The sequence below is a fragment of the Acinetobacter sp. Ac8 genome (assembly GCF_055392545.1).
The window spans coordinates 1,437,642-1,668,327 of record NZ_AP043689.1 but is presented as its reverse complement, the minus strand read 5'-3'; the positions used below and the strand labels follow the sequence as shown (position 1 = coordinate 1,668,327).

Genomic DNA, 230,686 nt, shown 5'->3' with positions numbered 1-230,686 from the left:
ACTTATACTACTAGAGTTTTTTTAATAATTTATTCAACAACTCCCTATTAATGTGCGGATTATTAAAACCCAATATCACATTTATTAGAAATTTTAGAAAAATATATTAATACGACTTTAGGATCATCTCATCGATTTTATGTGTTATTAAGAACCAAATTCCTCTTGGTTTATTCTTTTCAAAAAAACCGAAATGGATAACCAATTCGGTTTTAGATTGCATATCGTCATCAAACTATTTTTTATGAATATTCCCTTGATTCTGAATAAATTCAGCAATATTAATTACATCAAGATCCTCACTCGCATGGACAGGACCTTTAAACTCACGCCCAGCTGTTGTTTGTAAATATTCACTATTAATTTTTTCATTATCGGGCCAAATATGGTTCAATACCAATCCCTTAGCCCCCATTTTCGTAGCAAATGCACCTACACCTAAGGTTGCTTTACGATTACGAGGATCTGTTCCTGAAATAATCGCTGTATGACCATCTAAAATCTGTGTCGTCATGGTTTTTTCTAAAGGTGTACCTGCAAACACTGCTACAGCTGCATTTACATCCATCACTTCATTAATCAAAATGTCGGTATTTTTACCCAAACGAAGTAAATTTTCATTTGGAGCAGTATCACCACTAAATGTGACCGATCCATATTTAGTATCAAAGCGATAAGACCAAGCTGGATATACCAGTGGATGCTGAGCCAATGCTGCAGTCACTCTTACATAATCATCTTGATAGACCTGTATCGGGTTCATCACAGGTGACATATTGCTAGGACTGGCATTTTTAGGTGCAGGTAATGCCATAATGTTTAACATCCCTTGCCCATTTGTTCCGGTCAAATCTCGTGGTTGATCATCTGCACGACGTACTGTATGAATTGCATTATTCATATCATAGGCATTCGCAGCAAAATGTAGCTGCATTAATTCTTTAATGCCTGGCGTTGGGTCTTCAGCATGGATTAATTTAGTATTTGGTAAATGACCAAATCCAGCATCATCACCTAATTTACCATTCGAGTCAGCACGATCTGGTCCAACCAATGCAATTTCTTGTTTACCATATTTCCAATTAGGGAAGTTAACATTCACAAATGGATACAGATCATCCACATGATCAGAGTGCAAGTGTGTAATAAAAATTCCACGCACATCGCCAAAATTCAGACCACTTTCATAAAAGCGTTGTACCAAACCTGATCCTGCATCAATAACATAGACTTGACCATCTACAACCAGCGCTGTTGATGTCGCAGCCCTTAGACTTGGGAAAGGTCCTGCTCTAGTCCCCAACATAACAAGGTACATTCCAGTGCGTGGCGGTGGAGTCGCTCTAACTCGTTTAGCTTGACGCTGCAAGTAACTTGGTGTCGCACTCTTTAAACTCTTTGATTGTGTATCAGTACGATTAAACGCTTGTTCATCTGCGGCAAAACTCAACTGGCCAATAAAACAAGTGGAAATAGCAACACACAAATATTTTTTTAAATTTTTCATATTAATTCCCTTTATATAAAACAGTCTTTAAAAATCACAGCACATCATTTTCTGTAATTTCATCGATTACGGTATTTTCAAAGCAAAACTATTGAGTTGATAGCGTTAGTTTTCTATTAATCTCAGCCAGTAAGAGAATCCTTCACTTAAGGTTTTACATTTTACTCATCATAATTTTAACAATCATTTTTGAACAATCTTTCTAATTTTTAGGTTAATTACAACGATATTTTGAATAAAATTTAAATAATAATGAAAAATTACTGATTATATTCTATTTTATAAATACCATCCTATTCACGGGGTCTAGCTCACATTATGCTACTCAGCTATATAAAAACTTAATGTCATTAGACCTCAATAATTTGCTTGATGTTTAACATGCGATCTTGCATTTTTATAAGGCTATTCCTTACCACCCATTCCACGCTTTAATAGACAGCGAATTGTTTTAATATTATTCCATTCGTTCAAGAAATTTTCTTTTTAAACCAATAAATTATTAATAGAACCATTAAAAATGGAATACCAAACTGCAATGTTGATTTAAACTCATCGGTAAACCAAGTGGTAATCGTAATGCTAAATATACTGATCAAACCTAATAATGAGATAAGCCGACTTGCTGGAATTTTAAATTTCAGTACTGTTTGATGGCTTGCAAGATGTTTACGGAAAAATATATGTGTTACAAAAATACTTCCCCAAGTAAATAATGCACCAAACATGGAAAGTGCAATCATGATAGGAAATGCTGACTCTGGATTAATGCTATAAACTACACTCGCAACTCCAATCCCTATGGCAGAAAGCATTAATGCATTTATGGGCACACCATTGCTGCGGATTTTTCCAAAGATTTTTGGAGCATCTCCTGCACGTGATAAACTAAAAAGCATACGGGTAGAAATGTAGAGCATACTGTTCATCGCTGAAAGTGCGGCCACAACAACAATAGCGTTTAAAATACTGTCCGCATATGGGATACCGACCAGTCTCATGACTGTGACAAACGGACTGGTTGCATCTTTTCCAATCAATTCAGTCCATGGTACTAGTGTCACAATTAAAAATAGTGACAGTAAATAGAATAGAATCAACCGTACAGCCGTACTCTTAAATGCATATTTTACCGCTTTTTCTGGATCAGCAGCTTCACCTGCTGCCACAGCAATCATTTCAATACTGAGATAACTAAAAATAGAAATAATGACACCAATCCAGACCCCACTAAAACCATTTGGGAAAAATCCCCCATGACCAGTTAAATGAGCCGTGATATGGCTTTGCTCAGTATTTTGCGTGAGAATTCCAATTGCGAGTAATATAAATACAATAATGGCAAAAATCTTAATGGTAGAGAACCAATATTCAACCAATCCAAAGGCTTTAACACTATAAGCATTAACCGCAAGCAAAGTGCCTGAGAAAAACACGATCCAGAACCAAGCATGAACATCTGGAAACCACATTTTCATATAATCAGCGACAGCGGTAATTTCAGTACCAACCGCAAGAACCATACAAGCCCAATAACTATAACGCACTAAGAACCCAGCTAATGGACTAATATAATGTTCTGCATAAGCTCCAAAAGATCCTGAGGTCGGGTGCTGAACCGTCATTTCTGCAAGACATGCCATCAGTGCAAAAGCGATTAATCCACCAATAGCGTAACTGACAATAACTGCAGGACCTGCATAACTAATCGCAAACTTACTCCCCATAAATAAGCCAGTACCAATCGCACCACCAATGGCAATCATACTCATTTGCTTTGCAGTCAATTTTTTATGTAGGCCCGATTCCCTAGTTTGAATTTCATCAAAATTATTCATAAACCCCTCCTGGGTAAATGTATTTTTGTTTATAAAGCAACTTAGATTAAGTGACTTGCCCGCGAACTTGATATTCGCTGTTCTCCCATTCACCTAATATCATGACTTGCTTTAGGTGCTGTACAGCATCCCAAATATCAACAAAACCGAGATATAGAGGGGTGATTCCAAAACGTAATACTTCAGGTTCTCGATAATCACCTATTACCCCGCGCTTAATTAATGCTTGGATAATCTCATAACCAAATTGATGCTTATAACTCACATGACTACCGCGATGTTTATGCGCAACTGGGGTAATCATTTCGAATCCAAAGTCAGCGCATTCTTGCTCAACTAAAGCCATGAATAAATCAGTCAGTTTTAGCGATTTTGTTCGAATTTTCTCCATACTGGTATTGAGGAAAATATCTAAACCACACTCAATGAGACTCATTGAAATAATACTTTGAGTTCCACATAAATAACGACGAATACCTACGGCTGGTTCATAGTTTTGAGCCATATCAAAAGGTTTGTTGTGCCCCCACCATCCAGATAAGGGTTGCCAGAACCTATTGTGATGCTTCGGATTAACCCAAAGTAAAGCTGGAGAGCCAGGGCCACCATTTAAATATTTATAAGTACATCCAATCGCAAAATCACTATCTGTCTGATTTAATTCAATCGGAACAGCACCAACAGAATGACAAAGGTCCCAAATAATCAAAGCACCTTGAGCATGAATTTTTTGGTTAATTTCGTTCATGTCATACAAATAGCCAGTACGATAATTCACATGTGAAAGCACCACCACAGCAACATCGTTTTGATTTAAGAGTACATCTAAGTCATTTCCGTTTTCAATTAATTCCAAACGATAGCCTTGATGAATAAGATCCAAAAATCCTTCAATGATATAGATATCCGTTGGAAAGGCATCCTTCTCAGCAATAATTACTTTACGTGAAGCATCCTTTTCTGCTTGAATTTTCACAGCTGAAGATAAGACCTTAAAAAGGTTTAATGTCGTTGAATCGGAAATAACCGTTTCACCTGCATTTACACCAATTAATTCAGCAACTTTATCTCCCAAACGCGTAGATAATCCCCACCAATCTGCGGTGTTCCAGCTATTAATCAGGTCATTACCCCATTCTTGAGAAATAACCTGTTGTGCTAAATCTAATGATTTGGCGGGTCGAGCACCTAATGAATTACCATCAAGATAAATAACATTTGTTGGAAGTGAAAATTCGTTTTTAAATTGTGCTAGTGGGTCTTCCTTATCCCAAACTTGACATTGTTCACGTGTAATCATGTTTTCTCCTTTTGGAAATCGTCCTTTATTTAGTTAAATATTATCATGATGAAAATATGATTTATTCGATATTATCTAGTCATTTTCTTATATTTTGATATATAATTCTAATTAAGTGGATTATATTTGAAGGATATCCCATCATGGATTTAGATGTTATTGATCTTAAAATTCTAAAACTGTTGCAAGAAGATGCACGCTTAAGCAATCAAGATCTGGCTGATCTTGTGCACTTATCTGCTTCTGCTTGTCATCGTAGAGTAAAGATTTTGGAATCAAATGGAATTATTGAAAAATACCAAGCGAAAATAAATTATGCAAAATTGGGTATCAAAATAGAGGCAATGGTTGAAATCAAGTTGGCTCATCTTACAGATGAAGATCATCACACCTTTATGACTCAAATTAGGGATTTTGATGAAGTAATCAACGTTTATATTATTACTGGCGAATCTAACTATGTTTTGTGGGTAGCAACAAAAGACCTAGATTCTTTTTCTCAATTTATCATCAATAAGCTCAATAAGATTAAAGGCATTATGAATATAAACTCGAAGATCGTTTTGAAAAAAGTGGTGCAAAAGAGTTTGATTTAAAATTTACTTAGTTGAGCATCATAACGACTATCTAACACCACAAAGGGTTCAGCAACCTCCTCCCATATATGGTTTAATTAAATACATATTAAAACCATGAACCAAAGTAATTTTTTAAAATTTTTAAAGAATACCCTAAGATGTATAATTTTTAAGCAACCAAAAGCTTTCGTCTAATGAGCTTGAGTATTTTTTAAGAAGTTTCATTTGCTCATTTAGAATATTGTGAACCTGTTTACGTATATTTTTTATTATTTGTTAGCATGATGTTTGATGAGCTGAAATACCAAACGGGCGCCCATAGCATGCAACGTTACTTCTTTTAGAAAAAATATAAAATGAACTTTTCAAATTAAACCCAATCGACAATCATCATAAGTGCCAAATGCTATCTGTTAACAGTTTGACTTCCTCGATATCGTGAGTCACATATAACATAGGAATTTTAATCTCATTCTTTATTTGTTGAAAGAATGGAATAATTTCAGCTTTATGCTCTGCATCCAATGCAGATAAAGGTTCATCTAATAGCAGAATATTCGGCGAATATAAAATCGCACGCCCCAATGCCACACGTTGTTTTTCGCCACCAGACAGATGTATTGGCATTCGACCAAGCAGATGGCTCAGCTTTAATAATTCAACGATATAGTCCAACTCAAACTGACGTCGCTCAACATCGATTCGGTTATATCCAAACTTTAAATTCCCCATAACATTTTTATGTGGGAATAATTGGGCATCTTGAAAGACTAAACCCACACGGCGTTTTTGAGTGGGGATATTTATTTTTGTTTTATGATCAAACCAAGTATCTTGGTTCACTTTGATCCAGCCTTGTTGTGGCGTACGTAAGCCAGCTATCGCATTTAAAATGCTGGTTTTACCTGAACCAGAATGTCCAAATAATCCCACAACACTTTCATCAGATTTAAATTGCTGATTTAAATTAAATTTATCAAATTTCAAGATTATTTTAAAATCAAAATGCATTACGTTAACTCTGTTTTTTCTTTTGATAGCGGTGAAACCACTGTGCAAACCATAATGCCAAAAATGCCACAGTCAATGAAATCATAATCAGACGTTGCAATGCATGATTCATATCAGGCTGTTGCATCAAACTATACATCGCAAGCGGTAAAGTTCTGGTTTCACCTTCAACATTCCCCACAAAGGTAATGGTTGCGCCAAACTCTCCTAAACTACGACAGAAACATAAAATTGCACCAATTAAAATACCGCTACTCGCTAAAGGCAAGGTCACATGCATAAAAGTTGAAAATGCAGATGCACCTAAAGTTTTTGCAGCCATTTCTAGCTTTTGATCAACAAGTTCAATCGCCAGACGAATCGATTGTACCAATAATGGAAATCCCATCACTGCCGAGGCCAAGACTGCACCTTTCCAATTAAATGCAAAATCTAGGCCGAACTCCGTTAAATATTTCCCTAAGAAGCCACGATTACCAAAAACTTGTAAAAGTAAAAAACCTGGCACAACTGGCGGTAACACCAAAGGTAAAAAAATCAATGTTTCAAATAATGATTTTCCGAAAAAATCTTTACGTGCCAAAATCCAGCCAACGATAATGGCTGGAATCAAGCTAAAAATCAGACAAAAACCAGCAACTTTACAAGAGAGTTTTAAGACTTCAATTTCTGCTGGTGACAGTACATCAAACATAACCGATTTCTAATTGAGAACGCTAAAGCCATATTTTTTAAATATAGTTTTAGCTTCATTACTTTGTAAATATTGATAAAACTTAACAGTTTCAGGGGTCGGTTTTACCATCCCCATTGGGTAAACAATTGGTGTATGCGTGTTTAACGGAAACTCAGCAATAACCTTAACGTCTGGACTAATTGCAGCATCAGTTAAATAAACAATCCCCACATTACATTCACCACGTGCCACAAAATTCAGTGCAACGCGAACATCTTCAGCTTGAACTAAACGCGGCTGAATTTTTTCCCACCACTGCAATGAGGTCAAAGCTTGCTTCGCATACTTTCCAACAGGAACACTTTTGGTATCGCCTGTACAAAGCTTGCCTTTAAATACGGTGGTCGGGTCAAAGGACGGAGTCATTTTGAATTGTATGTTTTGATTTTTCGGGCTAATCAATACCAAACGATTGCCAAGTAGATTCTTTCTATTTTTAGGGTCAATCAATTTTTTATCTTGTAAATAATTCATCCACTGCTCATCGGCAGAGATAAACAAATTGGCTGGTGCCCCTGCTTCAATCTGTTTTGCCAGTGTCGATGAACCGGCATAAGATGTTTTAACTTTTATATTATTTTTCTTTTCATATTTTTGATCTAGTTCTGCTAGAACATTGGTTAAACTGGCTGCAGCGTAGACTGTGATAGTATCTTCTGCATAAGCATGGCCCATGGCAAGCAAACTTAAACTAAATAAAAATTTTTTCATCGACATCTTCCTTTGAATAACAAAAAATTGATCGCTAAGCATTACTGACTATAAAGGACAAAACCGTCACCCCGACAAAAGCTTGCCAATGTGAGACCTGAAGCTTGTGCCATCTCTATTGCCAGACTGGTAGGCGCAGAAATTGTTGCAAGTAATGCGATATTTAATACAACACATTTTCTAATCAGTTCATAACTTGCTCGACTGGTCATCACCACAAATCCTTTTGACAAATCAAAGTTCTCTGCTGAGATATGACCCAGTAATTTATCTAGCGCATTATGTCGTCCAACATCTTCAAAAATAGCATGAATGTTCCCCTCCACAACCCAAGCAGCAGCATGCGCTCCGCCAGTCACAGCAGTAATCTTTTGCTGGTTTTTTAATTGTTTGATTGCATTAGGAATTTCTATTAACCATTCTGATTGGATTGTAGAACTAATTTTTGGTAATGAAAATTGAAGTTGTTGAAGACTTTCTATACCACATAAACCACATCCTGTTCTACCAATCAGCATTCTGCGATGTTGTTTTAATGCCATAAAAGCTTTTGATGAAATTTTCATCTCAACCTGTATACCAAAATTGTTGTGAATAATATCAAGCGAGTAAAGTTCTTTTAAACTGGCAATTATTCCTTCAGAAAGACTAAATCCTTTTGCAAACTCTGCGATATCCGTTGGTGTAGCCATCATCACCGCATGAGATATACCGTTATAAACCAATGCAATCGGATATTCTTGAACAACCTGATCAAACTGAACATCTGTTTTATCTTGATCAAATCGTGTAATTTGAACTGACGCATAACCTGAAAATTGTGGTTCCAACTTGAGCTTTCCTTACAATTCTGGATAGCAACCATAGGTTACTATCCAATTTCACGTTTCCTGCAATAAACCAGTAAATAATTAAATCTCAACCTTTTTTTCTGCATTCTCAGGATCGACTTCATTAAATAAATTGAAGTGCTCAGGTGCATCGCCAGCATGTAAAATAACAGGAACACTTTTTGAAGCTGGAATCTTGGCATATTGATCATGACTTGAAAGCGCAACCAGTGGGTTGGTTTCAGGATAATAAGCGGCCAGACTTCCTGGTGGAATGTTATAGGGAACGATTCGGAAACTTTTCACGACTCTTTTTACCCCATCAGAGAATACACTTTCAATATCAACCCATTGATCAGCAACAAAACCAGCTTCATCAATATCTTGTTGATTTATAAATAATACGCGGCGCTGGCCAAACACACCTCTATAGCGGTCATCTAGGCCGTATAAAGTGGTATTGTACTGATCATGCGAACGAATCGTCATTAAAGTGTAGACTTTGCTCTTCGTATACTGGGCAGAAAATTGATTTTCTTGATCGTTATAGACTTGAGTTAATGGCGTAATCAGGAATTGTGCTTTACCCGCGGGGGTATTCCAAACTTTAACATTGGCAGGATGAATAAGATGGAAACCACCCGGTTGATAGGCTCGTCCATTGAAATCTTTAAATTCCTCAAAAACCTCTTCAATAGAATCACGAATACGATCATAGTCCTCAACATACCAACGCCATTTAATTTTAGAGTCAGGTAACGTCGCTTCAGCCATTCGTGCAACAATATCAGGTTCAGAAAGCAAGTTCTTTGATGCAGGTTCATTCCGTCCAGCGGACAAATGAACATTACTCATTGAATCTTCAACTGAGATCGCCTGATTCCCTTTCAGTTGCTTATCAAGTTCGGTACGGCCCAAACATGGAAGAACCAAGGCGTCTTTACCACACACGAGATGGCTACGATTGAGTTTTGTTGCGATATTTACCACCAGCGAGCAGCGTTTTAGCGCTTCTTGAGTATATGGGGTGTCAGGTGTCGCAACTGCAAAATTCCCACCTAAAGCAATAAAGACTTTAACATCGCCCTCATACATCGCTTTAATCGTTTCTACCACACCATAGCCATGTTTACGTGGCGATTTAATGTTGAAAACACGATCAATATCATCCAACATTTTTTCACTTGGTAATTCATTGATCCCCATGGTCCGATCACCCTGCACATTACTGTGCCCACGAACTGGACATAGGCCTGCTCCCGGACGACCAATCTGTCCTTTCGCCAAAAGTAAATTAGCCAACATATGAACATTCGCAGTGCCGTGTCTATGTTGTGTTATGCCCATTCCCCAACAAAAAATTGAACGCTTAGACTCGCAAAACATTTTAGCAATTGATTCTAAGTTTTCTGGAGAGAGGCCTGAATACTGATAAATATCACGCCATTCTGTTCGGTCAACTTCTTTTAACATTTCATCAAAACCAACGGTATTCTCAGCAATATACTGCCGATCAAATACCCCCGTTTTACCTGCGAATATTGCCTGCTTATCCCATTCATGAAGATGCTTCATCATACCTAACAGAAGCGCATAATCTCCACCAATTTTCGGCTGAAAATAAAAGCGACTAATGGGCGTGCTGCCATTCGTCATCATCTCAATTGCTGCTTGAGGATCCTGAAAACGCTCTAACCCACGTTCTTTGATTGGATTAATCGCAATAATATTTCCACCTCTACGCGATACTTCACGTAAAGTTCCTAACATTCGAGGGTGGTTGGTACCAGGATTATGCCCAAAGCTAAATACGGTATCCGCTTGATCAAAATCATCTAAAGTAACGGTCCCCTTGCCGAGCCCAATTGAATCCTTCAAACCAATACTGGTGGTTTCATGACACATATTTGAACAATCAGGGAAGTTATTTGTTCCATAACTTCTGACAAATAACTGGTACAAGAAAGCCGCTTCATTGCTTGCCCGGCCAGATGTATAAAATGCAGCCTGATCTGGATGATCCAAAGCTTGAAGATGTTGAGCGATAAGCTTAAATGCATCATCCCAAGAAATTGGGACATATTTATCTATAGCCGCGTCATAACGTATTGGATCTGTGAGTCGTCCCAAATCTTCGAGGTAAAAATCGTTTTGCTCAGCCAACCAACTCACCGTGTGATGCGCAAAAAATTCTGGAGTAACTCGCTTACTGGTTGCTTCGAATGCAACAGCTTTTGCACCATTTTCACAAAAGTTAAATGCGTGCGTATCTTTTTTTTCAGGCCATGCACAACCAGGACAGTCAAAACCTGTCGGCTGATTAATATTCATTAATGTAATTGAGCCTTTGGCAAAGACTTCTTGCCTTTTTAAATTTCTGGCAACACTCAACAAAGCGCCCCAACCACCAGCTGGGTGCGTATAGGGTTCGATACGCGCGAAATTGGTATTCTCCTGAATATGACGTTCTTGGCCTTCTGTTTCAGGTTTATTTTTTTCTAAATCGTTCATTTGAGTGCCCTCTTTAATGGCTTATCTGATTAAAAAATCAGCTCAAGAAAAAATTCATTTACTTTACATGGTAACTTTTCATAATAATCATTCATCATTCTTATAACTTAAGCTGCTTAATTTACAACGACTTAATGAGAATGTGAATTCAAATGAAGATGTTTATGCGAAACATCGTCATCTTTTCGGATACAACAGCCAGCGACATATTCACTGGAACCATCTGAGTAAAACTCTTCCTTCCAGACTGGAACTTCATGTTTTACACGTTCTACAGCCTCTTCACACGCCATAAAAGCTTCTCTTCGATGCGGCGCATAAGCCACTGCGATGATTGCTTTGCCTCCGATTTCTAGAGCGCCAATTCTATGAATGACCTGAATATATGATACTGCATATTTGTTTTGTATTTCTTGCTCAATTGCACGAATCATTTTTTCAGCAATGGGCGTATAAGCAGTATATTTTAGTGCCTTAACACTGCGACCTTCATGATGATTTCGAACCGTTCCAATAAAAATTCCAATACCACCACACTCAGGAAAATCATCGATGGTTTTAAAATCATCTAAACTCAGATCCGTTTCCTTAATCCGAAATCCATTTGTCATGTTAGCCTCCTGCTACAGGGGATAATAAAACCAATGTACAATGGTTTGTTAATCGATGTCGACGGGGAATAATTTCTTCACCAATCGCACATGCGCACTTCTCTAAAAGACTAGCGCAATCAGGATATTGATCAGAAATTTGCTGCAAAATTTCTGAGACCATACTATTTTCAACACAAGAAAAATTTAAATCTTTAGGTAACAGTCTTTCAATTGCACCATAAGTTTCAATCTTAATTTGAATCTCTGCCATTTAACACCTTTACTTAACCATAGCGCCACAATGAGTATTTAGGGTGAACTAACTTGATTTTGAATGACTGAATATATGTAATTCTTCACGGTATAGTCTTAACTCCTGTTCTGAATTAATGCTATGGAAACTTATAGGACTTTCGTATTTAACGACTTGTGGCTTTAAATCATCAAAGCACTTTCGAATACTTAATTGCTCGTTAGCCAAATGCTTTTCAAGCGTAGCTAAGCTGTCTCTTTTCAACAAGCAAAAGGGGTAAAGGTTTTGTTCGTTTATAGAGATAAATACAGCTTGAGAATTTTCTGCCTCCAATAAAGTTTGATGCATTTTTGATAAGACATCTTTAGGGATAAAAGTAATATCACAAGGAATAAACAGAATATAATCTGTAGTTACATGTGCCCATGCGCTTTTCATTCCCATTAATGGCCCTAAAAATCCCGCTTGATCATCTGAAAAACAGGCTATTTCAGCGATGATCTCCTGATAAACAATACAGTCCTGATGACTATTTACCCAAATTTTCGCAACCTCATCACAAAATTGACGATAGATTTTAAGCAGTTGCATTTCATGATCAAACTGCTGCAAAAGTTTGTTTTTACCTTGCATCCGTCTAGCTTGACCACCAGCTAAAATGACTAAGTCAGTATTTGGATATTGAGACATTTTATTGTTACCCAAGCGTATCAGACTCAAAATACTAAAGACGAATGAACTCAATGAATTTGGGGCAATTTTCAGTATTGTTAAACACTGGAATTCGACCAATGACATTCGCTTCACTTAAATTACTTAGCATATGCGATTGCTGTTTTTTGAGTTTTGAAACACTAAGTTGCCCTTGCTCATCAACATTCAGTTTCATACGCAACAGTTGTTCTCGACTATCACCCTTTACAGCTTCGCTTAAGCTTGCCTTCTCCCATTCTGGTTTGGCTTCTTTTAAACCTTGCATTGCTTTAAGCAAAGTCAACACATGGATTTCTAAACAAATAAATACTGCTGCTGGATTACCCGGCAACCCTAATAAATAGGAAGACTGGTTTGGTTTTTTATATTCAGCAAAATAAATCGGTTTGCCTGGTTTCTGAGCAACTTGCCAAAAAATTTCATTTGCCCCTAATGCAAGAGAAACAGGACGAATCAAATCATAATCTCCAACTGAAACCCCGCCAGTCGTGATAACTAAATCGTAATGATCTAAGGCATTTGCTAAAGCCTTTTTCAAGACAATTTCGTCATCTATCACATGTTCTAAATGGATCGAGTAAAAACCTCTTTCCTTCAACCATGTTAAAACCATTGGCGAATTCGCATCAAAAACCTGAGCGCTATTATCAAGACTTTTGCTAACTTCATCGCCTGTAATCAATACAGCAATACGAGGACGGTTAAAAACACTGACCTCTTTTACCCCTGCCATACTTAGTGATGCAACTAAGCCACTTTTTAGATATTGGCCCTGCTTTGCCAATATTGTCCCAATAGATAATTCTTCGCCTTGATAACGAATATCCGTCCCTTTGTTAAGCGCTTGATTTAAGCTAATTCGGCTATCTAGTTTAGATACTATTTCTTGTCTGGCAACCGTATCAGCCGAATCTGGCAATTTACCGCCTGTAAAAATTCGAACACATTGTCCAGACTCGATCTGAACATCTTCTTCAATACCTGCGCGTATTTCTCCAACCAATTCAAACACGGTAATACCGGCAAGAATGTCTTCGCTTTTTAAGGCATAGCCATCTACTGCACTCTGAGTAAATAGAGGTAATGCAATCTCAGACAGAACATCTTGTGCCAGATAATGTTGATGTGCTTCTACCAGTGACAGAGTCTGAACCGCTCGCGGTTCAACCGTAGAATAAGCTGCCAATGCTTGATCTAAACCTATTAATCCTTGACCAGAACAACTCATTCATAACCTCCTGGGTGTGGTAAGTCTCGACATACATCAAAGATATGCACCAAAGCAGGTAAAATCGCTGCCATAGATTCAGAAGCGCCACCACGACTGCCTGGTAAAGTAATGACCAATGATCGGTCAATAAAACCAGCAACACCACGAGACATTGCAGCATAAGGTGTCCGTCTTTGACCAAAAGCACGTGCTGCTTCCATCAGGCCATTCAGCTCTCGTTCCAATAATGGTTCTATCGTATCGACAGTAATATCGCGCTTACCTATGCCTGTCCCACCCACCGTAATGATGCATCCATAAGATTGCACCAATTCTGAAATCAATTGTTTTAGTTGCAAAGGCTCATCAGCGATGATTTGATAGTGAATTGGATCAAATCCAGCCTCAGTTAAGGTTTCAACCACAGAACGTCCCGCTGTATCAGGTTTTTTGCCAGAAGCGACACTATCTGATAACACAATGACCGCAGCTGATACAGCTTGTCGAAGATGACGTTTATAGTGCGATTTCCCGCCCTTTTTCAATTCAAGTTTGCAATGACCAATCATCAGTTCATCTGGTTCACAATGCGGTTTCAACATGTCATAAATCGTAAGCGCAGCCAGACTTGCGGCAGTTAAAGCCTCCATTTCAACACCAGTTGGCGCAATCGTTTCTACGGTTGCCGTAATCTTGACGCGATCTGCTAGTATTTCAAAATCGACATCAGCTCGATAAATAGGTAAAGGATGACAAAGCGGAATAAGCTCATCGGTACGTTTGGCTGCAAGAATCCCTGCGATTCGTGCTGTTTTTAGTGCATCGCCTTTTTCAGTATTACCCTCTGCTAATAATTGTAAACAATGCGGAGGCGCGAATAACTCTGAACTTGCAGTAGCAATACGATAACTCTCAGGCTTCATGCCTACATTTTTCATAAAAAACCCTGTCAATTTAAATAATATACAGCTTCACAATAAACGATTCATTTCAAATAAAAAAAGCATATACAATTCTATCTCTATGTATAAAATCAACCGCCAATAGAATGCATACTAATCTTACGAATGGGTGCAGCTTGGTAAGCAATATAGCCTGCCTTTTTTTGCCAAACCGTATCCAAAATTGTTGCTATCAATTGTTTTCCCTGAGCTTTATCCAATAAATGTCGGACAGAAATACCTGTATTGGCAAACAAACATGTAAATAACTCACCCGTCGCGGTTAAACGCAAACGATCACAACTTTGACAAAAAGGCTTGCTGATGGTGGAAATAATACCCAGTTTAAAACCTTGATTGAGTGTATATATTGTGGCTGGGTTATTATTTCGCTCTAATTTATCGATGCGAAAATGTGGCGAAAGTATATTGATAATGTCATCCTCAACCACGACTTTCTCACGCTTCCAATGCTCAGGTTGATCCAATGGCATGTATTCAATAAATCGTAGTTCAAAGTCATTTTGATAAGCCCACTCAGTTAATGACAATATTTCCTGATGATTCTCTCCATAGACCAAAACACAGTTGAGTTTAATTGGGATATTTGCAGCTTTTGCCGCCTCAATTCCTTTTAATACGGGTGTTAAGGTTTTTTGAGTCATTTTAAAAAAAGTGTCTGGATCAATACTGTCTAAACTTATATTTAGATCATCAAGCCCAGCTTGTTTTAGCTCAACTGCATATTTTTCTAAATAATAAGCATTCGTCGTCATTGAGACACGCTGTAAACCTAATGGTCTTAACGTATTGAGCGTATAAATAAAATTAACCAGCCCTTTTCGCATCAACGGCTCGCCACCCGTTAAACGAATTTGAGTAATGCCAAGCTTAATCATCACTTCACAAAATCTATAAAGTTCTTCAAAACTTAAAATATCCTGTTTAGCTAACCAGCTCGGATGATCAGGCATACAATAACTGCATTTAAAGTTACATCGATCAGTCAACGAAATTCTTAGTTTTCTTTTGTGTCTTTGAAACTGATCAACTAATTTCGATTCAGGTAAATGTGCTGATAAAATAGATTCAAACTGGCTTTTTGTTTCAGAACTTATGTTTACAGAGCTTTGTTTTGATACCTTCATCATTTTATTTCTCAGCCCTTAAAAACAGTTTTGCTTCATTAAAGTTGCGTGGCAAAAATAGATAAACCAGTAATAACACCTAATCTAGGTACCCTACACCTTGCTCATTCAAAGCCTAATCAACCTTTCTTATTAAACTTTGTTGTAAAACCAGTCCGTATGACCTTATTCAGCAATATCATTCACAAATCAACAAGCCCATATCTAAAACCTATCATACAAGCCATTCATCTTCTACTGTCAGGCCTTGATAAATTGATGAAATCTCTCAATAGCTTTGATCCAAAACGTGATCGTATACACAAGCCAAAGGCAAATATGAAAGAAACCAAACTTATTTTGATACAGCGTCTCAATATTGATTAATATTCAGGTCATTGTTTTTATCACATTTTTTATTAATTCCAATTCCTAATCATCTCGAATATGTCTATCCTTTTAAATGTTATTTCCAGTCTGCTCTACCTTATACTCAACTTAGCGAATAAAGCTGAAAGGCAAAAATATCAGGAAATCGCTCCACAAGCGATTCGGTTAAACAGAACACTCCATTTTCTTTTTGTTGCTAATTTCCGCACTCATCTTCGGATTCCTTTTTGTGAATCAGCCTCAATTTGTTAAGATGACGACCGAGAGAAACCAATTTGTTTCCTCACACATTGTTGACTCAATTTTGGCACGAACAAAAGTACTCTAAAGCTATGCTTTTTCCTTTGCTTAGGTCAGATTTGCACAGAAGTTGTTAGAATTGGTTAGATTGCCAAACTTTCAAAATAAACTTATTTATTATTTAAATTTAGAGATTTAACATACATGAATAGCATGGAAACAATGGCTGACTTATCCTCCCACACCCCTATGATGCATAAGTATTTTATATCTGATATTAAATAAATTTTTTAAAAATTAATTAAAAGGCATACCTAAAGATACACTTAGGTAAAATTTATAATTTTGTTTTTAGTTCGCTTACTTGTGTGGCAAGTATCTATAAAAACATAAGAGATATGTGATCGATTGGGCTAAAAATAAATCACATAATTAAATACTTGCAGTATTAAAATCAACTGATTACTATTTCACCTTCCTTATAATTATTTTTTAAATCTTTAATTATTTCAATAATATTTTTTGATTTTAGAGTGTTATGGATATTCGACCAACTTTATTGAGTTAACTATTTTCTGGATCTGCCAAATGGCGGCTATACAAGAATTTTAAAGCATCGCTAAATCTTGTTACTACGTTCTAATTTTATTATGTGAGGAATATATGTCAGGAGGAATTAGTGCAATTAAAGGATTTGACTATCAGGCCACTGTCATACTTGACCGTTTATTTGATCTTTTCGATCAGCATGGTTCCACTGCTTATGTTCGACCAGAAGGTGAAGATGATTTAGATCTATTTTGGATTGAAAATTGTGTGGAATATCGCCAATACATACAAATTAAAAAGCCTACCGAAACAAATACGGGGGTTCTTAATCCTACACCTTGGACACTCACTAGTGCTGCTAAAGATTTATTTCCAAATGCAATTTTACATTTGACTAATAATAATTATGAACAAATTTGGATTCTTGGTGATGAGGTAAGTAAAGATCTATCAGAACTAATAGATGCTGATGAACATGCACCACTAAATAGCTCACAAGCTTATCTAACTGTTATACATAAAATGACAAAAGACCATTGCCTAAAAAAAATTGATATATCTAATGAAAATAAAGGTAAGATTCAACGTTGGAAAATTCCATCAAATATAGATCCAAAGTTAAATATTGAGCAAAAATTTGAATCCTTTTCTATTTTTATAAACACACTATCTCTAGAAGAAGGTTTCTTTCAACTATACATTCAAGAAATTAAAAGAATTAATGCAATACTTCCTAATATCCTTAGTCGAATTAAAATATTAAGTCTGTATGGGACAGAAAAAGAAGTAGTTAGTAGAGTTTATCAACGCCTTGAGGATAACTATCAGTTACAAAGAAATATAATTGAAAATACTTTATTTCGAAATTTAAGAGGCTTTATTAATGATATCTCTAAACAAACAAACAAAACATTTAATAAAGAAGATTTCGAACTCGAACTACGTACCGTATGGCCAACAATGGTCATAATTAAAGAACCTCCTCTGCGTGGACTTCAATTTCTGCCTAGGACCAACTTAGTCACACAAATTGCTCAAGAATTTACAGGGAAAGCCATAGAGATAACAGGTGTTTCAGGTTCGGGTAAAACCTCTTTAGCCAGTGAAATATTAGAGTACATTCGTTCAAATCAACCTGATCGCAATGTATTTTATGCTAATGTAACTGAAAATAATTCATTAATTGATGTTCTATCAGGAGTCGCTTTTCACTTACGCAGATACGGAATAACTACTCCGTTTAAGATAGCTATAGATAATCAATTATCAACCGAAAATACTCTTCAAAAGCTGGCTAAATCGTTATCCTCATGCAGCCTAAAAATTATACTATTAATCGATTTAGTGCATGGAACTTGCTCTGATTCTTTTGCGAAAGCCCTCAATCACTTCATAAGCTCTATTTCTAGCCAGCATCTACAAATTGCCATCTTTAGCCAAGAAATGCCATTACGTGAGATCAGTTCTTCAAGCAAACTTTTATATAAAATTGAACAACTCAATATCCCTGGATTTAAATTTGAAGAATTTGTTCAACTCGTAACATATCAGCATCAAGATGTGGATAGATCAAAGCTCTTGTGGATCTATCAACGCATTACAGTTGGAAGAGAAACAGGATTGCTAGTGAGTCTTGCACAAACATTAGCCCATGTCGAAACAATAGAAGATATGAGAATAATCGCTGAAATACCTGCTGATGAAATGCTAGCAGAGGCTGAAAGGAAACGTTTTGATCGTGTTTCACCAACTCTAGTTATTGCTGCTAAAAAACTAACCTGTTTTGCTTTACCATTTAGTAGGACTGAAGCTATAGAGATTTTCCCTACAGCGAACATACGAGAAGCTATTCATGAGCTTTTAATACTTGGTTTACTTCGTAAAACTGGAGATGATCTGTATGAGATGCATGAAACAGTTCGTGCAGGACTTGAAAGTTTTATTTCATTAGATATTTATCGAACTACGCATGTACAGTTGGCTGAATGGTATGCAGAAATCGGCAATATAACAGCACAAATTTTTCATCTTGAAAAATCTGGCAACTTGATTAAAGCACATGCAGTTGCAAAAGACGCTTTCCTAAAAGGTAAAGATATATGGTCGTTAAAAGCATATATTTTAAAAAACAATCTTATTACGCAAAAAGATATTCTGAATATGCTTAGCAATTCGGAAATAAAAGTTACTGATTACTACATTTTACCAGAGCTTGTAAAGTGTATAGGTAACGCTCATTTTATAGAACAGCTTTTTGAATTAATAAAAATTCAGCCTAACCGTTTTCAGCAAGATTTTCATTGGTCAACATCAATAATGAGGATGATTTTAGAATTTGATATAACCAAGTTACATACTTTAATTACATTCGTAATAAAAATTCAGAAAGTGGAAGATCCAGAAAATTCAGTACTTGACTGGTTTACTATGGCTGCACATCGGATTGATTTAATGATTGACCCGAGTATATTGAATCTTTTTGAAAATCAACGCCCTGAAATTAAAAGAAAGTTAATTCCTATTCTTCTATTGGACTGGCGTCGGGATATATTAAAACCAGTCTTTAATTTTATAACAACACATCCTATAATGAGGAAAAGTGACTTTAGAACAAACAACAAAATAAATCTATATCAAAAATTTGACAACATAGCAAAAACAACTGAATTCCTTGCAGCACTTCCAAATGTTGATATTGATAAAATTCTTGTTACTAAATCAGCATGTTTGGATGTTTTCGAAGATTACATTTGGGAAAATAAAGACAATTTAACTAAAAATTCAATTGCTATAATTAAACAAAATGATTTTGATGAGATAGTTATAAATAATGCATTACGAATTTTACTTTTTTTAGCTGAGCCTAGTCTTCCAGAACTATGTAACTCCCTCCAGCCAAGGACAAATAGTACATCAGCATTCATATCTTTACTACCATCTGTATTACCATCTTTACCTAATAAATCTATTTATGAAAATGACTTTTTTGATACAAATCTAGCTTTAGATAAAAGAATTACAGCTTTATCCACTCTTCTTGCACACGATGCTGACATAGGAGAGCTGTATAGAAGAATTCAGAAGATAGAGCCACTAAATACTGGCTGGAATTTTTGGTTTCTAATGCAGAGTCTAGAAAAACCTTTTCCAGAGGCAATTCCATTATTAGAAGCAAGATTAGCTTCAGAAAATGATCGTACACTTGACGCAATATTATTAGTTAAACTAGGTGAGTTAAGCACCCTAGAAACACTTAATTTATTGATTAATAGTCTAAACCATACAGACGTAATAATTAGACGACATGCAGCATTAGTTTTATCTACAAAACGAAGCACTAAAGCTTTGCCATATTTAGTTAAACAACTAGCATTAGAAGTTGACGACAATACTGCGGTTACAATACTTACCGCAATTGTAGCATCAGGTTCAACTCATACTTCAGATTTATCATTAATAAAATTCACATCACCAACTATTGAATTGTGGAAATGTATACTTGCAATGAGGGCTCGTGACATAAGTTTTGCTGAAAGAATTGTTTCATTAGCCTGTAATAAAAATCTTCCTTGGCAAACACGACGTACTGCAATTTTAGCTGCGGGAAGACTTCCTTTTGATATTGCACTGAATAGTATTGTACCGAATATTATCAAAGAACATTCGCCATTAATAATTGATAATAACTCAAGTCTTTTGGCTCACAACATTGTATCTGAACGTTTGTTGACTTGTGGTAATGATATAATCGACTCACTTTCAAGAGGTAAAGATTCCTTTATTTACATTTGGGGTTGGGTTTTTGAACAGGATTGGGAAGATTGCCTTATGAAATATGATCTCCCCACGGGAGATGACATAGCAGACTGGTTATTTGAACGTTTAACTTCTAATGAATACCCACCACAAACAAAAATACTAGATCAAATTATTAATGAGTTACATATACCTATACTACATGCAGCAACTTTAAGATCACTACGATTATGCAATAAAACTGATTTGCTTGAATACTATCTAGCTCAATCATCTTATGTTTGGTTTGCAATAAGATGTTTAAAAGAACTTCATTTAATACCACAACCTAAAGTTTATAGTTTAGAAAAAATTCTTGGAATTTTGTCGTTAACTCCATGGCAAGAGCATCCAATTGTAGAAAATGTAGTAAACAATCTTTTTATGAACAAAAAAAATAAAGAGATTGAACATGAGGATAAATTTATTGACGCTGATTCCTCCATTTCAGTACCACCAGTGATCTACTTAAACTATAATGATATTTTAAATGGGCTTGAGCAACCACAGCTAGTATTAGATAAAAATTTTGCGTTTTCACCTTTAACTCGTGAAGAAATTGAACAATTAATTACTCTACTTAATACTCCTTATGAGCGATCTACTATGATTGAGAGTATTAAACCGCAACTTGATTTTACAAGTGACGGCTATACTGTTGCTAAAAGATCCTCAACTTTTGGTGAAAAATCTAGCTCTATGCAATTAAAAACCTTATTAAGACCAGCACTTGCGGCTGCAAATCAGTACGAGGTATACATACCTTGGCATGAAGATGGTTTACAGGGTGCCTACTATGATCAATATATAGATAGTTATATCAAGTTCTTAGGGCTCCAAAATGACTCAGAACATTTTTACAGAGCTTTGGCTTTAGAAAAAAAAATATTGATACCAGCAATCTGTGAATATAGTAAGTCTAGGTGGATTTTAAAATATATTGATAGTCGTATTATTTCATTTATCAATCCATTGGTTTTATCTGGTAATTCCAACATATTTGAGGGATTATGTATGTTAGCCGCTGAAGTTAATACTGATGATATTGACCTTGTATTAAGAAAACTATTTTCTCGTTTTGTCCAGTTTTTTAATAAGACATCACAAATTAACGTAAATTATAACATTCAAATTTGGCGTGGATTTAACTATATTACTAACCATAAACGGTTTGAATTTATACCAAATTTAGTATTAGAGTTAACTACAGTCCTTAAATCAGATTTAACGTATTCTCATAAACAAGATATTTTGCGTATATTAGAGCGACACCCTTCTTCATACATTACAATTGAATCTCAACTAATTAACACGTCTAATTTTGAATGTTTTACTGAAGATGAAGTAGATCGTTTTGATGATGCAGCAGAAAAATTATTCAACAACTTAATCAATTAAACCGGATATAAAAAATGTTCTATAGCATGGTAATTAACATTAATAAAAAATTTCTAGATAATTATTTATAATATATTTGGCAAATTATAAATTTACAATCATTCTTCTCCTTAACTATTTTCAGAGAAACAAATAAATATGCAAGATTGGATTAAAAGACTCTCTTTTTTATAATTTACTTACCTGCTTTATGCTTTGGATGTCAAATGTTTTATTACTTTGGGCTTTTCCAAATTTCTGAAACAAACGTTTTTGCGCTAGGATTAAATAACAATGAAGTAACATTCTTAGGTGCCAATGAATTATTAAGCATTTTCATAGATTTATTGAATAAAATTATCGATTTGATTAAAAATACTTAATTCATTTTTTTATTTTACCTACTATCTTTTTTTTGTATGGTATTGGTGGAAACCTGAAACCAATGCGAAAAAAAACTAAAATTAAAATATTACTCAATTTCTTTTGATTTTAAAAACAAAAATCCACTCCTTAAAAGTATTTTAGCTACAAAAATCATAACATTTATCATGACTTCTTACTTTTACTTATTTCTTTCTATACTCTTGCTTAGCTGTTATTTAAGTTTTCATCATCGAGGAGTTAACGACTTTTCAAAATCTTTAAAAAAAGCTCAATTACAGGCTTCTTTACTATCGGTACAACTCTACCCTCCAATTACATTAATAAATGGTATTGGTATATTAAATGAAAATAATAAAGAAATCTATGTTTATAACTTAGCCTGTGGAAACTATAAATGTGCAGGAATTAATGTTACAAATTTTCAATTAAAGACTTATTTATCTGAGAATTATAGTATTTTAATTCCTGAAAAACAGATAAAAGAATAACAATTATCTTTACCTGCATTAGCTAAAAAAGCTAGACAATGTAATAAATGACTTTTATTAAGCTCTTCTTTTTAAAATGCACTAATGAACTTTATTATTAAGTAAAAATGATTTGTTTTTGAAGGAGATTTTATACTTTCAACATACAAATCTAAAGCCTTCCATATAAGGGGAATCTCTTATATGGAAGGCTTTGTTAATTCTGGTCAGCCAAAACCGACTGACAATGTAGGTCAGCAAGCCAAGGATAATCGGCAATTTTTAGAGTGTCAATGTTCCAACTTAAGTGAATGTTTAGATTGCTCATATTTATCCATTTATCATTGCTGAAACTGAATGATGTGAATAGCATAAGAAACAATCTTTTAATTGATACACCTCATTTGATTTGAAATTATCAAGGTGATCCTTACTTATAATTCGTATAGGCTGTTTTTAGGAGTGATTAAAAAATCACTTAGAATTAAGAAACATAATGAAATTATACGACAGTTTTTTAGAAAAAAGTAGATTGTTATCTTCAAAGTTTAATTCGAAATTAATAATGGACTTAAATTTAAATACTTCAATTTACAATCAATAAAATATAATTTATTGAAAAATTTAAAATACAAAAAAGGCCTCATTGAATGTGGCCTTCTTGTAAATTCACTATTTTAATTTAGTTTTTGAATAAACCAAATAATTGTAGCCTTTTTAAATATTTTATTCGAAAAAGTATAAGCATCGGTATAATTGATAGAATAAAACAGCTTAGAACAAAAAATAAAAAATAATTATTCTTTGAAATATAAAAATGAAAATCTTTGATTAAATCAAAAATTAAAATAATAGGATATACAATCAAAATAATAAAAAAAATGTATGTTAAAAATATAAAAAAATTCTTAAAAATAGATTTTCTTTTCACGAAGAATAGAAGAGCTTGACCATACAAAAAAGATCCTATTAAAAGAAGAATACTATAAAACACAAAATAAACAAAAGTATTCAACCAGATCATTTTTTACTCCCTTCATATTGTTTCTGTATATAGTTTCCGCCAGTTTCACCAGCTCCAACGATACCACCTTCTACAACTGCTCCTACAACCAGCCCTGGAGTCCTATTAACACCTGGTGTTCCTAATGGTTTTCCAATCATATTAACTCTCATGTATGGCGCATACCTTGCAACAACTTGATTCGCAGGCCCACCAACAGCACCACCTATAGCAGCTCCGGCAATCGCAAAATAATTATAATTACACGGATCAGTTATATCTTTTTTCGATAATTTATTACCAACAACTTGACCCGCTATATTCGCAGCAACAGATCCAGCCGCGGCACCAACATAGTGTGAAGCCCATGGATTTACAGCACCAACGAGAGCTCCTGTACCTGCACCTATTATAGCTCCCTTCCATCCACCAGTAACATAACCACCAATACCACCAGCAACTGCACCATATGCAGCACCCAACATCCCAATTTCACCAGTTTCATCGATATAACTAATTGGATTATTTTCTACATAAGTATATGTATTTAAACCACCTGCTAATCCAATCGGATCACTCTGAGTATAACGCCCTATACTGGCATCATAGTAGCGATTCCAATTATACCAAAGTGTACTCTCTGCATCATAGTATTGCCCAGGAAAACCGAGGTTAAAGTCTCCAATACTACTTTGTACCACAGCACCGTCATAACTGCTAAGTTGAGCTTTCCACACCACAGCTTGATTTGAGTCAGTAATGACTTCTGGACGACCTAAGTGATCATTATGGATATAATAGAATTGATTATTGCTTACCACAGCAATCGGTTGACCACCTAGCCAAATATAGTTTTTCGCTAAACTGCCATTTTGTGATGTAGATAAAGGACTTTCAGCGAGTAATCGGCCATCCGGTGAATAGATATAATTGATGGTTCCACCATTACCAGATTTACGACTACGAAGATTAAAGACATCATAGTCATAACTTACTGTAGCACCTGTATTTACGCTTTTCAGACGGTTAAAGCCATCGTAGGTATAATTAACCGTTCCCCCATACCCAGTCTTTTGGGTTAGGTTACCCAATACATCATAACTAAAGTTTTTCGCTTCAGCACCCGTTGTACTAGTTAAACGATTTCCCTGACCAAGCATATAGTTCGTTACGGCATTGGTATTGCCTATGCGGTTGGTTCGATTGTAATTGCTGTCTTGTTGCCAGCGTTCGGTATATTGGGCTGAAGAAGCAAGGTTTAATTGCCCAAGTACATCATAGCTATAACTGGTAGTTTTATTGTTATCTAAGCCATTATTGATTTGGGTGATCCAATTATTGGCATTATAGCGATGGCTAAGATTTTGCACTCCCAGAGCAGTAATACCAATTAGGCGGTAATCCTGATCATAGCTAGCTTGTCGTGATAAACCATTGCCATAGGTCCAGTTTTTGATTCCACCATAGGGTTCATATGTCACATTGTTGACAATCGTCTGTGTTGAGCTTGCTGTTTTGAATTTAACCGCACTTACTCGATTTAATCCATCATATTCATAAATGACTTTATTATTTTCACTCCCACGGCTTTCTCCAATCAAATTACCTAAACTGTCATAGTTCCAATAAGTTGAGTAATTAACACTAGCTATATTTTTAATTTGTACAGAAAGTTGACCATCTTTGGTATATCCATAACCTGTAGAAGTAACCCCATCAGCTGTTGCACACAAGCGACCAACACCATTGCTACAATTATCATAAACCCAGCTTTGGATCTGATCGCCTGTCTGCGCTTTAGTTCGGCGATTTAACGCATCATAACTATATGTTGTGCTGACATTATTTGCACGCGTTAAACGAATCAGATTACTATCTGGATCATATTGATATTTGGTTAATCCTGTATCTGGACTATTGATTGATAACAGTTGACCAAGTCCATCATAACTATATGTTGTTGTATTGCTTTTAGCATCTTTAACACTAATCAATTGCCCAACAGCATCATAGTTATATAGAATAGTCGAACCATCACTACGACTCTCTAAATTGATATTACCTTGTGAATCATAAGAGTATGAAGTGATATTACCCAATGAATCCGTTTCTTTAATAACATTTCCATTGGCATCATATTCATAACGCTGGTTTTGTCCATTGTTACCCAAGTCTGCGGTTGTCCATCCCAGTTGATTATGTTGATTACTTTTAGAATAACGAACCGAACCACCTTCTTTAAAACTGACACTGAGGAGTTGTCCAAGATTTGAATATTTAAACTCTTGACTACTTAAAACTTGACTAGCGCTACCATGAGTAATTTGAGTGATTGTGCCATTATCATTGTAATAAATAATCTCTTTACTTCCATTACGATCAATTTCAGTTGCGCCAAATGGGCCATATTTAAATGTTTGAGTTCGAGTTTGGTTATTCTCTAATATTTGTTCTTCTTTAATGATACGACTACGGCTATCATACAAAAAATTAGTAATTAATCCATTGCTATCAACAATTTTTCCTACGTTTCCTAAGCCATCATAATTACTATAAGTAATAATTTGCCCCAAAGGATTCCTAATCTCTAATAGATTTCCTGATGAATCATATAAGTTAACTGTTACTTTTCCGTTGTTGTTAATGGCAATAGTTTGTGGAATCTTATTTTCATGAAATGAATATCCATAACCAACAGTACTACATGAATCTAGAGCACAAGTCTTTATACTTTTAATACGATTATGACCTTCATAGTAATCATAACTTACAGTTTTTATTAAAGAATTATTACTAGCATTAAAGTATTCAATTTTAGTAATATAACTTGGCAAATTTCTCCAAGTATATTTTTTTGTGATCGCATTATTATAATTCCCATTCTTTATACCAGATGTTTCCTGAATTACTCGCCCAAATTTATCTCGTTGATAATGTGTCTCTATACCATTCCAGTCTTTTTTTATCGCAATCATACCTAATTGATCATAAGTAGTCATAGCACTACTATTCGGGCAACTATCTACCCCACTACGCTCCATCCTTAATAATTTATTTTTTTGAGCATTTGTATAAATATATTTTGTAACACTTCCTAGCGGATTAGTTACTATAGTATAGTCTTTACCATATTCAAATTTATTTACTTGCGACCCATCACTTCGCCCACTTTGAATAGCAATGTTTTTATTGTATCCATAAGAACTAAATCGCTTACCATTAATTGATATACCTGTTAAAAGATAGGGTTTTGAGCCATTTTCACCATAGTGATAATTGTAAATTGTTCCGTCTGGGAATTTTGTATCTAATAAATATGGGCTTCCATAGTTAATATCATAAGTATTTCCATTAGGATCCGTCACTTTACTAATTTTACCCAAAAATCTCCCATTAGGCTTCCTATAGAAATTTATTGATTTTCCATTAGTATGTGTTGCTTTGATATAAGAAATATTCTCAAAACTTAAAGTCCATCCAACACCATGTGCGTTCTTCTTACTAAAAAGTACACCATTTGATCCATAAATTTCCTGTCCGCCATCAGGAAGAGTTACATACCAATCCCCATCTATCTTTTTAACTGCATACCGCTCATCAATATAATAATCACTTCCATCAGGTAATCTACGAATGAGCTGCCCATTTTGACTTACTCGAAGTGAATAAGTAAAGTTATCAGTCCATCCAACACTTATCCTGTTTTCACGGTTAGGATCAAGATCACCTTTAGCAGAGGTATCATAATAAAGTATAAATTCTAATGGCATTTCTCCTTTAGATTTAAAATAGACAACCTCTTGATGCTTATTCCCATTTGAAACTTCAATAGGATTACCAACAACTTTCTCACAATCGTTATATTCAGAATCTTCAATTGTTGATGGACGAGTATATTGAAGAAGACTGGGTGGTGGATCAAAAGGATAACATTCATAATCCTCTGGAAAGAAACACTCGAACTTAGGCTCTTCTTTCGTTTTAGTTTCTTTAACAGCTGTTACCTTTATTACAGGTAATTGACCAACTTCATTAGCATTTGCATTGCAAATACTCACACTTAATAGTGTTAACATTAGTTTCTTAAATTGTAATTTTTGCATTTTGATTAGTGAAAGTATAAATTCTCGGAAATACAAACAATAACATAATTAATAATGATTTTCATTACTATTTAATGTTTTCTACCCATTCTTGTTATACAAATATTTAAAGTACCTGATATTAAAAAAAGTAAACACATGATCCATCTTAAAGATAACCTAACTCTAATCTTTAGAGATTGAAATGAAAAAATACGATTCAGCCCTGAATTCAAACATTAATCAATTGATTATTCAACATTCGATAAATGGATCTGTGAAGCCAATCTTATTGCATCAAGATTCAAGGATGTTTCAATTAAACGGTTGAAATGTATAGGTAGGTCACTCTACATACAAGAATATCCTCATCCAAATAGTGAAATTATCTTTCATGATCAAATTTTTTTCGTAAACAAGTCTTAGATTTTACCCACCTCAAGCATTCTTCATTGCAGAATCAATTTCTCATGATTTTGCTTATGCGCTTGTATTACAACTGATGGGACAACAATCCTATTTATAGCTTTTTATTCAAATTGTAGTAATTCGACGTTCACTGATTTTCTGAACAATCCACGTATTTACCTCATGCGCAATCCAGCCTACTCGATTGCTGCTCAGATTAATTTGTTGAGGAAATCTGGCATCGTGATACTTTGATTTAGGGTCTAGCAATAAATAGATTGTGGCTCTACTGAAGTTAAACTCAATTTATCTATTATCCAAAACCTTCTGAATTATTCTTATTTAGACTATTTTAATCCAAAATTATATGTGGATTATTATGTGAAACAAAAGTATAGACAACAAAAATCTCTTGTAAAAACAAGATATTTTCCAATATTTAACAAAAGTGGTGCCATATAACATCTATCTTATACCATCTAAACTAATACAATTTAGAAATGGTCAGATTGAAACAATCTCTATAAATCCTCCCTAAAGACTCCAATTAATCAGCACATTTTCGTAACAATGTTGCACACTCATTTTCATAAGTGTGCAAATTATATGTCCCTTTTATTCCTTTTTTAGAATGCCATAATATAGCTTCAGCAATATCCGTTGGATATCCTAACCTAGATAAATTAGTTCTCAATGTCCTTCTTAAGTCATGAGGATTCCAATCTTCCATATCTTCTGGCCATAACTGGTCAGGTTGTAAATTATGATTATTGGCTCTATATTCACCTTTCAATACCCACTTTGTTTCAGTCAAAGTTTTTTTGAGCAATTGGTTTTCCTGTGCAAAATAACGGAAATAAATAAAGGCTATTCAAACGTGGAAGAGTTTTTAAGTACTCTACACATTGTTTCGATAATTCGACAAAACGCTCAGAAAAATAATCTAAACCGGTTGCGTAATCATAGGCGATAACACACGCCCTGCCTGTACCTAAGCTCCGCGATCAATAATCTTTTTAATAAACTCTACAATATCCTTTCTAAGCACACTTTCAACTTACATATGGCCTAAAACTGCAATTACATCAGCATATAGAGTTCATCTTGCTTCAAGTTTTCCTTTTAATTTTCGCGCACCTTGTATATTTTTCTTAACTCCAGAGCGTGAATCAATAATCACTTTAGTTAAATAAAGATCAACTACGTCTTTTACGGTTAATATTTTATTAGTTTCTGATAGTTTTTCTTTTTTATTTTTGATTACCAGTTTTATGCTTTCGTTTCAGTTACTGGACAAACACCTTGTGACCTTAATAACATCAAACGCTGAAGTTCGATAAGCGCCTCAAGTCACATGTCAGGATAGTTATCCAATTCAGCATAGTTACCGTAATTTTTTTCAAAGAATTATCTATCGGGCTTCTATAACGATAAACGAAGCTTTTCAAACCAGTCTTACCGCAAACCACTCTCAAACCTGAATATTCACCGATATCACTTTTTACGGCATCCCTCTTCTTCATCTTATCAATAGCACGAGCAGATCATGCCATTTTCTTTTTGTTGCTAATTTCCGCACTCATCTTCGGATTCCTTTTTGTGAATCAGCCTCAATTTGTTAAGATGACGGCCGAGAGAAACCAATTTGTTTCCTCACACATTGTTGACTCAATTTTGGCACGAACAAAAGTACACTAAAGCTATGCTTTTTCCTTTGCTTAGGTCAGATTTGCACAGAAGTTGTTAGAATTGGTTAGATTGCCAAACTTTCAAAATAAACTTATTTATTATTTAAATTTAGAGATTTAACATACATGAATAGCATGGAAACAATGGCTGACTTATCCTCCCACACCCCTATGATGCAGCAATATCTAAAAGTAAAAATGCAGCATCCACACTCTTTAATGTTTTATCGCATGGGCGATTTTTACGAACTGTTTTTTGACGATGCTAAAAAAGCCGCAAAACTTTTGGGTATTACCCTCACTCATCGTGGTAAAGCAAATGGTGAACCTATTCCAATGGCGGGTGTTCCATACCATGCTGCAGAAGGTTATTTGGCGCGTTTGGTTAAAAAAGGCGAAGCGGTTGTCATCTGTGAGCAAATTGGTGAAGTCACAGGTAAGGGACCTGTTGAACGCGGTGTGGTGCGAATTATTACCCCTGGAACATTGACCGATGATGCCCTGTTAACCGCAACACAAGCATCGAATCTTGTTGCAATCTGCTTTCAACAAAACCAAATTGGTATGGCACTACTGGATTTAAGTGCGGGTATTTTTAAAGTTCAACAACAAGAATTTAAATCTGAAAGCTTGGCGATTGAATTAGCTCGCTTAATGCCAAGTGAGATATTGGTCGATGAGGACATAGTCGACCCAAATATTATTGAAGATATTAAACGACAAATTGAATGCCCGATTACCAAACGGCCCAATGTCGATTTTAATTTAAATAACGCACAAAAAACCTTATGTGACCAATTCGCAGTTTCCACACTTTCTGGTTTTGGTATTGACCATCTACCCTTGGCTAAAGCGGCTGCCGCTGCACTGATTCATTATGCCAAAGAAACTCAAAAAACTGCGTTACCACATATTCGTTCAATTAAATTAGAACAAAGCTCAGATTTTATTGCACTTGATCCTGTTACACGCCGTAATTTAGAAATTATTGATCCATTATTTGAGCACGGTACTTCGCTATTTAGCTTAATCAATGATTGCCAAACTGCAATGGGCGGACGATTACTGGCACGTACCTTGATGCAACCCATTCGTGATACTCAAATCTTAGATGCACGTTTAGATGCAACGGATACTTTACTCAAAGGCTACCATGAAAGTCCTGTTCGCTTAGTCTTAAAAGAAATTGGCGATATTGAACGGGTTTTAAGTCGTGTTGCACTTGGCAGTGCACGTCCTCGTGATTTGGTGCAGCTTCGTCAAGCATGTGCACAAATCCCATTTTTAAGACATGCAATCCAACCGATTCTTGAGACTCAGCAATCTAAATTGATTGTGCAATTGAATGAAGAATTGGGCGATTTTAATGGATTACACCAACGTTTACTGTCTGCGATTGTTGAACATCCTCCTGTACTATTGCGTGATGGCAATGTAATTGCAGAAGGTTTTGATGATGAGCTTGACGAACTGCGTAAAATTCGTGACCATGCAGGCCAATTCCTGATTGATTTAGAAATCAAAGAGCGAGAAAACACGGGCATTAATACCCTGAAGATTGGTTATAACCGTGTCAGTGGTTACTATATCGAACTCACCCGTGCCCAAGCAGAACAAGCGCCTGATCATTACATCCGTCGTCAGACGCTGAAAAATGCCGAGCGTTATATCACCCCAGAATTAAAATCTTTTGAAGATAAAGTACTTTCCAGTGAATCACGTGCGCTTGCGCGAGAAAAACTACTCTTTGAAATGTTACTGGAAGAATTAAGAGCGGATATTGCCAATTTACAAATGATGAGTGCATCGATTGCTCATATCGACTTATTGGCAAACTTTGCCCATCAAGCCCGTTTGAATAATTGGAATCGACCTGAATACAGCCCAGAAATCGGGATCAAAATTACCGCAGGTCGCCACCCTGTAGTTGAGTCACTCAGTAAAACGCCATTTACCCCCAATGATACCCTACTCGATTTCAATCATCGTATGGCGATCATTACAGGGCCAAACATGGGCGGAAAATCAACCTTTATGCGTCAAACTGCTCTGATTAGTTTGCTGGCGTATTGTGGTAGTTTCGTCCCAGCTAAAACAGCGAAGTTAGGACCAATTGACCGTATATTTACTCGAATAGGCTCTGCTGATGATTTATCTACGGGTAAATCTACCTTTATGGTGGAAATGACCGAAACGTCTCAGATTTTGCACCATGCAACCAATCAGTCTTTGGTGCTTATGGATGAAGTTGGTCGTGGTACAAGTACTTATGATGGGCTATCCCTAGCTTGGGCATGTGTACTTGATCTGACCAAACGAATCAAATGTTTATGTCTCTTTGCCACACATTATTTTGAATTAACTGAACTTTCAAAAGAAGTGGCAATTGATAACTACCATGTGACTGCCAAAGAGTTAAATGGTAATTTGATTCTATTGCATAAAGTGCAACAAGGTCCTGCCAGTCAAAGTCATGGTTTACAAGTTGCAAAACTTGCTGGGATCCCTGCTGGAGTGATTAAAGAAGCGCAAAAGCGTTTAAAAATTTTAGAGAAACAACAACAGCAACAATTGCAATCCGTTGTACAAAATGACCTATTTGCAGAAGTTGAAACCGTTGAACCTGAAAAGCTTGAACACATCATTGAGATTGAAAAAGTCGTTGAAGTTGAAAAGTCATCACCTGTACTCGATGCTTTAGCAAATATTGATGTCGATGATTTAACGCCTCGCCAAGCGCTAGATCACCTCTATGCATTAAAAGCAGCACTAAATGCATAAGCAGTAACAGCTATCCAGTCTAAGTAAGTTTGAAATTCTCTACTTAGGCTGGAAATAACTTGCGTCTATTGGTCTTTAAAGAGCAATCCATAATAGGTGATTGAGTACTCAGTTTTAGGAGAATAATATCAATATTTCACTCAAGCCCCTGCAGCTTTCCGATATAGATCTCATTTGGCAACATATTGATCGACGTGAATTAATCACTCAAATGTATCTACAAGAAAAGCAAAAATTACATTTGGTCGATTGTTTTTATGATGTGCAAAGCTGGGATGAATATCATTTAGAAAATGATCCCCAGTTGTTAAAGCAGCATCTTATTCAAGGTGGACGATGTGTGGGCGCATTTAATCAATTGAATCGATTAATTGGTGTGCAACTGGTATCTAATCAAGTCATCACTGATTATCCAGAGGCGAAGCTATTACAATATTTTTATGTCGATGCAAATCATCAAGGTCTTGGTCTTGGTACACAGCTCATGCACTCAGCGATAAAATCAGCTGAGCAACTTGGTGCACAACAACTGTATATTTCAGCAACACCAACCCAGCGTACTGTCGACTTTTATCTTAAACAAGGCGCGCAGGTCTTAGAAAAACCTGATCAACAATTATGGGAATTAGAACCTGAAGATATTCATCTTATCTATACATTGTCATGATCTAACGGATACTGAAAATACAGCTCTAAATAATTCTAAAGATAATGACTGACTAAAAAACCAGCACACGAAGGCGATAATCCCATTTCGCTTCTGTGATTTAGTCTCATATTTATGTTCTTTTTTGAATATGTTTAGCATTTTTTCACCTATGGCCACATCAAAATAACAGCGCATATTTTAAAAAATGCATAATTCATCACAAGTTAGGAGAATTTTCTATAAAAAAAATTGATTTAGCAGGTTCTTCTATATTAAATATCAATAAAAGCAATTGTTAGTTTGCGGCGTTTTCCCTAAAATACAGCATTATTAATTAGAACCATATTTTTAGGTAGCTGACGCCATGACCTTTGTTGTCACTGAAAATTGTATTAAGTGTAAATATCAAGACTGCGTAGAAGTATGTCCAGTAGACTGTTTTTATGAAGGTCCAAATTTCCTAGTCATTAGTCCAGACGAATGTATTGACTGTGCGCTATGTGAACCTGAGTGTCCTGCAAATGCAATTTTCTCTGAAGATGAACTCCCTGAAGGTCAAGAAGTATTTATTGAACTAAATGCTGAACTTGCTCAAAAATGGCCAAACATTACTCAAATCGGTGATCAACCTGAAGATCGTGAAGAGTGGAATGGTAAAGCCGATAAATTACAATACTTAGAAAAATAAGTATTGTATAAAAAAGATCAGCTTAGGCTGATCTTTTTGCATTTTAATATGTAAATTGTACATTTATTTGCAATTTATCCATAATACACGCGCCAAACTAGACTAAAATAACCTGTTACTTGCTTTAGCTAATATTGAGAATGAAATTTATTTTGAAAGGTTTACTTGCTGTCGGTGTTACTACAATGATTCTGGCTGGATGTACATCTTCCCCTCAAAAGAATCCAACAATTAGCACGTCGCATGGTCAGCGTATTTACATCCCCGAAGAAAAAATTACGATTGAGCGCCCCATTCCTCCTAAAACGATGCCTTCATCTTATGGCCAATGGTTGATCTATGGAGACAATCAGTCACGTGCACGTGATTATGAACGTTTTCTTGAACAAAATAATGCTGGAAATATTATTCCTAGTTTTGAGTTATTTAAAACTGCACGGGATTGGGACAAGTGTGGTAAGTCTGAATATATGATTCCAAGCCGTGAGCTTTGGAGTAATCAATTACCAACATTAAAAGTATTTAAATACTTGGTTGCCTCTAAAGTTCTGACTGATTTTACTGTAACCTCGGTATATCGAGACTTACCTTTAAACCAATGTGCCGGTGGTGCTGGATCTTCACGTCACTTATTCAATTCAGCCATTGATTTCCGTATTGGGCCAGAAAATCCGCAACCTCAAGACTATGCGTATATTGAACATACCAAATTCAAATTATGCCAGTTCTGGTCGCAGTATGGCCAAAGCTTAAACATGGGCTTGGGACTGTATGCTTCAGGGCAAATCCATATTGATACTCAAGGATATCGTACTTGGGGACCTGATCTCACCCGTAATAGCTCAATGTGTAATTTTTAATACCCCATATTCAATTTAAAAGAGATCAATAAGATCTCTTTTTTTTATGACCAAGCATTTGATCATTGATTATATTTTAGATCAAAACAGCCTTAAATAAAAAACGCCCAATGAAATTCATCGGGCGTTTTTTGAAATAAAATTAATCTATTTCAAACGTCAATCAACTGGATATCAATCTAGTCAATTGCAGGCGTATAGGTACCATCAGCAATCGCATCTTTAATACGATCAGCTTCTTCTAATACCAAGGCAAGAAGATTCTTCACGTTTTCTAAAGTTGCAACTGGACTTAAAGTCGTCATTTTCAAAGATTGAACCTGTCCAACTTTAGTCACACCAATATTGGCTTCACCGCGCGCAAATAATTCATCTGCAACGTTTTGATTCAAAGTATCAAGTAATTCAACTGGATAATTGTCAGGTATTACACGGAATAATACCGATGCAAATTGTGGATCAACCAGCATTTCCAAACCAGCAGTAGCATTGATGTAATCTGCCACTTCACGAGTTAGCTTAACGCCATGGTCAATCATTGAACCATAAAGCTCTTCACCTAGGTTTTCAATCGTCATCCACAATTTCAACGCATCAAAACGGCGTGTAGTTTGTAGAGATTTAGACACTAGGTTCGGTACACCATGTTCTTCATCATAAGCAGAATTTAAATATTCAGCTTCATAATGCATAAAACGATAGTTCGCTTCATCTTTCAACAAGAACGCACCACATGAAATACTTTGGAAATAATGCTTATGGAAATCCAATGTAATCGAATCAGACAATTCAATACCATCAAGCATTGAACGGTAGTCATTCGATAAAATCAGTGCACCACCCCATGCTGCGTCGATATGCATCCACGCGCCATATTTATTGGTGATTTCACGCACTTTCTTTAATGGATCAATCGCGCCTGCATCGGTTGTCCCGGCAGTCGCAACGACACAAGCAACAATTTTGCCTTCAGTCTGTAAATGCGCCATGGTTTTTTCGAGCGCATCAACATCCATCTGTGCATTTTCATTGACTGGAACAGTCACCACAGATTGGAAGCCCATGCCCATCATCGCCATGTTCTTTTGCACAGAAAAATGTGCATTTTCAGAACAGATCACTTTGACATTACGCATGGCGTCACTTGGAACACCATCACGCTGCACAGACCAAGGCAGACCATTTTCGTCTTTCCAGTTCTTGGCAATACACCAGTCACGCGCTAACAATACGCCCATTAAGTTAGATTGAGTACCGCCAGAAGTGAATACACCTGCCTGACCTGCACCATAACCTACTTTTTGACGTAACCAATCGATCAATTGAACTTCCATCAAAGAACCTGCTGGGCTTTGATCCCATGAGTCCATTGATTGGTTGGTCGCATTAATCAAGACTTCAGCAATTTGACTTGTCACCATGGTTGGGCAATGCAAATGTGCTAAAGAGTGCGGATGATGTACTTTTAAACTTTTGTTCAGAAAAAGCTCAACCATACGCTCAAGCGATTGGTGTAAACCTAGACCTTGTTTAGACGGTGCAAAAGAAATCGCTTCACGAAGTTCTTTAATGCTCCCACCTGTATACATTTTGTCATTTTGCAACCATGCTGCGACCGCTTTAGTCGCCTCACCCATTGCTGACTCATAGTCAGCAATAGATTGAGCATCATTGCAGAGTAACGCTTTACGATGTTCTGCAAAATCTACCATGAATTAAGCGCCTCGAACTGCAATAAGAGCCTCTGCAACCGCTTTCTTAAAGCGCGCAATAGCTTCTTCACATTCTTCTTGAGTAATGATCAATGGGCAAAGTAAACGGATCACCGTACCGCTACGGCCGCCTTTTTCTAACAATAATTTATTGTTAAAACATGCCGTTTGAATTGCAGCAGCCAATTGTGAATCCGCAGGAAGAGAACCCATATGATCCGCTTGCTTACGCTCATCCACAATTTCGATACCGATCATTAAACCGCGACCACGAACATTACCAATACATGGGAATTCTTGCGCTAATTTTTTCAATTCAGCTTGTAAGAAATCACCACGTTGTTGCGCATTTTGTGCAAGGTTTTGCTCTTTAATGGTATTGATCGTTGCAAGACCAGTACCCATTGCAAGTTGGTTACCACGGAAAGTACCTGTGTGACCTGCAGGTTGCCAAGCATCAAACTTACGTTTAATACCCAAAACAGCCAATGGTAAGCTACCACCCACTGCTTTTGACATCACCACAACATCAGGTTCAATACCAGCATGTTCAAAAGCAAACATTTTGCCTGAACGTGCAAAGCCCGCTTGAACTTCGTCCAAAATCAACACAATGTTATGACGCTCAGTCACTTCACGGATTTTTTGCAACCATTTCGCAGGTGCTGTAACCACACCGCCTTCACCTTGAATTGCTTCAAGAATCACAGCTGCAGGCTTAGTTACACCGCTTTCGACATCTTCAATGAAGTTTTCGAAATAATAAGTTAAGGCATCAACACCTGCTTCACCGCCAACACCCAACGGGCAACGGTATTCATGCGGGTATGGCATAAATTGTACGCCTGGCATTAAGCCATTTACCGCATTTTTAGCAGATAAGTTACCTGTCATCGCTAACGCGCCATGAGTCATCCCATGGTAACCGCCAGAGAAACTGATAACTGTATTGCGACCTGTATAGGTTTTCGCCAATTTAATCGCTGCTTCTGTACCATCTGCACCAGATGGGCCACAGAACTGTAAGCAATACTCTTCTTGCCCACCCGGAAGTTGTGCAAGCAGTGCTTCAGTGAAAGCATCTTTTAAAGGCGTTGTTAAATCTAAAGTATGTAAAGGGAGACCACTCGCTAAAGTGTCTTGAATACTTTTAATCACCGCAGGATGGTTATGGCCTAATGCCAATGTTCCTGCCCCAGCTAAACAATCGAGGTACTTTGTACCTTCAACATCGGTAACCCAACAACCATGTGCTTCCGCTATCGCTAACGGTAATTTACGTGGATAACTACGAACATTCGATTCCATCTGACTTTGGCGAGTCAAGTAGTATTCGTTTGTGGAAGTGGCAGCAGGATTTACAGAAGTAACGCTCATATCGAATTACCATCTCTGATATGGGTTGAAAGAAATAAGTCGGGTGACTTGTGGTCCTTTGACTCGGTGCTTTATAGAAATCTAGTTAGAGTGCTTTTAATCTTCATAACTAGGAGCGCGATAATACAGTTTTTTACAAGAAAATAAATATCTTTTATGTACTTATCCACACTCCATTTATCGAAAAAAACATTTAGCTAAATCTAATTTGTTATTATCATCATACTATGTGACAAAGCAAAGAAAAGCCGATAATTAAAATCACTTTATAAATCTTAACCATTCTGATCACTTTTTATCACAACCAATCTCGATAAGCTTTTAATTTTTAAAATATTTTACTCAAAATAAAATTGCAATTCATATGCAAATTATTACAAATGCACCACAAAATCTGCCATAGTTTTCCGCAAACCAGATTTATGATTAAAAACAGATTCAATTTATACAATATATCTTTCGGCCATAAAATTTAGTCAAACAATTTTAAGGATTCATTATGCGTTATTTAGCTTTAACTACTTTACTCTTGGGAACCACACTGAGCACAATGACGATGGCAGCAGAAAATGACCCGTTAAACTACAATATTGTCAATGTTCAAGCAGATGCGACACGTCAAGTGTCTAATGATGAAATGCATGCTGTACTTTTTATTGAGAAAAACAACAAGCAACCTGCTGAGTTATCTTCTCAAATTACCCAGTTAATGAATCAAGCCATTAGCATTTCGAAAAAGTATCCACAAGTTAAAGTCGAAACAGGTTCACAAACCACTTATCCTGTTTATGACAATGACAACCAAAAATTGAAAGAATGGCGTGGTCGTGCAGAAATTCAAATCGAAAGTAAAGATTTTAAAGCGGCAAGCCAGTTAATCAACGAGTTGCAAACCAGCTTCCAAACACAATCGATTAATTTCACAGTGTCTGATGAACAACGTAAAAAAGTTGAAAATGAATTGATGGTTGAGGCTTCTAAGAACTTCCAACAACGTGCGCAAATTTTAACGCAAGCATGGAATAAATCATCTTATAACTTGGTCAATATCAACATCAATACCAGCAACTCTTATCCGCAACCAGTATATGCAGCGCGTGCATCTATGGCTAAGTTCGAAGCTGCCGATGCAGTCGGTGGTCAGAACATGGCCGCTGGTGAATCAAAAATCACGGTCAATGCCAATGGTTCGATCCAGTTTAAATAATTTTTTGATGAGTATAAAGACCGTGCTTATGCACGGTTTTTTGCTATTGCAATATAAAAAAGTAAATATTTGATTAAAAAATCTATTAATTTGAATTAAACAATAGTTTTAAATGATAATCATCCTGATTTAAAAATATGCTTGAAGAGATTAAGATACGCACAATTTCAAATGCCTATCTCTTTATGAAAATTTCAAGCCATAGAACACCTGACTTCGCCCTGTTTAAACCCTCACATCTCAGCCTTGCAATTGCTGTTTCACTTAGCTTTATATCCAATGCTGCTTTTGCCGAAGACAATCAAGAAACTTCAACACAAACACTTAAAACAATCACCGTACAAGCTGAAGGAAACTGGCTTGAAGCAGCCAATGCTGAAAAAGTTCACAAGCATGCAGGTGCACGTACCATTATCGATCGTAAAAAAATGGACGAATCTGCGGTGACCTCTATCCGTGATGCGCTAAAACAAGTGCCAGGGGTTCAGGTTCAGGACAGCAATGGCACAGGTGGAAGTGATGTTTCACTCAATCTGGGTGTACGTGGCTTAACCTCTCGCCTCTCACCGCGCTCCACTGTGTTGATGGATGGTGTTCCATTATCCTTCGCGCCTTATGGTCAACCACAATTGTCTATGGCACCTGTTTCAATGGGCAATATTGAATCTGTAGACGTTGTTCGTGGCGCAGGTTCAGTCCGCTTTGGGCCTCAAAACGTGGGGGGAATCATCAACTTTAATACTCGAGCAATCCCTGAAAAACTATCAGGCTCTGTTGGTTTAACCACAGAATTCGCCACAGGTACCGACCAACTCAAGTACAGTCCAAACCTCTTTATCGGCGGTACTATGGATAATGGTTTAGGTCTTGCGCTACTTTATTCAGGAACCAAAGGAAATGGCTATCGTGAAGCCAATAACGACATAGATATTGATGACGTCATGTTAAAGTCGTCATATCAGTTTACAGATGCAGATTCGATTGCACTTAATTTGCATCATTATGAAGGTCGTGGCGAAATGCCAGAAGGCTTAACGACTGCGGATTATGCCAAAAACCCATACCAGTCAAACCAATACCGTAACTATTTTGCTGGCCGTCGTTCAGATGTTTCTGTTAAATACAGCCATAAAGATGAACTCAATAACTTTGAAATCCTTGGTTATTATGTCGACTCATTCCGTACCAGTGATCTAGAATCGCCAGATAAAAGTAATAAAGCCAATAGCATTATCAGCAACTCACCGCGTGATTATAAATATTTTGGCATTGAACCACGTTATTCACGTGCCTACACTTTGGGTAATATGAATAATGAAGTCACTGTCGGTTATCGATACTTACAAGAAGATAGTTCAGAGTTTTCGGGTCGTACAGCGCCATATAATACTGCAACAGGCACACCGGGTGAACGTCTTGCTAACACCACTAGTGAAGGTGGAACCAAAGCGCATGCCGTGTATATTGATAACCGTTTTGGTCTAGGTGCACTAACCATTACTCCGGGTGTACGTTTTGAGTCTATTAAAACCCATAATGATTATACCGCCTACCAAAATGGTAAATTCATCAATACGGTACATCCAAAAATAAATTCTGATGAGTTTTTACCAAGCCTTGCAGTGCAATACAATTTCAATGAGCAATGGAATGTCTTTGCCAATGCGGCGGTTTCTTTTGGTCCTCAGCAATATAACCAATTAGCTAAAGTTGAAGGAATCAGTGCTGTTACCACTTTAGATGGTTTACATCCTGAAAAATCCAACAACTATGAAATCGGTACAAAATACCTCGGCAATGGTTTAAATGCTGAATTTACAGTGTTCTATTTAGACTTTGATAAAGAGCTATCTCTAGAGCGTACAGACGTTATTGGTACAGGCATCTGGACCAATTTAGGCGCAACGACTCATAAAGGCATAGAACTCGGTCTAAGTTATGACTTTGGCAACCTCTATGACTCACTTCAAGGCTTAAAAGTCTATAGTAATTATACATTTACAAAGGCTGAGTCTGAAGCAGGTAAATTTGCTGGTAAGGACTTACCGTATTATTCACGACATGTTGGAAATTTAGGCCTTGGTTATAGCTTTGACAAATGGTCTGTCAATGCAGATATGTTTGCTCAATCTAAACAACATGCGCCGGGTTCAGGCAATGTTTACCAAACCGTTGAAACGGCAGATGGTCGTACTGGTGATATCCCGGGTTATTCAACTTTTGCGGTACGTACTGGTTATGATTTTGGACAAGATTTTTACGGTTTAAAAGTTGCAGGTGGGATTAAAAACCTATTTGATCAAGAATACTTTACTCGCTCATCTGACTCTACAGGTGGTAAATACGTAGGACAGCCACGTACTTTCTATCTACAAACTTCTGTTGATTTCTAATTTTTTGAAAAACTTGTAGCTTAACAAAGCATTTAAAACTAAAGCGCTAATCTCATAGATTGAGATTAGCGCTTTTTAATTACTTTTATTTGAATATATTCTATGATTATTCTCTTAAAATAGCAGTTAGAACAATCTGTAATGGAATACGAGACAATACTTCTGAGTTTAGGCTTCTTCGCTTTTTGTGCGGGTTTAATTGATGCTGCGGTGGGTGGAGGTGGATTAGTTCTACTCCCAGCACTGATGCATGCCTTTCCCAATCAAAGTCTCGCCACAGTTTTTGGAACCAATAAAATCATTGCCATGGCAGGCACTGTATCTTCTGCATTTGCTTACTTTAAGAAAGTTACGATCAATTGGAAACTTATATTACCCACAATGTTGGCAGCATTTATATTTTCTTTTTTAGGTGCAATGTCAGTTTCGTTGATACCTAAAGAGTTGATGCGTTATATCGTATTCTTTTTACTGATCTTGATTGCGATCTACACCTTTGCCAAAAAAGACTTAGGTAAAGTCCATACTGTGTTACAGACGGGTAAGAAAGAAATTGCGTTAGGTTTATTTTTTGGCGCCTTAATTGGATTTTATGATGGAATTTTTGGCCCTGGGACAGGCAGTTTTTTACTCTTTCTGTTTGTGAAAGTATTTGCTTTTGATTTTTTAAATGCTTCTGCATCTGCCAAATTGGTCAATGTCGCCACCAATATTGCTGCCATGTTTTTCTTTATCCCTTCTGGGCATATTTTATGGATGGCTGGCATCATTTTAGCAGTTTGCAATGTTTTAGGCTCACTTGCGGGTACAGCTTTAGCATTTAAATATGGAAGTGGTTTTATTCGTATTTTCTTTTTAATTTTACTGGTATTTTTAATTGGCCGAATGGGCTATGACTTATTTATCGGTTAGTCATTCATACTAAATATAAAAATTGAATGAAGCCCACCAAAATGCGGGCTTCTAAACTAAGATTATAAAAAACTTCCTATGGAAGTTTTTCCAAAAATTTAAATCTTTTCAGCTTTATCTAAAAAGTATTGTGTGGCTTCAGTTAAATCCATATCTAATTCATTGGCAATAATGGCTAACCACCAAACACATTCACCTAACTTATGCTGCAACTCTTGTTGAGCATCGCCTTTGTGTAGCCACTTCCCCGTCTGCGCCATGACTAATCTCCCAACCAATCCAGCATCAGATAAAAATGCCAACGCATCCTCTTGCACTGTCCATTCAGCGTGATGATTTATTCGCTCTAGCTCATGATAACGTTCTCTGATTTTTACTGAACGTGCTACAACCTCATCAACCGTTATTTTATGATCCATCATTTTGCTCGTTTAAAAATTAGAGCTTACTTGATTTTGTAAAATTGATTCGATTAGAAATGTAATGTGTTCAAAATTGAGTGTCTAGCAATAATCGCTATTGATACACTTTTTATGAGTGAAGCGTTCAAACATAATTTTATAAAATGATTTTTCTCAAAAAAGCTAAGTAAAATCAGGGCGCGCCCAGCGTTCACTCATATGCCAATTGACCAGATCAATAGCTGCATCACTTTCTAAAAATTCATTTTCATCTTCTAAAGCATCTTCATTCAACTGATATAAGTCATTGTCTAAATCATCTGAAAATTGTTGAAGCAAATCGGTAATCGAGTTAGCGACCAAAATACCAACATCATATTCATGATCAATAAAGATCACTTGGCCAATTTGACCAACGGCGGTGGGTGCTAAATCCACATACAAACCTGTGCGCCCACCATCGTGCGCAAACTGGACCCAATCCCGATGGTGGGCATTGGTTGGATTGATTTGTGGGTCAGCATGTTGAAGTACAAACAATTCATCAACGAGATCCGCAAGATCAGCACGTTTATTTTCAATATTGGTCAGCGATAAAAATTCCATACCATAAAATAAACTGCCTAAATTTTCCTCTTCATTCATCCCATTATGCCAACAGTACAACTGTTTAAAATCATCAGGTAAATGTTTAGAAAGCCTTTGTTCAAATTGTTCTATATCTGAAATACTTGCCGCAAGATTGAGTGATTGATTTGCGATCTTTGCAGTATGTTGCACTAACCAATTCTGTATATTTTCTAATTTTTTTTGAATCATGCTCTTCTCATTTATCTTAGGGTCTGTTGACATTTTATAAATGGCTTGCGTTGTAGGCTAAAATTGAGCAGGCAAGGCATGAAGCGAAGAGAATAGCGAGACTATTTTCGAGTTTCATAACACAGGCTGAGATAATTTTAGCCACAACCCTTCGGGACTAGCGTGTTTTTTGCCGTTACGAGTTACCTTGCGAAACGTTGTTTCTCATCATTTAGAATGACTAAATTTCATACTCCGCGCCTAGTATCGCCTAAAAAACACTCGCAGTCGCAAACGTAGACGAATTGTCAACAAACCCTTATAACAGTCAAATAAACTTTACTGAAAAACCCAATCATTGACAATAAAAAAGCCACTTAAAAGTGGCTTTAGCTTTAGCAAATCAACTATTTTTTAAATGGAAATGCATATTTCACAATACGTCCAAGGACTTGACCATATTGCTTAAACAAACTTGCATTGTTGTAGTTTAAACCATACTTTTTACATACCGCTTCAACTTTAGGCGCCATTTTACGATAGCGACGAGCAGGTACTTCAGGGAATAAATGATGCTCGATTTGATGGCTCAAATGACCTGTCAAAATATGAAATGCTTCTGAACCAGTTAAATTCGAAGAACCGCGAATCTGGCGCATATACCAATGTCCACGACTTTCATCCTGTAAAACAGTTTTAGGGAACACTTCGACATCTTTGGTAAAGTGACCACAGAAAATGATACTAAATGTCCAAATATTACGGATACCATTAGCAACTAAATTACCTGTAAATACAGGTAAAGCCGCTGGACCAGCAATCACGGGAAAGAAAAGATAATCTTTAAAAAACTGTTTACCAATTTTCTTCTGAGTTGGCTTCCACTCTTCTTTAAACTGCGCCCACGTTTTACGTTTATAAACCAATTTACCAATTTCAAGGTTTTGAATCGCAACGCCCCATTGGAACAATAGACAGAACGGAATTGCATATAAAGGTTGCAATAAAAAACCCGGTTTCCAACGTTGTTCAGGGAATAAACGCAATAAACCATAGCCAATATCATCATCCATCCCTTTGATATTGGTATAGGTATGATGCTTATAATTATGGGTCTGGCGCCAGTTGTCAGAGGTTCCAACAATATCCCATTCGTAAGTTGTACCTTTAAAGCGTGGATCATTCATCCAATCATATTGTCCGTGCATGACATTATGACCGAGTTCCATGTTTTCCATGATCTTCGCAAAGCTCAGTAAACCAGTACCAAGTAACCATGCTGGTGGGAACCAACCCGCAAATAAGCATGCTCGGCCTAAAATACTGCTATAACGAATAGCGGCATATACTTTTTTGATATATTTGGCATCTTTTTCACCAATATCATCTAAGACTTCTTGCTTAATTGCATCCAGCTCGCGCGCTAAAGCATCCAGCTCAGTCTGGGTCAGTTCACGGTTTTTGGTGTTTTTAAAATATTGAATTTTAACTGGCATATTCATGATAAAACTCGCTTAAAGATCAATAACTAAATCAGTTTTGGCAGTATTCACACAAATTCTCAGTAAATTATTCGGTTCAAAATTTTCTTGACCATTAACTAAGTTTTTTGTGGCACCCTGTGCTTTATTACACGCGCATTTATTGCAGATACCCATTCTACAACCATGTTCTGGTTTGATATTTTGTTGTTCTAAGCCGACTAAAATGGCTTGACCTTTAGGGATTGCAACCACTTTATTGGATTTGGTTAATGTGACATTGATAAAACCAGTGTCATCAGAAATCACGGGGCTTAGGCTAAATGCTTCGCTCTTGAGTACTTTGGCCTGTTCAAATAATTGCTCAGCTGTTGCTACAAAACCTGAAGGACCACATACATACACTGTGCTTTGCTCAAGATTTTTAATGATATGTAAATATTCATTATTTAAACGTGCATCCGCAGGTATTTCTTGGGTATAGAACACATCAAATTTAAAATCGGGATACTGTTGGGCTAATTGCTCAAACTGTTGTTTAAAGGCAACGTCTGCATTTTTTTTAACCCAATACATTAAATGTACTGGCTGACGATCAAGCTGCTGGTTCGCTGCCAATGCTTGAATCAAGCTATACATCGGCGTAATACCACTGCCCGCAGCGACCAGAATCAATGGACTGACAACTTGAGGCAATAACATATCACCATAAGGTCGACCAAATTCAATCACCTCACCCACTTGGGCATGTTCAAACAACCAGTTACTCACAATGCCTTTTTCTACTTTTTTTGCCGTGAGTAATACATGTTGCGTATCTAATTGAGTCAGACTATAGGTACGTTCATAACGACGACCATTGATTTCGACAGTGATTGGATGATGCTGCCCGGCTAACCCCATTTTAAACAAACGGTTAATTTTGATGGTTAAGCTGATCGTATCTGCGGCGGATTGTTCTTTTTCAACAATTTTCCCCAAAGCTTGTTGAACTGACCACAATGGATTAATTTTCTGTAGCCAAAAATTAGTCGTATGAGTACCTAACACCATATCAAATATAGCGTTTACGGGAGATTTTTGCTTTTCAATAGCGTGCATACTAGGCTCACCATCTGAGTGATTTTTAATTATTATACACATGTATATATATTTGTATATACGCGTGTATTGTATCTAGACATTTCATTTATGTAATGACAAAGGCTATAATGAAAAAAATATTTTAACTATTTGATACTTTATGAATCCAACGTCCGTATTACCTCAGAACCCAGCTACCCTTCAAGATCAAATTCATGAGCTTGAAAAAGTTTCTGTACGTACTGTTGGACGCAAAGCGACAATTACCAAAGAAGAATTATTCCAAGCCGCCTTAAATCTGATTGGACCGCAGAAAAAGTATTTCCTCTTTAAGTTTAAGAGAAGTTGCTCGTGAAGCTGGGATTGCGCCAAATAGTTTTTATCGTCACTTTAAAGATATTGATGAGTTGGCGATTGAACTGATTGATCGTTCAGGCGTGGTGCTCCGTCAAATTTTGCATGAAGCTCGAATCAAGGCAATTAGACAAAGCAGTATTATTCGCAGTTCAGTTGAAGTATTTATTGAACAACTAGATGCCGATGAAGGTAATCTCAGTTTACTACTGCGTGAAGGTTATACAGGATCAAAGCAATATAAACTTGCTGTAGACAAACAACTTAATTATTTCCAACAAGAACTCCAAGAAGATTTGATTCGAATAGAACGCATCAATCACAGTAAATTAACCCATCCTGATTTAGTCGCCAAAGCCATTACTCAGCTGGTATTTAATATGGGTGCCAAGGTGATTGATTTGCCGATTGCTGAACGTAAAGAAGTCGCTGAACAAACCATGGTGATGATTCGTATGTTACTCGAAGGTTCGCGTCATTTAGACGAAGCGCAAATTAAATAATAGCTATTCTTTCATAGCCTATTAAATACAAGTATCAAGACCCTATGATCAGTCACAATCAACAAAAATATTCGTGTAGGCATACTGGGTGTGACTGGCCGCATGGGACAAATGCTGGTTCAGGCCTGTCTCAATGCGGGACTAAACATCACTGTTGCTACAGCAAGGATTGCAAGTGCCGCGATTGGTCATGAACTAGGACAGTATCTCAATCTAGCACCATTAAATGTGCTTATTTCAGATCGTTTGGAAGACGTCATTCAGCATTGTGATGTGGTGATTGATTTCACTACAGCAGAAGCATTATCGCAACATTTAAAAATTTGTCAGCACGCTAAAAAACCGATGATTATTGGTATCACTGGTTTATCTGAGCAATTAAATCAACACATTGCTCAAGCCGCACAAGCTATTGCTATCGTGCATTCAGGCAATTATTCCATTGGCGTCAATCTTAGTATTGATCTGGTTCGAGTTGCTGCCCAATTATTAGGTACAGGATTTGAAGCTGAAATCATCGAAGCACACCATCGACAAAAAATAGATGCGCCATCAGGTACTGCATTGATGTACGCAGAAGCGATTACTCAAGTCAGAGCACAATTGCTCAGCGATTTAGCGGTCTATCAACGCCATGCTCAGGTTGCTGAGCGAACACCCCAACAGATCGGTTTACAAGCTATACGTGGTGGTGACATTGTTGGTGAACATAACACAATATTTTATGGTCATGGGGAACAGGTCGAAATCAAACATATTGCAAGCAATCGGATGAACTTTGCGACTGGTGCAATTCGTGCCGCAATGTGGTGTATGTCTCAACCCGCTGGCTTATATAACATGCATGACGTGATTCATTTGAATCACTCGCTTTAATAGCGCTCTATGTACTGCTCAATGTACGCAGCAGTAAAATTTTTCTGATCAATCCCACGATAGTGATCTTTTATCTTTCTATAACGTTTTTTAAAGACTTTTCACCCAGTATTCAGGCCAAATATTTTCACATTGAATTAAGCTTTGTATTTAAAAATAGCTATCTCGCCGCGAGTTAGAGTGATATAAATCTAACTTGGTATTTTTATATTCCCCTATACATCAATTGTATAATTGAGCTCTATTCACATGAAACTGTTAAATGATCGTCAAAGTATTATTGCAAGTTACTTACTCATGCTGATCTTTTTGTCTTTACTGATTCCCTTGCATCTCTTAGCGTCATTTTTTGCAGGTTTTGTTGTTTTTGAAATCATCAATAGTTTAGGTAGCATTACAGAAAGATATATTGATGGTCAAAGAGCGCGCTTGACCATTAGCATTATTCTTGCCATTTTTATTATTTCTTTGATTGTGCTCAGCATCACAGGGTTAATTAGCTTTGTTCAACACGATTTGCAAGGTGCGGGAATCAATGCCATCAGTGACCAAGTGGATCAGACCTTACAAAAACTACAACTTGAAGTGGCACAATATATTCCAGGATTTATTCCTTATTCACTCACTGAATTAAAAGATCAAACATTTGATTTAATCAAAGATAATTTATCCACCTTAAAAAGTACCGGAACAGGCTTTTTACATAATTTAGCCACGATGTTGATTGGTATGATTGTGGGGATCCTTGTCTCATTAAACCAACTGCGCCCACAGCCGGATCAGCCAGAATTTAAGCGTGCCATGATCACACGTATTGAAAACCTTTCTTCATCTTTTAAAAATGTGGTATTTGCTCAGTTTAAAATTTCGTTAATCAATACCTTTTTATTTTTGATTTTCTCTCACCTGATCCTCCCTGTTTTTGATATACATTTACCTTTTGCCAATACCTTAGTGATCCTGACTTTTATTTTTGGATTAATTCCAATTGTCGGAAACTTACTCTCCAATACCATTATTGTTATGGCAGGTTTAACCATTTCAGTATCTACAGCAGGTATCGCATTACTTTATCTGATTTTTATCCATAAACTGGAATACTTTATTAATGCCAAAATTATTGGCACAAAAATCCATGCAGCGTCATGGGAAGTGTTATTGGCAATGTTAGTCTTTGAGTCGTTCTTTGGCTTAGCGGGTTTAATTGTTGCACCCATTTTCTATGCCTATCTCAAGTTAGAACTTAAACAAGCCGAAATGATTTAAAGCTGAAATGATTTAAAGCATAGTTCGTTTGAGTCAACAAGAAACCCTTCTTTTTAAAGGTGTGAAGTATTACTTTGTAAAAGAAGAAAATTAAAAAAAGCCTGAGTTGATCAACATTACAATTCAGGCTTTTTTGCTAATAATACGAATGTAGTTAAAAACTTTTATTCCCAGACCACTTCTCGTTTCTGTTGTGCCCAAGCGTCTAAGAATGGCTCATAGCGACTTTCAATTTTATTACGTTTAATTTTCATCGTTGGGGTAAGTAAATCATTTTCCATGGTCCATGGTTCATTGACTACGACAAAAAAGCTGATTTTTGCATGAGGCTCCAGTTCTTCATTGATCTTCACTCTTAATGCTTTTAAGGCGTTTTCAATTTCATCTCGCTTCGGGTTCTGCTTCAGACTGTTACGAATATCTTCAGCCAACATAATAAAGGCAACTGGTTGTGGTTGGCTTGAACCACCTATACATACAGATTCAATTAAGGCCTGATTTCCGATTTTTTGCTCAGTCGGAACTGGCATGATGTATTTGCCTTTACTTGTTTTAAAAATATCTTTAATTCGACCCGTAATTTTTAACCGCCCTTCTGCATCGATCTCGCCCAAATCCCCCGTACGTAAAAATCCATCTTCGGTCATATCTTCTGCAGTTTTTTCAGGATTTTTATAATAGCCCAACATGGTTCCTGGGCTTTTTACCAGAATTTCACCATTTTCATCAATTTTACACTCCACTTTAGGTTGGGCATGCCCCACATAACCACTGGCAAACTGCCCCACACGTGTCACATGCGAATAACCACAATTTTCAGTCATGCCATAGACTTCAAGTAACTCTAAACCTAAATTTCGATACCATAAAATAATATCTGTAGGTAGCGGTGCCGCAGCAGTAAATGCATAACGGACATGATTTAGCCCGAGTTTAGTGAGTAATTTCTTTTTAACCAACTTACCTAATACAGGTATTTTAAATAAAACCTTTTGTATATGGAGCGGTATTTTTTCATTAACCCCCAAATAGAACTTGGTCCATAAGCGCGGTACCGAAAAGAATAATGTAGGTTTGGCACGATTCAAATCTTCAACAAAGGTTTCAATTGAATTTGCAAAATACACGGTAAAACCGCAAACCATCAATGAAGATTGAATAAAAATACGTTCTGCAACATGTGCAAGTGGTAGATAAGATAAGGCTCGATCAGATGTTGTCACTTGATAAGTTAATCTGAGCTCACGAGCAGCCGATAAAAGTGTCGCAAAACTTTGCATAACTCCTTTAGGTACACCCGTACTACCAGACGTATAAACGATGGTCGCTAAATCATTTTTATTGGGCAAAATTGGGTTTTCTAGTGGGGCAACAGATTGCACAATATCATTCCATTGCGGTGCATCGAATTCAGGTGATAATGCCAAACGCACGCAAGCTAAATCTTGCGGAATGATTGTTTTTACCTCATTCCAGCTATCCGCTTTACCGTCCAATTTTCCAATAAATAAGAGTTTGGCTTCACTGTGGTTGAGTACATAAGCTGCACCTTCCGCATTGAGTGTTGGGTAGAGTGGGACTGAGATATGACCTGACATCCAGATCGCTAAATCTGCCATAAGCCAATGCGCACTATTTTTACCATAAATTGCAATCGCACTCTTTTCAGGCAAGTTTAAAGACTGTAAATAACTCGCCATACTGCGAACTTGTTGTGCAACTTCCGACCATGTGTAATGCACTGCATTGCCATTGGCCAATGGTTGTACAAACACATCTTTTTGCGGTAATTGCTTTTCCCAATGAAGTAGATAGTGCACATGGGTATCATGAAACTCAACAAAATCCTTGTTTTCCATATCATTTCTTCCATTATTTTAAGTTTTTATCTTGGCTATAGACCGTTGCTTTCGAACTTGTCTATTTGGATACACAATACTGAATGATCAAATTACATGGGTGGGTAAACTTTATCTCTAAAAGAAAAAATCGAGATCAAAGTACACTATTTAAATAGCATAAAAACGGTTGCAATGTATACAACAAACTTCCTGTAAATCGTTCATTGATTATTGTTGTAAAGTAGATCTCATTCAATGATACATGGGGTTTCTATGATGTGGTGAAATTGATGAATGGTCTATAGCCCCCATACAAGACATGGTCATATAAATGGTTCAATGCTAGGAATTAATTTTTATAAATTGATATAATTTTTACATTTAAAATCAAATAAATAAAAATGACCCAATAATTGACTATTTAAATCTGGATAATATATACATCAAAAAAGCTCCCGAAGGAGCTTTTAGAATCTAGATAAATTACGCTAAATTAAGGTTTAACCACGACCAATACCTGAATCGCTTCTGGTGTTACAGAAACACCTTCCAATAGGCTTAAACCTTCTTTCTGGAATTTCTGTAAACGTTCAATTTCATCTGCACGAATACTTGGATTAAATTGTTTTAAATAGCTTAAACGATCAATTTCATATTGCCATTTGCTACCATAAATTTCTTTAGCTTGTTCTTTTAACTGCGGTAAAACACCTTTAGCAATATCTAAAGCTTGTGCATAGCGTTCTTCAATCACTTCACGACGTGCTTTCACCACTTGACGACAGCTATTGCTATCTAAATGATGCAAATACGGCTTAATAATTTCCGGATCAAGCTTGGCAGTAATATCCTGACCCGTTTCAGTCAATAACACTCGAATCAATTGTGTCGGCAAACTTGAAGGTAAATTTAATGCCTTAGGTGCAACCACATCCACTTTAAACCAAACTTCCAACAAGATCGTGCCTTGTTTAAGTGCATTGGTTTTTAGAATCGCAACATTGGTACTACCAAAAGATTGAGTACGGATAATTTCCATCACACTTTCAGTAAACGGATGTTCAAGTGTTAAATATTGCGCGTCTTCACGGATCTGTGCTTGATCACGATAGAAGGTTGCAGTCATGCCCTCTTCGTCGATATCCAAGCCTTGCACTTGCATTTGATCGGTTGGTTTAATAATCACCGTACCATTGCTTTGCTCATCAAAGTCAATGTTAGTCGATGCCATAAACCGCTTCATAAACATTGGCAACAAAGTATTGTCATCATAGTCTTCAAGCGCAGTAACAATTTCTTGTGCCACGATCGGACGACATGAATTGTATTCCAATAAACGGTCACGACCATCTTGCAATTCAACTTCAAGCGCTTGACGCTGTACATTGACCGCTTCAAGAAGCTCTTCAAAGGCTTGGCCTTTATCATCCAATAAGCAATCTTTTAAATCGACAATAAAGTTTTCTTGTAAGGTTTGTGCTGTAGGCGAAATATTACTGAAAATATTTAGCGCTTCATTGTACCAACGGAACATACGCTCTTGCGCTGTACCGACAAGATAAGGCACATGAATCTGAATACGATTTTCCTGACCAATACGGTCTAAACGACCAATACGCTGTTCAAGTACATCTGGATTTGCTGGCAAATCAAACAACACAAGATCAGAAGCAAACTGGAAATTACGCCCTTCTGAACCAATTTCAGAACACAGTAAAATCTGTGCACCATAAGAATCTTCAGCAAAATAAGCCGCTGCTTGGTCACGTTCCAATAAGCTCATGCCTTCATGGAACATTGCAGTGCGAATACCCGCGTGGATACGTAAAGCATTTTCAAGTGCTTCAACAACTGGACCACTACGTGCGATCAGCAATACTTTTTTATGTTTTAAATCAGAACGTAATCGTTCCATCAACCACATAACACGTGGGTCTGTTTCCATCCATGCGCCATCAAGTTGCAGTTCTTCTGGCCACATTTGCTCACGTAATTTTCCATCTTTAGACCAGTTTTCTGGTGCTGGCAATGGTGCAGGTTGGCAATCACGTCCCGGGAAACCTTGAATTGCTTCACGGGTATTACGGAACAAGATACGACCTGTACCATGACGGTCTAAAAGTTCATGAATTGCGCGGAAACGATGTTCAGGCTGATCTTCAATCGGATGGCCTAATAATTTTTCAACTGCTGCCAAATGTTCCGCTTCAAGTGGCAAATCTGACATCAACACTTCAGCAATTTTAGCAGTGTGATGATATTGCTCTTCTTCATCAAGGAAACGATCAAGCGAACTAAAACGTTGTGGATCAAGTAAACGTAAACGGGCAAAATGACTTTCTACACCTAACTGTTCAGGTGTTGCCGTTAAAAGCAGCACACCTTCAGTTTTTTCAGCAAGCTCTTCAACCAGATCATAACGGTCATTACCGCCTTCTTCTTCACTCCACATCAAATGATGCGCTTCATCGACCACTAACAGATCAAAACCAGCTTCAATGGCTTGCTCACGCAAATCATCATGGTCAATCATCAAATCTACTGAAGCAATGATACATTGTTCAGTCAGGAATGGATTGAGTTCAGGATCATGCTCTTTGATTGAAGCTGTACGAGTCAGATCAAACAATGAGAAATTCAAATTGAAACGACGACGCATTTCAATCATCCATTGATATTGTAATGAATCTGGCACAAGAATCAGAATTCGCTCAGAACGACCCGTTTTGAGTTGTTGATGGATGATGAGTCCCGCCTCGATTGTTTTACCTAAACCGACTTCATCTGCAAGTAATACACGAGGTGCAAATCGTTTACCCACTTCATGGGCAATATACAGCTGGTGTGGAATCAAACCTACACGCGCGCCAACCAAACCACGTAATGGTGACGTTTGCATATTGGCTTGCATTTGCATCGCTTCAATACGTAAGTCATACCATTCTTTATAGTCAATTTGGCTTGCCAATAAACGCTCTAAAGGCTTTGACAATTGAATTTGTGCGCCAATACGCGTTTCGTTTAATGCTTTCTTCTCTTGTTCACCACTATCCAATGTACGAATAACATTGTAACGAATCACACCACTGCGATCGTCTAAAGACTCGACAATCCACTTGATGCCTTCTTGGTCTTGAACTTCATCATTGATATTAAAAACAATACGAGATAATGGGGCATTATTACGTGCATAGACACGAGTTTCGTCACTTTTTGGAAAAAGAATACTGATTGAACGTTCATCGACGTCAATCAATACACCTAAACCTAACTCAGTTTCTGTGTCCGATAACCAACGTTGACCTATAGCAAATTGTTGCAATTTTTCCACCTTTATCTCATGTTAGGGCTAAAACACGGTTGCTCAAATCAGGAGAATATTTGAACAAAGTTTATACCCATTACGCAATACTTTTTGACATAAAGCTCATTAAATTTTGAGCGACTTAATTTCAACTTAAAAATCTAAACTAAAACGGAACTGGACAATCAAATTGTACAAGCTCCTCTGTTTTAGGATGATGAAAACTCAGTTGTTGTGCATGTAGACAAAGTCGTGGCATAAGCTGCTGTTGTTCTACAGTTGCATATAAAGTATCACCAATAATAGGATGTCCTAAATATTGCATATGCACGCGTAACTGATGTGACCGTCCTGTAATTGGAGTTAACTCAACACGGGTTACAGCCTGTCCTTGAATTTGAAAATGTTGGATTGCTTTCCAATGTGTTAATGCAGGCTTATTATGTTCTGGATCAGCAATATGTAAGGGTGGATGTTCTGGATCATAAATCACAGGAACATCAACTGTGCCTTCACCATGTAAAGTGCCAGCAACAACAGCTTGATAGGTTTTAGAGGTTTGACGTTCTTGAAACTGTCTAGAAATACTTTTTTGTCCCCATTTACTCAGTCCGAATACCAAAATCCCAGAGGTATCGCGGTCTAAACGATGAATGAGTAAAGTCTTAGGCTCGATTTTTAATAATCTGTTGATAGCACAATCTTGTAAATCTGCTGTTTTTCCTGGAACTGTGAGTATACCTGCTGGCTTATGGATCACCATAAAATCATCATCACGATGGATCAGGTGTTCGGTTAGAAAATTACTCAAAGTTCAGTTCCAATGATCACGCAAACAAGCAGGCAATTCTAAGAATCTTGGAATGAAATTACAATCAAAATTATCTGATTTATTCGATTATTCTAAAGAAAGAATAATAAATCGTACAATTGCTTTAAATTCATTGGCAATTTACAAGACAATCAAAAACTTTAGATACATTTTGCCAATCAATTGTGGAGAAATTGGATTAATTCATTGAAAAAATAAATTATTGTCTATTTTTTGGTAGGCTAAAAACTTAACACCCTATTTTTTTAATGGTATAAACAATACCTTAAGATTAAATGAGCAAAATATGAATAAATTAAATTATAAATCTACATTGTCCATTTGTATTATTTCCGCATTTGCCATTACTGGCTGTGCAACTTCAACCCTTTTAAAGAAAAACAATGGTGTTCGTACCCATAATGTTCAAACCGTATTGGTCAATGATACAGTTTTAGCATTTGGCAAACCATCACAAGCAATTTCTGCTCTACCTTCTGACAGCATTGTCATTGCAGGACAAAAAAATAGTTATGTCATCACCAGTGGTGGTGCTCGATTTGTCAAAGTGATCACAGGACTTGATCCAAAATTTATTCAAATTGATAAAGCGCTGACCTTCAATTCAGAAAAAAATGATGGGCATTTTTCAGGAATCCTACCACTCAAATATGTCAAACTTTCGGAAGATGTCACTAAACAAGATCGTGCATTCTTTATTGAAAATGGTGCAGAAGAATGTACCACTTCAAGTGATCAACGTCTAAAAGCACAACGATTCTGTTTTAACATTGCCTTATCTGGTCTGGTTTACCCTTCTGCTTCTAATATTTCATCATTAAAAGCACTGAGTAAACCCTATCAAGTCAGTATCTATACCACTCAAGAGGTAAAAGATTACTCAAAGGCTGGCAGTAAAACTGCAGATAAACTGGTGTTATTCCCTTTTGCTGTCGCTTTTGATGTAGTGACTTTACCGTTCCAAGCGCTTCATAAGATTTTTGATTGATTGAAAATAATTCAGGATATTGCATACAATATCCTGAATCTTAGCAAATATAAAAATACGATTCTCAATAGCATGATTCCACTTTCTTTTAACTATCTTTGGATTTTCTTTGTCGCTGGCTTTGGGACCATTATTTTTAGTCTATTTGCGATTGGATTAATATTTAGCTCAAAATTCAGAAATGCCCTTAGGCATGGCAATATTTTTATTCAGTCTTTATTTGTCTGTAGTGTACTCTGCGTTTTTTTGAGCTTAGCACTTTATTTTCTTGTTCTATATACAAAAAATGAGATTGAAAAAGAGCATCATTCCCTACATAAAACATTAAGTTCGCCTGAGAAAATTTTAGGCATCCAAATGCCGCAAGGGACTGAACTTGAATTATTTGCACCCAATCAATTGTCCTCATTGAGACAAGCCAAATTTCCCCAACCCGTATTATTTGGAAAGCTACAAATTAACAGCATGAAAATTCCTCGTGGTATTGATTTGGAACTTTTTGATGATCGTTCCACCACCTTAATGGGGACAGGTAAGGATACGATCGAAGGTTGGAATTGTCAGCTGATAAGCTATATTCAAGTCTATTTAGATGATGCTGGCAACATCGTTGGTTTAGAGCACTGTAATCTTGCTCAAGATACGCAGCTAGACAATATTACGCTTATGGCACAGGCAGGTATCGAGCGTTCTAAATATCAAAAATATCCAGACAACTTTGTTTCTACAGATTACTGGCGGATTCACAATCCCCTCACCCAATACAAAGCTGTTTCCCTACAATGGGCAAATGTCTATTTGGATCGAAATAAACAACTCATCGGGATTGAAAATGGCACACTGACAGAAAAATTAACCTTAGGCGGTATTCAATATCCAACAAATACTGAATTCAATTTACTGGTTCATCCTTTAACACAAGATGAAACATGGTTATTTACCCCGCCCAATGATCAAAATGCGATTGCTCGCAATGGCAAAGTCTATACACATGATCAAACGATTCTTCAGCACCCTAATGGCAAAATTGAACAAATCCTCAATAGCAATGATCCTAGAATTTTAGCCCGAAGAATGAATCACTAATGCTTAAATATTGATATTCCAAACAGCATAAGCACTTTTCATGGTCTTTGACTTTTTATCTCTAATATTTATTTACAATTATTCATTTCAATTTTCAAATTCTTGACCACATGCTTGGCATATAACAATTTACTGCCAATTAAAGATCAATAGAAGTCTGCTAGCCTAATCTACAAGGTCAAGAAATGGCTTTTAAACTCGTTCAGCACCCATAAAATTAAACGCAAAGTACCAAAAATTAGATATTTTTTTTAATATTTAAGCCGATTGATAAAAAAACAAACAAATTCACAAAGATTCTGTTGTAAAAAACAACAAAATCTTTATAATCCAACTAAACAGACAAGTCTGTATAATTTGCTGAAAAAAACGAATGACATGTGCATTCAGAGGGTATAAGAATAAATATAAGAAGATGCTTCAAGCATCTCTTTACCTGATGATTTATTGTTATGACAATAAATCATCAGGTATATAAAAAACTTATCAGCAAAGCGCGATTCACTTCAAGTGATCGCGCTTTTTTATTTTCAAGTTTTAAGGAAAATTAGGGGCTGTTGACAATTCGTCTATGTTTGCGACTACGTGTGTTTTTTAGGCGATACTAGGCGCGAAATACGAAATTTAGTCATTCTAAATAAGTAGTTCGTAACGACGTAGCGGCAAAAAACACACTAGTCCCGAAGGGTTGTGGCTAAAATTATCTCAGCCTTCGTTATGAAACTCGAAAATAGTCTCGCTATTCTCTTCGTTTCATGCCTTGCCTGCTCAATTTTAACCTACAACGCAAGCCATTTATGAAATCTCAACAGCCCCTAAACAGATCAGCAAGCGCAAATATTGATTACGCTTGCAATCTGCGATTATTCAACAAACTTAAAGGTTAAACTGAACTCGGTTGGGCTAGAGCCAATTCCATCTGAATCAGGGTCTCTACCCGTCTCCAATAATCATCCAAACACACTTGCTGAGGATCTATTTGCGCCTGAATCGTCATTCCGTCAAGAAGACTCGACAAGAAAGAAGCAAGTTGAATATCTTGTTTAACACCTAAATGACGCAACGCATTACTCAAATGCCCTTTTAACCACTCTTTATAGTCAGTTGCAGGTTGAAGTGATGACGGATAAACTTTTGAAATTTCTTCTACGGCTTTTTGGAACATACAACCATTAAAATCTTCACTATGAAACCATGCGTTGTACCATGTGAAAATGGCTTTAATATGAGATAAATAATCTTGTGGATCACATTTAGCGATTGCAGCATCTAATGATTCTTGCAAATTGAGATTTCTCGTGACCAAACATTCTTCAATCAATTTGGCTTTAGATGGAAAATATTTATAAAAAGTCATTTTTGCAACGCCAGACTCACTAATAATTCGGTCTATACCGATAGAATTATAACTATATGTATTAAAGAGATTCAACGCTGTATTAATGATGTCCTCTTTTTTTGACATTTGTTTTTACCTGATGTACAAAAATTTAAGATTAAAATTAAAGCATTAGCTTATAAGAACAGCACATAAATACGAATTACTTCAAGTGTATGCTAAGAATTATATCTTAAATTCATATGAATACTGAGTTTTTATAAAAAAACATCAAGACTACAAAGGCAAGTATATGAAATATAAAATATTAAACCTGTATAAATACTAGCAAAACAATTTGTTTTTTACTATTATAAAAACGGCAAAATTAAAATTTTAATGCAGCATATGAGCATATTATCTTTCACGCAATCTGAACATACTCGTTTCGAGTTGCTGCATTTCATTCAAAATTCCTTGCAACCTGAATTATGGCAGCAAAATACTCAAGCTATCGCAAATTTAAAGCGACAAACACACTGTCATGTTTTATTTAAGCACCCAATATTAGTCCAGTTGAATCAAAGCCAGTTGACGCTTGAACAGCTTAAATTTATTCATATTAATTATTTTACGGCGATTGTTAAAAATTTTACAGATGCACTTAGCATGGTAATTTACCAAGCCGTTAGCCTCGAAAAAAACCATAATATTCATCCAGAAAATAGGATTGCAGCGAAAATATATGCACGCTACTTGCTGTCGCTAAACTTAATTGATGAACTGGGTTTCAATACACACCAACTCGAAAAAAGCGCTGCATCCAAATCACATCTGGTTTATTTTTTAAAATTGATGCAGCAGTTGGAATTAGATCCATTGGATCAGCAACAGACTGAAATAGAAGCTTTTGCATTGGCCCAATTTATTCACCAACATATCAATTCTTATACAGAATTATTGCTCATTTTGGCTTGTACAGAGCTGCAAGTCATAAAGTTTAGTGAAGCACTCCGTAACAACATGTCGATTTACAACAGTAAATTTATTGAAGGATATTATGCTTGCCATGGTCTGGCTGATCAAAATGACGCGACCCTTGCCAATGATGACAACCATCAAGATGACATTTGGACCCTACTGATACAATGCTATGATCAAAACGACCAACAGTATTTGGACCAAATCCAGTCTGAGTATTTAGCACTCTGGAATAATTTCTGGAGCAAAATGGCAATGCGTATAACTGAAATTTAAACGCTTACTTCATGATGGTTTTTTGATCCCATTACTGAGATCAAAAATACTTTATTGTGGAGTCGTTGAGCGTCATTGTAAGACGTGTTGAGTTGGCATATTTTGTTTACGTTCTTGTAGTGCTCTCTTCATCACCTGATAACCGCCGGTTAAGCCTAAAGTCGCCATAATCACAGCCACAATAATATCTGGCAACATGCTTCCTGTACCAAAAACCCCAATAGCTGCAAAGATTACGGCGACATTTCCAACCGCATCATTACGACTACACAACCAAACAGACTGCATATTGGAGTCGCCATCTCTAAAAGCATAAAGCACAAGGGCTGAAATCACATTGGCGATTAAAGCCAGTATACCAATCGCTCCCATGGTAATCGCTTCTGGCGGAATCCCTTTCGTATAGGCATAGATCGTTTTGCCGATCACGACAAAACCAAAAATTGCCATGATCGCCCCTTTAAACAAGGCAACGGTCGCTCGCCAATACAATGTTGCGCCTAATACCGCTAAAGAAACGGCATAATTGATGGAATCACCAAAGAAATCCAGAGAATCGGCCCAAAGTGCAGAAGAATGTGCATACGCCCCACCAATCAATTCAACAAAGAACATGGCAAGGTTAATAAACAGTGCAATCCACAAAGCCGTTCTAAACTTGCTATTCGGTTTCTGTGGTGCAGGTTCATGACTACATGTACACGCCATGACACTTCTCCTTGATTCAATATAAATGGTCTTATCTGCTTATTTTTTTCAGTCAAGTTGGTGCTTTAAAGAAAATCAGCACATGCTTCAACAATGATGAAAAATTCAGCTATACTGCTATTTAAAACTATGGAGTTAGTCCAAGGTCAAGTTGATTCAGGAAAATAAACCATGCAGCAATACTTAATTAGTGATCTCGCTAAAAAAACTCAGCTGTCGACGGATACTGTGCGGTTTTATGAGAAAAAAAATCTGATCAGATCCAGTTATCGTGCAGATAATAATTATAAATATTATGATGATGAAACATTAAAGCGGCTTATTTTTATTAAACGTTGCCGCGCATTAGATATGACCTTACATGAAATTACTCAACTTTTAGAGCATCTACAACATCCTGAACAAGGCTGTAAAATCATTGACCAATTGATTGAAGAACATATTCGACATGTAGAAACTCGAATATATGAATTACAACATTTTAAATCGCAACTGCATGAATTACGTCAATCCTGCTCCTCGAATACCACCATTGATCATTGTCAGATTGTCAAAAAACTTGAAGCATCGGAATAATTTATATTGTGTTAAATGAGTCTCTCGGCTATTCCCTCTGCTGATTGAGTCGATGTGCTGATTTAAAAACAGATTTGCGCAGCCATAGCGAAACACTAACCAACGCAATCAATACTGGAACTTCTACCAAAGGACCAATAATTGTGGTAAATGCGACAGGTGAAGCCAATCCAAATGTTGCAATCGCAACAGCAAGTGCCAATTCAAAGTTATTTCCCGCTGCGGTAAAAGAAATCGCTGTAGTTTTAGGATAATCATTGCCCATCCACTTGCTCATAAAAAAGCTCAGGAAAAACATCACCACAAAATACAGAGTTAATGGGATGGCAATTCGCAATACATCGAATGGTAGGCTAACTACATCCGCCCCTTTTAAACTAAACATCGCCACAATGGTAAATAACAATGCCAATAAACTCAGTGGACTGACTTTAGCGATAAACGTTTTTTGATACCAGTCTAATCCTTTGCGTTTAACCAGAATGATCCGACTTAGAAAGCCCAATAAAAATGGGATACCTAAATAGATGAAAACCGCATGTGTAATCGTCCAAAAGCTGACATCAATAACTTTTCCTGCTACACCAAAATACGGTGGTAGAACTGTTAAAAACAACCAAGCATAAGTACTAAAAAAGACAATTTGGAAAATACTATTAAAAGCGACTAAAGCTGCGACATATTGATTGTCACCACCTGCTAAGTTATTCCATACCAAGACCATCGCGATACAACGCGCTAAACCAATAAGAATTAAACCCGTCATATATTCAGGATAAGCATGTAAAAACACGATCGCTAAAGCAAACATCAGGCACGGCGCGATTAACCAGTTTTGTAGCAAAGACAAAGTCAACGTTCGTTTGTCTTTGAAGACTACAGCTAAGGTCGCATAATCCACTTTGGCAAGTGGCGGATACATCATCAAAATTAAACCTATCGCAATGGGTATATTGACTGAATCTAGGCTTAAACGATTTAAAGCCACAGAAGCCTGCGGGAAATATACGCTGATGCAGATCCCCAATCCCATCGCAATAAAGATCCACAAAGTTAAATTGCGATCTAAGAAAGAAAGCCGCGAAGTTGGCTGATTTGAATTCATGACAGCTTACTCACAACAGCTGTTGATTTGGATAAAGTCTGAACCACCCATAACTGAATTCGCAGTTTGCGCTGCAATTATGTTTAATATTGCATTGGCCCATTCTGGTAATTCAGGATTTAAACGGTAATACACCCATTGGCCTTTGCGTTGATCAAGTAAAATGGACAAATTCCTCAATAAGGCCAAGTGTCTAGAAATCTTTGGCTGGCTTAAATTTAAGGCTTCGGTGATTTCACAAACACAAACGTTCCCCTGTGCCAACACAATTTTTAAAATATCCAAACGAGTTGGGTCAGATAAGCACTTAAAGAAATCGGGTTGATCCATCGCAATTACTCAATTTTATGGTTTAGCATATTCACTATTTCGAATATACGCATATCCATATATAAATGCAATATTGCTTTTTAACAGAGAGTCGATCGATGTCATCTCAAATTAAGATTTATCATAATCCCGCCTGTGGGACTTCACGCAATACCCTTGCACTCATTCGAAATACTGGTATTGAACCAGAAGTGATCGAATATTTACAGTATCCGCCAAGCAAAGCACAACTCATCGAGTTGATTCAGCAATCTGCTTTGTCGCTACGAGATGCAATACGTAAAAATGTTGATGTTTATAAAACCTTAAAACTAGATCAAACAAAATGGACTGACGATCAGCTGCTTAATTTCATGTTGCAATACCCGATTTTAATCAACCGCCCCTTTGTCGTGACTGAATTGGGTGTTCGTTTATGTCGACCCTCTGAATTGGTTTTAGATCTCTTATCTGCGCCACAACGTGCTGCTTTTAGTAAAGAAGATGGTGAAATTATTATCGATCAGCAATTAAAAAGGCTTAAATAATTTTTTAGGGTTTTTCAAAAAACCCGATTAATTAAACATAAGATATTGAATATTAAATATTTTAATTAAAATTCATCCAATTAATCCTGAGTGTTTTACTAGGTTGAATCTTATTTTCAAACCCTTACAATAAAACCATATTTTTAGTATGCCTTTTAGATTTATATGAGCATCTCACACATTACTGAACTCCTATCGCCAGCTGGATCATTGAAGAATATGCGTTATGCATTTGCTTACGGTGCCGATGCGGTATATGCAGGTCAACCTCGCTATAGCTTGCGAGTTCGTAATAATGAGTTTGATCATGATCATTTAAAAATAGGGATTGCTGAAGCGCATGCCTTAGGCAAAAAATTTTATGTAGTGGTAAATATTCAACCGCATAATGCTAAATTAAAAAATTTTATTCGTGATCTTGAACCTGTGGTCGCCATGCAACCTGATGCACTGATCATGTCAGATCCGGGCTTGATCATGCTGGTTCGAGAAAACTTCCCACAAATATCCATTCATCTGTCTGTACAGGCAAATGCGGTCAATTGGGCAACCGTAAAATTTTGGAAAAATATGGGACTCACCCGTGTCATTTTGTCACGTGAGTTATCTATCGAGGAAATTGAAGAAATTAAACAGAATGTACCCGATATGGAAATCGAAGTTTTCGTCCACGGTGCACTCTGTATGGCTTATTCCGGTCGTTGCTTACTTTCAGGCTATATGAATAAACGTGATGCTAATCAAGGCGCTTGCACCAATGCATGTCGCTGGGAATACAATATTCACGAAGCAACAGAAGATGCATCTGGGGATGTCATTCCAGTCCAACAACTGGAGACAGCATCAGACTGTTGCAACAATAAAGATGCCGACGAGCAACACGCCATACAACAACATCAATTTGGCGAACCGGTTTTATTACAACGTCATAGAGAAGACATGTTTGCTGCTGAAGAAGACCAACATGGCACTTACTTTATGAACTCTAAAGATTTACGTGCAGTTCAGCACGTAGACCGTTTAACCAAGATGGGCATCCATTCCTTAAAAATCGAAGGACGCACCAAATCTTACTTTTATTGCGCCAGAACAGCACAAATTTACCGCAAAGCGATTGATGATGCGCTACAAGGAAAACCGTTTGATCGGGCGTTAATGTCACAACTCGAAGGTTTAGCCAATCGAGGTTATACCGAAGGTTTCTTACGCCGTCATGTCCATGCTGAATATCAAAACTATGCAACGGGATCTTCTCAGTTTGATCATCAGCAATTTGTTGGTGAAGTGCTTGAACGCAACGATGATTACATCAAGATTGAGGTAAAGAATCGTTTTGTTGTGGGTGACTCTATGGAACTCATGACCACATCTGGCAACATCACATTTATTCTTCATGAAATTTTAGATAAAAACAGACAACCGATCATAGATGCAAAAGGCTCAGGATATATTGTAGAAATTCCAATTCCTGCCGATATTGATATGCAATATGCCTTATTAATTAGAAACTTACCAAATTCGACTGCTGATATTTCAGCATCATCATTGGCTTACCAAGCAGTTTAGGATATCGAAATGGCTTTAATGATTACAGACCAGTGCATCAATTGTGATATGTGTGTACCAGAATGCCCCAATCAGGCAATTTTTGAGGGCGAAAAGTTCTATGAAATTGATACACAGCGTTGTACTGAATGTGTCGGATTTTATGAGCATCAAACCTGTGTGGATGTCTGTCCGATTGAATGTATTGTTCAAAATCCACAACATATAGAAAGCAAAGCGCAATTATTAAATCGCTTTCATTATCTAAGTTTGTTTGGTTAACACAAAATACGACACCAATTCTAATCTTGGAACGTATTTTGCTTAATTAATGCATAGGTTCAGATAATAATAACAATAAAGAAAATGGAGCTGAGCTGTATGGCAACACAGCTCATGAAAAGGGGAAAACAACAACATTAGGGAAAAGCCAAGGTGTATTTGGGGAACACTTTGGCTTTTTTCTTATTTAAAAAATCACCTTTGATTTTAATTTCAAGATAGGCAATATAAGCAAAAAGCTAAGCGACGAAAAAAATTCATAGATCTTTATTCATGGGCAAAATTTTGCGAAAACTTCTCCTTACACCACTGTTTGACTTCATTTACAATAAAATCAGCATCTGGCAAAGTTAAAAAATAGTAATTCCATGCCGTTTCAACACATGGCGATACAGTTTTCAGTCGCCCATGTTGTAAATCATTGGCAATCGAAATGCGGCTTAATAATGCAATACCCTGTCCAGACAATACAGCCTGAATTGCATGACTTTCTTGCGTATAAAATACCTGCGCTTGCCCTGCTTGAATATGTAAGCCTTGTTTTTCAAACCATTTCTGCCAATTGACTCGATTTGGACAGTATTCGTCTCCCCAGGTAAAGTGAATCAATGGCACAGTCGTCCAGTTCATAGTTGCAATATCCAAAGAGGGATGCCCGACAGCTACATATTCATCAACTGCAAATAATTCTGCATCAACATCTTGATAGCCCCCTGAACCATACCGAATCGCCAAATCATAGAGACCAGACGTCATATTGATGAGGTCATAACTTGCATGTACCCGAAACATAATATTGGGAAAGCGACTTTGTAACTCTGGCAAATAGGGAATAATCCACTCACTTGCAAAGGATGGTGTTGTCGTAATGGTAAATAATCTTTGTTTATTTTGCTCAAGTTGAAACAAAGCAGTTTGAATCTGTCCAAAACCTGACTGTACATGCTTAAGCAAATACTCTCCTTCTGGCGTTAGGCTAATCGAGCGTGTACGTCGTTCGAATAACTGTATATTCAATTGCTGTTCCAGCTTCTTGATACGATGGCTTAAGGCGGTAGGTGTTAAAAACAATTGGTCTGCTGCTTTTTTAAAGCTGAGTTGTTCAGCGACATGCTGAAAGGCCAACAATTGCTCTAAAGAGTTATGCAAAACCACCGAAGATCACCGTGTAAAATATAAATGAATTAGATTCAGTTATAACATGTATTTTTATCGTTTGTTGTTTTTTTCATATTCTATAAAAATCAATTTGAACAAACAACAAATTGAGTAATGATCATGGCAAATATACTAAAAATAGATACTAGTTTAAGAACAGGTATTTCAGGTACGCACCCACATGGTTCTTTAAGCCGACGCTTAACCGAATTATTTATTGATCAATGGAATGAAATTGATTCATCTGTGCAAGTTAAACATCGTGATTTAGGTCGAAATCCACCCCCTTATATTGATGAAGAGTGGATCATTTCTGAATTTGGCTATGCAGAATCTGAAGAAAAGGCACAACAACGCCTACAACTGAGCAATGAGTTTATCGAAGAATTACATTGGGCAGATATTATTGTGCTTGGCGTACCGATGTATAACTTTGGCACACCTGCTCATCTAAAAGCCTATATTGATCACATCGTGAGAATGAATAAAACCTACTCATTTGATCTTAGCAAAGAGCAACCGTACTCAGGGCTTTTGGATCATCAAAAAACTATGATTATCCTTTCTGCCCGTGGTGGGCATGACTTTGATTCAGCTGATGCGCCATTTCCCAATCATGCTGAACCCGCAATAAAAACAGCATTCAATTTTATAGGTATCGAAAAATTTCATGAAATCGCAATTGAGTATCAGGAATTTGGTGGCGAGTTGTTAGCGCAATCGATCCAGGCCGCAGAACAAAAAACCATTGCGCTTGTTCAAGATTTGCAACATTAACAAAGCTTATTTTCGCAAGCTCTCTTCAATAGTATTCAATCTCCAACACAAAAAAAGGAATTGAGATGTTAGCAACTCAATTCCTATCAAGGGTAAAACATGAGATAAATGTTAAGACAAGCCAAAGTTATCATTGCGACACTTTGGCTTGCTTTTCAACGTGCAATCATTGAAAGATTATTGACCTGAACGAATGATGTAATCGAATGCAGATAAAGACGCTTTTGCACCCTCACCAGCTGCAATGATGATTTGTTTATAAGGCACTGTTGTACAGTCACCCGCAGCAAATACACCTTTTACATTGGTTTCATTACGATCATTTACCACAATTTCATTACGGTTTGAAAGCTCTACAGCAGTTGCTTTTAAGAAATCTGTGTTTGGTAATAAACCAATTTGTACAAAGATTCCCGCAAGTTCAATGGTATGCAGTTCGTCTGTTGCACGGTCTTTATACTTCAACCCTGTCACAATCGAACCATCACCAATCACTTCTGTAGAGAGTGCATTCAAAATCACCGTGGTATTTGGCAAACTATTCAATTTATCTTGAAGCACTTGGTCAGCACGAAGTTGAGTATCAAACTCGATCAATGTGACATGTTCAACAATACCTGCAAGATCAATTGCGGCCTCTACACCTGAGTTACCCCCACCAATCACGGCAACCTTCTTGCCTTTAAATAATGGACCATCACAGTGTGGGCAATACGCAACGCCACGTGTTTTGTACTCTTTCTCACCTGGTACATTCATCTCTCTCCAACGCGCACCTGTAGATAAGATGACCGTTTTTGATTCAAGTTTTGCACCATTTTCCAGTTCAACTTCAACTAAACCATTAGTTGTTTGATCCGCACCAACAATGTTTTTCACTTTTTGTAAGTTCATAATGTCCACACCGTACTCACGTACATGCGCTTCCATATCTGAACCAAACTTAGGACCTTGTGTTTTTTGTACTGAGATAAAGTTTTCAATATCCATGGTGTCCATGACCTGACCACCGAAGCGCTCAGAAACAATACCTGTGCGAATCCCTTTACGTGCAGCATATACCGCAGATGTTGCACCAGCAGGTCCACCACCAATCACCAATACATCAAACGCGTCTTTAGCATTCAGCTTTTCAGCATCTTTAGCCGCAGCACCACTGTCCAATTTCGCAACGATTTCTTCCAAAGTCATACGACCTTGACCAATATGTTCGCCATTTTGGAAAACCATAGGTACAGCCAAGATTTTGCGCTCTTCAACTTCATCTTGGAAGAATGCACCATCGATCATGGTCGCTGTAGTGCCAGGATTATTAATTGCAATCAAGTTAAGTGCTTGAACAACATCTGGGCAGTTGTGACAGCTTAAAGAAACAAATACATCAAAATTTGCAGTCAGGTTTAAACCTTTAACTTGAGCCAAGATTTCATCAGAAACTTTTGGCGCATAACCTGATACTTGTAATAAAGCTAAAATTAACGAGGTAAACTCATGACCCATCGGTAAACCAGCAAAGAATACGCGAGGTTGTTCACCTACTTTTGCAATACCAAAGCTCGGTTTACGATCATTCTGACCATCGAAACGTGCAGTCACTTGATCTGACAGCGCAGCAATTTCAGTCACCAATTCTTTAATTTTATCTGACTTTTCAGAACCATTTAAAGAAGCAACAATTTCAATTGGGCTCTCAAGACGCTCTAACAATGTTTTTAATTGAGCAGAAGTATTTGTATCTAACATGCTAACAATCTCCAAGGGAGTAAATTTCTTTCGTTGAATGTATATTACGTCTATTTAAAAAATAGATAAAACAGTTTGTTTTTATTAAATCAATCGGTTTTTTAGTTTAACAAAAATCAGCCACGTTCTCATCAGCATATCCCCCTATTCTCAAATTTAAATTCTTTAATGCTGGTATATATATGGGCATTGGCTAGAAAATCAATAGACATCCCCCGACTTCCTCGAAACTTAAAATTAGATTAATTTTCAACAAAAATAATATTTCTTCGACCATCTCTCTACAAAAAATCATGCGCAGCCAAGCCACAAAGTTTTAAGCTAAATTTATGTTGTGGTTTCTCCAATTAAGTACAACAAGGTGTACTTATTCACAATTCCTGTATAAATAAGTGAAGAGGTAAAACAATGAAAATAGAGTTCGTATTCGATATCGTCTATCCAATGAGTTATGTGGCGTTTGAAAAACTCAAACAACATTGGAATCAACCCATGGCGAAAAAAATCGAATTATTACCTGTGCAAGTTTTACCAGAAATTCCAGAACAAGGCTTAGATGTTTATCAATACCTGACTGAAAGATATGGAACCAAAGAAGCCAATCGCAAACTTGATATGGCAAAATTTGCTGCTTATAGTCAAGATTTAACCGTAGATATTGAGCATATGAAGCGTATGCCCAATAGCCGTTTAGCCCATCAAGCGATATTGGCTTTAGACAATATCTTTGACCAATTCGCGTTAACGCAGGCTTTATTCCACGCCATATTCGCCCATGGTAAAGACATTGCCAACCCTGAAGTACTGAAACAAATCATCGAAGGTATGGGCTTGGATGGCACGAAAGTTCTACGTTCTATTCAACATAAGGAAATCGCAGACAAACAAACTGAGATTACTCATTATGTACAAGGTTTCGGTAAACACCCAACGCCTTACTATATTGTGGATGGTGAAATTTGGGATAAAACTTTTGATACCTTAGAACTGAAAGACCTGATTACCAACCGAGCGAAAGATGTCGCTTAGGACAACAAGACTTAATTTTACAGCAATAAAAAAGCACTTTTGCTCATCGCAAAAGTGCTTTTTATCAGTATTTTTACAAAGTATAAGCTTTAAAGTGTTGCACTAACCGATACGATGACCAATTCGATGTAAACGTTTCGCAATTCGGCTTGCCACCCAATAAATCATCAAGCTAAAAAATAAACTGAGTGCTGAAATTCCCCATAAAACCTTTTCAACAATGTTCGACCAAAAGCTTGCACGACTCACTTGCGCTTCAACACCTTGCGCAATCGGGGAAAGCGCTCGATTAAATACCTGATGTTGAATTGTCCATAATTGCTCAGGTTTAAAGCCGTATTCTAAAAAGCGCGAATCAGATTGCTCCGCTTTAATCAATTTTTCTGTGTAAACCGTAGCCACGACCTTATCAACTGGTTTATGCATCAATGCGGTTTGTGCCAATAAATAGCTTTGTACTGTTTCAGGCGCATCCGATCTTTGCAGATATTGATAAATAGCGCTTTGCTGAATGTTTTGATCATATTTTATAAATGATTTTAACTCTTTGTCTTCATCATCTTTCAGATCATATTGCACATAAGTCAAACCAGACCAGAGCACAATCAAGGATAAAAGCCACGCAACAAATTTAAGGATAAAAGATTGAAAGCGCACTTTAAAAAAGCGAATTTTTTTTAATACACCCACAATAATAAATGCGCCAATAAATGACACTATTAATTTTAAGATCAACCAACCCAACCATGACAATGCATTCATGAGGTAGTCTGGTTGATGGATATATTCTCTTAACTGCTGATCTAGAATATATGGCAAGTGCAATTGATGAACCTGTTGTGCCACACCAAACAAGTTAAAAACCAATTCCTGTTGAAAAAAAACAGAAACTAAACTTGCGATACCCACAGAGGATAAAACCACAGCCGAAACCATCAAATTCCGTTTTCGATGCTGAAGTATTTTTAATCCATGCTCGATCTGTTGAATATCTACAGGATATTGAGTTTTTTCAGTCAACCTTTACACCTTTAGATGAGATTGTGCCAAGATTTAAGCTTTGGCTTAGGATTGATGTGTACTGGTATCTAATACCAACTGTTGCAAATTCGATTGAAGCGCTTTAATCCGAGTCGAAGCCTCTTCACGTTTTTGCATGCCCTCTTTCTGAATTTGAATGACATCATTTACAGTTTTAATCAGGGTATTTTGAACATGTTCAAGCGTTTCAATATCAATCACTGAACGTTGATTGGCTTTGGCAGTATCCACAGAATTTTGATGAAGTAAATCTGCATTGCGTTTTAATAGCTCATTGGTTGCATCATCAATCGTGTTGGCAAGTTGTACACTATTACGTTGCTCATTTAGAGAAATCGCCAAGCTGATCTGGTTTTTCCATGCAGGTAGCGTAATATTTTTAATCGCATAAAATTTATCGACCAACATCATATTATTGGATTGAATAATACGAATCATCGGTAAGGTTTGCATTGCAGATTGTTGCAAGACTTGTAAATCACTAACCCGCTTTTCTAGATTGTTGGCTAAATGGTTAAGGTCATAAACACGCTGATTGGTTTTAGGATCTTGCTCTTGCTGAGATAAAGTGGCAATTTCTTGCTGTACTTCAACTTGCTTGATTCGACCTGCAGCAATATAAATACCTAACTGTCGATATTCCTCTTGAACCCCATTAAACATACGATCTAATGTATCTACCCGCGCTTTTAAACCTGTTTGTGATGTTTCAATTTCTTTGACCAATGAATCTATTTGCTCTTTGGTGGTATTAAAATGTTGATCGAAACTTTGCTTAGCACCTTTAAATTTACTGAGTATGCTTCCAATAAATCCTGAGTTTTTTGATTGATTCAAAATGCTGGATGTATTCAATTGCTGAGCAACTTGCACAACTTCATTTAATTTTTGCCCAGTCACATCTAAGTCTTTATTTTTGACCAAGTTGAGTAATTCATCTGTATATGAGGATGTTTTGGTCGCAATATTTTTACCATATTCAGCAACAGATGCATGATTAATATTGGCTAGGTCTTTATGCGCATTAACAACCTCATTAAAATCTTCGGTGTTTAAACCTATTTCTTTCAAATTCAATTGTTCAAACTTTTGTAATTCCAACGGCGTATTGGATTGTTCAGTTAATGCTTGATGATTCGAATCACTCATGCTTCTATCCTATTTATTTTCTAATGATTTCTTTAATGATTGAATTAATTTATCACGACTTTTATCCAATTCTTCAGTCGTTGTAAAAGAATTCTGCGCACTACTCTGTTTGACATGATATTGCCATGCAGGAATCAGGACATGCTGAGCTTCATTAAAGCGATCAAGTAAGCTCAATGAAAGCTGTTGTGTTAACTGCATTTGTGCTAACGAAATATCATTACTGGCTTGTAGCGTTTGTAGCGTATTGACTTTCTTAGACAGCCGATCTGCAAAATTATCCAAGGGATGACGATGTTGTACAAAAGCAGGATATTCATGTAAAAATTCCTGCGCTGCACGAATATATTTCGCCATTTGCTCTCTTAAGCCATTGGCTTGTTGGAATCTTGCTTCCGACTTTTGAATTTCGATTTGTAATCTTTGACTCAAATGTTTGGCTTCATCAATTAAACTTTCCAAATCATTTAAATATTTGACTTGTCCAATACTAAACTCCAAATCCAAACCTAACCATTTTTGTATCGCATTGAATTTACGTTGATTTAGCTTTTTCTTGGATGCAGATAATTGCTGAATAATTTGTGCAATAATTTGACTCAACTTTTGCGTCAAACTTGGATCAATGGCTTTTAACAGTACCGATTGTGCTTGAATCAACTGATCAGCATACAAATTCAGTCGTGTTTGATTGTCGAGTAGTGGAACCAAATCATTTCTTTTAATCGAAAGTAATTCATCAGAACTACATGAGATCTGTTCAAGCGGTGTAAGTACAGTAAATTGCTTCATATCAGTTCAAAATGAATAACTTTTCAATGATTTAAGGGAAATCAATCAACAAACCTTTCTATTTAAAACTTATAATACAAATTAGGAAGAAAGCCCATACAAATAGCAAAAAACATACAGATAGAAAAAAGCCAGTTTTTATAAACTGGCTTTTTTCTATAACACAATGCGTTAAAACGATTATTTTAGGTATATTGAGTTTCCTGTTATTGCTTTGACTGTCTATTCGCTTGATAACGACGATAACCTGTCAGCCCTAACAGCCCAAGAAGACTCAACCAACCCAATGAACCACCGCCACTGACCCGTGGGCTTCCTGGCGCAGTACCTGAGTTTTTCAAAGTAACGGTAGCCACTTCAACACTACTATTTTCAGGAGTAGAAATTTTTCCATCCGCATCATACACATAATAGGTAAATTTATAACTAAATGGATCAAGTGTATTTCTAAGTTGGATATGGATTTTGCCACCATAGCAGGTATATTTATTATCGCTACCAGGACAAGGCCCACTACGATCCGCGGTAATGACCACAGGATCGATATTTGTTCCAATTCGAATTGGCAATTCAACCCCATCTGTATTGACATAAAATTTTGGTTTATTCGGCTTCTCTGTTAACGCAGCAGCATTACCATCACCATCATCATTTGCATATTGCAGTAGATCTACATCAATCGCTTTGGTTGAGCCTTGTTCAATATTAAATGTTGCATCTTTAGCGATAGGTGCAATATTGGTAAAGCTTCCAATGATATAGGCTGAAGAGCTAATGCTTTGATCTGTCTTTAACTCTAGTTTATAGCTACAGAATTCATTGTCACCTGATGGTGTAACATTGTCATCTATACGCCATAACATAATTCTCTTTAAGTCTTTATTCCATACACAATCGAATTTTGGCTCTTTTTTACCTACAAATTGTTTCTTATCATTTAATACTCCGACACCAAGTGGTTCTACAATCACATTATAATTGTCCGCACTTAAATGTTTTACCACTCGCACATCATTACCATTAGCGTCTTTGGTTATAATTTCCGCAGGCAAATTGGCTACAAAAGGATCGACAAAGATCGTGCGATATTTCTGGTCTGATTTGGTGTATTTGATTAAATTACTATACAACTCTGATTGGATTTTATAAAAAGGAATATATTCTTGTTTGGTCGCTGGATCTGCAATCAACTTATTATAATTATCCAATATGTTTTGATAAGAATTAAGTGCCACAACAACCGAAGTATTACTTGCACTCAGGTTATTGGCAGTGAGACGTAAAACCTCTGTCGAGCCAATATCACATGAGTTTGCCACATCATTGGGACCATTTGAGTTCTCCGCAATCACGCGTGTAACACCACGCTGATCAACGCCACTACAGCCCGTATAACCAACATCAACCAAGTCTTTGTCTGTGCCTAAGTTTATAGGGAAATACATCGGCATAAAGCCTGTAGATTCACTTGGTGGTTCTATCTTATTTAAAATAGTCGTGAATGCAATATTACTCACATCAAATGTATGATCTTTATCCTCTTTCCTTACTTCATCTGCAACCTCACATTGATCATCACCAGCAGCCAATTTTAAAGCATTGTATACAAGCACTACACCCGAACCTTCAACTTTACTGACATCACCATTTGCATAACGGCAAGATTTTCCAGTATTGTAAGCCAAAATATTATTACTTAATGCTTTTATACCATTGTAACCATACAATAATGTTGCCCAAGCATTATTATTGACAATGGTATTACTGACCAGTGATAAAGAAGAATTATCACTAAAATTAACTTTTCCTTGTGGTGTCAATTGGCTAAATTGAATGATACGACCTTGACTTGCACTTGCGATATTGTCAGTAATCGTATTTGCAGAAAAGGTCACTGCAGGTTGCCCACAAAAATTAAGCATGCTTAAACTATCTGCAGCACCATTGCCAATAAATGTTACCCCACTCACGGCGATATTACGTTTGGTAAACTCTAAATTATCAGCACAGGTCATTCCAAGTACACTGCCCAGTTCCGCTTTATTGGTCTGGAATACACCATAATTTATGGTCAGAGAACTTGAAACATCATTTAAATAAATTGCCCCACCTGCTTTCGCATTGGAATCCATAATATTTACATTATTTAAGGTGAGCGCACCGCCAGCATAAATTGCTCCACCCACATTATTATTGCTGTCATTTAAACTCGAGCCATTTTTTAAAATTACATCATTCAGCGTTAGACTCGGCTTATTTTCATAAATGGTATTGAAAATACGTGAGTTTCCTTGACCTGAAATTGTAGTTTTTAATGGTGTTGCAGCAGGGAAATTATTGGTTAATACATCTGGGCGACTATAATCACCTGGCTCTTTACCAATAATAGAAACATCTGAGTTGGGTCTTAATTCTTTAGTCAGCTTATATTCACCTGCTTCCAACTGAATCACATTGGGTACTGTTGAATAAACCTGTCCTGCACTACAGCCACCATAAGCTTTATGTGTCGCGGCGGCGTGTAACGCTTCTCTTAATGAACACTTGTCAGGATTTGTCCCATCCTCATCATCAAAGGTGGTTACATAAATCGTTTTATCTTCTGCCGCCATCAAAGACATGGTCGACAATATAACAAGTGTCAGAAATCCTTTTTTATAATTTTTCATGTGCAATCCTTTACTTATACTTGATCCGTCGATAGCCAGCTAAACCAATCAGTCCAATGATTGAAAGAAATCCTAGACTTCCACCAGAGGTCTTTACTTTATAGTTTTTAAAATCATCTGGCTTTCTTTGTACAATTCGTGCAGGAATCGTAATATAAGGATTATCCGATTTATTAAAACTTGTGGTCGATGTCACCACATTAATTTTAAATTCATCTGAACCTTGCCATTGACCATTCGGTGTATACACAATATCACCTGCCTGATTTATCGTCATGGTGCCTTTAGATGGTGTATTGGTTTGAATAATCTTTAAACAACCTATTTGCCAAGGCTTACCATTATCATCCAATTCGCGATTAAAAATTTGTTTACACTTTTCAGCACTAACAAGTTCACCATCTTGTAATTGATCAGAAATTGAAAATTTAGCTGTTTCACCATATAAAATATCTTGCCCTACGGTCGAAATGTTTCCAAGATCAATCACCAGTTCAATCGCACCACGATCACATAATTCTGAATTGGAATTTCTCTGTTTACTTCGCTGATCAAGAGTCGAACAAGCTGTTATTTTATCTTGAGGTTCTGGACCGTGATTAATAATCACAGAATCTTCAGCCGAGTTATAACTTGGTAAAATTCTTGGTAAAAAATAACCTAAGGCCACGCTCGGTGACTCAGCAAATGGGCATAAAATCCCATTAGTACTAAAGTCACATTTTCCTTCTGTGGTACTTCCAGCAATCAGTTGCGCATTACCCAATGCTGTCGCTTTAAAACCATTGCATCCTGAAGAATAGAGGTTATTGCTGATCTGTTCTGCTTCACCACCAGACACAATCGTACAATCTTGTGTACCATTTTTGGCAATAATACTATTTGCGACAAAACCTTTCTTTTGAGGGGCGTCTACAATAAGGCCCATATTATTGAGGATCATGGTGATATTGTTGAGCTGCATAGCATCGTAGACTTTAACCACATAGCCTTTATTGTTAAAAATCGTACTATTTTCAATCCCATAGGGCGCAGTAGAACCAAAGGCTTTTAATGCATCTTCAGAAAATTGATTTTTTGTTTCAAAATTTGAACTTGTAGCATCAGTAACTTCATTATCTCGAATCAATGATTGTGTGATAACAAATGCAGGTAATTCAGTATAAATTACACCACCTTTTTCTGCTTTATTGCCTTTGATTAAGGTCTTGTTAATAGCAACGATACTTAATGCGGTATTCGCAGCATAAATGCCTGCATTATAGATTGCACCACCTTCTTCAGCATGACCATCTAAAAGCTGGCTATTACTTATCCCCAATGCTTCTTTGTTATAGATCAAACCGCCTTGCTTAGCACATAGCTCTTGACCACAACCTTTTAAGGTAATTTCATCAAATGAAACCTTCAGCATTGCAGGTGGTGTCTCTGCTTTCTCATCTATATCTTTTTCGATCTGAAATAAACGTTCTTTTCCAACCATTTTAATAATGGCATTGTTTTTACCTACAAGCGTTTGTGTATTATTTACGTTACTTTCATAGGTCGAACCAAATGCGACATCCTTTAATATTCGGATTTGCTTATTCAGTGAATACTCTTTATTGCCTTGTAATATAATTTTTGCAGTCACCTCTTTGCCGCCACCACAACCATTATAGCCAGCTTCAGGCATTCCCTGATTGACGTATTCAACTGCTTCTCTTAATGAACACTGATTATCAGCTTTTACAATATCGTCTGTGGTAGTCACAGTAATATTTGCACTAAATGCCTGACCAGTAATACATAATAATCCTAAGCCTATGCCCCGTTTGAGCATTATAGTCTCCTTGATTTCTTTTAATTATTTCTTATTAGCCAGCATTACGCTTTGCTATCAGTCCTTTTTGCGTACTTTGTCACACACAATAAAAATTCTCAAGAATTTTCATCGGCCGATCTATTGACTTCACTTCTTGTGTTACGCGCACTCAACAATAGTAAAAATCAACTATTGTCGATATTCATCAATCAATGCATAGAGCTGTCTTAAAGTTGCATGAGATAATTTAGTCTTCTCACCCTTTAATAACTTTTCTAGCTGTTCAACAGACTGAAGTAGTGTACTCGTTTGATGTGGCCCATGTAATAGCAAATATTCCGTTATTTGTGGGTCAAAATGTACACCCCGACGTTCCAACACAGAATGCAATAAAGCATGTCGATCTGCATAGGACTGTCCACTCGGTACTTTTACACTGACTGCCTGAGTAAGGCGAGATTGTAGGTCTGGTAATTCTAGCTTTAATTCTATCGGCGCAAATCGTGATGAAAACACCAACTGTCCGCCATCTTCGTTATTGTTATTAATCAGATGAAATACCGCTTTTTGCCAATGTGGTACACCACTAATAGCCTCGATATCATCCAAGGCAACCAAATCATAGCTTTCTAATGAGGTAATTGCCTCGATGGGCGCATCAAGTAATTCTAACAGCGAAACTTTAATCGCAGATTTGCCAATCTCTAAATAAGAATCACAAATCGCCGTGAGTAAATGACTTTTTCCAGTTCCAGCACCACCATAGATGTAGAAACGATTCATCAGCCCTGCATGAAGCTGACGCACAGCATCAATTACAGGTCCCCAACCTGGCCCAGAAAAATCACTAATTCTGGCATCCAGTTGTGGTTCTATATCCAACTGTAATTGACGCATATATTCAAATCATTCCTAAAGTGGATTTTGATCATTTTTAATCGATTGATCAGTATCTTGCGTGTTTTTAACTTCAATATCAAGATCAACTTTGTCGCTTTCGACTGAAATTGTTTCAGTAGTGCCATTATTTTGTATGGTCACTAAAGTATCTTCTGCTTTAAAGAACTGACTTTCTTGATATAAATCTTTGAGATGCTTGAGTAAAACCACGATAACAGCTGCAACTGGCAGTGCGATCAACATCCCGACAAAGCCACCCAACTGAGCCCCCGCAAGTACTGCAAATACCACAGCTACAGGAGATAAACCAATTTTATCCCCCAATAAGAACGGTTGAAGAATATATCCTTCGATGAGCTGCCCTACACCAAATACAGCCAGAACCATTAATAAATGTTTTGGATCTAAGCCGAACTGGAAAAAACAGGCAATCACTGCCGCAATAATTCCGACACCAAAGCCAAGATATGGAATGATACTGCACAGCCCCGCAATCATACCAATAATTAATCCGACCTCTAAACCCACCAACTGCAAGCCTACGGCATAGACGATTCCCAATAAAATCATCACAAGGAACTGTCCTTTGACAAAAGCTCCCAAAACACTATGACATTCACCAACAATTTTAAGTACATTGCTTTCATATTGACGAGGAATAAAACTTTTTAAGTGTTCCAACATCCGCTTCCAATCAAGCAAGAAATAGAATGCAATAATTGGAATTAAAACAATTGTTCCGCCGATCGAAATAAAACTCAGTCCAGATTGGGCAATTTTTAAAGCCATCGCTTGGATACTGTCCGCACTATAGTTGGTCTGAACATACTCCATTACTACTTTAGAAATTTGGTCTGTATCCAATTCCATATGTTCAACATTGAAATTGTTGGATAACCACGGTAGGAAAGTAGAATTCACCCAATGGATTCCCGCAGGAATACTGTCACGGGCATAAATTAATTGTTTCCAAACCAAGGGCACAACAAACCATATTGCCCAAGTCAGTAACACGCCTATTCCAATAAAGACCACCGAAATAGAGAGCCACCTTGGTAAAACTTTTGACAGCTTATCCACCACTGGACTAAATAAATAGGCAACCAGAAAAGCCGCAACAAAAGGAATCACTACAGGTTTTAATAAATATAAAATCCATAAAACTAAAGCAATTCCAGCAAGGATAAAAATTCGTTTTAAAGTCCGATCGTGCATCGAATCACGCCTTTTTCAAATTTATTCGTTATGGAGGGGAAAATATTTTCATAAAGATAGCATTTTAGTGCAGAAATAACATAAGAGTTTCGTATATTCGGGTATAATCCCCGCGCGAATGCGGAGACTTCAATTATGAGCAACTCAACTTCTACCCCAAACACTGGTTTAAGCTATAAAGACGCTGGTGTCGATATTGAAGCGGGCGACGCACTTGTCGATCGAATCAAATCTGTCGCTAAACGTACAACACGCCCTGAAGTAATGGGTGGTTTAGGCGGCTTCGGCGCACTTTGCAGAATCCCTAAAGGTTATGAAGAACCTGTTCTTGTATCTGGTACAGATGGTGTCGGTACAAAATTACGTTTAGCATTGAACTTAAATCGTCATGACACGATTGGTCAAGACTTGGTTGCAATGTGTGTAAACGATCTTCTTGTATGTGGTGCTGAACCTCTATTCTTCCTCGATTATTACGCAACTGGACATTTAAATGTTGATGTTGCTGCAAATGTTGTGACGGGTATTGGTAAAGGTTGTGAGCTTGCAGGCTGCGCATTGGTCGGTGGTGAAACTGCTGAAATGCCTGGAATGTATGAAGGTGAAGACTATGACCTCGCAGGCTTCTCTGTGGGTGTAGTTGAAGCAAGCAAAATCATTGATGGTACCAAAGTAAAAGCAGGTGATGTTCTAATCGGCTTAGCCTCTTCTGGTGCACACTCAAACGGTTATTCTTTACTTCGTAAAATCTTAGACGTGAAAAACGTCGATTTAACTCAAATTGTAGATGGCCGTCCGCTTGCTGATGTTGCAATGGAACCAACACGTATTTATGTAAAACCAGTGCTTGAACTGTGCAAACAAGTTGATGTCCATGCAATGGCACACATCACAGGCGGCGGTTTACCTGGTAATTTACCTCGCGTACTTCCAAATGGTGCTCAAGCGGTGATTAATGAATCGTCTTGGCAATGGCCTGAATTGTTCAAACTTTTACAACGTGAAGGTGCTGTAGAACAATTTGAAATGTACCGCACATTTAACTGTGGTGTAGGTATGGTCATCGCAGTTGATGCTGCTGATGCTGACAAAACTATTGAAGTTTTGACTGCTCAAGGCGAAAAAGCATGGACAATTGGTCATATTCAAGAAAATGCGGCTTCTATTGAAGGCGCAGATGAAAAAATTCGTGTGATTTTTGCATAAGTCTCTCACATGATTAAAATTGCTGTACTTGTCTCAGGCAGTGGAAGTAACCTTCAAGCCTTGATTGATGCCAATCTTTCAGGGCAAATCGTGGGGGTCATTTCCAATAAACCTGAAGCGTTTGCCTTAGAACGCGCTGCAAAAGCAGGCATTGCAACCACGGTGATTGAGCATAAACACTATCCTGATCGTGAAACTTTTGATGCTGTCATGCATCAACAATTACTGGATTGGGATGTTGATTTAGTCATTCTCGCTGGTTTTATGCGTATTCTCAGTGCCAAATTTGTCCAAGCATGGGAAGGGAAAATGGTCAACATCCACCCTTCACTATTGCCCTATTACAAAGGCATGCATACACATCAACGTGTTTTAAATACCGGTGATGTTTTACACGGGTGTACTGTGCATTATGTCACTGCTGAGTTAGATGCTGGACAAGCGTTGACTCAGGGTGTTTTAACAGTCGATCTACATGATAATGTGCAATCCCTTGCAGCACGTGTACATATACTTGAGCATTTAATTTATCCTCAAGCAGTTGAGTGGATCTGTAATGGCACCATTCAACACTTGGAAAATGGTCAGGTCTTATATAAGGGACAAGCACTTAAACAGCCAATTCAATTTTGCCAGCTTTAAGTATTGCTTGATTCAAAATACTGTCGAAAAAATGCATCCTCGGATGCATTTTTTATGGCTAAAAGAAATTTGTCTGTGTCGTAACCTTATATAACAATAGGTTTATAGCAGCACCGTCGCTTGAACTGCAACGTTTGACATAAAAAGATTTGAATCAATTTATGGGAAAAACAGCTGACTTTTTAGCGCTAGGCCGTAATAAAAAACCTTTATTTAGCGAGAGGTACAACCTGCCACTCATTCAACGACTGATTAATGGGTATTAGATAAATTTTGTTGAATCAGCTTTTTAATTAATTCAACTGTTTCAACTGGATGTTCCAAAGGAAACATATGCCCTCCAGCCGTCAGGGTAAAAGGAATACTAAATTTCTTTTTGGCAATTTGTGGAAATTTACGTTTTAAAAAAGGACTCTCTGAACCAATCACCAAATTTACAGGAACTTGTGGTTGTGGATGCGGTAACCACCAATAAGAAGGACCTGTTCTAAAAATTGCAACTTCAACATCTTTAGGAATAGTTAAAGTTACGCCACCACGAACATGGTCTTCTGTTAGCGCATAATCGATATAAGCCTGAAAACAATCTGCATCAAAATGTTGATAAAACCCCTTTGGACGTAACAACTCTGCGGCTTGTTGACGTGATTCCCAATGATCTCGACGGCGTATGCTGAGATGCGCTGGTGTCATTGCATCGATTTTTTGAGGATAAAATTTCTTTGCAAGATTAAAAACCAAGGAGGCGATCCCCATAATCAAAGGAGGATCCAATAAAATCGCTTGTTCAAATAAATCTGGACGCTTAAATGAAGCTAAAAAAGTTGCCACAGCGCCTAATGAATGACCTAAACCAATTACTTTACGTCCATTAGACTGTTGCACAATACTATCAATCACTTGATCTGCAAAATTCGACCAATTGTTATCAATAGGATAACGTTGATCTGTACCTAACAGAGAAACATAAATTACATCATATTGATCTTTCAGTAAATCAAACAGTTTGGTATAGACTTGAGATGGCACACCATTGGCATGGGCAAAATGAATAACAGGTTTCATGTGAGATAGGCTAACCATGTCTTGCTTTACACTCTAAATATGATGAATTGAAAATACTGTAGCCGATAAATAGCATTCAGTTAAACATTTTAAGTGAACTCCGTGCTCTTATTTTACACTTAGCGATGTCACTCAAATGAATTAAACAGGTTTAAAGCAGTTATAAAGGCTTAAGGTAGCAAGAAAATAGAGTTTTAAGATTGTGCTTGGCTTAATTTTTCATTTTTCTTTTTTTCATACACTTTGTTTTACTTCATACAGGTTGGATCAGTAAACAGCAATGCTACCGCTATATTACTGTTTACTGATCCATAAAACCTAGACTATTGCATTTTCACATCTTGGTTCATACCCAGTTTTTGGCTCACAGCTTCACCTAAGCCATTCCCCATTTCTGAACCTAAACGGCCTAGAACGGAGTCAAATGGGCTACGCTCAACTGTATAATTGACTGTCTTTTTCACTTTTAATTCGCGTTTCAATGTTTCGATATTTCCTGCTTTATCTGCGATACCCAATTTAATGGCTTGGTCACCTGTCCAGAATAAACCAGAGAAGATTGCTGGATCTTTCGATTTCAGCTTTTCACCACGGCCTTTTTTCACAGCATCAATAAAGTGATCATGAACATTGTCCAATAAAGCTTGAATATGCGCACGTTGTTCTGGATTAATCGGCTTGGTCATACTAAGTATGTCTTTATTACTTCCCGAAGTCATGGTACGGTCTTCAACACCTAATTTTTGGGCTAAACCATTTACACCATAGTTCGGCATAATTACACCGATTGACCCCACCAAACTCGATGGATTTACCCAAATTTCATCTGCTGCTGATGCAATATAGTACGCACCTGAAGCACCCATATCACCAATCACAGCATAGACTTTTTTCTCTGGATTCTGTTTTTTAAGATACTGAATCTCTTGCCAAATATCATCAGACTGAACCGGTGATCCACCAGGTGAATTCACATTCAATACAACAGCTTTGGCAGACTTTGCTTCAAAGGCTTTCTTTAATGATTTAATCGTATCAGTACTATTTACGCCTTGACTGCTTGAATCAATCGCACCAACAATATTGACCACGCCTAAATGATTCTCTGAGGTTATTGTTGCATCATCTGAACCAGATAATGAACAACTCTTACCCAGTGCGACTAAGACAAACAGAATATAAAGAAAAGTGAGTATTTTAAAGAAGATCCCCCAACGACGAGTACGACGTTGCTCTTCAACTGAAGCAAGAACGGCTTTCTCTAAGATCTTCCATTCCTGTCCTGTAGGCTGTTGACCCGCAGAGGAATTCAAATTTGTATTGTCATTTTGAGGTTTCGGCGGCCAATCTGACATTTATACCATCCAAATTAATTATTCATGCTTCATTATATACACGGAATCCGTATAATCTATTTAATCATTACGATTTAACTTATAATAATTTGCTAAATCTCACCATTACTTAACTTCTGCATTAATTTTAGATCCAGATGACTGATAAACATAAGACTACAACTTCGCGACTCCTCAATTTTTTCAGCCGACTGCCGATCCCAATCGCGCGTTTTATCGCGCGTATTTTGGCAGGACTGGTCAATTTATTACATATCACAAAAACATCTGAAACCATTCGTCTAAATATTGAAATTTGCTTTCCAGATCTTGATAAACCTAAACGCGAGAAAATTACAGAACAGGCGATTCGTAATGAACTCCAATCTTATATGGAGTTCTTTACGGTTTGGGGGAGTTCCAATCAAAAAAATATCGATCGTATTCATCATGTTGAAGGTGAACACTATTTTCATGAGGCCATTGCTGAAAAAAAAGGGCTGGTATTGATCGTGCCGCATTTCGGTACATGGGAAATTATGAATGCATGGTTTGCCCAATATACCCAAATGACCATTATGTATGAACCGATTAAGGATGAAAGTGCAGATCGTTTTGTTCGTGCAGCGCGAAGTCGTGAAAATGCCACATTGGTTCCAACAGATGAGTCTGGGGTACGACAAATATTTAGGGCGTTAAAACAAGGTGGTACAACCGTGATTTTGCCTGACCATTCACCTCACCAAGGTGGAGAACTGATTAAATATTTTGGGATTCCACTCTCTTCGAGTAATTTAAGTGCCAAACTGATCCAAAAGACCAAATCCAAAGCACTTTTCTTATATGCGATCAGAAATGACAATCAGGGTTTTGATATGGTGGTTCAGCCGATTGATGAAAAGATCTATCAGGTGGATTCCAATCAAGGTACGCATATCATTTACACTGCACTGGAAAAATTAATCTGCCAATATCCAGAACACTATCACTGGAGTTATAAACGCTTTAAAGCTCATCCAAAACTTAAACAAATTTATAATGTACCCAATAAAGAAGCGATGGAAATGGTCACTTCAGTCCGCAATGATGCGATTACGGAAAGTGAGCCACTTTAAAGTTTGGCGATAACCCGTCACCTCCATCTGCCCTTGCGGATTTAGCTTAAATTGAATAGAACCTTGTTCAATCGTGGTTTTGACTGGAATGTTCAACACGTCTAACCGTTTCAATACAATCGGATGTGGATGGCCATAACGGTTGGCATATCCAGCCGATACAATCGCAAGTTTAGGTTGTAACTGCTTTAAAAAGGCATAAGAAGAACTATTTTTACTGCCATGATGACCCAGTACTAAGACATCGACCTTTAAATCGGGATATTGTGTTAACAGATTAAATTCGGTTTCCCAACCAGCATCCCCCATCAATAAAAAGTTTTGATATGACTTTGACTGAGGGACTTGGATATAGATCACACAAGACAATTCATTTCGATCATAGGCAGCTTTACTTAGGCTATTTTTAGTAGGCGCCAAGACGGAAATTCGAACATCTTCATATTGCCAATATTGTCCTTGATGGCAATAGTCAAAGTCATGCAGGTTAAAACGTGCATCTGTTTCATTTGAATAGACTTTGTTCATTTTGATCACTTTCTCTATTTCTGCAAATGCACCACTATGGTCTTGATCTAAATGCGTCAAAACCACCTGATCCAATTGGGCAATCCCTTGTCGCATCAGATATGGAATGATGACATTTTTGCCGATACTAAATCTTGCTTCATCAAATGAACCGCCTGTATCAATCAGCATTTTATGTTGGGGTAGGTTTAAAAAAATGGCCTGCCCTTGCCCAACATCTATGATATCCAGTTGAAATATTGCAGAACTTTTATGCGAGATCACTAAGGGGATTAAACAGACTATTGCCCAAAATTTTGGCAGCACACCTTTGGGCAAAAATAAAATAAACACAGCCAAAGCAATACAAACAATTTCTAGAGAAGTAAACGCCCACCAATTCAATTTAAAATTGAGCAGCTGATCTAATCTTTCCAGTAGGTACAGCAACATAGACAATAAAAGATCAGAAATCGTGAAAAGCCATAATCCCAAAGGTTCAAACAGCATACTTATACATGCGGCCAAAACTTCAATGGGAACAATCAGTGCACCGATCATTGGAATTGCAAGCAAATTGCTCAAGGGTGTAATCCACGAAAATTGTTGAAAAATCCACAGCACCACTGGCAGTAATGCAATAAATATTTTCCATTGTGAATCAATCAATACCCGTATAAATAGCTTAGTCTTGGTCTTCCATGTCTCTACAGTTGGGAGAGCATGTTGTTGAACCGTTTGATAGACGCGAATCAAAATAAAACATGAACCAAAGGACAGCCAGAAAGCAGAAGATAAGATACTAAAAGGATCAAGCAGCAATAAAATACTGGCCGTCAATAATAAATGTTTAAGTGGCTGGATTTTTTGCTTGAATAAAATAATAACGCTTAGAATTGAGACTGTTAGCATGGTTCTTAATGCCGGTATTTCAAAACCAACAAAAGCACTATAAAACACCACACAGGCTAAAAATGGATAAACCAATAAATAAGGTTGTGGAATATTCAAAAAAATCTGTGGATAAACTTTTTTAATGATTGAATTAAATAGAAAGCAAAACAATGTTGCAAAAATTAATACGTGCGGCCCAGAGATTGCAAGTAAATGGGAAATACCCATGGTCTTAAACAGGTCTTGAGTTTCATTTGCCAAGAGACTTTCATCCCCTGTCAATAATGCGAGGACTAAACCCTTATTTTTTAATGAAGAATCGGCAATTAAATCGCGAAACTTTAAACGTAAGTTCTCGATACTAAGTTGAATTCTATATCGCACGCTATTTTGTTGCTCAACAAAGCTGCTATAGCCCAATTGCTTCACTTGATTTTCATCGATATGTTCAACCGAGTGGGGTTTGAATACAGCCAGAATATTTTCTTGTAGAAACCATTTTTCTTTATCAAACACCCCAGCTACAGCATAACCATGAATCGGTTTGATGTGCCCTGTAACCCGATAATATTGTCCCAGCTGGATCATTTCAGACTGTGAGCCATCCAGATACATCAACATTTGTCTGACTTTGTTGGGTTCGAGTAGCAATACTTTTTGTTGGATACGCTGTTGAGCTTTTGACAATTGAGTATTGGAGGATAAGTCTGTTTGCTTAATGCTATTTATGTTAGAAATATAAATAATTTTTTCAATTTGATGAGGTGGTGTATCACGTAAACTTAATCTTTTTTCGAGTGCAGAATCTGCATAATAAAAACCAAGGAGACCACTTGATATCCCCACTACACTGAGAGAAACCAACTTAAATACAACAGAATTGATCAAGCTATAGTTTAAGCATCGACATACACATAACACTAGGCTTAATGCTAAGCTGATCCACATCAAGAGATTTAAATAAGCGGGTGAATAATATCCCATAAACGAGATACCCAATATCCATCCGATTAAAGCAATGTACATATACATAGTTTTCTATTTATTGTTTTCAGTGTTTATTTATTGATTAAGCCCAATCGGATTGGGCTTAAGTTTAAAAATTATACATCAATTCAGCATGATATCATCAAAATAAATGCTGACTTAACCATCGATCCAGATACCATCTTGCATGTGTAGGATTCTATCAGCTGATTTTGCCAGTTGCTCATCATGCGTCACAATCAACATAGCCATATTAAATTCCTCACGCAAATCACGCAGTAATTCAAAAATAGATTTTGCTGTTTTGCGATCCAAATTCCCTGTCGGCTCATCGGCTAACATCAACTTCGGTTGTGTGACCAAGGCACGTGCTAAAGCCACACGTTGACGTTCACCCCCCGATAGCTCACCAGGTTGATGCGTTAAACGATGTGATAATCCAACCCGTTCAAGCAAATATTCAGCACGTTCTTTAACCTTTTTATATTCGGCATCTTTTCTTAACATCAACGGCATCGCGACATTTTCAAGCGCAGTAAATTCAGGCAATAAATGATGAAACTGATAAACAAAACCTAAATGTTCATTGCGTAAAAAGCCGCGTTCAGCTTCACCTAAGTTATCAAAACGTTTGCCATTTAAATTGACAAGACCTTGGGTCGGACGATCAAGTCCGCCCAAAATATGTAAGAGTGTGCTTTTACCTGAACCACTTGAACCCACGATAGAGACAAACTCACCTTGCCCGACTTGCAAAGATAAACCTGTAATCACGTCTACATGCGATTTACCATCCGTAAACGATTTATAGATATTTTGTGCCTCTAAAACCAATGGACTTTGTGTAGCACTATTCATAACGAAGCGCCTCCGCAGGTTGAATTTTAGCTGCTCGCAATGCAGGATAAATGGTTGCAATAAAACTTAGCCCCAAGGACAAGCTGACAATCACCACTACATCTTGCCATCTTAAATAAGAAGGTAAGTAGTTGATAAAATAAGCATCGAATAAATGTAATCCAAATGCAGTATTCAACCAGCCAATAAAGTTACTGATTCCTAATGCAGAGATAATCCCCAAAATTGCACCAGCAACCGTTCCAACCACACCAATCACAGTCCCTTGCACCATAAAAATGCGGGTAATTGTTGCTGGTGACGCACCTAATGTTCTTAGAATCGCGATGTCTGATTTTTTATCCGTTACAACCATGACCAATGAAGACACAATATTAAATGCAGCAACAAGCACGATGAGGAATAACAATAGACTGACCATTGCCTTTTCCATTTGGATTGCGCTGAATAAATTACCATGCGTATAGGTCCAATCTGAGGCATAGAAACCGCTCGGTAACTCACGAACAATTTCATTGGCAACCTGTGGCGCTTGGAAAATATCATCCAGTTTCATACGCACACCTTGCGCACCGTCAGGTAGACGTAATAGTGTAGATGCATCATTGAGTGCGATGTAACCTAAACTCGAATCAACTTCTGCACCTATACTAAAAATACCGACGATTTTAAAACGTTTAAAACGTGGTACAACACCTGCTGGCGAAGGGGTTGCTTCAGGTAAAACCAAGGTAACATTGTCATTTAGACCAAGGCCTAACGCATCAGTCATTTGTTTGCCTAGAACAATGCCATATTCACCTTTTTTTAGTTGATCTATGCTACCTTCCACCATATGATTTTGGATAATTGAAACCTTCTTTTCATATTGAGGTTCAATACCGGTCACCATGATCCCAGCGACTTGTCCTTGTGCGGTAAGCATACCTTGTAGTTGTGTAAATGGAGCAACACCAGTTACATGCTTATGTTGTTCAATTTTCTTTGCAAGCACAGGCCAGTCTGTTAGAATTTGTGTTGAAGAAACAGTGGCTTGAGGTATCATACCTAAAACACGGTTCTTTAACTCTCGGTCAAAACCATTCATAACAGATAAAACTGTAATCAGTACAGCAACCCCTAAGGTTAGACCGATCATGGAAACCAAAGCGATAAAAGAAATAAAGTGATTACTACGCCGTGCGCGAGTGTATCTCAACCCTATATACAGCGAGATTGGTTTAAACATACCATTCTAGTCCGAGGTGTTTTATGGAAGCGTTACAGCATCAAAATGAAGCAAATGAACGTCGTGTCATGTCACGAATCGATGCTGCGTTAAGGATCAACTATCAAATCATTTCTGAAGAAGTTGCGCTGAACGATCCATATGATGCTAATTTTGTATTACCGCGCTATTTTCTACTACTTGCAGAATTAGATCAATTTGATCATGCACTTCACTACGAATTAGAACAATTAAATGAAAAAGATCAACAAATTGCTCGAATCTTATCCTTATTCAACCAAAAGTTAAACCTTATTACAGGTTCTCTTTACGATTCTATTGTACAAACCATGTTACCAACGCCACAAAAAGTCAATTTTTCTGAAAGTGGCTTCAGTTTTACCAGTCAACAATACATGAAACAAGGTAGCTTTATTCATGTCACCCTGAGTCATCCTGAAAATTTCTTCCATATCGCAGCAACGGCACAAATTGCGTACTCAGAACCTGCTGATAATGAGCAATATCGTGTAGGTGCTTACTTCATTACCTTACATCCACAAGATAAAGTCAAACTGGCTGAATGTATTCAACAAAACATCACCCTACAGAATAATTGATATTACACATATGGACTCTACTTTATTCGCTTTTGCCTTGATTGCCTTAGGTATGGCACTCACCCCTGGCCCAAATATGATTTACCTGATCTCAAGGTCCTTGTGTCAGGGCAAAACTGCGGGAATGGTTTCATTGGGCGGCACAGCGCTCGGTTTTATATTTTATATGCTATGTGCTGCTTTTGGGATCACCGCTTTATTAATGACGATTCCAATTGCATACGATGTTTTAAAAATTGCTGGTGCGCTCTACTTGATTTATCTTGGTTGGAAAGCAATTCGCTCTCCTCACTCACCTTTTGAGATCGCCAGTCAACAGTCTTATTCTAATTCAAAACTATTTTTGATGGGCTTTTTGACCAATCTACTCAATCCTAAAATTGCGATGATGTATTTAGCTTTGTTGCCACAATTTATCAAACCACACCAAGGCGATGTTTTAGTGCAAACGCTGAGTTTGGGTTTTGTGCAAATTGTGATTAGTCTACTCGTCAACATGCTGTTTATTTTTACTGCCAGTTCATTTACCCAATTTTTAAATCGTCATGCACTTTGGTTAAAAGTACAAAAATGGTTTATGGGTACGGTATTTTTTGGCTTAGCAACACAAATCATGCTGAGCTCAAAAAGATAACACCAAGCAATCTAATATAAATTTAAACGTTTTCAATAAGATGTAGCCGAACCAGCTATATAGTAATACGCATCAACGTATATCCAATGATATCCATCTTAGCCACACCCATAAAAAACGACTCAAAGTGGAGTATTTACTTTGAGTCAAATGCACTAATTTAAAAAGTTTCTTTTTGATAAGCAATTATTCTGCCAACTTATGAATTCGCTTGGCATAACTTGAATGGGCGGAATGATCAAGCTTAGTCAAAATACCATTATCCCCCAAGATACGACGGGCACCTGTTTGCGCCCATTGCGGCAATAAAGCATAAGCACTATGTACTGATTGTAAGTAATCAGGTACCGCAATAAATAACCGTGGCTTAATTAAAGCACTCACAACTGCATCGGCAACCTGTTGTGGTGTCACCGCTGGAATCGTTTTTGCCGCATTTTCAGTTCCAGCGGTGAGCTCTGTCAGCACTTTACTGGGTAAAATTGCCGTGAACTGAATAGCAGAATCACGAAACTCACCTGCAACTGCTTCGGTGAGACCAATCACAGCAAATTTAGTCCCTGAATAAACCGCAGAACCCGGCAAGGCAAAACGCCCTGCAAGTGAGGCGATATTGACAATATGACCTTGTTTATATTTAAGCAATTCAGGAAGTGCCAATTGCATACCAATGATGACACCACGAAAGTTAATATCAATTTGTGCATCTGCTAAAGCGGGATCTTCATCCAGAAAAGCCCCCATCGGCATAATCCCAGCATTATTCACTAAAGCATAAAGACTGCCATAATGTTGAATGGTATTTTGAATAAATTGGGCAAATGATTCACGATCACGCACATCCACTTTAAAAGCTTTGGCACCAATACGTTGTGCTTCTTTTTCAGCAAGTGCTAAATCGAGATCACCAATACTGACTTTTGCACCTTGTGCAATTAAAGCTTCCGCGGTAGCTAAACCAATACCACGTGCGGCACCAGTAATCGCAATCACTTTGTCTTTTAATTTTTGTTTTTTAAACATTGCGTTATCCTTTATTTAAAATCTTGGTAAATTTCATATCCATCCTCTTTATTTAGGTTTGAATATGATGAAAGTTAAAATCTCTTTCTCATACAACATCTTCTTGCTTTAAGCTTGTGCTTGGTTCAGGTTGATGATCAATCAGATACTCGGCTAAATTAAAATGTTTCATCTTTTCTCGGAGTTTATAGGTTGACCATGGCCAAACTGTACTGTTACGTCCATTGCGATCAATAAAATAGCTTTGACATCCACCTTTATTCCATACTGTGGTTTGCAAAGCTGCTTGGACTTTTTCATTAAAAACTTTGGTGATTTTGGGATTTGGTTCAATGGTTTTGATACCCAATTGAATTGCCTGTTTCAAAGCATCGATAATGTAATCAAGTTGAGCTTCAATGATAATAAATGCTGAGGAACTCAGAGCGACATTTGGACCAAACATCAGAAAGCCGTTTGGACAATTTTCTATCATTGTCCCCATATAGCCCTCAGGACTCCCCTGCCAAACATCTGACATCCGTTGTCCAAAACGGTTATAGACACGATTGGCAATCGGTGGTTCTGCTATTTCAAACCCTGTACCCAGAATAATCACATCCGCTTCACAATGTTCACCATTACTTGCAATTAAAGTATTCCCTTTAATTTCAGATAAACCACTGGCAATCACCTCCACATTGTCTTGTGCTAAAGCAGGATACCAATTGTTGGATTGTAAAATACGTTTACAACCAATAATAAAATTGGGGGTTAATTTTTCTCGTAGGCGCGGATTTTTAATATGGTAATTTAAATGCCATTTGGCTAATTTTTGGAATTGCTTCATTGCCGCAGGACTTTGAATTCCACCGTTTATCGTTTCAAAAATTCCATAGACTGAGCCTCGCATCAGCTGTTGAGTCAGTGGTAACAGCTTAAACATGGCACGAACAGGTGCAAGTAATGGCATGTCAGACTTTGGCAAAATCCATTGTGCAGTACGTTGAAAGATCGTCAGTTGTTTAACTTGAGGTTGAATCTGCGGAACAAACTGGATGGCAGAAGCACCTGTGCCAATCACCGCAACTCGTTGAGCTGTTAAGTCCAAATCATGCCGCCATTGTGAAGAATGGAAAATTTCTCCTTTAAAGCTTTCAATACCTTTAACATCAGGCAATACAGGTTCATGCATAGGGCCACAAGCAAGAATTGCAAATTGAGAGCGCAACTCGCCCTGTTCGGTTTGGATAATCCAGCAATGTTCCACATCGGACCACTGTGCTTGTAAAACTTCACGATTCAAATGCACATGTGGCATGACCTTGTACTTATCGACCACATCAAATAAATATTGTTTAATTTCTTTTTGCTGTGCAAAGACCCGTGACCATGCAGGGTTTTGTTCAAAAGAGTATGAATAGAGCGCCGATGGTACATCACAGGCACAACCTGGATAGGTATTTTCACGCCAGACCCCGCCCATTTCAGCAGCCTTTTCCAGCAATATAAAATCTTCAATCCCTGTTTGTTTTAATTTGATTGCGGCACCAAGACCAGCAAAACCACCACCCACGATAATCACTTTATAAAAGTTTTTATCTTTGGTACTTTTTTTCATTTGTTCCATGTTGAAAATCGCTTAGAATATAAACAATAGGAATACAATGTCAAAAACGGAATGACTTGTCAATTTCCATTGTTTAACAATTTTGAATATTTATTTGGTATTCTTTGCCTATGAATGAACCAACTTTAACTCGTGCAGAGCGTCAACGTATCCAATTACAAGCTGATATTTTAGAAGCTGCGTTTTTAGAATTTTCTGAGCGTGGATACCATCAAACAGCGATTTCAGATATAGCCAAACGCTTAGGCATTGGTCATGGTACTTTTTATCGCCACTTTGAAAATAAACGCGATATCTTGCAGCATGTTATTTCTGATACCATGCAAAAAATCATGGCATTGCTTACCGGTGAAAATGCACCTCAAGCAGTGAATAATATTGAAGAGTACCGTGAACAATGTCAGCGAATTTCTGAACGCTTCCGTCTTTTTGCACAAGAGAATCCTCTAACTCTAAAATTATTATTACTTGAAGCAACCTCAATAGATGCTGAAATGACCCGATTTATTCAAAACTTGATGCAAATGGCGGGTATTTTTACTGCCAACTATTTAAAGCATGGGGTAGATTCTGGCTTTTTTCGTGAGAATTTAGATTGTGAAAATACTGGGCATAATATCATTGGGATGATTACCAATGGGGCTTTACGCTTTTTAGCCAACCCTGAAGATCTGAAAGGTTTAAAAAATTATGGCGATTCGATTATTGAATTAATCATTGGCGGAGTTGCTAAGCCATCAGCCTGATTTATAGCAATCAACAGAATATAAATTAAACTGTTTTCTTTATCTCATTCAATCCTACTGGTTATGGTTATCTTGTGAAGACATGAATGTCACCCTTGGACGGAGATATAGCCTCAACAGAGTTTTTTACTTTTCATCCTAAGATTGAAATAGTGCTTAAATTTACTCAAAAACTGTCCATAACATAGATTATGGGCAGTTTTTAATGAGATAAAATATTAGACTTCTTTCATAAGTCCTTTTTAAAACCATAAATCAATATAAAATCCCCCTCATCCTAGCCTTCTCCCAGAGGGAGAAGGAACTTTCAATACCAATATGATTCACTCCACATGATCATTTTTCGATTTATGAAAGATCTTTATTGAAGATAAGTTTGCATTTTTAAATGCTATTTTTTATAACGAATACAATTACGCCCATCTTTTTTTGCCAGATATAAATATTCATCGGCAGCTTTAAACACCTTATGGATGTCGGTAGAAATTTCAGGCCAATGCGCTATTCCTATCGACACGGTAATCGCAGGTATTTCTCCGATTGGCGTTACTTCTAATGCCTGCCGAATCCGTTCTGCAATATTAATGGTTAAATTTTGGCTATCGATAGGACTTAGAATCACAAATTCTTCCCCACCAATCCGACAACAAACATCAATACTTCTCACACAATCTTTAATATTTTGTGCAGTCTTGGTCAGGACTAAGTCGCCTTTTTCATGTCCATATTGATCATTAATTTTTTTAAAATAATCGATATCCACAGCAATAATTGCAAATGGTGCGTCATTTTTCATTAAGCGTTCAATATGTAACTCCATCCCTCTACGGTTATAAAATCCTGTTAATGGGTCTGTATTTACATAATGATTGAGCGTAGATATTTTTTTCTTAAAATTTGAAGAGCTCTGTAACAGTGAACGTTTAAAATTTCTTACCTCATAATATAAGGCATCTACATTTTTAATTTGAGTTGCGGTCTCAGGATTATTGAGATGGCTCGCCATGGTTGCTAAGCGGTTTAATGGTGCTGAGATATAATATGATATCTTCCAAATAATCAAAAAGATTAAAATATAAAAACCAAGCATATAAGCAATAATTTTATAAATCAGATATGGAACTTTTTCTAAAAGCTTATGGGTTGGTTGTTGCGAAACAATGATCCAGTTGGTATGACTTACTCGGGCAAAACCCGCTAAATTATCTACCCCTTTACTATTAATCAGTCTTATTTTTCCAATCATATGAGTGGACATATAGTTAAGGCCGGTATTGTCTGTTGCAAGGGTACCGATTCGACTCGCATCAGGATGGAAAATAATTTTTCTATTGCTATCCAATACATACATATAGCTGTCTTTATAGTTAAAGCTCAGTGTTAATAATTCGTTAATGATATTTTTTTCTTTTAAATAAATTGCCCCACCAATAAAGCCCAGATACTTTTTGTTTTTATCAAAAATAGGCTGTGAAATAAAAACAATTAAATTGTTTTTGATTGAGTAATATGGGCTTGTGATCACCGTGTTTTGCGTTTCAATGGATTGTTTAAAGCCAAGTGTTGTATTCACCACATTTTTATTAATGGCAATTTTTGACGGTGAATAATTCAGTACATGCCCGTATTTATCTGAAATAATCACACTGTCAAAGTAATTCGATTGAAATTTAAGCCGGTCTACTTCTGACTGTTTAAATTGCTCGTCATTAAATGAGTCCCCCAGCAAAGTGGCACTATAATTTAACTGCTTTAATACAGTCTGAATTTGAGAATCCGTTTTTTGGGCAATCTTAGTGGCATATTCCATATTTACTGAAAGAGAAGTATCTAATAGTTCTTTTTTTTGAATAGAATAATTCACGAAAAGTGAAGCAATAAATAGAATGGCGATGCTGAATATTGCTAAAAAAAGAATAAGTTTTCTCAGATTTAACTTTAAACAAAATATGAGTTTTTTCAGTTTCATGAGGTCATTTGCAAAACAGCATTTGATTGAATTTTATTCTTTTTTACTTAGTATTACTACAATATTTTTACCATTGTTTAATTTATTTTCATGATTTTTAAATGGTTTCCCTTCACATAATTTTTAAGAAAATTTCTTGAAGATAATCATCTGGCTTTGGTCAATGGTGTTTTAGCGACTTTAACTCAGTATATAAACCATGCGAAAATGAGCAAATGACGAATATATTGCCTCATAAAAATAAACTGAATAAGCTGTAAATTAAACCAGAAAAATACCTGTATTATTTTATTTCCCCATGGCTATATGCCTTTACTATAGGCACTACAGATATCATGAGGCTAACTAAGAATTGCTTGAAGTTTCACATCATTTTAGTGTATTTCGAAAGTCATATGTTCTATTGAGTGAAATGCTTAAAATGATTTAAATCACACCATTATCTTTGTTTATTTTAACTGCTCTACCCTAGAAAAATTTAGGGAAAAATAAATAGAAAAGACACATGAATAAGAATTATTTTGCTCAATGGATGTATGCGCCTTTCAACAGAGTATTTTGATCATCGTTACCTTCTAAAAATGATACTCTCGCCAACCTCATCTGACAGTTATCCATTTTATCGTATATCTGTCAGATTAAAGCTATATTTGGCTTTTAAGGATCACAAACCATCTTTGCTCTGTTTACATCCGATCACCATAATACTCGTAATAATATCACCTGGACCCGTCAGTGCTGTGATATTACAAAGGTATTGAGCATGCTCTTGTACGGCATTTTGATAGTACCCTGTTGGACGATATTGATTTTCATAAATAGCGCCTACAACCCCTTGTCCGCCGGTTTGGCCAACGACACGCTGACCTGCATACTCAGTCCCCGTTTGTACAAATTGCTGTACGACACGTTGTGAAACAATCGAATTTTCCCACATTGCAGAGCCGCCTAATTTACTCGCTGGGACGCGATAAGTTGGTGAGCCAAAGATTCCGATTGCTTTATTTACATGTTGCCCAACCAATTTATCAGCAGCCTGTTGTACAGGATTAGGTGTTGAAACACAGCCTGTGAGTAACAAGCCGAAAGTAAATACAGTCCAAATAGCTGCGGCTCTATGTTTACCCCCTCTATTCTGGTGTTGTCGGCTATTGCTTGTACTGGTAGTCAATTGTTGTTTACTGATCATAAGAAAGTTTCCTTTTGCTTACGCTGGTGATTTATCTACACTAAAACCAATAAATTTGTTTTATAAAACACTTCGATGCTTTAGACATCATGAGCAATCATAAATTATGGATCAAGATAATACTCAGCCCGCACATTGCCTTGTTCCAATTCATAAGCGCGTTCAGCCACACGTTCAAGCGACTCTCGGTCACAATCCAATGCGGTCAAGTTTTTACCCGAAGGTTTAACTGCATTTTCATCATCAAATGCAGCTTGATCACATTGATCATCTTTAAAATTTTGCAAAGATCGCCACTCTGCTTGAGCATCAGTTAATCTGCTTTGTTGATATGCTGAGAGCTTAGGTGCTAGTTTTTTTACCGCCTGATTTAATCTTTCATTCTGACCTAAATGCTCTGCACTGATACACAGTTGCTTGTTCCCTGTGGTTTTTGCTGTATTTATACAGCTTTGGTAGGTTTTTGAGTATTGCAATGTCGGTGCAGCTGATAACAAAGTCGCAAAGCTACATAAGCTAGCAATGCTCAAAATATAGATGTATTTTGAGTATATTTTATCCATATTCTTAACTACTTTCTAAAAAGGTTTATTGCAAAAGTGTCTATAATTTATTCACATACTAGCTATACTTTATAGTTTAATTCATGTGAAATTAAAACTATAAAAAGGCAAATACTTTACAAAATTTAAGCCATTTTATTCAGACTATATTTAGGTTTATCCATACAATTCGACCTTGCTAAAATTAAGCCTATGAATTTTTATTACATTGCATGCTGAACGAGAACAAAGTTTTTCTTTGCTTAAAGCACAAGCAGTAGCGTAAGGTTAGAATGTGTTTCTATAGTCAACCTGTTAGAAAAACTCAGACGCATAAATATAATTTCTATTAATTAATTATTTCCTATTAAATCAATTGCATGGAAAAATAAATTATTTGATTGTAAGAAGACTTACAATGCCACACCTTACTTTCAAAGTTTAAATACCCTTGCGTAGGCGATGCCTCACTTTTCTTAGGAATGCCAAACCTTGCGCTGCAAACAAAGCTGTGCTTTGTTTTTGCTCATGTTTGGCAAGGGGTACGTCCTGTACCCCCGCCCAACGGCAACATCCCTGTCGCCCCACGGTAGAATAACCATCTAAGATTCAAAATTACAAAAAAAATGAATTGATAACCAACAGTTTCTAAAAGTTCACACAAAAACATAATCCTCTTTTATCAACAAAGGTTTTATAGAAATAATGTGTATGAACAATGAGGTGGTTTGACTACTCTATCTAATTAACAGCACAAATCTATATGCAAAATAAGGCAGTACAAAGTTGATGCTAAGATGAACTCAGATCGTTGAGATGTTATTACTACGCAATACAGGACGCTACATAAGATAATTATTATTCAATAGATTGTGTAAATTCGCTGTTTAAATAGACCGTTAAAATACATTTTAAACAGATAAAAAAATGACCTTAGCGAAGATACGCTAAGGTCACGTTTACAACAAATAAATTAGCCCGGGAAAATACCGCGTTCCATACGTGCTTTTAAGATACGCTCACAACCTAAAATAAAGGCAGCCGTTCTTAAACTACATACTTTGTCATTTGAGGTCTGCCATACGTCATTAATCGCTTGAACCATTAATTTATCGAGTCTTTGGTTGATTTCTTCTTCCGACCAGAAGTAGCTCGACATATCTTGAACCCATTCAAAATAACTGACCGTTACACCACCCGCATTACAAATCACATCAGGTACAACCGTGATACCACGTTGGATTAAGATATCATCTGCTTCTGGATAAGTTGGACCGTTTGCACCTTCAAGTACCAATTTCGCTGTTAATTTCTGTGCGCGTTCAACCGTGATTTGACCTTCCAATGCGGCAGGAATCAAGATATCCATTTCAACATCCCAGAAATCCTCATCGCTAATCGCTTGAGCACCCGCAAAGCCACCCACACCTTGATTGCTTTCTAGATAGGTTTTTAAAGCAGCTAAATCAATACCTTGAGGGTTGTAAATCGTCCCTGTATGGTCTTGAATCGTTACAATAATAGATTTTGAATCAGCAAATAGATATGCAGCTTCACTACCAACGTTACCAAAACCTTGGACAGCAACTCGTGCACCCTCTAAAGGAAGTTTAATTTTTGCAGCAACTTGTTGACCAGTAATAAATACACCACGGCCTGTTGCTTTAATACGCCCTAAAGAACCACCTAAATGAATTGGCTTACCTGTAACAACACCTGTTACGGTATGGCCTTGACCCGAAGAATATGTATCCATAATCCAGCCCATAACGTTGGGATTGGTACCAACATCCGGCGCTGGAATATCTTTTTGTGGGCCAATGATATGGCTAATTTCACTGGTATAACGACGAGTTAAGCGCTCTAACTCACGAGGAGAAAGCTGACGAGGATCAACACGAACACCACCTTTTGCACCTCCAAAAGGTAGATTTAAAACCGCAGTTTTAATGGTCATCCATGCAGAAAGTGCCATCACTTCATTGAGATCTACATCTGGATGGTAACGAATACCGCCCTTACCTGGACCACGCGATAAGTTATGTTGAACGCGATAGCCTTCGAAATGACGGATTGTGCCATCATCCATCACAATCGGCACATCGACAATCAAAGCACGTTTTGGTCGCTTTAACGTGTCGACATAATCTTTCAGATGTTCTAAATATGGTGTAACTCGCTCGATTTGTTCGAGGTAGGTAGACCATGGACCGTTATTTTGAGAGATATAAGATAAATTAGACATACTTTGCTTATCCTTTTGATGAAGTCACTTGAATCATCAATCAAATATGTAGTTAAAAATGATATAAGCGGCTAATTTGGCAGTTCTGTTGTCCAAATCAAACCGCGGATTACATTCAGCCACATCAAAAACTTTGATCTTGCCAGTTTTTTTAATGGCTTCTAATAATGGGTCAAAAATAGATAAATCGATTCCTTTCACCGCAGGTGCGCTGACACCCGGCGCAATGCTAGCGTTAAATACATCAAGGTCAACCGTAATATACAAATAGTCTACTTTTTTAATAAAATTATTTATTCTTAAGATTAAATTTTCAACATTTTGCAGTTTTAATTCATAATCGTAAATATAATTACAGTTTAAACGCTCTGCTGTTTCAAACAAAATTTTAGTATTTGAATGCTTGGCAACGCCGATACACATGTAGTTAAATTCTTGATGAAACTGTTCTGATAGTTTAGCTGCATTTAAAAAAGGTGTGCCTGAAGTGACCTGTTCAGCTTCACGTAAATCAAAGTGTGCATCGAAGTTAATAATGCCGATTTTCTTATTCAGATGATTATTTTGAATGTATTGAAATAAGCCAGAAAAACTGCCAAAGGCAACTTCATGCCCACCGCCTAACACAATCGGCTTCATATCGGAATTTAAACTACGTTCGACTTGATGCGCCAATTCTACCTGTGCTATTTCAAGTTCAGCATGATCACAAAGCACAGTGCCTAAATCGATAATGGTCACAGGTTGATGTACAGGTAAATTTGCCAATTGCGCACGAATCATATCTGGTGCATCAGCTGCACCTAAGCGTCCATGATTGCGTTTAACACCCTCATCTGAACTAAAGCCAATAAAAGCAAAAGATGCCTGATGACTGGTATTGATCACTTGATGGAGACGAAGATGAGCATCACCTTCTCCATCTTGTCGTCCTTGCCACTTAAATGAATGATTCATTATTAATATCACTCTATAAAAATTAATCTCAAGCTGAGATCAAGATTTCATTTCCATGTTGGATGATTCGTTTTGATAAATCACCGCCAAGCCAATACACAATCTCAGAAGGATGCTCAATATCCCAAGCAATAAAATCCGCCACTTTGCCCTGTTCTAATGTGCCATGCGAGTCTTGTAAGCCAAGTGCATAAGCGGCATGGGTTGTGACACCTGCGAGTGCTTGTTCTGGTGTTAAACGGAATAATGTACTGCCCATATTCAGCATTAAACGTAATGACAAGGCTGGTGATGTTCCTGGATTTAAATCACTAGATAATGCGATACGCACACCATGTTGCTGCAAACTGTCTAAAGGTGGGTACTTGGTTTCTCTTAGAAAATAGAATGCTCCCGGTAATAACACAGCAACTGTGCCTGAAGCTGCCATGGCTTTGGCATCAGCTTCGGTCATGTATTCCAAATGATCTGCGGATAAAGCATGGTAACGCGCAGCAAGCGTTGAACCACCGAGAGATGAAAGTTGTTCTGCATGTAATTTAACAGGTAGGTTTAATGCCTGAGCTGCTTTAAAAACACGTTCAACTTGCGCAGGTGAAAATGCCAAATGTTCACAGAAAGCATCGACAGCATCGACTAAGCCTTCTTGATGCAGTTTGGGTAACATCTCGGTACAGATATGTTCAATATAAGCATCACTTTGATCTTGATACTCAGGTGGCAAAGCATGCGCTGCCAAACACGTACTTTTTACGGTCATCGGTAAAGTTTGAGCGACTTGACGAATCACACGGAGCATTTTACGTTCATTGCTATAGTCCAGACCATATCCCGACTTGATTTCAATGGTGGTTACACCATCTTTAAGCATACAACGAATACGTTTGAGTGCCGAAGCAAGGAGCTGTTCCTCACTTGCTTCACGTGTTGCTCGTACAGTGCTTGCAATACCACCGCCACTCGCTGCGATTTCCGCATAACTGACACCTTGCAAACGTTTTTCAAACTCAACACTACGATTTCCACCAAATACACTATGCGTATGACAATCAATTAAACCGGGAGTCACCCATGCGCCATTGAGGTCAATGATCTCAGCATAGTCATCTACAGGAACATCTTTTTCTGCGCCAATCCAGTGAATATGTTGCGCTAAAGTAACGATTGCAGCAGATTCAATACTGGAATATTGCCCATCTTGCATAGTGGCAATATGACAATTTGTCCAAAGTTTTTTCATTGACATTTCCTCTTGCTGCCCATGCGTTGATCACGTTTGGGCAGCTTCAGTATCAGCTTTCCATTTCGACGTTTTGTTGAAGATCTGGTTTATCTTTTACTGAGTTTTGCTTGGGCTTCACCCATATCGTATAAGCAATCCAAAGTAGAACTAACCATGTTATACCGACATAAAGTGCAGGTCGTGAGTCTGGGAAATATCCCATCATGGCTAAAATAAACAGCATAAATACAATGGCAAATGCAGGTGCATAAGGCCAGCCAATCACGGGGAAATCTAATGCTTTAATTTCTGATTTAGACAATTTACGACGCATACCCACTTGAGAAAGTAAGATCATCAACCACACCCAAACTGTTGCAAATGTTGCAATTGAGGCGATGATAATAAATACATTTTCAGGGATCAGATAGTTAAGCACGACGCCGACAAGTAACACACCTGCCATCACTACAACAGTCATCCAAGGAACACCATTACGTGAAAGTTTCTGGAACACTTGAGGTGCTTGTTTATGCTTAGACATACCATACAGCATACGCCCTGCACCAAATACATCACTATTGATCGCGGAAATTGCAGCTGTAATGACCACAATATTTAAAACAGTTGCTGCAGATTTGATGCCTAAGTTTTCAAAAATTTGTACAAATGGACTGCCTTGGCTACCAATTTGATTCCATGGGAAAATCGACATCAATACAAAAATTGTCAGAATATAAAAAAGTAAGATACGTACAGGAACCGCATTAATTGCACGTGGAATCGACGTTTTCGGATCTTGTGACTCACCCGCTGTGATCCCAATGATTTCGATGCCACCGAATGCAAATACCACAACAGATAAACAGGCAACTAAACCCATAATCCCATTGGGCATAAAACCCTCATGAATCCATAAGTTTTGAATACCAGGTACAAAGCCGGTGTGATCTGCATTAAAGCCATAGATCATTAGACCAAAACCACCCAAAATCATGGCAACAATAGCGCTGACCTTGACGATGGATAGCCAGAACTCGACTTCACCAAAGACTTTAACGTGGATCAGGTTAATTGCACCTAAGAACATAATCAGCGATAAAATCCAGATCCATCGTGGCACATCGGGGTACCAAAACCCCATATAGATACCAAAAGCAGTCACGTCAGCCAAGGCGACAATGATCATTTCAAAGACGTAGGTCCAGCCTGTAGTAAAACCAGCTAAAGGGCCAAGATAATTCGAGGCATATTCACTAAAAGAACCTGATACGGGGTTATGAACAGCCATTTCCCCTAATGCTCGCATCACAATATAAATTGCAATCCCTGCAACCATATAAGCAATTAAAACAGACGGACCTGCCATTTTAATTGCCGTTGCTGATCCATAGAAAAGCCCCGTGCCAATCGCTGAACCCAATGCCAAAAAGCGGATATGACGGGTGTTTAACCCCCGCTGTAATGTGGAGTGTTGTGACATTATAATCTCCAATCCTTGAGGAAATTTAGTTAGATTCGGTCACTCCATGTGACCGTTTTATTGATCACACTTCAGACAAGCTCGGTAGTAGCTTCGCAATCAGCAGTTCGTTCAGACAACCACTTGCGAGCAATTCACTTGCTTGTTCGATATCTGGCGCGAAGAAACGATCTTCACTGTAATACGCCACTTGATCACGCAGAATTTTACGGGCACGTTCAAGTTTAGGAGAGCTTTTCAATCCTTCACGGAAATCAAGTCCCTGACATGCACCTAACCACTCAACTGCGAGAATGCCGCGAACGTTATCAGCCATATACCACAAGCGTTTTCCTGCATTAGGCGCCATGGAAACATGGTCTTCCTGATTTGCAGAGGTCGGTAAACTATCAACACTGGCAGGATGTGCAAGTGCTTTATTGTCACTGGCTAACGCAGCGGCTGTTACTTGAGCAATCATAAAGCCCGAATTCACCCCACCATTGGCAACCAAAAATGGAGGAAGCTGTGACATATGGCGATCCATCATCATCGAAACACGACGTTCAGACAGTGAGCCAATCTCAGCAATCGCTAAGGCCAAATTATCAGCAGCCATTGCTACGGGTTCAGCATGGAAGTTACCTGCTGAGATTACGTCACCTTCTGCTGCAAACACCAATGGGTTATCTGAAACTGCATTCGACTCAATCGCTAATACTTCTGCTGCTTGACGAATTTGCGTTAAACAAGCCCCCATTACTTGAGGTTGGCAACGCAGTGAATACGGGTCTTGAACCTTGCTACAATCTTCATGTGAATGTGCGATTTCACTTGATTCAGTCAATAAGTCACGATATGCAGCGGCAACATCAATTTGACCACGCTGACCACGAACTTCATGAACACGTGCATCAAATGGTGCACGTGAACCGAGCATAGCTTCAACGCTTAATCCACCACAAACGGTCGCAGCAGCAAATAAATCTTCTGCTTCAAATAGACCACGTAATGCGTATGCTGTTGAAACCTGTGTACCATTTAAAAGTGCCAAACCTTCTTTGGCCGCTAAAGTAATGGGTTCTAATCCTGCAATTTTAAGTGCTTCAACTGCTGGTAACCATTCCCCTTTATAACGTGCTTTACTTTCACCGAGTAAAACCAGAGACATATGTGCAAGGGGTGCTAAGTCACCTGAAGCGCCGACTGAACCTTTTAATGGAATATGCGGATAAACTTCTGCATTGATCAAGGCAAGGATTGCATCAATCACTTTAGGACGGATACCAGAAAAACCACGTGCCAAACTATTGGCCTTTAACAACATAATTAAGCGAACCATCGCATCATCTAAAGGTACGCCCACACCAGCGGCATGAGAAAGTACCAATGAGCGTTGTAACTGTTCTAAGTCTTCAGGGGCAATTTTAGATGAAGCGAGTAAGCCAAAGCCAGTATTGATACCGTACGCTGTACGTCCTTCATTCACAATTTTTTCGACACATGCAACACTTGCATTGATGCCAGCATAAGCACTGTCATCCAGTTTAACTTTGATTGGATTTAAATACGCTTGGCGAAGATCTGCGAGTGTGAGCTTGCCTGGTTGAATTAAGAGTTCCATTTTGACGTCCTGTTTTGCGCTATATTGTTCTCTTACGATGCTGTTTACACAATTGCAAAAAGCATCGTAATGTCCTTGTCTTTTATTTGATGATCATCGGCAAGTTCAAACCTTGCGCTTTGGCACATTCAACAGCGATATCATAACCAGCATCTGCATGACGCATTACGCCTGTTGCTGGGTCATTGGTCAACACACGAGCAATACGTGCTGCTGCTTCATCTGTACCATCACAAACAATCACGACACCTGAGTGTTGAGAGAAGCCCATTCCTACACCACCACCGTGATGTAATGAAACCCAAGTCGCACCACCTGCTGTATTAAGTAAAGCATTCAGCAATGGCCAATCAGATACAGCATCAGAACCATCTTGCATTGCTTCAGTTTCACGGTTTGGACTGGAAACTGAACCTGAGTCTAAATGATCACGACCTATGACGATTGGCGCTGAAAGCTCACCACTACGTACCATTTCGTTAAATGCCAGACCTAATTTTGCACGCAAGCCTAAACCAACCCAGCAAATACGTGCTGGTAAGCCTTGGAAGCTAATCCGTTCTCTTGCCATGTCTAACCAACGATGTAAATGTTCATCGTCTGGAATCAATTCTTTAACTTTTGCATCTGTTTTATAGATATCTTCTGGATCACCTGAAAGTGCAACCCAACGGAATGGTCCAATACCACGACAGAATAATGGACGGATATAGGCAGGTACAAAACCGGGGAAATCAAATGCGTTTTCTACGCCTTCTTCCTGCGCCATTTGACGGATATTATTGCCATAGTCAAAGGTTGGAACACCCATTTTTTGGAAATCCAACATCGCTTGTACATGCTTTGCCATAGATTGTTTTGCAGCTTTTACCACTGCTTCTGGCTCAGTTTTGGCACGTTGACGATATTCTTCCCATGTCCAACCAATTGGTAAATAGCCATTGAGTGGATCATGTGCACTGGTTTGATCCGTCACCATGTCCGGATGAACACCACGGCGAACCAATTCAGGTAAAATCTCAGCTGCATTGCCATGTAACGCAATCGAAATCACCTTGCCTTCTTTGGTATAACGGTCAATACGCGCCAAAGCATCATCTAAATCTGTAGCTTGTTCATCGACATAACGTGTACGTAAACGGAAATCAATACTGGCTTGCTGGCATTCAATATTAAGCGAGCAAGCGCCTGCCAATGTCGCGGCTAAAGGCTGAGCCCCTCCCATTCCACCTAAACCAGCAGTCAACACCCAACGACCTGTTAAGTCACCGTTGTAGTGCTGGCGACCAGCTTCAACAAAAGTTTCATAAGTGCCTTGTACAATGCCTTGGCTGCCGATATAGATCCAAGAACCTGCGGTCATTTGACCATACATTGCCAAGCCTTTAGCATCTAGCTCGTTGAAATGTTGCCAATTTGCCCAATGTGGAACTAAGTTTGAATTGGCAATAAGAACACGTGGTGCATCTTTATGTGTTTTGAACACACCAACGGGTTTACCTGATTGAACCAATAGAGTTTCGTCATTTTCTAAAGTTTTAAGTGTTTCAACAATCTTGTCATAACATTCCCAATTACGTGCAGCACGACCAATACCACCGTAAACAACAAGCTCTTTTGGATTCTCTGCGACATCAGGATCAAGATTATTCATCAACATACGCAGTGGAGCTTCAGTCAACCAACTTTTTGCATTGAGCTTAGTACCACGAGGTGCGCGAATTTCTACATCACGAAATTTTGTTGTCGTTGTTGTCACAATAGGACTCCTTCCTTTGAGTTTAAACCAGCAAATTAAACTGCATTCACTGTATAGCAATGTACTAACTTGTATATACATCTATATACTACACAAATCTTTAATATTGAAAAGATGCTTTTTAAATTATTTTTAAAAAAATTTATAAACATATAAAATAAATAGATTTATTTTTCATAAAAACAAAAAAACGCAAACAACTTCAGCTTGTATGCGTTTAAGTAAAATCAATAAAATTTAGATTTTTGTGAGTTGTATGAGACAAGTTTGCTTTAAAAATTGCTGATTTAATGTGATAGCTTGCAATGATTTTTCATTTTCAAGTTTAAGACTGTCCTGATGTTCCAAATGAAAAACTTGTTGACCAATTTCGATAACTAACACCTCAACACTCTGATTAAAAATAAACATCACGTCAGACGATATGGGTATTTCTAAGGCTTCTGGAGAGAAAATCCACTGATACTGTGCATCAAACTTTTTTGGATTATAAATCAAATTAAAATCGCGAATGTGCCCTGCCAACAATTCACAACTGACCACACTGTCTCCACCAAACTCGACGGACTGCAATGTTTTTAAATGCTTAAAATCATCATCTATACGCAGTGAAAGACCTTGACCTTCCAATACCGTCAAAAAGCGATTCATCCCATTAAACTTGGAAAAATCACCCGATGTTTTCACATCGGCCATCGAAATCCGCCAATCAAACTCAGCTAAGCTTTCACCGACACTACGGGCGATTTCAAGCGTATAGCCTTCCCCATTTTTCCATCGCATTTTTTTGTAATGGCTGGCTTTTAAAAGCTCAATCATTGGGTAAATTTACCTTCCAAATAATAGCGACTGCCAGGATAAATCAGTCTTGCACTGGAGATCAGTTGTTTATTGGACCATGTTCTACGACGGATCAATAAACAAGGCTCTGTTTTATTGATTTTTAGCCATTTACATTCTTGTGCTGAAGCAAGAATCGCAGTAACCACATGCTCACCTTCAGTAACAGGTGCTTTTGACATTAAATAAGCATTAGGCGTGATAGTTTTAAAATCTTGTGCCAAATAATCTGGAATCAGTACGGGATCAACTAAACGATCTTCGATCTGCACAGGCACATCATTTTCATAATGCACAATGATCGAGTGAAATAGTCGTTGTCCTTCTCGAATTTGCATTAATCGGCTTTGTTCTTCATTGGCTTGAATTTGTTCAAGTACCAATACTTCAGCATGATGTTTATGATTTCTCGCAATAATTTCTTCTGCAATATTATTCACATGAAATAATGCTGTACGACCTTGCCCTTCAGCGACAAAAGAGCCAACACCTTGTATACGCACCAATAAACCTTCACTGGTCAGTTCGCGCAATGCCCGATTGACCGTCATACGACTACAACCCAGTAAATTCACCAACTCACTTTCTGAAGGAATTTTTTTATTTACAGTCCATGTTCCTTCATAAATTTTTTGTGAAATCATTTGCTTCACGCGCAAATACAAAGGAACAGGACTATCTTCTTCTAGAGATAAGTCTAGATCATTGTGCTTTGACGCTCTTGACATTGGCTAAAACTCATACAAAATATTCTAACTCATTGTATCTTGAGTCGATGTTATTTGTATATACAAGCCTATACAAATAATCATGATAAAAATATCCATTACTCATCAATGGCATTCCAACTTATATCAATTTACTCATTTTGCTTTTGCATCATTTAATCATAGATGGTGTAGCGGTCAGCCAACGAATATTAATCGGCTTTGTTTGCAGCACAAGGTTTGACTTCATCTACGCAAAAGAATTTAAACTTTAAATGTAAAGTGTGGCTGTGTAAGTTTTATTCTCACCAGCTAGGTTTTTAAATCCCTTTTGCTAAGTTTTTACTCAGATTGTAAATCCGCTCCCTTATGAAGTTTCGACACAGGTTGTTCAAATCCTCCCCAACCCTCCTTTTCCAAAGGAGGGGGTTTTCCCTTACTCAAATTAGAAAGTCTTTCTTAAACTCAACCAGTACTGGTGATTATCGCGGTCTTGCAACTGCTCTGGCGTATTTCCAATTGGAAAAGCAACTTCCGCATTGGCTTGAATATTCCACGCACTCGTCCAGTTCAAACCTAAACCTGCACTACTGATTTGAACTTGATTATCGCCTGTCACACCTGCCCAACGCTTAGCATTTAACGTGACTTCTGCCGTATCGATAAATACTTTCGCTGTTAGCTGATGCTTTGCATCGGCAAATAAACTTTGTCTCAGTTCTGCCGTGGCCAAATAACCTGTAGAGCCTGCAAATTGACTCGATTCATAACCACGAACATTAAATGGACCACCACCTAGATATTGCTCTGCACTGTCTAGATTATAAGGACTGTATTGTCCATAAATCCCCAAATAGCCTTGTGTGCCCTTATTGCTTAGGTTTTGTAAGCGTGACAGATTCAATGTAGCACTATAGTAGTCTCCAGCTGTCTTCGCTGTTTGCGCATCTAAAGCAGCGGCATCATCATTTTTAAATTTCACGCGACCATAACTGGTTGAGGCACCATATTGGGTTAAGCCTCCACCCAAGAATTGATCAAACTGCGAGCCATCCAGTCGGGCAGTCACCACGTCAATATTTCGATGTTTGTAATATTGATTGAGCTGAATATCATCTTTCAGTTGTTTATGATCGTATTGTAAGCTGAGAAGGACTTCTGCATTATTGGTCAGTAAGGCAGGTTGGCTAATGAATACGCTACTTTGTGCAGCACTCCCTTCTGCGCCAATGTTTTTTAGCTCTTTTCCAAGTTCATAATCTAGATAAGAATAACTTGCGCCTGCCCGAGTACCCATTCCTGTAAAGGTAAAGGCATAACCCACGCGCCCGTAGTTCATGCGTTTGCCTGCAGTCATTACATCTAAACTCAGTTCATCGCCTAAGCCTGCAAGGTTGTTGGCAGAAATTCCAGCGGTTCCACGCACTTGACTGGTATAACGATTACCAAAGTTATCTGCGCCAATATAACCATTCAACATGGCTGCATTTTGTACTTCAACATTGAGTTGGCTACTTCCGACTGTTGCACCAGGGGTCAAAACATTTCGGGTATTGACTCCATTTAAACGATTGAGCAGTTTGAGTTGTTGTTGCATCTGGTCACTGTTGATCCGCTCACCTTGTTTAAGTGGTGCAACGGTTTGTTCAATTAGCCAGTTTTGCGTTCGACTTTGATTATCAATCTGGGTTTGATCATAATACGCTTCGAGTACATTGATACGTACTACACCCTGACTTAGATTCTGCTGAGGCAGATAAGCCCGACTATAGGCATAGCCCTGTTGCTGGTAGTAAGTGGTAATCTTTTGGGCTACTTGCCAAAGTTGCTGAAGACTCAATTGTTTACCTTCGGCATCCGCCACTAAGTGATGCAATTGCGCTGTGCTAAAACGACTATTTCCAGTGATTTCAATTTTGTGTACAGAGATTTGGATATCAGGTGAATTAGGTACGTTATTGCTTGCTGAACTTTCTACCTGAACAGCAGCCTGTGGTTCAAGGTTTTGTCCTTGTTGCTGTTGTTGTAGCAGTTGACCCGCATTAGGTGCTGGCGCTGCATAGTTACTGCTGGTCAAAAGCATCAGACAAGCAGCCACAGATGTTGCCAATATATTGTGTTGTTGTTTCATCAATTAGTGCTCCCCTGCCAAAATTTGAATACCCGCAGTGTTAACTCCACCTTGGCGTACATCTAAATCAACTGTATTTAAGACGTTATTGGTTTCAGGCAAATAACGAGGTCGTTTGAATTGTATGGCTTGTAAATATGCTGCAGGGGTTAACAGATAAATATCAGCTGTGGTCACAGCGGTGGTATCCACAAGTTTGTAGTTTTGAGCATCTAAGCCACCTAGACTTAAACCTGTAATCGATACATTTTTTGCTTGCCCTGTGGTCGCACTGTCAAATTGTCCTGTTGCTGTTGCAACGTTTAAATTATCCCCAGCGTAGATGCCGTTGAATTGTGCGTTGCTGAGATTAAGCTCAGCGGCAGTTAATCCATTATAAGTACGATTGTTGGCCGTAATTCCAGCAATGTTTTGAATATTGGCTTGGCGAATATCTGCCGTAGTTTGTGCAGTGTTATTCACCAACTCGTAGTTGTGTGCATCTGCACCACTTAAACTGACACCCTGAATCGAGACTTGTTTTGCTATACCCACATTTTTATCACTGAATTGTCCAGTTGCTGAAGCAACTTTCAATTCATCGCCTGCAACCATACCGAGGAATTGTGCTGATCCAGTATTTAATGTTGCGTTGGTGGTTGCATCATAAATACGATTATTGGCGCTAATGCCTGTCACTTGGTTAATTTTAGCTTTCGCAATATCCAATGCACCATCAACAAAAGTTAGCTCATAGTTTTTGTCTACACCCGTTGCGCTATTGGTGTATTTGCCAGCATCTTTGCCGGTAACCGTTGCGCTTACACCAGATAATACAGATTCTGTCTCTCCATTGACTAAACCAGAAGCACTAAAACCAGCAGCAGTTTGATCTTTACCGTTATAAATGGTTGATACACTATTGGCGGTCACAGTGGCTTTAGCCTTAGCAATATCCAATGAGCCATCAACAAAACTTAACTCATAGTTTTTATCTAGACCCGTTGCAGTATTGGTGTATTTGCCAGCATCTTTAGCGGTAACCGTTGCACTGACACCTGACAATACAGATTCGGTTTCACCATTGACCAAACCTGTCGCAGTAAAGCCAGCAGCTGTTTGATCTTTACCGTTATAGATTGTATTTAAACTATTGGCGGTCACAGTGGCTTTGGCTTTAGTGATATCTAAAGAGCCATCAACAAAACTTAACTCGTAGTTCTTGTCTAGACCCGTTGCAGTATTGGTGTATTGACCTGCATCTTTAGCGGTAACCGTTGCACTGACACCAGTGAGTACTGATTCAGTTTCACCATTGACCAAACCAGTCGCACTAAAGCCAGATGCGTTTTGGTCTTTGCCGTTATAAGTAGTTGATATGCTATTGGCGGTCACAGTGGCTTTAGCTTTAGCAATATCTAATGAGCCATCGACAAAACTTAACTCATAGTTTTTATCTAGACCCGTTGCAGTATTGGTGTATTTGCCAGCATCTTTAGCGGTAACCGTTGCACTGACACCTGACAATACAGATTCGGTTTCACCATTGACCAAACCTGTCGCAGTAAAGCCAGCAGCTGTTTGATCTTTACCGTTATAGATTGTATTTAAACTATTGGCGGTCACAGTGGCTTTGGCTTTAGTGATATCTAAAGAGCCATCAACAAAACTTAACTCGTAGTTTTTGTCTAGACCCGTTGCTGTATTGGTGTATTGACCTGCATCTTTAGCAGTCACCGTTGCTGAAACACCTGATAAGACTGATTCAGTTTCACCATTGACCAAGCCTGTTGCAGTAAAGCCAGTAGCTGTTTGATCTTTACCATTATAAGTAGTTGATACACTATTGGCGGTCACAGTGGCTTTAGCCTTAGCAATATCTAATGAGCCATCAATAAAACTAAGATCATAGTTCTTATCTAGACCCGTTGCAGTGTTGGTGTATTGACCTGCATCTTTAGCAGTCACCGTTGATGAAACACCTGATAAGACCGATTCAGTTTCACCATTGACTAAGCCTGTTGCAGTAAAACCAGCAGCTGTTTGATCTTTACCGTTATAGACTGTATTTAAACTATTGGCGGTCACCGTGGCTTTAGCTTTAGCAATATCCAAAGAGCCATCAACAAAGCTTAGCTCATAGTTTTTGTCTAGACCCGTTGCACTATTGGTATATTGACCTGCATCTTTAGCAGTCACCGTTGATGAAACACCTGATAAGACCGATTCGGTTTCACCATTGACCAAGCCTGTTGCAGTAAAGCCAGTAGCTGTTTGATCTTTACCATTATAAGTAGTTGATACACTATTGGCGGTCACAGTGGCTTTAGCCTTAGCAATATCTAATGAGCCATCAATAAAACTAAGATCATAGTTCTTATCTAGACCCGTTGCAGTGTTGGTGTATTGACCTGCATCTTTAGCGGTAACCGTTGCAGTTACACCTGAGAGTACTGATTCGGTTTCACCATTGACCAAACCTGTCGCACTAAAGCCAGCAGCTGTTTGATCTTTACCGTTATAGACTGTATTTAAACTATTGGCGGTCACCGTGGCTTTAGCTTTAGCAATATCCAAAGAGCCATCAACAAAACTTAACTCATAGTTTTTATCTATACCTGTTGCGCTATTAGTGTATTTGCCAGCATCTTTGCCGGTAACCGTCGCACTGACACCTGAGAGTACAGATTCAGTTTCACCATTGACTAAGCCTGTCGCACTAAAACCAGCAGCCGTTTGATCTTTACCGTTATAAATGGTTGATACACTATTGGCGGTCACAATGGCTTTAGCCTTAGCAATATCCAAAGAGCCATCAATAAAACTTAAATCATAATTCTTGTCTATACCTGTTGCGGTATTGGTATATTGACCTGCATCTTTAGCAGTCACCGTTGCATTTACACCTGAGAGTACAGATTCAGTTTCACCATTGACCAAACCTGTCGCAGTAAAGCCAGCAGCCGTTTGATCTTTACCGTTATAGGTGGTTGATACGCTATTGGCGGTCACAGTGGCTTTGGCTTTAGCGATATCTAAGGAACCATCAACAAAGCTTAGCTCATAGTTTTTATCTATACCTGTTGCGGTATTGGTGTACTTGCCAGCATCTTTAGCGGTAACCGTTGCACTGACACCTAAGAGTACTGATTCAGTTTCACCATTGACCAAACCTGTTGCACTAAAACCAGCAGCCGTTTGGTTTTTACCGTTATATGTAGTTGATACACTATTGGCAGTTACGGTGGCTTTGGCTTTGGCGATATCTAATGAACCATCAACAAAGCTTAAATCATAATTCTTGTCTATACCTGTTGCGGTATTGGTGTACTTGCCAGCATCTTTAGCAGTAACCGTTGCAGTTACACCTGATAGTACCGATTCTGTTTCGCCATTGGCCAAACCTGTCGCACTAAAACCAGCAGCTGTTTGATCTTTACCGTTATAGGTGGTTGATACACTATTGGCTGTTACAGTGGCTTTAGCTTTCGCAATATCCAAAGAGCCATCAATAAGCGTCAGATCATAGTTCTTGTCTACACCTGTTACTGTGTTGTTGTATTTGCCTGCATCTTTAGCAGTTACCGTTGCGCTTACGCCGGATAATACTGATTCTGTTTCACCATTGACCAAACCTGTTGCAGTAAAGCCAGCAACTGTTTGATCTTTACCGTTATAAACCGTATTTAAACTATTGGCGGTGACAGTGGCTTTAGCTTTAGCAATATCTAAGGAACCAGCAACAAAGCTTAAATCGTAATTTTTATCTATACCTGTTGCGGTATTGGTATATTGACCTGCATCTTTGCCTGTTACGGTTGCTGAAACGCCTGTGAGTACCGATGTATCTTCACCATTGACCAAACCTGTCGCACTAAAACCAACAGCTGTTTGATCTTTACCGTTATAAACCGTATTTAAACTATTGGCAGTGACAGTGGCTTTAGCTTTGGTGATATCTAAGGAACCATCAACAAAACTTAGCTCATAGTTCTTGTCTATACCTGTGGCGGTATTGGTGTACTGACCTGCATCTTTACCTGTGACAGTTGCAGAAACACCTGACAATACCGATTCAGTTTCACCATTGACCAAACCTGTTGCACTAAAGCCAGTAGCTGTTTGATCTTTACCATTATAGGTGGTCGATACGCTATTGGCGGTGACGGTGGCTTTAGCTTTCGCAATATCCAAAGAGCCATCAATAAGCGTCAGATCATAGTTCTTGTCTACACCTGTTACTGTGTTGTTGTATTTGCCTGCATCTTTAGCAGTCACCGATGCGCTTACACCTGAGAGTACCGATGTATCTTCACCATTCACCAAACCTGTTGCACTAAAACCAGTAGCCGTTTGATCTTTACCATTATAGGTGGTTGATACACTATTGGCTGTTACTGTCGCTTTAGCTTTAGCAATATCTAATGAGCCATCAATAAGCGTCAGATCATAGTTCTTATCTACACCTGTTACTGTGTTGGTGTATTTGCCTGCATCTTTGCCTGTGACAGTTGCCGAAACACCTGACAATACAGTTGTAGTTTCACCATTGACCAAACCTGTTGCACTAAAGCCAGCAGCTGTTTGATCTTTACCATTATAGGTGGTCGATACGCTATTGGCGGTGACGGTGGCTTTAGCTTTCGCAATATCCAAAGAGCCATCAATAAGCGTCAGATCATAGTTCTTGTCTACACCTGTTACTGTGTTGTTGTATTTGCCTGCATCTTTGCCTGTGACAGTTGCAGAAACACCTGACAATACAGATTCAGTTTCACCATTGACTAAACCTATAGCACTAAAGCCAGCAGCCGTTTGATCTTTACCGTTATAGGTGGTTGATACGCTATTGGCGGTTACGGTGGCTTTGGCCTTAGCAATATCTAATGAGCCATCAATAAGCGTCAGATCATAGTTCTTATCTACACCTGTTACTGTGTTGGTGTATTTGCCTGCATCTTTGCCTGTGACAGTTGCCGAAACACCTGACAATACAGTTGTAGTTTCACCATTGACCAAACCTGTCGCACTAAAACCAGCAGCTGTTTGATCTTTACCGTTATAGGTCGTTGTTACACTATTGGCTGTTACTGTCGCTTTAGCTTTGGCGATATCCAAAGAGCCATTAACAAAACTGAGCTCATAGTTCTTATCTGTACCTGTGGCTGTATTGGCATAACTACCGGCATCTTTACCTGTGACAGTTGCCGAAACACCTGACAATACAGTTGTAGTTTCGCCATTGACCAAGCCTGTTGCACTAAAACCAACAGCCGTTTGATCTTTACCGTTATAGGTCGTTGTTACACTATTGGCGGTTACGGTGGCTTTCGCTTTGGCAATATCTAATGAGCCATCAATAAGTGTCAGATCATAGTTCTTGTCTACACCTGTTACTGTGTTGGTGTATTTGCCTGCATCTTTGCCTGTGACAGTTGCAGAAACACCTGACAATACACTTGTAGTTTCGCCATTGACCAAACCTGTCGCAGTAAAGCCAGCAGCCGTTTGATCTTTACCGTTATAGACGGTATTTAAACTATTGGCCTTTACAATGGCTTGCGCTTTGTGAATTGTGGCACTTAAACCTATAGGCTGACTAAAAATATAATTTCCAGCATCCGCACCTGTTAAGTTATAGCCTGTTACGATCACAGACCGGATTCCTGCATTCTTATCTGTAAATGTGCCTATACCACTACCAGTCAATCCAACAAAGTCTCCAGCAAACGGATTGATTGAAGCAGTGCCATATAAGGTCGCAATAGCCAAACCATCATACGTTTTATCTGCAACACTTATTCCATTAATGGTTAAAACTGCAGGCGTTATATTGGCTTTAAGGTTTGTCGGCTGTAGCAAGGTGTAATTTAAAGCATCTGTTCCAGTCAGCGTATAACCCGACACAATCACATTTTTATTATTGCCCACATTTTTATCAGTAAATGATCCAAATCCAATACCCGAAAGTGTTACTGAATCACCTGACAGCACTGTCACTCCCGCAGTACCCGATAAGGTTGCTACTTTTGATGTATCATAGACCTTGTCAGCAGCGCTCAAGCCATTAATATTTAAATCTCTTTTCGCGATTGTTAATGAACCTGAACCACCATTTTCTTTATAAATTACATCATCGCCAAACTGTGTTGTATTTGCCGCGATTGGAACACCACTAATCAGAATTGAGCCATCATTTAAACTATAAATCCCTGCATTTTTACTGGTTGTTTTATAATTCAGTCCTGAAGCCAGCGTTCCAGAAGCTATCGATCCATCATAAATTTTGTCAGAAAAATTAGCGACAATTTCTGTGACCAAGGGCTTTAGGAAATGACGTAGTAATGGCGCAGATCGTCCTTCATAAATACGCCAAACTTTTCCTGTACCACCTGCATCATCAATATCCCAACCTGCAAAAGTAGAAATTTGCTGAAGTTCTGTTGTGGTTTTTCCTACACCACCCGCACTGCTTGTTCTTCCAGAAGTACTGGTGTTCCAGAAACTATTTGTGGTTGTACCATTACCACCACCAACAAGACCACCAACATACTGACTCCCAGTTACACTTCCAGAAGAATAATTTTTGTCAACACTGCCACCATTGAAACCCACCAATCCTCCAACATACTGACTTCCGATGACAGCACCTGTTGCATAAGAATTGTTAATTTGTCCTGATATACCACCAATTAAACCGCCAACATAATTATTTCCTGTCACCGCGCCTGTTGCAAAAGACGAACTTACAACACCATCACTATAACCAACCAGACCGCCAATATAATTATTATTCGAATATTTTCCTTTTACAGTCACATTGGCATAAGAATTTAAGATATTTCCTGAATTATAGTTCCAACCCACCAATCCGCCATACTGCTCGGTATTACCTGTGACTAAGCCTGCATTGACATAAACATTATTAATCGTGCCAAGATTAATCCCCACGATCCCGCCTGTTTTTCCATAACCTGAATAACTTATATTATTTAGTCCAACATTTTGTATAAGTGCATCCTGATGCGTAATCGCAAACAGTCCAATGCCCTGATACATAGAGTCAATACTTAATCCACTAATCGCATGTCCTAATCCATCAAACCGTCCACGAAAAGCCTGCTGTGAAAGATCCATTGGACTCAAATTTGCATTATAAAAGCCAATTGGGTCGAATCCTGTATAGCCATTCCACTGCCATGTATTGCTGGCATCTATGTCTGCACCCAACACATAATTACCACTCAGGTTACCGTTGATCCCTTGTAAATCTTGACTTGTAGTCGAACCCTGTGCGCCCAAAGCCGTAATCACTTGATAGTTAATAGTAGCAGCCGTACCTTTTTGCGTACTAAAGTTCTGCCCAGCCTTTAAGTTTATTTTTGCGCCATTGTTAATATAATAATTTGCGCTGGTATTGGCCGAGTTTTGTCCATATATCAAATTAAGTTTGCCACTGTTATTGGTCGCTGTGATGTTGGCATTAATGTTGATGTCATTTTGTGCATTTAAAGTCAGGCTGTTCGCACTCCCCCAAGTCACATCAGCATTAACATTGATATCGCCCTTTTGGTTACCCGTAGTGATGGTTAGCAATATGATATTACTGGTTGCAAGACTGCTTGCTAAAGTGGTTGCGCCTATGCCGCTACTGCTTGCTGGCGCATTACCCGAATTAATACTGAAATCGGTAGGGTCGATCAACCAGTTTCCAGTTTTCCCTCCATCAGAATGAGAGGACACCACTGTACTATTCTCAATCTTTACTTGAGCTGCGGAGGTTTCAATAAACCCGCCATCTTGACCATTTTTCCCTTCAGCTTTAAGCAGGCCACTGACATTTGTTTCACCATTTTGCATATCACCTAACAGAATGATTTCACCTTTGGCATTTTGGCTTAAGCGATTGGCTTCAATAATCCCACTATGATTGACCACGGCTTTACTTAAACTGTCTTTGGCTTTTGCAGTTAAATATACAGCCCCATTATCGGCAAGAATTGCACCACCATTGTCCACCAAGCCTTTTAATACCCCTTGATCAACTTGGTACTGGGTGAGTGAACCATCCTGTAAAGCAAGAGTGACTTGACTGGCAGCAGTGAGATGAGTAACGCCATTCGGTGTCACAATAGAGCCAGTATTTTTAACATTGGGCGCAATCAGCGCAACAGTTCCACCTGATAAAGTTTGAATACTACCGTTATTTTCTATCGTTGCTGTGCTATTGGCATTGGCTTTTAAAGTATATTTTCCATTTTGAATATCCGCATCGTTCAAACTTAAAGTTGAAGCAACCAAACCACCAACATTCACTTGAGCTGTCTTAGAAAAAACCACACCATTTGGATTGAGTAAAAACACCTGCCCATTGGCATTTAAACGCCCCATAATCTGCGATGCATTGCTATCCAAAACCCGATTAATGGCTATAGATGACTGGTTTTGCTGATTAAAATTAACCGTTGCATCTTTACCAATATTAAAAGTATTCCAGTTAGTCGAAAGGTTTTGACTATTTTGATGAATATTTAAAACGTTGCCATTTTGGGAAATGTTGGCTGAACCTTGAGTGATATTGGCGCCTGTAGGCAGTTCCGTATTAGAAATTGCGGCATAAATCGATAACGGCAATAAAGCCAGCCCCAAAAAAGCCAATCGGATTAAATTTATCCCTGATGCTTTGTGAACACCGCCCTTCAGTGCGTTTTTATGGTCTACAGTACTTTGTGAAGTGCTATGATTTTTCGCCAATTCTGAAACGGCTTGCCAACACCTAAGTTGTGAATTCCAAATAACTTTATAAATTTTGTTCATGATAATCCCCAAATCTACTTTTTGATCAAATATCAATCATTAGATCAAATGGGGGAATAGAGAGATATACCTGAAATTGGGTATTTTGCACGTATTAATTCACGTTATAGATGACACAATAAACACTGAATGAAATTATTCAGCGTTTATTAGAAAGAAAGCCCTATGCATCAGTTTTAAGCTAAACAAGCACTATAAAACCATGTTTCAATAAAAAAGCACCCGTAGGTGCTTATCTGGTTATTTTCAATCAAAAGGTTAGTAATTGTGGATCAAACAAATCTTTGATCAGATCAGATTGCAATACAGGTATATCTTGCGCTGATAGATTTTCGGCTTGATTGAAAGCGACTAATTCAGTATTTTTAGCATCATCGACAACGGTTGTAGCACTTTGATCAATTGTTCGAGCAAGCACATCATCAATCTGATTTGTAGTTAAATCATTGACTGAAGTCTTTGCCAATAATTCATCGACTGAAATGGCCGTGCTGTCATAAGAATTGGTATTGGCTAGCTTGATATTGTCAACCTTGATATCGTCAACTTTGGTATTCTCAAGCGCATCTTGCAGTACAGTCGCTATGCTTGTACTGAGAATAGCTGAACTGCCGGCTATAGCGGTATGATCTAAATCTGAAACATTTGAATGGAGCTGCGAGAATTGATTTTCTATTGGTGTCGATTGATCGAATACTTGAGCGCTACTTTCTGGCTCAGAATGTAAGACACCAGATCCAATCGCATCAGCACTTTTAGCTGAGTTAATATTTGAATCAGCTAAATCAGCATGAAAAGCTGACGCTTCATCAAGAACTGCCATTTTTGCGGCAATTTCGACTACAGTAAATGTTCGTGCATCACTCACTAAACTGGTATTCCCTGCTTTATCCGTTTGTACAGTGGTAATACTGTGACTCCCCAGAGTTAAATCATAAGCAAAACTATATGACCATTTACTATCTGCACCAACTGTGACCGTTCCAATCGCCTGACTATTGTCATAAATAATCAATGTTGCCCCAGCTTCTCCGGTTCCTGAAATCACAGGGCGCTTGTCATCTGTGGTCCCATTTGCAGCAACAGAACCTACAGTTGCCCCCACATCATCAACCACATCTGTGATTTTCGGACTAGCAGGCGCGGTTACATCTTTGGTACCTGTTACAGAGCTAAGCGCTGACTGATTTCCAGCTGCATCTGTTGCATATACACTGCCGACTTTTGCTTCAGTCAACGCTGTTGAAAGTGTGACAGAATAATTTCCGTTTGCATCCGTTGTTGCTGTGCCTAATAATTTATTGGCACTGTCATAGACTGAAATTTTGGAGTTTGCTTCAGCGGTACCCGTGATCACAGTGCCTTCAGCATTTAAATTGGCCACGGGTTTATCTGGCGCTAAAACATCTTGTCCAGCTTTAATTTCTACAGCACTCGACTTATTTCCAGCAGCATCTTCAATAATAATTTTGCCAGTCTTGCTTGCATCTAAAGCAGGAGAAATGGTGATATTGAATTTACCATTGGCGTCTACAGTACCCGTTGCAATCACCGCACCTGTTGAATCTTGAATAATCACTTTAGCATTTGCTTCTGCGGTTCCGTGTATTGAAGTCCCTTCTTTAGATACCTCAAACTTGGGTTGATCAGGTGCGATAGTATCTTTACCCACTTCAATATTATGTTTTTCTGATTTATTTCCAGATGCATCAATCGCTTCGACTGTACCAATCTGGCCGGCGGTTAAAGCAGGAGAAATGGCAACAGAAAATTGTCCCTGTGCATTGGCTTTAGCAGTACCAATCAGTTGACCTGCTGAGTCATATACATTAATTGTGGCATTCGCTTCTGCTTTACCAGTAACAATATTTCCTTGCTCATTTAATTGCCCTTGAGGCTCATTGGGTGCAATGGTATCTTTCGTGCCAACAACCGAGGTATAGGTTGAGGCATTTCCAGCTTTGTCTTTTGCATTGATATAATAAGTATTGTTGTTTAGCAAAGCCTCTGGCAATGTCAAAGAATAATTTCCATCTTTATCGACCACTGCTGTGGCAATCACTTTCTGGTTTTTATCAATCACATAAATAGTCGCACCCGCTTCAGCGGTACCCTTAATTTCAGTCCCCTCTGCATTCAAAGTTGCCGTCGGCGTTTTCGGTGCAATAATGTCGGTAATACCCTTTGATTGATTACTGCCCCCATCATCAATCAATGCCAAACCTAAACCAATTGCAGAAACAAGACCAACGCCTGCTTTCACTGCACTTGAAGAAAATAGATTTGAAAATGAAAACTCAGGTGTTGAATCTTCATAAGCAGAGACTTGTTGAACAGCCGTAGTATTGGCGCCCTCATAGAGTAAAGTGTCAAGTTTTTGCAAACCGCTATAGTCTGTAAATTTTCCATTGGCATCAAAGTGAGCAAGCGAGAAACTTCCATCCGCTTTGGGGAAAGTTAAAGAATGCATTGTGGTTGAATTGGCTTGAAAAAAACCTTCTAAAACAATTTGCTCACCATTATTTAAACTAATAATCAGCTTATCGCCTAATCGCTCTAGTGTTTTCACATCTTGTTGTGTGACACCAATTTGAATAATAGCGGGTTGATCTAAACTGACCGTTTTTGCTTGAGAATCCTGTAGTAATATTTTGTCTTGTTTTGCAGCGACGACTATTCTTGTCATTTATACCTTCTATTGATTTAAAGTGTATTTTTTGAAAATTATACAGAAGGTATTTATATATACAAACGACTTAAACTGATTTCTGAATTATTTATAAAAATATAAAATTCAGATACTTAAAAATAAGTAAGATAGCGCACAAAATCTTATTTAAACAATAAATATCCAGCATTCTTATTGTTCAAATACAACTTCACTCTTTAGCAAAGCGCTTGAGCAAATTGTGGGACATCATCCAAAATTTCAAACCAAGCAGCTTTGTTGTCAGTAAATGCATGTGAAACAATCTTGCCTTGAACAGCTTCATTTACAATGCCTACACGTAATCTCACTACATCAGGTAGGTCTAAACGCGCACTAAATAATGGGGAGGCACATCTTTTACAGAACGTTCGCTTTTTATTTTCAGTGGCATAATATTCTTGAAATAATGGCTGTCCTTGAACAATCTCTAAATCTTTAGTCTGAATAGGAGCAATCGCCACAAATGCTGAACCTTGGGCTTTTTGACATTGCTGACAATGACAGACAAATATTTGAGGGATTTCACTATGAATTCTCAGTTGAATACCACCACAAAGGCATGAAGCTGTATACATTTTTTATTCCTCTATATTGTGAGTAAACTCATTTTATCGATCAATTGTAACGCTTATAACTTATAAATAATCAAATGGATAACGTGAAAAAAGTTCAGGATGGATGCGATTCACGGTATCTTGAAATTGCTCCAACTCAATCGTAGACAATGGATTTTTATCCAAGTGTTGTTCCAGCGCTTGCAGAAGTAAAGCAAATTGTAAAAATTGAAAAAAGTTGATTTGCATCGACTGAAACTGATCGCGTTTTAAATTCTCATCTAAGTCCATACCTAAATCATGATCATAGAATAAAATATCAAAACTATTCCGATCTAAAAACCATTCATCACCTTGACCTGTACGACCAATTTTCCATAGTTGTTGGGATAAATTTTCCACATGCTCTGCGACATACTGGTTTTCCTTTATCGTAGTTTCATAGCCAAATAAATCAATATCAGGGGTAATTTCAGTATCGCTACACTGTCCTAAAAATTCGAGATAATAAGGAACTTGAAGAAAAGGCACAATACTTTGAATGGGCTGAGTTCGCAGATTGAATAGATTAAGTATCTGTTTAAAATTGGTATGCAGTTCAAACATTATACGATCTCAAAGGTTGTTTTTTGTTCTAAGGTTTTTGTTCTAAGTTTTTTGTTCCAAGTCATGTGCTCGATAGGACTTTAACACCTCAATTTCAGTATAAATGCTCGCTTGCAATTGATCACGAAATACAATCATATCGTCCATGTTTTCTATCTGGTCAATAGATAACCGTGGCATAAATTTAAAATAAAAAGGGATTCGCTTTGGAATAATATGCTTCGGAATCGAAGGAATAACTTCACCTTGTCTAAGCAATGAACCTATTTTGGGATTTGATAATATTTTATTAAACCACTTTTGTTTAAGCAGTACGTTTACGTCAAAAGCTAAATCAAAAACTTCATCACCACCTAAAGCCACAAAAGGAGCAATGTCATAACCAAATTCCTGAGCCAACTTTAAGAAACCAAAGCGTTGCTTCCAGATCAGTTGATAGGCTTCACCTTTACGTTTAATGACTTCTCGACCGCCGCCTGGAAAAACCAGAATCGAATAACCTTGTCGCATTGCTTCTTTGGCATATTCTTGTACACCATCAACCCCACCAACACGTTTAACCACTTCTTTCCAAATCGGAATATGAAAATGCATATGATCAGCTAAACTGACCACTGCGATTTTATGTTCTGTAAATAAATAATCAATCAGAATCGGAGAATCTAAAACACCATAGATGGTGTGATTACCGACATACACGGCTGGTTTATTCGGCACTAAATTTTCAGTACCTAAAAATGTTGGACGAAAGTAAAAGCGCTGTAAGCTGCTTATTAATCGAATCAGTTTAGCGTTGTGTCGTATTTTCAAGGTTTTTTCAGTCATGCTGTATCTCTACAAAATACTTTTCAACATTATTTGATCTTAGCCTTAAGCGTATGACTCCTCCATTTTCAGGGAAGAGCTTTACACAAATAAAATAACTTAAACTCTGGACAATCCCCCCTCTTTTTCAAAGTAGCTGAACTGCGCTTTTCGCGGCGCAAGGGGGGAATTTTTATAAAATTATAATTTAAGCAACATGCTTTTGCACAAGGATTGAACCCACAGAATAACCGGCACCAAATGAACACAGCACACCATATTCACCATCATTCACCTGATCCGCACTACGATGTAATGCAATGATCACACCTGCTGAAGACGTATTGGCAAACTCATCTAAAATGATTGGTACCAAATCAGGATCCGCTTCTGCAACTTCTTTGCCGACAATGAGTTTTAAAATTAATTCATTCATATTGGCATTGGCTTGATGCAACCAAAAACGTTTTACGTTTTCAGGTTGAATACTGTTCTTTTCCAATTGTGTAGAAATAATTTTCGCAACCAATGGACACACTTCTTTAAATACTTTGCGGCCATCTTGACGGAATTGCTTATCATCACGAGAAGTTAATTCTGAACCATTTAAGAAACCAAAATTATTTCGGATGTTATTGGAGAATTGGGTAAACAAATGGGTATCTACGATTTCAAACCCTGTTTTGCTGTCCGTTTCTTCAATAATTGAAGCTGTTGCAACATCACCAAAAATAAAGTGACAGTCACGTGAACGATAGTCAGTATGACCCGAGGTAATTTCTACATTAACCAATAGCACACGACGTGCACCCGTTTTTACAGCATCGTAGGCTTGTTTTAAACCAAATGTAGCAGCTGAACACGCCACATTCATGTCATAGGCATAGCCCTGAATACCCAATGCCGTTTGAATTTCAATTGCAACAGCAGGATAAGCACGTTGTAAGTTTGAACAAGCCAAAATCACCACATCAATGTCTTCTGCAGTTACGCCTGCATTTTCCATCGCTTGTTTTGCTGCAATTACGCCCCACTCTGCTTGGATTGAAAGCTCTTCATCTGAACGTTCTTCTAAACGGGGACGTAAACGATTAATGTCTAGGACACCTGATTTTTCAATGACATAACGGCGCTTTACGCCTGATGCTTTTTCAATAAATTCTGCACTTGAACCACGACGGGCAACAACTTCACCCGCTTCAATTTTTTCAGCATTTTCACTGTTAAATTGTTCCACATAAGCATTTAAACAATCCACCAATTCTTCATTGGTAATCACTTCTTCAGGATGGTACAAACCTGTACCTGTAATACGGATGCCCATGTAAAACTCCTTTTTTAAATTCACAAATATTTCAAATTATTTCTATTCTAACCGATTCCAAGCTTTTCCCATACTTTTTGTATTCTGGTTGACGAAATCGGCATCTTGGTTTTCATTGGTTGAGAAAATAATGAAATACGTAGTTCCTCAACCATGAAGTAGACTTCTTTAACACGAACATCCAACTTAAACTTAAACAGTTTATCCATCCAAGGATCTACTTCTTTAATTGCAGCATCATCACGATTTAGATTATTCGGCAATCGATCTAAACGCAATAACAATGCTTTTAAATAACGTGGATATTCCTGCCAAATATCGGAAGATTTTGAATAAACAAAATTGGATAAGTTCATTAAATCCAGTTGATCTTCAATATCATTCATATTTTTTGCAAATACGTCTTGATCCAACATCAGCAATTGCTGGCGTATTTCTTGCCATTGAATATAAATTTCACTGATCAGCTTTAATGCTTCCTGACCATGACTTAAAAAAGACTTTTTCACATCAGCCATGACTATCGCAAACTCTTCAGCATTAATGGGTAAATCTTGAATTGCCATTTGTAATGTTGCGTACACCAACATTTGCTCAAGTTGCGCTTTATCACCCAAAGGAGAATATGCCAATGCCAGTGGCTTGGAAATTTGCTTTTTCAATTGACGAATCAAATCCCCCAATTGCATATGAATCAAACGAATTACGCCTTCACGGTGCTGCTTAATCGCTTCACTTTGATCATTAAAAGTCTGAATCACAATACCAGAGTCATCTTTCAACTCTAACTTAGCAAAGTCTTTACTTGGAACCAATGCCTGATATTGTTTAACCACAACCCCGGTTACTTTCTGAGAGGCCTCAAATACAAAACTTTCAGGGAAAGTAGTAAACTCACCTTTTAACTGTTTGACGGGACTGTGTGTTTCAGTTCGACAACGTGCTTTAAGTTCGGCAAGATCACGACCTTTTTCAATCACGCGGCCTTTTTCATCAATTACTTTGATAAATGGAATTAAGTACTGATCAATACGTTCAAAAGAAAAATCTTTACTGGTGATTTGTTCACCACGTAATTGAAATACCAAAAACTCAAAAATATGCTGATGCAAATGTTGTGCATCAATTGCTTTGATCAATTTATTGGCTGTATCTGGAATCGGCACCAAATTACGACGTTTATCTTTTGGTAAGGCTTTTAATAACGCTTCGATTAAATCCAAACGCCAACCCGGAATTCCCCAAGACCAAATATTTTCATCAACTTGCGCTAAGGCTTGTACCGGAATTTTTACTGTTGCGCCATCTTCATCATGACTTGGATCAAAACGATAGCTGGCAGCTAAACGTAATTGTCCATTATGTAAATAATCTGGAAATTGTTGCGTGGTTGGACGATCATTCATCCATAAATCATCATCATCAACAAACAGATAACGAGGATTCTGCGGCTCTACTGTTGCTCGCCAATCTTCAAAACTACGCCGACTGGCAATTTCTGTAGGTACTTTTGCGGCATAAAACTGATAAATGGTTTCTTCATCGACGACCAAATCACGACGACGCAGTTTGTCTTCCACACGTTCAACTTCTTCAAGCTTTAATAGGTTGTGTTTTAAGAATGGTGGCGTTGTTCCCAAGTTTCCTGTGGTTAGTGCATCTCTTAAGAAAATTTCATGCGCAGCCAATTGGTCCACTTTTTCATAGTTGGTGGCGCGTTTCGGTTCAATGATCAGCCCAAATAATGAAATCTGATCGTAAGCATTGACCACACCCGGTTTTTTCGCCCAATGTGGCTCAAAATAATGATGTTTTAATAAGTTAGGTGCAGCTAAAAGAATCCACTCAGGCTCAATTTTTGCCAGTGTGCGTAAATACACCTGTGAGGTTTCGACCATTTCAAATGCCATTACCCATGGAGTATTGGTTTTATGTAAGGTCGATGCAGGAAAAATTCGGGCTTTTTGCTGACGAACTGCCATAAAAATATTACGTTCGTCAGTTTTATTGGCAATAAAAGACAATAACCCTGTCAATAAAGCACGATGTAAATTTTCATAACTGGCTGTCTTTTCATTGAATGAAAGTTTTAAACCTTGTGCTAAATCCAGTAATTGTTCATGCGTTTTCTTCCACTCGCGTAAGCGTAACCAGCTAAGAAAATGCTGTTTGGCAAAATTACGTCTTTTGCTTTCACTTAAAGTTTCACGATTTTCAGTCAGTGTATTCCACAATTTAATATAAAATAGAAAATCTGAATCTGCTTCTTTAAATAATGCATGTTTTTGATCCGCCTGCATTTGCTTATCAGCAGGACGCTCGCGTGGGTCTTGTACTGCAAGCGCCGCAACAATAATCAAAACTTCATTCAGCACCCCAAAATGAGCACCACCGAGAATCATCCGTGCTAGGCGTGGGTCTATTGGCATTTTTGCCATTTGTAGACCGATTTTGGTTAAACTGTTGTTTTGAAGTTCGGCTTTTTTAGTAGCAGGTTGAGCAAGGTTTTTTGCTTTAGCACCAGCTACAGCTCCCTGTTGGGAAACTGCACTTTCACTTTGTGCAACCACTTGAGGAAGATTATTTGAATTTTGCACTTCATGGATAGCACCTAATTCAATCAGCAACTTACGTCCATCATTGACCAAACGATGGTCTGGTGGCTCAATAAAATCAAAATCTTCTACAGCACCTAAACCGAGACTTTGCATCTGTAAAATAACCGATGCTAAATTGGTTCGTTTAATTTCGGGTTCAGTAAAATCTGGACGACTTTGAAAATCATCTTCACTGTATAAGCGAATGCAAACACCTGGTGCAATACGACCACATCGTCCTTTACGCTGGTTTGCAGCAGCTTGAGAAATCGCTTCAATTGGTAAACGCTGCACCCGTGAACGATAGTTATAGCGAGAAATACGCGCAAAGCCACTGTCGATCACATAACGAATATTCGGTACAGTCAATGCTGTTTCAGCAACGTTGGTCGCGATGATAATACGTCGCCCACCACCAGAAGGATTAAAGATTTTCTGCTGTTCGGCTAAAGCTAAACGTGCATATAACGGTAAAATTTGCGTGTGTTTAGGACCAAATTTTTGTAAGGTCTCTTGTAGTTCTCGAATTTCTTGTTCAGTGCTTGAAAAAATAAGAATATCCGCATGTTCAGGATGTCCTTTAGATTCAGCATCCTTAAAACATTCTTCTACAGCTTGTACCACCGCACGTGGTAAATTTTCTTCAAAATCATCAAAGTCATCATCATCACTGCCGCCGATCGTCATCTCAGAAATTGGACGATAACGCAGTTCTACTGGAAAGCTACGTCCTTCCACTTCAAAAATCGGTGCGCCATTAAAATATTCGCTAAAGCGATTCACATCTAATGTCGCTGAAGTAATAATGATTTTTAAATCAGGGCGCTTTTTTACCAGTTGCTTCAGGTAACCCATGATGAAGTCAATGTTTAATGAACGCTCATGCGCTTCATCAATAATAATCGTGTCATATTTATTTAAATAACGATCATTAGAAAGTTCAGCAAGAAGAATACCGTCCGTCATTAAGCGAACGATTGAATCGTTTGATCCTTGTTCATTAAAACGCACTTTAAAACTGATGCTTTCACCCAGCTTCTCACCAACTTCTTCAGCAATACGTTGCGATACACTTCGTGCTGCCAGACGTCGAGGCTGAGTATGACCAATCATCCCAGTTAAACCACGACCTGCAAGCATTGCGATCTGTGGTAATTGCGTGGTTTTACCAGAACCCGTTTCCCCTGCAACAATAATAATCTGATGCTTTTGAATCGCTTCAATCAGTTTATCTGCATACTGGGTAACCGGTAGATCCTGATTGAGTTTGATTGTCGGTAGGCTGGCTAATCTTTTTTTGACTTGATGGTTTGATTTCTCAAACAGTTCTTGGAATTTTTCAGGATGAGCATCTTTTCCTTTTTTCAGTCGATTTAAACGATGGCGATCTCGTACCATAACCCATTGATCGACATTTAACTGATTTGGCACAGATGCATTATCCTAATACTTAAAATTGAACGGAATATTTTACGCTGTAAAGCACAGGAGAGATAGTCCAATCAAAGTGAATTCATGTTTACGTTATACATGTATTATAAAAATAATATTTAAAAGCTGCTAAAGTCCACTCAACTAGCAACTGTCTGTGGCTGCAAATATTCATATAGGCCTAGATCTGTTGCGGTTGATCTACATCAATCAGGTAGCTTGAGGTGATGCTTAAGTACAAAACAGCAGCCACCCATATCATTTGCACGCTATACAACATTGAAATGTGATGGAGTTAAAATTCAATTTATCTTATATGAACAAATTCTATACATTGAAATAAATTTTATATCTTTTTTAGAAATCGCCCTTGAAATATAGCCCCAGAAGCATCATGTTTGTAACAGATTAAAAAAGGATGCTTTGTCATTCAAACATCATCTTTATTTGCTTTAGTTGATGAAATACTGACAAAACAACGGTTTTTGGTGAAATGTATCTGGAGCACGCTAATTTGATTTTCCGATCTTAGCGATAAAAAAATACTATTTCCCCAATAATCTAAAATTCATTATTCTAGTTAAATATTAGATAAACACCTCAATCATGGAGATAATGATGAGCTTAATTAATACTGAAGTTAAACCTTTTAAAGCACAAGCTTTCCAAAACGGCCAATTCATCGAAGTTACAGAAGCCGATCTTAAAGGTAAATGGTCTGTAGTTTTCTTCTATCCAGCTGACTTCACTTTTGTTTGCCCAACAGAACTTGGTGACCTTGCTGACAACTATGCTGAATTCAAAAAATTAGGTGTTGAAATCTACTCTGTTTCTACAGATACACACTTCACGCACAAAGCTTGGCACGATTCTTCTGAAGAAATCAAAAAAATTGAATATGTAATGGTTGGCGACCCAACTTGGGTTCTTGCTAAAAACTTCGAAGTTTTAATTGAATCTGCTGGTCTTGCTGATCGTGGTACTTTCGTTATCGATCCTGAAGGTAAAATCCAAATCATCGAAATCAATGCTGGTGGTATTGGTCGTGATGCTTCTGAACTTCTTCGTAAAGTTAAAGCAGCTCAATATGTTCACGGTCATCCTGGCGAAGTTTGCCCAGCTAAATGGAAAGAAGGCGATGCAACTCTTGCTCCTTCAATCGACTTAGTTGGTAAAATCTAATTCTTAAATTAGATTAAACACATAAAAAAACCACGCTTTTTAGCGTGGTTTTTTTTGCATTAGATTTTATGTATAGGTTTTTTGTGTTTGTAGATTTTTATTTAATGCGACCAAATTGCAATTTCATATCCATCTAAATCTTTAAAATGAAAACGACGTCCACCTGGAAAACTAAAAATCTCTTGTACGATGGTTGCACCCGCCTCTTTCACACACGTTAAGCTTTGTTCTAATTGGGCACTATACAAAACAATTAATGCGCCACCAGAACTTTGCACATCATCAGATTGAGCAAAGCCCCCTTTTATCTCCCCTGAATCAAACTCACAATATTCAGGGCCAAAGTCGGTGAAAGTCCAGCCTAAGTTTTGATAAAACCTTTTACTTTGTTCGACATCTTTCACCATAAATTCAATATAGTTAATGGAAATTTTTTGACGAGCCGCTGACTGATCCATCGATGTTTCTCCTTAAATTTATAAAATATTGTTCTATAGAAAACAAAAAATGAGTCAATTGATAATACATTTAAACCACTGAATATAGGATAGCAAAAAATTATTTTTGCGTAGTTCTACTCAAACGATCAACTTGCTTAAGTAACTCAGGAATACGATATTTCCCGTACATGGACTGTACATTATGTTTTGCTTGCACTAATTCTATGCCGATGGCAGAGACATATAATGGCTTAACACTTTGTCCACGTAAAATTTCAAATTCCTTTGGTGTTCCTCTAAATTCATTTTTGGCCACCCCAATCACAGGGATTTTATCAACTAAGGCAGCATATAAGTGCTGTCCTAAACCTGCTGTTTGTTCAACGCCTAAATAGACATAGCCATCAATCACAATCATATCGATGGGCTCTTTCACCAAATCCAATAACGTCAAAATACATGGCAATTCACGTTTATAAAATTGACCTGATTCATAGTCAGCAATTGGTTTGATGGTGATAAGGTAATGATTCAATACAACTGAACTCGCCCAAGATTCAAATACTACACCAGCAACTTGTGCAGAGTTATCTGTATAGGCAACGTCTATTGCAAGAATCATGATCCACCTCTTAATGACTAATTAATGACTAAAATAAAATACCAATTTTCTCATTTACTGATGATTTTTTAAGTGTTTATCTTGCCCAGAATCTGTAATGTCAAAATATGAATATCTTTAGCAGAATATAAACAGCTTTATTTACAAAACCACTATACATTTCTTTAAGTGAATAGACTAATTTCAAAAGATACAGAATACATTTTTCTGTAAAACAATCAAAAGTTTAAGGGGTTGCTTATGGGATCAATGATTACCGTGACTTCTTGGAAGTACAATGCTTCTTCACGGTATTTAAAAATTTTTTATAACAATGGTTCTGGTGAACTTTACCATCCTGTCCCAGAATTTATATACAATAATTTACTACGATGTAGTGATAAAACAGCATTCGTGCATAAATACCTAGAATACGATTTACATTTTAAGCGACTTTCAATTTTATAGTTTTTAGAACTGTGCTTTTAGAGCAAAGTCAGGGAGATTTCTCCCTGATGTAAAAACTCGATTAGTTTTTAAATGTCACTACAAACAGACCAGACCCAATCGACAAGGTTGTGGTCATAAACCTTTCATCTCGTTTAACTTCCATGATAAAGCTCTTTACTTCAGCAGCATGTGATATCACATTATCTACAATCAATACCCCACCATGCTCTACAAGCATCTTCTGTAAATATATCCAGTAATTTAAATAAGCATTGCGCTCAGCGTCCAGTAGAATAAAGTCATATTGTTCCTGACACTGTTCCAAGTATTTTTGTGCATCCCCTACCCAAAAATCAATCACGTCATCAACCTGTAACTCTTGAGCATGCAGTTGCGCTTGCTGAGTTCTTTTTTCATCGATCTCTAGCGTTGTAACCTTGGCACCTGTGACTTTGGCTGCATCCGCAAGCCACAATGTAGAGTAACCTGTTGATGTCCCGATCTCTAAAATTTTCTTAGACTGCTGAATTCTCACTTGCATGGCTAAAAACAATGCTGATTCAGGTTCGATATTTCGATAGCGTTTAATACGATCACACTGTGTAGCATCAAACTTAATAAAGGATTGATATAGTTCATTCAATCGTTGCAAAAATGGGTTACTTAAACTCATGTTTAGATCTTCCTTTTCACTATCATTGTTATTATTTCAATCATTTACGTCATTGCTATGACAATACATAGCTTTTGACAAGTTACATCGTTACGGTTTATTTCGTGACTTTATCATTCGGTAAAATCTAGCAAGTACAACTCAAACCTCATGTAAAAATTCAAATCTTGCTTGGACTTGACCATTTTCTAATGTGACTTGCTCACAAAACATTTCATAAGGTCGAACCCAGATTGAATAATCATCATATAAACATTGGTAAACCACAACTTTTTCACGGGTTTCACTGTGTGTTGCGACATGAAAGACTTGGTATAAATTACCTTTATAATGTTTATAAATTCCAGCTTTTAACATCTACACTCAACACTCTAAATACGATATCTATGTTATACAGGATAGCCAAAGAAAAAACTCGTCCGTAGACGAGTTTTTTATGCTTTTCAATTTTTAAATTAAGAAAAGTCTAAGCCTTTTTCAAATGCTTTTAACTCGTGGCGAGCCATTGCTAAGTTTGATTTAGAACGATCTAAAACAAGATAAAGGAATAAGTTTTCATTTGAATCAAGTGGGCGAATCAAATGATACTGTTTACCTAATGTAATTAAAATATCTTCAATTACATCATCTAATTTCAGTGCTTTTGCTACTTTACGCTTAGCACGAACAACTTCAGTATTACCTGCTGCTGCTAATTCTAAGTCTAAACCTGCACCTGCAGTCGCTAAAGATAAACCACTTTCGCTATCTACTAATGCAGCACAAACGAAACCATCGATATCAGTTAATTGATCTAGTGTAATACGAGCCATGAGCATCCCCGTTTCTTTCAACATTGTTGTTCGCTTTAGTAATTCAATTTTTATTTTGCTTTACTAAAACACTTTACTATTTAGCTAAAAATATTCATTTCTAACTAACATGGATAAATTAGTATTCTTTTTTTGAATACCCATTTAATTTTATTTGATAATCAATTTTAATTAATTATTTCCCACACTCATTTTAATAGCATAAAAAATATTAACTATTCAATAGAAATTTAAAAAATAAATGACTAATTTGACTATTTAAAACTTTTGAAAAAACCCAACAAATACCAGATAGAAAAAATCCAGTACAAATCTCATTTTTCAAAAAAAATGCAACTGAAGTTACATTTTTCACAATGGCTTATCTATATATTTCTCATCAGTAATTCTGAAGTAGATTTAAGCTCATAGAGCATCTGTCCCAATAAAATATCTTTGTTGGTCATCGCCACTAAAACCAGTGGATGCTTTGGATGAGGAATGGCTGTCAAAAGTGCTTTTCCGTTCTCAGCATCTAAGGTAATTGTTTGACATCCAACAAGATTGATTTCTGAAACAAATGCGGTTACTAGGGCTAAAATCGAACTACTCACTGCGGCAATCTTTCCAGAATTGCTAATATTTTTCTTGTTGACTAAAGCAATTTCAAACCCATCAGAAGTACACAACATGATGAACTCTACACCACTGACAGAGTTCAAAAGCTGCCTGATTTGTTTTTCAGCATATGCTACAAAATCATCAGGTACTTTTCGAGATGTGTTTAGGTCAAGCATATTCAAGAAAACCCCATAAATTAATTTGTAAATTCAGCATTTTCAAAAGCCGAAAACACAGGTTTTTCAGACTTTTTCCAGCAACAGAATTATTTGATATACTTCACATTTTACACTCAATTCTATCTGTTTTTATTGGCTTGTAAACATGTTTTTTCACTTTTAATTTAATTTTTTGAGCACTAATATTGCGCCACAAAGCTTCAAATTGTCAGATTTTTTTCAACAAGGTCACTTTCAAATAACTAATATCATAAATTGAGTGGATCTTAAACCTTATCTTGATTTAATTTTAACGATACAGCATTAAAACAAACTTAAATTTTACCATTGTTTATTTTATTGATATTGGCAGTTAAACTATAAAATCAGTTTATTGATATTATATTAAGCTTTTATTAAAAGCAGATTTTTGCGCTATTATTCGATATAAGATAAATTGATCTTATAAAAACTTTACATTTTATTTTTTGATTTGGTTATTTTTTGTGTTTATATTTATTTCATCCAACTGCTGGATGCCAAAAATTAATTTAAAAAAGGTACAAGACAATGAATAAACTTCTACTCTCTCTTGGTCTGATTGCAACGATTGCACTTGTTGGTTGTAATAAAGATAAAGCGCCAGAAACAGGGGCGACCACAGGTGAACATGCTGAAAATGCCGTAGAACAAGCAAAACATGATGCAGAACATGCCGCTCAAAATGCAGCTGATGCGACGGCGAAAGCTGCGGATAATGCAGCAAATGCAACTGCGACTGCTGTCGATCATGCCGCTGATGCAACTGCACATGCTGCCGATGCAACTGTTGATGCTGCTAAAGATGCCACTGCAACTGCCGCTGGTTCTGTTGAAAAAGGTGCTGCGGACGTTAAAGAAAAAGCAAGCCAATAGTTTTAATCTGAAAAAAGCTCCTAAATATAGGAGCTTTTTTATATTTGTCATATATTTAGATTATCAATGAATCAGCTTTCAGTTACTTGGAGTTTTGTTTATGCCACATTCTCATCACCTAGAGCAGCATTTTATACAACGTACAGGCTGGTTAAGAGCAGCGGTCTTGGGTGCAAATGATGGCATCATTTCTGTGACCAGTTTAGTGATGGGAATGGCAGCGAGTGGTGCGTCTAGTCACACGCTATTGATTACCTGTATTGCGGGATTGATTTCAGGTGCAACCTCAATGGCCGCCGGTGAATATATTTCCGTCAAATCTCAATCAGATATTGAAGCGGCGGATTTAAAAATCGAAGCTCGCGAATTAGAAAAAAACCCGCACTTAGAGCTTAAAGAACTGACTCACATTTATATTCAACGCGGTTTAGATCCCGAATTGGCACATCAAGTTGCTGTTCAACTCACAGAAAAAGATGCCTTAGAAGCGCATGCACGGGATGAAATTGGGATCAATGAAGCAACTGCGGCAAGACCATTACAAGCTGCTGGTTCTTCAGCGTTATCGTTTTCAATAGGTGCCTTATTTCCAACATTGTCGATTCTGTTTAGCCCCGAAGCATATTTAGAAAAAATTGTTTTAGTAGTCGGTATCTTATCTCTGGTCATACTCGGTGCCTTATCCAGCTATTTTGCGGGTACATCAATACTCAAGGGTAGTTTCCGTGTGGCGGTATGGGGAATTATCGCAATGGCGTTCTCAAGCTGGATTGGTTCTCTGTTCCAAGTCACTCCGATGTGATCCAAGCCTCTATAAAATAAGCTACACTCTAAAGGTGTATTTGAATTATATTTTTATAATAAATACCGAACATAATTTGCTTATTCCAATTGGCTTGGGCAAAGTAACTTCAAACTCAAGGAGCTTAAGTATGTCTTTATTAGAACAATTAGGGATAAAACATCCCATCTTACTTGCACCAATGGCAGGCGTTTCTACCCCACTATTGGCAGCGGAAGTATCAAATCAAGGGGCTTTAGGCGCTTTAGGACTCGGTGCAAATACCATAGATTCTGCACTTCAACAAATTCAAGAAACCCAAGCGTTAACACCACATCCTTTTCAATTAAATTTTTTCTGTCATGAATCAACAGCATTAAACACTGAATCTAATACGCTGTGGAGTCAACATTTAGCAGCTGAATTTAAAAAATTTGGCGCAAATCCTCCCACAGAATTAAAATGCATCTACCCGAGCTTTAAAGACAATGATGATTTTTTAAACCTGTGTTTAGACACTCAACCCAAAGCGGTAAGTTTTCATTTTGGTATCCCGCATCAATATCAAATTCAAAAATTAAAACAGGCCGGTATTATCACTCTAGTTTCTGCAACCAATCTGACTGAAGCGCTGGCTATTGAAGAAGCTGGGATTGATATTATTGTGGCTCAAGGTATTGAAGCAGGTGGGCATCGCGGTATTTTTAACGCTCAAATTGATGGTGCAATTAAAACCTTAGATCTAGTCCCGCTTATCAAAAAACATAGCTCGCTGCCTGTCGTTGCAGCAGGCGGTATTATGAATGGGCAACAAGCCAAAGCCATGTTAAATCTTGGTGCTGATGCTGTACAATTGGGAACGGCTTTTGTGCAATGTAAAACATCAAACGCCAATCCAGCATATCGCAAGGCCTTATTTGATCACCCACTCACTCAAATTACCTCAAGCATTTCAGGTCGCCCAGCACGCGGCATCATCAATCATTGGCAAGCGAGGATTGATCAGCCCGACCGACCGCATGTAGCCGCCTACCCTTATGCCTATGATTTGGCAAAACAGCTAAATGCTTTCGCGGTGCAACATGGTGATACTGGCTTTGGTGCATTCTGGGCTGGAAGTAATGTTGGACAGATTCGTGAATTAGAGGCTCAGGATCTGGTTAATCAATTGGTTGTGGAAATGAACCATTCTTAATGCTCAACTCAGCTGTCAATAGAAGCTGAACTGCAGCAGCTTCTATTTATACTTATTATGCTTGGCTTTGTTCAGCTAACATATACACTAAATCTAATTCAGGGCATGCATACCCCAATCCTGTCATTGCAGCGGTAATTTGCCCACGATGATGAGTGCCATGATTAAAAACATGCATAAGTGTGGCAGCATAAGGCAAAGTCAGTTCTTGTCCAGAAACGCGTTTATAGGTTAAATCTGCATTTAAGGTTTTTTCATCTAACTGCTCTAGAAACTCAATCCAATTTTTTGACTTCTCTTGTAATTCATCCAGTAATGCTGTCTTTTTAGTTTGGATCATTGTATTTAATGCAATTGCAGGTGATATCCCCTGCTTAAAGCGTGAATACCAAAGATAATGTTCACCCAACAATAGATGATTCAAGGTGCCAACAATGCTTTTAAAGTAAAGACCAACATCTTTGTTAAAATCATCATCGGATACAGATTTTAAACTTTCACAAAGACGCTGGGTTGCCCAGATATTGTATTGTGCCAGTATTCTGAAAGAGTCTTTATTCATGACTTAAATAAACCATCATTGTGGGTATATGAAATATAGGGTCTGTTGACAATTCGTCTACGTTTGCGACTACGTGTGTTTTTTAGGCGGTACTAGGCGCGAAATACGAAATTTAGTCATTCTAAATGAGTAGTTTGTAACGACGTAGCGGCAAAAAACACGCTAGTCCCCCGCTGCGCCTTGCGCTGCAAACAAAGCAGTGCTTTGTTCTTGCTCAGGGTTGTGGCTAAAATTATCTCAGCCTTCGTTATGAAACTTGAAAATAGTCTCGCTATTCTCATTCATGCTTTACGACGTATACGTCTCATGCTCAATTTTAACCTACAACGCAAGCCATTTATGAAATGTCAACAGACCCTGATCAGCTTGATAAAAATGCCATTTTGACTAGAATAGCGACAAAATCAATAAAGCTAGCTTGATGCTCATGTTAAATCAAATTTTTTGCCAATCGGTGAATCATTTTCCACTTATTTGATTAAGTTTTAAATTTTTTAACAACTTATTCAAAATACAAGTGAGATTTATCATGTCTGCATATCATCAAATACGTGCGCTATATGACCGTGACACGATTACAGTTTATCAAGCCTATAACCAACAAATTGCACAATTGGCGGTACAACAACAAAAGTTTGTTTCGCCCTTTTCCTTTCACAGAATGACATGGATAAAACCTTCATTTTTATGGCTAATGGAAAGAAGTCATTGGGCAACAAAATCCAACCAAAATCATATTTTGGCAATCCGTATCAAACGTGATTTTTGGGAATATTTACTCCAGCAAAGTATCCATACCGACCCGACACTTTCTGCGCATAAAAATGGCGAACACTGGTTTGAGTCTTTTGAAAATGCCAAAGTTCATATTCAGTGGGATCCTGAACGGAATTTAAAAGGAACTAAGCTTGAACAGCGTAGTATTCAAATTGGGATTAGTCGTTTTTTAATTCAAGCGTTTAACAACACGGCGATTCACTCAATCCAAGATATCACGCCTCTTGTAAATAAGATGGCGCAATTTCGACGTCTAGGACAGTATAAACACGCTGAAAAGCTCTTGCCTAAACAACGTATTTATCCTTTAAACGATGCATTAAAAAAACATTTGCTGATTGGTTGATTCAGTATGGGAGTTCGCTTCCATACTAATTACACCTTATTGATTACACATCCAATAAATTTAGCGACTCAACCTGTACATCACTCATCGTATTGCCTTGTTCAAGCAAGTGATTAAAGTAAGCCTCAACAACTTTTGCTTGTTCTATCGTGCTTTCCACTTTGTACATATTTTGACGGAATTCATTACTAGAATGTAAGCCTTTGGTGTACCAAGCAATATGCTTACGTGCAATTCGGCAACCCGAGTATTCACCATAGAACTGATAAAGTTCAGACAAATGGCCCAGTAATACGTGTTTTACTTCTTGAATATCTGGTGCTGCTAAATATTCACCGGTTTTTAAATAATGGGCAATTTCACGAAAAATCCACGGACGCCCTTGGGCTGCACGCCCAATCATGACGGCATCTGCACCAGTATAGTTCAATACATATTTGGCTTTCTCTGGACTGTCGATATCACCATTGGCAATCACAGGAATAGAGAGCATCTGTTTGACTTCTTTAATCAAACTATAACGTGCCGTATTTAAATACATATCCTCACGAGTTCGACCATGTAAAGCTAAGGCTGCAATTCCGGCTTCTTCTGCTCTTTTCGCCACACGGATAATATTCTCATGGCCATTTAAAAAACCTAACCGCGTTTTTAACGTCACAGGCACATCAACCGCTTTTACCACTGCATCTAAAATTCGGGCAACCAAATCTTCATCTTTCAGCAATGCCGAACCTGCCAGTTTATTACAAACTTTTTTTGCTGGGCATCCCATATTGATATCAACAATTTGCGCACCATTTGCAACTTGATAACGTGCTGCCTCAGCCAACTGATCTGGTTCAGATCCTGCAATTTGCGCTGAAATCGGCGCTAATTCACCATCAAAATTTGCCCGATATAAACTCTTTTTGGTCATACGTAAGGTCTGATCAGAGGTCATCATTTCACTTACCGCATGCCCAGCACCAAAGTATTTGCACAGTGTCCTAAACGGACGGTCTGTGACTCCGGCCATAGGTGCAACGATTAAATTATTTGACAGTTGATAAGGACCAATATACATATATATTCATACATTTTTAGACCTTCATAGTATACTGCATCTGCCATAGTGGCTCATCATTTTCTGAGTATGTTTTCTTCGACATGAAAAAATTAGTTCGACATCACGCATTTCTTAAATCTTTCAGCGTGTTAGCTCTTTCTTTAAGCCTAGTCGCTTGTGGTAAAGGTTCATGGTTTGCCAATGAAGATGATGAACAATTAAAACAAGAGCAAATCAGAAAACTGATTCCAAATCGTGTCAATCAACGTGACTCGTGGGCAAAAGACATCTACGATATTTCCAATGAATTAAAAATCCCAACCAACAAAGAAAATATCTGTACCATCATTGCGGTGGTTGATCAGGAATCTAACTTTGTTGCCAATCCTGTCGTGCCAGGTTTGGGGGATAAAGCGGTAAAAGAAGTCACCACACGTTTAAATGAAAAGTTTGAAGATAAACTTGGAACCACAATTGGTGGCACAGTTGCTGCATATTTTGAGAATGTTTTAAAAAATCAGCCCTCACCAGATGATAACTATTTAAAACAAATGAGTCGTGTCCGCACTGAAAAAGATTTAGACGTACTTTATCGTGAAATCTTTGATTATATGGCAAAGCATTATCATGTGAGTGCGCTGACAGGTGCGGCCAAATTTGTTGGACAAGATATTGCTGAAAAAATGAACCCAATCACCACATTAGGTTCCATGCAGGTTCATATCAATTATGCCAAAGAGCATAAACGCACCAGTATGAACATCAATGAATTACGTGATGATCTATATACTCAATTTGGAGGTTTATACTATGGAATCCATCGTTTAATGATGTATCCAGCAGATTATGATAAACCAATTTATCGTTTTGCTGACTATAACTCAGGCATGTATTCGAGCCGAAATGCCGCTTTTCAAAAAATGATCGATAAGCTCACTGAAGCTGATCTGGCACTTGATGGTGATTTACTCTCGTATGATAAAAATGGCGCCCCGCGTCCGGCAATTACAGATACAGAAAAAGCCCTCACTGCCTTATTTTCAAAAAATAATATTTTAGTCACACCAAGACAACTACGTAGTGATTTAAAAGACGAGAAGCAGCAAGATTTTGAAAAAACTCAAACTTATATCGCTGTATCTAAACTTTATAAGAATAAAACAGGTAAAGATCCAATGTATGCCATAATGCCAGAAGTTGTCATTTCTGGGCCTAAATTGAGTCGTGATTATAATACTAACTGGTACGCAAGCCGCGTAAACGGACGATATGAAACATGTATGCACCGAGCAAAACGTTTAAAAATTTAGCATTATTTGATTTTGACGGAACCTTATGTAAAAAAGACAGTTTCACAGGGTTTATTTTCTATGCTTTATCAAAAAGACATATCGTAAAGCAAGGCATCAAAATTTTACCGTGGATTCAGGCCTATTATTTAAACATCTATCCTGCCAACTCCATGCGTATCAAATTATTTAATGCAATGTTTAAACAAGCCGATGCCAATGAAATTCAAGATATTGCAAACGAATACGCTCAACGCTTAGTTCGACAACTGGATCAAAACCTTTATCAGCAGTTATTAAAACATCAAACGAATGGCGATGATGTTGTTTTGGTTTCAGCATCTGTAGATATTTACCTCAAAATCATTTGCCAAATCTTAGATATCGATTTGATTTGTACCGGTACTGAAGTCATAGATGGTAAATTTACTGGTAACTATTCCACGCCAGATTGTAGTTGTGAACAAAAACGACTACGCATCTTAGAAAAATATGATTTAGACCAATACGACAAAATATTCGCCTATGGAAACAGTGAAGAAGATTTGGATATGCTTCATTTGGCCGACTATCAATATATGGTTGGTAAGGATCAGGTTTTACCCTATTTAGAAGACGAAAAAAAATTTGCGTAATTCAGCACTGAGATTTTTCAATGTCCTATATCAATATCATCATGCCACTCTCTGAATTCTATCCCTGTATTCAACACGAGTTAAAGAAATATCAAATTGAAATGGCAATAGAATATTTTGATTCAAATCATAAAATTCAAATGAAAATTGCCACGCCTGATAATTTACAAGAACAACTTAGCCAATATGATCATCCTAATCTTGGCTTCTATTTTCTCGATCAAGCTCAAAACATCAGTAAAGATAAAATCTACAAAGATGAATACTGTATATATGCGATTGCAGGTGAAGGTGGTCGAGAAACAGAGGATACGTTAGAAAAAATAAGTTTAAGAATCATCTCAAAAACACCCGATAAAAATATTAAAAGTTTTTTTAGTGCGATCAAACGTAAGTTAAATAGCGATGAAAATTTTGGCAAAGGTGTACAAGGAGGCTCTCGCTTCCATGATCAACATTTTTACTTAAAGTCATGGGTCGGCCATAAAGTTTTTAAATCCGATCTATACAACGAAAAAGCACCATTAATCATACCCAAATAAAAAACCCCGCCAAAGCGAGGTTATATTTCTTAGAAATCTTAAAGCCAATCAATAAATCGACATGTGATTACGATGAATCATTTCTAAAGAACGTGCTTCACCTAGCACCTGATACACTTTATCCGAAGCCAAACCTTTGACAGTTTCAGCAGAACGCGAACTAAAGTTTACCCGTCCAACCGCGACTCGATGACCATACTGATCAACACATTCCACAACATCACCACGATCAAAATGCCCTTCCACAGCTTTTACCCCTACAGGCAATAAACTACGATGGTTTTCTTTAATGGCTTTGACAGCACCATCATCTAAAACCAAACGCCCTGCAGTTTGAAGGTGTGCAGCCAACCACTGTTGATGTGCTGTAACACGATCATCATCAGTAATGAATAAAGTACCCAATAATTCACCCGCCATTAAACGAGCCAATACATTGTCACTTTCACCACTGGCAATCAACGTTGGACAACCTGACTTGGCAGCCAGACGAGCAGCGCGAACTTTGGTCAACATACCACCACGACCAAACTTACCACCACCACCGGCCATATCAAACAAGGTTTCATCCATTGCACGAACAGTATGGAACAATTTTGCATTTGGATTAGAACGCGGGTCTGAATCAAACATCCCTTGCTGATCAGTCAAAATGATCAGTAAGTCTGCATGAACTTGCCCTGCAACCATTGCTGCAAGCGTATCATTATCACCAAAGCGAATTTCATCAGTAGACACTGTGTCATTTTCATTGATTACAGGAATCACTTTCCAATCAATTAAATTTTGCAGTGCATCACATGAGTTAAGGTAACGACGGCGATCCGCAAGATCATCATGAGTTAACAAGACTTGCGCCGTTTGGATAGAATGCTTTTCCAACACGCTTGACCACGTATGAATTAGCCCCATCTGACCAATGGCAGCACAAGCTTGTAGACTGGGTAAATCGGTGGGTCGATTCTCTAGCTTCATACGAACCATCCCTTCAGCCACAGCACCTGAAGACACAAGAATAATCTCGTGTCCTGCATTGTGTAGATCTGCAATTTGTTTCGCCCAATGCGAAATTGCATCCAAATCTAAACCTTGCCCATTTGCTGTGAGTAAAGATGATCCGATTTTAACAACGATACGTTTTAAAGCCTTGAGCTGACGTTGCCCATCTACCACTTCTATCATCTTGTCCTCGGTCTTTCTTTTCTAAATGGGTATCCTTAGAGACTATAGATACCCTTAGAAATTAGCGTACGTAGTACACTTCCATTTCGCCATCATCCTCGCCATCGTCATCCTCATCATCTTCTTCCTCTGCCAAAATACCAGCAAGACGTTGTTGACGACGCATTTCACGATAAGCTTCTTTTGCAGCAATCGTTTGCTCACGTGTTTCAGCTTCAAGCTGATCACGGAATGCTTTCATTTTCGCTGCATACTCTGGATCTTCGTCTTCCAACTCACGTTGTTGCTCGATTTGATCCATGAGGTAATACACAACAGGTTTGGTACCTTCCTCAAGCAAGCCTGAAGTTTTAAATACAGGACCATCCCATTGTAATTCTTCAAGAATATGATTACACCATTCTTCTTGAGTATCATCAGTTAATTGATCAAGTTTGTTTAAAACAAGAACAATCGGTAATTGAGCCAATGTTGGTGAGAATTTTTTCAATTCTTCCACAATCGCTTTGGCATTGTAGGCAGGATCTGAACCATCAATCGGTTGTACATCGACAATATGCAAAAGAATACGTGTACGTGCCAAATGCTTCAGGAAGCGAATCCCTAAACCTGCACCTTCTGCTGCACCTTCGATCAATCCTGGAATATCCGCCATAACGAATGAACGATGACGATCCGCATCGACCACACCCAAGTTCGGTACCATTGTTGTAAATGGATAATCTGCAACTTTTGGTTTAGCTGCTGATACTGCACGGATAAAGGTAGATTTACCTGCATTCGGCATCCCCAATAAACCTACATCCGCTAGAACTTTTAACTCTAAACGAATTTCACGGTATTCACCTTTGATACCATGTGTACATTTACGCGGAGAACGGTTAGTCGATGATTTAAAATGAGTATTCCCCAAACCACCATCGCCACCATGTGCAACTAAAACCTTTTGGCCATCTTCAACCAAATCACCAATAATATCGCCAGACTCTGTATCTACAATGGTTGTTCCTACTGGAACTTTCAGAATAACTGATTCACCACCACGACCAGCACAGTTTGCGCCAGCACCGTTTTTACCACGTTCAGCGCGAAATTTACGGGTATAACGATAATCTACTAAGGTACTGGTATCGTCGTCAGCTTGAATATATACGCTGCCGCCACGACCACCATCACCACCATCTGGGCCACCAAATGGTACAAATTTTTCACGGCGAAAACTGGCTACGCCATTGCCACCGTCGCCAGCCTCTACGGTAATGACTGCTTCATCAACAAAGCGCATGCTGCCAATCCTCTAAAATCTTTAAAACCCCATATTCTGCCATATTTTCAAAAATTTCTCGAATAGTATTATTCAGCTAAGCATGAATTTTCTTAAACATTTATTGTGAGAGGCTTGATAATGCATATTTTTATTCGATTTCGATTGTTTTTTATTCACATATTTTTCTATAATCAGTTCGCTGAAAATCAATAATTCAAAATTAAATCACGCTTATTTTAATGAATCTCACAATTTCTGTTTATTCGCATGCATTTTTTTGATTTTCGATCGTCCAGATTAATTTTAAGGAACACTCATATTGTCTATTGTCCAACTCAGTGCTGCGCTTGGACCCGCAGAATGTGAACTCGCTGTAAAATATACGCTTGAAGAAATACACAAAGAAGCCAAAACAAAAAAGATCCATCTCCAAACAATTGAAAGCCATACGACTCAATATGGTTATTCCTCGGTACTGCTCAGTGTCGATGAGAATGCTCAAACATGGCTCAATACTTGGCTCGGTACAATTCAATGGACTTTCCAAAGTCCAATTCGCCCACAACATAAACGTAAAAACTGGTTTGTAGGCATTACGCTTTTCGATACACCGTTGCAACTCCCCCCAGATGACACCATCACTTTTCAGGCCTGTCGTGCTTCAGGTGCTGGAGGGCAGCATGTCAATACGACAGACTCTGCTGTCCATGCAACGCATGTTGCATCTGGAATAAGTGTAAAGGTCATGTCTGAACGGAGCCAACATGCCAATAAACGTGTTGCAAAAGAGTTGATTGCACTCAAACTACAACAACAGATGGAGAGCCAGCAAGCCCATCAGAAACACGCTCAACATTTACAACACGCGTTGATAGAACGAGGCAATGCTATACGCAGTTTTAAGAAGTAGAAATATTTTAAAAAGAGAATTACATGAAACAAAAACACTATAATTTAAAAAGTTTAGATAGCGAAATTTTAGATATTACAGCTATTGATGCAGATACATGCAAAATTTATATCCTCACCGAAAAAGGCTATTTATATTGCTACAACTTAACTCAACAGCAATTACAACAGTTATCCATAACGCCCCTTCCGCTTCCAGTTCTAAATAATCGAGAACTCCGTCATTACGGTACCCCTAAATACCAAATTAAATGTAGTGCCAATGGGAAATTTATCGCAGTTTATGTCGATCATGGGCAATTTGGAGTTGTAATAAATACCCAAACACTGGAAACAGTTCTACACATTGATAGTCAAAATTATTATGAAGATACCGTATCTTTCTCATTGGCTTTTGCACAGTTCAATTCACAAGATATTTGTATTTATAGAAGTGACTGGAATCGACTTGAAGCATTTAATTTAACCACAAATCAGCTTTTGACTGAGCGCTATATTGCCGCTTATAAAACTGAACCTCCTAAACACTATTTAGATTACTTTCATGGCACGTTATATATCAGTCCAAACAATGATTATATTTTAGATGATGGTTGGATATGGCATCCTGTAGCTTCTCCCAAAGTTTGGTCACTCAGTCAATGGTTTAAACATAACCCTTTTGAAAGTGAAGATGGCTCAAGTGTCCAAGCATTATGTTATCGGGAAAACTGGAATGCTGTAATGTGCTGGCTTGATGATCAACATGTTGCCATTTGGAATATTGAACTGTGGGATCAAGAAGAGTTTGACCTTAAACCTGAACCTAAAAATCGATCAGGAATACATCTTCTTTCACTCGCAAAAACTATGTGGGGCGATGATTATTCAGCAAACTATTGGGAAATGCCCGAACAAACTCAACAAGTTTTTAATTTATATGCTGATCAAAATTTATTAATAATTGTAGGCGATGAGAATATTACGACTTATGCCATTGCTGATCGAATCTTGTTAAATCAAATCAATAATTCACGTCCACAAAAGCAGCATAAGAGTAGACAAAGCTTACTGTCTTTTGCAAATAAAACCGTTTATGAAACAAGCTATATCTAAATTTTGGCAATAAAAAAGGAAGCCTGAGCTTCCTTGATTTACAACACAATAAAATTAAGACTTTTGCAAATCCAATTGGGGTTGATTTGATTCTTCAAGCATTTTACGATCCACTTCAGCTGGGTTATTTAAAGCATCATTGAGCTTATCAACATCTAGCTTTCCGACCCACTTGGCAACCACAATCGTTGCCAAAGAGTTACCCACCAAGTTAGTCAATGCACGTGCTTCTGACATGAAACGGTCAATACCTAAAATCAAAGCCAAACCAGCGACTGGGATATTGCCTACAGCAGCCAAAGTTGCTGCCATGACAATAAAGCCTGAACCAGTTACACCTGCTGCGCCTTTTGATGAAATCAACAAGACTGCAAGCAAGGTAATTTCATGCCAAATATCCAATTGAGTATTGGTTGCTTGTGCGATAAAGATCGCCGCCATAGTCAAATAAATAGAGGTACCATCAAGGTTAAATGAATAACCTGTTGGAATTACCAAACCAACCACAGACTTTTCACAGCCAGCAATTTCAAGCTTTTTCAGCATACGTGGTAATACAGATTCTGAAGACGATGTACCCAATACAATCAACAACTCTTCACGGATCATACGAATCATTTTTAAAATGCTAAATCCGCAGAAACGACTGATCGAACCTAAAATAATAAAGATAAACAACAAACACGTGATATAGAAACAAAGAATTAACTGTGCAAGTTGCGCTAAGCTACCAATCCCATACTTACCAATGGTAAATGCCATCGCACCAAAAGCACCGATTGGCGCAAGTTTCATGATCATATTCACGATGTTAAAGAACACATGCGAAATTTGATCAATCAATCTTAATACTGGTTTTCCAGCATCGCCAAGTTTATGTAATGCAAAACCAAACAATAAGGCAAATAAAAGAACTTGTAGAATTTCACCTTCTGCAAATGCGCCCACAACCGTATTTGGAATAATATGCAAAAAGAAATCAACAGTAGACTGTGATGCACCTGATTCCACATACTTACTGATACCTGTGGTATCTAAAGTCGCAGGATCAACATTCATACCAACGCCCGGTTTGGCGATATTGATAACAACCAAACCAATAATCAGGGCAATGGTAGACACGACTTCAAAGTATAAAAGTGCAATACCACCGGTCTTACCCACTGATTTCATGCTTTCCATACCCGCAATCCCACTGACCACGGTACAGAAAATCACAGGGGCAATAATCATTTTAATGAGCTTAATAAAAGCATCACCTAAAGGTTTGAGTTGTTCGCCTAAACCAGGAACACTTTTCTCTACACCATTGATCAATTGAGTACCACTTGGAAAGTAGTGCCCTACAATCACACCCAAAATAATGGCAACAATCACTTGAAAATAGAGTGACTTATACAGCGGTTTCTTAGCCATGATAATTACTTCTTTCTATATTTCTGTTTGAAGAAATATCCAATGTTAATGCTACCATTTGCTGACACAGCCCAAAATCCCGATAAAAACTTCTGGGAAGTCGGTTTTTAGCAAATAAAAATCCCTTCAGAAAACGACAGTTTTCCAAAACAATGACAACGACAACGAATGACGATGTTTAAGATTTATTCTCGCTGGCACCTTGGCCAAAAGAATAAATACAGAACAGGAGATAAAAAATAAAACGCTCTTCAAGGCTATTTTAATTAATTTTTGATGATCAATCTCTATGCAAATGTTAATTTCGCCTAACATCTGTGCAATTTATGCTTAGACCTTAGTCTAATATCGTCTATGTCTATACGATTCAGATCCATTTATGGCATAGTGTATTCCACTGTATCCTCTCCCTTGATCCATTTGACATGAATACAAAACGCAATCTTTATAAAGACTTTGAACATCCTTTTGCGCAGTTTGTGCGAATTGTCGGTAAAGGGAAAAATGGTGCACGATCATTAACTTATGATGAAGCTTATCAAGCTTTTTCAATGATTTTGAAAAATGAAGTCTTAGATGTACAACTTGGCGCATTTTTAATGTTGCTTCGAGTCAAAGAAGAGTCTGTAGATGAACTGACAGGCTTTGTCCAAGCGACCAAAGACCAATTGAATTTTCAACCACTTGCTGTGGATTTAGATTGGTCATCTTATGCGGGTAAACGCAAACATTATCCGTGGTTTTTATTGGCAGCATTAACACTTTCAAAGCATGGTTATAAAATCGTGATGCATGGTGCATCAGGCCATACCATGAACCGTGTCTATACTGAACAAGTCCTAGAATACTTGGGCCTTCCAATTTGCCAAAATGAAGCACAAGTCAAACAGCAACTAGACACCCAAAATTTTGCCTATTTGCCTTTAAATGTGATCTCTCCGATCTTGGCAGATTTGATCAATCTTAGAAATGTGATGGGTTTACGCTCCCCGATTCACACACTAGCTCGTTTGATTAATCCATTCAATGCCAAAGCAACCTTACAGGCAATTTTCCACCCTGCTTATCGTAGTTCGCACCAACAAGCTGCCTTTCAATTAGGTTATAAAAATAGTGCTGTGATTAAAGGTGAAGGTGGTGAGTTTGAGCGTAATCCTGATGCCAAAACTCTTATCTGTGGTATTCAAGATGGTGAACTTTATGAACATGAATTGCCTAAATTAACCGATAACCGTAGCCCAACAGAAGAACAGCTTGATCTCGCTGTTTTTAAATCGGTTTGGGAAGGCCAACAAGCACATGAGTATGGAGAAATTGCCATCACTGAAACAATGGGCATTGCTTTATATACCATGGGTATTGTAAATAACTATCCAGAAGCCATGAGTAAAGCAAAGTATCTTTGGAACACGCGTTTCTAATTTCATCTTTAAACACAAGCGTGAACGTTATTGATCACGCTTTTGGATAAAATAAAAATCAGCCCAATAGGGATAACTTTTCCCAGAAGAATGAATATTGATGAGTTGCAACTGATCACCCACTTTGACATCGATATTATTGGGTTGATAAGGACCAGATAAATAAGCATCTTTTTGCTTACCAATCAGACTTAAACAATACAGATGATGGGTTTTTATCTTTTTTGATGCGTCGGCTGTATAAGCATTACGGATCTTTATACCAATTAACAGCATGGGATAACCATCATTTTTAATTGATGTATATTGTGTGACTGGCGTTTGGAAATTTTGACTTGCAGTTACGGTAACATCTAATAAACATTGAATACGTCTTGCATCACTTGTTCGCTCAGCGAATGCACTGGTCGAAATTACAGTGATACAGAATAAACTGAGTCGGGCAAGCTTTATTGTTTTTAGTTGCGTTATTGTTTTGAACAGCTTGAGCATTTTAACCTCTTTATCGTTTTTATCATGCTGAATATCTTTATCACCTTATTACGCACTTCTCGTTTGAACATATTTATCGTTTTAACAGCATCATGATTGAAACAGTTTAAATTTTATTGTTTTTTAAATTGAGTGTTTGAATCACAAAGTGAAACTACTCTGTGATTCAAGGGATCTTTTGCTCAGTTAGATAAAACGAATCGGTTTAAATTCTGGCTCAGGTACATGCGAATCACATTCCTCACCTTCTTCTTTATGCCCTTTATCGATATAACCTGTACGTTCTTTTTCAGGTATATTCTGATGTTCCCAAGCAATCACTGCTTGCATACAGGTTTGACGTTGCTCAGCAGTCAACGCCACACCATTTGGCCATTTACCAATTTCTACCGCAGTTTTTAAACGCTCGACAATGTCAGCATCTAAAATAGAAAGCATCTGTTCAATATTCATGGTCAATCCCGCTGAAAAGAATCAAAATCTTGATTCCAGCCAAGTTTAGTACGACAAGCCATATAGAAGTCATAACCTGGTGGATGTAAAAGTATTAGTTTGAATGGATGTTTACGAATATGCAAACTATCACCAACATTTAATGAAACGCTATGCTGTCCATCGGCACTGACCATCGGCAACACACGGTTTTCACGGATCAATATCTTAATTTCGCTTTGCCCACCCACCACAATCGGTCTTGATGACAACGTATGTGGGTGCATTGGAACCAAAGCAATCGCATCCATACTTGGATGTAAAATTGGTCCACCACCAGATAAGGCATATGCCGTTGAACCTGTCGGAGTCGATACAATTAAACCATCGCTGTGCTGGCGATAAACATATTGCCCATCAATGTTCAGCTCAAAATCAATCATATGTACAGATTTACCAGAATGAAGTACCACATCATTCAAAGCAATTGCATCATAAATTATTTCATTTTTACTGCGAATTTCAATTTCCAATAAAAAGCGACGATCAAGCTGGAACTCACCTTTTAAAACTTGATCTAACTTAAACAGCACTTCAGTGGGTTTAATATCTGTTAAAAACCCTAAACGACCGCGGTTCACCCCAAGTACAGGAATATTGTATTTTACCAAGGCACGTGCAGCATGTAATAAAGAACCATCACCACCCACGACAATAACCAAATCAACCACTTCACCGAGCAGATTCTTACTGACAGTTTGTGTATTGGTATAAGGTACAAGTTGTGCTGTAGCTGTATCAAAAACTGGATGCAGACCCAAACTTAATAAATGATCGTGTATAAGACAAAGCGTATCAACCACAGATGATTTATCTGGTCTTCCAATTAAACCGATATTACGAAAGGTCTTTGGTGAAATTTGCACAGATGCGGTAGCTCCACTGAAATTCTGAGATATAATAGCACTCTCAGTATATGTTTATAAAATCATTCATATACGAAAAATAACGAGAATGTTTAAAAAGCCTTTAAATTTGTGTATTTCACAGATTTATTATTGCAAAATTAAGAAAAGCTTCGCATGATTAGCGAAAATAAATTTGGGTATTATTATCTGTATATGAAGACCGAACGTGGTATAGGCTTAATTGCACTGATTTTTTGTGTATTAATTATTGCAGTATTTCTCGCATTTAGCGTCTACTTAATTCGCCTCGACAATGTTATTCGAGATAAGTTTGAAGGCAATCGTTGGGATATTCCTGCGAAAGTATTCGCTCGCCCATTAGAAATTTATGCAACTGCGCCAATTGCCCAAATAGAGTTTGAACAAGAGCTCAAATTACTCGGTTATAAAAACAGTGATAGCTATACCAAATCGGGAACCTATATTACCCAACCGAATACAATTTACGTGCATACACGTGGCTTTGACTTTGGTGACAGTGTAGATCCAGAACAAGTCCTACAAGTGACCTTTGCTGGCGATACAGTTACAGATGTAAAAGCCACCAAACCAACCAATACAGGAATCGCACGTTTAGAACCGATGTTGATTGGTGGTATCTACCCGCAACACAATGAAGACCGCGTCCTCATTAAATTAAATAAAGTTCCTAAACCTTTGATTGAAGCTTTAATTGCTACAGAGGATAGAAACTTTTATCGTCATCATGGTATTTCATTCCGTGGCACAGCGCGTGCGTTACTCAGTAATGTGACTGGTGGTAAACGTCAAGGTGGTTCAACACTCACTCAACAGTTGGTTAAGAACTTTTTCTTAACCCCTGAAAAGACTTTAAAACGTAAAGTGAATGAAGCCCTGATGTCGCTGTTATTAGAGCTTCATTACAGCAAAGATGAAATTCTAGAAGCCTATTTAAATGAAGTGAATTTAGGTCAAAGTGGTAACTATTCTGTCAATGGTTATGGCTTGGCTTCACAATTCTATTTTGGTTTACCGCTCAGTGAATTAAATATTTCACAACAAGCATTTTTGGTTGGTTTAGTTCAAGGCCCTACCCTATTTAACCCTTGGAAAAATCCTGAAGGCGCAAAAAAACGTCGCGATATTGTGCTGAACAATATGTTGGTGATGGGATACTTAGACCAAGCACAATATGAAAAAGAAATTGCACGTCCACTCAATGTGGTGCGTAAACCAACATTAGGTACAGCAAGCTTCCCAGACTTCTTAGATATTGTACGTCGTCAACTTAAAACCGAATACCAAGAGTCAGATTTAACCAACCAAGGTTTAAGAATTTTTACGACACTTGATCCAATTGCACAAACTAGAGTGCAAAAGAGCTTTAGAGAAACGGTGAGCCGTTTAGCCAATGCGAACCCCGCAAGATTAAAAGACCTGCAAGGTGCTGTTTTAGTTACCCGTCCTGAAAATGGCGAATTGATTGCCGCTGTTGGCTCAACCCAAGACTTTACTGGCTTTAACCGTACTGTAGATGCTAAACGTCAAGTGGGTTCTTTGCTTAAACCTGTGATTTATTTAAGTGCGTTGGAATCAGGTCGTTATAACTGGGCATCACAAATTGAAGATGCACCAATTAGTTTACCTGTCAGTGGTAATCAAACCTGGACACCAAAGAACTATAGTGGAACAGGTCATGGCTATGTTCCGATGTCTCAAGCCTTAGCAAACTCATATAACTTGTCTGCTGTGCGTTTAGGGAACGAATTCGGGATCTCTACATTTAGCAATAACTTGTCTAAATTTGGGGTGACCTCAAAGATTCCAAACTACCCGTCTATTTTCCTTGGTGCGGTTGATATGTCGCCAATGGAAGTGATGAGTATTTATGGTAACTTTGCAACAGGTGGATTTAAATATCCAACCAAAGCCATTCGTACTGTTGTAGATTCTAATGGTCGTTTATTGGAACGTTTTGGTTTAAATGTACAACAGACCATAGACCCTTCTGCTGCTTTCTTATTGAACTTTGGCTTACAACAAGTCATGTCGGCGGGTACAGGTAAAGCAGCTTACAACACATTACCTGCTGATCTCAAACTTGCGGGCAAATCTGGTACAACCAACGATACCCGTGATTCTTGGTTTGCTGGATATTCAGGCAATAATTTAGCAGTGGTGTGGTTAGGCTTAGACAACAATAAAATCACTGGACTTACAGGTTCATCAGGTGCATTACCTGTCTGGATCAATGTCATGAAGCAATTACGCCAAAAACCAGTGAATTTACGTCAAACAGATGATATTTCATGGCAATGGATAGACTCTCGTACTGGGGAGCTTTCAGCACAAGGCTGTGAAGGCGCACTATATATTCCATTATTACGTCACACAGTCCCTAATCGTGCAACAGAGTGCGGCATGCCATATTATCAAGTCGATCCTCAATCCACACCTGATACGCAACAAAACACTTCACAGCCGCATTCAAGTGATAGTATAGAAAACTATATTCGCGAAAGTGAAGACAGTTTAGATCAGGACTCAAGAGGTCATGTGATCTCAAGTGGTAGTTATAACAACTAATCTAAACATGTTGGATATACGGGTAAATTGGCTTTTAAATAGGAATTTGTGATGAAACGAAATGTAAGCACAATCGCTTATATTCTAAGTTTAAGTGGAATATTAACTTTGGCTGGGTGTCAAACAACACCCCAACAAAATTCTAAACCAAGCAAATCTGTTGAAAAGCCAAAATCTGAACAGCCTGACCATCGGGTTGCGACACCAGATGGGGTAAAAATTACCCCTTATGAACGCCCTGAAATTAAACGTGAAAAAGTTCCTGTTGTGATTGCGCCACAATCCAAGCCTCAAACGCAAAAATTTGAGGATGGAGAAAATATCCCAGCCTTTAAACAACTCATCCAACAAACTCAAACTGCGTATCAAAAGGGCCAGTGGGATGAAGCTGAACGTTATGCAATCCATGCACAACGTATTGCACCACAATCGGCACAAGTGTTCTCTTATTTGGCTCAAATTGCCAATCAGAAGAAACAATATGCAAATGCTGAATCTCTAGCGCGACGTGGTTTAAGTTATGCGCAAAGTCCATCCCAAAAGAAAACCTTTTGGAATGTTATCTTGCAGGCTGCTCAACAATTAAAAAATCAACAGACCATCGCAGAAGCGCAAAAACAGTTACAACGTTTATAACTGTTTAAGCCAATATCTCTGCTCGATTAAAAATTTCGAATCCCAGCAATCCCGTATGCATAATGCTGTTGTGCAATCGCTAAATCAGCTTGGCTTAATCCCCCTAATGCAAAGACTGGTAAATCACAGGTCTTTGCATATTCAGCAAATTTTTCCCATCCAAGTGCATTGGCTTCAGGATGGGTCTGGGTTGCAAATACTGGACTTAACATCACAGCATCAAAGCCTAAGCTCTGTGCTCGCTGTAAAGATACCAAATCATGACATGCTGCTATACAACGTAGACCGATTGGTAACTGCCCGATGTGTAAATCCATCAATTGATGCTGTTTATAATGTACAGCAGCTATACTTTTTTGAAGATACTCAGGCAACTGTTGCCATAGCTCTATATTGACGATCAAACGAGATAAGGCATTTGTAGCTAACTGCGAAATTTGTGTTACAGCAACCTGATCTGCAGTCGTTCTAAAATAAAAAAGTTGCGCGTTGTCATCTAGACTTTTTTCTATGCTCAATGCTGAAAGATTGTCGGAGATTTTAATTTGATGCGCCCAGTACAAGCGTTGAATAATCGCTTGATTGGCTTTGGGGAAATTCAGTGCGAAGAGTTGATCACGTCCATACCATGTCCAAGGTTTCTGAATATCATGCAAATATTGTTCAGGAACCGTGGCATGAAAAAGATGGAGAAACACTTCAACATCATCATAAACATGATGGATCACGTCAAAAGCATGCCATTGCTGGATGCCAATTCCCACTTCCTCAAAGATCTCTCGACGGCATGCTTCAACAGGCGTTTCCCCTGCTTCAATTTTGCCGCCAGGAAATTCATATTTATTGCCCTGATGCTGATCTGCATTGCGCCAACCGACCAACACTTTCCCACGATAAAGTAATAAAGCGATAGCCACATGAATACTGGGTTTAGACATAAAAATCGACACCTGAATTTTTAATGAATTGTAAGCAATTATAGAAATTTTATAAATGATAAAAATTATCGTTGACAGACCTATTCGATAATGATTATCATTTAAATCACTTAGACAGCACCCCACACGGAGTAACAATAATGAACGCACCTTTTAGCCTATTCACACGTAACACTGAAGCTCACCAATCCCTTCCGATGTTACATTCAAATAACTTATTTGCATTAGGGCGCGAAATTCGCATCATGCATGCTGGAGAAGAATATCGCTTACGTTTAACACGTAACAATCGTCTAATTTTGACCAAATAACTATAAAAACATTAAGTTAAAACAAAAAACGTGGGAACAAGCAGTATGAATCAGCGCATACTGCTTTTTAATTTTGTCAGCTGATTTTTAATGCTTGTCTGTTGATTTTTATGCAACAACCTATCTCTATAAATCGATCCAATGAAATGCTAAACACTCAATAAAAATAACCGATTCAATCGTACAGCTTTAACGTAAATAAACACAAACGCTCAAACCGCCATATTCGGAAGCAGCAAACTGAATCTGTCCATGATGCAGATCGATCACCTTTTTACAAATTGATAAACCTAAGCCTGAACCTTGTGTTTTGGTCCCCAACGCTCGGTAAAAACGTTCACCTAAACGATCTAAGATATCTTGAGGAATACCCTCACCATCATTTTGAATTTCAAAGCTATTGCTATTGTTTAAAGGTCCAATCTGAATATAAATATTGCCCTGTACTGGCGTATAACGAATCGCATTATCGACAAGATTGCGAATACAAATAAACAGTAATTCTTCATTTACATAGACCTGAACATCTTCGCTTTGAATATGAATCTGAACCTGCTTTTCATCTATAAATGGATCTAAGCTACTTAACACATGCTGAGTCATTTGCTCTAGACTTATCCAAGTCTTCGGTAATTCACTGGCATCCGCTGGATCTAATCGTGCTAAAAGCAAAAGATTTTCAAGAACCAGCGTTCCTCGATTCACATCATTTTGAATACTATTGAGTTGCTGATAAATCTCAGGAACCTCTGCATATTTGCGTTGTAATAACTGCAAACGCATTTGTATCGCAGAAAGCGGCGAGCGCAATTCATGTGATGCATCTGCGGTAAAGCGTTGTTCAGCAATTAAAGCTTGATCCAGTCGAGCAAGCATTTGATTGAGCTGATTGACCATTGGCTCAAGTTCTTTAAATGCAGGCTGCTGCTGAATTAAGCTGAGATCATTGGCATTTTTCTCTGCAATTTCTGTCGAAAGCAGTTGAATAGATTTAAATTGTTTTTTTACTGAGAAATGTAAAATCAGCCATTGCAACAACCAGAGACTTAATAAAACCAATAAATAGCTGATAAAACTTTGCAATAAGTCTTTAAAACGGACACTTAAGGGCTGTATAACATAGACGCTTAACTGGGAATCCTGATCAATCGCTCGGTAGCTACGTAACAACTTATTTTCTGCCCAAATAAATGCATATCCATTGTCTTCACTCTTCGCCAGAAGATTGTCATGCCCCTGTTGTAAATCAAATTCAGGGGATTGAGTCAACATCACCTCACCATTCATCAATCGGTACTGAATATCAAATTCATCACTTAACTCATCCAATTGAAAACCAGACGTCGCACTTAAATCTGAAATCAGAAGCATATCTGCAACTTCATCCATGATTTCATCTTGTACCTTCATGTTGTGATAAATCGAAAGACTGACCAGAAGTATCAGCGCAAAAATACCTGCCACAATTGAACTGAGCATGGAGGTCTTAATCAGCTTGGTTTGTAGTGATACTGCTTGGGTCATATTCATCCTATTGAAATCATTCAAAGTGCTCGGTGAAATAATCAATCTTGCTCTTTATTCATACGATAGCCCAAGCCACGGATTGTTTTAATCAAATGCCCACCGATCTTCTTACGCAATTGATAGATATAAACTTCAATCGCATTACTTTCAATTTCATCCCCCCAAGCATAAAGAGATTCTTCCAATTGCTCACGTGTCACAATATGTTCAGGCTTTTGCATCAATTTATATAAAATTTGAAATTCTTTTGCAGTGAGATGAACAACTTGCTGGTCTTGAAATACCGTTTTCGCTTGAGTATCTAACACTAAATTTTCATATTTTATTTCATGTAAATTTGTGACTTGGGTTTGTCTGAGTTGTGCCCGTACTCGGGCAGATAATTCTTCTAAACTAAAAGGCTTTACCAAATAATCATTTGCACCGAGATCCAAACCTTGCACACGATCTTGAATGCTGTCTCTCGCCGTAAGAAAAATCACAGGAATTTCTGGAAATTGACGTTTTAACAGTTTAAGAATTTCATCGCCAGTGGCTTTGGGCAAACCACGATCTAGCAAGATGCAATCATATTGATGCTGTTCTATGGCTAAAATTGCATGATCACCACGTTCGACCCAATCTATATTGTAGCCATCCATTTCCAACCAAGATTTAATACTTTCAGCTTGTGAACTATCATCTTCAGCGAGCAAAATTCGCATAGACCATCTCTCTTTTAGGCAGATAAAGCCTTGATCAAAATAAAATCTGCAGTTTGTTGCTGTTCATACTTGTTGAACATAGGTAAAGACCACATGCATACACATGTAGTCTTAGAGAATATAACGAGAATCTGCGGTGATTTGTTTTAATGGATAAAATAATTAAAAATTCACGGCATCCACATCAATTTCTACACGTTTTGTCGGTTTATAATCGATATCGACCTCACCAAACAATGTCACTGTAGCATTTGCCGCGATCGGTTTACCTTGCCATAATTCATCATCAATATCGACAGTAATGCTACCTGTGCTATCACGGAATTGATATTTTTCATCACCGATTGCTTTAACCACATTGCCACGAAGCTGTACTTTGGTATCATCTTTCAACGTTAACGCTTGTTTTACTGTGGTTAAACTTGGTGTAAGTGCTGATTGATTTATCGCTGTGTTTGCAGTAGCAAAACTTGTTAAACCAATCAAACTTGTGGTTAAAATTGTTTTCGCAATGACGTTCATTGTTGTGTCCTCATATCGGTTCATTGTTTCGATAGAAGCATTAAAACAAACCAACATGAGGTGAATCTTAGGATTTCTTCATTTGCTCTTTTAAGTCAAAATTAATTTAAAGGCACAACTCTAAGGACTTCTTCCAGCGTAGTTACGCCTTCCAATACTTTCCGTGCACCAGCAATTCTTAATGGTTCAATACCCTCTTTTTTTGCCTGCATTTTTAAATCATCTAAAGTCACGCCCGCACTAATTCTCTGCTTTGCTTCAAGGCTAATCGGCATAAACTCGTAGATCCCAACACGACCTTTATAACCTGTTTGACGGCATTCCTCACATCCAACTGCTTTATATACAAAACTAGGCATTTTGGTCTGATAGCCAAATGTCAAATGCTTCCACTCTTGTTCATTGATAAAGGTTTCTTGCTTACAATGTGGACAAAGCTTACGCACTAAACGCTGAGCCAATACGCCCAAAATCGTTGCAGCGGTTAAAAAAGGTTGCACGCCTAAATCATGCAAACGTGTCAAACTTGATGGTGCATCATTGGTATGCAAGGTTGAAAGTACTAAATGACCTGTTAATGCTGCCTGAATCGCCATGTTGGCAGTATCTTGGTCACGAATTTCCCCAACCATAATAATATCTGGATCTTGACGCATCAACGCACGGATACCATCAGCAAAACCGAGCTCAATCCCTTGATTGACCTGCATCTGGTTAAAACTTGGCTCCAACATCTCAATCGGATCTTCAATGGTACAGACGTTCACTTGTTCGGTTGCCAATTGTTTTAACGAAGAATAAAGCGTGGTGGTTTTACCTGAACCAGTGGGACCAGTCACCAAAATAATGCCATGACTATGTTGAGTTAAAGCATGCCACTGCGCCAATAAATGTTCATCAAAACCCAATTGTTGAAAACTTCGTACCAAAACTTCTGGGTCGAAAATACGCATCACTAACTTTTCACCAAAAGCAGTCGGCAATGTTGAAAGACGTAGCTCGGTTTCTTGCCCTTTCGGTGTCCGTGTTTTTAAACGCCCATCCTGCGGTTTACGTTTTTCTGCAACATTCATACGACCTAAAATTTTAATCCGTGAAATAACTGCGGTTAAGGTATTGGCTGGCATATTATAAATCGTATGCAGTACTCCATCGATACGAAAACGAATTTTGCCTTTTTCCTTACGCGGTTCTAAGTGAATATCACTTGCGCCTTGCTCAAAAGCAAACTGTAAAACCCAATCGACCAATTTCACAATATGCTGATCATTGGCATCTGGATTCTGGGTATCACCCAATTGTAAAAGTGCTTCTACACCCTTATTTTCTTTATCATAGGCACTGGATTTTTGCGAATTGCTGACCGCTTTACTGACTTGATAATACTCAGTTAAATAACGTTGTAATAACTCAGGATTTAACACCACTTTTTCAATTTTTTTGGGGCTTAAACTACGTTCTAAATTATGTACCCAATCCGTCATAAAAGGCTGTGCTGTACCAATCAGAATTTTATCGGCACTGACCTCAACTGCTAAAATTTTATTTCTTATTGCAAACTCTTGCGACATGACATTGGTCAGTGAAGTCACATCGGCCTTTAACGGATCAATTGTAAATGAATTGAGTTCGGCTTTTTCAGCTAACCATTCTGTCAGTGTGGTCAATGTCAGTCTTTTCACTGGATTTTTAGCATCGACGAGCTTAAAGCTGGCTATCCATTGTAAAGGATGCCACTTCAACTGATCGCGTTGTCGATGCGTGGTTTGTACCAATAGTTTTTCCCGTTCTGTAATACGACCATCTTTTAATAATTGTTCTAAACACCAAGCTGTATCGATTTCAAAATTAAATTGCATTGTTATATCCCCGAAACTCAATCTACTATAACAAAATTAATTGTTGTATTTCTTGGATTTTCTAAATTCAATAATGTATTTAGCTTAAGGCTAAAAAATAAACTTTTGTTTTTCTAAAACTTTGCGATACATTGAAATCATTCTATTAATTCATGGTCTTATTTGGAGAGCACTATGAATTTTATATCGCTATATCCATTTCCATTTGGCTCTTATAACGATTTCCTCACCATCATTGCGGCTGCATTGGGTTGTGGTCTACTTATCGGTCTTGAACGTGAACGAAGTCAGCAACGTGAAAATCAAAATAGTTTTGCAGGTTTAAGATCATTTGCCATTTGCGCTTTACTAGGTGCTGTTTGTTTTTTGTTTGGTCCCTATTTTGGCATTGCGGGTGCATTCATTACAGGTGGTATCGTCATTTATTCTTTAAAGAATCAAACTGATGATCCCGGTGTAACCACTGAAATTGCATTTATCCTCACTTATTTTATCGGTGGAATGTGCGTTTGGAATATTTCTTTTGCCGCAGGTTTATCAGTCATCCTCACCATCTTGTTGATGACTAAACATTCTATGCATGGCATTGCCGGGAAATGGATTACAGAATCTGAATTTAAAGATGGAATTTTCTTACTGGCATTGTTATTAATTGCATTGCCACTGACACCAAACAAAGCTTTATGGGGTGCTGTGCTTAACCCCTATGTTATTTTAAAATTACTCACCTTAATCTTGGCGGTGCAAGCACTTGCACATATTGCCAAACGATTATTGTCATCAAAAAATGCCATGCTGTTGTCTTCGCTTGCTTCAGGTTTTGTTTCCAGTACCGCTACCATTGCCAGCTTAGGATTAGAAGTCAGAAATGGACGTGCAGATGCTAAAGCCAATGCAGGAGCAGCATTAATGTCTTGCGTGGCAACCCTACTACAACTCATGATTATTGTAATTGGTGTCAGTATTACATGGTTCAAGCTCATTGTACTGCCCAGTCTAATCGCTATCACGATCCTCACCATTTTTGCCTTATGGTTTATGCGTCATACACAACCGATTGAAAATAATCAGCTTACAGATAGTCGTATGTTTAGTCTAAAAGAAGCAGCCATTATTGCAGCGTCGTTAACCTTGATTCAGGCGGGTGTATATGGGCTAAATCTTTTATTGGGTGATGCGGGTTTAATTGCAGGTACGCTTTTGGCCTCATTATTTGAAATTCATGGCGCTTTGGCCACGATTGTCATTCAGGGAGAACCGAGTAATCATATCTTATCTCTCGCCTTTGTTTTAGGTTTAGCAGCACATGCCATTGCGAAATCGATCAATGCATTTTTAAGTGGTGGCAGTCGCTATGCCTTGATCTTTGCTCCAATTCAAATTTTGCATATGACGATGTTTATCATCGTTTTTGTTTGGGTTCTTCAATATTAAAAGCACTTTTTTTTGCAAGGATGAAATTGAAAAGCAGCAAAATCATTTTAAGTTTTCGATCAATATATAATTATAAAAATTAACAGAATTTTAAAATTTCATCAAAAAAACATTGAAAAAATAAAATGTTTAAATATGATGACAGCGAGAATTTTTATACTCATAAATTTTAATATTTTATAATTTGGAATAATTCATGAAAATTAAATTACTGTCTTTTGCCGTCATTTCTTCATTATTTTTAAGCGCATGTGGAGGTGATTCAGATGCTGGGGATTATACAACAAACAACGAATCTGAATGGTTTGGGTATGAAACTGGCGCTTCAACCCAAGACATTAACCTCTTTACTAAAGTAAAGTTTAGCTTTAACAATAAGCAGATGTACATCAATGGTGAATATAACGTAGATGGTTCAACACAGTTCCTTTCATCAGATCTTTTAAGTGATTATCTAGCAACAGATGGGCTCTATGATGCACCTAAAAGTAAAACTGATTTGGGCTATCAATATGCAACGTTGAAATCGAAAACAGCGACAGTTTGGACATTTACACCCTATTCATCTCGTAATTATAACCAATTGGAATTAACTGAAAAATTTGAAACAGTCAACTTAACAGGCAAAGCAATTAGTCCATACATCAATGGATTTGAGCATTATGCTGGTTCAAATATAGCACTTAGCTCAGTAGTTGGCGCTTATTCTTCATATTATGTGCAAAAACTAAAAGGTAAAACATTCCCGTCTGGATCAACGTGTTTACGATCAATTTCCTCTTCAACAAATACAAACTTTGCTGATTTTTATTCAGGCTATCGTCTGAATAATTACGACCCATCAAAATATTTTAAAGATGGTTATATTTCAACGGCGCTAGGAAAGTTCAACTTAGATTTATCCAGAGATATGCAACTGAATACATCAGTTGATGCCGTAGCTAAAATCGGCTCTGACTATTACCCAGCAAGTTATTATACTGCGGGTGAATATGACATACTTGCAAACCAAATTAAGCAATATGAACGAGATTATCAAGATGCTGTTGCTGAGTCTGGTAAAAACAGTATAAATGCGCAGTTAGCAGAAGCTTATCTAAATGGCTTAAAGTCAGAATGTACGCTGTTTAACAAAACAGCAAGTGTTGCAATTGATGCTGTAAAATAAAAGATATTCTTTTATATAAAAGCACTGACTAAATCTTATTTTTTAGTCAGTGCTTAAAATAATTTACTCGTTTCATTTTGTAGCTAGAAAAACAACAAAGTTAAAAATCACAGCCTATTTAACAAAATCTACAACCATCTATTTCACAACCGCCTAACGATATTTACCAAATACTTTCCAGAGATTGTTATCCGCTAAAGGATCAGCATAACTATCATTACGTGGCTTACGCGGCTTATCGCGGGCATCGACCAATTCAAAATCTTTTTCAGTGCTCAGCACTAAGCCATTCACATAAAATCGTGTTCTCGTATATTCACTTTGCCCAAACTGAAAAATATAGGTTCTTAAATCAATAAACTCACGATGCGCAACCAAGGCTGCGCTATCATCACTATTTAACCACTGTGACATATTTTTAATTTGGCTAGGTTCAAATTGCCCACATTTCTCAACCAGTGAAGCAATCCCACGAAAAGTTTTTGATTCTTTGGCACGGGTTTTATTAATTCGAATTCGATCTACATGAAAAAAGAACAAAGGTAAATTTAAATGGCTGGGTAATTGAGCCACATCTAAAGCCTCATCCTGCATAAAAGGTTGATACAAGGTTTGTGCCCTTTCTAGCAACCCAAGCCACTGTTTATAGTAGGCCTCTACTGCGGATTGGGTTCCATAATAAATTGGCAAACCCTCAACATTGCTTAAGTCCACAGGCGGCCAAATATTTTGGCGTAATAATGCAATATCACTTTTCAAGCTTTGTATGGCAATCGCATCTTGCATTATCTACTCCTTGAGTATTTATTAAGCTTAGGCTATTTGAGTATGCTATAGTTATATCAATGAAACAAGTCTATGAAAAGGAATGATAATGTCCGAAAATAATGATTTTTTTGAAGAAACTGAAGAAGTTGAATCTGACGAATACTTTTATGAGCGTGCTGATGAATTTATTGCTCTCGCCAATCAATTTGCAGATCAAAATCATCAAGTTTCGCATTTGACAGCACATCCTGGAAAGATCAGTGCTTCATTTATGTATGCCAATGCCCGTTATAGTATTTGGCATGCAGCATGTGCCTACAATCAAGCACCAGATTTTAAAGCGGATCGCCAAGTCATCTTAGACTATTATGTAGAACAATTTAAACTCATGCTTGAAGATCATCTTGATGAATATCAAGAAAATTTTGACAGCTATTTTGCAAATTCAGATACAGAAGAAGTAAAGCGTTTCGTTTAACCCTTGGATTGCCTATAATAGCCCACCAATGAAATACGCTATGTGGAAAAGTCATGTCTCAAAAAATCGATGCTACTGATGTCACCGAAGAAGAAGCTTTAAATGCTGTTTTTTTTGAGCGTGCGGATGAGTTTATCAAACAAGCCAATGAGTTTTGCCGCCCAGCGAAAGGACAGCAACCTAAGCCAGAAGAACTTCGTGGACAAGTCAGCTCAGCAATGCTCTTCGCTACTGCACGTTTTAATACCTGGGTTGCTGCAAACACCTTTAAAGATGGTGATGAAATGCGTGACGCCAAAGAACAAGTCATGTCTTATATATTGCAACAATTCCAAATGATGCTTGAAGACAATTATGATGAGTATTGTGAGCAGTTTGAAAATTATCTCCGTTTCCGTAAAAACGAAGATTTTCATACCCACAAGCATGATCATGATGGCCATGATCATCAACACTGATTGAATTAATTCATCTTAGATCAATCAAAGCATTGATAAAATAGCCTTTTTAATGAGGCTATTTTTTTTATAACAATTTTTGGCAGTCATCCCAAAACAATAAAATCAACTGATTCCCCCAATGGCTTTACCGCTTAAATTTTACCAAGTGACAATATTCACCTTTTATAAAATTCATGTATTGTATTTTGATAATAAATAACAATTTGGACGTTATATGCAAGATTTGAATTTTCCAATCATTGACCCACATATTCACCAATGGGATCCCTATAACACCCCTCATGCAGCAGCATTTGCGGTAAAGCTTTTGGGCAAGCGCCCATTTCTACTCGATAAAATGGTGCGTTTAGTCAAAGCTAAAGATTTGATTGAAACGGTTGGACTAACTGAGCACATCACCCGCCCCTATTTACCACAAGACTATAAACATGATCTTGGATCATATACAGTCGAACAAGTGGTGCATATTGAAGCCAGTTGGGCCAAACAGAAAGGCAAAGCTGTCGTAGGTGAAACAGAATTTATTGAATCCTTACCCTTTAATGAAAACACCGTAAAACTTGGTGGCATCGTGGCTACCACCGACCCATGCGATCCTAATTTCAAAAAGATTTTAAAGTTACACCAAAAAGCATCTAAACGTTTGCGCGGTATACGCCGTATGGCTGCCTTTCATGAAGATAAAGGCGTGCATAATTGGACAGATCTCCCGCACCTGTATACCGAGAAAAAGTTCTTAAAAGGCTTTGAACAACTCGCGCAACATAATCTGAGTTTTGATGCTTGGGTGTATTCTCATCAAATTCCCGATGTAATTGAGCTGGCAAAAAAGTTCCCAGAAACTTCAATTGTTTTAGACCACTTTGGTACACCAGCAGGCTTGTTTGGTAAAATTGGGCAAAATACAGGCTTGTCTAAAACAGCACGTGAAAATATTTTTTATCAATGGCAAGATGCTATTGCTGAATTATCCGCTTATCCAAATGTATATACCAAAATGTCTGGTCTATTTATGCCAGTGCTTGGTCATCAATTTTATAAGAAAAAACAACTGGCCTCTAAACAACAAATCATTGATCTTGTTGCACCACTGATTCTGCATGCTTTGGAAAGTTTTGGCACCTATCGGGTGATGTTTGCTTCCAATTTCCCAATGGATCGGGTCAATACCAGTCTGATGAATATCATTGATGCGTTTAGTGATATCGTGATGCAATATGATGAAAATGCACTGGAAAACATCTTCCACCATAATGCCAAACAATTCTATCGTTTGTAATTTTACAAGATAAAAGAGGTGTTTACTTAAACACCTCTTCAAACTTATTTACTGATTTTACTTATACACATAATTTTTTAACTATAGAAGTTTAATTACATTGAGCAAGAAAGGCTTGAATTGCATGTCGTGCAATTTCAGCATCTTCAAATGATTTCACTCCTGAAATACCCACTGCACCAACCAACTGACCTTGATACAAAATAGGCTCACCACCTTCCAACATCCCTGAGCCGCTCTGCATGGTTAAAAATCCCATTTGACCATTTTTGATAAGGGTCTCATATGATCCTGACGGTCTACGACTTAATGCAGAGCATCTGGCTTTGTCCAAACAGAATTTCGACGTCAATGCAGAAGCGCCGTCCATACGCTTCATTGCCAATAAATTGCCCGTTTCATCAACGATGGCAATGCTGACATTAAAAGCATGATCAATTGCATATTGATGTGCTTTATTCAATAAAAACTCTGCATCAGATAAGGTTAAATAGTGTTTGGTTTGCATATTTTCTTCCTGAATTATAATGTCTAAAATCACAAAAAAGCCTGTAGTCCTTAGACTACAGGCTTTTATTCTAAATCAAACTTGATGCAAAAAGACTGTCCATTCTGCTCATTTATTCAAGCAATCGAAGCGGCCTTAAATCCCCTTAAGCTTGCATTTCAGCAAAGACTTGTTTAGCCATATCAATAGTAAACTGAATATCTTCAGCACTGTGTGCAGCTGAAATAAAGCCTGCCTCAAATGCAGATGGAGCAAGGTTTACACCACGATTTAACATCCCGTGGAAGAATTTACGGAATGCTTCAATATCGCATTTTAAAATATGGTCAAAACTACTAATTTCAGTTTGATCAGTAAAGTAAAGGCCGAACAAACCACCAGCTTGTTGAGTAAAGAATGGGATTCCAGCTTCATCCGCAGCCGCTTGTAGACCCTGTAATAATTGATCTAATTTTGCAGACAAATCAGTGTAGAAGTTAGGTTGGCGAAGGGTTTCAAACATTTTGATCCCTGCTCGCATAGCCAATGGATTACCCGACAAAGTTCCTGCTTGGTAAACCCCACCTAAAGGCGCGATACATTCCATGATTTCACGTTTTCCACCAAATGCACCGACTGGTAATCCAGCACCAATGATTTTACCCAAAGTCGTTAAATCAGGTTTTACATTATAATATGCTTGCGCACCACCGAGTGCTACACGGAAACCTGTCATCACTTCATCAATAATAAATACTGATTTGTATTGATCACATTGCTCACGAATCGTTTCTAAGAAACCTTTGATTGGCTTAACCAGATTCATATTTCCAGCAACAGGTTCAACAATCACCCCTGCAATCTCTTGACCATATTTCGCAAAACAAGCTTTAACAGCTTCAATATCATTATATGGCAAGGTCACCGTATGCTTGGCAAAATCAGCAGGTACACCCTTTGATGTTGGCTCACCCATGGTCAACATGCCTGAACCCGCTTTAACCAATAAAGAATCTGAATGTCCGTGATAGCAACCTTCAAATTTCACAATCATGTCACGACCTGTATAACCACGCGCCAAACGAATAGCGGTCATGGTTGCTTCAGTACCTGAGTTGGTCATACGGACCAATTCAATTGATGGCATGATTTCACAGATCAAATCAGCCAGTGTGGTTTCATGTACTGTCGGTGCACCAAAGCTTAAACCATCAACTGCTGCTTCTTGTACTGCTTGGATAATATCAGGATGTGCATGACCTAAAATCATCGGCCCCCAAGAACCCACATAGTCCACATAGCGCTTGCCGTCGACATCGTATAAATAAGCACCTTTGGCTTTTTCGATAAATACTGGCGTACCACCCACCCCATTAAACGCTCGTACTGGAGAATTCACTCCACCTGGAATATGTTTACTGGCTTGTTTAAACAATTGCTCTTGTTTTGGAGATAGGCTCATAAATCGACTCAATCCTGTAGAATACTAAAATTTCAAAATGATATAAAAAATCACGATACAAATTAAGATTTTGCAGTTTCTGCAAATAACTGTGCCCAAGCTGCGACACGGGCAGGAATATTTTCAACTGATAGAGCTAATATATCACTAATCACTGCGCAAAGGTCAGCACCAGCCTCAATCACAGCTTGAGAATTTTCAACCGTTAAACCGCCAATGGCACAAATAGGTAAATCAAACTTTTTAGATGCCTGCTGTAATGTCGCTAGACCAATATTACCAGCTTCAGGTTTGGTCGATGTTGCATAAATTGCGCCAAAAGCCACATAGCTTGCTCCTTCAGCGATTGCTTTTTCAGCCAACTCAATTGAGTTTAAGCAAGTTCGCCCAATGATGACACCTTGTGGTAAACGTTGCACTGCATCTGAAATTTCACCATCAGACTGCCCAAGATGCACACCTAAACTAAATTGTTCAGCTAAATCTAAATCATCATTAATCAAAAATGATGTCTGATACTTTTCACACAGTTGCTTGATCTGCTTCACTTCATTGGTTTGGTCAGATTGAGCGACTTTTTTACGGCGATACTGAAGAATAGCGACTTGCTTAGTGCTTAAAGCAGCTTCGAGTTTTTCTAATAATAATTGGATTGGATCGTCGTTGGTAATCAGGTAAAGACCGCGCATTCAATATTCTCAAACAATCAAATAAATGGATTATAAGCAAGTTTTCTCAGTGAAGACGTGACAAAAACAAAAAAGCTTAGAAATCTCTAAGCTTTTTTGTTTAATTTATTACCATACTGACAAGATTAGCTCTCAATTTTATCTAGACTACGGTCTTTTAAACTTAAATTGCCACGTACAATATCGGAAAGCATACGCCAGTCAGAAATAAAACTATAAAGTGGTTGCTTAAAGCTTGCTGGCTTATTTTTCTCAAATACAAAATGCCCCACCCAAGCACATGCATAGCCAGAAAGTAGTCCATAGGCCACGTATTTTGCTTTACGTTGACGAATTGCTTTGCTAAAGAAATAAATACCGAGACTACTTCCAGCTGCATGCAAACGGCGACTCATCATGCTACGGTGTTCAGTTAAATAAAAACGATAAAATTCTGAATAGTTTTTAATTGGTAATTCAAACTTCGGGTTTTGCTCTAATTCCGATTTAGGCTCAACATACGCGTTCATGATCAATCATCCTGTTTTATTTTTAATCAGCTTAGTTTATTTTATGCTGCAATAACAGCCAAATTCAATATCAAGTCTGTTGACAATTCATCTATATTTGCGACTTCAAGTATTGCCCAGACTATACAAGTCACGAAATAGGAAATTTTGCCATTCTAAATATTTAATTAGTAACGATATAGCGGTAAAAAATACTCAAATGGCATGCTATACAAGTCTTCTGATGACACATTTTAAGTTACAATGCCAGATTAAACATTCAAGAATGTTTAACTCTCTAATAACCATGATTAACACTTAGGACCCTCACATGCTTGAAGTTGAATTAAAGTTTCAAATTCCGGAAGCCCGCCGCAATGCACTCCTCAAAGCATTAGATCCTAAAAAATCCCAAATTATTCAATTACAAGCAAAATACTACGACACACCTGATCGTCAGATGTCCCAACACGGCGCTGCACTACGTCAACGCTTAGAAGGAACGCGTTGGGTACAAACATTAAAAGCCGCCACCAAAAGCCATTTACAACGCTTTGAAGACAATATTGATTTAGGTGAGCTTGCTGAAGCCCCTCATTTAGATCTTGATATTTACCAGAATAAACCCGAAGCACTTGCTGTGTTAAAAAATGCATTGGGGGATAAATTTGATGAACTCCAATTACAATTTGAAACTGACATCCAACGTACCATCCGTGTGATTCAGTTTGAAGATGCTGAAATTGAAATCAGTCTCGATATTGGTGAAGTTAGAACTGAAACCTCCAAACAAGAAATTCATGAAGTAGAATTTGAATTAAAAAGTGGCTCAATTCAATCACTTTTAGCCTTTAGTTTTGAATGGGTTAAAAAGTATCACTTATGGCTCGATGTACGTAGCAAAGCTGAGTTTGGACACTTATTGACTGTGGATCAAAAAGTCAGTCCAGCACAGCTCAGCAAAGAAACCATTTTAAATAAAAAAGACACTGCAGATAAAAATTTACGTGTGCTTATTGCCAGTCAATTACAACATTTATTGCCAAATATTGCCGCGATTTCTGCACAGGTTGCCCAGCCTGAACATATTATTCAAGCACAGACTGCCCTACACCATTTACATTTAAGTCTTTCTCTGTTTAAAGATTGGACAGATACCAAAACGGATAAATGGTCACATCAACTTTCAGCGTTTGAGAGTCACTTTAAAAACTTACAGCATTTTGAACATATGCAACGTACATTAGGTGCTTTACTGCAAAATCCGAAAACAGCGCAAAGTTTAGATCGGGATATTTTGTATGCCAATGAAAAACTCATCAATTTGGTCAAATCGACTCAAAATGTGCAGCACTATTTAGAATTACTCATGTTCAGTTTAGGACAGTCTGCGAAAGCGCCAACCCATGACTTAAAATGGTTTGCGCAAAATACATTGCAAAATCAGTATCGACAGTTACAAGAAAGTTTAAATGAAGCCGATCTATCTGACCTTGAAAGTTTAGAAGCGCTGGCTCAGCATTTAAATGAATTAAAATTTAGCTTTCCGATCCTAACCAATATCTATGATGTTAAAAACTTACAAAAATATGCGAAATCTTTAAATGATGCTCAACAAGCTTGTGAGCAATATCAAGTGCTTGCTTCATCATCATCTTACCTACAACAAACCGACCTAGAAGCCAGTGATTGGTTTGCCTTAGGCTGGCTTACCGCAAAACAAGAAGCTTATGCAGAAAAACTGCTTGAAGCGACAGAACAGTTCTTGGTCAGCCGTAAGTTTTTAAAATAAATCAGCAGCAAGAAGAGATGGTTTTAATGATTAAATTATTGAATAAAATCATCTCTTTAAATACTGCATAAATTTGAATATTTGTAGTCGCATGAGTATTCACGTTGCGAATTTGTAATCATTCATTAAAAACTCAAAAAAAACAATTTATCGGATTAAAATCGAGAAAATAAGAATGGAACGATAAGCATGTTTGAAATTGAATTGAAATTCCAAATACCTGAAGAAAAGCAAGAAATGCTCATTAAAGCGTTTCAAAGAAAAGATACCCATATTCAGCACTTACAAGCCAAATACTATGATACGGCACAATTTATTTTGTCTGAACATTCCATTTCGCTTCGTCAACGCCTTGAAGATGATCAAGAAAATCAGCAATGGGTACAAACCCTCAAACTTCCAACAGAACAAAGGCTTAAACGTGCTGAATTTGAGGAAAATATCGAAAGCGCGGAAACAGGATTAGATCTAAAAAATTATCTCAGCAATAAGCATATTGCTAAAAATATTAAACACTTATTAGAGCAACATAAAGACGGATTAGAAGTCCAGTTTCAAACAGACATCGAAAGAAAGCTCAGCTTATTTAAATTTCAAAATAGTGAAATTGAAGTCAGTTATGATAACGGTCATATCATCGCCCTTCAACAGCGTCTCGCATTACGTGAATTAGAATTTGAACTGAAACAAGGCACTGTTCAAGATCTCATTTCTTTTATCTTACCTCGGATGAAACGCTATAACTTATGGCTTGATACCCGTAGCAAAGCACAGCAAGGTTTTCAGCTTGCACAAAACTCTCCAGACAATCCCGTACAGTTGCAAACGCCACTTGTTCTTGATCCAAAAGATCATCCTGAAAATGCATTAAAAAAGATCGTGAATAATTGTCTATCTCATCTACTCCCCAACAGTACAGCAATTGCATCTGAAAACTTTAATTCCAAACATATTCATCAGGCACGTGTGGCAATTCGCCGCTTAAGAAGTGCTTTAAAAACCTTTTCCAATTGGTCTTTGCATATCGATCCCACTTGGCAAACCCAGTTAACTGAATTATTTAGGCAACTCGGTTCGGCTCGTGATTTAGATATGATTCGAGAGGAGTTATTACCTCAGCTTGAAGCTGCTGGTGCACCTAAGTTTAAACTTCCAGAACCACAAGATGTCGATTCGCAAAAATTAACCAAACTGTTTAGATCTTTTAATTTTAATTATTTGGTCCTATCCCTCATTCAATTTATTGCCCAAGAATCAAGTGAAAAATCTCAAATAGCTGTACATAAAGCAGCATTTAAAAAAGTTAGACAATTACATCGCAAAATTCAAATTGATGCAGAAAACTATTTAAATTTAGACATTGAAGCACGGCACCGTACTCGTAAAAACTTAAAGCGTTTGCGTTATAGTATTGAGTTCGTTGCATCATTATCAGATAAAAGCCAAATCAAAAAATATTTAAAAGCCATAAAGCCTGCTCAAGAAAGTTTAGGGCTCTACAATGACCTGATTGTTGCTGAAGAAGTGTTAAAAAAAATGGTCAAAGCAGAACCTCAGGTCTGGTTTGCTTTGGGCTGGATTGCCGCAGAACAGCAACGGCTTTTGTTGAAATCACAACAAGATTTGTTGCAGTTTACCAAAACAGCCTTTTTAGAGTAATTGTAGCTACTATCCTACTCTTTAAACCGTGATGCTTCGATCACATCAGACAAAAGCGCATAAGTTTTAAGCAGGATATGGAATCACGTTTTCAATGACTGAACGACTCAATGCCCTGAATCAGGATCGCTTCTTCAGCACAGCTAAATTTAATATTAAATTGCCCAAAACGCATCCCGTAAATACGCGCATCATCGTGCTGATAAGCTGGTCGAGGATCTAAAGCCAGTACCGACTCAAGTTCAGCGATATATTTTGGGTCTATATCAGCTGTTTGAAGAAATTTACTTTTTAATTGCTGTGCATGCTCAGACCAAATAACCTGTTTACGCACAGGCTCATACTGGGCATAACCACTTTGCGCTGCATCCACAGCATCAGAATAATGAATATAAGGTTTAATATCGACAATCGGCGTACCATCTAAGAGATCACTGCCTGTCACATATACACGAACTGCATTCCCCTCTTTTTTGACAGCTTTAAGTTGTACTACAGATAAACCAATCGGTGCAGGGCGATACATACTGCGTGTTGCAAATACACCAATTTTTTTATTTCCACCTAAACGTGGAGGTCTCACTTGAGGACGGAATTTATCTTTATCTTGTTGATTTTTATTGTCATGAAACTGCCAGATCAACCATAAATGACTAAATTCCTCGATTCCCTCAAATGCTTCCAAGACATTGTAGGGTGCATGCATTTCGATAAAAGACTCCACCTGAACCAGATTTGGTTGTCGAGGAATACCAAATTTTTCAACATAAGGAGAACGCATAATCCCAATAATCGGGAGACTTAACTCAGTCATAATCATTTTTTCTGATAAGTTCAATTAAATATATTCAGTTTATCGAGAATGATTTTAGATTAGAATAGCAGGCTGTTCTAATTTGATAATTTATTGAGACCTTTAATGGCTGCTTTCAACGTCGAAAAGATTACTCACGTACACCACTGGAATGACACTCTATTCAGTTTTAAGACCACACGTGATACTGCATTACGTTTTAAAAATGGTCAATTTGTGATGATTGGTCTTGAAGTCAATGGTAAGCCTTTAATGCGAGCATATTCTATTGCAAGCGCTAACTACGAAGAAGAATTAGAGTTTTTTTCAATTAAAGTGCCTGATGGTCCTTTAACTTCTATTTTGCAAAAAGTAAAAGTTGGTGATGAAATTCTAATTTCTAAAAAACCTACAGGTACTTTAGTGCTTGATGATTTGAATCCGGGTAAAAACTTATACCTTCTTTCATCGGGTACAGGTCTAGCACCATTCTTATCAACGATTCGCGATCCAGAAACCTATGAGCGTTTTGAGAAAGTTATCGTTGTACATGGTACACGCTTTATTTCTGAATTGGCTTACCAAGACCTGATTCTCAACGAACTTCCAAACAATGAGTTTTTTGAAGAGCTAGGGATTAAAGACAAATTGGTTTACTACCCAACTGTGACCCGTGAAGATTTCCATACCCAAGGTCGTGTAACCACTGCGATTGAATCTGGTGCCTTATTTGAAAAAATTGGCTTACCACGTTTTAATCCTGAAACTGACCGCGCAATGCTTTGTGGTAGCCCAGCATTCCTTGACGATGTTGTCGAGCTCCTTGACCAACACGGCCTGAAAGAATCCCCTAAAATGGGCGTTTTAGGCGACTACGTGATTGAACGCGCTTTTGTTGAAAAATAATTTATTTTTCAAGCAGTGTTAAATTGAAAGCCGAGGTTGAATACCTCGGTTTTTTTGAATTTAATGGATATAAATTAGTACAGCTTTTTTGAACCTCACTTAAGTTCAAGCAGGATTCCACTTATACAGCAGCAATTCTTCGATATCTTTCATTTCATGAGTCAATAATCTTGAAAGTACATCTCTTAAATAGGTATATCCAGACCATTAAGCATAGCCAACTGGATTAAAGTCATAATATTTTCTGCTCTCTGCCCATTTATAAGTAAGCCTGCAAACAGTCATTTCTTAAATCCCAAAGCCCACGGATTTATCTGATATTCAATCCAGTTATTTTCAATTCTTGATAAAGGAAAAATTTCAAATATCTAACATAAACTGTATTATATTAATTTCGCATTTTTACAATACAATCTGAAAATAAAATTACAATTTCTGCACCAGCACTAGGTTCCAAATAAAGTAGGGCTAAATCATTTGATTTAATTTTTTCGACAATTTTTCTTAATTCATCATTCGACCAATATGTTGATGAATCAGAATTTGAAGAAACCCATTTTAATAATTCAAATATTTCATCGTGACAAAAATTATCTTTTTGATAATTAATTACTCTAGAAATAATGTTTTGTTTTCCAAAATCTAATACCCTATATTCTAAAACTCCTTTAAATACTAATTCATATCTAACCTCATAATCTATTCTCACAAATAGTATAAGGATATCTTGTTTATTATCAAAGAATACCCCTTCAATTACACCATCATGAATTATTTTTAATAAATTTTTTAAACTCATAAATAACTCTAATTTTTACCTAACATATTTATCTTTATCAGGTTCATACGGTCTTCCAGAACCTCTAATAAGCTTACCAGTAACACTTCTTTTCGAATCGTGTACATGTGGAATACCTGAATCATAATCTATATCCAAAGCTCTCGATTGATCATGTGCTTGATCACTATAGATATAGGCTTCTATTATTTCATAACTAAGAATAAACTTGTTCTAATTATTGTCCCGATATACTCAGTAAATTTTCAATCATTGACATTGCCATGACTCATTTTTATTGATCTTGTATCGTTATAAAACAAAAAGCCATACACATGTATGGCTTTCCTTCAGTCAATGAGTTATTTAAATCATCAATTTAGATTTTTCTGAGCTTGACCATATTGATCAGCCATCACTTCAACCAATTGATCAGGTTTAATATACTTCTTAATCACAGCATCTACATCAGCTTTGGTCAGTTGAGCAAACTCTTGATCTCTTAAAGCACGACTATCCATTTTCTTATTGCGTTCAAGCTGGCTGTTTAACATACGATGAATTACGCGCTCATCTTCTAAAGACGTCACACGTTGCTTCATGATATTGGCTTTAGCCGCTTCCAACTCCTGACTGGTTACTCCAGTCGCTAATAAGTCATTCAGAACTTTACGCACCACTTGCGATACTTCAGCAGATTTTCCTGCTGTGTAATTGGCTTCGATCGACAATGCACCTGCTTCATTAAAAGAGTCCAAGTTTAATTGACTACCAAAACCATAGACCAACGCATTTTTTTCACGAAGCTCTTGTCCTAAACGTGAAGACAATTGCGAGTCACCCAAAATATAACTAAAGACAATCAGTGCTGCGGCATCTTTATTGTCTACACCTACAGGCAAGGTCTGCAAAGCTTGATAACTACCAAACTCACGCTGCTCTGAAAGGGCATGCACTTTCTGCGCTTTATACGTGGTAAATTCTGTTGATAGACGCTGATAAGGTTGTTTAGCTGACCAATTGCCAAATTGTTGCTCAAGTAATTTCTTGATCGGTTTTGCATCATACTGCCCAGTGATAGCAATAAAGGCATGGTCCATTGCAAAGTATGTTTTATATAAATCAATAACTTGTTGGTTGGTTGCTGCTTGAATCTGTTGTTTAGCCAACTCTGGTTCAAAATGATAACGTAAATCACCCGGCTGATAGGTTTCAAGTAAGCGTGCAATGGTTAAAGAGGATACTGTTTCAGGCTCAGTATATGGTCGATCCAAACTAGATAAGCTTTGTAATTTAATTAAATCAAATTGTGATTGTTCAAATTTAGGGCTCTTCATCACCGACACGATATATTTAAAGAACTCTTCAAATTTTTCTTTTTTCGCTGAAATTTGAATAGTAATCCCGTTATCCGATGCCGTTGCCGTTGCTCCACCACTTGCTTCAATAGTTTTATCTGCAATGTTCTGTAAGCTATATTGCTCAGAAGCACGTAATAATAAATAAGCCGTAAAATCGAGGATTTGTGCCTTATTCATTAAAGATTCAGCTGTACCAAAATTAACCTCAATGGTTGCATAGGTTTTATCATCACGTGTCGAGGTTGGGAATAAAGCATACTTCATCCCATTTTTTAAAGTGCCACGTTGAATCTTTTTCTCTGTTGCAGTTAAATATTGTTTCGATTTTTCAACATATTGAGCAACTTCGGCTTGATAAACACTGACATCTTTTAACGGTTCTACAGCAGCAGCTTGTTGATCTAAAGTTTTTGGTTTTTCAGCAGCTTGCTTTTGCTCCAAGGCCTTTTTCTGATCTTCAGGTGTCGGTTGAATATCACCATTAAAACGGTGCTGCTCAGTTAAAAATGCTTTTAAAGTTGCATTAGTTTCAGCTACGCTTAACTTTTGAATGGCCTGTTGATCTTTAAAATATTGTGCCCAATTGCCATGTGATGACACCACATAATCACTCAACATACCACCAACAGCTGCTGCACTGGTCAATAAACTCTCATTGGCGTTCTGGATCAGATTTTTAACCCGTTTTAATTCAACATCATCAAAACTTTTATTTTTCTCTACACCGGCAATCAACGCACTGTCAATTTTTTGAGCATCATGGTTTGGTGCATATATTGCCCCCATAAATACCAAGTTAAAATCATCATCTAACCATGTTGTTGACTGGACATTGGTCGCGACACCAGTTTCTACCATGCTGGAATATAGATGACCACTCGGTTGTAAGGTATATAAATATGGCGCAAGTGCTAATACCGGCTGAATTTTTTCATTCTTACCATTCATATAAATATTGAATTTGGCAAGATCACTGCCCTTTTTCACCACAAAATTACGATTTTTTATGGTTGAAGAATCAAGTAAAGGCACTGTTGCTTGTTGAGGAATCTTACGTGCAGCTATCGCACTAAAGTTTTTATCAATGGCTTTTAAAACTTCTGCTTTATCAAATTTACCAGCAATCACCATCACCGCATTATTCGGTGCATACCAGTCTTTATAGAATTTGTTCAATTCATTCATTTTAATTGACTGTAGTTCAGCAAGATCACCGATCGGTAAACGACCTAATGACTTGTTGCCATAGGCTGCTTTCCACATTTGATCCATCAGCACAGCAAAAGGCTGATCCATACGCACTTCGCGTTCACGCATCACAATATTGATTTCTGAAGGAACGAATTGTTCTTGAAGCACCAATTTGTCCATACGTTGTGACTCTAAATAAATCACTTCGTTTAAGGTATTTTGGTCTGGACGTACTATATTGGTATATTTAGTCGAATAATAATCGGTACTGGCATTGGTCATTAACGTATATTGATCTAAACGGCGTTGAAATTCTTCGCCTTTTACATCTTGTGTGCCTTTAAAGGCTAAATGTTCAAGTAAATGTGCGAGGCCACCTTTGCCTTGTGGATCATTTAATGAACCGGTCAAATAAACCGTATTCATAAAGACTTTACTTTCTTTGTCATTCGGTGCAAGTAAAACTCTAAAGCCATTCTCTAGCTTATATTCTTCGATATTATGTTCAGATTTAACCAGGATGGCTTGAGCAAAACTAGACGCACTAAAACCAAGAATACAAAGCGACAAGGTGAGTTTTTTCAACTGCATGAGCATAGGAGAATCCAGAATTTTTTAAATTTTAAACAGTTATAAGCTAAACATCTTAAGAAATTCTGAACAAAATTTATAGTAAAGTTTTGAAAAAAGAGCCGTTTATTTCAACGGCTTTTGTAATGATTTGAGCATGTCTATATCAAAATCAATTTAAATAAAAATCTCAGCTTGCATAAATAACTGTGCATAGCCTGAAATTTCGATACGTTGATTGTCCTGAAGAGCACAAAACAATTTTCCACCACGCGCTGATGCCTGATAACCGATAAGTTGTTTTTTACCCAGCTTCTCAGCCCATAAAGGCGCTAAACCAGTATGCATAGAACCTGTTACAGGATCTTCATCTATCCCTTTATGCGGGGCAAAATAGCGAGCCACATAATCATAATCGTTTGAAGCAGCGGTAATGGTCACATCATAGCCTGCAGACTCCGCAGTTAATGCGGTACTCACATGATATTGTTCTGCAATTTTTCGGATATTGGCTAAGTTTGGTGTTGCATTTATCACGTCTTGTGCAGATTCACAAACTAAAATATACGCTTGCGCATTGAGATAGACTTCTTTAAAAGGCTGATCAATGACATGATTCAATAATTCTGGATAATCGATTAATTTTTGTGGCTGACGAATCGGGAAATTCATCTGGATCTTTCCATCCTCAGCTTGCTGGATGATAAAAATACCCAAATCTTTAACATGAAAATGAATCGTCTTCGCTTGGGTATAGTCTTTAAATAAAACAAAAGCTGAAGCTAAGGTCGCATGCCCACAAAAATCGACTTCAACCTGTGGTGTAAACCAGCGAATTTGATAATTTTCATCATCAATGCGTTTTACAAAAGCAGTTTCTGCCAAATTATTTTCTAAGGCAATATTTTGCATCAAAGCATCATCCAGCCAGTCATCTAAGACCAATACAGCAGCAGGGTTGCCCTTAAACAATTGTTGTGTAAAAGCATCAACTTGGTACATTTTCATTGTCAAAACTCCTCATTTTAATCTATTCTAAGTGATACTAAAAATGATTACAGATACAGTCTATGTTTTAAAATGGTTACAGTTAAAACTTGAGCTTGATCGTATAGACCATTTAAAATACAACTGTTTTATAGATTCATTTGAAGTTTATAACCTTTCCTAGATCAATAATTATGGAATAAGCACGATGAAAATAAGCATAAAACTCCAAAGCGTCGTTATAAGCAGCCTAATCCTATGTTCTCCACTGACTTTTGCAGCCGATACCATTTGGATTGCTGGAACCACACATAAAGGGACAGTAACCGTACCTATAGAGAATGGCCCTAATGTGGTTTGGAAATGCGACGGTACTGTATGTCGAATGTCTGGTCCTTGGGGCAATCAACTTTCAATAGACTCATGTCAAAGTTTGGTCTCCCGAATTGGGAAAATCACCTTCTATAAAAATTCTGCTGGAAAAATTTGGACAAAAAATTCAAAAGAATTAGCGGAGTGTAATCAAGCAGCAAAGTAGAACCTTTTAGCGCCAGCAGGTCATGATATTTATCAGCAATATGATCGTGATAAACTGCTATTTATAGTCGTGAATACTCTGACTTGTTTTAATGAATCAGCGTGTAATGAATATGCGTTTAATGAATCAGAGTATGTTTGATAAACTTGAGTTGAAAAAAAACACCTAAATTTAATTTAGGTGTTTTTTATGGCATTTAAATAATATAGAAAAATAAGTTAACTATGTTTTAACTCTTCTCTCTCATCTGAAAGTAAAATGCTTTGATCTGTCTGTCCCATCAATTGACTGGTCACAACACCTGCAGTCATCGAACCATCAACATTTAACGCAGTACGCCCCATATCAATCAAAGGCTCAATGGAAATCAGTAAAGCTACCAAAGTCACGGGTAAACCCATAATCGGTAAAACAATCAGTGCAGCAAAAGTTGCGCCACCACCGACACCTGCAACGCCAATTGAACTTAAAGTCACTACGCAAGCTAAAGTTAAAATCCAGATCGGATCAAGTGGATTAATCCCCACTGTTGGGGCAACCATCACCGCAAGCATTGCTGGATATAAGCCTGCACAACCATTTTGTCCAATCGTTGTACCAAATGAAGCAGAAAAGCTGGCAATAGACTCGGGTACACCCAAACGGCGAGTTTGTGCTTCAATATTTAATGGAATACTTGCCGCACTCGAACGGCTGGTAAAAGCAAAGGTTAATACAGGTAAAACCTTTTTAAAGAATCGGATTGGGTTAACGCCTGTCAGCAACAATACGATTGCATGTACTGCAAACATGATGGCTAGCCCCAGATAAGAGGCAACCAAGAAACCACCGAGATTAACAATATCAGCAGCTTTAGAACTTGCCACGACTTTCGTAATCAAGGCAAATACACCATAAGGTGTAAGCGTCATCACCAATCGAACTAGCTTCATCACCCACGCTTGCAAAGTATCAATTGCAGTGACGATACGTTGGCCTTTTTCGGCATCATCTCTGATCAGGTTAAGCCCGGCCAAACCGAGCATCGTAGCAAAAATCACCACACTAATGATTGAGGTTGGATGTGCCCCAGTGAGTTCAGCAAATGGATTTGTCGGCAAAAAAGATAAAATAAAATCAGGTACATTTAAGTCAGTGACTTTACCAATATATTCAGATTGAATTGCTTCAAGACGTGCTGTTTCCTGTGTCCCCTGTACAAGACCAGCCGCACTTAATCCAAATAGATTGACCACAAACACGCCAACCAAAGCGGCAATAAATGTGGTGATTAATAATGTACCAATACTAAAAATACTAATCTTGCCTAATGAGGATGCATTATGTAACTTAATAACAGCACTCAGGATCGAGACCAGCACTAATGGCATCACCACCATTTGCAAAAGCTTAACATAACCATTTCCAACGATATTAAACCATTGAATAGACTCAGTTAAAATTTCAGAATTTGTACCATAAACCCAATGTAATCCTAGCCCAAATACCACACCTAAACATAAACCGGCAAACACTTTTTTAGCCAGACTCCAATCTGTCTTTCTGGTTTGCATCAGCAGTATGATCAAGGTAATGAATATGACAATATTCAAAATGAGCGTATAGTTCATTCGAGTTCCAATAGTTTTGATCGTTTTATTATAAGCTTATTGTGAAATATCCAATAGTCTTTAGCATTTTTTGATATTTAAGTGTTGTTTTCTCAACATGCACTATTAATAATAAAAACATCACTTTAGCGCACTCATGAATTTTTTGTATAAGCTTATACAAATAAAGACTAACACCCAGAATATAGGCCATCTCATGAATTCACATATCCAAACTGTTGAACTTTCTAAGGCTTATCGCCTGTTAAATCACGGTCCAACCGTGCTTGTCTCAGCCCAGTATGAAAACGAAAACAATGTCATGGCAGCAGCTTGGGCTTGTGCATTAGAACTTGTGCCTGCCAAAGTGAGTGTGGTTTTAGACAAAAGTACAAAAACTCGTGAATTAGTTGAAAAGTCAGGTCATTTCATCCTACAAGTACCGACACTCAAACAACTTAAGCTGGTACAACAATTAGGCTCAATCAGTCAGTTTAATGATCCTGAAAAACTCTCACACTGCCATACGCCACTTTTCCAATTTGAGGGATTTCAGCTCCCTGCGGTTGAAGGCTGCGCTGCATGGTTGATCTGTGAACTGATTCCTGAACCGCATAATCAACAAAGCCATGATTTATTTATAGGCAAAGTCGTCGCTGCGTATGCGGATGATCGTGTATTTCGCAATGGTCACTGGTATTACCATGAAGTTGGCGCTGAATGGAAAAGCCTACATCATGTTGCAGGTGGACATTACTATACGATCGGAGACCCTGTAGATGCCAATCTATAGGCTTAATCCTTACGAAATTTGCTTGTCGATGGACCAATCTGTTCTAAATCACGTTTAATTTATAATTGTTCAATGATCTAAACAGACTGAGCCCTTGATATTAATCATACTTATCGCAGAGTAAACTCCGATTTTACCAACTGGTTAAGTTATGTGAATAAGACCTGATTATTCCCAAACTAAATACTGATTATTTATTGTCATTTTTTTAAATTCACCTTAAGGTGAATTAACGGAAAATGGATAATCTGCACAATGACCAAGATCGGATCGAATAAAATTCAGCTGAGTATCTTTCTATGCCTGTGTATGTGTTTAGGCATTGGCATTCTCCGATTTTCCTATACTGCATTATTGCCCTCTACCCGTCTTGCTTATCATTGGGACTCCAGTTTTGCCAGTATCTTAAGCAGTGCAAATTTGTTGGGGTATTTAATTGGTGCATTTTGGGCAATGAAACTGCCTCAAAACTTTACTATGCCTCGATATATCATTTTGGCGGCATTTTCTGGAACGGTGAGTTTACTCAGTTGTGCTTTTTCAGGTCTTCCCGAAAGCTGGTATGTCTTTTGGCGTGTCATTTCTGGCATCAGTGGTGGCTTATTGATGATTCTAGCACCCAGTATCGTTGCACATTGCAGCAAAGCTGAAGAACGTTTAACCATCAACTTCATTGGCTTTAGTGGTATTGGCATTGGGGTATTATTGGCAACCCTGTTTTTGCCTTATCTCGACAGAATCAACACACAATCTGCATGGATGATTTTATTTGCATTCTCTGCTGTCATTTGTTTGATCATCGTTTATTTACTCAATCTATTTAAAGATCATCTAGATCATATCAGCGTAGCAAACAATCAGACGGGGACAGTCAATGGCATGTATTTTAGTTTGCTGATTGTTTATGCTTCTAGCGCTTTTGCCTATGTTCCCCACTCATTGTTTTGGATTGATTATCTTAAAAACACCCTACATCTTAATCTATATCTAATTAACTTGAATTGGATTTTGTATGGTTCAGGCAGTGCCTTAGGTGCAATCAGTGCTTACTTACTGACACGAAAATTTAGCAATTTTACCGCATTAAAAATATTATATAGCCTGTATGTCTTGGCGATCTTTATTGCGATTTTTTCAACCCATCCAATCCTTACCTATACCTCATCCTTTTTTACAGGTTTGCTTAATCCTGCTGTGGTTTTCCTTACTTCATATACCATTTTACATCTTTATCATGTGGCCTATAAAAAACTATGGAGCATAGCAACATTAGCTTTTGCTGTAACTCAATTGGTTGGTGGAATCTGTTTTAGTAGCTTGCAACATTGGGGTGTTTCCTATCATCAGCAATTTATACTTGCCTCAGGTGTACTCGCTGTAGGTACAGCACAATTTTTTATCTATTCTATAACCCATCAAACACAACTGCATAAAAGCTAAAATAAATGATCATGTTGCGTGAATCATATTGCTATTAAAAACTTCTCCTCCCCTTCGAAAAAGATCAGGATGAGGGTGCTTTATCTTAATCTATGCTTTAAAAAAGGACAGATGAAAGAAGCCTAGTGCTTCGTTTTAGAATCGCGCCAATCTAAACACGCTAAGCTTTATCCACCGTAAAATAATCGGCTTTGCACAAAGAAATAATTTAAATATCAACCTCAAACACATAAGTTTTAGCTTTCACTTAAAGCACTTTTCTCACAGTTATTGACCATTTGGCATATAAATTGCTCTTTGTAATGCAGGGATGGCAAAGTCATAAAGGTTTTAAGATGAATACTGAAATTAAAAAAATTCAACCTGAAGATGAAGTTTTAAGTGCGGGAAAGAACCTGACATTTGGTTTACAGCATGTACTCACCATGTATGGTGGTCTGATTGCAGCACCTTTGGTCGTAGGTACGGCGATTGGTCTAAATGCAGCTGAAATTGCCTTATTAATTACGGCATCTATTCTTGTGGGTGGTTTGGCAACATTACTACAAACGCTTGGACTAAAGTGGTTTGGTGCAAAACTTCCAATTGTACAAGGCACTTCATTTGCTGCTGTCGCAAGCATGATCGCGATTGGTACAACTGGGGGAAATATCCAAACGATCTTCGGTGCTGTCATAGTCAGTTCTATTTTCGGGATATTGATTACTCCCTTTTTCTCAAAAATAGTGCGTTTCTTTCCACCGATTGTGACGGGTTCAATTATTACCATTATCGGGATTTCACTTTTACCTGTTGCAATCCGCTGGATTATGGGCGGTAACCCTAAAGCACCCGAATGGGGCTCACTAGAAAATATAGGGATTGCAGCCTTTACCCTCGGCGTACTACTTGTGGTGAGTCGCTTTGGTTCAGCTACAATGGCGCGCCTAGGCGTACTCATCTCAATTATTGTTGGTGCAATTTTTACCATCCTGCTTGGTGTTGCCGACTTTTCAAAAGTGGGCAATGGTGATTTATTTGCTTTCCCACATCTATTTGCTTTTGGTCTACCGAGCTTTGAAATGTCCGCGATCTTAACCATGTGTATCGTGACCATCGTAATCCTTACTGAAACAACAGCCAGCCTATTAGCGATTGGTGAAATTGTTGATACAAAAATGGATAGTCATCGTTTGGCAGATGGTTTAAGAGCAGACATGCTATCTTCTGCGATTGCGCCATTATTTGGTTCATTTATGCAATGTGCATTTGTCCAAAACGTGGGACTGGTTGCCATTTCAGGTGTTAAAAGCCGTTTTGTGGTAGCAACAGGTGGTGCTATTTTAGTTGTACTGGGTTTATTACCGATTTTCGGACGTTTAATTGCTGCGATTCCGATGCCTGTTTTAGGTGGCGCGGGTATTGTTTTATTTGGTAGCGTTGCAGCAAGCGGTATTCGTACATTATCTAAAGTGGATTATCAAACCCAATCCAATCTCATCATTGTAGCCGTATCGATCTGTGTGGGTTTAATTCCTTTAATCAGCCCTGATTTCTTTCATGCCTTTCCCAAAGTATTCCAAACTTTATTTCATTCAGGAATAAGCGCGACCTGTATAGCAGCAGTATTACTCAATATTTTCTTTAATCACCTTTCATTTGGTAAAAAACCTGTTCGATCTTCAGTCAAAAATGTACAAACAGCCATACATTGAGATAAAAAAGCAGAGCTTGAATCGAAGCTCTGCTTTTTTACTCTCTATTTAACCATTAAGAACAGCAAATGATTGGATGCTTTTCTTAAAACCATTATTTTGTGGTTGGCATATGCTTTTTAATAAAGGCAACCAATTCAGGATTCTTTTCAACAATCGCTTGAGTATGACTCGCATCTTTCACAGGTAAGAATGTTACATCAGTACCCATATCTTTTAAGCGTTGTTGTAATGCTTCTGTGACAGGATAAGGTACAGCCATATCAGCAGTTCCTTGAATAATCATCACAGGACTATTAATTTTCTTGGTTGCAGGTTGATTCTCGGCTAAGAATTTTTTTACCGTAGGATTTTCTTGGAAATTATCGACTAATCCAGGATAGTCTAAAACAGTTTTTCCACCATTCTTAACAATATAATCACGGATATCATCGGCAAATTTATTATGCAATTCATCTAGACATAAGCCATTTTCACCCGTTGAACCTTCCGCAAATTCTGCAATATTTTTTGAACGATCTTTGAAAACTTCTCGATAATTAAACTTAGGTTCATAGGCAGTCACACCAACTGTGGTATAAGCAGCATATGCCAATAATTCAGCATAAACTTCAACAGCCGTACCTACTGGGGCTGTTCCAGCTTGTTCTTTTTGAAGGATATCTCGAATTGCTTGTGGCGCAACGACAGAAATAATATAACCCAAACTTGAGGCAGGTGCGCCTGCGACAGCACCTTTGTAGTTTGAGTCGGTATTGGAAAACTCAGCAGTTCCTAAAGAACCATGCCCACCCTGCGATTGGCCGACAGACATCCACTGACCATTGATCTGATTACCATAGCGCTCTTTATATGCTTTCACTGCATAAATCGCTGAATTTGCTTCACTCTTTAAATTTAGATACGGATGCATACCCGGTGTGCCCAAGCCTTCATAGTCTGGGGCAATAATCACATAACCCTCATTTAACAAGCTTTGCGCCATATTTTTAAATCGTGGGTTAAATCTATTTCGACTTGGGGCACAACTATCACCCACACCCACTGTACCATGCTCCCAAACCACAACTTTCCAACCATCACTAGGTCGTGTTGTTTTGGGAATGAAAACCATTGCTGTGGCTTTTTTGGTTTCACCGAGTACATTCGGCATATTATAAGTCATGACTTTGACTGATGTAGCCTCATTGATTACATCTGAATTATATGTATTTTCAGATACATAATTCTTATTTGAACCCCAGTTATTCCAGTTATTCCAGTTATTCCAGTTATTATCGTCATCATTACATGCAGTTAAAAATAATACTGAACCGCAGGTCATTGCCAATAATGTTCGTTTAAATAATGTTTTCATTCAAATTCCTCAGTTTTTATTGTTTGAACAACTCCGTGTTCAAGCTACTAATTAAACATAAAAAAATGTATCTTGCTAGGATACTTTTAACCAAATAGTAAAATAATATATAGATACAAATGCTTATCTTTAATTTAAATTCGATTAAACCAAATTCATGCAATAGAAACGCCAGCATCAGTTATTAAACCATCCCACGGATTACGCAGAAATACATCATTATGGATCATAGAAATAACTCAAAAAAAATGTGCTCTCGAATGCCAGTTGAGAGAAATAGTGATCATGCTTTATAAATAGCCTTGATCAAAAGCCAATCAAATCTTCTATAAAAGTGTATAAATTGAGCATACATAAATATAAAAAAGCAGAGCTTCGATGGAAACTCTGCTTTTTCTATAAATTGCTAATCCCTATTTAACTACCAAGAAAACCCAATAATTTGATAATTTTCTAAAAACAATTATTTCGTAGTCGGCATATGTTTTTTAATAAAATCAACCAGTTCAGCATTCTTCTCCATAATCGCTCCAGTATGCGTTGCATCTTTCACAGCTAAGAATGTGACATCTGTTCCCATTGCTTTTAGGCCCTGTTGTAATTTATCTGTAACCGTATAAGGCACAGACGTATCAGCAGTTCCCTGAATAATCATCACAGGTGTATTAATTCTTTTCGTTGCAGGTTGATTATCTACCAAGAATTTTTTCAAGGTCGGATTCTCTTGGAAATTATCAATTAAGCCTGGATAATCTAAAACGGTTTTACCTGCATTTTTAGCGGTATAGTCATTAATATCATCGACAAATTTTTTCTGCAAATCAACAAAGCATAAACCGTTCTCCCCCGTTGAACCTTCTGCTAATGCGACAATACTTTTTGAACGCTCTTTAAACACATCTCGATAATTAAACTTAGGCTCATAAGCAGTCACGCCAACAACAGCAAAAGATGTATAGGTCAATAACGTAGCATAAACTCCAGCTGCAGTACCTACTGGTTTTTTCCCTGTTTGCTCATCTTGAAGAATACCTTGAATCGCTTTCGGTGCAACATCAGCAATAATTTCCCCCAAACTTGAGGCTGGTGCGCCTGCCACAGCACCTTTATAGTTGGCATCACTATTGGAAAACTCTGCTGTACCTAAAGACGCTTGTCCGCCCTGAGATTGCCCGACCGACATCCATTGACCATTGATTTTATTACCATAACGCTCTTTATATGCTTTCACTGCATAAATTGCTGAGTTTGCTTCGCTCTTTAAATTTAAATATGGATGCATACCTGGCGTGCCCAAGCCTTCATAATCAGGGGCGAGAATCACATAGCCTTCTTTTAATAAGCTCTGTGCCATCGGTATAAATCGATCATTAATTTCATTTCTACTCGGTGCGCAACCATCACCCACACCTACAGTACCATGCTCCCAAACTACTACCTTCCAACCATCAGTAGGTCTCTTGGTTTTTGGAACAAAAACCATAGCTGTAGCTTTCTTAGTTTCTCCAAGTACATAGGGCATATTATAGGTCATGACTTTGATTGATTCAGCCTCAGGCATGCGACCTAAATTATAAGTACTTTCAGACACATAATCTTTATTTGAACCCCAGTTATCCTTGTTATCATCATCATTACATGCAGTTAAGAATAATGCTGAACCGCAAGTTATTGCCAATAGGGTTTGTTTAAATATTGCTTTCATTACCAATTCCTCAATTTTTTTATTGTTTGAACAGCTCCGTGTTCACCCTTAATTAAGCATAAATAAATGCGTCTTGCTACAATATTTTTTAATAAAACAGAGGAATATCTCACATTTATAAATTATTACTTTTCTTTATCTCGTGAAATTTCATCAATATTTCGTAATATTATAAATAGAGATGAAATTCCAACAGTGGTTTATTTTAATAATTTAAAATCAAAATAATGCAATAAAAATACCAACAAAAATGATTAAACCAACCCAACGGTTATGTCTAAATGCCCAAAAGCATAGTTGTGGATCGCGCGCTTTGGTTTTTGTCCATTGATAAATAAAATCCGCAACAACCAATAACAAGGCAATCAAGCCAAATGGAATCAATATATTTTCTAAATACAATGCTGTACCAATCAACAATACACTGGTCAATTGCAATAAAGAGATGATCTGAATATCGTATTTTCCAAAAAGAATGGCAGTTGATTTCACACCAATTTTTAAATCATATTCACGATCTGTAATTGCATACTGGGTATCATACGCCACCGTCCATGCTAAATTGCCAAAATAAAGCAACCAACAGGTCCAGTCTAAGGGTTTTCCCATTGCGGTAAATGACATAGGGATTCCCCATGAAAATGCCATCCCTAAGACCACTTGTGGTAAATGGGTGTAACGCTTCATAAAGGGATAAATAAAGGCGAGGACTAATCCAGCAAGCGCGCAGTAAAAAGTTGCGATCGGTAAGAAAAACAAAGTACACGCACTGGCTGCCACCAACCCCACAAACACCCAGACTGCTTCTTTGGCAGAGATCACCCCAGTAGCCAGAGGGCGATTTTTAGTTCGTTCCACATGTGCATCTACTTTACGATCAGCAAAATCATTGATCGCACAACCAGCTGCTCGCATAAAAATTGTCCCCAAAACCATTGCAACCAGTGTCACAATATCAGGGATACCTTCTGCAGCAATCCATAATGCCCACATGGTCGGCCATAAAACCAATTCTGTCCCAACTGGTTTATCAAAACGACACAGATAATAATAAGCTTCTAAGCGTTGTTGCCAAGTGGTGTGTTGCGCGATCGACATGACAGTCCTTCAATACTCTATTTTGAAATATGCTGTTGTTGCAAAAATTGCTCAAAGGCAGGTAAAAAAGTTTCTTGAACAATAAATTTACAACCATGCCAAGTATAACAACTTTGACGTGTCCAACCTTCTGCTAATTTTAAAACACGCCGTTCACACAACGGATTGGTGCGTTGAAATAAAAATTTTCCGATCGGCTTGGTTCGAATATGCTTAAACAAACGTGCTTTGCCATGGATACTGAGAATAGGAAAAATACTTTTTGCTTTGACCCATGGCTGTGCATCACAACCAAATAAGTAACTTTCACGTACCCATGAGGTGTGTTGCTGTGGCATCAACATCCATTGACTATCCAGCACACTCATTCTTTGATAATGCTCTTGAATCGGTTGAACTTTAAAAACACCACCCGCGACATCAGTCAACTGCTGAGTCAATGAACCTTGTGCATACAACCATGTTTTTAATTCAGGAGGAAACGTCTTATCCCGTATTGTGCATGATTGTTTCAATGTTCAGCCCTTCAAATTTTGGATGACTTAGTGTAACTGAAATTTTTTGTTTTGTTTAAATTGATCGTCTGAATCCTAAAATTGAATGAACAATCCATCAAAAATAAAAACAGAGAAACGCGAGATTCAAGTGAAAATTAAAATAACTTTATTTCATCCACTTCACACCAATTGGTTTTCTCTTTTAATCACTATTTTGATTTGTATCACTTTCTGCTACATTTTAAATATTAACACTGATCTCAGGTATTATAGGGCCTCGCATAATGAATATAAAAACAGCACTACAACTCAGCATTTTATGCATTCCTTCAACATATAGCTTTGCACTTAACTTATCCAATTCACCGATTCAACAAGTCACCCTGTATCCTACACTGGCAAAAATTGAACGAACCATCCCTGTACAAGCAGGAGAACAACTCGTTATCCTGAATGGCCTTGCGGCAAACTTCAATATCGATCAACTGCAATATCAAAGTAGCAATATTGAGGTCAATGCGGTTTCTCATACAGATAGCGCACTGGATAAACCTGCTGGAAATGAGTCTTCTCAATTGCGCAATAATATAGAGGATATTAAAAAGAAAATTTCTGAACAAAACTCAATTATTCAGGCGGCTGAATTACAAAATAAGTTTCTAGAAAATGTCATTAAAGGCTCTGCGCCAAAAGTACGTAAACAAGCCTATGAAGCTTTTATTGCGATTGATCAAGCCAAAGCTGAAAAAGAAAAGTTACAACAACGCTTACAAGAACTTGAACAAGACTTAAATGCCATTGGCGACAGCGAGTTTAACCAACGCACACTTAAGTTTTATGTCAACGCCCCGCAACGTGGTGAAATTAAAATTAGCTATATGGTGCCTTATGCACGTTGGCAACCGATATATAAAGCCGAATTAAACACCCAAACCAAGCAAATTAAACTCACCCGTATGGCAATGATTGCACAAAAAACGGGTGAAGACTGGAACAATGTTAAATTGGCATTGTCTACAGCAACACCGCAAAACTACGTTCAACAAGTCCAGCCACAACAATGGTGGGTCAACTATTATGAACCAGAACCTGTACGACCAATTTATCCCGTTGCACCAGCGCCTATGGCTTTAGCTGAAATGAGTTATGATGAAAAGTCGACAGCTAAGGCCAAAAAAGCCCCGCCTCAATTTCCACAATTTCAAGCGGCTGATTTAAATTTTAGCACTGAATTCCGTTCAGAAACCAAAGCCTCCATTCCCAGCAGCCAACAGCAAATCTTTTTACCTTTAAGTACTGAACAATATGCCGCAAAACTTTCAGTTTGGGCAATTCCTAAGCAAAGCACTCAAGCGACAATTAATGCTGAAATTTCAAAACTTGATCAAAATTGGCCTTCTGGAACAGTAAAACTTTATCGTGATGGCGACTATATTGGACAAAGAGCTTGGAGCAATAGCGCAGATGAAGCACTTCAAATGAGCTTTGGTACAGATGATCAAATTCAAGTTAAAGTGACTGATTTAACTGATAAGAAAAATCCAGTCAAAGGTACTCAATCTGAAACCATCCGAAAACAGCAATATTCAGTGCAAAACTTACATAGCTACCCAATTCAAGTCACAATTTTTGAAGCTGAACCACAAAGCCAGAACGGTAAACTCAGCACACAATCAACCTATAATATCCCACCGACCGCAACACAATGGAATGGGCAACCCAATATCAACCAATGGCAAATTGATTTAAATCCAAAGCAGATTTATAAATTAGATATCCAGCATCAATTTAAATATCCAAGCAAAGGAAGAACTTCAGGGTTTTAACTTTAGTTTTTATACAAAATTTAGCCCAGTCATGACTGGGCTTTTATTTTAATCAGCTAAATGCGGTTAATTTTGATAAGTATTAGAGATAATCGCCTTCTCTTTCAGGCTGATATAATATTTTTTCAATTTTTACTTTCATCAAGTGACCATCAGGCTGCGGCCATTCTATTTCCTGTCCCTCAGCCAAGCCAAGAATTGCGGTACCTACAGGTGCAACCACATTGACCTGCCCTGCCTCTCCACGAAAATCATGCGGATAGACCAAGGTAATTTCGGTTGCTTCCGTAGAAGGTGCAATGGTGATTAAAACCTTTGCATTCATCGTCACCACATTGGGCGGCATATCTTGAGGTGCAACCACATCTGCTCGTGCCAATTCCTCTTCTAAATGCTGCATTGTCACAGTCAACTTCGACTGATGTTCCAACATCGTTTCTAAGCGATGTAAATCTTGTTCTGAAATAATAATATTTGGTTTACTAGCCATGTGCCTAATTCCTTCGATCTTTCACATCATTTGGGTATAGCAGCGATGTTTATAATGGGTCTGTTGACATTTCATAAATGAATTAAGCCACAAGCCGTAAATTTCAGCATGCAACCTGTCTGTCGGAAACGTGAAACGAAGTATCAATAAACTCCAATAATCTACTTCTTTTATAACAGATATTTTCTGCAATGTTTAAGCTTTTAAACTTATTGAACAACCATAAAAAAAGCCCCCTTGAGAGGAGGCCTTCTCAAGTTAATGCTTATTTAGCATAAACGGGGAATTTTGCACAGACTGTTTCAACTTTCGCTTTAACCGCATTGATAACAGCTTCATCACCTTTTGCATCGAGGATATCCGCAATCCAACCTGCCAAGTCGCGAACTTCAGCTTCACCAAAACCACGTGTTGTTACTGCTGGCGTACCGATACGGATACCAGAAGTGACAAACGGAGAACGTGGATCATTTGGTACCGCATTTTTGTTGACCGTAATATGAGCAGCGCCTAACCAAGCATCAGCATCTTTACCTGTCACATCTTGCTTAATTAAAGACAACAAGAATAAATGGTTTTCTGTACCACCAGATACAACATCATAACCACGTGAAATCAATACTTCAGCCATCGCTTTAGCATTTACAACCACTTGTTTTTGATATTCTTTGTATTCAGGCATCATTGCTTCTTTAAAGCAAATTGCTTTTGCTGCGATCGCATGAACCAATGGACCGCCTTGGTTACCCGGGAATACAGCAGACTGAAGTTTTTTCTCAATTTCTTCGTTTGCTTTTGCAAGGATTAAACCAGAACGTGGACCACGCAAAGTTTTATGCGTAGTTGTGGTTGTTACATCAGCAATTTGCACTGGACTTGGGTATACACCAGCAGCAACTAAACCAGCAACGTGAGCCATATCTACAAATAAGTAAGCGCCAACTTTATCCGCAATTTCACGGAAACGTTGCCAATCTACAATTTGGCTATATGCAGAGAAACCCGCAACGATCATACGTGGTTTATGCTCTACAGCTAAACGCTCAACTTCTTCGTAATCAATTTCACCAGTTTCTACATTTAAACCATATTGAACAGCATTATATGATTTACCAGAGAAGTTGACTTTAGCACCATGAGTCAAATGACCACCATGCGCCAAGCTCATGCCTAAAACAGTATCACCTGGGTTAAGTAAAGCAAGATAAACTGCTGAGTTTGCTTGAGAACCTGCATGTGGCTGAACATTTGCATAGTCAGCACCAAATAATGCTTTAGCACGATCGATCGCCAATTGTTCGATCACATCAACATATTCACAACCGCCATAATAGCGCTTGCCAGGGTAACCTTCCGCATATTTGTTAGTGAGTTTTGACCCTTGTGCTTCCATAACAGCTGGTGAGCAATAGTTTTCAGATGCGATTAACTCAATATGAGCTTCTTGACGGGCATCTTCTTGAGTGATTGCTTGAGCAATTTCTGGATCAAATTCAGAAATAGAGATATTGGCGAACATTAGCGAGGTCCTATGAATTAGGGCTTTTAAGCCGTGCTAAGATTGCGCGTATTGTAGCATGAAGTTTGTAATTAAACAGAATGAAGTTTGCTCCGTTTTAAATAAAAATGGCTCATGTTGAAAACATAAGCCATTTGCTCAAATCTACAATTTAAAATCGTTATTGTGCTGCAAACATTCCTTTTACATCAGCCACAATATTGTCGATATTCAAGGCATAAGCCGTACTATGATCCCAAGTCGGATTGGTAATGTAATTCACCTTCGTCGTCAGTGCTTTCGCGGTACCGTATAAAGTATCTGTTGCCACTTTCGGTACAGTAGTATCTGCGCCACCCTGATAGATAATCACTGGTGTTTTGACGAGCACTTGCAACGGTTGCGAATCTTTCTCTAGGAAAGTTTTAACGGCTGGCAAAGACATAAAGGTATCGGTTGTTCTTGGATAGTTTTTCAATGAGCCGTTGACTGCCGCATATTGCCCCATTGCCACGCCAAACTGTTGACCAAGTGTATCATAACAAACAGATTCAGCATTTTTTGCGATTGCATCGGTTGGCACTTTGAATACTTGGCTATAGTCTAAAGTTGGGTTTGAATTACGTAAACCCGCTGCAATCAACGCTGTAAATGTATCCAATGATGCATAGACTGGAATTTGTTGTGCTGGTGGTGCATCTGCAACTGATAATTGCCCCGCATTTAAAATTAAACTCAATTGTGAAGCAGGTGCGACTGCAACTGTACCTTTATAATCTAAATTGGCACGATCAGCATATTGTGCAGCACCTAAAGCTGCTTGACCGCCTTGAGAATGCCCAACAGTGACCCATTTTTTCGATACTTTATTGCCTAACCAGTTACGTGTTGCAACCACCGCATCTGTAATCGAGTAACCTTCACTTTTTACATTTAAGAATGGATGGAGTTCAGTTCCACTCGGTTCGCCTAAACCTTCATAATCGGGTGCAACAACCACATAGCCTTCTGCAAGGAATTTAGAAATCATTCCTTTAATATAAACATTCATTGCGTTACGGCTTGGTGCACATATATCAGCGACACCAGTTGTACCATGTGCCCAAACCACGATAGGCCAACCTGAAGCTGGTGGTGCAGTTTTAGGAGTAAATACCAATGAGGTTGCTTGTACTTCAGTTCCCTTCACCCCTTTCATTTTATAGGTCATCACTACACTATCTGCCGCCACAGCAGAAAAATCTGTCTTGGTATATGCTATAGGTGTGCCAACAACAGGGTTTGCGATAGTGTTTAGATCCGTATTTGAAGGTGATTCATACGAATTTCCCCCACTACCACCGTTATTACACGCGGATAAAACCAAACCTGAACTTAGAATTAAAATTGATAATGCATTTTTTTTCATGTGACTTATTCCTTAAAGCACAATTTTTTTAAAGTTATATATACGGCTTAACGCGTATAATTCTTTCATAAATACGTCAAAAAAATCTGTTATACAAGTTTTTTTCTTATTATTTTTTAAACATTATTCAATAAATTAAAATGTGCGTCTTCTTTCAAAATAGAAAGCAAAGCAACAGCATTTTTCTAGCCCTTGATGCCAATATCAAATTTTAAATTTTTCAAAAACTAAAATTTTTGCGTTTAAAATCAAATATATAATGATTAATAAAATCTTTTCCCAAGCTACAGCTTATTTTGACTCTCATTTTATTTCCAACTTATGTCTTATCGCAACAATAGCGCTCATCCTCTATAGAAAACATTGAAGAATCATGCGAAGTATAAATAGCAAGATCAAATAATCATTTTTCTAGCAATTGCCTGTTAGTATCCGCTCCCCCTTGATAAATAATAATCGGGGTTTTTACTTGCGTTTGTAGTAGTTGTGAATCCTTTGCCAGAAATTGCTTTACGATTGGATTATTTTTAAAGCCTTCTTGTTTACGCGAAGAATAACCTTTTAGACTCAGTTCATTTGCAGCCGAATATTGTGATATCGATCCCAGCATAAATTGAAAACCCAAATCAAAAAGACAAAGTGATTCTGCTTGCTCAGCAGTTTTATCTGTTGATGACTTAAATATTGTACTGTATACAGGCTCATTCAGATAAACGAAGTCGTAACTAATTTCTCTATACTCGGCGCACAATCATCAACAATCTTCACGACACCATGCACCTAAACCTATCGGCCAATCTTCAGTTGACGGTGCACTTTCGGAGTTCAATAACATTATTGCTTGCCTTTCTTTTCTAGTGACGCCTTTCATTTTAGACGTCATTACTACTGTCTCAACTACATTCAGTGGAAGAGTATTATCTTTAATATCATATGGTATTGGTGTAATCACCACTGGATTTTGGATCTGGTTTATATCTGTATTTGAATTCATGGATGAATTATCGTCATGTTCATCGCCACCACAGGCAGTTAAAAATAGAGGGGATCCAACCAACATTATTGAGAGTAAATTTAATTTCATTTGATTCATCCTTGCATATAATAATTTTTATGACTTCAGTACCAACAAATTCAATTTGCCAACTCTAATTAATGGAGCGCCAACCACAGGCATAATGAATGTTTATTTTTACACTTACATCACATTGTGCAATTTTGAAGCTATGCTTCATTATAATTATGCGAAAAATTATATTTAGCAAGTGGAACTTAATATTAAAAATTTTAAATTATTTAAAAAAATCAGAACATTATTTTTAGATTCACTAAAATACTCTTGTATTTATAGAATCTTATATTTATTTATTATTTACCCCAAGTGTTATATAACGCATATATTATGCAAATACTGTGAACTAGGGATGTGACCCAAATATACTTTTTATTGTTTTATTTTAAATATTTTTTTATCAACAACCATCTCATGGTTTAAGTTTCAATCAATTCAAGATGATTAATATTTAAACTTCGTAGGCATAATATACTAAAAACCAGTCCAAATAATAACTAAATGATAGAAATAATCAATGACCAAATCAAAACAAAGTTTCTTAAGCCATCTTTTTTCTAAGATTAAAATATAGAGTTAAATGCTATAAAAAATACCCTTATCAACCAGTAATAAGGGCATTTTTACATTGCTACAATAAGTACTGAACATTTACCAAATTAATTGGCAAGCAGCATCTTTATATCTTCTAATAATTTCCCATTCTCAACATTAACCCTGAATACGCTAAAGTGATCCCAAGTCGGATCAGTTCTGTAATCAATTTTGGTGGTTAAAGCACGTGCTTGTGCCACCAAAGTATTTGTTGCCTGAGGTAATACGATATTGTCACTGCCCCCCTGATAAATAATAATCGGGGTTTTAACCACAGTTTGCAGTGGCTGAGAATCCTTTGCCAGAAATTGCTTCATGATTGGATCATTTTTAAAGCCTTCCTGTTTACGCGAAGAATAACCTTTTAGACTATTTCTATCATTTGCAAGTGCATATTCTGTTACTGGTCCTTCCATAAATGCAGAACCCAACTCAAAAAGACAAAGCTTTTCTGCATTCTCAGCAACAAATTTATCAGTCGGTGACTTAAATATTTTACTGTATACGGGCTCGGTCGGATAAAGACTTTTCATACCCGCAGCCATATAGGACGTTAGCGTATCCAATATACCATAGCCGAGTGCTTGAGTGAGTGACATATCCTCCATTTCCGCTATAGCCATTTCTGACAACTCCTCAATCAATCTTAGATTGTTTGCAGGGGCGGTGGCGACTGCCCCCCTATAATCCATATTGGCACGCGCTGCATACTGTGCCGTAGCTAATGCCGCATGACCACCTTGTGAGTGCCCCAAAACAGCCCATTTATTGGAGGCTTTATTGCCTAACCAACTTTTGGTTGCGACTACAGCATCTGTAACCGAATAGGCTGCACTCTTTACATTCAAAAATGGATGCATCTCGTTACTACTAGGCTCACCCAGACCTTCATAATCGGGGGCAACCACCACATAACCTTCATTAACAAAGCTCTCAATCATATTATAAGTAGACTTATCTACGCCTAAAATCGATGTCGTAATTAATAGATTATTACTTGGTGCACATTTGTCAGCAACACCCGCTGTGCCATGTGCCCAAGCCACAATTGGCCAACCGCCAACAGGCGGTGCAGCTTTGGGAGTAAACACTAACGCAGTTGCTTGAGTTTCTTTCCCCGTGATGCCCTTCATTTTATAAGTCATCACCACACTCTCAGCTGCATTCGGTGGAAGAGTATTATCTTGAATAACGTAGGGTTTTGGAGTATTTACCACTGGATTTTGAATATTGTTTACATCTGCATTTACATTAGAAGTTGTGGATGGATTATCCCCCTTATCGTCACTACCACCACAGGCAGTTAGAAATAAACTAGATCCAACCAACATTACTAAGAGTAAATTTAATTTCATTTGATTTATCCTTGCATATTAATAATTTTTATGACTTCAGTGCCAACAAATTCAGTTTGCCAACCCTGATCAATTGATTGCCTTATGTGCAATGGATGTCTATTTTACAAGCACGCCACACCGCACAATACTTAAGAAAATCTGCATTATATTTATACTAAAAATATAAATTTGCAAATGAAATTTCACATTTAAAAGATTGAAACTATCTTTTACTTAGTTGGTTTAAAAATATTTAATTCACAGAAATATTACAGCAATTATATAAGCTTATATTTACCAAATTTTTATTTTAAGATGTTATTCCGCTCACAAAATTCTAAAATAATGTGAATTAAGATTATTTTGAAAATATATTCTTGTTCATTTTACTTTAAAGAAATTCTTATCAATTTGTGTTTTTATTATTTAATTTTCAACCAATTTTAGATGATTTATATCCAGTATTTTTAGTCAATGCATATCAAAAACCAATCCTGATCATGACTAAATCAAAAGCCTATACTGATTTTGATAGAAATAATCAATGACCAGATCCGAACAAAGTTTCTCAATTCATCTTTTTTCTAAACTTAAAATATAGGGTTAAACGATTTAAAAAATGCCCTTATTATCAGTAATAAGGGCATTTTTACATTGCTACAATTAAGTATTGAACACTCACAAAATTAATCAGCAAGTAGAGCTTTTATATCTTTTAACAAGTTTCCATTTTGAACATGGGTCGCATATATATTGATGTGATTCCAAGCAGGGTCAGTTCGATAATCAATTTTGGTGTTTAAAGCACGTGCCTTCTCCACTAAAGCATCGGTTGCCTGTGGGTATACGATAGTATCTGCTCCCCCTTGATAAATAATAATCGGGGTTTTTACTTGCGTTTGTAGTGGTTGTGAATCCTTATCTAGAAATTGCCTTACAATCGGATTATCTTTATATTCCGCTTTTTTACGCTGTGAAAAGTTGATTAGACGACCAAATGGCTGTTGAATTGCTATTCGGCCAGTAAAAGCCGTTATTAACCCTACAATACAACGTTCTTCTGCTCGTGCAGCAGGAATATCATAGGGGGTGTTAAATATATTGGTGTAAACAGGCTCGTTCGGATAAAGACTTTTCATCCCCGCAGCCATATAGGAGGTTAAAGCATCTAAGGTCGTATAACCGATAATTTGGTTAGCTCTAGCTTTATCCGCCAAATTCGTTTCTGTTAGGTTTTCAATCATTTCTAAGTTATTTGCTGGCGCCAAAGCAACAGCACCCTTATAGTCCATATTGGCACGCGCTGCATATTCTGCTGCGCCCAATGCGGCATGCCCCCCTTGCGAGACGCCAGCAACAGCCCATTTGTTAGATACTTTGTTGCCTAACCAGCTTTTAGTTGCCACCACTGCATCAGTAATTGAATAGGCTGCACTTTTTAAATGTAAATACGGATGCATTTCCTGACCACTAGGCTCTCCCAAACCTTCATAATCGGGTGCGACCACAACATAGCCTTCTTTAACTAAGCTATCGATCATCTCATGAGTAGATCGATCTTCGCCTAGAATGGTAGTGGTGATTAATTTCATTCGACTTGGTGCACATTGGTCAATAACACCTGTTGTACCATGTCCCCAAGCCACAATTGGCCAGCCGCCAGCTGGCGGTGCAGTTTTAGGGGTAAATACCAATGCGGTTGCCAGAGTTTCTGTTCCTTTGATGCCCTTCATTTTATAAGTCATCACTACACTGTCTGCAGCATTTGGTGGATTTTCTGCTGCGGTCTGATATGCGCTTGGTGTGCCCACCACTGGGTCTTGAATATTGTTGACATCTACATTTGGCTTATCTTCAGGTGGTTTTTCATCACCCGGTTTTTCATCTCCTGGCTTTTCGTCACCCGGTTTTTCATCTCCTGGCTTTTCGTCACCTGGCTTTTCATCACCCGGTTTTTCGTCACCTGGCTTTTCATCACCCGGTTTTTCGTCACCCGGTTTTTCGTCACCCGGTTTTTCATCGCCTGGTTTTTCGTCAGGTGGTATTACATCACCGGGCTTTTCTACAATGGGTTTTCCATCATCTGAACCTGTGGATGAATTATTACTGTTTCTATTGCTATCACAGGCACTCAGCAATAGACCAGATCCAATCAACATTATTGAGAGTAAATTTAATTTCATTTGATCCATCCTTGCATATAATAATTTTTATGACTTCAGTGCCAACAAATTCAATTTGCCAACTCTAATTAATGAAGCGCCAGCCACAGGCATAATGAATGTTTATTTTTTTTGCATACATCACATTGTGCGTTTTTTAAGCAGCGCTTCGTTATAATTATGCGAGAAATTATATTTAAGCAAGTGGAATTTAATATCAAAAAATTTTTAATTTATTTTAAAAATCAATATATTATCATTAAATTCACTAAAATACTCGTGTAATTATAAAATCTTATATTTGTTTTTTATTTATTTAAAATGTTATATAACGCATATATTATGCAAATACTGTGAATTAGGAATGTGATGCAAATACACTTTTTATTGTTTTATTTTAAATAAATTCTTATCAATAATCATCTTATGGTTTAAGTTTCAATCAATTCAAGATGATTAATATTTAAAATTTTGGGTCATAATATACTAAAAACCAGTCCAGATAATAGCTAAACGATAGAAATAATCAATAACCAAATCAAAACAACATTTCTTAAGCCATCTTTTTTCTAAGCTTAAAATATAGGATTAAACAATTTTAAAATGCTCTTACTACGTAGAATAAGAGCATTTTTACATTATTACGAGTACATTGAACACTCAAAATTAATTGGCAAGCAGGGTCTTTATATCTTCTAATAATTTTCCATTCTCAACATTCACCCTGAATACGCTAAAGTGATCCCAAGTCGGATCAGTTCTATAATCAATTCTAGTGGTTAAAGCACGGGCTTGTGCCACCAAGGCATCCGTTGCTTGTGGTAATACAACAGTATCTTTACCCCCCTGATAAATAATAATTGGGGTTTTAACGAGCGTTTGTAACGGTTGTGAATCTGTACCCAAAAATTGTCTTACGATTGGATCATTCTTATAGCCCTCTTTTTTACGCGGATAATCTTTAAGACTCCCGTTCTTAATATTATAAACAGTCATCGGTAGTGCAAAAGCAGCCCCCATTCCTGCAAGACATTCTCTTTCGGCTTTCTCAGCAATTTTATCAGTGGGTGTTTTAAATATAATACTGTATACAGCCTCGCTTGGATTGACTGCCTTTATACCCGCTGCCATATAAGCCGTTAAAGTATCCAGTGCAGCATAACCACCGATCTGAATTAACCCATCCGCATCCGCTAAAGCCATTTCTGACAGGTTTTCGATCAATTCCAGATTATTAGCCGGTGCCATTGCAACTGCACCCTTATAGTCCATATTGGCACGGGCTGCATACTGTGCTGCACCTAATGCTGCATGACCGCCTTGCGAGATTCCAGCAACCGCCCATTTGTTGGACGCCTTATTGCCTAACCAACTTTTGGTTGCCACCACAGCATCGGTAATTGAATAAGCTTCACTTTTTAAGTTTAAAAATGGATGGATTTCTTTCTCGCTAGGTTCGCCCATACCCTCATAATCTGGCGCAACCACCACATAACCTGCTTTAACAAAGTCATCGACCATTTTTTGAGTATGCACATCGGCTATAGGCACAAATAATTTATTTTTACTCGGTGCACACTTGTCAGCAACACCAGTTGTTCCATGTGCCCAAGCCACAATTGGCCAACCTCCAGCAGGCGGTGCAGTTTTAGGGGTAAAGACCAATGCGGTTGCCTGAGTTTCTTGTCCCGTGATGCCTTTCATTTTATAGGTCATCACCACACTCTCATCCGCATTGGGTGGAAGAACATCATTTTTAATATTATAAGGTACTGGTGTATTGACCACTGGATTTTGAATATTGTTTACATCTACATCTGAACCTGCCGACGAATGATCACTTTTGTCGTCATCACCACCACATGCAGTTAGAAATAGCGTAGATCCAGTCAATAGCACTGAAAGTAATTTTAATTTCATATAATTCTTCCTTTTTATCATTTTTTCTATCACCTCAGCAGGGTCAACAAATCGTTTGCCCGCGCTGATCCAATAGATCACTCATCTTAGTTTAATGTTTATGTTGTTATTACTTCATAATACCTGGCAATATTTAAGCTAGGCTTTATTACAATTAAGACATAAATATAAATTTATCAAATGAGATTTAATCTTTAAAACATATTAAATTATCTCATCAATCCAGTTTTTTTATTTATTAATCAACTGAACTTAATGTGATTTTCATACACCAATCAGCATAAATTAATTTTATAATCCTCAACTTTTAATATATTTTTCACAGTTTTAACGATAAATAAATTCTGATCAATGATTTATTTTATTATTTAAATTTCAATCAATTTTTAATCATTGGTTTTAAGTATTCTAAAGATAATTCACATTAAAAAACTGATTCTGCGTGTGATTTAAGCAAAATTCAGTGTTGATCTTAATTTTAATGTTACCTTAATCAGCGCTCATTCTCTTAGAAATAGCATGAAATGACATTAATCACGAGAATCATAAATGACGAGCTCAAAAATAGCCTTCTAAGTCATCTTTTCTCAGGTTAAAACATGAAATTCAATGATATAAAAATGCCCTTATTCGCAGGAATAAAGGCATTTTTACATTGTGAGGACTAAAACAGCAAAACTTCAAAAATTAATTGGCAAGCAAAGTCTTGATATCTTCCATCAACTGTCCATTTTCAACATTCGCCTTGAATGCATCAGTGTGATCCCAACTTGAATTGGTTCTATAATCAATTTTGGTGGTCATAGCGCGTGCTTGGGCGACCAAAGCATTCGTTGCCTGAGGTAATACTGTAATATCTTTATCCCCCTGATAAATAATAATCGGGGTTTTAATCACTGTTTGTAGCGGCGCTGAATCTTTATCTAGAAATTTTCTTACCAGTGGATTATTGGCATAACCCTCATTTTTACGCGGATAACCAACTAGACTTCCTTTATTGTTAGCTCTATAGCTTATCATTGGCAGTGTAAACTCAAGCGCCATGGCTTGAAGACATTGATCTTTTTCTTCTACTTTCTTGGCAATTTCATCAGTCGGTGACTTAAATACGATACTGTATACAGGCTCAGTTGGGTTGGTTGCCTTAATACCAGCAGCCATATAAGCCGTAAAGGTGTCAAGTAAAGCATAGCCTCCAACTTGCGTAATCCCTGTTCTATCCGCCAAAGCCATTTCCATCAGTTTTTCAATCAACTCCAAATTACTCGCAGGGGCTATTGCGATTGCACCCTTATAGTCCATATTGGCACGAGCGGCATACTGTGCAGCACCTAATGCCGCATGACCGCCTTGCGAGTGCCCAGCGACAGCCCATTTGTTAGATGCTTTATTGCCTAACCAACTTTTGGTTGCCACTACAGCATCTGTAACTGAATAGGCCGCACTTTTTAAATTTAAATATGGATGCATTTCCTTATCGATAGTTTCCTCCCCCGGCGCTTTAGGTTCACCCAAACCTTCATAATTCGGAGCGACAACAACGTAGCCGTCTTTAACCAGGCTATCGATCATTTTATGTGTATGCAAATCTGGCGTCCGTCCCCCTTCCATAATTAAGTAATTTTCACTTGGTGCACAATCATCATTAACACCCACCGTACCATGTGCCCAAGCCACTATCGGCCAACCTCCAGCAGGCGGTGCAGTTTTAGGGGTAAAGACCAATGCGGTTGCCTGAGTTTCTTGCCCCGTGATGCCTTTCATTTTATAGGTCATCACCACACTCGCTTCCGCATTGGGTGGATAGTCTTCTGTATATTCATAAGGTACTGGTGTATTTACCACTGGATTTTGAATGTTGTTTACGTCTACATTTGAACTTGTGGATGAATTATCCCCCTTATCGTCACTACCACCACAGGCGGTTAGAAACAGACCAGATCCAAGCAACATGATTGAGAGTAAATTTAATTTCATTTGATTCATCCTTGTTTAATCATTTTTCTATCACATCATTGTCAACAAATCGTTGTCGGCATTGCCCCCTTGATCGCCAATCTTAGCTTAATTATTATTTTTGCAATTATATTATGCCTTGCAATATTTAAGCTGGGCTTCATTACAATTAAGCCATAAATGAAAATTAGGCAAGTCATATTTGACCATTAAATATTTTAAATTATATTATTCATCAAATTACATACCAATTAAAAAATTGAAATTAAATCATTTTATTAGACACCAGCCTAAGTACTTTTTTTATTACTCTTTATATTCGATAGATTTAGTCCAGTTCTAACTATGAATATATTCTTATCAATCATGAACCTTATTGTTTAAATTTCATTCAATTTTTAATCATTGGTTTTAAATATTCTAAAGATAATTCACATTAAAAAAATGATTTTGCGTGTGATTTAAGCAAAAGCCAGCACTTATCTGGATTTTAGATGGGTTTCATTTGTATTTAGCGTCTAAAAAAGCTAGTTTATGAAGGCGCTCTTTCTTATCTATTTGTTGAGGAACAAAGGTATGCAAGCAATTATTCTAGATACTGAAACTCATACACTCAATGGATTGCCCATTGAAATTGCTTATGCACCGATTCAGATTCAAGAAGGGAAATTAAGCTTAGATCGGGAACAAATGTTCGATCAACTTTATAGTATTGGCAATGAAAAAATTTCTTTTGGCTCAATGGCGGTTCACCATATCCTAGAATCTGATCTTGTCGGGCAACCTAATTTTTCCAGCTTTGAACTTCCTCAGCACACCCAGTATATCATTGGGCATAATATTGATTACGATATTCAGGCTATACAACGGTGTGGCGTAGATACTGCTCATATCAAAGCCATTTGTACGCTGGCGCTTGCTCGTCTTGTTTGGCCTGATGCTGAAGCACATAATATATCAGCACTGATTTATATGATCAGTAAAGGCAGTGAGAAAGCACGTGAAATGTTAAAAGGTGCACATCGTGCAGATGCCGATATTATTTTAACTGCAAATATTCTCATGCATATTGTTTATCAACTCAAAATTCAAACCATTGAAGAATTATATGAAGCCTCAGAAGATGCGCGTATCCCTCGCAGCATTAACTTTGGTAAGCATCGTGGGACAGCGATTGCAGAATTACCCAAAGACTATGTGCAATGGTTACTTCGTCAAGATGAACTTGACCCTTATTTACGCAAAGCTTTAGAGAATGCAAACATCGTCACACTTTAAGCTAATGATTTGTAACAATAAAGTCATATTAGTGTAATTTTCATTCTTTACTCTAGGGTCAATTTATTGGGGAATAATTTGACTCATGGATCACTATTTTAAAACTGACTTGGGAATTCAGACTTTAAAACACCGCTCAATTCAACTCACTGCTCGCCAAAGACAATTATTGCTGCTTATTGGCACAGATGATTTTAAAATTTTGAATAGTGCACTAAAGCAACGGCTTGCAACACCAGAACTTATTCAACAATTAGAAGAGCTTGGTCTAATTTTTCAGAATCAAGTGAATGGTGCGCCTCAAGTTAAGTCAAAAATAACATCAGAATCGTCCAAGATTGAACAATCAAATCAGCGCCCCCCTTCAAATCTGACAACTGAAATAGGCTTTAAACCGTCGCCTAAAGCTGTTGAAAATCCAACAATTATTAACGATACCAAGCTCAGTCAAAATACAAAATCAGCAGATCCAAACCCCATCCAGCAAAGCGTTAGTACTGTCACATCTACACACGTAGCGCATGCCGAGACGACGCCTGAACTGAATTATATAAATTTTGATGACATCAAACACAAAATGTCTACCCTGCTACAGACGCATTGCGGCTTGATGACCAAACAATTGGTCATGCAAATACAACAGGCAAAATCAATTCGAGATATTAAATTTTGCCAAATGCAGTGGATTACCGCACTTCAAGAAAGTCGAATCTCTCCCCAAGAATTAAATCAAACCATGCAACAAATTAATTATTCACTCCAACATTTACAATCATCTTAAATCGATCCTAAATATTTATTTCAATTTACCCACTTAGAATGACAAATGAAGTGCTTTAAAGTCATTCTAAGTCTTTTTATTTAAGGGTATTTTTGATTTATTTGCGAATATCAAAATCTTAAAACCAAATAAGCTAACGCCAATAAATCAAAGTTTTATGTATATAGGGATGATTTATTGGGACAGTATTATCCTGACTTTGCAATTTTAAATGGGAGAAATACCGATTAATTTTTAAACCGACTTAAGCGTATTCCCAGACATTCATATCTCTTTACAAAATCACATTGTCTGTTTTACATGCATTCGGTAGAATTATGGGCACGCCAATGATTTAAAACAATTAGACAATTATGACTCAATACCTTACAAAATCGACCAACCAAACAGCTTTAGAACTTTCAAATTTTTATCCAACGTTTGAACAATGTTTAAATGCTGTATCCAATATTAAATATCAAAAAGATTTACGTATCAAAAGCGATCCTATTTCATCTCAACATATTTTGGTTGAAAGCTATTCTCGAGGGACACTTCAAGATAAGTTTAAAATTGAAAAAAATGCAATTGAGCATGCAAACAAAAACCGTTTGGCCTTATATCATCTTGTTGCCGTTACACTCGATCATTTTAAAACTTCTTAATATTCACACAGCCTTTTAAACTGATTAAAAATAAAACGTGTTGGGCTTTTTCACCCAACACGTTTTTTAATTGATGATAAAAATTAGCTAACTTGTTCAATCACACGATAAATACTGTCGCTTTCTTTGCTTTCAAAAAGCAACTCAATACTGGGTAAAATTTTCTCACCATCCACAACAATATGATCAATTTTTTGGAACAATGATAAATTATCTGTGTCCTCATGCTCTTGCAGCTTATTTAACCAAGCCATTGCATTCAGCTCATTACTATATTGATCCTTGACCCTTACTGTAATCATTTCAGTCATTTTTCTGTCCTCTTTTTTATATACTGTTTTCTTATAGCATGCGCCAAACTAAAAATTAGCTTAAAGTTGTTAGATTTTATGGCAATGTTAAAAATTAGCTACATTACTATGTTTTCTATTTATAAAATAAATAGTTACTTTGAATACTTTGTGTAAATACAGCTTGATTCAATTATTTCATGACGTTTCAAAAATCAGAAAAAGAAAAGCCCGCATTTCTGCGAGCTTTTTATGTTGGAAAGCTAGTGCTTATTTTTTATTTGAACTGGAGTCACAAATTCAACAAGCCGTCATTGATCTGTCCAACTACTTCGTAGCGTCTTAGCGACCTACTGTAGTTTTAATATAGTCAGATGCGCTTTGATCTGCAAGATGCAGTAACATTATTGAACGATATCACAGCAATTTTGAAATTGAATATTTTTTTAATTGGTAGATAATAGATAAGTTTGATTGACTATAATTTAATATTGATCAACCTTAAAAAATCTAAATAACATTAAATAAAAACGAACCAGTAAAAATTATTTTATAAAAACAACCTATAAATCTGCCACACGAGATCACCTATAGCATTGATCATCATTAAAATTTATATATCATCAGCAGTATTAGATGTCTTTTCATAAATCAAAAAACAATCATGTTGAGTGAATCATATTGGTATTGATAGCCCCCTTCTCCCTCTATTTATCTAAACACATTTTCTCGATTTTACTTTTATTGCTGTAATTCAAATGGCTTTTAAAACACCTACAATATTGTCTAGACTGCGTGTACTTTAAATTTTCAGGAATATGTATACCGAAACATTCCGTCTCAATATTTCCTTTTTGTGATAAAGGGAGCTCTGCTTTACTGAGCAAAATACCAAGACCAAATGCAATAAGCATGGCAAAAAAGATTAAACCTTTATAATGGATGATTTGCTTGACCATGGGTGGCTAAATTCATAGAACATGATGAAGCTAATCCTAGCTTAAACTTTCCTGTTTTTTATTTTTATTTTTAAAAATAATTTGATAACAAATAAGGGAGTTAACATGCGCTGATCTTTTAAAGCAAAATAAATATACAGGTCTGTCAACTAAAATTTTTCAACAGCTTATACCACTTTTGGGCGTGGCTCATTTTATTCTATATGATTGCTTAAAAATTTTAATCATCAAAAAAATATGGCGCACGCAATGATAATTTTCGTTTTAAAGCATTATTTTTATGCGCTAAAAAAAATTAGAAAGATCAAACAAACCTTACGGCTCGATAAAATATTTATAAACAGAGAAAGCTGTACTCTATTTGCTTTTTTTTATGGGTAATTGAGTTGAATATTCAACATCATGCTTATCTAAATATTCACGGATTAATTGACGAACAACCTGAGATGGCTTTAAATCCTGACGATTACATAAGTCCTCAAAAGCTTGTTTTTTATTTGGATCAATTAAAATTGTTAATCTTGCTGTTTTGTTTTCCATAGCTTATTCCCTTAAATTTATTAGAAATAAAATTGTAATAACATTTAAATTTTTTTCAATGATAATTTTTATCACATAACACACACTTCTCAATATATACCATTGAATTTAAATTACTTATTTTCTGATTTTAGCAATAAATCAGCTATAAATTATTGTGAATGTTATTGAATATTTTTATTTTAAAACGAAAAAGTACCTAAAAGGCTATTACAACAACGCGATGCAATAGCCAAACATTGATACTTAAGAGAAATCTAATTCTTTTTCAAAAATTCTGAGTTCATGTCGTGCCATTGCCAAATTAGATTTTTGGCGATCTAAGACTAAATATAAAAATAAGTTACTGTTCTTATCTAGAGGTCTTAATAAGTGATACTGTTTTCCTAGGGTAATTAAAATATCATCAATCGTATCGCGTAAATTTAAAGCTTCTGCTGTTTTCATTTTTGCTTTTAAAACCTCCGTATTTCCAGCAGCAGCAAGTTCCAAATCAATTCCCGTTCCATATGAAGCCAATGATAACCCACTTGTGCTATCAACAAGTGCTGTTGCCGTGAACCCGTCAATTTCTGTTAAAGGTGTTAAGTCAATTTTAGCCATTTATATATGCCTTTTATTAAGTGGAGATAATATGAGTCGCTTTTAAAGCACCCTCATGTTTAAAAAGTATCATGAAATTATAATATAATATTATTTTATGATAATAATTTGTAACTTTTTTTAATTTAAACAAAGGATTAGATCAGTATTAATCCACAATTAAAATTTTTTATCTGGCATAAAAAGCACTGATTAAATTTTAATTCTGTATAAAAAAGTATGAATATAAATGTAAATAAACGCATTATTTTTCGATAAATTAAAATATGCAAAATTAAAAACATGCAATAAAATAATTAAAATACAAATATTTATTCTAAAACCTTAATTTACTGAGCAATTAACAAGGAAATTTTTTAAATCTTTACTGTTTTAAATATATATAATATTTATTAAGGTATTTATTATATTTCTTTTCATTTATATATTTAACATGCCCTGCGATCAACATTATTTGCATATAAGTAAATAAAATGCTTAAAATATAGACGATGTGCGCTATGTCATTGTAAAAACCAACCTAGAAGAACAAGCTCTATACTTTTCTGACTAAGCTAGTTTTTTAGAACTCACTTAGTAGGATGTTATGTATTAAGCCATCAACCAAATTTTATAAAACTCCTGAATATCTGACTCTAAAAACTCGTCACAGTCACTATCGTATACAAATGTTTTTTGTTCTAATAAATATTCAGCTTGATGTTCCATCAAGTATTTCTTTAAAAAGTTTTTAAATTCGTTGGCACGCTCTGGGAAAATATGTTCTCCATCATAAAAAATCATCATAATTACCTCTATAAAACCACTAAATCACCTGTCTAGTTTACACAAAAACAAGTGATGATTCAAACTAACAAAAATTTTAGTGAAATATATCACAATAAATTAAAAATTTTTTATGAGCAGAATCATATAAGGTGCTCAACAATTTATAGTTTTTAAACGAAGCTATTTTTTATTGATTAAAATATTGAATTTATTCTTTATGCTGATCACTTTTTAAGTATAAAAAATGAATCATATCAAGGCGTAGCTTAGAACAATGCAGGAAAATCCAACAATTATCATTTTATTCAATAACTTAATATAACCAACCTCTTAACAAAGTGAGGTTAATTTTAGCGATATTCAAAAGTTGAAATAAGTGTATATTGGATAAAATACAAGCAAGTCAAAAGAGCGAATATGAAATTTGAAATAACCACAGAAATTTTGATCAATGCACCGATTGATATTGTTTGGAAAACCCTCACAAATTTTGAAGATTATAAAAATTGGAATCCATTTATCATCAATGTTTCAGGAGAAGCGCATCAAGGTGGCAAGATCAATGTCACTATACAAAATGATGCGACAAGTAAAATGTCTTTTAAAGCGCTTGTGCTTGAAAATCAAGAAAATAAACAATTTAGCTGGCGTGGAAAATTATTGGTGAAGGGAATATTTGATGGGGAACATAAATTTAGATTAGAACAGATAGCCAGTAATCAAACCAGATTGATCCATAGTGAAGCGTTTAGTGGCATTTTAGTCAAACCATTTCTTAAGAACTTACAGACCAAAACCAAGCCCGGTTTTGAACGAATGAATCATGCGCTTAAAGTAAAATTAGAGAGTCAATAGAAGTCTTCACTGAGCACATCGGCTAGAACTAAAAGCAACTTCACTTGCTCACTATACTTGCGATCCAGCAATCTAGGGAGGATTACAGAATGAACATGGAGATGCCGACTTAGCTTTAGTGTTAGCCTTGATATTGAGGAATGGATAAACAAATTTTTAATAAAATTATAAATCAGACCTTTAACGAGGTGAGCTTTGACTCGATCATGATTTTATTAACGCCAACACGGAAAAAGTGAACAGGGTTCTATTCACTCGGATTTAAATTGGATGGCAAGATCACCACAAACAATCAGCATTTTTTCAGATATCGGTTCATTAAATCCTCTATCGAAAGAACCGAGTAAGCACTATCCTAAAATATTTAGGTGGGGCTTTCAGCATGAATGATCATAAATCAGTGAAACCTTACTGCTGACCTTATAACATCAAGTACTGAAATCATGCTGGATACAATTTCTAAGATGCTGTTTATTTTGCTTTGTTTACTTTTTCTTTAGACAAGATAAATAAATCCTCATTTAAATGAGCAAATCTTTCTGCCAACCATTCATGGGTATCATTGAGCGCTTGATTGTAAAAATGATGGCCAAACTCGTCTACAATAAAATCAAATAAAAACTGTGCTGGAAAGTTGCCTAGATCCAAGTCTAGTTCCTTTAAGGCATATTTTTTCAATGAAAAAATTAACTGTTCACGCGTAAACTCATCAAATGTAATGATTTGCTTTTTAGCCATAGTCTTTATTCTGAAAATAACGAGAGCCCATTACAATACTTATTCAGTGCTTTTTCAATCTTAGAGCGACTTATCATGTCGTACATTTTAATTTTTCTATCGGCTTGAACATCTAGAGATGTACAGCACAGAATCCGCACAAGTTACTGTAATTTAAAATAATAAATATAGAACAAATTAATCAATAAAGCTAAAAGATCTTAAATTCAATAAAGTCAGCGCCTTTTTAGCGGGGACAATTTTTTAAAATATTTCTATCTAAAATATAAAAATCAGTGCTAGTATAATAATTAATCACATAGAAAAAATGTGAAATTTTATGAACTTTAATAAATATTTATATATAACGATTGGTATTATTTTGAATCAGCCTGCTTTTGCAAAATGCTTCAGCAATTCTTTTGATGATACGACAAAGTTAAATATTAATTTACCTGCCTTTGCTTTTGAAAAAAATTATAAATCCAATAACTTTCATTGGAATATTTCACTACAAGGCCCTGTTCTGGGCATTAATTTACCAATTTTTTGAGAGGGAATGATAATGAATAATGCTTTGAAAAAAATATTACTTGCTGCGGGCGTTCTAGTCGCAGCAGAAGTCAGCACTGCATGTACACGTGTAGTATATCTAGGTGACAATAATGAGGTCATTACTGCACGCTCTATGGACTGGAAACAAGACGTAGGGACAGATTTATGGATTTTACCCAGTAATGTCAAACGTACAGGCTTAGCTGGTCCAAATTCTATTCAGTGGGCATCCAAATATGGGAGCGTTGTGGCAACAGGTTATGGCGTATCCACAACAGATGGGGTAAATGAAAAAGGATTAGTGGCTAACTTACTCTGGTTAGTCGAATCTGATTATCCAGATCCTAAAAAGAACAACAAACCACCACTGAGCATTTCACAGTGGGCACAATATGTTTTAGATAACTATGCAACTGTAGATGAAGCTGTACGTGCTTTAGAAAAACAGCCTTTTATTGTTGTTACAGATACTGTTCCAGGTGATACACGACTTACTACCCTGCACCTCTCTATTTCTGATGCATCTGGTGATAGTGCAATTATTGAGTATATTGACGGCAAGCAAGTGATTCATCATAACCGCAAATATCAGGTGATGACCAACTCCCCAATCTTTGATCAGCAATTGGCGCTGAACAGTTATTGGCAACAAATCGGCGGAACCGTCATGCTACCGGGAACCAATCGTGCCTCAGATCGCTTTGCAAGAGCATCATTTTATATCAATGCAATACCTAAAAATGCTTCACCTGAGCATTCTATCGCCAGTGTTTTTGGTGTAATCAGAAATGTCTCTGTACCCTTTGGATTAAATACAGCGGAAGAACCAAATATTTCTTCTACACGTTGGCGTACTGTGGTTGACCATAAGAGAAGCCTTTACTTTTTTGAATCCGCGGTATCACCCAATGTATTTTGGGTGGATTTGAAAGAGATTAATTTCAAAGATGGACAAACCAAAAAATTGACCTTAGGTAAAGACCAAGCAATCACCTATTCTGGGAAATCAAATGCTTATTTTAAAGCATCAAAGCCATTTCAGTTTTTAGGAATAAATTGATTTTAAGCCATAGCTCACTGATTTTTTTATAACGTGTAACTATAGATACACATATCAAACTCATGTACTTCAAATAAAAGTCTGCTCAAAAGCATGCCTCCTAAAGTGGAGGCTTACTTAAAAATTTATGCTCCAGCAAAGCTTTTACCAGTTTATCCTGAGTTGGACCGCTTATGCCCATTTCACTGACTAAACCCAATAAGAAAAATTGCTCATTTCTTAGTAGTACTTGCTCAAATCGATAAAATAATATTTTAAAAATATTCAAATACACTATTTTTTAGCGGCAGAATTTTCTGCTTTTATAACGTCATTTTCATTGTCAAAACTTTCTTCATCTTTAAAAATTGCTTCAATTGATCGGTTAAATAATTTCGCAATTTTAAATGCCAAAGGTAAGCTAGGATCATAGCGCTGTTTTTCAATCGCATTGATTGTCTGTCGCGAGACTCCCAAATATTCTGCTAATTGTTGCTGAGACCAACCTTGCTGCGCTCTCAATTCAGATAAGATATTTTTCATCGATAACGCCAACTCCCAATTGCAATACCAACACCCCACAACGTTGCCATTAAAGGCCATACAAAAAACATAGAAAGATGTGGAAAGCCAATATTTTCAAGAAATCCATAGCTAAATGTAATCAGTGCGGTACCTACGAATGCGAGCGCAAAAGCTTGTAATTGGATGTGTTGTTGCATTTCATCTAAGCGCGCTAATTGTCTGAGTACACTCCAACCCACCAAAATACAGGGAATTATCGGCAATAATGTCACAAAAATTTGTGTTGAATAACGGATATCGTCATTCTTTAAATAATTTAATGAACAAATAAGCACAACAACATAAAGCAGTATTGATGCACTAAACTCAATCAGAGATTTATATTTTTTCATACGGCAACCATGTAAAGTAAGCTTTACATAAATTTAGATCAAATAGCGCACCATGTAAAGCACACTTTACATATTATTTTTATTTTAACTTAGACAACAAAGTTGAAATGCGCCTTCAATTGTCATTTTTTCACGGCATTTATCCGCGCTTTGATTATAAATTTCTAAAGCTAACTGATTTAAAAGCATAAAAAAAACCTAGTAAGCATGAAGCAAACTAGGCTATAAACTTTGAATCTTTTTTCGTTGGTAGCGGGAGCTGGATTTGAACCAACGACCTTCGGGTTATGAGCCCGACGAGCTACCAGACTGCTCCATCCCGCATCAACGAAGCACCTTTATACGCCTTAAAGACAAGGAATACAACCTTTATTCTATATATGTTTAAAAGAATTATTGATGAGCATCCAGAACACTCTCAAAGCATACATTGTTGACTGATTATCGTATGCTCTTTTAACTTCAAAACACAACAGCTTAACCTTTTACTTAAGATTAAAAACCTAATATTTCGATAGCGATCTATTATACTTTTATCTTCATCAAGGCATCTTTAGCGCTTACCCAAATAATAATTTAATTCAACCAGTCATTAATATAGCATTAGAAAGCCCACTAAAAAGTGGGCTTATTTTTTGGAGGCGCATGAATGATGTGTGAGTCGCACAGCAATTCAAAAAAAGTATATCAGCCTTTATTTATTAATTAAATTAAACTATGTAACAAAAATTAGCCAAAGCGTGCTGCAATACAATGTTCAAATAAACAGCGAAGATTTGCCTTAGTCGCTATATAACTTAAAGCGATTAAAAAACCACCCGTAGGTGGCTCGATTTAAATCATAGGTTCCAAAATCTTATAAATTTTACCATTCTTGCTACTTTCAAAAAGCATTTCGAAGTTAGGACGCAAAAGTTCATTTTCAACAATAATATATTTGATACGTTCATGAGTTTTATTTGGATTTATCACAACATCATCTAACGTTGCCTCAACTGCGTAACACTTTCCAAATTGATCCTTTACATTTATGTCGAGTTTATTCATAAAAAACACCTTAAAAATTAAATAAAAACAGCTAAAACTGTTAACCAAAACATTCAATGATTATTAAATTTATGCTTGTACATCAAACGCAATTCAATATACTGCAAAAACAGTAAATTATTATAAAAATTTTTATTTACTTACATTTTAAGTGCTTATCAAAAAGATTGCGTCTTGATGCTACTCAGGTTTTTTAGGATCTATTGCTTTTATCTCCTTTAAATCATCAAGATGAAGATCAAAAATACTTTCAATCATTTTTACTTTGGATTCACTGCTATCCTCAGACGTTTCAATCAAGTATTTTTTTGTTTGTTGGGTAAATTGAAAATAGTCTTCATAATTCACTGTTCCATTTTTTATTAGAAAACTGACTAAATTTCCGATGAGTAATCTTGTGACATGGTCACCCTCTAAGGTTGCCTCAACCAGCTTCCCAGCTAAAATTAATTTTTTCATCACATTACCATCCTTTGTATCGTTCACTTAATTTAACAAATTCATTTTTACTTGTCATATCAATAAAATATTCATTACTTAAGTTGGCTCAGATGTACGCTAGCTTTTGGCTTCTATTACTGCAAATGCATCAATATTGATACTTCAACAATAATACTCATTTACTTGAATACAATTAAACAATCCCCTCCTTCGGTACTTGCAAAGCTTTTTTAAAAACCAATGTCCACTCTAGTATGTAGACCAATCATCATTCTCAAAACGGTTTTATTCTAAATTTGCGCTGATCTAATAAAAAAGCCCTACATTTCTGTAAGGCTTTACCTTAATTTTGCGCTGACTAAGGATTTTTGTTATTTATTATTAGTAAAATAACAATTTAAATTTACTTTAAAATTAAATTATCGTCAACCCTTTCATTGCTTGTATAAAAAAATACCCACCGATAGAGTAAGTGGGTATATAAACTTGTGATATATGTTTAGCTAAACTTAATTTACATAACAAGAGTCTCACTTTCAATACCATTCATCGGCTATTTAATTTTACAATAATACAAATATCAGAATTTATTCACTCAATGATCGAGACTTCGTATGCTCACAAATACAGCCTCTATAAAACAATGAAAAACACCAGCCAATGCTGCGCGTAAAGAAGGACAAAAGTTAAATCCTATACAACTGATTTTAAATATTTTTTAATTAAATCGTTTTAAAATATGGCATCAAAGAAAAGTCTACTAGATTCTATTCACTTATCTAAATTATTATGGTTTATCAATCATATTCAACCAGAAAGACGCTATACATTTATCTCGACTATTTTACTGCGTTTTTATTATTAAAGAACAGATGTATAGTATCCGTGACCATTGGAGAGAGTGGTCTATAGACAATAAAGAAAGGCCATACTAACCTGCATGATGCGGGTTTCTTTTTGTTTATTGATCTAGAAATAGCACAGCAGCCACACAGTCCCCCGCATAACAAAAGACGAGATTTACACAGCAATTGATTAGATGTGCTTAAATTTTTGCTGGTAGACGAATGATGGATTTTTTAAATAGGTCCAGTGTTTCAGTATAAATATAGCTTTGACACTAGGATAAAAAGTTATAGAAATAATTGAAATGTATAAATATGAATTAAAATAAAAATTTAGAGTTAAAAAAAGCACGATATCGTGCTTTTTTTACAACTTACTCTGAATTATAGCGGAGTAATGTTTACAGCGTTAGGACCTTTAGGACCTTGAGTGATACTGAATTCAACTTGTTGACCTTCAGCAAGAGTTTTGAAGCCAGAGTTAGCGATTTCGCTGAAATGAGCAAAAACGTCTGGACCTGATTCTTGTTGAATGAAACCGAAACCTTTAGTTTCGTTGAACCATTTAACTGTACCTTTAACAACATTTGAGTTTGACATAATCAATCCTACTGAGATTTAAAAATTTTAAGCCATTTTATGACTAGTGATAACGTCGAAAATAATAAAGAATTGAACTTAAAATCTGAATAAAACGAAGGATTATGACTAAAACTGCGATACTTAGAGAAGATTTACCAAAACATGACTGTTTTCTAGTTGGCTTTACTTTACAGGAAAAAAATAAATAATCAAGCCTTCTTATACATATTTAACTTTATTATGGATAAAGAATGACTTATCTATTTAGAACAGCTCTCATGTGAGAGCTTTCTCAAATAACTTACTTTCTCGATCATTGATAGAAAACCAATTGGCTTTCTATTTCACAAGAAAAAAATACCAATGTTCTATACATCAATTTTTCTTATGCTTACTTTAGGGTTACTTTTTAAATGGCCAGCGGAGTTGAGCCAAATATTGGTTGGGTATTTGACTACGCACACCAACTTGATCATCTTTAATTTTTTGATCTTCATAGTGAAAACTTCTAAACAAGATGTCCCAAAATATGAACACTTCTCCGAAATTCTTACGACCAAATCCATGTTTATGATGGATGCGATGTACTTCAGCTACAGCAAAAATATATTTGAAAGGACCAACACGATAATCAATATTTGCATGCTGAAAAAACAAATGCACGGCCATAAATATCATCCAACAACCAATCAGCAAACTTGGAGCCCCAAAAAGCGCGAGGATGATCAAACTAGGTCCAGCAAGTACGATTGCACTCAGGGGATGCCTCTTTTCAGCATTTAACCAATATAAACGGCGTGATTGATGATGAATCGCATGCAATTTCCATAAAAACCGATACTTGTGGCTTAGGTAATGCATGAACCATAGTCCAAAATCAATCACCACAGCAACAATCAATATCTGCCAAAATACCGAAATATGGTCGGGCCATAATCGTGGAATAAATCGGAAAAGATCAAACCATTCAATAATTTTTGAGACAGAAACGATCAAAAATAAATTAAAAATTGCATGGATGATATCTGTAACAAAATCTTGATGTGTATCCAACCACTTTGCTTGATAAGGCAAAGAATGCTCAACCCATGCAATCACTACGCCACTTAGCAATATAAACAATATTGAACTTGGCCAATATGGAACTTGCCCTGAGACGATGAACATCATCATCCATACGGTTAACAGCATACAAAGCGGATAAAATAAATATCGCAGAGATATTTTAACAAAAGCGCTCATTTATAACTCCAATCAACAGAATACGTTTTAGGAGTATGCTGACTGGCTGGATAGAAAAATTGAACGAAACCGCTATATCACTTATAGCTTTTAATCTGACAAAAGTAATATTGGCATTTGCTCAATGGATGGAATAAATTTTAATAGTGAAGGTTGAATGCCAAACATTTGTTTGCAGGTTCGACTAAAATGCGCCTGATCAGAAAAATGAGCGTGATGAGCGATGCTGGTTAAATTAATATCCTGATCTATGGCTTGAAAGCTTTGTAATAAGCGTAACCATTTCCGATAACTACGATAAGAAATACCAAAATTTTCACTAAACCAATGACTAAAACGACTTTCTGAAAGATTGAATTGTGAGGCGATTTGTTTCACTGTCAAATTCTGTTGATGGTTGAGAATAAGAAATTTTGCAAGACGCTCTTCTCTAACTGACTGAGCTTTGAAATTAGATTCACTGCAATAACTTAAAAGCTTTTGGAAAGATTCAAATATTTGATTTTGTTCTATAAAACACGCTCTAAGAATAGACACCAAACTTTCAGGTAATAGCGTAATCGGTGAGTCTGGTTGTAGATAAGCTTCTAAATAATGCTGAATGACATCAGCAAGAAAATGTGTTTGATCAATATAGATCGAACAGTAAGTTCCTGGTTGCAAATGATGTAAAGTATTTGCTGCGATATAGACCCCACTACTCCATATACAATAATCATCAGCAATAACTTGAATCCGCTCTCCCTGTTGTTTTGCAAAGCTTAACTGATGTGCGTGATGACGATGTGGAGAGTTATCACCCACAGCTCCTTCAAAATAGCCAATGCCATATCCAATTGCTATTCGGCCCATCCAATATTTAGCAGGTAATTTATATAGATTAGATTGAGCCATAGAATACTTAAGCTAAAAGTGAAAACTCATTAAATAACACTATTCTACTTATCTTCAAATACCCAGCATAAATAAGCAGATTGATTGAGTGCGCTTTTTATATCTTTGCTATTCTAAAGCGCTTAAATTCAATGCAATAAATTTTAAGCATAAAAAAACCTAGTAAGCATGAAGCAAACTAGGCTATAAACTTTGAATCTTTTTTCGTTGGTAGCGGGAGCTGGATTTGAACCAACGACCTTCGGGTTATGAGCCCGACGAGCTACCAGACTGCTCCATCCCGCATCAACGAAGTGACTTTATACGCCTTAAAGGCAAGTAATACAACCTTTATTCAATATATCTCTCAAAAAGCCTTATTTAAGTATTCTATTCACACAATATTTATACTTTTATGCATTGTTTTTGTGTATGCATAGAAAAATATAAGAACAGAGAATTTTGGAGTGACTAGATTGAATCTCTTTTGCCAAATCCACAACATCATATTTAACACCAGACATCGTTAATTTTTATGCCATGACCCAAGTTGTTAAAGAGCAAAGCATCTCTAAGCATCTATCAATATATGATCCGCAACATAATAGAAAAATTATTTTCAACACATTTCAACATATTAAAATTCATAAAAGCCCACCTTGTGATGAGCTTTTAGGTCCATTTGTATTTACTTATACACCCATATCCCTAAAGGGATATTACCAAATAAATGGATAAGTAAAGTAAGAACAATAAACATAGAAAAGAAGAATGCGATGTTTATAGATTTAGATATCATGTAATCACCCTTATTTTATTGTTGTTGATTTTTTATACACTAATAACGTGAAATTTTCAATCATTAATATGGATAAATAAATCACATTAAAATCTATCGCTTAGTAAGCTGCTTAAATAGTAAAACATTTTGCAATAATTACTTCTCTCTTTCCTTTTTTATCGATACTTCCCTGTCTATAAATACTTGTTAAGTATCTATAATAATTTTTGCTATAAAAAAAGACGCTTTAAGCGCCTCACCACAAACTTCATTATTTACCACTCATTTCAACTTATATTGCTTATTCAGCTACTCAATCTCAAAAAAATGCTTTTCTGTGACTATTTTTATCTTTATTTCTTTATAATATCTAATCATTGGGTCATTTGCATCTTTGCTAATTTTATCTAAAAACTTATTCTCTTTCATTAATTTAGAATAAGTTTTATAACCAATAATTAATCTTTGTGGATCCTTACTTTCTTTAAAATCATCAATTTGCTTATTGAGTTCTTTTAGATCGATACCCATGTTGGCTCCCCTCAATTGTTTTAAGCAAAATAACACTCATTTATTACATTTTTTTGGCGCGTTAAGAAAAATTAAGCGATTAAAAATACCTCACATTTCTGCAAGGCATTCTTCAATATTTTGCTCTATCTTTCATCAATATTTAAAATAGCGGTGACGTCACTCTAGTGACTACATCAACTTATGATTCAGTGATAAATAAGGGATGATTCGCTTTATAAATCGCTAATTTTTTTATTTCATTTTCTAGATAGCCTTGTGGCTCTTCTTTCCATGTTACTTTTCCACTATCAAAATCAGAGTTACTTAAGGCCCAAGAAGAAATTAAACTGTAAATAAATGTGTTATCAGCAAAAATTAATTTTGTTCTATTGCTCTTATCGCTGGTAAATACTTTGTGTGTAGGTAAGGACCCAAATATACCCACGTGGGTATACAAATATGTAAAGGTTTCATTCATCGTAATGATTACTCTTGTCGTTAATCACTATACTACCGCATTCAGCTCTATTTTATGAACTTTGAGCAAAATTCAAAATCCTTAACCGCTTAAGGATTTTATGAAAAAAACAGCCCCTAAGGCTATGCTATGAATAATTGAAGCATTAAGGCAAAAAAAACCTGCATCTTTGGGGAAAGAATGCAGGCAAAAACCGATAATTCGGTAATAGAAGGAATACCTACTATTTTACTAGGGTTTCATTTTATTTGTCAGTGGCAATATATAACAAGTGCTATAGCTTGCTTTTAATTGGTGAAAAATACTCAATATGGAAGTGGGTCAAAAAAGCTTTATTTTGTAAAATCGCGTCTTTGATCAATGTTCTTTGATACGACCATCATACCTTTCTATTGTTTTTGCCTACTGAGATATTCTCCTCTTAAGCAGCTGCAAATTTCTAAGTCAAAATATTTAAATTTTGCTTGCCTGAGTGACCATTTAAATCACCAAGATGTGTGAATTTTTTTATTATTCAAAAATTGGCTCCAATAAAAAACCCACTTGGTTAAGTGGGTTAGTATTAAATATACACTTTAAATTTTTTCATCGATGCCCGCTTGTTTAAAAATACCATTTGCAGTGTGTCTTGATTCAATTGTAACTGCTACTGGGAATTTTCTATCTGTTATTGGACTGTACCAAATCTCATGGCTACCTTTGCCTTGTCTTTCAAAATTACAACCATACAATAATAGTATTTCAATAACTTTATCGTAGAACCCAGCACCCATATTAAAGCACCACAGACTCTGTTATTTTATAATTCAGTGTGAATTTGTTTAAGTCGACCGAGATATCATTTAATTCTATCAATTCTGCAGCTAGAAGCTTTACATTACTTATTAATTCTTCAAATGTTTTAGACTCTGTGACCAAGCTCAAACTATCACATTGAGCCACCCAAACTTTAGCCTCATCATCAAATAGTACATTTACGTCAAATGAATTAGAAAATAAATCTTTGCAACTGACTGCCTTAAGCATAGCTCTTTCTGCATGAAAAGATTTTGAAAGTTTTTCTGCTTGTAATGCCAAACTCAACGCTGTAGAAAAACGATTTTTATTTCTTCTGTATCGAATTTTTACATCTGCATTTTCACCAATAGCAGCCTTTTTGCCCTCTACATGGCGAACTTTAGATTTAGACATAATTAACCGATCTCCACTTCAGATCTTATGTGCATATTTTAATCAATTAAGTTAATAATTACCATGACAAATTCATCGTGCTCTTGCAAAAGTATGATTTTTGAAAGTTTTGCATAACACTAAACTCTTATAAATCACCCTTTATAACTGCTTATTTTTTGACTATTGTAAAAGGCTTATTGATCAAGCCATAATATTCATGGTGATGTCGATCCTCATCTCTTAAATCTTACTCAAGTCTAAAATTGTCAGACTTCCGCAATATACTGCACCTGTATCAATGTAGTAGCAATTATCTCGCTTGATGGTCGTTGTTGTGACGGTATGCCCCATGATGACCAGATCCACACCTTGAACTTTAGTATATTTCGGATTCTCTAAATCAAAGCGTTCTCTGCCCCACATTGCAGCGACCGTAGGGAATCGCTTAGCTTCAATTGCATATCTGACAGCATCAAAATGATTAAGATTATGTTTAAACAACTCCCAGTCATTTTGCTCAATATGCCCATGTACAAAACTAAACTTACGACCTTGATGTGTGATTTCAAGTGCAATCGGTAACTGATTAAATTTGTTTATAATTTTATGTTGAGTTTGAGCATCCAAATCATAAAACCACTCTCCTCCATTGGCAATATGACAACGGCCAAAGGACTCATTAAACAAACCTTTAATACATAAGTCTTCATGATTCCCTCGAATTGAAGTAAACCAAGGTTGATCGATTAGACTCACACATTCAATATTTTGAATACCACGATCAACTAGATCACCAACAGCAACCAATAAATCGTTTTCAAAGTTAAAGCCTATCTCAATCAAGCGACTCATCAGCAAGTCGTAACAACCATGAATATCACCAACTACATAGAGCTTACCTTTGATTACTTTATTCCAAATTTTGACTAAGTTCATGTCTTTGCCCTCTTAAGCGAATTTCCAATCCATCTACAACAATGTCCTATCCGTAAAAATTGTTTTGCTGTACACCACATTGATGTATAAATACTTTTTGTTTACATAGCTTTGGCTAATTGATATGAGCTATACGTCTCAGGATATTCATCACTGGATTTTTAAGTAAGTGTTCAAATAAAGCTTGGAGGAAATAAAAATACTTAGAAAGGTGTGTTGTTTTTGATAAGGCTTATATAGTTAAAATGGCAATATCTTCATCTTCTAATTCAGCCATCTATAAAGGTATAAGCCACCGCCATCATTTTTAGCTTTTCTGGATTTTTCTTATAAGCTGAGATTTATATTCTTATTGTTGTATCTACTTAACAATGCAATTTTATTTTACGGTACATTAAAAATCTTTCATAAATCAAAAAATGATCATGTAGAGTGAATCATATTGGTATTGAAAGTTCCTTCTCCCACTGGGAGAAGGCTAGGATGAGGGGGATTTTATCTCGATCTATGTTTTAAAATGGGCTTATGAAAGAAGTCTATTAATAAAAAAATAACTATTTAATAATTCATAAAAATACTTGTAATGCAGCCTGTAAAGCAATAATTAAAATTATCCATTTTAAATTCTTTGATAGAATCATTTTATCATATTCAAAATAATATGAAATTTGATTTATTAATGCGACAGAAGCTCAAAATGAAAGAAAAAAAGATTGTTATTGTTGGTGCTGGTATTGTTGGCGTTACTCTAGCATGGTATTTCGCCACTTATTCCGATGTAGAAGTGACATTATTGGATCAAAAGCAGGCAGGGAGCGGTGTTTCCCAACATTCTTTTGCATGGCTTAATGTTTCATATGGGCGTCCTGATGCCTTCCAAAAACTACGATCAAAATCCTTGAATGAATGGCGAAGATTAGATGCAGAGATGAATGGCACATTGAAAATTCATTGGCGAGGTGCCATTAGTTGGCAGGAAACGAATGATGATACATTACAATTTATCCAATCCCACAGTGAGCTGTCTTTTAATGTCGAATCTTTAACAAAAGAGCATCTTGCAGAAAAAGAACCTTTGCTTGATAAAGCGCCGAATGTGGTTGCATTTGCTGGCGAAGAAGGTGCGATAGATCCCATTTGGGTGATTCAAACGCTGCTTCAGGATGCCATTAAAAAAGGTGTAACTTATTGTCCAGAAATGGAAGTTTTTAAAATATTACAAAATGAATCAGGTCAAACAATCGGTGTACGTAGTCAAGATAAGGATTATTTTGCGGATAAAGTCGTTTTAACAGCGGGAGTGGTCAATAAGGATTTATTGAAAACTATCAATATCGAATTACCTTTAGCATCTTTGCCAGCTATTATTATTCGCTTTAAGCATGAAAAATCAGATCAATTCGCACAGCATATTATCTCGACACCAGAGATGGAGATTCGTTCGATTGATTCAGAACATTTTTTAGCGGCAGAAGATTATATCGATGACACAGCAGTCAATACGCCAGAACTGATCGCTCTGAATGCTTTAAAAACGATTCAGGCACATTTTAATGCGATAGCACCGACATTAGCATCATCTATAACTGTTGATCACGTGGCTGTAGGAATGCGCCCTATCCCATTCGATGATATGCCCATTGTTGGTACGATGAATGATGACTCTGGACTTTATCTCATTTCAATGCATGCAGCAGTCACTCTCGCGCCTTTAATTAGTCGCTTGGCTATGCAAGAAATTTTATATGAGCAAGAAAGTCCTGAATTATTTTCTTATCGTATCACGAGATTTCAGTGATTATGTGCCGATTTTACGCCAAAATAACCACTAAACTATTTATTTTATTAATAAATTTGGTACGCCCAGCGGGACTCGAACCCACTCCACAGGCTTCGGAAACCTGTACTCTATCCAGTTAAGCTATGGGCGCTTAAATTGAGAAGGCACATCATAACAAAAAAAACCGCGAGGTAAAGCATTTATAAAACAACTCTTTTGATTGATGCTCATGCTTTAAGCAATGTTGCATATTTGCAATGCAGAATTCCTCCTAACTTACTTGGTTTATTTAAAAAGATCGCTCACAATACACACTCCATAAACCAAGTGAGAATTTCATGACTGATGCTCTGACGTTAAGAGATTTATCTAAAACCTATAGAAATGGATTCCAAGCACTCAAAGGAATCAATTTGACTGTTCCAGAAGGAGAGTTTTATGCACTTTTAGGACCAAATGGCGCTGGTAAATCGACAACAATCAGTATTATCAGTTCCTTGGCGCGGAAAACCTCGGGTACTGTGGAAATTTTTGGTCACGATTTAGATACCCATCCGTCACAGGCAAAACAATGTCTAGGTGTTGTTCCTCAAGAATTTAATTTCGGCCAATTTGAAAAGATCTTTGACATCTTAGTCACTCAAGCGGGTTATTACGGCATTCCACCTAAAATTGCACAACAACGTGCTGAAGAATATTTAGAAAAATTAGGTTTATGGGATAAGCGTAATACTCAAGGTCGTATGTTGTCTGGTGGTATGAAGCGCCGTTTAATGATTGCGCGTGCCATGATGCATGAACCTAAACTTTTGATTTTAGATGAACCCACTGCAGGTGTAGACATCGAGTTACGCCGTTCAATGTGGGATTTCCTTACAGAAATGAATGAAAAAGGCACTTCGATCATTTTAACCACGCATTATTTAGAAGAAGCAGAAATGCTTTGTCGTCAGATTGCGATTATTGATCGTGGTGTTATCAAAGAAGATACCTCGATGAAAGCGTTCTTAAACCAATTGAGTGAAGAATCTTTTATTTTCGATTTAGAAAATCCGATTGAACCAATCATGATTGATATCATTGGTGTGAAATTTAATCTGATTGACCCCATGACCTTAGAAGTCACGATGGATAAAGCGCATTCTTTAAATGATTTATTCCAGCTTTTAGAAGCGCAAGGTATTCGTGTTCGCAGTATGCGTAATAAATCAAATCGTCTTGAAGAGTTATTTGTGAAACTGGTTGAGAAAAATCTTGAAGGAGTTGCAGAATGAATTTTACTCAACTACGTATTGCACTCTATACATTAGTTCAAAAAGAAATCCGCCGTTTTATGCGCATTTGGCCGCAGACCTTATTACCGCCTGCGATCACTATGAGCTTGTACTTTGTGATTTTTGGTAATTTGGTCGGTTCTCGTATTGGGCAAATGGGTGGATTTAGCTATATGCAATTCATCGTGCCGGGTCTCATCATGATGGCGGTGATTACAAACAGTTATGCCAATGTATCTTCAAGTTTCTTTAGTGCTAAATTCCAAAAAAGCATCGAAGAACTGATCATGAGCCCAGTTCCATTACATATGGTCTTGTGTGGTTATGTGATTGGCGGTGTTGCCCGTGGTGTTCTTGTTGGGGCAATTGTCACTGCAATGAGTTTGTTTTTTACTGACCTTTATATCCATAATATTTTCGTCACGATATATACCGTTATTATTACCTCACTCTTGTTCTCTTTAGGTGGTTTTATCAATGCTGTATATGCAAAATCGTTTGATGATATTTCGATTATCCCAACCTTTGTATTAACTCCCCTCACCTATTTAGGCGGTGTGTTTTACTCGATTAGTGCTTTAAGTCCATTTTGGCAAAATCTGTCTTTAATTAACCCGATTGTATATATGGTCAATGCTTTCCGTTTCGGAATTTTAGGTCATAGTGATGTCAATGTTTCATTGTCTTTACTTATTGTGACTCTATTCTGTGGCGTACTGTATGCGATTGCTTACTATTTACTTTCTCGTGGTTCAGGAATGCGTGAATAATGTCTGTTGAAAAATCTTTATTGGGTAAAGAAACCGATTACCCAACTACCTATCAACCCGAAATTCTTTTCCCGATCGCGCGTGTACAAGCGCGTGAGCAATATGCGGATGTAGCGGGTATATATAAAGGTCAAGATTGGTGGCATGTATTCGAAATTTCTTGGCTCAATAGCAAAGGGATCCCGCAAGTTGCCATTGGGCGTATTGCACTCCCTGCAACATCACCAAATTTGATTGAATCAAAGTCGTTAAAGCTCTACTTTAATAGTATGAACTTTACCCAGTTTGACTCCCATCAAGCTTTTATCAATACCGTTGAAAAAGACTTATCTGCTGCTGGACAAGCCCCAGTGACGCTAACTTTATTTCAAGTTGATGATTTAGAGATTAGCAAACCAACGGGTATTTGTATTGATGATCAAGAACCTGACCAGCTGGTCAATCATCCAGATGCAAGCCTTTTGGCCTTTGATCAAGAAAATACACAACACGGTGAAAGCGTTGAAATTCAACTGTATTCACACTTATTAAGAAGCAATTGCCCTGTGACTGGACAACCCGATTGGGGCACTGTTTTTATCCGATACCAAGGCGAAAAACCTTGTTATCGTAGTATTTTAGCTTATATTATCTCGTATCGTCAGCATAACGGTTTTCACGAACAATGCGTGGAACAAATCTTTGCCGATATTTGGCAAAATTTAAAACCTGAAAAGCTGATGGTGTATGCAACATATACACGTCGTGGCGGTTTAGATATTAACCCATGTCGTGTATCTGATGAATCATGGATGCCAAGCCCAATTCGATTGGCGCGACAATAAACATTGAGGTTGAAAACATGCCTTTTTTTGGTTTTGTACCTTCTGAAGAACTATTAAAGAACATTCAGACCGGTATTGAGAAAAAAAACTCTAACGAACCACTTTATCCTTTACGTGATCAAACTGCCTTACTCATTAATGAAGAAATTATTGATACGCTTTTGATTGAACTTGTTCGTCGCTTCCCTGCAAGTGACAAACGAGATACTGCTGAAAAATTAGCAGGCTATGTCAAATCGACTGTTGCTGTGTTACTTAAACAATTATTAAGTAAGGCAGACAATGATGTGGTTCGTCAGTCTGTAGAGTTTTCGGAACGTAGTCTATTTAAAGATCCACAAGGCCAATTCCGTGTCGGTGTGAATTTAGACGCAAGTTTAGTCACCAATCTCAAAAATAGTTTTGCTGAAGTTCAAGCAAATGGGGATGTAAATCGCGCTGTATTGTCTGAACAATTCAAACAATTCTCAGATGCGACGATTAACCATTTTATGCGTGATTTTAATAAAACGCTGGATTTGGGTATGATCAAACGTAAAGCTGCGGATATTGGCGCGTCTGCTGTAGGCAAAGCAGTGCATATGGCAATCGATAAGTTGATTCCAAATTTAAATAAAGATGAAATCACAGCTGTAGCAGAATATTACGATACTTTATTTTTTAATTGATCGTTAAAACTCAATTGGATTTTTAAATATAAAAAATGCCCTTCTTGATAAGGGCATTTTTTTGCATTTATCGAGTTATACTTTTTAGCTGTAGTAATTAACCATTAAATTCATAAACTTAAAACCACGATAAAACGCTATTCCTAGATCTATCTAAGACCTATTCAAGTTCAAAACCATTTAATTCAATCTATTTAACCCACTATTTTCTAATTTAAATATTTCACGCTCAAAATAATCACAAAACTCAGCTCATAATTTTGTTGCAAAGTATTGATATTCATTGCCTTCGAGGGGGATTGTGATAGCATGCGCAAAACACATTTCCCGCACAAAATAGACCAATGGCACCAAGCTCTCAATATAAATTTTTACGTCAATCTCCTCGTGATGGTCTAAGTACTGCCATGATCCCCTCACGCTGGCAAAAACTCCATATTGACCCTTGGTTGAGCTTATTCCTAATTTTAAATGCGATGCTCGGTTTAACCGTCCTTTATAGTGCGTCTGCACAAGATATGGGGCTGGTTTCCAAACAAGCCATGAGCTTTGGTATCGGTTTTCTCGTCATGTGTGGTTTAGCCCAAATTCCCCCTAAAGTTTATCAAGCTTTTGCACCTTACTTTTATCTGTTTGGACTGGTCTGCTTAGTCGCAGTTAAAGTGTTTGGTGAGGTTCGCATGGGTGCTCAACGCTGGATTGGGATTCCGGGTTTTGGCAGCGTGCAACCCAGTGAGTTTTTAAAAATTGGTATGCCATTGATGATTGCATGGTTTTTATCTCGTAATCCTCTACCGCCTAGTTTTAAAAATGTGTTTTTATCACTAATCATGATTGGCATTCCTTTTATCCTGATTGCAGAACAACCCGATTTAGGTACATCACTGCTCATCTTAGCCAGTGGGATTTTTGTGCTATTTCTGAGTGGTCTTTCTTGGAAAATGATTTTAGGTGCAGTGAGTGCTGTTGCTGTAGTGATTCCAGTCGCTTGGGAATTTCTACTACATGACTATCAACGACAACGTGTTTTAACTTTATTTAATCCAGAAGCTGATGCCTTAGGCACAGGCTGGAACATCATTCAGTCTAAAACAGCGATTGGTTCGGGTGGCTTTATGGGTAAAGGTTATTTGGAAGGCACTCAATCGCACTTACATTTTTTACCTGAAGGCCATACTGACTTTATTATTGCCGCATTTTCTGAAGAATTCGGTCTGATTGGTATCCTACTTCTGATCATCATTTACTTTTGTATTATCTTTAGAACCTTTCAAATGAGTCTACAATGCTTCCATAATTTTGGGCGCTTGGTTGCTGGTACTTTTGCTTTGTCATTTTTTGTTTATGTATTTGTAAATGCGGGCATGGTCAGTGGTATTTTACCTGTAGTCGGTGTGCCATTACCTTTTATGAGTTATGGTGGTACTGCAATTATTACTTTAATGGCCACTTTTGGCATTGTGATGTCTATACATACACATCGTTAATTTTTTATCATAAATAATTAGGAAATATAACCTATGTTTACTTTTGGGCTTTTACAGAAGGTTAAAAACATCACTTTTTGTGCAGCTGCATTTTCACTGACCAGTTTCTGTCAAGCCAATGATTTTGCCAGCAACCCTGAATACAATAATTTTAAAGCCAAAACCATGCAAACCTATGGTTTAAGTAGCGAACAAATTGATTGGGCAATGAATGGTTCACGCAATTTACCCAATATCATCAGCATTATGGAACGACCAGGTGAAAGTAAGCCTTGGTATCAGTACAAAACTAATTTTTTAGCTGAAGGCACGATCCAACGTGGTGTACGTTTTAAACAACAATATGCAGATACACTAAATCGCGCAGAACAGCAGTTTGGGGTGCCTCAAGCGATCATCCTAGGCATTCTAGGGGTCGAAACAGGTTATGGCTCAAATAAGGGCTCCTTTATCACCCGTGATGCACTTGCAACCCTCGGTTTTGGTTATCCCCGCCGTGCGCAATATTTCCAAGATGAGTTGGGTGCTTTAATTGCATGGTCATATAAAGATGGCGTTCCAACCAATTCGATTGTTGGGTCTTATGCAGG

The 230,686-nt window shown here is 37.3% G+C and carries 191 protein-coding genes, 3 tRNA genes and 3 pseudogenes (1 of these 197 running past the window's edge); 69 read left to right on the top strand and 128 right to left on the bottom strand.

Annotation, left to right across the window (positions count from 1 at the left end; all coding sequences use genetic code 11):
* Window positions 1–235: 235 nt before the first annotated feature.
* From ACZ5QH_RS07865 to kynU, 3 genes are all read right to left on the bottom strand, one after another.
* Window positions 236–1,507 carry an MBL fold metallo-hydrolase gene (locus ACZ5QH_RS07865; protein WP_034614145.1) on the bottom strand — a complete coding sequence of 424 codons (1,272 nt, stop codon included), beginning with the start codon at window positions 1,505–1,507 and terminating at the stop codon, window positions 236–238.
* A 470-nt stretch (window positions 1,508–1,977) separates the two neighbouring features.
* On the bottom strand, window positions 1,978–3,345 hold the full coding sequence (locus tag ACZ5QH_RS07860) for an amino acid permease (RefSeq protein ID WP_034614144.1): 1,368 nt from the start codon (window positions 3,343–3,345) through the stop codon (window positions 1,978–1,980).
* A gap of 46 nt (window positions 3,346–3,391) precedes the next feature.
* On the bottom strand, window positions 3,392–4,645 hold the full coding sequence (gene kynU / locus ACZ5QH_RS07855) for a kynureninase (RefSeq protein WP_034614141.1): 1,254 nt from the start codon (window positions 4,643–4,645) through the stop codon (window positions 3,392–3,394).
* A 143-nt stretch (window positions 4,646–4,788) separates the two neighbouring features.
* On the opposite strand from kynU, the gene gigD reads away from it, so the two are divergent.
* Window positions 4,789–5,241, top strand: a complete 453-nt coding sequence (gigD, locus tag ACZ5QH_RS07850; protein ID WP_004721649.1) for an Lrp/AsnC family transcriptional regulator GigD — start codon at window positions 4,789–4,791, stop codon at window positions 5,239–5,241.
* A 372-nt stretch (window positions 5,242–5,613) separates the two neighbouring features.
* Here the strand turns inward: gigD and ACZ5QH_RS07845 are convergent, their stop codons facing one another.
* The 11 genes from ACZ5QH_RS07845 to moaA form a co-directional block, all read right to left on the bottom strand.
* Window positions 5,614–6,234 carry a molybdenum ABC transporter ATP-binding protein gene (locus tag ACZ5QH_RS07845; RefSeq protein ID WP_034614138.1) on the bottom strand — a complete coding sequence of 207 codons (621 nt, stop codon included), beginning with the start codon at window positions 6,232–6,234 and terminating at the stop codon, window positions 5,614–5,616.
* Window positions 6,235–6,238: 4 nt separating this feature from the next.
* On the bottom strand, window positions 6,239–6,928 hold the full coding sequence (gene modB, locus ACZ5QH_RS07840; RefSeq protein WP_004820372.1) for a molybdate ABC transporter permease subunit: 690 nt from the start codon (window positions 6,926–6,928) through the stop codon (window positions 6,239–6,241).
* A gap of 9 nt (window positions 6,929–6,937) precedes the next feature.
* Window positions 6,938–7,681: a molybdate ABC transporter substrate-binding protein gene (gene modA / locus ACZ5QH_RS07835; RefSeq protein ID WP_303576528.1), complete on the bottom strand. Its 744-nt coding sequence runs from the start codon at window positions 7,679–7,681 to the stop codon at window positions 6,938–6,940.
* Between the two features lie 41 nt (window positions 7,682–7,722).
* Window positions 7,723–8,511, bottom strand: a complete 789-nt coding sequence (gene fdhD / locus ACZ5QH_RS07830) for a formate dehydrogenase accessory sulfurtransferase FdhD (RefSeq protein ID WP_303576527.1) — start codon at window positions 8,509–8,511, stop codon at window positions 7,723–7,725.
* An 81-nt stretch (window positions 8,512–8,592) separates the two neighbouring features.
* Window positions 8,593–11,022, bottom strand: a complete 2,430-nt coding sequence (locus tag ACZ5QH_RS07825; protein ID WP_303576526.1) for an FdhF/YdeP family oxidoreductase — start codon at window positions 11,020–11,022, stop codon at window positions 8,593–8,595.
* Between the two features lie 131 nt (window positions 11,023–11,153).
* Window positions 11,154–11,633, bottom strand: a complete 480-nt coding sequence (locus ACZ5QH_RS07820) for a molybdenum cofactor biosynthesis protein MoaE (RefSeq protein ID WP_034614131.1) — start codon at window positions 11,631–11,633, stop codon at window positions 11,154–11,156.
* A 1-nt stretch (window position 11,634) separates the two neighbouring features.
* Window positions 11,635–11,886, bottom strand: coding sequence for a MoaD/ThiS family protein (locus ACZ5QH_RS07815; RefSeq protein WP_004820361.1), 252 nt, complete (start codon window positions 11,884–11,886; stop codon window positions 11,635–11,637).
* A 48-nt stretch (window positions 11,887–11,934) separates the two neighbouring features.
* On the bottom strand, window positions 11,935–12,558 hold the full coding sequence (gene mobA / locus ACZ5QH_RS07810; RefSeq protein WP_034614128.1) for a molybdenum cofactor guanylyltransferase: 624 nt from the start codon (window positions 12,556–12,558) through the stop codon (window positions 11,935–11,937).
* Window positions 12,559–12,592: 34 nt separating this feature from the next.
* The gene (locus ACZ5QH_RS07805; RefSeq protein WP_034614126.1) at window positions 12,593–13,810 is read right to left on the bottom strand and encodes a molybdopterin molybdotransferase MoeA; all 1,218 of its coding nucleotides are present in this window, start codon (window positions 13,808–13,810) and stop codon (window positions 12,593–12,595) included.
* Complete coding sequence (gene moaCB / locus ACZ5QH_RS07800; RefSeq protein WP_034614123.1) at window positions 13,807–14,730, bottom strand: bifunctional molybdenum cofactor biosynthesis protein MoaC/MoaB; 924 nt, start codon at window positions 14,728–14,730, stop codon at window positions 13,807–13,809. The genes ACZ5QH_RS07805 and moaCB overlap by 4 nt, the downstream gene beginning before the upstream one ends.
* Window positions 14,731–14,825: 95 nt before the next feature.
* A complete protein-coding gene (gene moaA, locus ACZ5QH_RS07795) occupies window positions 14,826–15,884 on the bottom strand; it encodes a GTP 3',8-cyclase MoaA (RefSeq protein ID WP_034614120.1) in 1,059 nt (352 codons plus the stop codon).
* A gap of 1,269 nt (window positions 15,885–17,153) precedes the next feature.
* On the opposite strand from moaA, the gene ACZ5QH_RS07790 reads away from it, so the two are divergent.
* Together ACZ5QH_RS07790 and ACZ5QH_RS07785 are read left to right on the top strand one after the other, a co-directional pair.
* On the top strand, window positions 17,154–22,232 hold the full coding sequence (locus ACZ5QH_RS07790; protein ID WP_303576525.1) for a hypothetical protein: 5,079 nt from the start codon (window positions 17,154–17,156) through the stop codon (window positions 22,230–22,232).
* A gap of 530 nt (window positions 22,233–22,762) precedes the next feature.
* Window positions 22,763–23,086: a hypothetical protein gene (locus ACZ5QH_RS07785; RefSeq protein WP_303576524.1), complete on the top strand. Its 324-nt coding sequence runs from the start codon at window positions 22,763–22,765 to the stop codon at window positions 23,084–23,086.
* Between the two features lie 999 nt (window positions 23,087–24,085).
* Here ACZ5QH_RS07785 and ACZ5QH_RS07780 read toward each other — a convergent pair.
* From ACZ5QH_RS07780 to ACZ5QH_RS07770, 3 genes and pseudogenes are all read right to left on the bottom strand, one after another.
* Window positions 24,086–28,144, bottom strand: coding sequence for an RHS repeat-associated core domain-containing protein (locus ACZ5QH_RS07780; protein ID WP_303576523.1), 4,059 nt, complete (start codon window positions 28,142–28,144; stop codon window positions 24,086–24,088).
* A 540-nt stretch (window positions 28,145–28,684) separates the two neighbouring features.
* Window positions 28,685–28,849 (bottom strand): annotated as a pseudogene (locus ACZ5QH_RS07775) (helix-turn-helix transcriptional regulator); the annotation flags it as partial.
* 256 nt (window positions 28,850–29,105) lie between these two features.
* The gene (locus ACZ5QH_RS07770; protein ID WP_419761919.1) at window positions 29,106–29,387 is read right to left on the bottom strand and encodes a site-specific integrase; all 282 of its coding nucleotides are present in this window, start codon (window positions 29,385–29,387) and stop codon (window positions 29,106–29,108) included.
* Window positions 29,388–30,372: 985 nt separating this feature from the next.
* Here ACZ5QH_RS07770 and mutS point away from each other — a divergent pair.
* The 4 genes from mutS to ACZ5QH_RS07750 all read left to right on the top strand — a co-directional run bounded on the left by mutS (window position 30,373) and on the right by ACZ5QH_RS07750 (window position 35,224).
* Complete coding sequence (gene mutS, locus ACZ5QH_RS07765) at window positions 30,373–33,027, top strand: DNA mismatch repair protein MutS (protein ID WP_151803461.1); 2,655 nt, start codon at window positions 30,373–30,375, stop codon at window positions 33,025–33,027.
* A gap of 133 nt (window positions 33,028–33,160) precedes the next feature.
* Window positions 33,161–33,694 (top strand): GNAT family N-acetyltransferase, encoded by a 534-nt coding sequence (locus ACZ5QH_RS07760; protein ID WP_419761920.1) that lies wholly within the window; start codon window positions 33,161–33,163, stop codon window positions 33,692–33,694.
* Window positions 33,695–34,040: 346 nt separating this feature from the next.
* Entirely contained in the window at window positions 34,041–34,364 is a 324-nt protein-coding gene (fdxA, locus tag ACZ5QH_RS07755) for a ferredoxin FdxA (protein WP_004721686.1), read from the top strand.
* Window positions 34,365–34,504: 140 nt separating this feature from the next.
* Complete coding sequence (locus ACZ5QH_RS07750; RefSeq protein WP_303576521.1) at window positions 34,505–35,224, top strand: D-Ala-D-Ala carboxypeptidase family metallohydrolase; 720 nt, start codon at window positions 34,505–34,507, stop codon at window positions 35,222–35,224.
* Between the two features lie 179 nt (window positions 35,225–35,403).
* On the opposite strand, the gene ACZ5QH_RS07745 is transcribed toward ACZ5QH_RS07750, so the two are convergent.
* Complete coding sequence (locus ACZ5QH_RS07745) at window positions 35,404–36,936, bottom strand: pyridoxal phosphate-dependent decarboxylase family protein (RefSeq protein ID WP_303576520.1); 1,533 nt, start codon at window positions 36,934–36,936, stop codon at window positions 35,404–35,406.
* Window positions 36,937–36,939: 3 nt separating this feature from the next.
* Complete coding sequence (locus tag ACZ5QH_RS07740; protein ID WP_004721690.1) at window positions 36,940–38,313, bottom strand: diaminobutyrate--2-oxoglutarate transaminase; 1,374 nt, start codon at window positions 38,311–38,313, stop codon at window positions 36,940–36,942.
* A gap of 499 nt (window positions 38,314–38,812) precedes the next feature.
* Here ACZ5QH_RS07740 and ACZ5QH_RS07735 point away from each other — a divergent pair, with 499 nt between their 5' ends.
* From ACZ5QH_RS07735 to ACZ5QH_RS07725, 3 genes are all read left to right on the top strand, one after another.
* Entirely contained in the window at window positions 38,813–39,520 is a 708-nt protein-coding gene (locus tag ACZ5QH_RS07735; protein WP_004721692.1) for an SIMPL domain-containing protein, read from the top strand.
* Window positions 39,521–39,705: 185 nt separating this feature from the next.
* Complete coding sequence (locus tag ACZ5QH_RS07730) at window positions 39,706–41,913, top strand: TonB-dependent receptor family protein (RefSeq protein ID WP_303576519.1); 2,208 nt, start codon at window positions 39,706–39,708, stop codon at window positions 41,911–41,913.
* Between the two features lie 141 nt (window positions 41,914–42,054).
* Complete coding sequence (locus ACZ5QH_RS07725; RefSeq protein ID WP_004820319.1) at window positions 42,055–42,825, top strand: sulfite exporter TauE/SafE family protein; 771 nt, start codon at window positions 42,055–42,057, stop codon at window positions 42,823–42,825.
* Between the two features lie 98 nt (window positions 42,826–42,923).
* On the opposite strand, the gene ACZ5QH_RS07720 is transcribed toward ACZ5QH_RS07725, so the two are convergent.
* The 4 genes from ACZ5QH_RS07720 to ACZ5QH_RS07705 all read right to left on the bottom strand — a co-directional run bounded on the left by ACZ5QH_RS07720 (window position 42,924) and on the right by ACZ5QH_RS07705 (window position 46,606).
* On the bottom strand, window positions 42,924–43,244 hold the full coding sequence (locus ACZ5QH_RS07720) for a nucleoside triphosphate pyrophosphohydrolase family protein (protein ID WP_004721698.1): 321 nt from the start codon (window positions 43,242–43,244) through the stop codon (window positions 42,924–42,926).
* Between the two features lie 165 nt (window positions 43,245–43,409).
* Window positions 43,410–44,045 (bottom strand): SMI1/KNR4 family protein, encoded by a 636-nt coding sequence (locus tag ACZ5QH_RS07715; protein WP_303576518.1) that lies wholly within the window; start codon window positions 44,043–44,045, stop codon window positions 43,410–43,412.
* 386 nt (window positions 44,046–44,431) lie between these two features.
* Window positions 44,432–45,526 carry a fatty acid desaturase family protein gene (locus tag ACZ5QH_RS07710; protein ID WP_004721703.1) on the bottom strand — a complete coding sequence of 365 codons (1,095 nt, stop codon included), beginning with the start codon at window positions 45,524–45,526 and terminating at the stop codon, window positions 44,432–44,434.
* 12 nt (window positions 45,527–45,538) lie between these two features.
* Window positions 45,539–46,606, bottom strand: coding sequence for a ferredoxin reductase (locus ACZ5QH_RS07705; protein ID WP_303576517.1), 1,068 nt, complete (start codon window positions 46,604–46,606; stop codon window positions 45,539–45,541).
* Between the two features lie 142 nt (window positions 46,607–46,748).
* Here ACZ5QH_RS07705 and fabR point away from each other — a divergent pair.
* The 3 genes and pseudogenes from fabR (at window position 46,749) to ACZ5QH_RS07690 (ending at window position 49,587) form a co-directional block, all read left to right on the top strand.
* Window positions 46,749–47,445: pseudogene (fabR, locus tag ACZ5QH_RS07700) on the top strand (HTH-type transcriptional repressor FabR).
* A gap of 90 nt (window positions 47,446–47,535) precedes the next feature.
* Window positions 47,536–48,321, top strand: coding sequence for a 4-hydroxy-tetrahydrodipicolinate reductase (gene dapB / locus ACZ5QH_RS07695; RefSeq protein WP_303576516.1), 786 nt, complete (start codon window positions 47,536–47,538; stop codon window positions 48,319–48,321).
* Between the two features lie 249 nt (window positions 48,322–48,570).
* Entirely contained in the window at window positions 48,571–49,587 is a 1,017-nt protein-coding gene (locus tag ACZ5QH_RS07690; protein ID WP_004820310.1) for an AI-2E family transporter, read from the top strand.
* Between the two features lie 164 nt (window positions 49,588–49,751).
* On the opposite strand, the gene ACZ5QH_RS07685 is transcribed toward ACZ5QH_RS07690, so the two are convergent.
* The 3 genes from ACZ5QH_RS07685 to ACZ5QH_RS07675 all read right to left on the bottom strand — a co-directional run bounded on the left by ACZ5QH_RS07685 (window position 49,752) and on the right by ACZ5QH_RS07675 (window position 55,543).
* The gene (locus ACZ5QH_RS07685) at window positions 49,752–51,446 is read right to left on the bottom strand and encodes an AMP-binding protein (protein WP_303576515.1); all 1,695 of its coding nucleotides are present in this window, start codon (window positions 51,444–51,446) and stop codon (window positions 49,752–49,754) included.
* A 475-nt stretch (window positions 51,447–51,921) separates the two neighbouring features.
* Window positions 51,922–54,759, bottom strand: coding sequence for an RNA polymerase-associated protein RapA (rapA, locus tag ACZ5QH_RS07680; RefSeq protein WP_034617785.1), 2,838 nt, complete (start codon window positions 54,757–54,759; stop codon window positions 51,922–51,924).
* A gap of 139 nt (window positions 54,760–54,898) precedes the next feature.
* Window positions 54,899–55,543 (bottom strand): RluA family pseudouridine synthase, encoded by a 645-nt coding sequence (locus ACZ5QH_RS07675; RefSeq protein WP_303576514.1) that lies wholly within the window; start codon window positions 55,541–55,543, stop codon window positions 54,899–54,901.
* Window positions 55,544–55,850: 307 nt separating this feature from the next.
* Between ACZ5QH_RS07675 and ACZ5QH_RS07670 the strand changes: the two genes are divergently transcribed.
* Both ACZ5QH_RS07670 and ACZ5QH_RS07665 read left to right on the top strand, forming a co-directional pair.
* Window positions 55,851–56,552, top strand: coding sequence for a YidX family protein (locus ACZ5QH_RS07670; protein ID WP_303576513.1), 702 nt, complete (start codon window positions 55,851–55,853; stop codon window positions 56,550–56,552).
* Entirely contained in the window at window positions 56,553–57,638 is a 1,086-nt protein-coding gene (locus ACZ5QH_RS07665; protein ID WP_303576512.1) for a hypothetical protein, read from the top strand.
* A gap of 883 nt (window positions 57,639–58,521) precedes the next feature.
* On the opposite strand, the gene ACZ5QH_RS07660 is transcribed toward ACZ5QH_RS07665, so the two are convergent.
* Window positions 58,522–59,103 (bottom strand): TetR/AcrR family transcriptional regulator, encoded by a 582-nt coding sequence (locus ACZ5QH_RS07660; protein ID WP_004721722.1) that lies wholly within the window; start codon window positions 59,101–59,103, stop codon window positions 58,522–58,524.
* 261 nt (window positions 59,104–59,364) lie between these two features.
* On the opposite strand from ACZ5QH_RS07660, the gene ACZ5QH_RS07655 reads away from it, so the two are divergent.
* Window positions 59,365–60,213 carry a hypothetical protein gene (locus tag ACZ5QH_RS07655; protein WP_303576511.1) on the top strand — a complete coding sequence of 283 codons (849 nt, stop codon included), beginning with the start codon at window positions 59,365–59,367 and terminating at the stop codon, window positions 60,211–60,213.
* Window positions 60,214–60,285: 72 nt separating this feature from the next.
* Here the strand turns inward: ACZ5QH_RS07655 and ACZ5QH_RS07650 are convergent, their stop codons facing one another.
* Complete coding sequence (locus ACZ5QH_RS07650) at window positions 60,286–60,921, bottom strand: cation efflux transmembrane domain-containing protein (RefSeq protein ID WP_303576510.1); 636 nt, start codon at window positions 60,919–60,921, stop codon at window positions 60,286–60,288.
* A gap of 171 nt (window positions 60,922–61,092) precedes the next feature.
* On the opposite strand from ACZ5QH_RS07650, the gene ACZ5QH_RS07645 reads away from it, so the two are divergent.
* Complete coding sequence (locus ACZ5QH_RS07645) at window positions 61,093–61,497, top strand: Cd(II)/Pb(II)-responsive transcriptional regulator (RefSeq protein ID WP_004721728.1); 405 nt, start codon at window positions 61,093–61,095, stop codon at window positions 61,495–61,497.
* A gap of 28 nt (window positions 61,498–61,525) precedes the next feature.
* Here ACZ5QH_RS07645 and arsB read toward each other — a convergent pair whose 3' ends face one another.
* Both arsB and ACZ5QH_RS07635 read right to left on the bottom strand, forming a co-directional pair.
* Window positions 61,526–62,602, bottom strand: coding sequence for an ACR3 family arsenite efflux transporter (gene arsB, locus ACZ5QH_RS07640; RefSeq protein WP_303576509.1), 1,077 nt, complete (start codon window positions 62,600–62,602; stop codon window positions 61,526–61,528).
* A gap of 6 nt (window positions 62,603–62,608) precedes the next feature.
* On the bottom strand, window positions 62,609–62,932 hold the full coding sequence (locus ACZ5QH_RS07635; protein WP_303576508.1) for an ArsR/SmtB family transcription factor: 324 nt from the start codon (window positions 62,930–62,932) through the stop codon (window positions 62,609–62,611).
* 98 nt (window positions 62,933–63,030) lie between these two features.
* Between ACZ5QH_RS07635 and arsC the strand changes: the two genes are divergently transcribed.
* The 3 genes from arsC (at window position 63,031) to ACZ5QH_RS07620 (ending at window position 65,286) form a co-directional block, all read left to right on the top strand.
* Window positions 63,031–63,459 carry an arsenate reductase (glutaredoxin) gene (arsC, locus tag ACZ5QH_RS07630; RefSeq protein ID WP_303576507.1) on the top strand — a complete coding sequence of 143 codons (429 nt, stop codon included), beginning with the start codon at window positions 63,031–63,033 and terminating at the stop codon, window positions 63,457–63,459.
* Window positions 63,460–63,624: 165 nt separating this feature from the next.
* Complete coding sequence (trhP, locus tag ACZ5QH_RS07625; RefSeq protein ID WP_464016788.1) at window positions 63,625–65,025, top strand: prephenate-dependent tRNA uridine(34) hydroxylase TrhP; 1,401 nt, start codon at window positions 63,625–63,627, stop codon at window positions 65,023–65,025.
* 9 nt (window positions 65,026–65,034) lie between these two features.
* Window positions 65,035–65,286 carry a YfhL family 4Fe-4S dicluster ferredoxin gene (locus tag ACZ5QH_RS07620; protein ID WP_004721738.1) on the top strand — a complete coding sequence of 84 codons (252 nt, stop codon included), beginning with the start codon at window positions 65,035–65,037 and terminating at the stop codon, window positions 65,284–65,286.
* A 267-nt stretch (window positions 65,287–65,553) separates the two neighbouring features.
* Here the strand turns inward: ACZ5QH_RS07620 and ACZ5QH_RS07615 are convergent, their stop codons facing one another.
* A complete protein-coding gene (locus ACZ5QH_RS07615) occupies window positions 65,554–66,441 on the bottom strand; it encodes a LysR family transcriptional regulator (RefSeq protein ID WP_303576506.1) in 888 nt (295 codons plus the stop codon).
* A 123-nt stretch (window positions 66,442–66,564) separates the two neighbouring features.
* Between ACZ5QH_RS07615 and ACZ5QH_RS07610 the strand changes: the two genes are divergently transcribed.
* Window positions 66,565–67,221, top strand: a complete 657-nt coding sequence (locus ACZ5QH_RS07610) for an FMN-dependent NADH-azoreductase (protein WP_004820284.1) — start codon at window positions 66,565–66,567, stop codon at window positions 67,219–67,221.
* 177 nt (window positions 67,222–67,398) lie between these two features.
* On the opposite strand, the gene ahpF is transcribed toward ACZ5QH_RS07610, so the two are convergent.
* Entirely contained in the window at window positions 67,399–68,964 is a 1,566-nt protein-coding gene (gene ahpF / locus ACZ5QH_RS07605) for an alkyl hydroperoxide reductase subunit F (protein ID WP_034613215.1), read from the bottom strand.
* A gap of 408 nt (window positions 68,965–69,372) precedes the next feature.
* On the opposite strand from ahpF, the gene ACZ5QH_RS07600 reads away from it, so the two are divergent.
* Entirely contained in the window at window positions 69,373–69,993 is a 621-nt protein-coding gene (locus ACZ5QH_RS07600) for a DsbA family oxidoreductase (protein ID WP_004721747.1), read from the top strand.
* A 102-nt stretch (window positions 69,994–70,095) separates the two neighbouring features.
* Here the strand turns inward: ACZ5QH_RS07600 and ACZ5QH_RS07595 are convergent, their stop codons facing one another.
* The 7 genes from ACZ5QH_RS07595 to cxpE form a co-directional block, all read right to left on the bottom strand.
* The gene (locus tag ACZ5QH_RS07595) at window positions 70,096–71,013 is read right to left on the bottom strand and encodes a hypothetical protein (protein ID WP_303576505.1); all 918 of its coding nucleotides are present in this window, start codon (window positions 71,011–71,013) and stop codon (window positions 70,096–70,098) included.
* 45 nt (window positions 71,014–71,058) lie between these two features.
* Window positions 71,059–72,183 (bottom strand): toxic anion resistance protein, encoded by a 1,125-nt coding sequence (locus ACZ5QH_RS07590; protein WP_004820278.1) that lies wholly within the window; start codon window positions 72,181–72,183, stop codon window positions 71,059–71,061.
* Window positions 72,184–72,192: 9 nt separating this feature from the next.
* Window positions 72,193–72,975 (bottom strand): tellurium resistance protein, encoded by a 783-nt coding sequence (locus tag ACZ5QH_RS07585; RefSeq protein WP_303576504.1) that lies wholly within the window; start codon window positions 72,973–72,975, stop codon window positions 72,193–72,195.
* Between the two features lie 206 nt (window positions 72,976–73,181).
* Window positions 73,182–75,644: a CSLREA domain-containing protein gene (locus ACZ5QH_RS07580; RefSeq protein WP_303576503.1), complete on the bottom strand. Its 2,463-nt coding sequence runs from the start codon at window positions 75,642–75,644 to the stop codon at window positions 73,182–73,184.
* 10 nt (window positions 75,645–75,654) lie between these two features.
* Entirely contained in the window at window positions 75,655–77,466 is a 1,812-nt protein-coding gene (gene rbtA / locus ACZ5QH_RS07575; protein ID WP_303576502.1) for a rhombotarget A, read from the bottom strand.
* A gap of 171 nt (window positions 77,467–77,637) precedes the next feature.
* On the bottom strand, window positions 77,638–78,345 hold the full coding sequence (gene hda, locus ACZ5QH_RS07570) for a DnaA regulatory inactivator Hda (protein ID WP_004721759.1): 708 nt from the start codon (window positions 78,343–78,345) through the stop codon (window positions 77,638–77,640).
* Between the two features lie 15 nt (window positions 78,346–78,360).
* Window positions 78,361–79,563: a chloramphenicol efflux transporter CxpE gene (gene cxpE, locus ACZ5QH_RS07565; protein ID WP_004721760.1), complete on the bottom strand. Its 1,203-nt coding sequence runs from the start codon at window positions 79,561–79,563 to the stop codon at window positions 78,361–78,363.
* A gap of 135 nt (window positions 79,564–79,698) precedes the next feature.
* On the opposite strand from cxpE, the gene purM reads away from it, so the two are divergent.
* Both purM and purN read left to right on the top strand, forming a co-directional pair.
* Entirely contained in the window at window positions 79,699–80,769 is a 1,071-nt protein-coding gene (gene purM / locus ACZ5QH_RS07560) for a phosphoribosylformylglycinamidine cyclo-ligase (protein ID WP_004721761.1), read from the top strand.
* A 9-nt stretch (window positions 80,770–80,778) separates the two neighbouring features.
* Window positions 80,779–81,411, top strand: coding sequence for a phosphoribosylglycinamide formyltransferase (gene purN / locus ACZ5QH_RS07555; RefSeq protein WP_034613194.1), 633 nt, complete (start codon window positions 80,779–80,781; stop codon window positions 81,409–81,411).
* 252 nt (window positions 81,412–81,663) lie between these two features.
* Here the strand turns inward: purN and ACZ5QH_RS07550 are convergent, their stop codons facing one another.
* Together ACZ5QH_RS07550 and sppA are read right to left on the bottom strand one after the other, a co-directional pair.
* The gene (locus ACZ5QH_RS07550) at window positions 81,664–82,476 is read right to left on the bottom strand and encodes an alpha/beta fold hydrolase (RefSeq protein ID WP_303576501.1); all 813 of its coding nucleotides are present in this window, start codon (window positions 82,474–82,476) and stop codon (window positions 81,664–81,666) included.
* Window positions 82,477–82,799: 323 nt separating this feature from the next.
* Window positions 82,800–83,831 (bottom strand): signal peptide peptidase SppA, encoded by a 1,032-nt coding sequence (gene sppA / locus ACZ5QH_RS07545; protein WP_303576500.1) that lies wholly within the window; start codon window positions 83,829–83,831, stop codon window positions 82,800–82,802.
* Window positions 83,832–83,968: 137 nt separating this feature from the next.
* Here sppA and ACZ5QH_RS07540 point away from each other — a divergent pair, with 137 nt between their 5' ends.
* Window positions 83,969–84,925, top strand: a complete 957-nt coding sequence (locus ACZ5QH_RS07540) for a lysophospholipid acyltransferase family protein (protein ID WP_303576499.1) — start codon at window positions 83,969–83,971, stop codon at window positions 84,923–84,925.
* Here the strand turns inward: ACZ5QH_RS07540 and ACZ5QH_RS07535 are convergent.
* The 3 genes from ACZ5QH_RS07535 to ACZ5QH_RS07525 form a co-directional block, all read right to left on the bottom strand.
* Window positions 84,884–87,352 (bottom strand): DNA internalization-related competence protein ComEC/Rec2, encoded by a 2,469-nt coding sequence (locus ACZ5QH_RS07535; protein WP_303576498.1) that lies wholly within the window; start codon window positions 87,350–87,352, stop codon window positions 84,884–84,886. The genes ACZ5QH_RS07540 and ACZ5QH_RS07535 overlap by 42 nt on opposite strands.
* Window positions 87,353–87,472: 120 nt before the next feature.
* Window positions 87,473–88,171 carry a lipoprotein-releasing ABC transporter ATP-binding protein LolD gene (lolD, locus tag ACZ5QH_RS07530; protein WP_004820258.1) on the bottom strand — a complete coding sequence of 233 codons (699 nt, stop codon included), beginning with the start codon at window positions 88,169–88,171 and terminating at the stop codon, window positions 87,473–87,475.
* On the bottom strand, window positions 88,164–89,399 hold the full coding sequence (locus ACZ5QH_RS07525) for a lipoprotein-releasing ABC transporter permease subunit (RefSeq protein ID WP_004721775.1): 1,236 nt from the start codon (window positions 89,397–89,399) through the stop codon (window positions 88,164–88,166). Before ACZ5QH_RS07525 ends, lolD begins: the two co-directional genes overlap by 8 nt.
* Window positions 89,400–89,422: 23 nt before the next feature.
* Between ACZ5QH_RS07525 and ACZ5QH_RS07520 the strand changes: the two genes are divergently transcribed.
* Together ACZ5QH_RS07520 and ACZ5QH_RS07515 are read left to right on the top strand one after the other, a co-directional pair.
* Window positions 89,423–89,998: a PilZ domain-containing protein gene (locus ACZ5QH_RS07520; protein ID WP_004820257.1), complete on the top strand. Its 576-nt coding sequence runs from the start codon at window positions 89,423–89,425 to the stop codon at window positions 89,996–89,998.
* Window positions 89,999–90,008: 10 nt separating this feature from the next.
* A complete protein-coding gene (locus tag ACZ5QH_RS07515) occupies window positions 90,009–90,632 on the top strand; it encodes a LysE family translocator (RefSeq protein WP_303576497.1) in 624 nt (207 codons plus the stop codon).
* 186 nt (window positions 90,633–90,818) lie between these two features.
* Here ACZ5QH_RS07515 and ACZ5QH_RS07510 read toward each other — a convergent pair whose 3' ends face one another.
* Both ACZ5QH_RS07510 and ACZ5QH_RS07505 read right to left on the bottom strand, forming a co-directional pair.
* Complete coding sequence (locus tag ACZ5QH_RS07510) at window positions 90,819–91,655, bottom strand: SDR family oxidoreductase (protein ID WP_303576496.1); 837 nt, start codon at window positions 91,653–91,655, stop codon at window positions 90,819–90,821.
* An 88-nt stretch (window positions 91,656–91,743) separates the two neighbouring features.
* Window positions 91,744–93,264 carry a flavin-containing monooxygenase gene (locus tag ACZ5QH_RS07505; protein ID WP_303576495.1) on the bottom strand — a complete coding sequence of 507 codons (1,521 nt, stop codon included), beginning with the start codon at window positions 93,262–93,264 and terminating at the stop codon, window positions 91,744–91,746.
* A gap of 110 nt (window positions 93,265–93,374) precedes the next feature.
* On the opposite strand from ACZ5QH_RS07505, the gene ACZ5QH_RS07500 reads away from it, so the two are divergent.
* The gene (locus ACZ5QH_RS07500; protein WP_004820248.1) at window positions 93,375–94,010 is read left to right on the top strand and encodes a TetR/AcrR family transcriptional regulator; all 636 of its coding nucleotides are present in this window, start codon (window positions 93,375–93,377) and stop codon (window positions 94,008–94,010) included.
* A gap of 391 nt (window positions 94,011–94,401) precedes the next feature.
* Here the strand turns inward: ACZ5QH_RS07500 and ACZ5QH_RS07495 are convergent, their stop codons facing one another.
* The 19 genes from ACZ5QH_RS07495 to ACZ5QH_RS07405 form a co-directional block, all read right to left on the bottom strand.
* Entirely contained in the window at window positions 94,402–95,979 is a 1,578-nt protein-coding gene (locus tag ACZ5QH_RS07495; protein WP_034617569.1) for a sensor domain-containing diguanylate cyclase, read from the bottom strand.
* Window positions 95,980–96,643: 664 nt separating this feature from the next.
* A complete protein-coding gene (locus tag ACZ5QH_RS07490) occupies window positions 96,644–97,168 on the bottom strand; it encodes a hypothetical protein (RefSeq protein WP_096733653.1) in 525 nt (174 codons plus the stop codon).
* 104 nt (window positions 97,169–97,272) lie between these two features.
* Window positions 97,273–97,731 carry a lysozyme inhibitor LprI family protein gene (locus ACZ5QH_RS07485; RefSeq protein ID WP_034617563.1) on the bottom strand — a complete coding sequence of 153 codons (459 nt, stop codon included), beginning with the start codon at window positions 97,729–97,731 and terminating at the stop codon, window positions 97,273–97,275.
* Between the two features lie 952 nt (window positions 97,732–98,683).
* On the bottom strand, window positions 98,684–99,955 hold the full coding sequence (locus tag ACZ5QH_RS07480) for a Glu/Leu/Phe/Val family dehydrogenase (protein WP_004721791.1): 1,272 nt from the start codon (window positions 99,953–99,955) through the stop codon (window positions 98,684–98,686).
* A gap of 36 nt (window positions 99,956–99,991) precedes the next feature.
* Entirely contained in the window at window positions 99,992–100,912 is a 921-nt protein-coding gene (gene hutG / locus ACZ5QH_RS07475; protein ID WP_303576494.1) for a formimidoylglutamase, read from the bottom strand.
* A gap of 28 nt (window positions 100,913–100,940) precedes the next feature.
* Complete coding sequence (gene hutI, locus ACZ5QH_RS07470; protein WP_004820235.1) at window positions 100,941–102,152, bottom strand: imidazolonepropionase; 1,212 nt, start codon at window positions 102,150–102,152, stop codon at window positions 100,941–100,943.
* Window positions 102,153–102,204: 52 nt separating this feature from the next.
* Window positions 102,205–103,617, bottom strand: a complete 1,413-nt coding sequence (locus tag ACZ5QH_RS07465) for an amino acid permease (protein ID WP_239046046.1) — start codon at window positions 103,615–103,617, stop codon at window positions 102,205–102,207.
* A 64-nt stretch (window positions 103,618–103,681) separates the two neighbouring features.
* Complete coding sequence (hutH, locus tag ACZ5QH_RS07460; protein ID WP_056515934.1) at window positions 103,682–105,220, bottom strand: histidine ammonia-lyase; 1,539 nt, start codon at window positions 105,218–105,220, stop codon at window positions 103,682–103,684.
* Window positions 105,221–105,302: 82 nt separating this feature from the next.
* Entirely contained in the window at window positions 105,303–106,979 is a 1,677-nt protein-coding gene (hutU, locus tag ACZ5QH_RS07455) for a urocanate hydratase (RefSeq protein ID WP_303576493.1), read from the bottom strand.
* Window positions 106,980–107,216: 237 nt separating this feature from the next.
* On the bottom strand, window positions 107,217–107,798 hold the full coding sequence (locus tag ACZ5QH_RS07450; protein ID WP_034617552.1) for a HutD/Ves family protein: 582 nt from the start codon (window positions 107,796–107,798) through the stop codon (window positions 107,217–107,219).
* On the bottom strand, window positions 107,795–108,547 hold the full coding sequence (hutC, locus tag ACZ5QH_RS07445) for a histidine utilization repressor (protein WP_004721807.1): 753 nt from the start codon (window positions 108,545–108,547) through the stop codon (window positions 107,795–107,797). Before hutC ends, ACZ5QH_RS07450 begins: the two co-directional genes overlap by 4 nt.
* A gap of 424 nt (window positions 108,548–108,971) precedes the next feature.
* Window positions 108,972–110,657 carry a ShlB/FhaC/HecB family hemolysin secretion/activation protein gene (locus ACZ5QH_RS07440; RefSeq protein WP_303576492.1) on the bottom strand — a complete coding sequence of 562 codons (1,686 nt, stop codon included), beginning with the start codon at window positions 110,655–110,657 and terminating at the stop codon, window positions 108,972–108,974.
* A 3-nt stretch (window positions 110,658–110,660) separates the two neighbouring features.
* Entirely contained in the window at window positions 110,661–119,453 is an 8,793-nt protein-coding gene (locus tag ACZ5QH_RS07435) for an MBG domain-containing protein (protein ID WP_464016787.1), read from the bottom strand.
* A 250-nt stretch (window positions 119,454–119,703) separates the two neighbouring features.
* Window positions 119,704–122,139 (bottom strand): Ig-like repeat protein Blp2, encoded by a 2,436-nt coding sequence (gene blp2, locus ACZ5QH_RS07430; protein WP_303576490.1) that lies wholly within the window; start codon window positions 122,137–122,139, stop codon window positions 119,704–119,706.
* Window positions 122,140–122,339: 200 nt separating this feature from the next.
* Complete coding sequence (locus tag ACZ5QH_RS07425; protein WP_244015551.1) at window positions 122,340–122,738, bottom strand: GFA family protein; 399 nt, start codon at window positions 122,736–122,738, stop codon at window positions 122,340–122,342.
* 60 nt (window positions 122,739–122,798) lie between these two features.
* Window positions 122,799–123,323: a hypothetical protein gene (locus tag ACZ5QH_RS07420; protein ID WP_303576489.1), complete on the bottom strand. Its 525-nt coding sequence runs from the start codon at window positions 123,321–123,323 to the stop codon at window positions 122,799–122,801.
* Between the two features lie 42 nt (window positions 123,324–123,365).
* A complete protein-coding gene (locus tag ACZ5QH_RS07415) occupies window positions 123,366–124,148 on the bottom strand; it encodes a lysophospholipid acyltransferase family protein (RefSeq protein WP_303576488.1) in 783 nt (260 codons plus the stop codon).
* Window positions 124,149–124,335: 187 nt separating this feature from the next.
* A complete protein-coding gene (locus ACZ5QH_RS07410) occupies window positions 124,336–125,451 on the bottom strand; it encodes a beta-ketoacyl-ACP synthase III (protein ID WP_004721819.1) in 1,116 nt (371 codons plus the stop codon).
* Window positions 125,452–125,498: 47 nt separating this feature from the next.
* Complete coding sequence (locus tag ACZ5QH_RS07405) at window positions 125,499–129,479, bottom strand: DUF3418 domain-containing protein (RefSeq protein WP_303576487.1); 3,981 nt, start codon at window positions 129,477–129,479, stop codon at window positions 125,499–125,501.
* 618 nt (window positions 129,480–130,097) lie between these two features.
* On the opposite strand from ACZ5QH_RS07405, the gene ahpC reads away from it, so the two are divergent.
* Entirely contained in the window at window positions 130,098–130,661 is a 564-nt protein-coding gene (gene ahpC, locus ACZ5QH_RS07400) for an alkyl hydroperoxide reductase subunit C (RefSeq protein ID WP_004721823.1), read from the top strand.
* Window positions 130,662–130,762: 101 nt separating this feature from the next.
* Here the strand turns inward: ahpC and ACZ5QH_RS07395 are convergent, their stop codons facing one another.
* Together ACZ5QH_RS07395 and ACZ5QH_RS07390 are read right to left on the bottom strand one after the other, a co-directional pair.
* Window positions 130,763–131,119: a VOC family protein gene (locus ACZ5QH_RS07395; protein ID WP_303576486.1), complete on the bottom strand. Its 357-nt coding sequence runs from the start codon at window positions 131,117–131,119 to the stop codon at window positions 130,763–130,765.
* Window positions 131,120–131,219: 100 nt separating this feature from the next.
* Window positions 131,220–131,723 carry an endonuclease V gene (locus ACZ5QH_RS07390; protein WP_303576485.1) on the bottom strand — a complete coding sequence of 168 codons (504 nt, stop codon included), beginning with the start codon at window positions 131,721–131,723 and terminating at the stop codon, window positions 131,220–131,222.
* 240 nt (window positions 131,724–131,963) lie between these two features.
* Here ACZ5QH_RS07390 and ACZ5QH_RS07385 point away from each other — a divergent pair, with 240 nt between their 5' ends.
* Window positions 131,964–132,170, top strand: a complete 207-nt coding sequence (locus tag ACZ5QH_RS07385; RefSeq protein ID WP_004721830.1) for a KTSC domain-containing protein — start codon at window positions 131,964–131,966, stop codon at window positions 132,168–132,170.
* Between the two features lie 61 nt (window positions 132,171–132,231).
* Here the strand turns inward: ACZ5QH_RS07385 and ACZ5QH_RS07380 are convergent, their stop codons facing one another.
* The 4 genes from ACZ5QH_RS07380 to ACZ5QH_RS07365 all read right to left on the bottom strand — a co-directional run bounded on the left by ACZ5QH_RS07380 (window position 132,232) and on the right by ACZ5QH_RS07365 (window position 134,413).
* Window positions 132,232–132,825 carry an O-methyltransferase gene (locus tag ACZ5QH_RS07380; protein ID WP_034612124.1) on the bottom strand — a complete coding sequence of 198 codons (594 nt, stop codon included), beginning with the start codon at window positions 132,823–132,825 and terminating at the stop codon, window positions 132,232–132,234.
* A 141-nt stretch (window positions 132,826–132,966) separates the two neighbouring features.
* Complete coding sequence (locus tag ACZ5QH_RS07375) at window positions 132,967–133,182, bottom strand: DUF1653 domain-containing protein (protein WP_004820203.1); 216 nt, start codon at window positions 133,180–133,182, stop codon at window positions 132,967–132,969.
* A gap of 98 nt (window positions 133,183–133,280) precedes the next feature.
* On the bottom strand, window positions 133,281–133,637 hold the full coding sequence (locus ACZ5QH_RS07370; protein ID WP_004721834.1) for a hypothetical protein: 357 nt from the start codon (window positions 133,635–133,637) through the stop codon (window positions 133,281–133,283).
* A 365-nt stretch (window positions 133,638–134,002) separates the two neighbouring features.
* Complete coding sequence (locus ACZ5QH_RS07365; RefSeq protein ID WP_004721835.1) at window positions 134,003–134,413, bottom strand: roadblock/LC7 domain-containing protein; 411 nt, start codon at window positions 134,411–134,413, stop codon at window positions 134,003–134,005.
* 552 nt (window positions 134,414–134,965) lie between these two features.
* Here ACZ5QH_RS07365 and ACZ5QH_RS07360 point away from each other — a divergent pair.
* The 3 genes from ACZ5QH_RS07360 to ACZ5QH_RS07350 all read left to right on the top strand — a co-directional run bounded on the left by ACZ5QH_RS07360 (window position 134,966) and on the right by ACZ5QH_RS07350 (window position 137,286).
* A complete protein-coding gene (locus ACZ5QH_RS07360; protein WP_303576484.1) occupies window positions 134,966–135,310 on the top strand; it encodes a hypothetical protein in 345 nt (114 codons plus the stop codon).
* Between the two features lie 100 nt (window positions 135,311–135,410).
* A complete protein-coding gene (locus ACZ5QH_RS07355; RefSeq protein ID WP_004820198.1) occupies window positions 135,411–136,112 on the top strand; it encodes a VIT1/CCC1 transporter family protein in 702 nt (233 codons plus the stop codon).
* Window positions 136,113–136,200: 88 nt separating this feature from the next.
* The gene (locus tag ACZ5QH_RS07350) at window positions 136,201–137,286 is read left to right on the top strand and encodes an NAD(P)H-dependent flavin oxidoreductase (protein ID WP_303576551.1); all 1,086 of its coding nucleotides are present in this window, start codon (window positions 136,201–136,203) and stop codon (window positions 137,284–137,286) included.
* Between the two features lie 55 nt (window positions 137,287–137,341).
* On the opposite strand, the gene ACZ5QH_RS07345 is transcribed toward ACZ5QH_RS07350, so the two are convergent.
* A complete protein-coding gene (locus ACZ5QH_RS07345) occupies window positions 137,342–137,848 on the bottom strand; it encodes a DinB family protein (RefSeq protein ID WP_303576483.1) in 507 nt (168 codons plus the stop codon).
* 529 nt (window positions 137,849–138,377) lie between these two features.
* On the opposite strand from ACZ5QH_RS07345, the gene ACZ5QH_RS07340 reads away from it, so the two are divergent.
* Window positions 138,378–138,971, top strand: a complete 594-nt coding sequence (locus ACZ5QH_RS07340) for a DUF4291 domain-containing protein (protein ID WP_303576482.1) — start codon at window positions 138,378–138,380, stop codon at window positions 138,969–138,971.
* Window positions 138,972–139,014: 43 nt separating this feature from the next.
* Here ACZ5QH_RS07340 and dusB read toward each other — a convergent pair whose 3' ends face one another.
* A complete protein-coding gene (gene dusB / locus ACZ5QH_RS07335; protein ID WP_303576481.1) occupies window positions 139,015–140,037 on the bottom strand; it encodes a tRNA dihydrouridine synthase DusB in 1,023 nt (340 codons plus the stop codon).
* Between the two features lie 83 nt (window positions 140,038–140,120).
* On the opposite strand from dusB, the gene ACZ5QH_RS07330 reads away from it, so the two are divergent.
* The 3 genes from ACZ5QH_RS07330 to ACZ5QH_RS07320 are packed head-to-tail and all read left to right on the top strand — an operon-like array spanning window position 140,121 to window position 142,485.
* A complete protein-coding gene (locus tag ACZ5QH_RS07330; RefSeq protein WP_303576480.1) occupies window positions 140,121–141,329 on the top strand; it encodes a DUF1615 domain-containing protein in 1,209 nt (402 codons plus the stop codon).
* A complete protein-coding gene (locus ACZ5QH_RS07325; RefSeq protein ID WP_154131038.1) occupies window positions 141,296–141,943 on the top strand; it encodes an HAD-IB family hydrolase in 648 nt (215 codons plus the stop codon). Before ACZ5QH_RS07330 ends, ACZ5QH_RS07325 begins: the two co-directional genes overlap by 34 nt.
* Window positions 141,944–141,963: 20 nt before the next feature.
* Window positions 141,964–142,485 carry a hypothetical protein gene (locus ACZ5QH_RS07320; protein ID WP_303576479.1) on the top strand — a complete coding sequence of 174 codons (522 nt, stop codon included), beginning with the start codon at window positions 141,964–141,966 and terminating at the stop codon, window positions 142,483–142,485.
* A 48-nt stretch (window positions 142,486–142,533) separates the two neighbouring features.
* On the opposite strand, the gene proB is transcribed toward ACZ5QH_RS07320, so the two are convergent.
* Both proB and cgtA read right to left on the bottom strand, forming a co-directional pair.
* Complete coding sequence (gene proB / locus ACZ5QH_RS07315) at window positions 142,534–143,667, bottom strand: glutamate 5-kinase (RefSeq protein WP_004721861.1); 1,134 nt, start codon at window positions 143,665–143,667, stop codon at window positions 142,534–142,536.
* Between the two features lie 61 nt (window positions 143,668–143,728).
* Window positions 143,729–144,952, bottom strand: a complete 1,224-nt coding sequence (gene cgtA, locus ACZ5QH_RS07310; protein WP_004820174.1) for an Obg family GTPase CgtA — start codon at window positions 144,950–144,952, stop codon at window positions 143,729–143,731.
* 301 nt (window positions 144,953–145,253) lie between these two features.
* Between cgtA and prfH the strand changes: the two genes are divergently transcribed.
* Both prfH and ACZ5QH_RS07300 read left to right on the top strand, forming a co-directional pair.
* Window positions 145,254–145,844, top strand: coding sequence for a peptide chain release factor H (gene prfH / locus ACZ5QH_RS07305; RefSeq protein WP_303576478.1), 591 nt, complete (start codon window positions 145,254–145,256; stop codon window positions 145,842–145,844).
* Window positions 145,845–145,867: 23 nt separating this feature from the next.
* On the top strand, window positions 145,868–146,938 hold the full coding sequence (locus tag ACZ5QH_RS07300) for a hypothetical protein (RefSeq protein WP_303576477.1): 1,071 nt from the start codon (window positions 145,868–145,870) through the stop codon (window positions 146,936–146,938).
* 54 nt (window positions 146,939–146,992) lie between these two features.
* On the opposite strand, the gene ACZ5QH_RS07295 is transcribed toward ACZ5QH_RS07300, so the two are convergent.
* Entirely contained in the window at window positions 146,993–148,354 is a 1,362-nt protein-coding gene (locus ACZ5QH_RS07295) for a dicarboxylate/amino acid:cation symporter (RefSeq protein ID WP_096733633.1), read from the bottom strand.
* Window positions 148,355–148,779: 425 nt separating this feature from the next.
* On the opposite strand from ACZ5QH_RS07295, the gene ACZ5QH_RS07290 reads away from it, so the two are divergent.
* The gene (locus ACZ5QH_RS07290) at window positions 148,780–149,775 is read left to right on the top strand and encodes a glycosyl transferase family protein (protein ID WP_270385403.1); all 996 of its coding nucleotides are present in this window, start codon (window positions 148,780–148,782) and stop codon (window positions 149,773–149,775) included.
* 27 nt (window positions 149,776–149,802) lie between these two features.
* Here the strand turns inward: ACZ5QH_RS07290 and ACZ5QH_RS07285 are convergent, their stop codons facing one another.
* From ACZ5QH_RS07285 to ACZ5QH_RS07275, 3 genes are all read right to left on the bottom strand, one after another.
* Window positions 149,803–150,267: a hypothetical protein gene (locus ACZ5QH_RS07285; protein WP_303576476.1), complete on the bottom strand. Its 465-nt coding sequence runs from the start codon at window positions 150,265–150,267 to the stop codon at window positions 149,803–149,805.
* 186 nt (window positions 150,268–150,453) lie between these two features.
* Entirely contained in the window at window positions 150,454–150,720 is a 267-nt protein-coding gene (locus ACZ5QH_RS07280; RefSeq protein ID WP_004721875.1) for a YeaC family protein, read from the bottom strand.
* Window positions 150,721–150,722: 2 nt separating this feature from the next.
* Entirely contained in the window at window positions 150,723–151,625 is a 903-nt protein-coding gene (locus tag ACZ5QH_RS07275) for an NAD(+) kinase (protein WP_004721877.1), read from the bottom strand.
* A 195-nt stretch (window positions 151,626–151,820) separates the two neighbouring features.
* Between ACZ5QH_RS07275 and mrcB the strand changes: the two genes are divergently transcribed.
* Both mrcB and ACZ5QH_RS07265 read left to right on the top strand, forming a co-directional pair.
* Window positions 151,821–154,214, top strand: coding sequence for a penicillin-binding protein 1B (mrcB, locus tag ACZ5QH_RS07270; RefSeq protein WP_035371136.1), 2,394 nt, complete (start codon window positions 151,821–151,823; stop codon window positions 154,212–154,214).
* Between the two features lie 51 nt (window positions 154,215–154,265).
* Entirely contained in the window at window positions 154,266–154,850 is a 585-nt protein-coding gene (locus tag ACZ5QH_RS07265) for a tetratricopeptide repeat protein (protein WP_004820161.1), read from the top strand.
* A 26-nt stretch (window positions 154,851–154,876) separates the two neighbouring features.
* Here the strand turns inward: ACZ5QH_RS07265 and ACZ5QH_RS07260 are convergent, their stop codons facing one another.
* Window positions 154,877–155,788, bottom strand: coding sequence for an NUDIX domain-containing protein (locus tag ACZ5QH_RS07260; RefSeq protein ID WP_303576475.1), 912 nt, complete (start codon window positions 155,786–155,788; stop codon window positions 154,877–154,879).
* A 140-nt stretch (window positions 155,789–155,928) separates the two neighbouring features.
* Between ACZ5QH_RS07260 and hemP the strand changes: the two genes are divergently transcribed.
* Complete coding sequence (gene hemP, locus ACZ5QH_RS07255) at window positions 155,929–156,099, top strand: hemin uptake protein HemP (protein ID WP_004721884.1); 171 nt, start codon at window positions 155,929–155,931, stop codon at window positions 156,097–156,099.
* 189 nt (window positions 156,100–156,288) lie between these two features.
* Here the strand turns inward: hemP and ACZ5QH_RS07250 are convergent, their stop codons facing one another.
* The 4 genes from ACZ5QH_RS07250 to tfpB all read right to left on the bottom strand — a co-directional run bounded on the left by ACZ5QH_RS07250 (window position 156,289) and on the right by tfpB (window position 160,711).
* A complete protein-coding gene (locus tag ACZ5QH_RS07250) occupies window positions 156,289–157,623 on the bottom strand; it encodes a sensor histidine kinase (protein WP_303576474.1) in 1,335 nt (444 codons plus the stop codon).
* 41 nt (window positions 157,624–157,664) lie between these two features.
* A complete protein-coding gene (locus ACZ5QH_RS07245; protein WP_004721888.1) occupies window positions 157,665–158,330 on the bottom strand; it encodes a response regulator transcription factor in 666 nt (221 codons plus the stop codon).
* A 162-nt stretch (window positions 158,331–158,492) separates the two neighbouring features.
* Entirely contained in the window at window positions 158,493–158,852 is a 360-nt protein-coding gene (locus ACZ5QH_RS07240) for a NirD/YgiW/YdeI family stress tolerance protein (protein WP_004820153.1), read from the bottom strand.
* A gap of 101 nt (window positions 158,853–158,953) precedes the next feature.
* On the bottom strand, window positions 158,954–160,711 hold the full coding sequence (gene tfpB / locus ACZ5QH_RS07235) for a type IV pilus assembly ATPase TfpB (protein ID WP_004820151.1): 1,758 nt from the start codon (window positions 160,709–160,711) through the stop codon (window positions 158,954–158,956).
* Window positions 160,712–160,885: 174 nt separating this feature from the next.
* On the opposite strand from tfpB, the gene ACZ5QH_RS07230 reads away from it, so the two are divergent.
* On the top strand, window positions 160,886–162,145 hold the full coding sequence (locus ACZ5QH_RS07230) for an MgtC/SapB family protein (RefSeq protein WP_303576473.1): 1,260 nt from the start codon (window positions 160,886–160,888) through the stop codon (window positions 162,143–162,145).
* Between the two features lie 196 nt (window positions 162,146–162,341).
* Window positions 162,342–163,313 (top strand): hypothetical protein, encoded by a 972-nt coding sequence (locus tag ACZ5QH_RS07225; protein WP_034612195.1) that lies wholly within the window; start codon window positions 162,342–162,344, stop codon window positions 163,311–163,313.
* Between the two features lie 153 nt (window positions 163,314–163,466).
* On the opposite strand, the gene ACZ5QH_RS07220 is transcribed toward ACZ5QH_RS07225, so the two are convergent.
* Window positions 163,467–164,099 (bottom strand): hypothetical protein, encoded by a 633-nt coding sequence (locus ACZ5QH_RS07220; protein WP_239046075.1) that lies wholly within the window; start codon window positions 164,097–164,099, stop codon window positions 163,467–163,469.
* A gap of 88 nt (window positions 164,100–164,187) precedes the next feature.
* Here ACZ5QH_RS07220 and ACZ5QH_RS07215 point away from each other — a divergent pair, with 88 nt between their 5' ends.
* The 3 genes from ACZ5QH_RS07215 (at window position 164,188) to ACZ5QH_RS07205 (ending at window position 166,299) form a co-directional block, all read left to right on the top strand.
* Window positions 164,188–164,559, top strand: a complete 372-nt coding sequence (locus ACZ5QH_RS07215; protein ID WP_004820143.1) for a DUF3144 domain-containing protein — start codon at window positions 164,188–164,190, stop codon at window positions 164,557–164,559.
* A 53-nt stretch (window positions 164,560–164,612) separates the two neighbouring features.
* Entirely contained in the window at window positions 164,613–165,017 is a 405-nt protein-coding gene (locus tag ACZ5QH_RS07210) for a DUF3144 domain-containing protein (RefSeq protein WP_004820141.1), read from the top strand.
* 217 nt (window positions 165,018–165,234) lie between these two features.
* The gene (locus ACZ5QH_RS07205; protein ID WP_303576472.1) at window positions 165,235–166,299 is read left to right on the top strand and encodes an amidohydrolase family protein; all 1,065 of its coding nucleotides are present in this window, start codon (window positions 165,235–165,237) and stop codon (window positions 166,297–166,299) included.
* A 91-nt stretch (window positions 166,300–166,390) separates the two neighbouring features.
* On the opposite strand, the gene ACZ5QH_RS07200 is transcribed toward ACZ5QH_RS07205, so the two are convergent.
* From ACZ5QH_RS07200 to ACZ5QH_RS07185, 4 genes are all read right to left on the bottom strand, one after another.
* Window positions 166,391–166,807 (bottom strand): GlcG/HbpS family heme-binding protein, encoded by a 417-nt coding sequence (locus tag ACZ5QH_RS07200; protein ID WP_239046076.1) that lies wholly within the window; start codon window positions 166,805–166,807, stop codon window positions 166,391–166,393.
* Between the two features lie 145 nt (window positions 166,808–166,952).
* Complete coding sequence (hemL, locus tag ACZ5QH_RS07195) at window positions 166,953–168,248, bottom strand: glutamate-1-semialdehyde 2,1-aminomutase (protein ID WP_244015527.1); 1,296 nt, start codon at window positions 168,246–168,248, stop codon at window positions 166,953–166,955.
* A gap of 62 nt (window positions 168,249–168,310) precedes the next feature.
* A complete protein-coding gene (gene thiE / locus ACZ5QH_RS07190) occupies window positions 168,311–168,937 on the bottom strand; it encodes a thiamine phosphate synthase (protein WP_303576471.1) in 627 nt (208 codons plus the stop codon).
* Between the two features lie 125 nt (window positions 168,938–169,062).
* Window positions 169,063–169,446 (bottom strand): Mpo1-like protein, encoded by a 384-nt coding sequence (locus tag ACZ5QH_RS07185; protein ID WP_262085515.1) that lies wholly within the window; start codon window positions 169,444–169,446, stop codon window positions 169,063–169,065.
* A gap of 310 nt (window positions 169,447–169,756) precedes the next feature.
* On the opposite strand from ACZ5QH_RS07185, the gene ACZ5QH_RS07180 reads away from it, so the two are divergent.
* Window positions 169,757–171,217 (top strand): CYTH domain-containing protein, encoded by a 1,461-nt coding sequence (locus ACZ5QH_RS07180; RefSeq protein ID WP_303576470.1) that lies wholly within the window; start codon window positions 169,757–169,759, stop codon window positions 171,215–171,217.
* Window positions 171,218–171,406: 189 nt separating this feature from the next.
* A complete protein-coding gene (locus ACZ5QH_RS07175) occupies window positions 171,407–172,876 on the top strand; it encodes a CYTH and CHAD domain-containing protein (RefSeq protein ID WP_303576469.1) in 1,470 nt (489 codons plus the stop codon).
* Window positions 172,877–172,967: 91 nt separating this feature from the next.
* Here ACZ5QH_RS07175 and tsaA read toward each other — a convergent pair whose 3' ends face one another.
* Entirely contained in the window at window positions 172,968–173,696 is a 729-nt protein-coding gene (gene tsaA / locus ACZ5QH_RS07170) for a tRNA (N6-threonylcarbamoyladenosine(37)-N6)-methyltransferase TrmO (RefSeq protein WP_244015523.1), read from the bottom strand.
* A 99-nt stretch (window positions 173,697–173,795) separates the two neighbouring features.
* Between tsaA and ACZ5QH_RS07165 the strand changes: the two genes are divergently transcribed.
* Complete coding sequence (locus tag ACZ5QH_RS07165) at window positions 173,796–174,575, top strand: ferredoxin--NADP reductase (protein ID WP_004721908.1); 780 nt, start codon at window positions 173,796–173,798, stop codon at window positions 174,573–174,575.
* 105 nt (window positions 174,576–174,680) lie between these two features.
* On the opposite strand, the pseudogene ACZ5QH_RS07160 reads toward ACZ5QH_RS07165, so the two are convergent.
* The 4 genes and pseudogenes from ACZ5QH_RS07160 to ACZ5QH_RS07145 form a co-directional block, all read right to left on the bottom strand.
* Window positions 174,681–174,910 (bottom strand): annotated as a pseudogene (locus tag ACZ5QH_RS07160) (transposase domain-containing protein); the annotation flags it as partial.
* A gap of 53 nt (window positions 174,911–174,963) precedes the next feature.
* Window positions 174,964–175,374 carry a hypothetical protein gene (locus ACZ5QH_RS07155; protein WP_034612234.1) on the bottom strand — a complete coding sequence of 137 codons (411 nt, stop codon included), beginning with the start codon at window positions 175,372–175,374 and terminating at the stop codon, window positions 174,964–174,966.
* 353 nt (window positions 175,375–175,727) lie between these two features.
* A complete protein-coding gene (locus ACZ5QH_RS07150; protein WP_239046080.1) occupies window positions 175,728–178,502 on the bottom strand; it encodes a M16 family metallopeptidase in 2,775 nt (924 codons plus the stop codon).
* 150 nt (window positions 178,503–178,652) lie between these two features.
* Complete coding sequence (locus tag ACZ5QH_RS07145; RefSeq protein WP_303576468.1) at window positions 178,653–179,483, bottom strand: PhzF family phenazine biosynthesis protein; 831 nt, start codon at window positions 179,481–179,483, stop codon at window positions 178,653–178,655.
* A 187-nt stretch (window positions 179,484–179,670) separates the two neighbouring features.
* On the opposite strand from ACZ5QH_RS07145, the gene ACZ5QH_RS07140 reads away from it, so the two are divergent.
* Window positions 179,671–180,000, top strand: a complete 330-nt coding sequence (locus ACZ5QH_RS07140) for a hypothetical protein (RefSeq protein ID WP_004820122.1) — start codon at window positions 179,671–179,673, stop codon at window positions 179,998–180,000.
* A 218-nt stretch (window positions 180,001–180,218) separates the two neighbouring features.
* Here the strand turns inward: ACZ5QH_RS07140 and ACZ5QH_RS07135 are convergent, their stop codons facing one another.
* Complete coding sequence (locus ACZ5QH_RS07135) at window positions 180,219–181,610, bottom strand: L-cystine transporter (protein WP_303576467.1); 1,392 nt, start codon at window positions 181,608–181,610, stop codon at window positions 180,219–180,221.
* A 196-nt stretch (window positions 181,611–181,806) separates the two neighbouring features.
* Here ACZ5QH_RS07135 and ACZ5QH_RS07130 point away from each other — a divergent pair, with 196 nt between their 5' ends.
* The 3 genes from ACZ5QH_RS07130 to ACZ5QH_RS07120 all read left to right on the top strand — a co-directional run bounded on the left by ACZ5QH_RS07130 (window position 181,807) and on the right by ACZ5QH_RS07120 (window position 185,516).
* Window positions 181,807–182,382 carry a flavin reductase family protein gene (locus tag ACZ5QH_RS07130; RefSeq protein WP_096733614.1) on the top strand — a complete coding sequence of 192 codons (576 nt, stop codon included), beginning with the start codon at window positions 181,807–181,809 and terminating at the stop codon, window positions 182,380–182,382.
* 255 nt (window positions 182,383–182,637) lie between these two features.
* On the top strand, window positions 182,638–183,822 hold the full coding sequence (locus tag ACZ5QH_RS07125; protein ID WP_303576466.1) for a YbfB/YjiJ family MFS transporter: 1,185 nt from the start codon (window positions 182,638–182,640) through the stop codon (window positions 183,820–183,822).
* A 335-nt stretch (window positions 183,823–184,157) separates the two neighbouring features.
* Complete coding sequence (locus tag ACZ5QH_RS07120) at window positions 184,158–185,516, top strand: nucleobase:cation symporter-2 family protein (protein ID WP_096735489.1); 1,359 nt, start codon at window positions 184,158–184,160, stop codon at window positions 185,514–185,516.
* Window positions 185,517–185,610: 94 nt separating this feature from the next.
* Here the strand turns inward: ACZ5QH_RS07120 and ACZ5QH_RS07115 are convergent, their stop codons facing one another.
* The 4 genes from ACZ5QH_RS07115 to ACZ5QH_RS07100 all read right to left on the bottom strand — a co-directional run bounded on the left by ACZ5QH_RS07115 (window position 185,611) and on the right by ACZ5QH_RS07100 (window position 190,191).
* A complete protein-coding gene (locus tag ACZ5QH_RS07115) occupies window positions 185,611–186,873 on the bottom strand; it encodes an alpha/beta hydrolase family protein (protein WP_303576465.1) in 1,263 nt (420 codons plus the stop codon).
* Between the two features lie 463 nt (window positions 186,874–187,336).
* On the bottom strand, window positions 187,337–188,578 hold the full coding sequence (locus ACZ5QH_RS07110; protein WP_303576464.1) for an alpha/beta hydrolase family protein: 1,242 nt from the start codon (window positions 188,576–188,578) through the stop codon (window positions 187,337–187,339).
* A gap of 219 nt (window positions 188,579–188,797) precedes the next feature.
* Entirely contained in the window at window positions 188,798–189,676 is an 879-nt protein-coding gene (gene ubiA / locus ACZ5QH_RS07105; protein ID WP_303576463.1) for a 4-hydroxybenzoate octaprenyltransferase, read from the bottom strand.
* 17 nt (window positions 189,677–189,693) lie between these two features.
* Complete coding sequence (locus ACZ5QH_RS07100) at window positions 189,694–190,191, bottom strand: chorismate--pyruvate lyase family protein (RefSeq protein WP_004820096.1); 498 nt, start codon at window positions 190,189–190,191, stop codon at window positions 189,694–189,696.
* A 266-nt stretch (window positions 190,192–190,457) separates the two neighbouring features.
* Between ACZ5QH_RS07100 and ACZ5QH_RS07095 the strand changes: the two genes are divergently transcribed.
* On the top strand, window positions 190,458–191,999 hold the full coding sequence (locus tag ACZ5QH_RS07095; protein ID WP_303576462.1) for a DUF4139 domain-containing protein: 1,542 nt from the start codon (window positions 190,458–190,460) through the stop codon (window positions 191,997–191,999).
* Between the two features lie 82 nt (window positions 192,000–192,081).
* Here the strand turns inward: ACZ5QH_RS07095 and rnk are convergent, their stop codons facing one another.
* The 9 genes from rnk to ACZ5QH_RS07050 all read right to left on the bottom strand — a co-directional run bounded on the left by rnk (window position 192,082) and on the right by ACZ5QH_RS07050 (window position 204,457).
* Complete coding sequence (gene rnk / locus ACZ5QH_RS07090) at window positions 192,082–192,489, bottom strand: nucleoside diphosphate kinase regulator (RefSeq protein ID WP_004820092.1); 408 nt, start codon at window positions 192,487–192,489, stop codon at window positions 192,082–192,084.
* A gap of 265 nt (window positions 192,490–192,754) precedes the next feature.
* Complete coding sequence (gene glyA, locus ACZ5QH_RS07085) at window positions 192,755–194,008, bottom strand: serine hydroxymethyltransferase (protein ID WP_004820090.1); 1,254 nt, start codon at window positions 194,006–194,008, stop codon at window positions 192,755–192,757.
* Window positions 194,009–194,168: 160 nt separating this feature from the next.
* Window positions 194,169–195,395, bottom strand: coding sequence for an alpha/beta hydrolase (locus tag ACZ5QH_RS07080; protein WP_303576461.1), 1,227 nt, complete (start codon window positions 195,393–195,395; stop codon window positions 194,169–194,171).
* Between the two features lie 403 nt (window positions 195,396–195,798).
* Window positions 195,799–196,005 (bottom strand): hypothetical protein, encoded by a 207-nt coding sequence (locus ACZ5QH_RS07075; RefSeq protein ID WP_303576460.1) that lies wholly within the window; start codon window positions 196,003–196,005, stop codon window positions 195,799–195,801.
* A gap of 144 nt (window positions 196,006–196,149) precedes the next feature.
* Window positions 196,150–196,479, bottom strand: a complete 330-nt coding sequence (locus ACZ5QH_RS07070) for a hypothetical protein (RefSeq protein WP_303576459.1) — start codon at window positions 196,477–196,479, stop codon at window positions 196,150–196,152.
* A 647-nt stretch (window positions 196,480–197,126) separates the two neighbouring features.
* Complete coding sequence (locus tag ACZ5QH_RS07065; protein ID WP_303576458.1) at window positions 197,127–198,416, bottom strand: alpha/beta fold hydrolase; 1,290 nt, start codon at window positions 198,414–198,416, stop codon at window positions 197,127–197,129.
* 668 nt (window positions 198,417–199,084) lie between these two features.
* Complete coding sequence (locus tag ACZ5QH_RS07060) at window positions 199,085–200,581, bottom strand: alpha/beta hydrolase family protein (RefSeq protein ID WP_303576457.1); 1,497 nt, start codon at window positions 200,579–200,581, stop codon at window positions 199,085–199,087.
* 645 nt (window positions 200,582–201,226) lie between these two features.
* Window positions 201,227–202,480, bottom strand: coding sequence for a lipase family protein (locus ACZ5QH_RS07055; RefSeq protein WP_303576456.1), 1,254 nt, complete (start codon window positions 202,478–202,480; stop codon window positions 201,227–201,229).
* Between the two features lie 687 nt (window positions 202,481–203,167).
* The gene (locus ACZ5QH_RS07050) at window positions 203,168–204,457 is read right to left on the bottom strand and encodes an alpha/beta hydrolase family protein (RefSeq protein WP_303576455.1); all 1,290 of its coding nucleotides are present in this window, start codon (window positions 204,455–204,457) and stop codon (window positions 203,168–203,170) included.
* Between the two features lie 555 nt (window positions 204,458–205,012).
* Between ACZ5QH_RS07050 and ACZ5QH_RS07045 the strand changes: the two genes are divergently transcribed.
* From ACZ5QH_RS07045 to ACZ5QH_RS07035, 3 genes are all read left to right on the top strand, one after another.
* The gene (locus tag ACZ5QH_RS07045) at window positions 205,013–205,714 is read left to right on the top strand and encodes an exonuclease domain-containing protein (RefSeq protein WP_004820063.1); all 702 of its coding nucleotides are present in this window, start codon (window positions 205,013–205,015) and stop codon (window positions 205,712–205,714) included.
* Between the two features lie 85 nt (window positions 205,715–205,799).
* Window positions 205,800–206,495, top strand: coding sequence for a hypothetical protein (locus ACZ5QH_RS07040; protein ID WP_303576454.1), 696 nt, complete (start codon window positions 205,800–205,802; stop codon window positions 206,493–206,495).
* 353 nt (window positions 206,496–206,848) lie between these two features.
* Entirely contained in the window at window positions 206,849–207,139 is a 291-nt protein-coding gene (locus tag ACZ5QH_RS07035; protein WP_004820059.1) for a hypothetical protein, read from the top strand.
* 83 nt (window positions 207,140–207,222) lie between these two features.
* Here ACZ5QH_RS07035 and ACZ5QH_RS07030 read toward each other — a convergent pair whose 3' ends face one another.
* The 4 genes from ACZ5QH_RS07030 to ACZ5QH_RS07015 all read right to left on the bottom strand — a co-directional run bounded on the left by ACZ5QH_RS07030 (window position 207,223) and on the right by ACZ5QH_RS07015 (window position 210,317).
* Entirely contained in the window at window positions 207,223–207,450 is a 228-nt protein-coding gene (locus ACZ5QH_RS07030) for a hypothetical protein (RefSeq protein WP_004721965.1), read from the bottom strand.
* A 1,295-nt stretch (window positions 207,451–208,745) separates the two neighbouring features.
* Window positions 208,746–208,928: a CopG family transcriptional regulator gene (locus ACZ5QH_RS07025; protein WP_034618273.1), complete on the bottom strand. Its 183-nt coding sequence runs from the start codon at window positions 208,926–208,928 to the stop codon at window positions 208,746–208,748.
* 246 nt (window positions 208,929–209,174) lie between these two features.
* Window positions 209,175–209,531: a roadblock/LC7 domain-containing protein gene (locus ACZ5QH_RS07020; RefSeq protein WP_034618275.1), complete on the bottom strand. Its 357-nt coding sequence runs from the start codon at window positions 209,529–209,531 to the stop codon at window positions 209,175–209,177.
* Between the two features lie 591 nt (window positions 209,532–210,122).
* Window positions 210,123–210,317 carry a hypothetical protein gene (locus ACZ5QH_RS07015; protein WP_004721972.1) on the bottom strand — a complete coding sequence of 65 codons (195 nt, stop codon included), beginning with the start codon at window positions 210,315–210,317 and terminating at the stop codon, window positions 210,123–210,125.
* 399 nt (window positions 210,318–210,716) lie between these two features.
* On the opposite strand from ACZ5QH_RS07015, the gene ACZ5QH_RS07010 reads away from it, so the two are divergent.
* Window positions 210,717–211,154, top strand: a complete 438-nt coding sequence (locus ACZ5QH_RS07010; RefSeq protein ID WP_303576453.1) for an SRPBCC domain-containing protein — start codon at window positions 210,717–210,719, stop codon at window positions 211,152–211,154.
* A 471-nt stretch (window positions 211,155–211,625) separates the two neighbouring features.
* On the opposite strand, the gene ACZ5QH_RS07005 is transcribed toward ACZ5QH_RS07010, so the two are convergent.
* A complete protein-coding gene (locus tag ACZ5QH_RS07005; RefSeq protein ID WP_004820051.1) occupies window positions 211,626–211,892 on the bottom strand; it encodes a DUF2164 domain-containing protein in 267 nt (88 codons plus the stop codon).
* Window positions 211,893–212,211: 319 nt separating this feature from the next.
* Between ACZ5QH_RS07005 and ACZ5QH_RS07000 the strand changes: the two genes are divergently transcribed.
* Window positions 212,212–212,424: a hypothetical protein gene (locus ACZ5QH_RS07000; protein ID WP_303576452.1), complete on the top strand. Its 213-nt coding sequence runs from the start codon at window positions 212,212–212,214 to the stop codon at window positions 212,422–212,424.
* A 12-nt stretch (window positions 212,425–212,436) separates the two neighbouring features.
* Window positions 212,437–213,486, top strand: a complete 1,050-nt coding sequence (locus ACZ5QH_RS06995; protein WP_303576451.1) for a linear amide C-N hydrolase — start codon at window positions 212,437–212,439, stop codon at window positions 213,484–213,486.
* Between the two features lie 273 nt (window positions 213,487–213,759).
* On the opposite strand, the gene ACZ5QH_RS06990 is transcribed toward ACZ5QH_RS06995, so the two are convergent.
* The 14 genes from ACZ5QH_RS06990 to ACZ5QH_RS06925 form a co-directional block, all read right to left on the bottom strand.
* Window positions 213,760–214,008 (bottom strand): helix-turn-helix transcriptional regulator, encoded by a 249-nt coding sequence (locus tag ACZ5QH_RS06990; RefSeq protein WP_239046106.1) that lies wholly within the window; start codon window positions 214,006–214,008, stop codon window positions 213,760–213,762.
* Complete coding sequence (locus ACZ5QH_RS06985) at window positions 214,005–214,382, bottom strand: hypothetical protein (RefSeq protein WP_034618282.1); 378 nt, start codon at window positions 214,380–214,382, stop codon at window positions 214,005–214,007. Before ACZ5QH_RS06985 ends, ACZ5QH_RS06990 begins: the two co-directional genes overlap by 4 nt.
* A 247-nt stretch (window positions 214,383–214,629) precedes the next feature.
* A tRNA-Met gene (locus tag ACZ5QH_RS06980) sits at window positions 214,630–214,706 on the bottom strand.
* Between the two features lie 510 nt (window positions 214,707–215,216).
* Window positions 215,217–215,429 carry a hypothetical protein gene (locus ACZ5QH_RS06975; RefSeq protein WP_004721987.1) on the bottom strand — a complete coding sequence of 71 codons (213 nt, stop codon included), beginning with the start codon at window positions 215,427–215,429 and terminating at the stop codon, window positions 215,217–215,219.
* Window positions 215,430–215,609: 180 nt separating this feature from the next.
* Window positions 215,610–215,888: a hypothetical protein gene (locus ACZ5QH_RS06970; RefSeq protein WP_004820042.1), complete on the bottom strand. Its 279-nt coding sequence runs from the start codon at window positions 215,886–215,888 to the stop codon at window positions 215,610–215,612.
* A gap of 1,211 nt (window positions 215,889–217,099) precedes the next feature.
* Window positions 217,100–217,315, bottom strand: a complete 216-nt coding sequence (locus ACZ5QH_RS06965; protein WP_004721990.1) for a cold-shock protein — start codon at window positions 217,313–217,315, stop codon at window positions 217,100–217,102.
* A 384-nt stretch (window positions 217,316–217,699) separates the two neighbouring features.
* Window positions 217,700–218,539, bottom strand: coding sequence for a sterol desaturase family protein (locus ACZ5QH_RS06960; protein ID WP_303576450.1), 840 nt, complete (start codon window positions 218,537–218,539; stop codon window positions 217,700–217,702).
* 90 nt (window positions 218,540–218,629) lie between these two features.
* Window positions 218,630–219,433, bottom strand: coding sequence for a helix-turn-helix domain-containing protein (locus tag ACZ5QH_RS06955; protein WP_303576449.1), 804 nt, complete (start codon window positions 219,431–219,433; stop codon window positions 218,630–218,632).
* A 208-nt stretch (window positions 219,434–219,641) separates the two neighbouring features.
* Window positions 219,642–219,718 (bottom strand) — tRNA-Met (locus ACZ5QH_RS06950).
* A 784-nt stretch (window positions 219,719–220,502) separates the two neighbouring features.
* Window positions 220,503–220,724: a hypothetical protein gene (locus ACZ5QH_RS06945; RefSeq protein ID WP_034614325.1), complete on the bottom strand. Its 222-nt coding sequence runs from the start codon at window positions 220,722–220,724 to the stop codon at window positions 220,503–220,505.
* Window positions 220,725–220,905: 181 nt separating this feature from the next.
* Complete coding sequence (locus ACZ5QH_RS06940; protein WP_034614323.1) at window positions 220,906–221,184, bottom strand: hypothetical protein; 279 nt, start codon at window positions 221,182–221,184, stop codon at window positions 220,906–220,908.
* Window positions 221,185–221,759: 575 nt separating this feature from the next.
* Window positions 221,760–221,957 (bottom strand): type II toxin-antitoxin system HicA family toxin, encoded by a 198-nt coding sequence (locus tag ACZ5QH_RS06935; protein ID WP_004820037.1) that lies wholly within the window; start codon window positions 221,955–221,957, stop codon window positions 221,760–221,762.
* Window position 221,958: 1 nt separating this feature from the next.
* Window positions 221,959–222,375, bottom strand: a complete 417-nt coding sequence (locus tag ACZ5QH_RS06930; RefSeq protein ID WP_244015487.1) for a DUF1902 domain-containing protein — start codon at window positions 222,373–222,375, stop codon at window positions 221,959–221,961.
* 222 nt (window positions 222,376–222,597) lie between these two features.
* Window positions 222,598–223,293, bottom strand: a complete 696-nt coding sequence (locus ACZ5QH_RS06925) for a metallophosphoesterase (protein WP_303576448.1) — start codon at window positions 223,291–223,293, stop codon at window positions 222,598–222,600.
* A 697-nt stretch (window positions 223,294–223,990) separates the two neighbouring features.
* Here ACZ5QH_RS06925 and ACZ5QH_RS06920 point away from each other — a divergent pair.
* The gene (locus ACZ5QH_RS06920; RefSeq protein WP_303576447.1) at window positions 223,991–225,091 is read left to right on the top strand and encodes an NAD(P)/FAD-dependent oxidoreductase; all 1,101 of its coding nucleotides are present in this window, start codon (window positions 223,991–223,993) and stop codon (window positions 225,089–225,091) included.
* 57 nt (window positions 225,092–225,148) lie between these two features.
* On the opposite strand, the gene ACZ5QH_RS06915 is transcribed toward ACZ5QH_RS06920, so the two are convergent.
* Window positions 225,149–225,224, bottom strand: a tRNA-Arg gene (locus ACZ5QH_RS06915).
* Window positions 225,225–225,411: 187 nt separating this feature from the next.
* Here ACZ5QH_RS06915 and ACZ5QH_RS06910 point away from each other — a divergent pair.
* The 6 genes from ACZ5QH_RS06910 to mltB form a co-directional block, all read left to right on the top strand.
* On the top strand, window positions 225,412–226,347 hold the full coding sequence (locus tag ACZ5QH_RS06910) for an ABC transporter ATP-binding protein (RefSeq protein WP_303576446.1): 936 nt from the start codon (window positions 225,412–225,414) through the stop codon (window positions 226,345–226,347).
* A complete protein-coding gene (locus ACZ5QH_RS06905) occupies window positions 226,344–227,117 on the top strand; it encodes an ABC transporter permease (protein ID WP_004820027.1) in 774 nt (257 codons plus the stop codon). Before ACZ5QH_RS06910 ends, ACZ5QH_RS06905 begins: the two co-directional genes overlap by 4 nt.
* Window positions 227,117–227,941, top strand: a complete 825-nt coding sequence (gene queF, locus ACZ5QH_RS06900; RefSeq protein ID WP_303576445.1) for an NADPH-dependent 7-cyano-7-deazaguanine reductase QueF — start codon at window positions 227,117–227,119, stop codon at window positions 227,939–227,941. The genes ACZ5QH_RS06905 and queF overlap by 1 nt, the downstream gene beginning before the upstream one ends.
* A gap of 17 nt (window positions 227,942–227,958) precedes the next feature.
* Complete coding sequence (locus tag ACZ5QH_RS06895; protein ID WP_004820022.1) at window positions 227,959–228,609, top strand: hypothetical protein; 651 nt, start codon at window positions 227,959–227,961, stop codon at window positions 228,607–228,609.
* 344 nt (window positions 228,610–228,953) lie between these two features.
* Window positions 228,954–230,096 carry a rod shape-determining protein RodA gene (gene rodA, locus ACZ5QH_RS06890; RefSeq protein WP_004722007.1) on the top strand — a complete coding sequence of 381 codons (1,143 nt, stop codon included), beginning with the start codon at window positions 228,954–228,956 and terminating at the stop codon, window positions 230,094–230,096.
* Window positions 230,097–230,129: 33 nt separating this feature from the next.
* Window positions 230,130–230,686, top strand: partial view of a lytic murein transglycosylase B gene (gene mltB / locus ACZ5QH_RS06885; RefSeq protein WP_303576444.1) — the 5' portion only. The gene runs 445 nt beyond the window's last position; 557 of the gene's 1,002 nt are visible here — the first part of the coding sequence; its start codon is at window positions 230,130–230,132; its stop codon lies beyond the right edge, outside the window.

Bases quoted from the DNA above. Each gene is read 5' to 3' on its own strand.
- ACZ5QH_RS07865 (WP_034614145.1), bottom strand. From the start codon at position 1,507: ATGAAAAATTTAAAAAAATATTTGTGTGTTGCTATTTCCACTTGTTTT.
- ACZ5QH_RS07860 (WP_034614144.1), bottom strand. From the start codon at position 3,345: ATGAATAATTTTGATGAAATTCAAACTAGGGAATCGGGCCTACATAAA.
- kynU (WP_034614141.1), bottom strand. From the start codon at position 4,645: ATGATTACACGTGAACAATGTCAAGTTTGGGATAAGGAAGACCCACTA.
- gigD (WP_004721649.1), top strand. From the start codon at position 4,789: ATGGATTTAGATGTTATTGATCTTAAAATTCTAAAACTGTTGCAAGAA.
- ACZ5QH_RS07845 (WP_034614138.1), bottom strand. From the start codon at position 6,234: ATGCATTTTGATTTTAAAATAATCTTGAAATTTGATAAATTTAATTTA.
- modB (WP_004820372.1), bottom strand. From the start codon at position 6,928: ATGTTTGATGTACTGTCACCAGCAGAAATTGAAGTCTTAAAACTCTCT.
- modA (WP_303576528.1), bottom strand. From the start codon at position 7,681: ATGAAAAAATTTTTATTTAGTTTAAGTTTGCTTGCCATGGGCCATGCT.
- ACZ5QH_RS07825 (WP_303576526.1), bottom strand. From the start codon at position 11,022: ATGAACGATTTAGAAAAAAATAAACCTGAAACAGAAGGCCAAGAACGT.
- ACZ5QH_RS07820 (WP_034614131.1), bottom strand. From the start codon at position 11,633: ATGACAAATGGATTTCGGATTAAGGAAACGGATCTGAGTTTAGATGAT.
- ACZ5QH_RS07815 (WP_004820361.1), bottom strand. From the start codon at position 11,886: ATGGCAGAGATTCAAATTAAGATTGAAACTTATGGTGCAATTGAAAGA.
- mobA (WP_034614128.1), bottom strand. From the start codon at position 12,558: ATGTCTCAATATCCAAATACTGACTTAGTCATTTTAGCTGGTGGTCAA.
- ACZ5QH_RS07805 (WP_034614126.1), bottom strand. From the start codon at position 13,810: ATGAGTTGTTCTGGTCAAGGATTAATAGGTTTAGATCAAGCATTGGCA.
- moaCB (WP_034614123.1), bottom strand. From the start codon at position 14,730: ATGAAAAATGTAGGCATGAAGCCTGAGAGTTATCGTATTGCTACTGCA.
- moaA (WP_034614120.1), bottom strand. From the start codon at position 15,884: ATGATGAAGGTATCAAAACAAAGCTCTGTAAACATAAGTTCTGAAACA.
- ACZ5QH_RS07790 (WP_303576525.1), top strand. From the start codon at position 17,154: ATGTCAGGAGGAATTAGTGCAATTAAAGGATTTGACTATCAGGCCACT.
- ACZ5QH_RS07785 (WP_303576524.1), top strand. From the start codon at position 22,763: ATGACTTCTTACTTTTACTTATTTCTTTCTATACTCTTGCTTAGCTGT.
- ACZ5QH_RS07780 (WP_303576523.1), bottom strand. From the start codon at position 28,144: ATGTTAACACTATTAAGTGTGAGTATTTGCAATGCAAATGCTAATGAA.
- mutS (WP_151803461.1), top strand. From the start codon at position 30,373: ATGAATAGCATGGAAACAATGGCTGACTTATCCTCCCACACCCCTATG.
- fdxA (WP_004721686.1), top strand. From the start codon at position 34,041: ATGACCTTTGTTGTCACTGAAAATTGTATTAAGTGTAAATATCAAGAC.
- ACZ5QH_RS07750 (WP_303576521.1), top strand. From the start codon at position 34,505: ATGAAATTTATTTTGAAAGGTTTACTTGCTGTCGGTGTTACTACAATG.
- ACZ5QH_RS07745 (WP_303576520.1), bottom strand. From the start codon at position 36,936: ATGGTAGATTTTGCAGAACATCGTAAAGCGTTACTCTGCAATGATGCT.
- ACZ5QH_RS07740 (WP_004721690.1), bottom strand. From the start codon at position 38,313: ATGAGCGTTACTTCTGTAAATCCTGCTGCCACTTCCACAAACGAATAC.
- ACZ5QH_RS07735 (WP_004721692.1), top strand. From the start codon at position 38,813: ATGCGTTATTTAGCTTTAACTACTTTACTCTTGGGAACCACACTGAGC.
- ACZ5QH_RS07730 (WP_303576519.1), top strand. From the start codon at position 39,706: ATGAAAATTTCAAGCCATAGAACACCTGACTTCGCCCTGTTTAAACCC.
- ACZ5QH_RS07725 (WP_004820319.1), top strand. From the start codon at position 42,055: ATGGAATACGAGACAATACTTCTGAGTTTAGGCTTCTTCGCTTTTTGT.
- ACZ5QH_RS07720 (WP_004721698.1), bottom strand. From the start codon at position 43,244: ATGGATCATAAAATAACGGTTGATGAGGTTGTAGCACGTTCAGTAAAA.
- ACZ5QH_RS07715 (WP_303576518.1), bottom strand. From the start codon at position 44,045: ATGATTCAAAAAAAATTAGAAAATATACAGAATTGGTTAGTGCAACAT.
- ACZ5QH_RS07710 (WP_004721703.1), bottom strand. From the start codon at position 45,526: ATGAATATGCCAGTTAAAATTCAATATTTTAAAAACACCAAAAACCGT.
- ACZ5QH_RS07705 (WP_303576517.1), bottom strand. From the start codon at position 46,606: ATGCACGCTATTGAAAAGCAAAAATCTCCCGTAAACGCTATATTTGAT.
- ACZ5QH_RS07690 (WP_004820310.1), top strand. From the start codon at position 48,571: ATGAAACTGTTAAATGATCGTCAAAGTATTATTGCAAGTTACTTACTC.
- ACZ5QH_RS07685 (WP_303576515.1), bottom strand. From the start codon at position 51,446: ATGGAAAACAAGGATTTTGTTGAGTTTCATGATACCCATGTGCACTAT.
- ACZ5QH_RS07670 (WP_303576513.1), top strand. From the start codon at position 55,851: ATGAATAAATTAAATTATAAATCTACATTGTCCATTTGTATTATTTCC.
- ACZ5QH_RS07660 (WP_004721722.1), bottom strand. From the start codon at position 59,103: ATGTCAAAAAAAGAGGACATCATTAATACAGCGTTGAATCTCTTTAAT.
- ACZ5QH_RS07655 (WP_303576511.1), top strand. From the start codon at position 59,365: ATGAGCATATTATCTTTCACGCAATCTGAACATACTCGTTTCGAGTTG.
- ACZ5QH_RS07650 (WP_303576510.1), bottom strand. From the start codon at position 60,921: ATGGCGTGTACATGTAGTCATGAACCTGCACCACAGAAACCGAATAGC.
- ACZ5QH_RS07645 (WP_004721728.1), top strand. From the start codon at position 61,093: ATGCAGCAATACTTAATTAGTGATCTCGCTAAAAAAACTCAGCTGTCG.
- arsB (WP_303576509.1), bottom strand. From the start codon at position 62,602: ATGAATTCAAATCAGCCAACTTCGCGGCTTTCTTTCTTAGATCGCAAT.
- ACZ5QH_RS07635 (WP_303576508.1), bottom strand. From the start codon at position 62,932: ATGGATCAACCCGATTTCTTTAAGTGCTTATCTGACCCAACTCGTTTG.
- arsC (WP_303576507.1), top strand. From the start codon at position 63,031: ATGTCATCTCAAATTAAGATTTATCATAATCCCGCCTGTGGGACTTCA.
- trhP (WP_464016788.1), top strand. From the start codon at position 63,625: ATGAGCATCTCACACATTACTGAACTCCTATCGCCAGCTGGATCATTG.
- ACZ5QH_RS07620 (WP_004721738.1), top strand. From the start codon at position 65,035: ATGGCTTTAATGATTACAGACCAGTGCATCAATTGTGATATGTGTGTA.
- ACZ5QH_RS07610 (WP_004820284.1), top strand. From the start codon at position 66,565: ATGGCAAATATACTAAAAATAGATACTAGTTTAAGAACAGGTATTTCA.
- ahpF (WP_034613215.1), bottom strand. From the start codon at position 68,964: ATGTTAGATACAAATACTTCTGCTCAATTAAAAACATTGTTAGAGCGT.
- ACZ5QH_RS07600 (WP_004721747.1), top strand. From the start codon at position 69,373: ATGAAAATAGAGTTCGTATTCGATATCGTCTATCCAATGAGTTATGTG.
- ACZ5QH_RS07590 (WP_004820278.1), bottom strand. From the start codon at position 72,183: ATGAGTGATTCGAATCATCAAGCATTAACTGAACAATCCAATACGCCG.
- ACZ5QH_RS07585 (WP_303576504.1), bottom strand. From the start codon at position 72,975: ATGAAGCAATTTACTGTACTTACACCGCTTGAACAGATCTCATGTAGT.
- ACZ5QH_RS07580 (WP_303576503.1), bottom strand. From the start codon at position 75,644: ATGAAAAATTATAAAAAAGGATTTCTGACACTTGTTATATTGTCGACC.
- rbtA (WP_303576502.1), bottom strand. From the start codon at position 77,466: ATGCTCAAACGGGGCATAGGCTTAGGATTATTATGTATTACTGGTCAG.
- hda (WP_004721759.1), bottom strand. From the start codon at position 78,345: ATGCGTCAATTACAGTTGGATATAGAACCACAACTGGATGCCAGAATT.
- cxpE (WP_004721760.1), bottom strand. From the start codon at position 79,563: ATGCACGATCGGACTTTAAAACGAATTTTTATCCTTGCTGGAATTGCT.
- purM (WP_004721761.1), top strand. From the start codon at position 79,699: ATGAGCAACTCAACTTCTACCCCAAACACTGGTTTAAGCTATAAAGAC.
- purN (WP_034613194.1), top strand. From the start codon at position 80,779: ATGATTAAAATTGCTGTACTTGTCTCAGGCAGTGGAAGTAACCTTCAA.
- ACZ5QH_RS07550 (WP_303576501.1), bottom strand. From the start codon at position 82,476: ATGAAACCTGTTATTCATTTTGCCCATGCCAATGGTGTGCCATCTCAA.
- sppA (WP_303576500.1), bottom strand. From the start codon at position 83,831: ATGTCAGATTGGCCGCCGAAACCTCAAAATGACAATACAAATTTGAAT.
- ACZ5QH_RS07540 (WP_303576499.1), top strand. From the start codon at position 83,969: ATGACTGATAAACATAAGACTACAACTTCGCGACTCCTCAATTTTTTC.
- ACZ5QH_RS07535 (WP_303576498.1), bottom strand. From the start codon at position 87,352: ATGTACATTGCTTTAATCGGATGGATATTGGGTATCTCGTTTATGGGA.
- lolD (WP_004820258.1), bottom strand. From the start codon at position 88,171: ATGAATAGTGCTACACAAAGTCCATTGGTTTTAGAGGCACAAAATATC.
- ACZ5QH_RS07525 (WP_004721775.1), bottom strand. From the start codon at position 89,399: ATGTTTAAACCAATCTCGCTGTATATAGGGTTGAGATACACTCGCGCA.
- ACZ5QH_RS07520 (WP_004820257.1), top strand. From the start codon at position 89,423: ATGGAAGCGTTACAGCATCAAAATGAAGCAAATGAACGTCGTGTCATG.
- ACZ5QH_RS07515 (WP_303576497.1), top strand. From the start codon at position 90,009: ATGGACTCTACTTTATTCGCTTTTGCCTTGATTGCCTTAGGTATGGCA.
- ACZ5QH_RS07510 (WP_303576496.1), bottom strand. From the start codon at position 91,655: ATGTTTAAAAAACAAAAATTAAAAGACAAAGTGATTGCGATTACTGGT.
- ACZ5QH_RS07505 (WP_303576495.1), bottom strand. From the start codon at position 93,264: ATGGAACAAATGAAAAAAAGTACCAAAGATAAAAACTTTTATAAAGTG.
- ACZ5QH_RS07500 (WP_004820248.1), top strand. From the start codon at position 93,375: ATGAATGAACCAACTTTAACTCGTGCAGAGCGTCAACGTATCCAATTA.
- ACZ5QH_RS07495 (WP_034617569.1), bottom strand. From the start codon at position 95,979: ATGAAACTGAAAAAACTCATATTTTGTTTAAAGTTAAATCTGAGAAAA.
- ACZ5QH_RS07490 (WP_096733653.1), bottom strand. From the start codon at position 97,168: ATGATCAGTAAACAACAATTGACTACCAGTACAAGCAATAGCCGACAA.
- ACZ5QH_RS07485 (WP_034617563.1), bottom strand. From the start codon at position 97,731: ATGGATAAAATATACTCAAAATACATCTATATTTTGAGCATTGCTAGC.
- ACZ5QH_RS07480 (WP_004721791.1), bottom strand. From the start codon at position 99,955: ATGTCTAATTTATCTTATATCTCTCAAAATAACGGTCCATGGTCTACC.
- hutG (WP_303576494.1), bottom strand. From the start codon at position 100,912: ATGAATCATTCATTTAAGTGGCAAGGACGACAAGATGGAGAAGGTGAT.
- hutI (WP_004820235.1), bottom strand. From the start codon at position 102,152: ATGAAAAAACTTTGGACAAATTGTCATATTGCCACTATGCAAGATGGG.
- ACZ5QH_RS07465 (WP_239046046.1), bottom strand. From the start codon at position 103,617: ATGTCACAACACTCCACATTACAGCGGGGGTTAAACACCCGTCATATC.
- hutH (WP_056515934.1), bottom strand. From the start codon at position 105,220: ATGGAACTCTTAATTCAACCAGGCAAGCTCACACTCGCAGATCTTCGC.
- ACZ5QH_RS07450 (WP_034617552.1), bottom strand. From the start codon at position 107,798: ATGATTGAGCTTTTAAAAGCCAGCCATTACAAAAAAATGCGATGGAAA.
- hutC (WP_004721807.1), bottom strand. From the start codon at position 108,547: ATGTCAAGAGCGTCAAAGCACAATGATCTAGACTTATCTCTAGAAGAA.
- ACZ5QH_RS07440 (WP_303576492.1), bottom strand. From the start codon at position 110,657: ATGAAACAACAACACAATATATTGGCAACATCTGTGGCTGCTTGTCTG.
- ACZ5QH_RS07435 (WP_464016787.1), bottom strand. From the start codon at position 119,453: ATGAACAAAATTTATAAAGTTATTTGGAATTCACAACTTAGGTGTTGG.
- blp2 (WP_303576490.1), bottom strand. From the start codon at position 122,139: ATGACAAGAATAGTCGTCGCTGCAAAACAAGACAAAATATTACTACAG.
- ACZ5QH_RS07425 (WP_244015551.1), bottom strand. From the start codon at position 122,738: ATGTATACAGCTTCATGCCTTTGTGGTGGTATTCAACTGAGAATTCAT.
- ACZ5QH_RS07420 (WP_303576489.1), bottom strand. From the start codon at position 123,323: ATGTTTGAACTGCATACCAATTTTAAACAGATACTTAATCTATTCAAT.
- ACZ5QH_RS07415 (WP_303576488.1), bottom strand. From the start codon at position 124,148: ATGACTGAAAAAACCTTGAAAATACGACACAACGCTAAACTGATTCGA.
- ACZ5QH_RS07410 (WP_004721819.1), bottom strand. From the start codon at position 125,451: ATGGGCATCCGTATTACAGGTACAGGTTTGTACCATCCTGAAGAAGTG.
- ahpC (WP_004721823.1), top strand. From the start codon at position 130,098: ATGAGCTTAATTAATACTGAAGTTAAACCTTTTAAAGCACAAGCTTTC.
- ACZ5QH_RS07395 (WP_303576486.1), bottom strand. From the start codon at position 131,119: ATGGATCAGTCAGCGGCTCGTCAAAAAATTTCCATTAACTATATTGAA.
- ACZ5QH_RS07390 (WP_303576485.1), bottom strand. From the start codon at position 131,723: ATGATTCTTGCAATAGACGTTGCCTATACAGATAACTCTGCACAAGTT.
- ACZ5QH_RS07385 (WP_004721830.1), top strand. From the start codon at position 131,964: ATGGGATCAATGATTACCGTGACTTCTTGGAAGTACAATGCTTCTTCA.
- ACZ5QH_RS07380 (WP_034612124.1), bottom strand. From the start codon at position 132,825: ATGAGTTTAAGTAACCCATTTTTGCAACGATTGAATGAACTATATCAA.
- ACZ5QH_RS07375 (WP_004820203.1), bottom strand. From the start codon at position 133,182: ATGTTAAAAGCTGGAATTTATAAACATTATAAAGGTAATTTATACCAA.
- ACZ5QH_RS07370 (WP_004721834.1), bottom strand. From the start codon at position 133,637: ATGGCTCGTATTACACTAGATCAATTAACTGATATCGATGGTTTCGTT.
- ACZ5QH_RS07365 (WP_004721835.1), bottom strand. From the start codon at position 134,413: ATGCTTGACCTAAACACATCTCGAAAAGTACCTGATGATTTTGTAGCA.
- ACZ5QH_RS07360 (WP_303576484.1), top strand. From the start codon at position 134,966: ATGAATAAACTTCTACTCTCTCTTGGTCTGATTGCAACGATTGCACTT.
- ACZ5QH_RS07355 (WP_004820198.1), top strand. From the start codon at position 135,411: ATGCCACATTCTCATCACCTAGAGCAGCATTTTATACAACGTACAGGC.
- ACZ5QH_RS07345 (WP_303576483.1), bottom strand. From the start codon at position 137,848: ATGAATAAAGACTCTTTCAGAATACTGGCACAATACAATATCTGGGCA.
- ACZ5QH_RS07340 (WP_303576482.1), top strand. From the start codon at position 138,378: ATGTCTGCATATCATCAAATACGTGCGCTATATGACCGTGACACGATT.
- dusB (WP_303576481.1), bottom strand. From the start codon at position 140,037: ATGTATATTGGTCCTTATCAACTGTCAAATAATTTAATCGTTGCACCT.
- ACZ5QH_RS07330 (WP_303576480.1), top strand. From the start codon at position 140,121: ATGAAAAAATTAGTTCGACATCACGCATTTCTTAAATCTTTCAGCGTG.
- ACZ5QH_RS07325 (WP_154131038.1), top strand. From the start codon at position 141,296: ATGTATGCACCGAGCAAAACGTTTAAAAATTTAGCATTATTTGATTTT.
- ACZ5QH_RS07320 (WP_303576479.1), top strand. From the start codon at position 141,964: ATGTCCTATATCAATATCATCATGCCACTCTCTGAATTCTATCCCTGT.
- proB (WP_004721861.1), bottom strand. From the start codon at position 143,667: ATGATAGAAGTGGTAGATGGGCAACGTCAGCTCAAGGCTTTAAAACGT.
- cgtA (WP_004820174.1), bottom strand. From the start codon at position 144,952: ATGCGCTTTGTTGATGAAGCAGTCATTACCGTAGAGGCTGGCGACGGT.
- ACZ5QH_RS07300 (WP_303576477.1), top strand. From the start codon at position 145,868: ATGAAACAAAAACACTATAATTTAAAAAGTTTAGATAGCGAAATTTTA.
- ACZ5QH_RS07295 (WP_096733633.1), bottom strand. From the start codon at position 148,354: ATGGCTAAGAAACCGCTGTATAAGTCACTCTATTTTCAAGTGATTGTT.
- ACZ5QH_RS07290 (WP_270385403.1), top strand. From the start codon at position 148,780: ATGAATACAAAACGCAATCTTTATAAAGACTTTGAACATCCTTTTGCG.
- ACZ5QH_RS07285 (WP_303576476.1), bottom strand. From the start codon at position 150,267: ATGCTCAAGCTGTTCAAAACAATAACGCAACTAAAAACAATAAAGCTT.
- ACZ5QH_RS07280 (WP_004721875.1), bottom strand. From the start codon at position 150,720: ATGAATATTGAACAGATGCTTTCTATTTTAGATGCTGACATTGTCGAG.
- mrcB (WP_035371136.1), top strand. From the start codon at position 151,821: ATGAAGACCGAACGTGGTATAGGCTTAATTGCACTGATTTTTTGTGTA.
- ACZ5QH_RS07265 (WP_004820161.1), top strand. From the start codon at position 154,266: ATGAAACGAAATGTAAGCACAATCGCTTATATTCTAAGTTTAAGTGGA.
- ACZ5QH_RS07260 (WP_303576475.1), bottom strand. From the start codon at position 155,788: ATGTCTAAACCCAGTATTCATGTGGCTATCGCTTTATTACTTTATCGT.
- hemP (WP_004721884.1), top strand. From the start codon at position 155,929: ATGAACGCACCTTTTAGCCTATTCACACGTAACACTGAAGCTCACCAA.
- ACZ5QH_RS07250 (WP_303576474.1), bottom strand. From the start codon at position 157,623: ATGACCCAAGCAGTATCACTACAAACCAAGCTGATTAAGACCTCCATG.
- ACZ5QH_RS07245 (WP_004721888.1), bottom strand. From the start codon at position 158,330: ATGCGAATTTTGCTCGCTGAAGATGATAGTTCACAAGCTGAAAGTATT.
- ACZ5QH_RS07240 (WP_004820153.1), bottom strand. From the start codon at position 158,852: ATGAACGTCATTGCGAAAACAATTTTAACCACAAGTTTGATTGGTTTA.
- tfpB (WP_004820151.1), bottom strand. From the start codon at position 160,711: ATGCAATTTAATTTTGAAATCGATACAGCTTGGTGTTTAGAACAATTA.
- ACZ5QH_RS07230 (WP_303576473.1), top strand. From the start codon at position 160,886: ATGAATTTTATATCGCTATATCCATTTCCATTTGGCTCTTATAACGAT.
- ACZ5QH_RS07225 (WP_034612195.1), top strand. From the start codon at position 162,342: ATGAAAATTAAATTACTGTCTTTTGCCGTCATTTCTTCATTATTTTTA.
- ACZ5QH_RS07220 (WP_239046075.1), bottom strand. From the start codon at position 164,099: ATGCAAGATGCGATTGCCATACAAAGCTTGAAAAGTGATATTGCATTA.
- ACZ5QH_RS07215 (WP_004820143.1), top strand. From the start codon at position 164,188: ATGTCCGAAAATAATGATTTTTTTGAAGAAACTGAAGAAGTTGAATCT.
- ACZ5QH_RS07210 (WP_004820141.1), top strand. From the start codon at position 164,613: ATGTCTCAAAAAATCGATGCTACTGATGTCACCGAAGAAGAAGCTTTA.
- ACZ5QH_RS07205 (WP_303576472.1), top strand. From the start codon at position 165,235: ATGCAAGATTTGAATTTTCCAATCATTGACCCACATATTCACCAATGG.
- ACZ5QH_RS07200 (WP_239046076.1), bottom strand. From the start codon at position 166,807: ATGCAAACCAAACACTATTTAACCTTATCTGATGCAGAGTTTTTATTG.
- hemL (WP_244015527.1), bottom strand. From the start codon at position 168,248: ATGAGCCTATCTCCAAAACAAGAGCAATTGTTTAAACAAGCCAGTAAA.
- thiE (WP_303576471.1), bottom strand. From the start codon at position 168,937: ATGCGCGGTCTTTACCTGATTACCAACGACGATCCAATCCAATTATTA.
- ACZ5QH_RS07185 (WP_262085515.1), bottom strand. From the start codon at position 169,446: ATGAACGCGTATGTTGAGCCTAAATCGGAATTAGAGCAAAACCCGAAG.
- ACZ5QH_RS07180 (WP_303576470.1), top strand. From the start codon at position 169,757: ATGCTTGAAGTTGAATTAAAGTTTCAAATTCCGGAAGCCCGCCGCAAT.
- ACZ5QH_RS07175 (WP_303576469.1), top strand. From the start codon at position 171,407: ATGTTTGAAATTGAATTGAAATTCCAAATACCTGAAGAAAAGCAAGAA.
- tsaA (WP_244015523.1), bottom strand. From the start codon at position 173,696: ATGATTATGACTGAGTTAAGTCTCCCGATTATTGGGATTATGCGTTCT.
- ACZ5QH_RS07165 (WP_004721908.1), top strand. From the start codon at position 173,796: ATGGCTGCTTTCAACGTCGAAAAGATTACTCACGTACACCACTGGAAT.
- ACZ5QH_RS07155 (WP_034612234.1), bottom strand. From the start codon at position 175,374: ATGAGTTTAAAAAATTTATTAAAAATAATTCATGATGGTGTAATTGAA.
- ACZ5QH_RS07150 (WP_239046080.1), bottom strand. From the start codon at position 178,502: ATGCTCATGCAGTTGAAAAAACTCACCTTGTCGCTTTGTATTCTTGGT.
- ACZ5QH_RS07145 (WP_303576468.1), bottom strand. From the start codon at position 179,483: ATGAAAATGTACCAAGTTGATGCTTTTACACAACAATTGTTTAAGGGC.
- ACZ5QH_RS07140 (WP_004820122.1), top strand. From the start codon at position 179,671: ATGAAAATAAGCATAAAACTCCAAAGCGTCGTTATAAGCAGCCTAATC.
- ACZ5QH_RS07135 (WP_303576467.1), bottom strand. From the start codon at position 181,610: ATGAACTATACGCTCATTTTGAATATTGTCATATTCATTACCTTGATC.
- ACZ5QH_RS07130 (WP_096733614.1), top strand. From the start codon at position 181,807: ATGAATTCACATATCCAAACTGTTGAACTTTCTAAGGCTTATCGCCTG.
- ACZ5QH_RS07125 (WP_303576466.1), top strand. From the start codon at position 182,638: ATGACCAAGATCGGATCGAATAAAATTCAGCTGAGTATCTTTCTATGC.
- ACZ5QH_RS07120 (WP_096735489.1), top strand. From the start codon at position 184,158: ATGAATACTGAAATTAAAAAAATTCAACCTGAAGATGAAGTTTTAAGT.
- ACZ5QH_RS07115 (WP_303576465.1), bottom strand. From the start codon at position 186,873: ATGAAAACATTATTTAAACGAACATTATTGGCAATGACCTGCGGTTCA.
- ACZ5QH_RS07110 (WP_303576464.1), bottom strand. From the start codon at position 188,578: ATGAAAGCAATATTTAAACAAACCCTATTGGCAATAACTTGCGGTTCA.
- ubiA (WP_303576463.1), bottom strand. From the start codon at position 189,676: ATGTCGATCGCGCAACACACCACTTGGCAACAACGCTTAGAAGCTTAT.
- ACZ5QH_RS07095 (WP_303576462.1), top strand. From the start codon at position 190,458: ATGAATATAAAAACAGCACTACAACTCAGCATTTTATGCATTCCTTCA.
- rnk (WP_004820092.1), bottom strand. From the start codon at position 192,489: ATGGCTAGTAAACCAAATATTATTATTTCAGAACAAGATTTACATCGC.
- glyA (WP_004820090.1), bottom strand. From the start codon at position 194,008: ATGTTCGCCAATATCTCTATTTCTGAATTTGATCCAGAAATTGCTCAA.
- ACZ5QH_RS07080 (WP_303576461.1), bottom strand. From the start codon at position 195,395: ATGAAAAAAAATGCATTATCAATTTTAATTCTAAGTTCAGGTTTGGTT.
- ACZ5QH_RS07075 (WP_303576460.1), bottom strand. From the start codon at position 196,005: ATGCTGGGATCGATATCACAATATTCGGCTGCAAATGAACTGAGTCTA.
- ACZ5QH_RS07070 (WP_303576459.1), bottom strand. From the start codon at position 196,479: ATGAAATTAAATTTACTCTCAATAATGTTGGTTGGATCCCCTCTATTT.
- ACZ5QH_RS07065 (WP_303576458.1), bottom strand. From the start codon at position 198,416: ATGAAATTAAATTTACTCTTAGTAATGTTGGTTGGATCTAGTTTATTT.
- ACZ5QH_RS07060 (WP_303576457.1), bottom strand. From the start codon at position 200,581: ATGAAATTAAATTTACTCTCAATAATGTTGATTGGATCTGGTCTATTG.
- ACZ5QH_RS07055 (WP_303576456.1), bottom strand. From the start codon at position 202,480: ATGAAATTAAAATTACTTTCAGTGCTATTGACTGGATCTACGCTATTT.
- ACZ5QH_RS07050 (WP_303576455.1), bottom strand. From the start codon at position 204,457: ATGAAATTAAATTTACTCTCAATCATGTTGCTTGGATCTGGTCTGTTT.
- ACZ5QH_RS07045 (WP_004820063.1), top strand. From the start codon at position 205,013: ATGCAAGCAATTATTCTAGATACTGAAACTCATACACTCAATGGATTG.
- ACZ5QH_RS07040 (WP_303576454.1), top strand. From the start codon at position 205,800: ATGGATCACTATTTTAAAACTGACTTGGGAATTCAGACTTTAAAACAC.
- ACZ5QH_RS07035 (WP_004820059.1), top strand. From the start codon at position 206,849: ATGACTCAATACCTTACAAAATCGACCAACCAAACAGCTTTAGAACTT.
- ACZ5QH_RS07030 (WP_004721965.1), bottom strand. From the start codon at position 207,450: ATGACTGAAATGATTACAGTAAGGGTCAAGGATCAATATAGTAATGAG.
- ACZ5QH_RS07025 (WP_034618273.1), bottom strand. From the start codon at position 208,928: ATGGAAAACAAAACAGCAAGATTAACAATTTTAATTGATCCAAATAAA.
- ACZ5QH_RS07020 (WP_034618275.1), bottom strand. From the start codon at position 209,531: ATGGCTAAAATTGACTTAACACCTTTAACAGAAATTGACGGGTTCACG.
- ACZ5QH_RS07015 (WP_004721972.1), bottom strand. From the start codon at position 210,317: ATGATGATTTTTTATGATGGAGAACATATTTTCCCAGAGCGTGCCAAC.
- ACZ5QH_RS07010 (WP_303576453.1), top strand. From the start codon at position 210,717: ATGAAATTTGAAATAACCACAGAAATTTTGATCAATGCACCGATTGAT.
- ACZ5QH_RS07005 (WP_004820051.1), bottom strand. From the start codon at position 211,892: ATGGCTAAAAAGCAAATCATTACATTTGATGAGTTTACGCGTGAACAG.
- ACZ5QH_RS07000 (WP_303576452.1), top strand. From the start codon at position 212,212: ATGAACTTTAATAAATATTTATATATAACGATTGGTATTATTTTGAAT.
- ACZ5QH_RS06995 (WP_303576451.1), top strand. From the start codon at position 212,437: ATGAATAATGCTTTGAAAAAAATATTACTTGCTGCGGGCGTTCTAGTC.
- ACZ5QH_RS06990 (WP_239046106.1), bottom strand. From the start codon at position 214,008: ATGAAAAATATCTTATCTGAATTGAGAGCGCAGCAAGGTTGGTCTCAG.
- ACZ5QH_RS06985 (WP_034618282.1), bottom strand. From the start codon at position 214,382: ATGAAAAAATATAAATCTCTGATTGAGTTTAGTGCATCAATACTGCTT.
- ACZ5QH_RS06975 (WP_004721987.1), bottom strand. From the start codon at position 215,429: ATGAATAAACTCGACATAAATGTAAAGGATCAATTTGGAAAGTGTTAC.
- ACZ5QH_RS06970 (WP_004820042.1), bottom strand. From the start codon at position 215,888: ATGAAAAAATTAATTTTAGCTGGGAAGCTGGTTGAGGCAACCTTAGAG.
- ACZ5QH_RS06965 (WP_004721990.1), bottom strand. From the start codon at position 217,315: ATGTCAAACTCAAATGTTGTTAAAGGTACAGTTAAATGGTTCAACGAA.
- ACZ5QH_RS06960 (WP_303576450.1), bottom strand. From the start codon at position 218,539: ATGAGCGCTTTTGTTAAAATATCTCTGCGATATTTATTTTATCCGCTT.
- ACZ5QH_RS06955 (WP_303576449.1), bottom strand. From the start codon at position 219,433: ATGGCTCAATCTAATCTATATAAATTACCTGCTAAATATTGGATGGGC.
- ACZ5QH_RS06945 (WP_034614325.1), bottom strand. From the start codon at position 220,724: ATGGGTATCGATCTAAAAGAACTCAATAAGCAAATTGATGATTTTAAA.
- ACZ5QH_RS06940 (WP_034614323.1), bottom strand. From the start codon at position 221,184: ATGAATGAAACCTTTACATATTTGTATACCCACGTGGGTATATTTGGG.
- ACZ5QH_RS06935 (WP_004820037.1), bottom strand. From the start codon at position 221,957: ATGGGTGCTGGGTTCTACGATAAAGTTATTGAAATACTATTATTGTAT.
- ACZ5QH_RS06930 (WP_244015487.1), bottom strand. From the start codon at position 222,375: ATGTCTAAATCTAAAGTTCGCCATGTAGAGGGCAAAAAGGCTGCTATT.
- ACZ5QH_RS06925 (WP_303576448.1), bottom strand. From the start codon at position 223,293: ATGAACTTAGTCAAAATTTGGAATAAAGTAATCAAAGGTAAGCTCTAT.
- ACZ5QH_RS06920 (WP_303576447.1), top strand. From the start codon at position 223,991: ATGAAAGAAAAAAAGATTGTTATTGTTGGTGCTGGTATTGTTGGCGTT.
- ACZ5QH_RS06910 (WP_303576446.1), top strand. From the start codon at position 225,412: ATGACTGATGCTCTGACGTTAAGAGATTTATCTAAAACCTATAGAAAT.
- ACZ5QH_RS06905 (WP_004820027.1), top strand. From the start codon at position 226,344: ATGAATTTTACTCAACTACGTATTGCACTCTATACATTAGTTCAAAAA.
- queF (WP_303576445.1), top strand. From the start codon at position 227,117: ATGTCTGTTGAAAAATCTTTATTGGGTAAAGAAACCGATTACCCAACT.
- ACZ5QH_RS06895 (WP_004820022.1), top strand. From the start codon at position 227,959: ATGCCTTTTTTTGGTTTTGTACCTTCTGAAGAACTATTAAAGAACATT.
- rodA (WP_004722007.1), top strand. From the start codon at position 228,954: ATGGCACCAAGCTCTCAATATAAATTTTTACGTCAATCTCCTCGTGAT.